The sequence below is a fragment of the Pseudomonas sp. 11/12A genome, from assembly GCF_000800055.1.
Classification (GTDB): Bacteria; Pseudomonadota; Gammaproteobacteria; order Pseudomonadales; family Pseudomonadaceae; genus Aquipseudomonas; species Aquipseudomonas mohnii.
The window spans coordinates 6277672-6508357 of sequence record NZ_JUGV01000001.1 but is presented as its reverse complement, the minus strand read 5'-3'; the positions used below and the strand labels follow the sequence as shown (position 1 = coordinate 6508357).

Sequence of the window (230686 nt, the reverse complement as noted above, 5' to 3'; positions counted from 1 at the left end):
AATCCTTGCCTTCATCAGCGAGCTGAAAACCCATACCGAGAGCCTGCGGGCGATCGTGCATAACGCCTCCGAATGGCTGGCCGAAACCCCGGGGACCGAAGCCGAAGCCTTCACCCGCATGTTCAGCGTGCACATGCTGGCGCCCTACCTGATCAATCTGCATTGCGCCGACTTGCTCCAACGCTCGAGCCCCGCCGACATCGTGCACATCAGCGATGACGTGACGCGCAAGGGCAGCAGCAGGCACATTGGCTACTGCGCCAGCAAAGCCGGGCTCGACAGCCTGACGCTGTCCTTCGCCGCGAAATACGCGCCAGGCATCAAGGTCAACGGGATCGCCCCGGCCCTGCTAATGTTCAACCCTGATGACGACGCGGCCTACCGCGCCAAGGCGTTGGCCAAATCCGCACTGGGCATCGAACCCGGCAGCGAAGTGATCTACCAGAGCCTGCGCTATTTGCTCGACAACCCTTATGTCACCGGCACGACCCTGACCGTCAACGGCGGAAGGCACATCAAATAAGTGTCCCGCGAGGATTTTCCATGACGTTATCCCTGCCTCAGAACGCTCTGTCTCAGAGCTACCGCGAGATCCTGATCGGTCTGGGTGAAGACCCCGACCGCGAAGGCCTGCTCGACACCCCGGTGCGCGCGGCCAAGGCCATGCGCTACCTCTGCCATGGTTACGACCAGAGTGTCGAAGAAATCGTCAACGGTGCGTTGTTCGCTTCCGACAACGATGAAATGGTCATCGTCGACAACATCGAGCTGTACTCGCTTTGCGAACATCACCTGCTGCCCTTCATTGGCAAGGCGCATGTGGCTTATATTCCCACGGGCAAGGTGCTGGGCCTGTCGAAGATCGCACGGTTGGTGGACATGTTCGCCCGACGCCTGCAGATCCAGGAAAACCTCACCCGGCAAATCGCCGACGCGGTGCAGCAAGTAACCGGCGCGGCCGGCGTCGCGGTGGTCATCGAAGCCCGGCACATGTGCATGATGATGCGCGGCGTCGAGAAACAGAATTCGACCATGAACACCTCGGTGATGCTCGGCGCCTTCCGCGAATCGAGCAACACCCGCCAGGAGTTCCTGCAATTGATTGGACGGAGCAAGTAGTAATGCCACAACTTCAACCAGGCATGGCACGCATCCGGGTCAAGGACCTGTGCCTGCGCACCTTCATCGGCATCAACGAGGATGAAATCCTCAACAAACAGGATGTGTTGATCAACCTGACCATCCTCTACGCGGCCCAGGAAGCAGTGCGCGACAATGACATCGATCACGCGCTGAACTACCGGACCATCACCAAGGCCATCATCGCCCACGTCGAAGGCAATCGCTTCGCCCTGCTTGAACGCCTGACCCAGGAGATTCTCGATCTGGTCATGGCCAACGAGTCGGTGCTGTATGCCGAGGTCGAAGTGGACAAGCCCCACGCCCTGCGATTCGCCGAGTCGGTGTCGATCACCCTGGCGGCGAGCCGGACTACTGCGTAGCAGCGGCTAGCTACAAGCTTCAAGCGGCAAGCTGTAAACTTCGCCGCATCGCAAATCCAACTTGCAGCTCGACGCTTGCCGCTTGCAGCTGTCTCAGAGAGACCCCATGAACGATCAACAACGCCTGGAACTCGAAGCCGCCGCCTTTCGCCGGCTGGTGGCCCACCTGGACAGCCGCAAGGATGTGCAGAACATCGACCTGATGAACCTCTCGGGTTTTTGCCGTAACTGCCTGTCCAAGTGGTACAAGGCGGCTGCCGACGAACGCCAGATCGAGGTGAGCCTCGACGAAGCCCGCGAAGTGGTTTACGGCATGCCGTACGCCGACTGGAAAGCCCAATTTCAGCAAGAAGCCAGCGCCGAACAACAAGCGGCGTTCGCCAAAGGAAAACCCAATGAGTGATTTGAACACCCTGCGCACCAGCCTCAAAAGCGGCGAACACGCCTTCGCCGATACCCTGGCCTTCATCGCCGCCAGTTACGACTACCAGCCACAGGCGTTCAACAACGGTGGCGTGGAAAACGCCGCCGGACAGAACGAAGGTTCGTGCAAGACGCTGGGCCTGGCACTGCTGGAAGGTTTGAGCGATGAAGAAGCCCTGCTGGCGTTCGGCGAACACTACCGTTCCGTGTTGGCCACACCTGAAGGCAGCGATCACGGCAATATCCGTGCGTTGATGGCCCATGGTCTGGCCGGGGTGAAGTTTGCTCAGCAGCCCCTGACCCGCCGCTGATTTAAATTGTAGGAGCAGCCGGTCGACGCTCGACTGCTCGCGATGGACGACAGGGCACCGCGGGGTGTCAGGTTGCCAGTGTTATCGTTGACCACCATCGCGAGCGGGCTCGCTCCTACAAGCCAGCGTTCACAGCGTGCAAAGCACATCCCGACTTTTCAGATTGACCCGGCCACTTTATTTCGTTTGCCCGCTAGTACTGCTCACGGCTTAGATAAAAGGAAGTCTTCCTTCTTCCGAGCCGGTCATCCATGAGCAGCGAAAGCATCAGTCAGTCGATCAACATCGTTCACCCTGTCACGCTCAGCCACGGTAAAAACGCCGAGGTCTGGGACACCGATGGCAAACGCTACATCGACTTCGTCGGCGGCATCGGCGTACTCAATCTCGGCCATTGCCATCCGCGCATCGTCGAAGCCATTCGCGAACAAGCCACCCGCCTGACCCACTACGCGTTCAACGCTGCGCAACATGAACCCTACATCGCCTTGATGGATGGTCTCAGCGCGTTTATCCCGGTGGACTACCCCGTCAGTGGAATGCTCACCAACAGCGGCGCCGAGGCGGCGGAAAACGCCCTGAAGATCGTGCGCGGCGCCACCGGCCGCAGCGCCGTGATCGCCTTCGATGGAGGCTTCCACGGTCGTACGCTGGCCACCCTCAACCTCAACGGCAAAGTCGCGCCGTACAAACAGAAAGTCGGTGTGTTGCCAGGGCCGGTGTACCACCTGCCCTTCCCGAGCAAGGACAACGGCGTCACCTGCGCCGAGGCCCTGAAGGCGATGGAGCGACTGTTCAGCGTCGAAATCGACGTCGAAGACGTGGCGTGCTTCATTGTCGAACCCGTGCAGGGCGAAGGCGGTTTTCTGGCGATGGACGTTGAGTTTGCCCAGGCATTGCGGCGTTTCTGCGACGAGAAAGGCATTGTGCTGATCGCCGATGAAATCCAGTCCGGTTTCGGCCGAACCGGCCAACGCTTTGCGTTCTCGCGACTGGGCATCGAACCCGATTTGATCCTGCTGGGCAAAAGCATCGCGGGTGGCGTGCCGCTGGGTGCGGTGGTCGGGCGTAAATCGCTGCTCGACAACTTGCCCAAGGGCGGGCTGGGTGGCACCTACTCCGGCAATCCCATCGCCTGTGCCGCCGCGCTGGCGACGCTGGATGAAATGACCGATGCCAACCTGAAAGCCTGGGGCTCGCAACAGGAAGAAGCGATCGTCAGCCGCTATGAAGCGTGGTGTGCGAGCAAGCTGTCGCCGTATCTGGGTCGACTGACTGGCGTCGGTGCCATGCGTGGCATCGAAATGATCAAACCTGATGGCACACCGGCAGCCGCACAACTGACGCAACTGCTGGCCCTGGCGCGGGACGCCGGGTTGCTGCTGATGCCCAGCGGCAAATCACGCCATATCATTCGGCTGCTGGCACCGTTGACCACCGAGGCCGCGGTGCTGAAGGAAGGGTTGGATATTCTCGAAGCGTGCCTGAAGAAACTGGTCTGAACACATTCCCCCCGTAGGAGCGAGCCTGCTCGCGATGGACGACAGGTCACCGCGAGGTGTCAGGTTGCCAGCGTCATCGTTGACCACCCTCGCGAGCGCGCTCGCTCCTACAGGAATGAGGTTTTTTCGACGCAATAAAAAAACCGGCCGAAGCCGGTTTTTTTCCGATCGCAGAATCAAGCGTTCTGCAGATTATCCAGGTAGCGCTCGGCATCGAGTGCCGCCATGCAACCGGCGCCGGCCGAGGTGATGGCCTGACGGTATACGTGGTCAGCCACGTCACCGGCCGCGAAGATACCTTCGATGTTGGTCGCCGTGGCATTGCCATCACGGCCGCCCTGCACAACCAGGTAGCCATCTTTCAACGTCAGCTGACCTTCGAACAGCGAAGTGTTCGGGGTGTGGCCGATGGCGATGAACACGCCGTCGACTTTCACTTCGTCAAAGCTGCCGTCGTTGTTCTTCAGACGCGCGCCAGTCACGCCCATGTTGTCGCCCAGGACTTCGTCCAGGGTAGCGTTCAGTTTCAGAATGATCTTGCCTTCGGCCACGCGGGCGTTGAGCTTGTCGATCAGGATTTTCTCGGCGCGGAAGGTTTCGCGACGGTGAATCAAGGTCACGGTGCTGGCGATGTTGGCCAGGTACAGCGCCTCTTCCACCGCCGTGTTACCGCCGCCCACCACAGCCACTGGCTTGTTGCGGTAGAAGAAGCCGTCGCAGGTCGCGCAGGCCGAAACGCCTTTGCCCATGAACGTTTCTTCCGACGGCAGGCCCAGGTAGCGCGCGCTCGCACCGGTGGCGATGATCAGCGCATCGCAGGTGTAGGTCGCGCTGTCGCCGGTCAGGGTGTAAGGCTTGGCAGCGAAGTCCACGGCATTGATGTGATCGAAAACGATCTCGGTTTCAAAGCGCTCGGCGTGCTCTTTCATACGTTCCATCAGCGCCGGGCCGGTCAGGCCGTGGACGTCGCCCGGCCAGTTGTCGACTTCGGTGGTGGTGGTCAGTTGACCGCCAGCCTGCATGCCGGTGATCAGCAGTGGCTTGAGGTTGGCACGGGCGGCATAGACCGCGGCACTGTAACCGGCAGGGCCGGAACCGAGAATAATCACTCGCGAATGACGGACTTCAGACATGACCTGCTCCTGTTGACCGGCCCGGAACACCTGGCGCGGATCGCCGGTTTGCCGGCGGGAATAAAAAAGGACCATTGAAAGCACTTGGGGAAGGCTTGAACTCGACAGTCCTGTAAAAAGAATGGGTGCAGCGTATCGAGGGGGCGAAGATTAAGGAAATACGGTTTAACAATCCAGCTCATAGGTGGTCTCTATCCCGGAAGCGTGATTATCAGGACGCCTTTGTTACAGTTAATGTCGATGCCGCTACCGCGCTTTCACCCGTCAGGCAAAGCCGGTAAGGTCGGCGCGTTTTCCCTCTGCTCGGAGCACGTTATGCCCGCCCCTGTTCTGTCCGGCCCGCAATACCTGCGCGAAGGCCTGAAACTGGTTCTCAGCCCCAGCCTGCGTCTTTTTGTATTGCTTCCACTTGTCATCAATCTGGTGCTGTTCGTCGGATTGATCTATCTGGCTGGTCACCAGTTCAGCCTATGGGTCGACACACTGATGCCTTCCCTGCCCGACTGGCTGAGCTTCCTCAGTTATGTCCTGTGGCCACTGTTCGTCGTGCTGGTGCTGTTGATGGTGTTCTTCACCTTCACCATGCTCGCCAACGTCATCGCCGCACCGTTCAATGGCTTCCTGGCGGAAAAAGTCGAAGTGGTGGTGCGCGGCACCGACGACTTCCCGACCTTCAGCTGGGGCGAGCTGATCGCCATGATCCCCCGCACCCTGGGCCGGGAAATGCGCAAGCTCGGTTACTTCCTGCCCCGGGCAATCGGCCTGTTCATTCTTTCGTTCATCCCGGTGGTGAACATCATCGCCGCGCCGTTGTGGCTGCTGTTCGGGGTCTGGATGATGGCGATCCAGTACATCGACTACCCGGCGGACAACCACAAGCTGGGCTGGAACGAGATGCTCGCCTGGCTGCGGCAGAAACGCTGGCAGAGCATGAGTTTCGGCGGCATTGTTTATCTGGCGCTGCTGATTCCGGTGGTCAACATCCTGATGATGCCGGCCGCGGTGGCCGGGGCTACCTTGTTCTGGGTGCGTGAGCGCGGTGCCGAGAACCTGGTGACCCAACGCTGATACGGTCACAAATCCATCACGCAAACGCCATAACGCCGACATGGCCTCAGCCGACACTGAGGTCATGACGACAGCTCTGCATATCACCCTGATCACCGAAACCTTCCCTCCCGAAATCAACGGCGTGGCCAATACCCTTGGTCGTTTGTGCGAGGGTTTGCGCGCGCGCGGGCATCAGGTGGAGTTGATTCGGCCGCGCCAAGGCTGCGATCAGCAACTGAGCAGCGACGATGAGTTAATGCTGTGCCGGGGCTGGCCGCTGCCGGGCTATCCCGGTTTGCAATGGGGTCAGTCGTCAATGCACAAGCTGTTGCGCCGCTGGAAGCGCCATCGCCCGGATGTGCTGTACATCGCCACCGAAGGCCCATTGGGGTTATCGGCACTGCGAGCGGCACGGCGCCTGGGGATATCGGTGGTCAGCGGCTTTCACACCAATTTCCAGCAGTACTCCCACCAATATGGGCTCGGCTTGTTGACGCGGCTGCTGACCCACTACCTGCGCTGGTTCCACAATCGTTCGACCATGACCCTGGTGCCCAGCGTCAGTCAGCGAATGGAGCTGGAACGGCGTCACTTCGAGCGCCTGGCGTTGCTTTCCCGAGGGGTCGACAGTCAATTGTTTCACCCCTCCAAACGCTTGAACGCCCTACGCGAGCAATGGGGATTGGCCGAAGAAGACATCGCGGTCATTCATGTCGGTCGCCTGGCCCAGGAAAAAAACCTGGGATTGCTCAAGCGCACCTTCCACACCCTCAAGGCCAGTTATCCACAGCGCACCCTGAAGCTGATCGTGGTCGGCGACGGTCCGCAGCGCCAGGAACTGCAAAACGAATTGCCCGAGGCGATTTTCTGCGGCACTCAGCGCGGTGAAGCCTTGGCCTGTCACTATGCGTCGGGGGATGTATTTCTGTTTCCGAGCCTGACCGAAACCTTTGGCAATGTAGTGCTTGAGGCGCTGGCCTCGGGGCTGGGGGTCGTGGCCTACGATCAGGCAGCGGCAGCCCAGCATATTCGCCATGGCTACAACGGCGTACTGGCGATGCCGGGGGATGAAGAAGCGTTCTGCGATGCGGCGGCGTGGCTACTGGAAGAGCGGGAAACCTTGCGCTGCGTTCGGCTCAATGCACGCCAGCATGCCAGTCGCCAGGGCTGGGCGTCGATTATCGAGCAGTTCGAGGGGCAGTTACGGGGGGCTTGCGTGGGGGAGCAGGTGGTGTCGAACGCGTCGATAGTCCCTTGAACACTTACTGACTTTGAGGCCCCCATCGCGGGCAAGCCCGCTCCCACAGGTTTTGTGTACAACGCAAGACACTGTGTAAGCGGGCTTGCCCGCGATGGGACCGGAACAGGCGCCTTTAACTCAACGTCATCAATGCTTCGCGACTGAAGGGCAGGATGTCCTGCTCACGACCTTCACGCACCTTCTGCGCCCAGTCCGGATCGACCAACAGCGCACGACCCACCGCGACCAGGTCGAACTCGTCGTTGTTCAAGCGCTCCAGCAGTTTTTCAAGACTGGCCGGTTGCGCGACCTTGTCGGTGTTGACCATGAACTGCAGGAACTCGCCATCCAGACCGACGCTACCGACGGTGATGGTGGGCTTGCCGGTGAGTTTGCGGGTCCAGCCCGCTAGGTTCAGTTCGGAGCCGTCGAACTCCGGCTCCCAGAAGCGGCGTGTCGAGCAGTGGAAAATATCCACGCCGGCGTCGGACAACGGCTGGAGAAATTCGCCCAGGGCTTGCGGGGTTTGTACCAGACGGGCGGTGTAATCCTGCTGCTTCCACTGCGAGAAACGGAAGATGATCGGGAAACCTTCGCCGACCGCCGCACGTACCGCCTGGATCAATTCGATGGCGAAGCGCGAACGGTTGGCCAGGCTGCCGCCGTATTCGTCGGTACGCTGGTTGCTGCCTTCCCAGAAGAACTGGTCAATGAGGTAGCCGTGGGCACCGTGGATCTCCACGCCGTCCATGCCGATGCTCTGGGCATCCCTGGCGGCCTGGGCGAACGCGGCGATCACGTCCTGAATATCTTGTTTAGTCATGCCGTGAACCACGACCTGACCGTCCTTCACTTTTTCCGACGGACCGTAACCCGGCACGCTGGCGTCCGGCTCGGTGCCGATGCGACGCACGCTGCCCACGTGCCACAGTTGCGGAACGATCTTGCCGCCTTCGGCGTGGACGGCGTCGACGACTTTCTTCCAGCCTGCCAGGGCGGCTTCGCCGTAGAAGTGCGGGACGTTCGGGTAGCCATTGGATGCCTTGTGACCGACGGTGGTGCCTTCAGTGATTATCAGGCCAACGCCAGCGGCAGCACGACGACGGTAGTACTCGATCACTTTGGAATTGGGTACACCGCCCGGGGAAAACGAGCGGGTCATCGGCGCCATGACGACGCGGGTCGGCAGTTCGAGGTTGCCAAGGTGGAACGGTTTGAACAGGGCTTGGACGGGCATGGGGACGCTCCACGAAGGATTACTTTATGACGGCGATAATATGGAGATCCGCAAGCGCTGGATAGCACTATTGATTTCGGTGATTAAGGAGAAAAAGGTTACGAATAACCCTGTAGGAGCGAGCTTGCTCCGGGCGGCGTTCCGACGATGGACCTGAGAACGCTGCGGGGGGTCAGGTTTCCCGCGTCATCGTTCACGACTATCGCGAGCAGGCTCGCTCCTACAGGTGGGGAGATCAGCTCAGGGCTTTTTCAATCGCCTGAATGACGCTCGGATCGTCCGGCGACGTACGTGGCGAGAACCGCGCCAGTACACGCCCGTCTTTGCCCAGGAGGAACTTTTCGAAGTTCCAGGTGATGTCACCCGGGAATTCCGCACCCTCGCCCGCCAACAGTTTGTACAGCTGATGACGTTCATGCCCGTTGACTTCCAGTTTGCTGGACAACGGAAAAGTCACGCCATAGTTGAGGCTGCAAAACTCCTGGATTTCTTGCTCGGTGCCTGGCTCCTGTCCGGCAAACTGGTTGCACGGCAAGCCCAACACGCTGAAGCCTTTGGCCTTGTATTGCTGGTAGAGATTCTCCAGCGCCGCGTACTGTGGGGTCAGGCCACATTTGGAAGCAACGTTGACCACCAGCACCACGTGCCCCTTGAACGGCGCCAAAGGTAGCGCCTGACCATCAAGGGCTGTCAATTTAAGGTCGTGAAAAGCACTCATGACGAACTCCAGATTCCCGTGTTCTTCTCGAAACAGCCACTTATCGGTGTCGCCTGGGACAGCCGCAGACTAAAAAGGCGCCCTCGGGGCGCCTCTCCAGTAATCGAAAGCTTAGCGCAGAAAATCAGTGGTGATGACCACCTTCGCCATGGACGTGGCCATGAGCGATTTCTTCCTGGCTGGCATCACGGATATTGATGATCTTGACCTGGAAATTCAGGCGCTGACCGGCCAACGGGTGGTTGCCGTCGACAGTCACGTCGTCGCCGTCCAGATCGCGGATGGTCACGATCTGCATCTGGCCGTCCGGAGCGGAAGCGTGGAACTGCATGCCCACTTCCAGCTCATCAACGCCTTCGAACATGCTGCGGCTCAGTGTGCTGACCAGTTCGGCAGCGTACTCGCCATAGGCATCTTCAGGTTCAACGGCTACGGTCAGCTCGTCGCCGACTGCTTTGCCTTCCAGTGCCTTTTCCAGGCCCGGAATGATGTTACCTGCGCCTTGCAGGTAGACCAGCGGCGCGCCGCCGGCTGAGCTGTCGATGACCTCACCAGCGTCGTTGGTCAGGGTATAGTCGATGGAGACAGCCTTATTGGCGGCAATCAGCATGGGGCGAGACCTTTTGCATAAGAATAATGAAAGACCCAGTTTAGCGAAGCAATCGTCCGAAAGCGAACACAACCCGGACAGACGGATTGCGACGATCACCGGCTTTCATCAAGACGAGGACGGACACTGGGTGGCCGAGCTTTCCTGCGGCCACACACAGCACCTGCGACACCAGCCGCCCTGGCAGTCCCGCGCCTGGGTCACGGACCCTGCACAGCGCCATGAAAAAATAGGCCAGCCCTTCGATTGCGGTTGGTGCGCACAAGGCTCGGTTAGCGATAACCTTGGCGACTGAATTTCGGTAGATCGTCAGATATAGATGATCACCACTGCCATGCACCTCCAGAGAATCCGCATGCAAACTTTTTTTATCGCACCCACCGATTTTGGTGTGGGTCTGACCTCCATCAGCCTCGGGCTGGTCCGTACACTTGAGCGTGCCGGCCTCAAGGTCGGCTTTTTCAAACCGATCGCTCAGCCGCACCCGGGTGACACCGGGCCTGAGCGCTCCACCGAACTGATCGCCCGCACCCACGGCCTGAAACCTCCACAGCCACTGGGCCTGGCCCATGTCGAGCGCATGCTCGGCGACGGTCAGCTGGACGAGCTGCTCGAAGAAATCATCACGCTTTATCAACAGGCGGCCATCGGCAAGGACGTGCTGATCGTCGAAGGCATGGTCCCGACCCGCAGCGCCAGCTATGCCGCACGGGTCAATCTGCACCTGGCCAAAAGCCTCGACGCCGAAGTGATCCTGGTGTCGGCGCCGGAAAACGAAGTGCTGACCGAACTGTCCGGTCGCGTCGAGTTGCAGGCGCAATTGTTTGGCGGCCCGAAAGACCCGAAAGTCCTCGGCGTGATCCTCAACAAGGTGAAGACCGACGAAAGCATGGAGGCCTTCGCCGCACGCCTTAAGGAGCATTCGCCGCTGTTGCGCAGTGGTGACTTCCGCCTGCTGGGCTGCATTCCGTTTCAGCCGGAACTCAACGCCCCGCGCACCCGCGACGTCGCCGACCTGATGGGCGCACAAGTGCTCAACGCCGGCGACTACGAAACCCGGCGCATGTCCAAAATCATCATCTGCGCGCGCACCATGCGTAACACCGTAGAGCTGCTCAAACCGGGCGTGCTGGTGGTGACCCCCGGCGACCGCGACGACATCATCCTCGCCGTGAGCCTCGCCGCCATGAATGGCGTACCGCTGGCCGGCCTGCTGCTGACCAGCGACACCCTGCCCGACCCGCGCATCATGGACCTCTGCCGTGGCGCCTTGCAGGCCGGTTTGCCGGTGTTGTCAGTGAGCACCGGCTCCTATGACACCGCCAACCAGTTGAACGGCCTGAACAAGGAAATTCCGATCGACGACCGCGAGCGCGCGGAAATCATCACCGATTTCGTCGCCAGCCACCTCGACGCCAACTGGCTGCACCAGCGTTGTGGCACGCCACGGGAAATGCGCCTGTCGCCGGCCGTATTCCGCTATCAACTGATTCAGCGTGCGCAGAACGCCAACAAGCGCATCGTCCTGCCCGAAGGCAGCGAGCCGTTGACCGTGCAGGCCGCAGCGATCTGTCAGGCCCGCGGCATTGCCCGTTGCGTGTTGCTGGCCAAACCGGCAGACGTTGAAGCCGTTGCACGCGCCCAAGGCATCGAGCTGCCACCGGGGCTGGAAATCCTCGACCCGGACCTGATTCGCGAGCGCTACGTCGAACCGATGGTTGCCCTGCGCAAAAGCAAAAGCCTCAACGCGCCCATGGCCGAGCAACAACTGGAAGACACCGTGGTGATCGGCACCATGATGCTGGCGCTGGATGAGGTCGACGGCCTCGTGTCGGGCGTTATCCACTCCACCGCCAACACCATTCGCCCGGCCCTGCAGCTGATTAAAACGGCGCCGGGCTGCACGTTGGTCTCGTCGGTGTTCTTCATGCTGTTTCCGGAAGAGGTGCTGGTCTATGGCGACTGCGTGATGAACCCGCACCCGAGCGCCAGCGAACTGGCCGAGATCGCCCTGCAAAGCGCCGATTCGGCGGCAGCGTTCGGCATCACGCCACGCGTGGCGATGATCAGTTACTCCAGCGGTGAATCGGCCAGCGGCGAAGAAGTCGAGAAGGTTCGCGAGGCTACGCTGCTTGCCCATGAGCAACAGAACTCGCTGTTGATCGACGGCCCGTTGCAATACGATGCCGCCGCCAACGAAACCGTGGCCCGGCAACTGGCACCGAACAGTCAGGTGGCCGGTCGCGCCACGGTGTTCGTGTTCCCCGACCTGAATACCGGCAACACCACTCACAAAGCCGTGCAGCGCAGCGCCGACTGCGTCAGCCTCGGCCCGATGCTGCAAGGCCTGCGCAAACCGGTGAATGACTTGCCGCGCGGTGCGCAAGTCGACGACATCGTCTACACCATCGCGTTGACCGCGATCCAGGCAGCCAACCGACCTATGGACGTTTAAATGCTGGTTTTTCTACCTGCCGCCGTGCTCGGTGTCATTGCTTCGTTGCTATTGGCACTCAATACAATCCTGCTGTGCTCATTCCTGTTCTGCGTGGCGCTGATCAAGGTACTGCCGTTCGCCTTCACCCAGCGCATCGCCGGATGGTTGATGAGCCATACCCACGAAGCGTGGATCAGTATCAATAAAGGCTGGATGAACCTGGTCCGTCGCACCCGTTGGCACATCAGCGGCCTGCAAGGCCTGGACTACCAGCATTCGTACCTGATCACCAGCAATCACCAGAGCTGGGTCGACATCCTGGTGCTGCAATACGTGCTCAACCGCCGCATCCAGCCACTGAAGTTCTTTCTCAAGCAAGAACTGATCTGGGTCCCGGTGATCGGCCTGGCGTGGTGGGCGCTGGGCTTCCCCTTCATGAAGCGCTACTCCAAGGCCTACCTGGAGAAGCATCCGGAAAAGAAAGGCAAAGACCTGGAAACCACCCGCAAGACCTGCGCAAAGTTCCGCAATAATCCGGTGGGGATTTTCAACTTCGTCGAAGGCACGCGCTTCACCGAAGGCAAGCATGCCCAGCAGCAGTCACCCTTTAAGTACCTGCTCAAACCCAAGGCCGGCGGCATTGCCTTTGTGCTGGATGCCATGGGCGAGCAGTTGGAGTCCATCGTCAACGTGACCATCCACTACCCCGCCGGGCGTCCCGGTTTTTGGGATTTGCTGTGCGGGAATATTGCAGATGTGGTGGTGCACTTTGAAGAGCTGAAAATTCCGCCCCAGTTCATCGGCAAGAACTACGACCAGGACGGCGAGTACCGCCTGCAGTTTCAGGGCTGGATCAATCAGCTGTGGCAGGACAAGGATGCGTTGCTGGGGCAGATGCATCGACAGTATCCCGCGAAGTAAAAAGGCGTCTGATCCGACCTCATCGCTGGCAAGCCAGCTCCCACAATGATTTTCAGTGGGTACAGGTGTTGTGTACGACCGAGAAACCTGTGGGAGCTGGCTTGCCAGCGAAGGCGATATTGAAAACACAAAAAAAACCGCCGATGATCACTCATCGGCGGTTTTTTTATTTGCAGCTAACGCTTAGATCGCGCCACGCTTGCGCAGCAGATCCAGCACTTGCTTGACGCTTTCTTCCAGCGACAACGATTGGGTGTCGATCACCAGATCGGCATCCAGCGGTACGTCGTACGGGAAGGACTCGCCCGGGATGTTATCGCCGGCCGCCGCGTACAGGCCTTGTGGATCGCGTTCGGCACAGACCGCTGGCGAAGCCTGGACGTAAACCGTCAGCAGACGCTCTTTGCCGATCAGTTCCTTGGCCTGTTCACGACCTTCGGAGCTCGGCGCAACGAAGGCCGCCAGGGTCAGCAAACCGGCTTCGTTGAACTGACGCGCCACGTGCGCGGCACGACGCCAGTTCTCGGTACGCCCGGCGCGATCCTGTGGCAGACCCTTGTTCAGGTCGTGACGCAGGTTCTGGCCATCGAGCACATACACCGCACGGCCCATGTCGAACAGCTTGCGCTCCACGGCATAAGCCAGGGTGCTCTTGCCTGCGCCCGACAAGCCGCTGAACAACACGGTGGCCGGTTGCTGGCCGAAGCGCTGGGCGCGTTCTTCGGTGGCGACGTGGGCCAGTTTGCCGTGGTGCGTGGCGCTGCCGTGTGCCAGAGGCTGGGCGACGATCATGCCGGCGCCCACGGTGCCGTTGGTCAGGCGGTCGATGATGATGAACGCGCCGGTGGTGCGGTTGCTTTCGTAACCGTCGAGGGCAATCGGCGCGTCAAGCGCGATCTTGACCTTACCGATTTCGTTCAGCTGCAATGCGCTGGCCGGGCCTTCTTCGAGGGTGTTCACGTCGACCTTGTTGACGATGCTGGCAATGGAGCCCGGCACGTAACTGGTGGCGCGCTTGATGTCGTATTTCTTGCCCGGCAGCATCGGCTCTTCAGCCATCCACACTAGCATTGCTTCGAAGCTGTCGGTGACGGGCGGCACGTTGTCGGCGTGGACCAACAGGTCGCCGCGGGAGATGTCGATTTCGTCTTCCATGGTCAGCGTCACCGCTTGACCGGGACCTGCATGCTCCAGCTCGCCTTCGAAGGTGACGATCGATTTCACGCGGCTGCTCTTGCCCGACGGCAGAACCACGACTTCGTCGCCTTTCTTGACGATGCCGCTGGCCAGGGTGCCGGCGAAACCACGGAAGTTCAGGTTCGGACGGTTGACGTACTGCACCGGGAAACGCAGGTCGGTGAAGTTGCGGTCGCCCGCCACTTCCACAGTCTCGAGAATTTCCATCAGCGACTGGCCGGTGTACCACGGCGAGCGCTCGGACTTGTTCACCACGTTGTCGCCCTTGAGGGCAGACATCGGCACGAAGTGCATGCTCGTCGGCTTCATCTTCAAGCCTTCGGCGAACTTCAGGTAGTCGGCCTTGATCGACTCGAACACGCCCTGATCGAAGTCCTTGAGGTCCATCTTGTTGATGGCGACGACGATGTGCTTGATGCCCAACAGCGAGGCAATGAAGCTGTGGCGACGGGTCTGGGTCTGCACGCCGTAACGGGCGTCGACCAGGATGATCGCCAGGTCACAGGTGGATGCACCGGTGGCCATGTTGCGGGTGTACTGCTCATGGCCAGGGGTGTCGGCAATGATGAACTTGCGCTTGGCGGTGGAGAAATAGCGGTACGCGACATCGATGGTGATGCCTTGTTCACGCTCGGCCTGCAGGCCGTCGACCAGTAACGCCAGGTCGATGTCTTCGCCGGTGGTGCCGACTTTTTTCGAGTCGCGGGTAATGGCTTCCAGGTGATCTTCGTAGATCATCTTGGAGTCGTGCAGCAGACGCCCGATCAGGGTGCTCTTGCCGTCGTCGACGTTACCGCAGGTCAGGAAGCGCAGCAGCTCTTTACGTTCGTGCTGGCCCAGGTAGGCGAGGATGTCCTCGCTGATCAAATCAGATTGATGCGACATGACAGCCCCTTAGAAATAACCTTGACGTTTCTTGTCTTCCATCGAGCCGGCGCCATCGTGGTCGATGACACGGCCCTGGCGCTCGGAAGTTCGCGTCAGGAGCATTTCCTGAATGATGTCCGTGAGGCTTTCGGCCTCGGACTCCACCGCGCCCGTCAACGGGTAGCAGCCAAGGGTACGGAAACGCACTTTCTTTTTGACGATGCGCGCTTTGTCTTCATCGCTCAGGTGTTCGAGGATGCGCTCGTCGTCGATCATGATCAGCGTGCCGTTCTTCTCGATGACTTCACGCTCGGCGGCGAAGTACAGCGGGACGATCGGGATGCCTTCAAGGTAGATGTACTGCCAGATGTCCAGTTCGGTCCAGTTCGACAACGGGAACACACGAATGGATTCGCCCTTGTTGACCTTGCCGTTGTAGACGTTCCAGAGCTCCGGGCGCTGGTTTTTCGGATCCCAGCGGTGCTTGCTGTCGCGGAACGAGTACACGCGCTCCTTGGCGCGGGATTTCTCTTCATCGCGACGGGCACCACCGAAAGCGGCGTCGAAACCATATTTGTCCAATGCCTGCTTCAGGCCTTCGGTCTTCATGATGTCGGTGTGCTTGGCACTGCCGTGGGTAAACGGGTTGATGCCTTGCGCCACGCCGTCCGGGTTCACATGGGTGATCAGGTCCAGGCCCAGCTCGGCGACCATCTTGTCGCGGAACTTGTACATCTCCTGGAATTTCCACCGGGTGTCGACATGCATCACCGGAAACGGCAGCTTGCCAGGGAAAAACGCCTTGCGTGCCAGGTGCAGCATCACGGCGGAGTCTTTACCGATGGAGTACAGCATCACCGGGTTATCGAACTCGGCGGCCACCTCGCGGATGATGTGGATGCTTTCCGCCTCCAGCTGTTTCAGATGCGTCAGTTTGTCGACCATGGCTACTCACGAAAGCTTTCTTATGAACGGCCAGCGGGCCGTGTTCGAGCGGGGAATCCTAGCACAGCGCCCACTTCTAATCAGGACGCCAACTAGAACGAAAGAGCATATGAATATGCCCCCTCGTTTGGGCAGAACGCACCGCCCCCCCCTGTAGGAGCGAGCCTGCTCGCGATGAACCCGAGAACGCCGCGGGGTGTCAGGCCCCCAGCGTTATCGTTGACGAACATCGCGAGCAGGCTCGCTCCTACAGGGATTGCGTTTTTTCAGATGGGGTTCGGGCAATCGATGAAGATGTGCTCCAGCGCAAATCTGCGCGCCAGATAGTCACCCAGTGCCTGAACGCCATAACGCTCGGTGGCGTGGTGGCCGGCGGCGATGAAGCTGATGTCGTTTTCCCGCGCGCTGTGGAACGTCTGTTCGGAGGCCTCGCCGCTCAGGTACAGATCGACACCCGCCAGAATGGCCTGATCGATGTAGCCCTGACCGCCCCCCGTGCACCAACCGACCCGACGAATCATCTCGCTGCCCTCGACCAGCAATGGCTCGCGGCCCATGACTTCCTGGACCCGGCGGGCAAAATCCCGAGGCATCATCGGCTCACTCAACGAACCGACCAGACCGACAATCTTCAGGTTGTCCGGATCCAGCGGGCCTTCGACAGTGATGTCGAGCTGCCGGGCCAACTGCACGTTGTTACCGACATCCGGGTGCAGATCCAGCGGCAGGTGATAGGACAGCAGGCTGATATCGTGCTTGAGCAATGTCTTCAGGCGACGCTGCTTCATGCCGGTGATGCACGGGTTTTCGCCCTTCCAGAAATAGCCATGGTGCACCAGCACCAGGTCGGCGTTGGCTTCCACGGCGGCATCGAGCAACGCCTGGCTGGCGGTGACACCACTGACAATGCGCATCACTTGCGGCCGGCCTTCGACCTGCAGGCCGTTGGGGCAGTAATCGGCAATTTTCGAACTGCTGAGGTAACGGTCGGCTTCTTCGACCAGGGTGCTCAAGGCGACGGCCATGAAAGACTCCTAAATATCCCGTTCAGAGGCACGCGCGGCCTCGTATAATGCGCGACATTATGGGCGGTCCGATACCGCCTGCAACCCTCTCAGGACGTGCTTAATGCTCAAGGCGCTGCGTTTTTCCGGCTGGCCGCTACTGGCCGGCGTGCTTATCGCTCTGTTGATAATCCAGCGTTACCCGCAGTGGGTCGGGCTGCCAAGCCTCGACGTCAATCTGCAGCAAGCCCCGCAGACCACCAGCATGCAGCAAGGTCCGGTGTCCTATGCTGACGCAGTGACCACGGCCGCGCCATCCGTGGTGAACCTGTACACCACCAAAGTCATCAACAAACCCAGCCACCCGTTGTTCGAAGATCCGCAGTTCCGCCGTTTCTTCGGCGACAACTCGCCCAAGCAGAAACGCATGGAGTCGAGCCTCGGTTCGGGCGTGATCATGAGCCCGGAAGGCTACATCCTGACCAACAACCACGTGACCAGCGGTGCCGACCAGATAGTGGTCGCGCTCAAGGACGGGCGCGAAACCCTGGCCCGGGTGATCGGCAGCGACCCGGAGACCGACCTCGCGGTGCTGAAGATCGATTTGAAGAACTTGCCGGCGATCACTGTCGGCCGTTCCGACAACATCCGTATTGGCGATGTGGCCCTGGCCATCGGCAACCCGTTTGGTGTCGGCCAGACCGTGACCATGGGCATCATCAGTGCGACCGGGCGTAACCAGTTGGGCCTGAACAACTACGAAGACTTCATCCAGACCGACGCCGCGATCAACCCTGGCAACTCCGGCGGAGCGCTGATCGACGCCAACGGCAACCTGACCGGCATCAACACAGCGATTTTTTCCAAGTCCGGTGGCTCCCAGGGCATCGGCTTCGCGATCCCGATCAAACTGGCAATGGAAGTGATGAAGTCGATCATCGAACACGGCCAGGTGATTCGCGGCTGGCTGGGTATTGAAGTGCAGCCATTGACCCAGGAGCTGGCGGAGTCCTTCGGTCTTTCTGGACGCCCGGGCATCGTCGTCGCCGGGATTTTCCGCGACGGCCCGGCGCAGAAGGCCGGCCTGCAATTGGGCGATGTGATCCTCAGCATCGACGGCGAACCGGCCGGTGATGGCCGTCGCTCGATGAATCAGGTCGCGCGGATCAAACCGACTGACAAGGTCACTGTTCAAGTGATGCGCAACGGCAAGGAGCTCAAGCTCACCGCGGAAATCGGCTTGCGTCCACCGCCGGCTCCGGTGAAGGAAAAAGAAGAAAACTAAACCTGGCCCGAGCATTTCTGGCCATTAGCAGACATTCTCATTAGACATGTTATATTGTTTCAATTATGGCAATTGGAACAACATAACATGTCGTCTCGAACAAAGGCCTCCGTGGCAAGTCTTGCCCTCGGGCTGCTGGGGAATCCGGTCTTAGCCGAAGAACCGCAAACCCTCGAACTGGACGCGATCAGCGTCACTTCAGATTACGAATCCGCCACCGGCCCGGTCGATGGCTACCGCGCCACCCGCTCTTCCAGCGCAACCAAAACCGACACCGCCATTCGCGACATCCCGCAATCGATCAGCGTGATTCCCGTCAGTGTGCTCAACGACTTGGGCAGCATCAGCGTCGAGCGTGCACTGGACTTCGCGGGCGGCGTGTCGAAACAGAACAACTTCGGTGGCCTGACGCTCTACGAATACAGCGTGCGCGGCTTCACCACCTCGGAATTCTACAAGGACGGATTCAGCGCCAACCGCGGCTACCCGAGCACGCCGGACGTGGCGAGTATCGAACGCATCGAAGTGCTCAAAGGCCCTGCTGCCAGTCTTTACGGTCGAGGCGATCCGGGCGGCACGGTGAATATCGTCACCAAAAAGCCCCGGCCCGAAGCCTTCGCCACCCTGCACACCAGCGCTGGCAGTTGGGATCGCTACCGCACCGCGCTGGACGTCAACACCCCATTGGATGAGGACGGCAACGTGTTGTCGCGGGTAAACCTGGCCATCGAGGACGGCCAGAGCTTTCGCGATCACGTTGACCGTGAGCGGGTGTTCGTCGCGCCGCCTTCAGTTGGCAACTCAATCCCGACACGACGCTGCTGGTGGAAAGCGAGTTCGTGCGCCACCGCTCCACGTTCGACCGCGGCATCGTCGCGCCGAACAACGTGTGGAGCGGCGTTTCTCGTTCGACCTTCCTCGGCGAACCCAACGATGGCGACATCGACAACCACAACAACCTGCTGCAAGCCACGCTCGAACATCACCTGAATGACGCCTGGAAACTGCGCCTGGCCAGTCACTACAAGCAAGGCAAACTCTGGGGCTTTGCCTCGGAAGCGCGCGCCTTAAATGCCGATGGCCACACCGTCAACCGTCGCTACCGCGAGCGTGACAACAATTGGCACGACAGCATTACCCAACTCGAACTGCGCGGATTATTCGACACCGGCCCGTGGCAGCACGAACTACTGATCGGCAGTGAATACGAGAACTACCGCAAGAACGAGCGCGTGACGACCATCGCCGGCAGCCCCTACGTCGTCGATATTGACCAACCGGTCTATGGCCAGCCGAAACCAGGCGGCGCACGTTCCGGCACTGACTTCTTCGAACACGTCGAAAGCCGAGCCCTGAACCTGCAGGATCAGATCCTCTTCACTGACACGTTGCGAGGCATGCTCGGTGCGCGTCTCGAACGGTTCGAACAAGGCATCGACGATCACACGCGCAACACCACCAACCGCCAGCAACACGACGCCCTTACGCAACGGGCCGGACTGCTGTATCAGCTGACACCCGAAATCGGCTTGTTCGCCAACGCCTCCACTTCGTTCAAACCGAACAATGGCCTGGACGCCGCAGGCAGATCCTTTGATCCGGAAGAAGGTGTTGGCTATGAAATCGGGATCAAGAGCGACCTGTTTGACGACCGTTTGAGCAGCACACTCGCCGCCTTCCATATCGAAAAGAAAAATGTCCTCGCCCTCGACCCGGGTACCGACACCAGCCGCGCCATGGGCAAGGCCCGCAGCCAGGGATTCGATCTGCAAGTCGCCGGGCAAGTCACCGATGCCGTACGGGTGATCGGCGCCTTCGCCTACATCGATGCTGAAGTCACCGAGGGCGACAAGGTCATTCCAACCGGGAGCCGCATTCTCGGCGTCGCCAAACACAGCGGCAGTCTGCTGGGGGTTTATGCGTTTCAGGACGGTCGCTTGCGCGGTTCAGATCTCGGTGCGGCCTTCACCTATGTCGGTGACCGCTCGGGCGAAGCCGGCAGCGACTTCCAATTGCCGGCTTATCACACGGTCGACCTGCTGGCCCATTACAAGGCCAGCGACAACGTCACTGTGGGCCTGAACCTCAACAACGTTTTCGACGAGAAATACTTCGAGCGTTCCTACAGCAACTACTGGGTCAACCCCGGCGAGCCGCGCAATTTCACCGTCAGCCTGACACTCACTCTATAAAAGGACGTCCCCATGCCCTCTCTCAAATCCCTGGCCCTGCTCGGTCTATTGTTCACTCATGAGGTTTCGGCCCATGGTCTCTGGACCGAACAACGTCGCGGTAACATCGAAGTGATTTACGGCCACGGCGCCGAGGACAATGCCTTCAAGGCGCAGAAAATCAGCGGCGCCTGGGCTTATGACATCAGCGGAAAAATGATCCCGGTGACCGTCCAGCGCCTGCCTGATCACGCGCGCCTGCAACCGCTGAAACCGCCCGCGGTGATCGCCGTGGCACTGGACAATGGCATGTGGTCGCAGACCACCGACAAGAAATGGGTCAACGAGGGGCGCAGCAAAGTACCGGGCGCGATCGAGTCGACACAGACATTCAAGTACAGCCTGGCGATTTATCAGCCAGCCGCCAGGTTGCCCAGGCTTGATCAACTGAAGTTGCTGATTCTGCCGGAGGTCGATCCGCTGACCGTGGGGCCGGGCAATTCGCTGCCGGTGCGTGTGCTACTGGATGGCAAACCGGCGGCCGGGGTGAAGTTGGTGGGTGACTACCGCAATGCGCCGAACACCTTGAGCACCGAAACCGACGCGGACGGCCGGGCGCGAGTGCTGGTGCGCAATGAAGGGCTGAATGTGATTTCGGCTCAGGTGGAAGTGCCGGTGAAGGACAGCGCTGACGTGAGCAGTCGTGGTTTTTTCAGTTCGCTGACATTCCTGGGCGAACCGCATCACGAGTAAGTCAAAACAACACTAAACACTGTGGGAGCGAGCTCGCTCCCACAGAGTCCGGGATGGTTTACAGATCGCCTAAACCGTCGATCAACGCCTGGTTCTGCTCAGGCGTACCGATGGAAATCCGCAGGAACTGCGCAATCCGCTCCTGCTTGAAGTGCCGGACGATCACGCCTTGCTCACGCAACTTCGCCGCCAGCCCCGCTGCATCGTGCTGCGGGTGACGGGCGAAAATGAAGTTCGCTGCCGACGGCAATACTTCGAAACCCTTCGCCTGCAGCTGTGCAATCAACTGCTCGCGACTCTCGATGACCAATCGGCAAGTCATGTCGAAGTACTCACGATCTTCAAACGCGGCCGCCGCACCGACATTCGCCATCCGATCCAGTGGATAGGAGTTGAAGCTGTTCTTGATTCGCTCCAGCGCCTCGATGAGGTCAGGATGCCCCACCGCCAAACCTACCCGCAGACCCGCCAGGGAACGGGACTTGGACAGCGTCTGAGTCACCAGCAGGTTCGGATAACGGTCCACCAGACTGATCGCGGTTTCTCCGCCGAAGTCGATGTAAGCCTCATCCACCACGACCACCGAATCCGGGCTGGCCTTGAGGATTTGCTCGATGGCGTCGAGGGCCAGCAGGCAACCGGTCGGCGCATTCGGGTTGGGGAAAATGATCCCGCCATTCGGCTTGGCGTAGTCCGCCGGGTCGATCCGGAAGTGCTCGTCCAGCGGCACCGCATCAAACCGGATGCCGTACAGACCGCAGTAGACCGGATAGAAGCTGTAGCTGATATCCGGAAACAGCAGCGGCTGATCGTGCTGCAACAGGCCGTGGAAAATGTGCGCCAGGACTTCATCGGACCCGTTGCCGAGGAACACCTGATTGCGCTGCACGCCGTAATACCCGGCGACCGCATTCTTGAGCAGATCGCTGTTCGGATCCGGGTACAACCGCAGGTTGTCGTTCAGCTCGGCCTGCATGGCGGCCAGTGCTTTGGGCGATGGGCCATACGGGTTTTCATTGGTGTTGAGCTTCACCAGTTTTGCCAGTTTCGGCTGCTCGCCCGGTACGTAAGGCACCAGATTCTTGACGAACGGGCTCCAGAATTTACTCATGCTCAGTTTCCCTTTTGTTCGTCAACGATACGGTATTCGGCACTGCGGGCGTGGGCGGTCAGCGACTCGCCACGGGCCAGCACGGAAGCGGTTTTGCCCAGCTCGGACGCCCCCTGCTCGGAGCAGAAGATGATCGACGAGCGCTTCTGGAAGTCGTAAACCCCCAGCGGCGAGGAGAACCGCGCGGTGCCGGAAGTCGGCAACACGTGGTTGGGGCCCGCGCAATAGTCGCCCAAGGCTTCGGAGGTGTGACGGCCCATGAAGATCGCACCGGCGTGGCGGATCTGCGGCAGCCAGGCTTGCGGATCGGCCACCGACAACTCCAGGTGCTCCGGCGCGATGCGGTTGGCCACTTCGATGGCCTGGGCCATATCGCGAACCTGGATCAGCGCACCACGACCATTGATCGAGGTTTCGATGATTTGCGCGCGCTCCATGGTCGGCATCAGCCTGGCGATGCTGGCGGCCACTTTGTCGAGGAAATCGGCGTCGGGGCTGACCAGGATCGCCTGGGCGTCTTCATCGTGTTCGGCCTGGGAGAACAGGTCCATGGCGATCCAGTCCGGATCGGTCTGACCGTCGCACACCACGAGGATCTCGGACGGGCCGGCGATCATGTCGATGCCGACCTGACCAAACACGTGGCGCTTGGCGGTGGCGACATAGATGTTGCCCGGCCCCACCACTTTGTCGACCTTCGGCACGCTTTCGGTACCGTAGGCCAGCGCGGCGACAGCTTGTGCACCGCCAATGGTGAACACGCGGTCGACGCCGGAGATGCAGGCAGCGGCCAGCACCAGCTCATTGATCTCGCCACGCGGAGTCGGCACCACCATGACCACTTCGGTCACACCGGCAACCTTGGCCGGAATGGCGTTCATCAATACTGACGACGGGTACGACGCCTTGCCGCCCGGCACATACAGGCCGGCGCGGTCCAGCGGCGTGACCTTCTGGCCCAGCACCGTGCCGTCGGCCTCGGTGTAAGTCCAGGAGTCCTGTTTCTGCTTTTCGTGGTAGCTGCGCACGCGGGCCGCAGCTTTTTCCAAGGCTTCGCGCTGCGCTACCGTGATGCGCGTGAGCGCCAGTTCCAGGCGTTCGCGCGGCAGGATCAGGTCGGCCATTGACGCGACATCGAGCCCGTCGAATTGACGGGTGAATTCCACCAGCGCGGCATCGCCACGCTCGCGCACGGCCTTGATGATGTCCAGCACCCGCTGATTGACCGAGTCGTCAGACACACTTTCCCAGCTCAGCAGATGATCCAGATGATGTGCGAAATCCGGGTCAGCAGCGTTGAGTCGGCGAATTGCAGTCGGTGCGGTCATAGCGAGAGCCTCATAGGATTGGCAAAAACTCAGGCGCCCTAACTTAGCAGTCGTTTCCGCTTGGGCACCTGAGAATTCTGGCTATGAGGCGGATAGACGGGCGCGACTCAAGGTCGCGCAGGTGAATCAGCCGCGGTGTCGAGACTCCACTGCCTTGCGCAGGGTGTCGATCAACGCCTGAATACGGGCGTGTTGCATTTTCATCGAAGCTTTGTTGACGATCAGCCGGGAGCTGATGGCAGCAATGAAGTCCTGTGGCTCCAGACCGTTGGCCCGCAGCGTGTTCCCCGTGTCGACCACGTCGATGATCTTGTCGGCCAGGCCGATCAGCGGCGCCAGTTCCATCGAACCGTAAAGCTTGATGATGTCGACCTGGCGGCCCTGTTCGGCGTAGTAACGCTTGGCAACGTTGACGAATTTAGTGGCGATACGCAGACGGCCCTTAGGCTCGACTGCGCCGACCTTGCCGGCCGTCATCAGTTTGCACTGGGCAATTTGCAGGTCCAGCGGCTCGTACAGGCCCTGGCCGCCGTATTCCATCAGCACGTCTTTACCGGCGACACCCAGGTCGGCGGCGCCATGCTCGACGTAGGTCGGCACATCGGTGGCACGCACGATCAGCAGGCGTACATCTTCCTGGGTCGTGGGGATGATCAGCTTGCGACTCTTGTCCGGATTCTCGGTCGGCACGATGCCTGCTTCAGCCAGAAGCGGCAAGGTGTCATCAAGGATGCGGCCCTTGGACAGTGCGATGGTCAACATGGGAAACGTCAGTCCTTATCAAGGTACTCATGCCCGGTCGCAAACGGCGCCGGGCACACGTCGAGCCGGAATCCGGCTCGACTTCAACAATTCAACGGGCATGTCCTTATGCCCATGCAGCAGGAACTAGCCCGGTACGCGGCGGATCTTGGCGCCGAGCATCTGCAGTTTCTCTTCGATGCACTCGTAACCACGGTCGATGTGGTAGATGCGATCGATCAGGGTATCGCCTTCGGCGATCAGCGCCGAAATGACCAGGCTGGCCGAAGCGCGCAGGTCGGTCGCCATGACTGGCGCGCCCTTGAGCTTTTCGGTGCCGGTTACGATGGCGGTGTTGCCTTCGACCTGGATCTTGGCGCCCATGCGGTGCAGTTCGTAAACGTGCATGAAGCGGTTTTCGAAGATCGTCTCGATCACGGCGCCCGTGCCTTCGGCAATGGCGTTGAGGGAAATGAACTGCGCTTGCATGTCAGTCGGGAACGCCGGATACGGTGCAGTGCGCACGTTGACGGCTTTCGGCCGCTTGCCGTGCATGTTCAGTTCGATCCAGTCTTCGCCGCAGGTGATTTCCGCGCCCGCTTCCCGGAGTTTTTCCAGAACGGCTTCGAGGATGGTCGGATCGGTGTCCTTGACCTTCACGCGACCGCCAGTCACCGCAGCGGCGACCAGATAGGTGCCGGTTTCGATACGGTCGGGCATCACTTTGTAAGTGGTGGTGTGCAGACGCTCGACGCCATCGATGGTGATAGTGTCGGTGCCAGCACCGGAAACCTTGGCACCCATGGCGTTCAGGAAGTTCGCCAGGTCGACGACCTCAGGCTCGCGTGCGGCGTTGGCCAGTACACTGCGGCCCTTGGCCAGAGCGGCGGCCATCATGATGTTCTCGGTACCGGTCACACTGACGGTGTCGAAGAAGAAGTGCGCGCCACGCAGGCCGCCTTCCGGCGCCTTGGCCTTGATGTAGCCGCCTTCGACGTCGATGACCGCGCCCATGGCTTCGAGGCCACGGATGTGCAGGTCAACCGGACGCGAACCGATGGCGCAACCGCCAGGCAGTGCGACTTCGGCTTCACCGAAACGGGCAACCATCGGGCCCAGTACCAGGATCGACGCACGCATGGTTTTCACCAGTTCGTACGGAGCGATCAGGGTCTTGATGGTGCGCGGGTCGATTTCGACGGACAGTTTCTCGTCGATGACAGGCTCGATGCCCATGCGACCGAACAGCTCGATCATGGTGGTGATGTCGTGCAGGTGCGGCAGGTTGGCCACAGTCACAGGGCCATCGCACAGCAGCGTCGCAGCCAGGATCGGCAGGGCAGAGTTCTTTGCCCCGGAGATGCGGATCTCGCCGTCAAGACGAGCTCCGCCAGTAATAATCAATTTATCCATAAGAATCTCGACGCCCTTGGGCTCAGGTGCGCTCGGCCCAGGCCGCGCTGCTGAAAAATTTCATAGTGACCGCGTGGATGCTGCCATCGGTGATCCACGGGTTCAAATGGGCATAGATCTGCTGCTGACGCTTGACCGGGCTCAATGCCGCCAGTTCATCGCTAATCACGTTCAGCTGGAAATTGCAGCCTTCGCCCTCAACTTCTACCTGAGTTCCTGGCAGCTTTCCTTCAAGGAAGCTCTTCACTTCGGTGGCCTGCATGCTCAACCTCAATCGGCGCCCTGTGCGCGCGGGTCGGACATCATACAAAAAAGCCCCGCGCCTGCGAACCCCGCGAAGCAGGACTCTGACGGGGGGCTACTTTATCGATGCGGGTTAGGGATGCGCCAACAGCTCGGTCAGCTCACTGACCTGAGCAATTTCGCGCATGTCTTCGGGCATCCCGCGGATGCTCAGCGCCTTGCCGGCCGCCTGGGCATCTCGCATGAAGCACAGCAGCAAGGACAGGCCGACACTGCTGGACTTCTCCACCGCCGAACAATCGATCACCAGGGCCGCAGCCTTGCTGGACTTGATCAGCGCCTGCCCCTGCTCGCGCAGGCCAGGGCCGGTCCGGTAATCCAGCACGCCACTGAGCAACAGTTCGCCGGTTTCGTTCATGCGAACGGCAGAATCACTCATTGGGCTGGCTTCTGGTCGGTTTTTTCGGTAGCGGCCTTGGCTTTGGCAACTTCCCCTGCCCAATTGTCGATGGTCGCCTGCAGGTTGTTGCCATTGCGCGACATTGCATCGGCGAACTGATCGCGGAACAGCTTGCCGATGTTGATGCCGTTGATGATGACGTTGCGCAGCTTCCACTCGCCATTGATCTTCTCGAGTGTGTACTGCACTGGATAGATCGCGCCATTGCTGCCCTTGACCGTCATGCCGACGCTGGTGCGGTCGCCCGACTCATCCTTGGCAGGGTCAACGACGATGCCCTGGTTGTTGTACTCAAGCAGCGCATTGCCATAGAACTGGAACAAACCTTTCTTGAAATTTTCTTCAAAGGTCTTCATTTGCTCAGGGGTGGCTTTACGCGAGTACTTGACCGTCATGATGCTCTTGGAAATACCCTCGGCATCCACCACGGGGCCGACGATGGTGTTCAGCGCCGCATAAAAGTCATTCGGGTCCTTCTTGTATTTCTCTTTGTTGGCCGCCAGGTCGGCGAGCAACCGATTGGTCGTGTCCTGTACCAGATCGTGCGCGGAAGGCGCCGCCACGGCGTTAGCTACCAACGGCAGGGCCGCGAGCAACACCAACAGGCCACGTCGCAAGATTGAGATCATTTAACAGCTCCTCATTTGGCGTCTTTGCTAACGGTATTGAGCAGGAATTTACCGATCAGGTCTTCCAGCACCAGCGACGACTGAGTGTCGTGGATGGTTCCGCCATCCTTGAGCAAGGCTTCTTCCCCACCCACGCTGATACCGATGTACTTCTCGCCCAACAGGCCAGCGGTCAGGATAGATGCAGTGGAGTCGGCGGGCAGGTTATCTACGCGTTTTTCCACCTGCATGGTCACCCGACCCGTGAAACTGTCGCGATCCAGATCGATTGCGGTGACCTTGCCGATGGTGACACCCGCCATGGTCACTTTGGCTCTGACCGTCAAACCGGCGATATTGTCAAAGTACGCATAAAGTTTATAGGTGTCGGTGCTCGGGCTCGGCGAGAGGCCACTGACCCGCAGCGCCAGCAGCAACAAAGCCAGGATGCCAGCCAGCAAGAAAAGGCCGACACCGATTTCCAGGGTGCGGTTTTGCATCAGAAATCTCCAAACATCAAAGCGGTCAGAATAAAGTCCAGGCCCAGCACTGCCAGGGAGGCATACACCACGGTCTTGGTAGTGGCACGACTGATCCCCTCGGAAGTGGGCTCGCAGTCATAGCCTTGGAATACGGCGATCCAGGTCACGACAAAGGCGAAGACGATGCTTTTGATGATGCCGTTGAGCACATCATCCGTGAACGTCACGCTGTTCTGCATGTTCGACCAGTAGGAACCTTCATAGACACCCAGCCAGTCGACCGCTACCCACGAACCGCCCCAGATGCCCACCACGCTGAAAATCATGGCCAGCACCGGCAGGGAAATGAAGCCGGCCCAGAGGCGCGGGGCAATAATGTACTTGAGCGGGTCGACCCCGATCATTTCCAGGCTGGACAGCTGTTCGGTGGACTTCATGTTGCCGATTTCCGCCGTCAGCGCCGAACCGGCACGCCCGGCAAACAGCAACGCAGTCACCACAGGCCCCAGTTCGCGCAGCAGCGTCAGCGCCACCATCTGCCCGACCGCCTGCTCCGAACCGTAGCTGGACAGAATGTTGAAACCTTGCAGCGCCAGTACCATGCCGATGAACACACCGGAGACCACGATGATCACCAGGGACATCACGCCCACCGAGTGCAACTGCTTGACCAGCAAGCCAAAACCGCCGCCAATACCGCCACGCCCAAGAAGCGCGTGAAACAGAAATATGGCCGAACGACCGAACACCGACAGCACATCGATGCCCGCCTGGCCGAACCGGCGCACTCGCTCTATAAGTGAAATCTTGCGCATCAACGCTTCCCCAGAAGATCTGCGCGGTAGTCCGTCGCTGGAAAGTGATAGGGGACCGGACCGTCCGGATCGCCTGTCATGAATTGACGGATACGCGGCTCGTCCGAGTTCATCAGCTCGTCAGGCGTGCCCTGCCCCAACACCTGCCCGTCGCCGACCACATAGATGTAGTCGGCGATGCTCGCGGTTTCGGCCAGGTCGTGGGAGACCACGATGCTGGTGATGCCCAATGCATCGTTGAGCAAGCGGATCAGGCGCACCAGTACGCCCATGGCGATAGGGTCCTGACCGACAAAGGGCTCGTCGTACATGAGAATTTGCGGATCGAGCGCAATCGCCCTCGCCAACGCGACGCGGCGCTTCATGCCGCCTGACAGCTCGTCGGGCATCAGGTCAAGGGCGCCGCGCAAACCCACGGCCTGCAATTTGAGCAGGACGATATCGCGGATCATTTCATCCGGCAGTTGGGTGTGAACACGCAGCGGAAAGGCGACGTTCTCGAACACATCGAGGTCGGTAAAGAGTGCGCCGCTCTGAAACAGCACGCCCATGTGCTTGCGGGCGTCGAACAGATCGCTGCGCGACAGTTTTGGCAGGTTCTGACCGTTGACCCAGACTTCGCCATTGGTAGGCCGCAATTGTGCGCCCATCAACCGCAACAGCGTGGTCTTGCCACACCCGGAAGGCCCCATGATGCCGGTGACCTTGCCGCGGGGAATACGGATATCGACGTTATTGAAAATGCTGCGCGCACCGCGCTTGAAGGTCAGTCCCTTCAGCTCGACCGCGTAGGCGTTATCGGCACTCATCTAAACTCCTTGCGATGCAGCCTCTCACTCGGACGCCTGGCTTCCTGACAAAAGCACATCCGCCGAGCGGGCCGAACTGGCGGCGAACTATATCACTGCAATGGCCACGCGCCCAAGGCCAATGCCGAGCCATATTCAGCAACAAGACAGGCAAAAACGCTCATTTAGAGGGATTGAGCAGCATGGAGAGACAATGCTCGACAAACTTGCGTGAGGGTTTCGATCATAACCGCTATAATCGCCGCCTTTTCATCAGGCTATACGATTCAGACATGAGCCAATCCAGCGACCTGATTCAATCAGCACAACGCACCATCCGCCTCGAGGTAGAAGCCGTACAAAGCTTGCTACCGCATATCGACGCAGATTTCGTACGCGCCTGCGAGATGATTCTGGCCAGCAAAGGCCGCGTAGTCGTGGTCGGCATGGGCAAATCGGGGCATATCGGCAACAAGATCGCCGCCACCCTGGCCAGCACCGGCACCACCGCATTTTTCGTGCATCCGGCCGAAGCCAGCCACGGCGACATGGGAATGATCACCCGCGACGACATCATCCTGGCGCTGTCGAACTCCGGCTCGACCAATGAAATCGTCACCCTGCTGCCACTGATCAAGCGTCTGGGCATCCAGCTGATCAGCATGACCGGCAACCCGAACTCACCGCTGGCCAAGGCCGCCGAGGTCAACCTGAACGTTCACGTCGAGCACGAAGCCTGCCCGCTGAACCTGGCCCCTACTTCCTCTACTACGGCGGCGCTGGTCATGGGCGACGCCCTGTCCGTCGCACTGCTGGAAGCGCGCGGCTTTACCGCCGAAGACTTTGCCTTTTCCCATCCCGGTGGAGCATTGGGCCGACGCCTGCTGCTGAAGGTGGAAAATGTCATGCACGCCGGGCAAGAGTTGCCACAGGTTCAGCGCGGCACCTTGCTCAAGGATGCGCTGATGGAAATGACTCGCAAGGGCCTTGGCATGACAGTCATCCTCGAGGCCGACGGCAAGCTGGCCGGGATCTTCACCGACGGCGACTTGCGCCGCACCCTGGACCGCAGCGTCGACATCCATAGCGCCACGATAGATCAGGTCATGACCGTGCACGGCAAGACCGCCCGCGCCGAGATGCTCGCCGCCGAGGCCCTGAAAATCATGGAAGATCATAAAATCAACGCATTGGTCGTGGTCGACAGCGAAGACCGCCCGGTCGGCGCCTTGAACATGCACGACTTGCTGCGTGCAGGAGTAATGTAATGAGCGCGGACCTGCTGCAACGCGGCCAACACATCAAACTGGCAGTATTCGATGTCGATGGCGTCCTGACCGACGGGCGCCTGTACTTTCTCGAAGACGGCAGCGAATTCAAGACCTTCAATACCCTCGACGGCCAGGGCATCAAGATGCTGATGGCGGCCGGCGTCCAGACCGCGATCATCAGCGGCCGCAAAACCCCGGTGGTTGAGCGACGGGCGAAAAACCTTGGCATCCCGCATCTGTACCAGGGGCGCGAAGACAAACTGGTGGTGCTCGACGAGCTTCTCGGCCAACTCAACCTAAGCTATGAGCAGGTCGCTTATCTAGGCGACGACCTGCCGGACCTGCCGGTCATTCGCCGCGTCGGCCTGGGCATGGCGGTGGCCAATGCCGCAAGTTTTGTGCGTGAACACGCTCACGGAGTAACCCAGGCCCGCGGTGGCGAGGGTGCCGCCCGCGAATTCTGCGAATTGATCCTGCGCGCCCAGGGCCGTCTCGATGCGGCCAACGCCGCGTACCTGTGAGCCAAACCATGCTGAACAAAAAAATTCGCAACATTCTGGTGTTCGGTTGCATTGCGGCGATTTTCGCCGCGGTCGGCTATTGGAACATCAGCCCGGAACGCTTCCTCGACAAACCGATCGCGCATGTCGACGAAAGCGAAATCGACTATTACGCTACCAACGCCCACAGCGTGCAGTTCCTGCCTGATGGCAGGCTTCAATACGAAATGACTTCCGACAAAGTCGAGCACCTCAAAGCAAGCGAAGTCACGCTGCTGACCAACCCTGACCTGAACATGTTCCGCGGCACCGAGTTCCCGTGGCACGTCCAGAGCGAAAAAGGTGAGGTCAACCCGGACGGCACGCAGGTTGAATTGATCGATTCGGTACGCATCACGCGCTTTGATGAAAAAAACCGCAGAACCCTGATCACCACCACCCGAATGACGGTGTTCCCGCAGCAGCAATATGCGCAGACCGAGCAACCCGTTAGAATCGACGGCGCTGGCGGCGTATCGACCGGTACCGGAATGAAAGCGTATTTGAAAGAAAGCAGGATACACCTGCTATCGAACGTAAGAGGACAGTATGAGGCTCGTTAAAACCCTCCCTATTTTGCTCAGTCTGGGCGCAGCACTGGGAAGCGTGAGCGCCTGGGCTCTGCCGAACGATCAAGAGCAGCCTATCCGCATTCAAGCCGACGACGCCCAACTGGACGACAAGAATGGCGTTGCCACCTACAAAGGTGACGTGATCATTACCCAGGGCTCGATGAAGGTCACCGGCAACACCGTGACCATCACCCGCACGCCGACCGGCGATATCGACGTAGTGACCTCTGTAGGCAACCTGGCCTACTTCGAACAACTGCAAACCCAGGGCGACACCAAGCCTGTCCAGGGCTGGGGAGTGACCATCCAGTACCACGCCGCGCAAAACCGCGTCGTACTGATCGATCGCGCCAAAGTCATCGACAAGGACAACAACACCACCCAGGGCGAAAAAATCGTCTACGACACCGTCAAGAAGCTTGCGAGCGCTGGCCGAGCGACAGGTAACAAGGTCACCGAAGCGCGTCCGCGCATCGACATGGTGATCCAGCCGAAGAAGAAAACCGACGAGCAAAAGGCCCAGTAATGGCAACTCTGAAAGCTCAGCATCTGGCCAAGAGCTACAAGAGCCGCCAGGTCGTCCGTGATGTCAGCCTGTCCATCGACAGCGGTCAGATCGTTGGCCTGCTAGGCCCTAACGGCGCCGGCAAGACCACCTGCTTCTACATGATCGTAGGCCTGGTACAGGCCGATCAGGGCCGCGTACTGATCGACGACCTGGACGTCAGCCACCAGCCAATGCACGGCCGTGCAAAGGCCGGTATCGGCTATCTGCCGCAAGAAGCGTCGATCTTCCGCAAACTCTCGGTCGCCGACAACATCATGGCGATCCTGGAGACCCGCAAGGAACTCGACAAGGCCGGTCGCCGCAAGGAGCTGGAAAGCCTGCTGCAGGAATTCCACATCAGCCACATCCGCGACAACCTCGGCATGAGCCTGTCCGGTGGCGAACGCCGCCGTGTGGAAATCGCCCGGGCATTGGCCACCAACCCGAAATTCATCCTCCTCGACGAGCCCTTCGCCGGCGTGGACCCGATTTCGGTGGGCGACATCAAACAGATCATCCATCACCTCAAGGCCAAGGGCATTGGCGTGCTGATCACCGACCACAACGTCCGTGACACCCTCGACATCTGTGAAACCGCCTACATCGTCAACGATGGCCAATTGATCGCCGAAGGCGACGCTGCAACCATCCTGGCCAACGATCTGGTCAAGGAAGTGTATTTGGGCCATGAGTTCCGCCTGTAAGCACCGAGGTGTCTGGCTAGTCGACCGAGCGCTTGTCTCGATAAAAAATCAACACTTTTTTATTGTTACAGCGCTCTAGGCAAACACTTCAGTTTCAGGCATATAATTTGCTTATGTTTGGCGCTCCGGCGCCCTGTAGTGGATGGCGCATGTGCGCCGGCGAATAAGGTGTTTAGCCCCTGCCATGAAACCATCGCTAGTCTTGAGAATGGGCCAGCAGCTGACGATGACACCGCAGCTGCAACAGGCCATCCGCCTGCTCCAATTGTCGACCCTGGACCTGCAACAGGAAATCCAGGAGGCCCTGGAGTCCAATCCGATGCTCGAACGCCAGGAAGAAGGCGACGACTTCGATAACAGCGACCCCTTGGCCGACAACGCCGAACAGAAACCCAACCCCGACATTCAGGAACCCTCCTACCAGGAAAGCGCACCGACGGTTGATAACCTCGAGGAAGGCGACTGGAACGAGCGTATCCCCAACGAACTGCCCGTCGATACCGCCTGGGAAGACGTTTACCAGACCAGCGCCAGCAGCCTGCCGAGCAACGATGACGACGAGTGGGATTTCACCACCCGCACATCGGCCGGTGAAAGCCTGCAAAGCCATTTGCTGTGGCAATTGAACCTGGCGCCCATGTCCGACACCGATCGCCTGATCGCCGTGACCCTGATCGATTGCATCAACAATCAGGGCTACCTGGACGAGACGCTCGAGGAGATACTCGAAGCCTTCGACCCGGAGCTGGACATCGAGCTGGACGAAATCGAAGCCGTCCTGCACCGCATCCAGCAATTCGAACCCGCCGGAATCGGCGCCCGCAACCTGGGCGAATGCCTGCTGCTGCAATTACGCCAGATGCCGGCCAAAACCCCTTGGCTCGCCGAAGCAAAGCGCCTGGTCACCGACTACATCGACTTGCTCGGCAGCCGCGATTACAGCCAGCTGATGCGCCGCATGAAGCTCAAGGAAGATGAGCTGCGCCAGGTGATCGAACTGGTTCAAAGCCTCAATCCGCGCCCGGGCTCGCAAATCGAATCCACTGAAGCCGAATACGTGGTTCCCGACGTGATCGTGCGCAAGGACAACGAACGCTGGCTGGTAGAACTCAACCAGGAATCGGTACCGCGTCTTCGGGTCAACGCCCAGTACGCCGGTTTCGTGCGTCGCGCCGACACCAGCGCCGACAACACGTTCATGCGCAATCAGTTGCAGGAAGCCCGCTGGTTCATCAAGAGCCTGCAAAGCCGCAATGAAACCCTGATGAAAGTTGCCACCCAGATCGTCGAGCATCAGCGCGGCTTCCTGGAGTACGGCGACGAAGCCATGAAACCATTGGTCCTGCATGACATCGCCGAGGCGGTTGGCATGCACGAGTCGACAATTTCACGGGTGACCACACAGAAGTTCATGCATACCCCTCGGGGCATATATGAACTGAAGTACTTTTTCTCCAGCCATGTCAGCACCTCCGAAGGCGGCGAATGCTCGTCCACGGCGATCCGCGCGATCATCAAAAAACTGGTTGCCGCGGAAAATCAGAAAAAGCCGTTGAGTGACAGCAAGATCGCTGGTTTACTGGAGGCACAAGGCATTCAGGTGGCTCGCCGCACCGTCGCCAAGTACCGCGAATCCCTGGGGATCGCGCCTTCGAGCGAACGCAAGCGGTTGATGTAGAGCCACGCCACAGCGTTCCAGTGGTAGATCATTTGATCTACCGCTTTATGCACTGGCAACGAAGGAGAAGCTGTATGCAAGTCAACATCAGTGGACACCAACTGGAAGTGACCGAACCTCTTCGCACCTACATCGGCGAAAAACTCCAACGGTTAGAGAGGCACTTCGACAAGATCACCAACGTACAGGTCACGATGACCGTCGAAAAGTTGAAGCAGAAAATCGAAGCCACGCTGCATATTCCCGGCAATGAAGTGGTCGCGAACGCGGAACATACCGATATGTACGCGGCGATCGACGCACTGACCGACAAGCTGGATAAACAACTCAAAAAGCATAAGGAAAAGACCCAGAGCCTCCTCCAGGGCGCTACCGGTCGTTAACACCCCCAACCCATGATCCGACTTGAAAGCATCCTGACCCCCGGCCGTTCCCTTGTGAACGTGCCGGGCGGCAGTAAAAAGAAAGCCCTCGAACAAATTGCCAACCTGATCGCCCGGGAAGTGCCGGATCTGGAGATGCAAGATGTCTTCGAGGCGTTGATTGCCCGTGAAAAACTCGGCTCGACGGGTTTTGGCAACGGCATCGCCATTCCCCACTGTCGCCTGAAGGGCTGCTCTTCACCCATCAGTGCCCTGATGCACCTCGATGCCCCCATAGATTTCGACGCCATCGACGGCGCACCGGTTGACCTGTTGTTCGTTCTACTGGTCCCGCAAGCCGCTACCGATGCGCACCTGGAACTTTTGCGCCAAATTGCCAGCATGCTCGACCGCAAGGAAGTGCGCGAAAAACTGCGCAGCGCCCCGAGCAATGAAGCCTTGTATCAGGTTGTCCTGGACGAGCAAAACGGTCAGTAACCATGCGCTTGATCATCGTCAGTGGCCGCTCCGGCTCAGGTAAAAGCACCGCCCTTGATGTACTCGAGGACAGTGGCTACTACTGCATCGACAACCTTCCCGCCGGGTTGCTGCCGGAACTCGCCGAACGCGCATTGATCCACACCGAACTGGCACAGCCGCTGGTGGCCGTGTCCATTGATGCACGCAACCTGCCCAGTCACTTGTCGCGATTCCCCGAATTGCTCGAAGAAGTCCGCAGCCGGCATATCCAGTGCGACGTTCTGTACCTGGATGCCGACGAAGAAACCTTGCTCAAGCGTTTTTCGGAAACCCGTCGTCGTCACCCGCTGAGCAGTGCCAATCGTTCGCTGGCTGAAGCGATCAACGATGAAACCAGCCTGCTCGGCCCCATAGCCGACCTTGCCGATCTCAAAGTCAACACCACCAACCTCAACCTGTACCAGCTACGGGATACGATCAAGCTGCGCCTGCTGAACCAGCCGGAACCCGGTACAGCGTTCCTGGTGGAGTCCTTTGGTTTCAAGCGTGGCATGCCCGTGGATGCCGACCTGGTATTCGACGTGCGCTGCCTGCCCAATCCCTACTGGAAACCCGAGCTTCGGGCGCAGTCCGGGCTTGATCAACCGGTTGCCGAGTACCTGGCAGCCCAGCCGGACGTGGAAGAGATGTTCCAGGACATCTCCACATATCTGCTCAAATGGCTGCCCCGCTTTGCCGCCAGCAACCGCGCCTATGTCACCATTGCCATTGGCTGCACGGGCGGACATCACCGTTCCGTCTACCTGACCGAACGCTTGGGCAAGACGCTGCAACAATCCCTGAAGAACGTCCAGGTTCGCCACCGCGACCTCAGCTAAAGGATTCACACCGCGATGCCTGCTCTGGAAATCGAAATCATCAACAAGCTGGGCCTGCACGCCCGTGCTTCTGCAAAATTCGTCGGAGTCGCCGGTGAATTCAAGGACTGCACGATCAGAGTCGGACGCACTCCAGAATCTACGGTCGACGGCAAAAGCATCATGGCAATGATGATGCTCGCGGCTGGCAAGGGCACCAAAATCTACATCAACACCGAAGGCGAAGACGCGCAAAAGGCGCTGGATGCGTTGAAAGACCTGATCAACCGCTATTTCGACGAAGGCGAGTAAACGCGTATCGAGGCCAAACCCGCTCGATAGCCCACAAAAAAAGGCGCCCCCCCCCCATCAGGTGGTGCGCCTTTTTTGTAACAGGGGAGTTTAGCTGCCTGCCACCGTCATCCGCTCGATCAGTACCGACCCCGTACGGATATTGCTGCGCAGTTCCAGGTCATTACCCACGGCAACGATCTGCTTGAACATGTCACGCATGTTACCGGCAATGGTCACTTCCTGGACCGCGAACTGGATTTCACCGTTCTCGACCCAGTAACCCGCCGCGCCGCGGGAGTAGTCGCCCGTGACCATGTTCAGGCCCTGCCCCATCAATTCGGTCACCAGCAGGCCACGCCCCATGCGACGCAGCAAGGCCGCCTGATCTTCATCACCATGGGTGACGAACAGGTTATGCACGCCTCCGGCATTCGCGGTGCTCGGCATGCCGAGCTTGCGACCGGAGTAAGTACCGAGGATGTAGGACACCAGCTCGCCCTTTTCAACGAACGGCTTCGCGTAAGTCGCCAGACCATCGCCATCGAAGGCCGCGCTGCCCAAGGCACGCATCAAGTGCGGACGCTCATCGATGGTCAGCCATTCAGGAAACAGCTTCTGACCCAGGGTGCCTTCAAGGAACGATGACTTGCGGTACAGGCTGCCGCCGGAAATCGCCGACAGGAAGCTGCCGAACAAACCACCGGCCAACTCGGCGGAAAACAGCACCGGCACTTCGCAGGTTGGCACCGGACGCGCGCCGAGACGGCTTGCCGCCCGTTGTGCGGCACGCTGGCCAATGCTCACCGGATCAGCCAGCAAATTGCCCTGGCGGTTCACGTCATACCAATAATCGCGCTGCATCTGACCATCGGCCTCGGCGATCATCACGCAGCTCAGGCTGTGCCGGGTCGACGCATAACCGCCGATAAAACCGTGGCTGTTGCCATAGACACGGCAGCCTTGATGGGTACTCAGCGTAGTGCCATCGGCATTCTTGATCCGGCTGTCGGCAGCAAATGCGGCCGCTTCACAGGTCAGCGCCTGCTCGATTGCCTGCTCCGGCGTAATATCCCATGGGTGGAACAGGTCGAAATCCTGAACGTCACGCGCCATCAGAGCAGCATCCGCCAGGCCCGACGCTTCGTCTTCCGAGGTGTGTTTGGCAATGGCCAAGGCGGCGGCTACGGTCTCACGAATCGCCTCTGGACCGCTGGCCGAGGTGCTGGCCGAACCCTTGCGCTGGCCAACGTACAAGGTGATACCGAATCCCTGATCACGATTGAATTCGACGGTTTCGACTTCGCGCTGGCGCACCGTGGTCGACAAGCCCTGCTCCAGGGACACCGCCACTTCACAGGCACTGGCCCCCTGGCGCCTGGCTTCAGCGATGATCTGCTCGACTTGTTCTTGCAGTGCCGGCAACGCTTGTGGGCCGACGCTTTCAACTGCACTCATGCTGTTCTCCACTCAAATTCTGCTTTCGGAATAGGTCATCGAGCGACCGGGCCGGACAAGCGGCCCCCGACTGGTTATCATGGCGGCGTTTCTTTGCGGACGGCCACCATGGTTGATTCTTACGACGACTCCCTCGATACGGGAGAAAAAAGCAAATCCCAGGTCAAACGCGAGCTGCATGCTCTGGTTGACCTTGGCGAACGCCTTACGACACTCAAGCCTGACTTGCTGGCAAAACTGCCCTTGACCGACGCTTTGCGCCGGGCCTTGGCCGATGCGCCCAAGCACACGGCGAACATCGCGCGTAAACGGCACCTCCAGTTCATCGGCAAACTGATGCGCGATCAGGACACTGACGCCATTCTGGTCTTGCTCGATCAACTCGATGCCTCCACTCGCCAATACAACGAACGCTTCCATAACCTGGAGCGCTGGCGTGATCGCCTGATCGCCGGCGACGATGCAGTCCTGGAAAAGTTCGTCATCGACTACCCGGAGGCTGATCGCCAGCAATTGCGCTCCCTGATCCGTCAGGCCCAGCACGAGCTGGCGACCAACAAGCCACCGGCATCGAGCCGTAAAATCTTCAAGTACATCCGTGAGCTGGACGAGACTCAACGCGGTCTGCGCTGAGACTCTGATCGGGTGAGTCGCCTGGCGGCTCACCCGCAGCTCCACGCCTTACGCGCCCGTGCCACCCACGGTGATCGCATCAATCTTCAGCGTTGGCTGGCCGACACCCACCGGCACCGACTGCCCATCCTTGCCACACGTCCCCACACCACTATCGAGCGACAGATCGTTGCCGACCATCGACACCTTGCTCATGGCTTCAGGCCCGTTGCCGATCAGGGTCGCGCCCTTGACCGGAGCGGTGATCTTGCCGTCTTCGATCAGATACGCCTCGCTGGTGGAGAACACGAACTTGCCGCTGGTGATATCCACCTGGCCGCCGCCGAGGTTGGCGCAATAGATACCGCGCTTCACCGAGGCGATGATTTCGGCCGGATCGCTTTCACCGGCGAGCATGTAGGTGTTGGTCATGCGCGGCATTGGCAGGTGCGCGTAGGATTCGCGACGGCCGTTACCCGTCCGGGCCACGCCCATCAGGCGCGCGTTGAGTTTGTCCTGCATGTAGCCTTTGAGTACGCCGTTTTCGATCAGCGTCGTGCACTCGGTCGGCGTACCTTCGTCGTCAACGCTCAAGGAGCCACGACGCCCCGCCAGGGTGCCGTCATCGACGATGGTGCAAAGCTTGGACGCAACCATCTCGCCCATGCGTCCGCTGTAGGCTGAACTGCCCTTACGGTTGAAATCGCCCTCCAGACCGTGGCCGACCGCTTCGTGCAGCAACACACCCGACCAACCGGAGCCAAGCACCACCGGCAACGTACCGGCCGGCGCCGGAATGGCCTCCAGGTTGACCAGCGCTTGTCTCAGCGCTTCGCGGGCATAGCCCATGGCGCGATCTTCGGCGAGAAAATAGCGGTAATCGGTGCGACCGCCACCGCCATGACCGCCGCGCTCACGACGGCCGTTCTGCTCGACGATCACGCTGACATTGAAACGCACCAGGGGTCGCACATCCGCCGCCAGCCCGCCGTCGGTGGAGGCCACCAGAATCCGTTCCCAGACACCCGCCATGCTGACGGTGACTTGCTGGATGCGCGGATCAAGCGCGCGAGTCGCGGCATCGATGCGTTTGAGCAGATCGACTTTCTCGGCACGGGTCAGCACTTCCAGAGGATTGTCTGCCCCATATAACTGCGCGACATCCTGAGTGGTGAACGCCTGCACGGTGCCGCTTTGCCCGGCCCGAGAGATCGAGCGGGCGGCACGGGCTGCCGCGCCCAGGGCTTCCAGAGTGATGGCGTTGCTGTAGGCAAAACCGGTTTTTTCACCCGATTGCGCCCGCACGCCCACGCCCTGGTCAAGGTTGAAGCTGCCTTCCTTGACGATGCCGTCTTCCAGCGCCCAGGACTCGGAGATCTGCCCCTGAAAATACAGGTCGGCGGCATCGATTCCCGGGCCAGCCAGATCGCCGAGCACACCCTGCAGGCTCTCGATCGTTACGCCGCCAGGCGCCAGGAGGTGATCACTGACTGAGGACAACAACTCGCTCATATGCTTTATGCCTTAAATTCGTCGTTCTGATGCAGGCCGCTGGGCGCCCTGCGAGAAAAAGCGCCGGTGACTGGACACCGGCATCCGCGCCCGGATGGACGCCTGTTCGCTGCTGTCTATCTCGGCCAGCAGCACGGCCTCGCCTTGGTCCTGTTGCGCCAGCACGCGCCCCCATGGGTCGATGATGGCGGCATGTCCCCAGGTTTCTCGCGGCCCCGGATGCGTCCCACCCTGGGCGGCCGCGAGCACATAACACTGGGTTTCAATGGCCCGCGCGCGAATCAACACGTCCCAATGCGCCGCACCGGTCACGGCAGTAAAGGCCGATGGCGCGGTAATCAGCTCCGCGCCGGCAGCACGCAATTCGCTGTACAGCTCCGGGAATCGCAGGTCATAACAGACCGTCAGGCCGACTCGCCCTACCGGTGTGTCCGCGACCACGACACCACTGCCATAAGCATAGTCATCGGATTCGCGATAACGACCGCGATTGTCTGCCACGTCCACGTCGAACAAATGCAGCTTGTCGTAACGCGCCACCGTCTCACCCCGGTCATCGACCAGCAACGAGCAGGCGTGCACCTTGGCTGCCGGCTGGTCCACCGGCGGCAGCGGCAAGGTGCCGGCCACAATCCATAACTTGAGGTCGCGAGCGGTCTGTTTCAACCAAGGCAGGATCGGACCTTCGCCCAGTGCCTCGGCGCGGCCAATGTCGGCAATGTCGCGCCGGCCCATGGCCGCGAAGTTTTCCGGCAGCACCGCAAGCGCCGCACCACCGGCTGCTGCCTGCTCGAGCAATTGACGGGCCTGGGCCAGGTTGGCCAGCACATCGCTCTGGCTGACCATTTGAATCACCGCTACAGACATGGCGCGCTCCTGAATGGATAGACGTCCATGCTACTCCATAGGCCTGGAGTGTGCGTTCTGAAAAAGAGCGTCAAAAAGGCTTGTCGTAGGTGATTTTCGGTTCTTTCCATGGCCCCTTGACGGTGTACTTCACACTGGCAAAACGGGCCACGCGGTCACCGATCAGCTTGTCGATCAGGAACAGAGCACCGCCGACGGCAGGCGCGCCCACGATCAGGGCGGCAATTGGCAGGTTGTTGGTCACCGGCAACGTCACCATCAGCTTGGCGTCGATCTGATCGCCCACCAGGTTCAGGGTGCCGTTGAGCTCAACATTACTCGACGGGCCGGTCATCTGGATGGGCTCACGGGTCACATAGACGCCATTGGTCGCCACCAGCAGCCCCTTGACCCGGTCATAGCTCAAACCTTTGCCGAACAGGTCGGAGAAGTCCAGGCGCAATCGCCGGCCGATGGAGTTGAAGTTGAGCAGGCCGAATACTCGCAACGCCTGGGCACCGCCTTCGACTTCCACAAACTGCCCCTCCCTCATTGAAGCGTCCAGGGTCCCGGAGAAACGCTTGCTGGCCAGCCAGGCCGGTGAACCGGGCCAGCGACCATCGACATCCATATGGAACTCCTGGCTGGTCACGCTCGGTGCGAAGCCCCATCCCTTGAGCACATCCGCCAGATTCTTGCCGCTGATCCGCCCCTTGTACCAACTTGTGCTGGAACCTGGCGCACCTTCCCAGCCACCGCTGCCTTGCAACAGGATGCCTTTGAGGCCCATATCCAGTGAGTTGAGGGCGATCCCCTTGGCCGTAGGACGAACCTTGAGCGACCACGCACCGACCAGATCATTGCCCTGGAAAAGCTGGTTGATCGTGATATCCAGCGCCGGGATTTTCGTCGGATCCACGGTGGCCAGCGGGTCCGGCGAGTTTTCGTCGGCAAGAACCTTCGGATCAGGCGCCGGCAATCGCACGTATTGCAGATTGATGACCATTGGCGAGGCTTTCGCATCGGGAATACTGGCGGCGCCCTTGACTTGCTGACTGTCGAGCTGCAAAGCCCAGGCGGCCGGTTTTCGCGTCAACTGCACCGATGCCTGATCCAGGGTTGTACCCAGTGCGCTGAGCTTGCCGACCTTGAAATCGGCACTGCTGAGCAACTGTTTTGCACTACCGCCCGGGTCTTGCCCGGCGTACTTGTTCACCAGGTCCTGCCAGGGGCCGACATCCAGCTGCGATAGCACGCCGCGCACCCGCAGGCCTTTGGCAGCGGGCAGCATGGCATTGCCATTACCCAGGAACAATTCACCGCGACCCTCGGCAAAATTTCCGGGAGGCGCGGCGAAGGTGAAGTTCGCCAATTCGCCGTAATTCACCCAATAGCGTCGTTCCGCTCCCTGCAACGTCATGCGGAACGTGGTATCACGCCCGGTTTCGGCGGGCATGCCGAAGGGTGCCGGCAAATCGATGGCGACACCTTTTAGATTGGAGTTGACCATCAACTGGCTATCACCGCCATTAAGGGTCAGTTGCAATTGATACGGGATCACGCCGCTCGCCGGCAGCGACTGGGTGACGCTGAGCCAGTTCGCGAGTTTCTTGACTTCGACCTGCCCCGAGGCCGTGACACGGGTATTGAGCTTGCCTTCACGACCATCGGCAAATATCTGTGCGCTTACCGGTTTGTCGAACGCTCGTGCCGTGATGTTCTGGCCGCTCAACCCTTTGCTGCTATCGAAACGAAAATCACCTTTGAGCTGAGTCAACTCAAGGGGGGGCTCGGGCAACTTCAGTCGAGCCTTTGCCGTTTTGAAGTCGACCACGATCTTCGGCTGCTCGCCTTTGACCAGCGGGATATCCAGCTTGAGCTTGCCTTGCAGGTCGCCCTCACCTTCCCAACCGGCGAAAGTTTCGGCAGTGCCGATCGGCGCTTCCTTGAGAATTTTCAGGCCGTCACCCAAGCCGCTGGCAAACCCACCGTCAAGCAACAGATGAGTGCTCTGTCCTTCCGGAACGTGAGGAATGCTGACGTAAATATCGCTGACCTGGGTGTCGAGCAACTGCCCCTTGCTAGCCAGAATCCGCACGCCGCTGTCCTCGACGAACACGTCCCCCGTGACCTTGCTGACATGCGGCCAGCCCGGTTGAAACGCCAACTCGGCATCGTGCACTTTGAAAAACAGGCTGATGCTGCGGGCGGCATCTTCGGCACCGTGGTTCAGCGAGCCCTGGTACTGGAAGAAACCTTGATCGACTGCACCCTTGAGAATCGCCGTACGCAGCCATTCGTCGAGTGCCGGGCTCAGGACCGCCGGCAAGTACTTGGCGGTATAGCGACCGTCCCCGTCCACCAGGCCGACCCGCAGGTCCATGTAGTCTTCCTGGTTGTGGTCGAAATGCAGTCGGATCAGGAAGTCACCGGCAATCTTGCCTTCCTCGCCCAATACCTTCAGGTACGGCGCGATCAGGGTGAAGCCTTCTTTATCGAGTTTCCAGGTCAACCGGGCATTGGCCTGGATGTATTGCCACGGTTTGGCGAAAATCGGGTCCAGGTGCAGCATGAAATCCTTGCTGTCCATGCGCAGCTCGCCGTGGCCAAGGTCTCCGCTGATACTGCCGCTGACATTCCGTGCCGCCGGAGCGCCGTGGTAGGCGTCGAAGCCTACCCGATCAAGATTGGCGGCAAAGCTGAACTTGCTGTCGTCGGTGGCATTGGGCCGCACGTCGATCAGAACGTTGCGCAGGCCGCCGATGACCTTGAGCCGCTCGACCGTCGTGGCAAAACCTTCAGGTAATGGCGCCAGGGCATTGAGCAACGGCGTGAGCGGAGTGAGCTCGAGGCGGTCGGCTTGCAGGTGCCAAGCCTCTTCTGCCTTATCGGTGGCCGCCAGCTGCTTGAGCTGCAAGCGTGATTCCCAGCGAGTCTCGCCGAGGTTCATGGCCAGAGAGTCCAGGGTGACTAACATGCCTTCGGTGCTGCGTTGAAAATAGCCGTTGAGCGCCAGATTATTGATCTGGACCGGCTTGCGCTCGGCATAGGCCCCTTTGATTTGAGGCGCGTTCAACCGGACGGCGGCACTTTGCAAGACGCCTTGGCCCCAGGTCGCCCACAGCTCGCCACCGCCTTTGATCTCCGAGAAATTCCATTGTTGGGAAAGACTTTCGGGCAGCCATTTAGACCAGTCGCTTTGCGGCAGACTCAAGTAGACGTCCGCTTCACCCTCCTTCCATTGGCTGGCCTGAATGCGAGTACGCAGGCTCATTGCCATCGGCTGACCATCGGGCAGGGTCAAGCGGACATCGAGCCGCTGGCGGTAAGCACCGGTTTTCAGATTCAAACCGACGTAAGTCAGGCTAAGGGGAGATTCCCCCCACGGCTGCAACGTGATCTGACTGTCGAGCACCGACAACTGCTGGACCATTTGCAGGCTATTGAGTAACTGCTCCGGGTCGAGGGGCTGATCGTTCCTGACCGGCAGACCTTCCAGCGCCCACTCACCGTCATTGCCTTGCTTGAGGCTGATCTTCAGGCCATTGAGTTCCAGGTGGGCAATACGTATTTCACGCGCCAGCAGACTGGCCCAGAGGTCCGGCACCGCCCGCACCTTTTCCAGGTGCAGGGCGTTGGCACCCTCGCCGACCGTCACATCGTGGGCCGAAAGAATAGGCGCGAAGCCGCTCCAATTGCCTTTCAGCTCGCCAATCTGCAGCGGCATGCCCAAAGCGTCGCGGCCCCGGGTCTCGACTTCGCCGCGATACTCCGCCACCAGTGGCGTCAGCTCACGGCCAAGGCTGACGTACAACGCCATCAGTACCAAAGCCAACGCGCACAGGCCCAGACCCCAGCGGGTCAGTGCGGCCAAAATGCGTGTCAGACGGTCCATGTCAGTTGGCTCCCATGGCAAATGTTTTGCAAAAAGCTGAGGCCAGCCGTTCAGGAAAAGTCAAAACGTAGCGATTCAGAGCAACACCACGTCGTATTGTTCCTGGGAATACATGGTTTCCACCTGGAAACGAATCGTGCGGCCGATAAACCCTTCAAGCTCGGCGACATTGCCCGATTCCTCATCGAGCAGACGATCGACAACTTTCTGGTTCGCCAATACACGATAGCCTTCCGCCTGATAGGCGCGAGCTTCCCGGAGGATTTCGCGGAAGATTTCGTAGCAGACGGTTTCCGGGGTCTTCAATTTGCCGCGGCCCTGGCAACTGCTGCACGGCTCGCACAGAACCTGCTCGAGGCTTTCGCGAGTGCGTTTACGGGTCATCTGCACCAGGCCCAACTCGGTGATACCGATGATGTTGGTCTTGGCGTGGTCGCGCTCCAATTGCTTCTCGAGCGTGCGCAGCACCTGACGCTGGTGTTCTTCATCTTCCATGTCGATGAAATCGATGATGATGATCCCGCCCAGGTTACGCAGGCGCAGCTGTCGAGCAATCGCAGTCGCGGCTTCCAGGTTGGTCTTGAAGATGGTTTCTTCCAGGTTGCGATGACCGACGAATGCCCCGGTGTTGACGTCGATGGTGCTCATGGCTTCCGCCGGGTCGACCACCAGATAACCGCCGGACTTCAGCGGGACTTTACGCTCCAGGGCTTTCTGGATTTCGTCTTCGACGCCGTACAGGTCGAAAATCGGCCGCTCGCCGGGGTAATGTTCCAGACGATCGGCGATCTCCGGCATCAGTTCGGCGACGAACTGCGTGGTTTTCTGGAAGGTTTCCCGGGAGTCGATGCGAATTTTTTCGATCTTCGGGCTCACCAGGTCGCGCAAGGTGCGCAGCGCCAAACCAAGGTCTTCGTAGATCACACTCGGTGCGCTGATGGTTTTGATCTGCGCATTGATCTGATCCCAGAGCCGGCGCAGGTAACGGATGTCCATGAGGATTTCATCGGCACCCGCGCCTTCCGCCGCGGTACGCAGGATAAAACCGCCGGCCTCCTTGATGCCTTCTTTGGCGACGCAATCGGAGACCACCTGCTTGAGACGCTCACGCTCGGCTTCATCTTCGATTTTCAGCGAAATGCCGACATGAGCCGTACGCGGCATGTAGACCAGATAACGCGAAGGGATCGACAGCTGGGTGGTCAATCGTGCGCCTTTGGAGCCGATCGGGTCCTTGGTGACTTGCACCACCAGGCTCTGGCCTTCATGAACCAGGGCACTGATGCTCTCGACCGCCGGGCCTTCGCGCAGGGAAATTTCCGAAGCATGAATGAACGCGGCGCGATCCAGACCGATATCGACGAAAGCGGCCTGCATGCCAGGCAACACCCGTACGACCTTGCCTTTATAGATGTTGCCAACGATGCCGCGCTTTTGCGTACGTTCGACATGGACCTCTTGCAGGACACCGTTTTCAACCACCGCCACGCGCGATTCCATCGGCGTGATGTTGATCAGGATCTCTTCACTCATGGCAGGGTCTCGTTCAGGCATGTTCACGGTAATGGCCACATCTGGTCAGTACAACGCTTAACGCGCATTATGGTTTTGCCAACAGGGTATGCCGAAATGGCCCAGCAGTTCTGCGGTTTCGCACAGCGGCAAGCCAACCACCGCCGAGTAACTTCCATTGAGCCCGGCGACAAACACCGCACCCAGTCCTTGTATTCCATAACCACCCGCCTTGTCCCCCGGCTCGCCGCTGGCCCAGTAGGCCGTTGCCTCATCGCTGCTTATCGGGCGAAAACGCACCACGCTACGCACCACCCGCGACTCACAACGCTCACCTTCGAGTACAGCGATCGCCGTCAGGACTTCATGCTCACACCCGGACAACATCTTCAGCATGGCGCAAGCGTCAGCTTCATCAACCGGCTTGCCGAGAATTTTCCCGTCGAGCACCACGGCGGTATCGGCTCCCAGCACGCAAAACGGAGCGCCGGACCCCACGACATCGCGCCCGGCCGCAGCCTTGCCGCGCGCCAGACGCTCGACATAGGCCGCCGGGGATTCCTGGGGCAATGGGGTTTCATCGATGTCCGCACTGATGGCGGAAAACGGAACGCCAATCTGCGTGAGCAGTTCACGCCGACGCGGCGAGCCAGAGGCGAGGTACAGCGGTTTCATCAAGACATCTCCCTTGTCATGGTGTGGGCAAATGCCTGACCGAATCAGTTGATTTTGTAACGTCGGCGCAATCCGCGCAAACCGAAGCTGATCCATGGCCAGAGCAAGGCACTGACCAGTGCCGGCAACACCAGCGCCAGCGTCGGCTGGCGATTGCCGGTCAGGGCGCTGAGCCACAACTGGACCAACTGCGCGAGGCCGAAGATCACCAGGATCACCAGGCTTTGTTGCCACATCGGGAACATCCGCAAGCGTTGTTGCAACGCCAGCACCAGGTAGGTGATCAACGTCAGGATCAAGGCATTTTGCCCCAGCAACGTGCCATACAGCACATCCTCGGTCAGGCCCAGGCACCACGCGGTGACCATCCCGACCTTCTGCGGCAGGGTCAATGCCCAGAACGCCAGCAACAAGGCCAGCCATAGAGGACGAAGGATTTCCATGAACTGCGGCAGCGGCGAAACGCTGAGCAGCATGCCAATGGCGAAGGTCAACCAGACGATCCAGCCGTTTCGGGAGGCTTTGACACCAGCCATTATTCTCGTCCCCCAGTGGTGGCCGGCGCGGAGACAGGCGGTTTGGCAGCAGGTTTGACTACGGCGGGTTGTGCCGCCGGCGGTTTGGCTGGCGTAGCTGTGGTCGTGGACGGCTTGGGATGTTTAACGCCTGGTTTGGCCGGGGTTGTGGCCGCCGGTACGGTAGCAGGCACTGCCGGGGCCACCGGGGCAGCCGGAGCCGGAGTCGGAACGATGGCCGGCTTGGGCACGGTCGCCGGAATGATCGGTCCGCCACCCTGCGCATCCAGTGATTCCTGCGCCTGGGCAGCGTCGTTGGCACGCTCTTCCGGAGTTCGGGTATCGCTGAACACCAGCAGCAGGTATCGGCTGCGGTTCAGCGCAGCCGTCGGCACGGCGCGAACAATGGCGAATGGCTGACCGGAGTCGTGAATCACTTCCTTGACCGTAGCCACCGGGTAACCCGCCGGGAAGCGTTGGCCAAGGCCGGAGCTGACCAGCAGATCACCTTCCTTGATGTCAGCGGTATCGGCCACATGACGCAGTTCCAGGCGCTCCGGATTGCCGGTGCCACTGGCGATCGCCCGCAGACCGTTGCGGTTTACCTGCACCGGAATGCTGTGGGTGGAATCGGTCAGCAACAGGACGCGAGAGGTGTACGGCATCAACTCGACCACCTGCCCCATCAAACCCCGGGCATCGAGCACCGGCTGACCGAGGACCACGCCGTCGCGCTCACCTTTGTTGATGATGATGCGATGGGTAAAGGGATTGGGGTCCATGCCGATCAGCTCGGCCACCTCGACCTTCTCGTTCACCAGCGCCGAAGAGTTAAGCAACTCGCGCAGCCGAACGTTCTGCTCGGTCAGGGCGGCAAGCTTTTGCATGCGCCCCTGCAACAACAGGTTCTCGGTCTTGAGCTTTTCATTTTCGGCGACGAGCTCGGTCCGGCTGCCGAACTGGCTGGCCACACCTTGCCATAGCCGCTGCGGCAGGTCGGTGATCCAGTAGGACTGCATCAGCACCAGCGACATTTGGCTACGCACTGGCTTGAGCAGTGTGAAGCGGGCATCGACCACCATCAGCGCGATCGAAAGCACGACCAGCACCAACACGCGCACGCCCAGTGAGGGACCTTTGGAGAAAAGCGGTTTAATAAGCCGCTCCTCCCAGGCAATTGTTCTCTTTACTCATACGGCATCAAACCGGCCTGGATGCAGACGACAGAAGATAAACGCGAACAGGCAGCACTGCAAAGTGCCGCCTGCGCGCTCAACAGCATAGAGGCAATCCGGCGACTTATTCGCTGGAGAGCAGGTCCATGGTGTGTTTATCCATCATTTCCAGGGCACGGCCACCGCCGCGAGCAACGCAGGTCAGCGGGTCTTCGGCGACGATCACCGGCAGACCGGTTTCCTGGGCCAGCAACTTGTCGAGGTCACGCAGCAAGGCGCCACCACCGGTCAGGACCAGGCCACGCTCGGCGATGTCGGAAGCCAGTTCCGGAGGCGATTGCTCCAGCGCGCTCTTCACGGCCTGAACGATGGTTGCCAGGGACTCTTGCAGAGCTTCCAGCACTTCGTTGGAGTTCAGGGTGAATGCACGCGGAACGCCTTCGGCCAGGTTACGGCCACGCACGTCGACTTCACGCACTTCGCCGCCCGGGTAGGCCGTACCGATTTCCTGCTTGATGCGCTCGGCCGTCGACTCGCCGATCAGGCTGCCGTAGTTGCGACGCACGTAAGTGATGATCGCTTCGTCGAAGCGGTCGCCGCCCACACGCACGGATTCTGCATACACCACACCGTTCAGGGAGATCAGGGCGATTTCAGTGGTGCCACCACCGATATCCACGACCATCGAACCGCGAGCTTCTTCAACCGGCAGGCCGGCACCGATCGCAGCGGCCATTGGCTCTTCGATCAGGAACACTTCACGGGCACCGGCACCGAGGGCCGATTCACGGATGGCACGACGCTCAACCTGGGTGGATTTGCAAGGAACGCAGATCAAAACACGAGGGCTGGGCTGCAGGAAGCTGTTTTCGTGAACCTTGTTGATGAAGTACTGCAGCATCTTTTCGCAGACGCTGAAGTCGGCGATCACGCCGTCTTTCATCGGACGAATGGCAGCAATGTTGCCCGGCGTACGGCCCAACATGCGCTTCGCTTCGGTGCCGACAGCAACGACACTTTTCTGGTTACCGTGTGTCCGAATAGCCACAACGGAGGGCTCATTCAGGACGATACCGCGCTCGCGCACGTAAATAAGGGTGTTGGCAGTGCCCAGGTCAATGGAAAGATCGCTGGAAAACATGCCACGCAGTTTCTTGAACATGGGAAAGGGACCCTAGGCAACGCGTGGGTAAAAAAGTGCGGCAAACTCTAACAACGACAGGGATTTTGGGCAAGGCGCCAATATGTTAAATTGGCCGCTTTTCTGTGCACCAAGCCCCACAATCGCGGCCTTATGACCGTAGAAGTGCGGTAGTGTTCCGACAATCTAACACACGGACGCCGTCCGTTCTGTTTTCCACTGGAGAATCCCAATGGCGCTTGAACGCTCCGACGTGGAAAAAATCGCTCATCTGGCCTGTCTGGGCCTCAATGAAGCCGATCTTCCACATATCACTTCAGCCCTCAACAGCATTCTCGGGCTGGTCGACGAAATGCAGGCGGTCAATACCGACGGTATCGAACCGCTCGCCCACCCACTGGAAGCCAGCCAGCGCCTGCGTGCAGACGTCGTGACCGAGACCAATCATCGCGAGGCTTACCAGTCCATCGCACCAGCGGTCGAAAACGGCCTGTACCTGGTTCCGAAAGTCATCGACTAAAGGGAAAGAGCCTGCAATGCATCAATTGACTCTGGCCGAGATCGCCCGCGGACTCGCCGATAAAAAGTTTTCCTCCGAAGAGCTGACCAAAGTCCTGCTGGCGCGTATCGCCCAGCTCGATCCACAGCTCAACAGTTTCATCAGCCTCACCGAGGACCTGGCGCTCACGCAGGCGAAAGCCGCTGACGCCCGCCGGGCCAACGGTGAGAGCGGCGCCCTGCTCGGCGCGCCGATCGCCCATAAAGACCTGTTCTGCACCCAGGGTATCCGCACCAGCTGCGGCTCGAAGATGCTCGACAACTTTAAAGCACCGTACGACGCCACCGTCGTCGCCAAGCTGGCCGCCGCCGGGGCCGTGACCCTGGGCAAGACCAACATGGACGAATTCGCCATGGGTTCGGCCAACGAATCGAGTTACTACGGCGCCGTGAAAAACCCGTGGAACCTGGAATACGTGCCTGGCGGTTCGTCCGGCGGTTCGGCCGCGGCCGTTGCCGCTCGTCTGTTGCCGGCAGCCACCGGCACCGACACGGGCGGGTCCATTCGTCAGCCCGCCGCATTGACCAACCTTACCGGTCTGAAACCGACGTACGGTCGCGTTTCGCGCTGGGGCATGATCGCCTACGCCTCGAGCCTCGATCAGGGTGGCCCGTTGGCGCGCACGGCCGAAGACTGCGCCATTTTGTTGCAGGGTATGGCCGGCTTCGATCCGAACGACTCCACCAGCATCGACGAGCCCGTGCCGGACTACAGCGCCAGCCTCAACGGCTCGCTGCAAGGCCTGCGCATTGGCGTGCCTAAAGAGTATTTCAGCGCCGGTCTCGACCCGCGCATCGCCGATCTGATTCACAACAGCGTCAAGGAGCTGGAAAAGCTCGGCGCCGTGATCAAGGAAATCAGCCTGCCGAACATGCAGCACGCGATCCCTGCGTACTACGTGATCGCCCCGGCGGAAGCCTCTTCCAACCTGTCGCGTTTCGACGGCGTGCGCTTCGGCTACCGCTGCGAAAACCCGGTCAACCTGATAGACCTGTACAAACGCTCCCGCGGCGAAGGCTTCGGTCCGGAAGTGCAGCGCCGGATCATGGTTGGCGCCTACGCACTGTCGGCCGGTTACTACGATGCCTACTACCTGAAGGCGCAGAAAATCCGTCGCTTGATCAAGAACGACTTCATGGCGGCCTTCAACGAGGTCGACATCATCCTCGGCCCAACCACGCCGAACCCGGCCTGGAAGCTCGGCGCCAAGAACAGCGACCCGGTCGCTGCGTACCTGGAAGACGTCTACACCATCACCGCCAACCTCGCTGGCCTGCCGGGCTTGTCCATGCCTGCCGGTTTTGTCGATGGCTTGCCGGTCGGCGTGCAACTGCTCGCTCCGTACTTCCAGGAAGGTCGCCTGTTGAACGTTGCCCACCAGTATCAGTTAAACACTGACTGGCACACCCGCACCCCGCAGGGGTTTTGAAACTGCTGCGCTCGGTAATGCTGCGTTGAAAACTGGCTCGTAATGCTCATTGACTAAAGTCAACTCCGCTTACTCGCCAGTTTTCGCCTTGCCTTACCTTCGCTCGCGACGTTTCAAAATCCCCAGCAAAGGCTTCTGAGGAGACACACATGCAATGGGAAGTCGTGATCGGGCTGGAGATTCATACCCAGCTCACCACCCGGTCGAAAATCTTTTCCGGTAGTTCCACCACATTCGGCTCCGAGCCGAACACCCAGGCCAGCCTGATCGACCTGGGCATGCCCGGCGTATTGCCGGTGCTGAACCAGGAAGCGGTGCGCATGGCGGTGATGTTCGGTCTGGCGATTGACGCCGAGATCGGCCAGCACAACGTGTTCGCCCGCAAGAACTACTTCTACCCGGACCTGCCCAAGGGCTACCAGATCAGCCAGATGGAATTGCCGATCGTCGGCAAGGGCCACCTGGACATCGCCCTGGAAGACGGCACGGTCAAACGTGTCGGCATCACCCGCGCGCACCTGGAAGAAGACGCCGGCAAGAGCCTGCACGAGGAGTTCAACGGTGCCACCGGCATCGACCTGAACCGTGCCGGCACTCCGTTGCTGGAGATCGTTTCCGAGCCGGACATGCGCAGCGCCAAGGAAGCCGTGGCCTACGTCAAGGCGATCCACGCACTGGTGCGTTACCTGGGCATCTGCGACGGCAACATGGCCGAAGGCTCGCTGCGTTGCGACTGCAACGTGTCGATCCGTCCGCAAGGCCAGGCCGAGTTCGGCACCCGCTGCGAGATCAAGAACGTCAACTCGTTCCGCTTCATCGAGAAGGCGATCAACAGCGAAATCCAGCGTCAGATCGAACTGATCGAAGACGGCGGCAAGGTGATCCAGCAAACCCGCCTGTACGATCCGAACAAGGACGAAACCCGTCCAATGCGCAGCAAAGAGGAAGCCAACGACTACCGTTACTTCCCCGATCCGGACCTGCTGCCCGTCGTGATTGAAAACGCGTTCCTCGATGACGTGCGCGCCACCCTGCCGGAATTGCCACCACAGAAACGCGAGCGCTTCCAGGAGCAGTTCGGTCTGTCGGTGTACGACGCCAACGTGCTGGCCACCAGCCGCGAGCAGGCGGACTACTTCGAGCAAGTCGCCAGCATCAGCGGCGACGCCAAACTGGCAGCGAACTGGGTGATGGTCGAGTTGGGCAGCCTGCTCAACAAACAAGGCCTGGACATCGAAGCGTCGCCGGTTTCCGCCGAGCAACTGGGCGGCATGCTGCTGCGGATCAAGGACAACACCATCTCGGGCAAAATCGCCAAGGTTGTGTTTGAAGCCATGGCCAACGGCGAAGGCAGCGCGGACGAGATCATCGACAAGCGCGGCCTGAAGCAAGTGACCGACACCGGCGCCATCTCGGCGGTGCTGGACGAAATGCTCGCGGCCAACGCCGAGCAAGTCGAGCAGTACCGTGCGGCAGACGAAGCCAAGCGCGGCAAGATGTTCGGCTTCTTCGTCGGCCAGGCCATGAAAGCCTCCAAAGGCAAGGCCAACCCGCAACAAGTGAACGAATTGCTGAAAAGCAAGCTCGAAGGCTGATAGAAATGGAGCCAGTTTTTAAACCTGGCTCAAAACCTTGTAGGAGCGAGCCTGCACGCGATGGAAAGTCAGTTGGCCCCGATGTGGCTGACCCTCCATCGCGAGCTGGCTCGCTCCTACAGTTTGTTTCGGGAAACCTTCGAATGAAACGTCTGCTCGGCGCCTGCGCCCTCCTTTCCCTCCTCGCCGGCTGCGCGAGTAACGATATCGTCGACCCACACGGCTACGACAAGACCGGCATGGCCTCGTACTACGGCGCCAAACACCAAGGTAAACGCACCGCCAGCGGCGAGCGTTTCGACCGGAATTCCCTGACCGCCGCCCATCGCCAGCTTCCCTTCGGCACGCGAGTGAAGGTCACCAACCTGAACAACGACAAATCCTGCGTGGTCCGCATCAACGATCGTGGGCCGCATACCCGTGGGCGCCTGATCGACCTGTCCCATGAGGCCGCCGAACGCCTGGGCATGCTCAAGAGCGGCACTGCGCGGGTTCGCGTGCAAGCCCTCGACGACTGACAAACGGAGCCCCGACCATCTTCGGACTAGCCGATTTACCCCTGATCAGCGTGATCGAATTGCTCAGCGGCCTGGTGCTGCTGATTGCCGGCGCCGAACTGATGGTACGTGCCGCCGTGCGCCTGGCCGCGCGCCTGCATGTGCGACCACTGATCATCGGCCTGACCATCGTCGCCCTCGGCAGCAGCGCACCGCAGATGGCCATCAGCCTGCAGGCCACACTGGCGCATAACGCCGACATTGCCGTCGGCAGCGTGATCGGCAGCAGCATTTTCAATATCCTCGTGACCCTCGGACTGTCGGCGCTGATCATCCCCCTGCGAGTTTCACGGCAACTGGTGCGCCTGGATATTCCGCTGATGATCGGCGCCAGCCTGCTGTTGTTCGTGCTGGCCTGGAATGAAGAGCTGACCCGTGCCGATGGCGTCATTCTCCTGACCGCACTGCTGCTGTACCTGGGCCTGTTGCTGCGTCAGTCGAAGCACTCGGCGCGTCCGCAGTCGACTCATGAGCACCCGGTGCAAGCGCCATGGTTAAAAAGTCTGATGATGATCATTGCCGGCCTGGCAATGCTGGTGTACGCCGGCCACTTATTGTTGGGCGCGGCGGTTGCGGTCGCCACTGATTTGGGACTGTCGGAACGGATCATCGGCCTGACCATCGTCGCCATCGGCACTTCCCTGCCGGAGCTCGCGACCTCGCTGATCGCCGCCTCCCGTGGCGAACGGGAGATCGCGGTGGGCAACGTCATTGGCAGCAACCTGTTCAACCTGTTGGGCGTTTTGGGCTTTACCGCACTGGTCGCGCCGACACCCCTATCGGTATCGCCCAATGCCCTGGATTTCGACCTGCCAGTGATGCTCGGCGTCGCCGCGCTGTGCCTGCCGGTGTTCTATTCCGGCTACCGGGTGACCCGCGCCGAGGGCTTGCTGTTTCTGGGTTTGTATCTGGCTTACGGCCTGCACGTGGTGTCGTTCACCACCGGCATGCCATTGGCGGGCAAGCTTGAACACCTGATGCTGTTTTTCGTCCTGCCGGCGCTGGTGGCGTTTTTGCTGTTCACGTCGCTGCGCGCCTGGCATCGCCAACACCACAAGAGAGAATTGCCATGACCGAGAACAAGAAGACCGGCGTTGAAGTACGCCGCCAAGTGATGGGCGACGCCTTCGTCGACCGCGCGCTGGGCAACGCCACCGAGTTCACCCAGCCGCTGCAGGATTTCGTCAACGAACACGCCTGGGGCAGCGTCTGGAGCCGCGAAGGCTTGCCGCTTAAAACCCGCAGCCTGATCACCCTCGCCGCCCTGACAGCGCTGAAGTGCCCGCAGGAATTGAAAGGTCACGTGCGCGGCGCGCTGAACAACGGCTGCACCGTGGAAGAAATTCGTGAAGCGCTGTTGCATTGCGCGGTGTATGCCGGCGTGCCGGCGGCGATCGACGCGTTTCGGGCGGCGCAGGAAGTGATTGATACCTACCAGAAGCCGGAGTGACATCGCGAGCAGGCTCGCTCCCACAGGGAATGCATTCCAAATGTGGGAGCGAGCCTGCTCGCGATGAGGCCCTAAAAAGCACCGACGCTTCAGCGACTAGATCCACCCGCCCCACTGCAACAAAAAGATCCCGACGTTGGTGGTGACCGCCGCCATCAACGTGGTAATGACGATGATCGCCGCCGCCAGTTCATGGTTGCCATTGGCTGCCCGGGCCATGACAAAACTGGCCGCCGCCGTCGGGCTGCCGAAGTACAGGAACAGAATCCCCAGCTCCGCGCCACGAAAGCCCCAGAGCCACGCGCCGAGCGTCGCCAGTATCGGCAGGCCGAGCATCTTCACCAGACTTGAACTCAGCGCCATCGGGCCGCTCTTGCGCATCGCCGCCAGCGACAACGTGCCGCCAATGCAGATCAATGCCAACGGCAGGGTGGTCTGCGCCAGGTACTGGCCGGAGGTTTCCAGCCATCCCGGCAAACCTATCTTGAAGTAGGCAAACGGTGCCGCCGCGATCACGCTGATGATCAGCGGATTGCTGAACACGCTTTTGCAAATGCTCCACGGATCGGACTTGATCACCGGGCTGTAAACCGCCAGCACGATGGTCGACAGCGTGTTGTAAAACAGGATCACCAGCGCCGCGAGAATCGCCCCCAGGGAAATCCCGTAATCGCCGTACATGCTCGCCGCCAGCGCCAGGCCGATGACCCCGTTGTTACCGCGAAATGCGCCTTGGGTGTAGATTCCTCGGTCTTCTCGCGGGCACTTGAAAATCGCCCAGCCCCAGGCGATGGCAAAGCACACCAGGGTGGCGAGGGAGAAATAAATCAGCAGCGCTGGCTGCAGCGCGGCGTGCAGGTCGGCGTGCAGGATGCCGAGAAACAGCAACGCCGGCATGGTGACGTTGAACACCAACGCCGACGCAGTATGGATGAAGTTATCGTTGATCCAATTGATGCGCTTGAGCAGCACCCCCAGAAACAGCATGGCGAACACCGGGGCGGTGATGTTCAGGGTTTCGAGGAAAATGGCCAGCATGCCGTGGATAACCTTGGGTGAGCGTCGTTAGGGGGCTAATGATAAGCCAGCAAGTCCCTCGCCGTCTGGTAGAACGCTATCGCTGGCAAGCCAGCTCCCACAGGTTCCTCGGTGTTCATACGTCTTATGCAACGCAGAAGATTCCTGTGGGAGCTGGCTTGCCAGCGATGCAGCCGACGCGGTCTTACGTGATTGGCGCCGGATTGAACAAGGTGATGTCGTTATGCAGCTTGTGCTTTTCGGCCCACGTCTGTTTCTTGCCGCTGGCCACGTCCAGGTAGTAGTGGAACAACTCCCAGCCGAGGTCCTCGATGGAGGCGCGTCCGGTGGCGATTCGCCCCGCGTCGATGTCGATCAGGTCTGGCCAGCGCTGTGCTAGCTCAGTGCGGGTCGATACCTTCACCACGGGCGCCATGGCCAAGCCATAAGGCGTGCCACGACCGGTGGTGAACACGTGCAGGTTCATCCCTGCCGCCAGTTGCAAGGTCCCGCAGACAAAGTCGCTGGCCGGCGTTGCGCAGAAGATCAGGCCTTTTTGCTTGAAGCGCTCGCCAGGGCCGAGCACGCCAGTGATAGCACTGCTGCCGGACTTGACGATCGACCCCAAGGATTTCTCGACGATGTTCGACAACCCGCCCTTCTTGTTGCCCGGCGTGGTGTTGGCGCTGCGATCCGCCTCCCCCTTGGCCAGGTAACGGTCATACCAGTCCATTTCCCGCACCAGCTCCTGAGCGACTTCCCTGGTTTGCGCGCGCGAAGTCAGCAGGTAGATCGCGTCGCGCACTTCGGTCACTTCGGAGAACATCACCGTCGCACCCGCACGCAAGAGCAAGTCCGAGGCGTAGCCCAGGGCCGGGTTGGCGGTGATCCCGGAGAACGCATCACTGCCACCGCATTGCATGCCCAGGATCAGCTCGGACGCCGGCACGGTTTCCCGACGGCGCTGATCGAGCTTCTTCAAACGGGTCTCGGCCAGCGCCATGATCTGCTCGATCATCTCGGTAAAACCGTGACTGGAGTCCTGCAGGCGATACAACCAGGGTTCGCTCAAATCCACCGAGCTGTCGTTCTCGTGCATCACTTGCCCGGCCTGCAATTTCTCGCAGCCCAGGCTGATCACCAAGGCCTCGCCTCCCAGGTTCGGGTTGCGCGCTAGATTGCGCACCGTGCGAATCGGGATGTAGGCATCGGTGGCGGTGATCGCCACGCCGCAGCCGTAACTGTGGGTCAGCGCCACCACGTCATCGACGTTCGGGTACTTGGGCAGCAACTCGTCCTTGATGCGCTTGACCGCATGGTCCAGCACGCCGGTAACGCACTGCACCGTGGTCGTGATGCCGAGAATGTTACGCGTGCCAACCGTGCCGTCGGCGTTGCGATAACCCTCGAAGGTATAGCCTTCCAGCGGGGCTTGCGCGGCCGGCACTTCGGTGGACAGCGGCAGGCTGTCCAGCGGTGGCGCGGTGGGCATGCGCAATTGGTCCTCCTTGACCCAACTGCCACGCGGGATCGGCTGCAAGGCGTAGCCAATGGTCTGGCCGTAACGGATCACCTGCCCTCCCTCGGGAATGTCTACCAGGGTGACCTTGTGGCTCTGTGGCACGAAATCCACGGTGACCAGGCCATCGGCAAACTCGGTGCCGGCCGGTACGCCCTGATCGTTGACCACGATCACCACATTGTCCCGCTCGTGCAGGCGGATGTAGCGCGGCGAATCGGAATGTTCAATCAACTGCATGACGCCGCTCCTCAGGAATGCGCTTGAGACAACTTGTTATTCATTTCAGGACCGCCCATCGGTGGTTCTTTGAGCACAACGCGTTTGATCGGACCGACGATGACCAGATAGCTGAACACCGCGACCAATGCGTTGCAACCGACAAACACCAGTGCCCACTTGAACGATCCGGTAGAGCTGATGATGTAACCGATCACGATCGGGGTGGTGATCGAGGCGAGGTTGCCAAACATGTTGAACAGGCCACCGCTCAAACCGGCGATCTGTTTCGGCGAAGTATCGGAGACCACCGCCCAGCCCAGCGCGCCCACGCCCTTGCCGAAGAACGCCAGCGCCATGAAGCCCACGACCATCCATTCGATATCGACGTAGTTACACGCCACGATGCTGCTGGAAACCAGCAGGCCGGCAATGATCGGCGCCTTGCGGGCGAACGTCAGGGAATGCCCCTTGCGCAGCAGGTAGTCGGAAATCACCCCGCCGAGCACCCCGCCAATGAAACCGCAGATCGCTGGCAACGAGGCAATGAAGCCGGCCTTGAGGATGGTCATGCCGCGCTCTTGCACCAGGTACACCGGGAACCAGGTCAGGAAGAAGTAAGTGATGCCGTTGATGCAGTATTGGCCGAGGTAAACGCCGAGCATCATGCGGTTGGTCAACAGCTGGCGAATGTAGTCCCACTTTGGCCCGTCGACCTTTTTGCCCTTGCCCTTGCCTTTGTCCTGGTCCATGTCGACCATGCCGCCGTTCTCGGCGATGTGCTTGAACTCGGCGTCATTGATCATCGGGTGCTGACGCGGGCTGTGGATAACTTTCAGCCAGATCAGAGAGAACACGATACCGATGCTGCCCATCACGACAAACACATGCTGCCAGCCAAAGGTGTAGACGATCCAGCCCATGAGCGGCGCGAACAGTACCGTGGCGAAGTATTGAGCGGAGTTGAAGATCGCCGATGCCGTGCCGCGTTCAGCGGTCGGAAACCAGGCCGCCACGATACGCGCGTTGCCGGGGAAGGACGGCGCTTCGGCCAGGCCCACCAGGAAGCGCAGCATGAACAGCGCGACAATCGCCGTGGACATGCCGAACTCACCGACATAACCCTGCAGGACGGTGAACAGCGACCAGGTGAAGATGCTCAAGGCATAGATTTTTTTCGAGCCGAAACGGTCCAGCAGCCAGCCCCCGGGAATTTGCCCGGCCACGTAGGCCCAACCGAATGCAGAGAAGATATAGCCAAGGGTGACCGCGTCGATGCCGAGGTCTTTTTGCAGGCTGGAGCCGGCAATGGCGATGGTAGCCCGGTCGGCGTAGTTGATCGTGGTCACCAGGAACAGCATGAGCAGGATCAAATAGCGGACGTGAGTCGGCTTGGTCGATTGCATGTAGATGTACTCCCACTGATTATTTTTATGCGCGGGTAAAACGGGTGCGCCCCCTGTAGGAGCGAGCCCTGCTCGCGATGGTGTTCAACGATGACGCGGGGCATCAGGTTGACCGTGGCGACTTCAAGACCATCGCGAGCAGGGCTCGCTCCTACAGGGGGTATTGCCTTACGAGCCGATGTAACTGGTCTTCACGACCGTGTAGAACTCTTGCGCATAGCGGCCTTGCTCGCGGGAGCCATAGGACGAACCTTTACGCCCGCCGAACGGAACGTGGTAATCCACGCCAGCGGTCGGCAGGTTGACCATCACCATCCCGGCCTGGGAGTGGCGCTTGAAGTGGTTGGCGTACTTCAACGATGTCGTGGCGATGCCCGCCGACAGACCGAACTCGGTGTCGTTGGCCATGGCCAATGCCGCTTCGTAATCCGCGACGCGAACCACGTTGGCCACCGGGCCGAAGATCTCTTCGCGGCTGATGCGCATCGCCGCTTCGCTGTCGGCAAACAGCGTCGGAGCGAGGTAGTAGCCCTCGGTGTCGCAGGTCACCAAGCCACCGCCGCTGACCAGACGCGCACCTTCGGACTGGCCGATGTCGATGTACTTCATGTCCTGTTCCAGTTGAGCCTGGGAAACCACCGGACCGATATCGGTGCCCGCTTTCAACGCGTGGCCGACCTTGATCGACTTCATGCGCTCGGCCATGGCTTCGACGAACTTGTCGTGGATGCCGGCGGTGACGATGAAGCGGCTCGACGCGGTGCAACGCTGGCCGGTGGAGTAGAACGCGCTCTGTACCGACAACTCGACCGCTTGCTTGAGGTCGGCGTCGTCAAGAATGATCTGCGGGTTCTTGCCGCCCATTTCCAGCTGGACCTTGGCCTGGCGCGACACGCAGCTGACGGCGATCTGACGACCGACACCCACGGAACCGGTGAAGCTGATGCCGTCGACTTTCGGGCTGTGGACCAGTGCATCACCCACCACGCGACCGCTGCCCATCACCAGGTTGAACACGCCAGCCGGGAAGCCCGCGCGGGAGATGATTTCCGCCAGGGCCCAGGCGCAACCTGGCACCAGGTCCGCAGGCTTGAGCACGACGCAGTTGCCGTAGGCCAGGGCCGGGGCGATTTTCCACGACGGGATGGCAATCGGGAAGTTCCACGGGGTAATCAGACCGACCACACCCAGTGCTTCGCGAGTGACTTCAACGTTGACGCCCGGGCGTACCGACGGCAGGTAGTCGCCGGACAGGCGCAGGCATTCACCGGCGAAGAACTTGAAAATGTTGCCGGCGCGGGTCACTTCGCCAATGGCTTCGGGCAGGGTCTTGCCCTCTTCCCGAGCCAGCAATGTGCCGAGCTCATCGCGACGGGCGAGAATTTCAGTGCCGACTTTATCCAGGGAATCGTGACGCGCCTGAATGCCGGATGTGGACCACGCCGGAAACGCGGCACGGGCGGCATCGATGGCGGCGTGGACTTGGGCCAGGTCAGCCTTGGCGTAGTCGCCGATGGCATCGCTGAGCTCGGACGGGTTGATGTTGGTCGCGTAATCGCTGGCCGCGACCCATTCGCCGTTGATGTAGTTGTCGAAACGCTTTGCATTTGTCACGGGACTGCCCTCGAAACAAAAAGATCTCACGCAAAAGGCCGCTGAATACCCAGCGGCCCCGTTAAACCGGATGTGTTACTGCGCGCCCTGCTTGTCGATCAGCGCGGCGAGCATTTCGTACTCTTCGCCCGTCAGATCGGTCAGCGGAGCACGCACAGGGCCCGCGTCGTAACCGGCAATTTTTGCCCCGGCCTTGACGATGCTCACGGCGTAACCGGCTTTGCGGTTACGGATGTCCAGGTATGGCAGGAAGAAGTCATCAATGATCTTGCCAACGGTGGCGTGATCGTCACGCGCGATCGCGTGGTAGAAGTCCATCGCGGTTTTCGGGATGAAGTTGAACACCGCCGAGGAGTAGACCGGCACGCCCAGTGCCTTGTAGGCAGCGGCGTAGACTTCGGCGGTCGGCAAGCCGCCCAGGTAGCTGAAACGGTCACCGAGGCGGCGGCGGATCGACACCATCAACTCGATATCACCCAGGCCGTCCTTGTAGCCGATCAGGTTCGGGCAGCGCTCTGCCAGACGCTCCAGCAGCGGCGCGTTCAGACGGCAAACATTACGGTTGTAGACCACGACACCGATGTTGACCGATTTGCACACGGCTTCAACGTGGGCGGCAACGCCGTCCTGGCTGGCTTCGGTCAAGTAATGCGGCAACAGCAACAGGCCCTTGGCGCCCAGACGCTCAGCTTCCTGCGCGTATTCGATGGCTTGACGGGTCGAACCGCCAACACCGGCCAGAATCGGCACGCTGGTGGCGCAAGTGTCGACCGCCGTCTTGATGATTTCCGAATATTCGCTGGCCGCCAGAGAGAAGAACTCACCGGTGCCGCCGGCGGCGAACAGAGCCGAGGCGCCGTATGGGGCCAGCCATTCGAGACGCTTGATGTAGCCAGCGCGGTGGAAATCGCCCTGGGCATTGAAATCGGTGACCGGGAAAGACAACAGGCCGGAAGAGAGGATGGACTTCAGTTCTTGTGGATTCATTATTCGAACACCCTGGGTAGCGACGTTTGTGTGTGAGAAAACCGTTCAGCCTTTGCTGAAGTTGTAGGTCATCGTACAACTTAAAATATAACCGTCAACTGCATTTCATCGCCGTGGGTGAAAATTGTTCGACAAGAGTCAGGCGAGATAGGGGGTTCAGCGGCTATTGGGGCAGGAAAAGCGGGGCAGACGCCGGCTCAATAGAGATACGTTGTCAGAAGATTGATGGACTGAGCAAACAAGCAGGGGGATGTGGGAAATGGCTGATAACAGGCTCGCTCCCACACAGGGATTTGGGTGCGCACAAATCGTGTTCACCGCAAGTCAAATGGGGGAGCGAGCCTGCTCGCGATAGCGGTAACTCAGACGATGAATGACACAGGGGTAGATTGCTTACCCCCGCTGCGCCTCTGCCTCTTCATGGGCATGACGCAACCGCTCGCGGCTGTTCGTCAGGTGCAAACGCATGGCCGCGCGGGCCGCATCGGAATCCTGGCGAGCAATCGCATCGTAGATTTCTTCGTGCTCGCGGCTCAGGCGATTCATGTAGTGCTGCTGGTCATCGTGGGCCAGCCGCGCGGAATTGAGGCGAGTGCGCGGAATGATGCTGGTGCCCAGGTGGGTCATGATGTCGGTGAAGTAGCGGTTGCCGGTCGACAGGGCGATTTGCAGGTGGAACTGGAAGTCCGAGGCCACGGCATCGCCGGCGTGGGAGACGCTTTCATTCAAGGCATCCAGTGCCGCGCGCATCAACGCCAACTGCTCAGGGGTTCGACGTTGCGCGGCCAGACCGGCGGACTCCACCTCCAGGCTGATGCGCAGCTCCAGGATGGCCAGCACATCACGCAAGGTCACCACTGTTGCCGGATCGATACGGAAACCGCTCGGGCTCGGGGTGTCGAGAACGAAGGTGCCGATACCGTGGCGGGTTTCCACCTGCCCCGCCGCCTGCAGACGGGAAATCGCCTCGCGCACCACCGTGCGGCTGACGCCATGGGCATCCATGATCGCCGACTCGGTGGGCAACTTGTCACCACGCTTGAGGTGGCCGTCGCGGATCTGCTCGGACAGCACCGTCACCAGTTCCTGCGCGAGGCTGCGGCGCTTGCGAGGGAGGCGTGGTGTGTCGTTCAGGTTTTCCATGGTGAACATCTGTCTCGAAAAATTCGGTTGAAACCGCATCATAGCTCAACACGGTTGTACGATCACCCATCACCCTGTGTAGGAGCGAACCTGCTCGCGATGGACTGGCGAGCGCCGCGTGTACTCAGGTGGCACGCGTTATCGTTAGCCACCCTCGCGAGCAGGCTCGCTCCTACAGGGAATGCGGTGTTCAGGCGGTCACGGCCTGGTCCACCAGGCGGCCATTCTCGATACGAATGTGCCGCGGATGGAAACGCTTGAGACTGCTGCGATGGCCGACGCTGATGATGCTCAGTCCCGGCAACTCATCGATCAGCGCCTGATACAGCGAAGCCTCATCCTCTTCATCCATCGCCGACGTCGCTTCGTCCATGTACAACCATTGCGGCGCATAAATCAGGGCACGGGCGAAGGCCAGGCGCTGCTGCTCACCTGGCGACAGCAGACGCTGCCAGTGATTGGCTTCATCGAGGCGCGCCACCAGATGCGGCAGTCGGCAGGTTTCCAGTACGTGCACGTAGCGCTCGTTCGGGTAGGTATCGCCGGCCTGTGGATAACTCAATGCCTCGCGCAACGTACCAATCGGCAGATAGGGTTTCTGCGGCAGGAACAGGTAGCGCGCCGCCGGCAGGCGGATACTGCCGTGGCCCGCCGGCCACAGATGCCCCATCGCCCGCAGCAAGGTCGACTTGCCGCTGCCGGAGCGACCGCTGAGCATCACGCGCTCGCCCTCCTCCACGGTCATCTCGGCATTGGTCAGCAGATGGCGACCGTCAGCCAGATCGAGGCCGAGGTTGTGCACCTGCAATGCATCCCCTTGATTCTGCACGTCGATGGCCGGGACACGCTCTTCGTTATCGACCATGGCCTGACGGAAGCTCAACAAACGATCACAGGTGGCGCGCCAGGAAGCGAGGTCCTGGTACGCACTGATAAACCAGCTGAAACTCTCCTGGACGTTGCCGAAAGCCGAGCTGATTTGCATCAGTTCACCGAGTTCGATCTTGCCGGAGAAGTAACGCGGCGCCGCGACCATGAACGGAAAAATGATCGCAATCTGGCTGTAACCGGACGTGAAGAACGTCAGACGCTTGGACACCTTCATGATGTCCCAGAAGTTATGCCAAACCATCCCGAAACGACTGCTCAGGCGGCGGTTTTCGTTGGGCTCGCCGTTGTACAACGCAATGCTTTCAGCATTTTCACGGACCCGGACCATGGAGAAACGCAGGTCGGCTTCGAAGCGTTGTTGTTGGTTGTTCAGGCCGATCAAACGACGACCGATCAAATGCGTCAGCCAACTGCCGACCGCGGCATACACCAGCACGCACCAGAACATGTAGCCGGGAATGGTGAAGCCGAGCACTTCAATACTGCCTGATACACCCCACAGGATGATCGAGAACGACACCAGGCTGACAATATTGCGAATCAGCCCAAGGCCCAGGCTCAGCGTGTTCAAGGTGAAGTTGTTGAGGTCTTCCGATATCCGCTGGTCCGGGTTATCGGTGTAACCGCCCTGCTCCAGCCGATAGTAATTTTTGTCGCTGAGCCAGCGGGCGAAATACTTTTCGGTGAGCCAGGCCCGCCACCGTATGGTCAGCATCTGGGTCAGGTAAAGGCGGTACACCGCACCGATAATCGCCACCGCGGCAATGGCGCAGAAATACAGGATCAACGTCCAGAACGACGCCTCATCCTTCTTCTGCAGGGCGTTGTAGAAGTCTTTGTACCAGGTGTTGAACCACACCGAGATCCCGACGCTGACCAACGAGAGGGCAATCACGGCGATCAGCAACGTCCAGGCCTTGCCCTTCTCTTCGCTACGCCAGTAAGGCGTGGTCATCGCCCACACTTTGCGAAAAAACTGCCCGCGCACCGCGTCGTTGACCGCAGAATATTCAGCGTTCTGATTCATGGAAAAGGCTCGATAAAGAAAAAAACACGCACGAACCGATCATAGATGATCGGTTCGGTTTGTCGCGAGGAGCTACCCGCATTCGTTCAGCACAGGTTCAGCGGCGAACGGGGCGCTTCTGCAGTTTGCGCTGCAGCGTGCGGCGATGCATGCCCAGGGCGCGGGCCGTGGCGGAGATGTTGCCTTCGTGCTCGGTCAAGACGCGCTGGATATGCTCCCACTGCAGACGGTCGACCGACATCGGGTTCTCCGGCACCAGGCTGTCGAGGTCGGCATGCTCGGAAAGCAGCGCGGCCAGAACGTCGTCGGCATCCGCCGGTTTGCACAGGTAGTTGCAGGCACCGCGCTTGATCGCCTCGACGGCGGTGGCAATGCTCGAGTAACCCGTGAGGATCACCACGCGCATTTCCGGGTCCATTTCCAGCAATTTGGGCAACAACACCAGACCCGAGTCGCCGTCCATTTTCAGGTCCAGGGCGGCGTAGTCCGGCAGATCGGCCTGGGCCATCGCCAGGCCTTCTTCGGCGGAACCGGCGGTACTGACGCGAAAACCACGGCGAGCCATCGCTCGAGCCATGACGCGGGTAAATGTTGCGTCGTCATCGACCAGCAGCAAATGCGGCAGTTCTTCGCCTTCGACTTGGATTTCGTCACTCATGTTGGTCTCCTCGGGCGACACGGGGCAGGCGCAGCTCGGTGAGCGTGCCGCCTTCCTCATGACTGTAGAGTTTCACTGAGCCGCCGGCGCGTGTCACGCTGGCCTTGCTCAAAAACAGGCCCAGGCCGAAACCTTTGCCCTTGGTGGTAAAAAATGGCTTGCCAATCTGCTCGGCGATGGCCAGCGGTACACCGGCTCCGTGGTCGCGAATGCTGATCGTCAGGTTATCCGCATCCCAGTCCAGCGTCACTTGCAGGCCCTCGGGACAGGCATCGGCGGCGTTGTTCAGCAAATTCAACAGGGCCTGGGTCAGGTCCGGCGGTGGAGCCATGCGCGGCACCTTGCCTTGACCCAGGCGCTGGAAGCGATAGCTGGCTTCCGGGCGCATCAGGTGCCAGCGGTTCAGTGCCTCATCAAGCCAGTCGGTGACGTCCTGCATCTCCACGGCCAGGCGGCGATTGGCTTCGGCGGCGCGCACCAGTTGTTGCAAGGTCTCTTTGCACAGCTTGACCTGATCCTGCAGCACGCTCAGGTCGTCCTGCAGCATCGGGTCGTGGTGATCCTGGCGCATTTCCTTGAGCAACACGCTCATGGTCGCCAGTGGCGTACCCAGTTCATGGGCGGCGCCGGCCGCCTGGGTGGCCACGGCCAGCAATTGCTGGTCGCGCAGTCCTTCTTCGCGGCGAATGGCGCGCAGTTCTTCCTGACGGCGCAACTCTTCGGCCATGCGCGCGGCGAAGAAGGTGATGACCGCCGCGGCGAGGGCAAAACTCAGCCACATCCCGTAAACCTGCAGGTTTTCCCGAGCGATCGGGAAGGTCTGTAACGGATAAAAGCGCGCCAGCAACAGGGTGTACATCGTCAATGCGATACCGGACAGAATCACCGAATAACGCCACGGCAATGTCACGGCCGCGATGGTCAGTGGCACCAGGTAATAAGACACGAACGGGTTGGTCGAGCCGCCCGAAAAGTACAGCAAGGCACTGTGGATAAACAGGTCGCAGGCCAGTTGCAAGGCGTATTCGAGTTCTGTCACCGGCCATGACGTACGCAGGCGAATCGCCGTGAACGCACACAACAGCATCGAGCAACCGAGGGTCGCCGCCAGCTGGAACCAGGGCAACGGCAGCAATTCAAACCAGTAGGCCAGGCCCACGGAGCCGGCCTGGGCGGCCAACACTAAAGTGCGGATGAACGTCAGCCGCCAGAGATTCTGGCGAGTTGCGGAGGTAATTTGAACGGGGGCGAGCATGAGCTCTCCTGATGAGCGCTCCAGGCGGATCGCCGGGAGTATAACCAAGCGCGGGGGCTGACAGGAAAAAGTGCGGCAAACGGCCACATGCAGGAGCGAGCCTGCTCGCGATGGTCGTCAACGGTGACGCTGGGAACCTGGCACCCCTCGGTGCTCTCAGGTTCATCGCGAGCAGGCTCGCTCCTACAGGGGGCATGTGTATCTGTATAGAAGTTGTAACTGTGCGAACCGGATCATAGAGGCTAGAGTCTGATGGTTTCACGCAGGCCCGGAACAGAGCCCTGCGCACCCTTCCAAGGAGCTTTCATGCACACATTCCGCCGCAGCGCCGCCCTCCTCGCCCTGAGCATTGGCGCGATCGCCAGCCTCCCGGCCCTGGCTGCCGACGAGCTTCATTACAACCAGATTTCACTGCGCGCCGAAGTCAGTCAGGAAGTGGCTCGCGACCTGATGATCGTGACCCTCTACACCGAAGAACAAAACAGTGACCCGGCCAAACTCGCCGCCGATGTCAGCACCACCATGAACAAGGCGCTGGCCCAGGCCAAACAGGTCAAGGACATCACGTTGCGCCAGGGCAGCCGCAACAGCTACCCGATCTATGACACCAAGGGTCAAAAAATCACTGGCTGGCGCGAACGCGCCGAGTTGCGCCTGGAAAGCCCGGACTTCGCCGCACTGTCGAAACTCACCGGCGAACTGCTCACCGACCTGAAGATGGGCGGCATGGACTTCGCCATTGCCACGCCAACCCGCAAGGCCAGCGAAGACGCCCTGCTCAAGGACGCCGTGACCGCGTTCAAGGCCCGCGCCCAACTGGCCACTGATGCACTGGGGGGCAAGGGTTACAAGATCGTCAACCTGAACCTCAACAGCAACGGCTATCCACAACCGTACATGCGCGCACCGATGATGATGAAAGCTGCCAGCATGGACGCCGCTCCGGTCACGCCGGAAGTGGAAGCGGGCACCAGCCAGGTCAGCATGACTGCCGACGGTTCGATTGAAGTGCTCATGCCTTGATTCAAAACCGGTAGGCAAAAAAGGCGATCATTCAAGTGATCGCCTTTTTTTTTGCAAACCGACGTCTATGCTGATTCTGGAAATAAACAGGAATACCCAGACAACTATCGCAGTTGCACTTCGTACATCTTGCTCATGAGCCTGGCAACAATAATGGCTCCCATTTACCCCAGCCCCCACTGAGGGACAGGGGTATAAATAGGTAACACCTCGCCCCACCCACGGGCGCCCCAAAGGCCTTGATGCACCAAAAAGGGGCGCCGCTAGCACGATAAAAACACCGCGCAAACGGTCAAATGCGTCAAATTTTATACATATGCGACATTAAGGTACGTTCGTGCCACTGTTTAAGGCTTGTAGTCACTCTGGATCTTGCATTGGGTATGGCCCCTGCATAAGTATCCGCAGGCACGACTCACGAGGTCGTCCTCAAAATCAAAAAATGACAACAAATCATGAGGCCACCATGCTTAAACACGCGGTCATTCCGTTTCTATTAGGTGCCGGCTTATTAGCGGCCGCGCCTTTCGCCCAAGCTGCGACTAACCTGGTGTTCTGCTCCGAAGGGAGCCCGGCCGGTTTCGATCCGGGTCAATACACCACCGGAACCGACTTCGACGCCTCAGCCGAGACCATGTTCAACCGTTTGACCCAGTTCGAGCGAGGCGGCACCGCCGTAGTTCCTGGGCTGGCGACCAAGTGGGACGTCTCCGATGACGGCCTGACCTACACCTTCCACTTGCGTGAAGGCGTCAAGTTCCACACCACCCCGTACTTCAAGCCCACTCGTGAGTTCAACGCCGACGACGTGCTGTTCACCTTTAATCGCATGATTAACAAGGATGACCCGTTCCGCAAAGCGTACCCGACCGAATTCCCGTACTTCACCGACATGGGGATGGACACCAACATCACCAAGATCGATAAAGTCGACGACCACACTGTCAAGTTCACCCTCAAAGACGTCGATGCCGCGTTCATCCAGAACATCGCCATGAGCTTCGCCGCCATCCTTTCCGCCGAGTACGCCAACAAGCTGCTAACCGAAGGCAAGCCGAGCGACATCAACCAGAAACCGATCGGCACCGGGCCGTTCGTGTTCAAGAGCTACCAGAAAGACTCGAATATCCGTTACACCGGCAACAAGCAGTACTGGGACCCGAGCCGGGTCAAGCTCGACAACCTGATCTTCGCCATCAACACCGATGCGTCGGTACGCGTGCAGAAACTCAAGGCCAATGAGTGCCAGATCACCCTGCACCCGCGCCCTGCCGATGTGACCGCACTGAAAAGCGACCCGAAGCTGCAGTTGATCGAGAAACCCGGCTTCAACCTCGGCTACATCGCCTACAACGTGCGCCACAAACCGTTCGACCAGCTTGAAGTGCGCCAGGCACTGGACATGGCGGTGAACAAGCAAGGCATTCTCAACGCCGTATACCAGGGCGCAGGACAACTGGCCGTCAACGCCATGCCGCCGACCCAATGGTCCTACGACGACACCATTAAGGACGCCGCCTACAACCCGGAAAAAGCCAAAGAATTGCTCAAGGCTGCCGGCGTGAAAGAAGGTACCGAGATCACCCTGTGGGCCATGCCGGTTCAGCGACCGTACAACCCCAACGCCAAGTTGATGGCCGAAATGCTCCAGGCTGACTGGGCGAAGATCGGTCTCAAGGTCAAGATCGTCAGCTACGAATGGGGCGAATACATCAAGCGCACCAAGAATGGCGAGCACGACATCAGCCTGATCGGCTGGACCGGTGATAACGGTGACCCGGACAACTGGCTCGGCACGCTCTACAGCTGCGATGCCATTGGTGGCAACAACTACTCCATGTGGTGCGATCCGGCTTACGACAAGCTGATCAAGCAGGCCAAGGTCGTGACCGACCATGACCAGCGCACCGAGCTTTACAAACAGGCGCAGCAGTTGCTCAAGCAGCAAGTGCCGATCACGCCAGTCGCCCACTCGACGGTCAACCAACCGTTGAGCGCCAAAATCGAAGGGTTCAAGGTGAGCCCGTTCGGTCGCAACGTCTTCTCGGGTGTCAGCATCGAAAAGTAAAACCGTGTAGCTACATCGCCGGGGGCGCCTTGCGCCCTCACGCAAGCGTGTTGCCGTAATTCGCCCATAAGGCATACAGCAAACGTTTGCGATGCGTGCATTGAGTTCCAAAGCAAATAGCCGGCTCATCAAAAAAGAACGGCATAAAAAAAGAAAGTAAGGAGCTTTACCCATGAAACTGAGCAGCACCGCGATACTGGCCTTGGCCATCAGCAGCGTTACCGCCACGGCGTACGCAGAACCCCAGAGCCAGGCCTACACCCCGGTTACTGTGAATGAGAAGAATGCTCAAAGCGACGCCACTGGTTTTCTCGAAGGCCAGTCGATTAGCGGCACTACCCGTAACTGGTACGCCAACGAGCAACTGCAACGCGGTGGCAAGTTCCAGTACAAGAAGGACGGCGTTTCGACCCCGACCGACCGCCGGATCAACTGGGTTCAGGGCACCATCGTCAAGTACAACTCGGGCTTCACCGAAGGCACTGTCGGTTTCAGCACTGAAGTGGCAGCCTACAACGCCATCGCACTGGATCGGGACCGCAAGGACCTGGCCTCCAATAACGGCGGCGCACCGGGCACACGCCCAGGCGCGGGCAACAACCGTACCCTGACCACCGAAGGCGGTGACGCTCAAGGCCAGTGGAGCAAATTGGGCCTGGCCAACGTCAAGGCCCGTGTCTCCAACACCACCCTGACCGCTGGCCGCATGAACTTCAGCAGCCCGATGGTCGACGTTATCGGCAACCGTGCGCTGCCTTCGAGTTTCGAAGGTGTGGCGATCCACAGTGAAGAGCTGAACAACCTGGCTTTCGACCTGGCCACGTTCGATCGCAACTCACCACGTACCGAAGAAAGCCAGCGTAAATTCCGTACCGAATACGCCAACGGCATCGTTGAAACCGACCACGTCTACACCGGCGGTCTCACCTACACCCCGTTTGCCAGCCTGACCACCAGCCTCTGGGCCACCCAGGCCGAAGACATCTGGAACCAATACTACTTCGGCGCCAGCCACGTGCTGGGCGATAGCCAGGTCCTGAGCCTGACCACCGGTTTGAACTACTACAAGACCAAGGACGAAGGTAAGGCGTTGATCGGCAAAATCGACAACGACACCTACTCCCTGTCGCTGGGCCTGGCTCACCAGGCTCATAGCCTCACCTTCTCGTACCAGGAAGTGAACGGTAACGAGTACTTCGACTACCTGCACGAAACCAACGGCATCTACCTGGCCAACTCCCTGCTGTCGGACTTCAACGGCCCGAACGAAAAATCGTTCCAGATTGCCTACGGTCTGAACATGGCCGAATACGGCGTGCCAGGCCTGAAGTTCAACATCTACCAGGCTCGCGGCTGGGGCATCGACGGCACTCACTACACCGGCAACGGTGGTGTAGCGGGCAAGGGTTACGACGGCATTCAGTCGATGGATGGCGAAACCCATTACGAATACGGCATCGGCGCTTCCTACGCCGTACAAAGCGGTCCGCTGAAGGCCACCACCGTTCGCGCGACCTACACCGCGCACCGTGCCAGCGAAAACCAGGCTGACGGCAGCATCAACGAGTTCCGTCTCGTGACCACGGTGCCGTTCAACATTCTGTAAACACGCCTGCCCGACGGCTGGCTCCTGAGAAGCCAGCCATCGGGTTTCCTGATCAACCGATTGCAGAGGGTTCTTGATGAAAATGCTTCCCCTACGTGCGGCCATCACCGCCGCGTTGCTGAGTGTCGCGGTTGGCGTGTCGGCCAAACCCCTGGTGGTCTGTACCGAAGCCAGCCCCGAAGGCTTCGACATGGTCCAGTACACAACTGCAGTCACCGCCGATGCAGTGGCCGAAACCATCTTCAACCGCCTGGCTGACTTCAAGCCCGGCACCACCGAAGTGATTCCGGCACTGGCGGAGTCCTGGGACATCAGCGAGGACGGCCTGAGCTACACGTTCCACCTGCGCAAGGGCGTCAAGTTTCACACCACCGAATACTTCAAACCGACCCGCGACATGAATGCCGACGACGTGGTCTGGAGCTTCCAGCGTCAACTGGACCCGAACCACCCATGGCACAAACTGTCGAGCGTGGGCTTCCCGTACTTTGAAAGCATGGGCTTCAAGGAACTGCTCAAAAGCGTCGAGAAAGTCGACGACAACACGGTCAAGTTCACCCTGACCCGCCGTGAAGCGCCGTTCCTGGCCGACATCGCCATGGCCTTCTCGTCAATCTACCCGGCCGAGTACGCCGACCAGTTGCTCAAGGCCAACAAGACCGCCGACCTGAACAACAAGCCGGTCGGCACCGGTCCGTTCGTCTTCCAGCGCTACAACAAGGACGCCCAGGTTCGCTTCAAGGCCAACCCTGACTACTTCCGTGGCAAGCCGCCGGCCGAGGCATTGATCCTGGCCATCGCCACCGACAACAACGTGCGCCTGCAGAAGCTCAAGGCCAACGAGTGTCAGGTCGCGCTGTATCCGAAGCCGGATGACATCCCGAGCATCAAGAAGGACCCGAACCTGAAGGTCGACGAACTGAACGCCATGACCGTTTCGTACGTCGCCATGAACACCACGCACAAATACATGAGTGAGGTGCGTGTGCGTAAAGCCATCGACATCGCCTTCGACAAGGAGGCCTATGTCAACGCCCTGTTTGGCAAAGGCAATGCGACAGCGGCGGTCAACCCGTACCCTGACACCCTGCTGGGTTACAACCACAGCCTGAAGAACCCGGCCCACGATCTGGACAAGGCCCGCGCCCTGCTCAAGGAAGCCGGCGTACCTGAAGGTACGACATTCACCCTGTTCACCCGCAACGGGGGCGGCCCGACCAACCCGAACCCGATGCTTGGCGCGCAAATGATGCAGGCTGACCTGGCAAAGGTCGGGATCAAGATCGACATCCGCGTGATGGAATGGGGCGAAATGCTCAAGCGCGCGAAAAACGGCGAGCACGATATGGTTTCCGCCGGATGGGCGGGCGATAACGGCGACCCGGATAACTTCCTGACACCTATGCTCAGCTGCGAAGCTGCAAAGAACGGCGAAAACTACGCCCGCTGGTGCAATGACAAATTCCAGGCACTGATAGACCAGGCCCGCGAAAAAACCGACCCCGCCGAGCGTGCCGCCTTGTACGAGCAGGCCCAGGTTATTTTTAATCAAGACCAGCCGTGGATCAGCATGGCGCACACTAGAATGTTTACAGCAATGCGCAACAACGTAGTGGGTTATCACATTAGCCCGCTCACCACGAATAACTTCGCCACCACCCAGGTGAAGTAGATAAGAAACTCCCGGCATTCCTGAACCCAGGCGTGCCGGGCACGCCTAACCGGCTGATGAGGTACACCACACGATGTTTAGTTTTATTGCCCGCCGACTGGGGTTATTGATCCCCACATTCTTCGGCATCACCTTGCTGACTTTCGCGTTGATTCGCATGATCCCTGGCGACCCTGTGGAAGTCATGATGGGCGAACGCAGAGTCGACCCGGAAATGCACGCTCAGGCAATGGAACGCCTAGGTCTGAACAAACCCCTGTATGCCCAGTACCTGGATTACATCGGCAAACTGGCCCACGGCGATCTCGGGGAGTCCCTGCGTACCCGTGAGAGCGTCTGGACCGAGTTCACCTCTCTCTTCCCCGCGACCCTGGAGCTGTCCATGGCCGCCCTGTTGTTCGCCGGCATCCTGGGCCTTCTGGCCGGGGTGATCGCGGCACTCAAGCGAGGGTCCCTGTTCGATCATGGGGTCATGGGTATCTCCCTCGCGGGATACTCGATGCCGATCTTCTGGTGGGGCCTGATCCTGATCATGTTCTTCTCGGTATCCCTGGGCTGGACCCCGGTTTCCGGGCGAATCGACCTGCTGTACGACATCGAGCCGCGCACCGGCTTCATGCTCATCGATACGTTGCTGGCCGATGACGTCAGTGCCTTCTTCGACGCCCTGCACCACCTGATCCTGCCGGCCATCGTGCTCGGCACAATCCCGCTGGCGGTGATCGCGCGGATGACCCGTTCGTCGATGCTCGAAGTGCTGCGTGAGGACTACATCCGCACCGCCCGTGCCAAAGGCCTGTCGCCGTCACGCGTGGTGTTCGTGCACGGTCTGCGTAACGCGCTGATTCCGGTGCTGACGGTGGTCGGCCTGCAAGTCGGCACCCTGTTGGCCGGTGCGGTCCTGACCGAAACCATCTTCTCCTGGCCGGGGATCGGTAAATGGCTGATCGAAGCCATTGGCGCCCGGGATTACCCGGTTGTGCAAAACGGCATCCTGTTAATCGCCTGCCTGGTGATTCTGGTCAACTTCGTAGTGGACATCCTCTACGGCTTTGCCAATCCACGCATCCGTCACCAGCGCTGAGGTCCATACCCATGAGCACTCCAACTTCCTCAGTAGCCGCCACCGCCTCCGCCGCGGATCAAAGCCTGCTGTACCCGTCGCCGTACAAAGAATTCTGGCAAGCGTTTTCCAAGAACAAAGGCGCCGTCGCCGGCCTGCTGTTCATGTTGCTGGTGATTTTCTGCGCCATCTTCGCCCCGTGGGTCGCGCCGCATAACCCGAGCGAGCAATACCGCGACTTCCTGCTGACCCCTCCGGCCTGGCTGGAAGGTGGACAGATGCAGTTCCTGCTCGGGACCGATGAGCTGGGTCGTGACTTGCTGTCGCGCCTGATCCAGGGTTCGCGCCTGTCCTTGCTGATCGGCTTGTCGTCGGTTGTCATGTCGCTGATCCCGGGAATCCTGCTGGGTCTGTTTGCCGGGTTCTTCCCGCGCGTGCTCGGCCCGACCATCATGCGTCTGATGGACATCATGCTGGCCCTGCCGTCCCTGCTGCTGGCCGTGGCGATCGTCGCCATCCTCGGCCCTGGCCTGATCAACACCGTGATCGCCATCGCCGTGGTGTCCCTGCCGTCCTACGTTCGTCTGACCCGTGCTGCGGTGATGGGCGAACTGAACCGCGACTACGTGACCGCCGCGCGCCTGGCCGGTGCCGGCCTGCCACGCCTGATGTTCGTGACCGTGCTGCCCAACTGCATGGCGCCACTGATCGTTCAGGCCACCCTGAGTTTCTCTTCGGCGATTCTCGATGCCGCCGCACTGGGCTTCCTCGGCCTTGGGGTACAACCGCCAACCCCTGAGTGGGGCACCATGCTGGCCTCGGCCCGCGACTACATCGAACGCGCCTGGTGGGTCGTCAGCCTGCCTGGCTTGACCATTTTGCTCAGCGTGCTGGCAATCAACTTGATGGGTGACGGCCTGCGCGATGCGCTGGACCCGAAACTCAAGAACGCCGCCTGAGGAGATTCCAATGTCACTGTTAGAAATCAAGAATCTCAACGTTCGCTTCGGCGACAAGAACGCCGTTCCCGTGGTCGATGGCCTCGACCTGAAAGTGGACAAGGGCGAAGTCCTGGCCATCGTTGGCGAATCAGGTTCCGGCAAGTCCGTGACCATGATGGCGCTGATGGGCCTGATCGAGCATCCGGGGATCGTCACCGCCGACGCCCTGAATTTCGATGGCAAGAACATGCTCAAGCTTAGCAACCGTCAGCGTCGGCAAATCGTCGGCAAAGACCTGGCCATGGTCTTCCAGGACCCGATGACCGCGCTGAACCCGAGCTATACCGTCGGCTTCCAGATCGAAGAAGTGTTGCGCCTGCACCTGAAAATGTCCGGCAAGGCCGCGCGCAAGCGTGCCATCGAACTGCTGGAAAAAGTTGAAATCCCGGGTGCCGCCAGCCGCATGGACGCCTACCCGCACCAACTGTCCGGCGGTATGAGCCAGCGGGTCGCCATCGCCATGGCCATTGCCGGCGAACCGAAACTGCTGATCGCCGACGAACCGACCACTGCATTGGACGTAACGATTCAGGCACAGATCATGGACCTGCTGCTGGCGTTGCAGAAAGAACAGAACATGGGCCTGGTACTGATCACCCACGACCTCGCGGTCGTGGCCGAAACCGCCCAGCGCGTGTGCGTGATGTACGCCGGTCAAGCGGTCGAAGTCGGCCAGGTGCCTCAGTTGTTCGACATCCCGGCGCACCCGTACAGCGAAGCGCTGCTCAAGGCGATTCCGGAACACAGCCTGGGGGCCTCGCGCCTGTCGACCCTGCCGGGCATCGTGCCCGGTCGTTACGACCGTCCGCAGGGCTGCCTGCTGTCGCCGCGCTGCCCGTATGTGCAGGACAACTGCCGTGCGCAGCGTCCGACCCTTGACCCGAAAAGCAACAGCCTCGCCCGCTGCTTCTACCCGCTGAACCAGGAGGTGGCGTAATGGCCGTCGTTCTTACCGCCCGCGACCTGACCCGTCACTACGAAGTGTCCCGTGGCCTGTTCAAGGGTCACGCCACCGTTCGCGCCCTCAACGGTGTGTCGTTCGAGCTGGAAGCCGGCAAGACCCTCGCCGTCGTAGGCGAATCCGGCTGCGGCAAATCCACCCTGGCCCGCGCCCTGACACTGATCGAAGAGCCGTCCTCGGGCTCCTTGAAAATCGCCGGCCAGGAAGTGGCCGGTGCCGACAAGGCCCAGCGCAAGCAACTGCGCAAAGACGTGCAGATGGTGTTCCAGAGCCCGTACGCGTCGTTGAACCCACGGCAGAAAATCGGTGATCAACTGGCCGAGCCGCTGCTGATCAACACCAACCTGTCGGCCACCGAACGTCGCGAGAAAGTTCAGGCGATGATGAAACAGGTGGGTTTGCGTCCCGAGCACTACCAGCGCTATCCGCACATGTTCTCCGGCGGTCAGCGCCAGCGGATCGCCCTCGCCCGCGCCATGATGCTGCAACCGAAAGTACTGGTGGCGGACGAACCGACCTCGGCGCTGGACGTGTCGATTCAGGCCCAGGTGCTGAACCTGTTCATGGACCTGCAGCAAGAGTTCAACACCGCCTACGTGTTCATCTCACACAACCTGGCGGTGGTGCGGCACGTCGCCGATCACGTGATGGTGATGTACCTCGGTCGTCCGGTGGAAATGGGCCCGAAAGAAGACATCTACACTCGTCCTCTGCACCCCTACACCCAGGCGCTGTTGTCGGCAACGCCGACCATTCACCCGGATCCGGACAAGCCGAAGATCAAGATCGTCGGCGAACTGCCCAACCCGCTGAACCCGCCGCCCGGCTGCGCGTTCCACAAGCGTTGCCCGTACGCCACCGACCGTTGCAAAACCGAAGAGCCGGCCCTGCGTCTGCTCGACAGCCGTCAGGTGGCTTGCCACTACGCCGAGCAATTCCTCGACGGCGCGGCGTAAAAAACTGTGGAAGCGAGCCTGCTGGCGATTGCGGTACACCAGTCAACAATTTCTGTTCACTGGCACCGCTATCGCCAGCAGGCTAGCTCCCACAGGGATTGTGTAGTTCCAGGTAGTCAAGCGTTAACCTGACCCCTGCTGCTTCGACTGCGCGTCAATCGAAGAAGCAGGGGTTTTCTTTTGTCTGGAACTTTACGACTGGCTATCGCCTTCCTCGTCGTCACTGGAATCCGGTTCGTCGGTGGTCGAGTCATCACCGTTATCCGCGCCGCCCTGGCCCTGATCACCCGGTTCGGATTCGGACTTGGCGAGCATCAATCCACTGTCTCCGCTCTGCCCGCTCATCGCCTGGGTAGCGTGGTTCTCACACTCGGCCCAGACCGCCGCACTGCCGAGGGACAGCATCACGAAAACCTTCAACAGCAATACAACGCGTAGCAACCTGTTCATAACCGATTCCATCCTTTCGCAGGTGAAACTCAAGTGCCTGGCTGGCGCTGAGTAAAATCTAGTTCCGATCAGCCGGGTTCTCCAGACAGGACGCTATCGACTCGACGGAAATGCCATGGGCGTGGAGATTGGTTTGCGATAAGGGTTATGCCGAAAAGATAACAAGCTTGCTCCCTATGGAAGTTAACGATGATGCGCGCCTCCTGAAAAAACGCGGTGCAGCCGACACCATCGCGAGCAGGCTCGCTCCTACAGGAAACTGTGACAGGCAACAAAAAACCCCGCAGCTTTCGCAACGGGGTTTTGGGTATTTCGGGATCAGCGCTTAGTGATGCTCGCGCGTCGCGCGGAATTTCACGTCCGGCCAGCGCTCTTCCATCAGTGCCAGGTTGACCCGTGTAGGCGCCAGGTAGGTCAGGTGACCGCCGCCGTCCAGCGCCAGGTTTTCCACCGCCTTGTTGGAGAATTCCTCGAGCTTCTTCTTGTCACTGCACTCGACCCAACGCGCCGAGTAGACGGTGATCGGCTCGTAGGAACACTCGACCTTGTATTCCTCCTTCAAGCGGCTGGCGACCACGTCGAACTGCAGCACACCGACGGCGCCGAGAATGATGTCGTTGCTGCGCTCCGGGAAAAACACCTGGGTCGCGCCTTCTTCGGCCAGTTGTTGCAGGCCCTGGCGCAGTTGCTTGGATTTCAGCGGGTCCTTGAGGCGTACGCGGCGGAACAGTTCCGGGGCGAAGTGCGGGATACCGGTGAAGCCCAGGGTTTCGCCTTCGCTGAAGGTGTCGCCGATCTGGATGGTGCCGTGGTTGTGCAGACCGATGATGTCGCCGGCAAACGCCTCTTCCAGTTGCTCACGCTCGGAAGAGAAAAAGGTCAGCGCGTCACCGATCCGCACGTCTTTGCCGGTACGCACGTGGCGCATCTTCATGCCTTTTTCGTACTTGCCGGAGCAGATACGCATGAAGGCGATGCGGTCACGGTGTTTCGGGTCCATGTTCGCCTGGATCTTGAAGATGAAGCCCGAGAACTTCTCTTCGATCGGTTCCACGGTGCGCTCGTTGGCCACACGTGCCAGCGGACGCGGCGCCCAGTCGACCACGGCGTCGAGTACATGGTCGACACCGAAGTTGCCCAGCGCCGTACCGAAGAACACCGGGGTCAGCTGACCGTCGAGGAATTCCTGCTGGTTGAACTCGTGGCAGGCGCCCTGCACCAGTTCCAGCTGCTCGATGAAGCGCTCGTACTCGTCACCCAGGTGGGCGCGGGCTTCGTCGGAATCGAGTTTCTCGATGATCTTGGTTTCGGTGCGCTCGTGGCCATGACCGGCGGTGTAAACGATGATGTAGTCATCGGCGAGGTGATACACGCCTTTGAAGTCGCGGTAGCAACCGATCGGCCAGGTGATAGGCGCAGCCTTGATCTTCAGGACCGCTTCGATTTCGTCGAGCAGTTCGATCGGGTCGCGGATGTCACGGTCGAGTTTGTTGATGAAACTGACGATCGGCGTGTCACGCAGACGGCAGACGTCCATCAGGGCGATGGTGCGTGGCTCTACACCCTTACCGCCGTCGAGAACCATCAACGCCGAGTCGACCGCCGTCAGGGTGCGGTAGGTATCTTCGGAGAAGTCTTCGTGGCCCGGGGTGTCGAGCAGGTTGATCATGTGCTCGCGATACGGGAACTGCATGACCGACGTGGTAATCGAGATACCCCGCTGCTTTTCCATTTCCATCCAGTCGGAGGTGGCATGGCGGTCGGATTTGCGAGATTTCACCGTGCCGGCTACCGCAATCGCCTTGCCCATCAGCAAGAGCTTCTCGGTGATGGTGGTTTTACCGGCATCGGGGTGGGAAATAATGGCGAAAGTGCGGCGTTTCGCGACTTCGGCGGCCTGTTTGGTCATGGGAAATCGCCTGGCAGGTGATTCAAAAAAGGGCGGCGAGTATAGCGCAAACCGTCCGCCACAGACCACCGCTCGGCCCGTCGGCCGCGTCGATCAACAGAACCCTTGCAGGACATGAAGGGTGGCTAAATGCTGCCAATTATGGAACCTTTTAAAAGGTGGAGGCGTCCACTCCCCTGTTACGGCTTTCGTCAGGGGCTGAAAAATCAGCAAGTTAGCCTGACGAGGCTGCGCTTATGGCTCGATAAGCTGTACGCGTCCCGCCTGTAGGAGCGAGCCTGCTCGCGATGGACGTCAACGATAACGCTCGGTACCTGAATGTACGCGTTGTCTGGACGTTTTTCGCGAGCAGGCTCGCTCCTACAGTGGAACGTGCTCGGCATGAGCTGCTTCTCGCGAACGTTGATTTCCCGGCAACCAGCAATGGCATGCCACACGGGACTGCGCTCGCCGACAAAGAAAAAAGGAGTCCGCCTGTGGCTATCCACTATGGCAAAGGGCTGACAGGAGGCGCGCTGGTAATCGCCCTCCTGGCCCTGCTGATCCACTGGATCGGCGTCAACACGATCGAACACTACCGCGACGATTTGTTGTTTTACCTGCAAGCTCATCTGATTCTCGTCCTCGCTTCCATGCTGGCCGCCCTCGTCGTGGGCATCCCCGCCGGCATCTTCCTCAGCCGCCCGACCATGGTCGGCCGCGCCGAACGCTTCATGCAGGTCTTCAACATCGGCAACACCGTGCCGCCTCTCGCCGTGCTGGCCATCGCCCTGGGCATCCTGGGGATTGGCAGCGGTCCCGCGATCTTCGCCCTGTTCCTCGCCTCGCTGTTGCCGATCGTGCGCAACACCTATGAAGGCCTGAAAAACGTCCAGGGTTCACTCAAGGAAGCCGCCGTCGGCATCGGCATGACCCCGCGCCAGGTGCTGTGGAAAGTCGAATTGCCCAATGCCGTGCCGATCATCATCGGTGGCGTGCGCGTGGCACTGGCCATCAATGTCGGGACGGCGCCGCTGGCGTTCCTGATCGGCGCCAACAGTCTCGGCAGCCTGATTTTCCCCGGCATCGCCTTGAACAATCAGCCGCAACTGCTGCTGGGCGCGGCCTGCACCGCCCTGCTGGCCCTGCTGCTCGACGGTCTGGTGACACTGGCCAGCCGAACCTGGCTCGAACGCGGCTTGCGCCCGTCTTAAGCCTCGGTAAAGGAACGCTCATGAAGACATCAAGCTTTTTATTAGGCTGCATCCTGCTATGCGCAGGATTTGCCCAAGCGGCGGACAAGCCGCTGATCCGCATCGGCGCCCGCGTGTTCACCGAACAGACCCTGCTGGCGGAAATCACCTCCCAATACCTGCGCACCAAGGGTTACGACGTGCAAGTCACTGGTGGCCTGGGCAGTAATCTGGCCCGCAGCGCCCACGAAAGCGGTCAACTGGACATGCTCTGGGAATACACCGGCGTGTCGCTGGTGGCCTACAACCATGTGACCGAAAAACTCGACAGCGAACAGTCCTACACCCGGGTAAAAGAACTCGACGGTAAAAAAGGCCTGGTCTGGCTAACCCCGTCCAGATTCAGCAACACCTACGCCCTCGCATTGCCGAAGAACGTCGCCGATGCGTATCCGCAGATCAACACCATTAGCGATCTCAACAGGGTGCTGCGGGACGAGGCCAAGACCAATCACCTGGTAGCGCTGGACACTGAATTCGCCAACCGCTCCGACGGCCTCGATGGCATGGTCAAGCTGTACGGCATGAACCTGACCCGTAAAAACATCCGCCAGATGGACGCGGGCCTGGTTTATACCGCGCTGCGCAACGGTCAGGTATTTGCCGGCCTGGTCTACACCACAGACGGTCGCTTGAACGCCTTCAAACTCAAGTTGCTCGAAGACGACAAGCACTACTTCCCCGACTACACCGCCGCCCCGGTGGTGCGTCAGGCGTACCTCGATGCGCACCCGCAACTCGCCGGACAACTCAAGCCACTGGCCGAACTGTTCGACGACGACACCATGCGCCAGCTCAACGCGCGGGTTGATGTCGATCACGAAAGCCCCTCCGCCGTGGCCGCCGATTTCCTGCGCCAGCATCCACTGAACTGAACGAGGAAAAGCCATGGAATTCTTGAACGCCTTTTCCCATCTCGATTGGCCGCTGGTGCTGCACCTGACCTGGCAGCACATCACCCTGGTTGGCATCGCGGTGACGCTGGCGATTGTCGTTGGCGTGCCCCTGGGCATTTTGATGACCCGCTTCCCGACCCTCGCCGGGCCTTTGCAAGCCAGCGCCACGGTGCTGCTGACCGTGCCGTCGATTGCCCTGTTCGGCCTGCTGCTGCCGTTCTACTCCAAATTCGGCCAGGGCCTGGGCCCGATGCCGGCGATCACCGCGGTGTTTCTCTACTCACTGCTGCCAATCATGCGTAACACCTACCTGGCCCTGTCCGGCGTCGAACCGGGCATTCGCGAAGCCGCGCGCGGTATCGGCATGACCTTCGGCCAGCGCCTGCGCATGGTCGAACTGCCCATCGCCGTGCCGGTGATCCTCGCCGGCGTGCGCACCGCCGTGGTCATGAACATCGGTGTCATGACCATCGCCGCCACCATCGGCGCCGGCGGCCTCGGCGTGCTCATCCTCGCTTCCATCAGCCGCAGTGACATGTCGATGCTGATCGTCGGCGCCTTACTGGTCAGCCTGCTGGCCATCTTCGCCGACCTGCTTCTGCAGTGGCTGCAACGTTCGCTGACTCCGAAAGGACTGCTCAAATGATCGAACTTCAAAACCTGACCAAGACTTTTCAAAGCAACGGCAAAACTATTTCGGCCGTGAACGACGTAAGCCTGACCGTCAATGAAGGCGAAATCTGCGTGTTCCTCGGGCCATCGGGTTGCGGCAAAAGCACCACGTTGAAAATGATCAACCGCCTGATCAAGCCGACCTCGGGCAAGATCCTGATCAATGGCGAAGACACGACGGCTCTCGACGAAGTGACCCTGCGCCGCAACATCGGTTATGTCATCCAGCAGATCGGTCTGTTCCCGAACATGACCATCGAGGAAAACATCACCGTGGTTCCGCGCCTGTTAGGTTGGGACAAACAGAAATGCCACGACCGCGCTCGAGAACTGATGAGCATGATCAAGCTTGAGCCCAAGCAGTATCTGCATCGATACCCTCGGGAATTGTCCGGTGGCCAGCAGCAACGCATCGGTGTGATTCGCGCCCTGGCGGCGGATGCTCCGTTGCTGCTGATGGACGAACCGTTCGGCGCGGTCGACCCGATCAACCGTGAAATGATCCAGAACGAGTTCTTCGAGATGCAGCGGGCGCTGAACAAGACGGTGATCATGGTCAGCCATGACATCGACGAAGCGATCAAGCTGGGCGACAAGATCGCGATCTTCCGTGCTGGCAAACTGTTGCAGATCGACCATCCGGACACCCTGCTCGCCCATCCGGTGGATGACTTTGTCAGCAACTTCGTCGGCCAGGACAGCACCCTCAAGCGCCTGTTGCTGGTGAAAGCTGAAGATGCGGCGGACAACGCGCCATCGGTCAGCCCGGACACCCCGGTGGCCGACGCGCTGGAATTGATGGACGAACATGACCGGCGTTACGTGGTCGTCACCGACGGCGAGAACAAGGCGTTGGGCTATGTACGTCGCCGCGATCTGCACCGCCAGACCGGCACCTGCGGGCAATACTTGCGCGAGTTCAATGCCACGGCCGCCTACGACGAGCATTTGCGCATCCTGTTGTCGCGCATGTACGAGTTCAACCGTTCGTGGCTGCCAGTGATGGATGCAGAGCGGGTGTTCCTGGGTGAGGTGACACAGGAGTCGATCGCGGCTTATCTGAGTTCCGGGCGTTCGCGCGGGATGAAGACCAATATCGTCTCGCCGGCTGAGGCAGTGGTTGCCTGATAATCGAGTAAAAAACACAAATCTCTGTGGGAGCTAGCCTGCTAGCGATTGGGGAATACCAGTCAACACTGTTTTGATGATGAAATTGTCATCGCCAGCAGGCTGGCTCCCACAGGTTCTGTGCGATTTTTGAGTGATTCACAGGCCGGAAAAAAATATCAACAGTAGAGCCTGCAAAAGCCATCCACAAACACACACTTAAATAATCAAATTCCCTCTCAGTCCAGATTCTCGCAGCCAACGTCGCCGAAGTTGACGACATTGCACTTTCTAGAGACTTGGCGCACAAAAGCGTCGAACGTGCAGGTATTTTTAACACTTCATAAATCATCCGGAACATCCGGCTGTCATCTGTGTCAGTTAAAAAGGACTGTGCCGTTGCCGTGCGACAGACGAGTGCAAAAACGCGACATTTTTTGTTGATCTCAAGCCCCTCACGCCCTAAAGTTCGCGCCGAACGTCCATGCTGGAAACGATCCATCCGGCTCAAGTACTGACGACGAGACAGCAAGGCCAAGGGAAGCAACGCTACCCATGGCCTTTTTGCTTTCGGCGACATGCCTTGGGAAGTAGGCGAACCAAAGTGGGGATACGGAGGACGTTCATTTGCACCCATTGATAATTTTAGTTTGCCAGTAGGAGTTCCCAGCATGTCGATCCAGGTCGAAGACTATTTCGCGCGCGAAACCTTTCAAAAAATGAAGGCGTTCGCCGACAAGCAAGAAACCCCGTTCGTGGTGATCGACACCGCAATGATCAGCCAGGCTTATGACGACCTGCGCGCCGGTTTCGAATTCGCCAAGGTCTACTACGCGGTCAAGGCCAACCCGGCCGTGGAAATCATCGACCTGCTCAAGGAAAAAGGCTCGAGCTTCGACATCGCCTCGATCTATGAGCTGGACAAAGTGCTGAGCCGTGGCGTCGGCGCCGACCAGATCAGCTACGGCAACACCATCAAGAAATCCAAGGACATCCGCTACTTCTATGAGAAGGGCGTGCGTCTTTACGCAACCGACTCCGAAGCCGACCTGCGCAACATCGCCAAGGCTGCGCCGGGATCGAAAGTCTATGTGCGCATCCTGACCGAAGGCTCGACCACCGCCGATTGGCCGTTGTCGCGTAAATTCGGCTGCCAGACCGACATGGCCATGGACCTGTTGATTCTCGCCCGCGACCTCGGTCTGGTGCCTTACGGCATCTCGTTCCACGTCGGCTCGCAACAGCGCGATATCAGCGTCTGGGACGCGGCAATCGCCAAGGTCAAAGTGATCTTCGAGCGCTTGAAGGAAGAAGACGGCATTGAACTGAAGCTGATCAATATGGGCGGTGGCTTCCCGGCCAACTACATCACCCGCACCAACAGCCTGGAAACCTACGCTGAAGAAATCATCCGCTTCCTCAAGGAAGACTTCGGTGACGACCTGCCGGAAATCATCCTGGAACCCGGCCGTTCGCTGATCGCCAACGCCGGCATCCTGGTCAGCGAAGTGGTACTGGTCGCCCGTAAATCCCGTACCGCTGTAGAGCGTTGGGTGTACACGGATGTGGGCAAGTTCTCTGGCCTGATCGAAACCATGGACGAAGCCATCAAGTTCCCGATCTGGACCGAGAAGAAAGGCGAGATGGAAGAAGTCGTCATCGCCGGCCCAACCTGCGACAGCGCCGACATCATGTACGAAAACTACAAGTACGGCCTGCCGCTGAACCTGGCCATCGGTGATCGCCTGTACTGGCTGTCGACCGGTGCCTACACCACCAGCTACAGCGCCGTTGAGTTCAATGGCTTCCCACCGCTGAAGTCGTATTACGTCTAAGTCTCGCGAGTCACACCAAAAAGGCCTGTGAATATTCACAGGCCTTTTTTATTTCTTCCAAAATAATACGCCTTCGCCTGTTCGTTTTATACGACACACACTGAAAACCTTATGCACTTAACTTTAATAACAATCAGCGCTACTTTTCGCCTGCAATAAAATCAATTTCACAATGCTAAAACATAAAAAAGGATTTTCATGTTAGCCACTCAAGAATTAAAGATAACTTCCGAAGACCTTAACAAACTTACCACTGAATTTATGGACGCGGTCTCCGGAACCCTCCCTGGCGTCGAGCGAGATCCAGGACTATTAGTCACGAACGAAGACGTACGGAGGATCAAACGCTACGTCAAGGGCGGGCTAGAACTCCCTATCGACGAAAAAGAAATCGAGCAGATTCACAAATTAGACCAGCTGAATATCAGCGGCCTCAAATCGGCTGACCTGCAACTTTTATTCATGAAAATGAAAGATCATGCTGGAACCTGGTCAGCACTTGAATCCAGCATGAAGGCCGTCGGTTCTGACCTTCACGTATTTTCCGATAACATTACATCTAACTGCACAGCCATTATTGAATACCTCAAGACGCTTCCAAGCTATGTGAGTGGCGTGGGCAAAATTGGCGGTCTGCCCCCGGAAGAAATCGACAAGCTTCCAGAGATCATATTAACCGGGGAAGAGAAGAAAAAAATCCCGACCTTACTTGAGTTGGTCGACGAACTTAAAATCGTCATCACCGCGCACAGCCAAAGCACAAAACTCACAAAAACAGCAATAACCGATTTCAAACACGGCATAACAAACATTATCAAACCGGAACTCGGTTTAAAAATTGCCCTTTGCAACAGTCAGAATTTTAGCGATGAGATAAAACAATACAACCAACGACTTGACGTCATTAACGCCAGGATCGATCAAAAAAACGCGGAAATCGCAGAATACAGTAGAAATAAATGGTGGGGTGTTATCGGCGGGGTCGTCGGTTTTATTATCACCTCGTCGATTTACGGCAGCAAAGCCCAGCAAGCACGAAATGAACTGGACCAGCTGACTGACGAACGGCGCGATATCGAAAAAAAACTTGCGACAACCAACACATTCCTTGCATCGCTGCTCGCATTTGAAACCAACCTCCAGGACCTGCAGGTCCGGGTGGAGGGCGCCTCGGGCAGCTCGTCGAATCTGGAAAGCCTCTGGGAACTTATCCAGGCCTATGTCGAGTCTTCCAGTAAAAGACTCGATGGTGTGACCAACGCCATGTACTTGGTGTCTTTCGTTTCGAGGTTGACCAGCATGACGGAGAATTGGAAAGCGATCAAGAAACAGGCAGGTGATTTATTGACCGCCTTTAACAATGCATCACATGAGTCCTGAGACCTGGAAAGCAAATAAAGCGCCTTTGCGATATTTATTAATCATCATGCATCCATCTTTTAGACATCGAGATCACCATGACCGTACACACCATCGACACCTCGTTTCAGTACCCTGCACCCGACATGAACAAGATTTACAAAAGCAGGGAGGAACTCAATTACAAGATCCGCACACTCGGCAACCTTTACTTACCCGTACTCGCCGAAGAGCTGAAAGGACTGGAAAAAGAAATAAACACTACTGACGCCCAGGCACTTAAAGCAATCACCCTGATACCTTCAGCATTGCAAACAAGTGAAATTCTACAGTACTACACCATCATCGAAAACCTTAAAAACGAGAACCCGACAAGCGAACAGAAAGAAGCCATTGACAGTTTTTATGGCGAAATAAAATCGCTGATCGGCAACTCCACCACCGAGACACTTAAGCTCTTCACAGAACTCAACAACAGCCTGACAAATCTGCAGGCCGTTACGCTCAGCGACAACCAATATCGAATCAATGAACTGGACACATCGATCCTCAAAATCTCCCCGCAACTTTCCGAAGAGGAAAGTGCCATCGAACGTCTGGTAACCGATGAAACGGCGCTGAACGAGGCCATCAAGATCATTGAAGCAACCGACACCTTCTCCTTGATAAAAGATGTTTTTCTCAGCCTCGAAAAACTGGCGGCTCTCAATTTGTCCGCACCTCAACTTGAACTGGTTAAAGCAGGTATTGGCGCGGCCGGAAAAATCCTGGATTTGGTCAGCAACGCCATCAAGTATGACAATCTGGTCACAGCCAGGCGCCAGACTCAAACAAAACTGGATAATCGTCGCCTCAATCTCGCCGGCATCAAGAAAGAGCTAAAAACACTGGAAGATCGAAAGTTTCAATTACTGGAACTGCAAGCGATCAAAAACCCAAGAGAGACTTATACGCATGAAATAAGCACGCTCACCGAATCCGTCGAAAAATTTCTGCAGATCAACAGCTACGAAGCTTCAGACGACTTGCACGCCGTTGTTAAACGTTTCATCGAGCAGACAAATGTGTTCGTGGCGCACCTGAACAGCCTTCGCAAGGAATGGCGCAGCTAAACCGGGATCCATCCGGTTGGCCTCAGCCGATCAGGACAATACGAGCGAAAAAGCAAACCGTGCTTTTTCGCTCCACCTGGATGGCACCTTCCTATTGAAGAGAACTCATCACTCCAGCCTCGGCTCTGAGCGCCTCGCCTTCCAGGTGAGCAGCGCGTTGTCGGTAGTCCTGCGCCAACGCCCGGAGTTGCGGATGAGGAGCCTGTAACAGCGTTCGGCTACTGACGCGCAGGAAGTTCAGATTGCCGGCCGCCAACGCCCGGTGCAGCCACAAGAATGCCTCCTCGACTCTCCCGTCGTCCGCCAGAACGGACGCATAACTGAATTGCCCCCGAAAATCCCCGCCTTCGGCAGAACGTCGATACCACTCAAATGCCGCAGCCGAGTCAGCCGGGCAGTGCTGGCCTTCCTCGAGGTAGCGCCCCAACAGGTTCATCGATTTGGCGTGCCCGAGTTCGGCGGCGCGCTGATACAGCTTCAGCGCCTGTGCTTGATCCTCGATGACCCCACGCCCGGTCGCCAGCAGATTGGCGTAGTTGTACATCGCCCAATCCAGCCCACCCTCGGCGGCCTGACGATAATGCCTGGCAGCGATTGCAGCATCGGCCGTGCAACCCCAGCCATGTTCATGGCATCGACCGAGCATATTGCGCGCCATCAGATGTCCGCCTTGGGCGGCGATCCCGAACCAGCGCACCGCCAGTGACTGATCCCGAGCGATGCCCCGCCCTTCCAGCAGAATCTGTCCCAGCAAGGCCTGTGCATCGAGAAGCCCTGCACGGGCGGCAAGCAGAATCGCCTGGGCGGCACGGGCCGGGCTTTCATCGAGCATGGCGTTGAGCGCATCAGTGTCGAGAATCTCTTCGCGGTGCGACCTGAAGTCCAGCACTTACACCTCGACCCAGCGGCGCAACAGGTTGTGATAGGTGCCAGTCAGGCGGATCAGCGAAGGGTGGTCGGGCAGGTCCTGGGTCAGTTGGCGAATCGCGCCATCCATTTCAAACAGCAACGCACGCTGGCTGTCTTCGCGCACCAGGCTTTGGGTCCAGAAAAAAGAAGCGTAGCGGGCTCCGCGAGTGACCGCATTGACCTTGTGCAGGCTGGTGCCGGGGTACAGCACCATGTCACCGGCCGGCAACTTCACGCGCTGGGTGCCGTAGGTGTCCTGGATTTCCAGTTCGCCGCCGTCGTAATCCGCAGGCTCGCTGAAAAACACTGTTGCCGACAGATCGGTTCGCACCCGCTCAATGCTGCCCTTGGGTTGACGTACGGCGTTGTCGATATGGAAATCGAAACTGCCACCGGCCGTGTAACAGTTCAGCAACGGAGGAAAGACTTTGTGCGGTAGCGCGGCAGACATGAACTGCGGATTTTTCCACAGTCGCTCCAGCATCGCCGCGCCGATCTCCTTGGCCAACGGATGGCCTTCCGGCAATTGCAGATTGTGCTTGGCCTTGGCTGACTGGTAACCGGCAGTGATTTTACCGTCCGCCCAATCGGCCTGCTCCAGAGCCTCGCGAATGCGCTGCACTTCTTCTTTTTCGAATAAGCCGGGGATGTGCAGCAACATGGGCAAGGCACCAGAAAGCAAAGGGGCGCCAATGGTATTGATTCTTATTGCCTGTGTAAAACCCGCCAGACGAATGAAACGGTAAAAACCGTAAGGGTAAATTGTAAAGAATGTAAATTCATCGCGAATAGTAATGTTTCGCAATTGATACGAATACGTATTTACCCTATATTCCGCCGCCTCAAATCCTTGGGGAGGGGAATAAAAATGTCACGCCAACAACCACAGCTACCTGTCAGTTCACCGCGTCTACTCGCCTCTGCGATTGGTATGGCGATCACCGCCGGCTCCGCGGGCCACATGGTATTCGCGGCTGAAAAGACCGACGAGAAAGCACCGAGCAACACCATCTCCCTCGGTGCAACCGCTATCACCGGCGAAGCGCAAGACCAGACCTCCTACAACGTCGAAAAAGCCTCCTCGCCCAAGTACACCGCGCCGCTGGTGGACACACCGCGCTCGATCACAGTGATCCCGCAGCAAGTGCTCAAGGACACCGGCGCCATGAACATGCAGGACGCGCTGCGTACCGTTCCCGGCATCACCTTCGGTGCCGGTGAAGGCGGCAACCCACAAGGCGACCGTCCGTTCATTCGTGGTTTCGATGCCCAGGGCGATACTTACCTGGACGGCGTGCGCGATACCGGTTCGCAGAGCCGGGAGATCTTCGCCGTTGAATCGATCGAAGTCAGCAAAGGACCGAACTCGGCCATTGGCGGCCGTGGCGCTGCCGGCGGCAGCATCAACCTGGTGAGCAAAAAAGCGCACCTGGGCGATTCGTTCGACGGTGGTTTTACCTGGGGTTCTGACCAGACCCAGCGTTACACCATGGACGGCAACTATCAGTTCTCCGACACCGCCGCTGGCCGTCTGAACCTGATGAGCCATGAAAGCAACGTCGCCGGCCGCGACAGCGTCGATTACGATCGCTGGGGCGTCGCTCCGTCGCTGGCCTTTGGCCTGGGCACCGATACCCGGGTCAATCTCGATTACTACCATCTGGAAAGTAACGACACGCCGGACTCGGGTATCCCCTACTCCATTCCGACTGCAGGCTCCGCTGCCCGCACCAAGTCCAACCCGGACAAACCAAACGACGGCGGCGACAGCAGCAATTTCTACGGCCTGGACAACCGCGATTTCCGCAAGGGCCGCACCGACACCGCGACCATCGCCATCGAGCACGACCTGAACGACGCGCTGACCGTCAAGAACACCCTGCGCCACGGCACCAGCATGCAGGACTACATCCTGACCCAGCCGGACGACAGCAAGGGCAACGTCAACAACGGCAGCGTCTGGCGTCGTGCCAACACCCGCGTGAGCAACACCGAAACGACCACGAACCAGACCGATCTGTTCGGCGATTTCCATATCGCCGGGTTCAAGAACAGTTTCGCCACCGGTATCGAGTTCACCCACGAGGAGAGCCAGAAATCCTCGTACAACGTCAACACCGATACCACCCCGGCAACAGCCGCCGCGACCACCAATTGCAGTCCTGCGTTGATTGGTCCTCGTAGCGGATACAACTGTACTTCGCTGGCAAACCCGATCCCGAGCGATCCGTGGAACGGTGCCATCTCACGTAACTACGCCGGCACCGACACCAAGGCCGACACCTATGCGTTGTACGCGTTCGATACGCTTGAGCTGTCCGAACAATGGCTGGTGAACATGGGCCTGCGTTACGACCATTTCGACACGAGCTACAAAACCTACACCAACGCCGGCACCACCACCTCCAAGGGCGACGACGTCAGTGAATTCGTGACCGGTCAATTCGGTGTGGTCTACAAACCGGCGGAGAACGGCAGCATCTATGCGTCGTACGCGACGTCCGCCACCCCACCGGGCACTACCCTCGGCGACGGTCAGGAAGGCAACCCGCTGGGCGGCACGCCTGATCGCAACGGCAACCTGCTGAGCAGCGACATGGAGCCGGAAACCACCAAGAACTACGAAATCGGCACCAAGTGGGATCTGATGAACGATCGTCTGTCGCTGACCGCCGATATCTTCCGCACCGAGAAGGAAAACGCCCGGGTACAGACCAACACCACGTCCTATGAAAACGTCGGCAAAACCCGCGTTCAAGGTGTTGAACTGTCGGCTACCGGTAAAATCACCGACAAATGGCAGGTCTTCGCCGGTTACGCCTACATGGACAGCGAACAGATCGATGGCGGTCCGCTGGGCAAGGCCAACGATGGCAACGAACTGCCTAACACGCCGAAAAACAGCGCCAGCCTCTGGACGACCTATCAGGTCACGCCGAAGCTGACCATCGGCGGCGGCGCGTTCTACGTCGATGACGTGTTCGGCAGCGTGGCCAACACCACCATGGTCGATTCCTACGTTCGTTACGATGCAATGGCCGCCTACAAGCTGACCAAAAACATCGACCTGCAACTGAACGTGCAGAACCTGACCGACGAAACCTACTACGACAAGGCCTTCTCGACTCACTTCGCCAACCAGGCGGCGGGCCGTACTGCCTTGCTGAGCACCAACTTCCACTTCTGATACGCGACCTCTGTAGGAGCGAGCCTGCTCGCGATGGACTGGAGAACAACGCGGGGTGTCAGGTTCTACGCGTTATCGTTGACGACCATCGCGAGCAGGCTCGCTCCTACAGGAGGGTGAAGGCCGAAACAGCGCCTGGCCCCGTTCATCCAGATGAACGGGGCTTTTGCGTGTAAAAAAGAATGCTTCTCGACAACCCACGGCATAATGCGCGCCGTGATGACTTTTGAACGAACAAGGCGAGCGACGTGTTGAAGAAAACCCTGTTCCAGTTGCACTGGTTTTTTGGCATCAGCGCCGGACTCGTCCTGGCCCTGATGGGCATCACCGGGGCGACGGTATCGTTTCAGGATGAAATCCTGTATGCGCTGAACCCATCGGTCTTGCAGGTCCACAAGCAGGTCGCCGGGGTGCTGCCGCCCGCCGAACTGGTGGAGAAGATCGAAACGGCCACGGGCAACAAAGTGGCGGGGCTCTCGGTCGACATCGACAGCGGCATTGCCGCGAAAGTGTTCTTCACACCGCCACCGGGCCAACGTCGCGGACCGATGCGTTACTTCGATCCTTACACCGCCGAGCTGCTGGGCGACGCCACTGGCCAGGACTTCTTCGGCCTGATGCTGCAATTGCACCGTTTCCTCGCCATGGGCGATACCGGTCGGCAAATCACCGGGGCCTGTACGTTGATCCTGGTGTTCTTCTGCCTCTCCGGCCTGTACTTGCGCTGGCCCCGCCAATGGAAAAGCTGGCGCGCCTGGCTGACCCTCGACTGGAAGAAAAAAGGTCGCAGCTTCAACTGGGACCTGCACTCGGTCGCCGGCACCTGGTGCCTGGTGTTTTACCTCCTGGCCGCCTTGACCGGGTTGTCCTGGTCCTACGAGTGGTACAACAAGGGCCTGACCCGTTTGCTCTCCGATTCGCCGCAGAACGAGCGCGTTCGCGGTGGTCGTGGCCCGGCGCCTGGCGGTCCGGCGCCGACGGCCGATTATTCGGCCATGTGGCTGAGTATCTATAGCGCTGCCGGTCCCAACCTGAGCTTCTATAACACGCGCATGCCGCCCGTCGCCGGGCAACCGGCGACCGTGTTCTACCTGCTGAAAAACTCACCCCATGACCGCGCGCTGAACCAGATCACCCTCGATCCGGTCACCGGCGAAATCAAACGGCACGAGCGCTACAGCGACAAGAGCCTCAAGGCGCAATTGCTGACCAGCCTCTATGCGCTGCACGTCGGTAGCTACTTCGGCATCGTCGGGCGGATCATCCTGACGATCGCCGCGCTGAGCATGCCGCTGTTTTTCGTCACGGGCTGGCTGTTGTACCTCGATCGTCGCCGCAAAAAACGCCAGATCAAAGACGCCCGTAAAGACCTCGCCCAACCCGGTGGCGATGCCCCGGCGTGGCTGATCAGTTTCGCCAGCCAGAGTGGCTTTGCCGAGCAACTGGCCTGGCAGACGGCCGGCCAATTACAAGCGGCCGGCCTGCCAGTGAAAGTGCTACCGCTGGCGACTGTCAGCGAGCAGGACCTGCGGAGTTCGAACAACGCGCTGTTCGTGGTCAGCACCTTCGGCGACGGCCAGGCACCGGACAGCGCCCGTGGTTTTGAACGCAAGGTGCTGGGGCGGGCGTCGAGCCTGGAGAGCTTGAACTACGCGGTGCTCGGTCTCGGCGACCGGCAGTATCAACACTTCTGCGGCTTTGCCCGGCGCTTGCACAGCTGGCTGGGCGAACACGGCGGCAAGACCCTGTTCCCCCCGGTGGAAGTCGACAGCGGCGACCCTTACGCCTTGCGTCACTGGCAGCAACAACTGGGGCTGCTGACCGGACAAGCACCGGTCGACACCTGGCAAGCTCCGAGCTATGACAACTGGCCGCTGGTTCGTCGCGAGTTGCTCAACCCGGACAGCAGCGGCTCGCCCGTGTACTTGCTGGGCCTCAAACCGCCCACCACCAGCAGTTGGCTGGCAGGCGATCTGGTGGAAGTGTTACCGCGCAATGGCTCCTGGGCGATCGAGCATTTCCTCGACGGCATGGGGATTGACGGTCGCGCCACGATTGAATTCGATGGCCGGTCGCAGCCTCTGGAGCAAGCCCTCGCCAGCCGCCAACTGCCGGCGAATCGGGCGCATCTGGTCGGTTTGCATGCCCAGGCGCTGGTGGATGCGCTGGTGCCTTTGGCCCTGCGCGAATACTCCATTGCCTCGATTGCCGCCGATGGCGTACTGGAGCTGATCGTTCGCCAGGAACTGCACCCCGATGGCAGCCTGGGCGTCGGCTCCGGCTGGCTGACCGAACACGCGCCGGTGGGCAGCACCATCCACCTGCGTGTGCGCCGCAACAGTGGTTTCCATCTGCCGTCAGACCCCGTGCCCATGATCCTGCTGGGCAACGGTACCGGGCTGGCCGGGCTGCGCAGCCTGCTCAAAGCGCGGATTGCCGACGGCCAACAACGTCACTGGCTGTTGTTCGGCGAGCGCAATCGGGAACACGACTATCTGTGTCGGGACGAGTTGGAAGAGTGGTTGATTTCGGGAGATCTGCAGCGCCTGGACCTGGCGTTCTCGCGGGATCAGGCGGAGAAAATCTACGTGCAGGATCGCCTGCGCGAATCAGCCGCGGAATTGAAGAAGTGGCTGGCTGAAGGTGCGGTGATTTACATCTGCGGCAGCTTGCAGGGCATGGCTTCGGGAGTCGATCAAGTGCTCAACGATGTACTCGGCGCTGCCGAAGTGGAACGCCTGATCGAACAGGGCCGCTACCGCCGCGACGTTTACTGACGCGGCACAACCCCCCTGAAGGAGCGAGCCTGCTCGCGATGAACTCAAAGACACCGCGGACTATCAGATTCCCCGCGTTATCGTTGACCACCATCGCGAGCAGGCTCGCTCCTACAGGGTGGGGATCAGGCGCTGACGGGCTCGATCGCCAACTCCGTCACCTCAGGCCGCTTGACCAGCGCATACACCACCGCCGTCAACAAACTCCCCGCCACGATCGCCAGCAAATACAGCAACGCATGGTTGATCGCGTTCGGGATGGCCAGCACGAACAATCCACCGTGGGGCGCCATCAGCTTGCAGCCGAAATACATCGACAACGCGCCGGTCAGCGCGCCACCGGCGATGCTCGCCGGAATCACCCGCAACGGGTCCTTGGCAGCGAACGGAATCGCCCCTTCGGAGATGAAGCACAATCCCAGCACCAGCGCCGCTTTACCCGCCTCGCGCTCGGTCTGGGCAAACTTGCGCCGGGCGATGAACGTGGCAATGCCGAGGCCAATCGGCGGCACCATGCCGGCCGCCATGGTCGCAGCCATCGGTGCATAACTCTGCGAGGCCAGCAGCCCGACCGAGAACGCATAGGCCGCCTTGTTGATCGGCCCGCCAAGATCGACGCACATCATTCCGCCCAGCAACACGCCCAGCAGGATCGCATTGGTGGTGCCCATGCTGTCGAGGAAATGCGTGAGCCCTTCGAGCATCCCGGCCACGGGTTTGCCGACCACGTAGATCATCACCAGGCCCGTGAACAGACTGGCCAGCAACGGGATGATCAGGATCGGCTTGAGCGCTTCAAGGCTTTGCGGCAAACGCGCATAACGATTGATCGCCTGGGCGGCGTAGCCGGCGAGGAAACCGGCAATGATCCCGCCGATAAAACCGGCACCGAGGGAGCTCGCCAGCAACCCGCCGATCATCCCCGGCGCCAGGCCCGGACGGTCGGCGATGGAGTAAGCGATGTAACCCGCCAGCAACGGCACCATCAGCTTGAACGCGGTCTCGCCGCCGATCTGCATCAAAGCCGCCGCCAAGGTGCCCGGTTCCTTGAACGCAGTGATGCCAAACACAAACGACAAGGCAATCATCAGGCCGCCCGCCACCACCATCGGCAACATGAACGACACGCCGGTCAGCAGGTGTTTGTAGATGCCGGTCTTCTCGGCCTTGACCGGGCCATTGGCGCCGCTGGCGGCGCTTTCCTGCGTGCCTTCGGCCAGCGCTTTGTTCAACGTGGCTTCGGCCTGCTTGAGGGCAATGCCGGTGCCGCAGCGATAAATTTTCTTGCCGGCGAAACGCTCGGTGGCGACTTCGATATCGCAAGCCAGCAGTACCACGTCGGCCTCGGCGATGGCTTGCGCACTCAGCGGATTGCGCGCCCCAACGGAGCCCTGGGTTTCCACTTGCAGGTCGTAACCCAGGCGCTTGGCCGCTTGCTGCAAGGCTTCGGCGGCCATGAAAGTGTGGGCGACGCCGGTCGGGCATGCCGTGATCGCGACCAGGCGCGGTGCGTTTTTGCTCACTGCAACCGGTGCGGCGACGGTTTCGGGTGCAACGTATACCCGAGCCTCTTCGGCGCCACGGCGCAACACCGCCTCGACGTCCTGCAGGGCTTGCGCCGGGGTGCTCTGGAACACCCGCTTGCCGACGAATCGCGACATGTCCACCGGGGCGCTGGTCACCAGCAGTACCCACTCGGCGGCCTCGATCGTCGCCGCCGACAATTGCCGTTCAGGATGCGCCGCGTCGTTCACTTCGACACTGGTGCTCCAGCCCTGACGCTGGGCCGCTGCATCCAGCAGACGAGCGCACAGCACACTGGTGACCATGCCGTTCGGGCAGGCAGTAACAATGGCTAATTTCATGACCAACCCTCTTATTGTTCTGTCAGGGGACGCACGCGCACACCCTGTTCGAGCTGCGCCAGTTGCGCCGCGTCGCTGATACCGAAACCGATCTGCGTGACGGCCATCGCGGCAATTGCCGTGGCGCGGCGCAAGGTCTGCTCAGGCAGGTCGGCGCTGACTAGGCCGTGGAGCATCCCCGCCAGCAACGAGTCGCCCGCGCCCACCGTACTGGCGACGCTGACTTTAGGTGGCGTGGCGTGCAGCGCCGAACCGACGCTGAACCAGTTCACGCCATCGGCTCCGTGGGAAATCACCACATGCTCGACACCCTGCGCGTGCAAACGATTCGCCGCTGCGGCCTGCGCGGTGACAGATACCACCTCGCAACCCAGCACTTCAGCCAGCTCTTCTGTGTTCGGCTTGATCAGCCATGGACCGGCCTTGAGCCCGGCCCGCAAGGCGTCGCCGCTGGTGTCGAGCGCGACCTTCAGACCGAGTTCTTTCAAGCGCAGGATCAACGCCTGCAACCATTGCGGACTCACGCCCTGAGGCAGGCTGCCGGCGACGACGACGGCATCATGCCCCGGAGCGATCCGGTCAAGACGATCAAGCAAGGCCTGCTGGGCCGTCGCGCTGACCTGCGGCCCCGGGCCATTGATGTCGGTGATGCGACCATCGCTTTCCGCCAGTTTGATATTGCTGCGGGTCTCCCCCGGCACGCGGATAAACCCATCGACAAAATTCCGTTTGGCGAACAGGGTTTCGAACGCTTGCAGGTTGTCTTCACCGAGAAATCCGCTGACCGTCAGTTGATGCCCGAGGTCCGCCAATACCTGCGCCACGTTCAACCCTTTGCCGGCGGCATGGGTGTGCATGACATCACTGCGATTGACCTGACCCGGCTCCAGGCGCGGCAACTGGACGGTGAGGTCCAGCGCCGGGTTGAGGGTCAAGGTTAAAATCCTGGCCATTACAGGGCCTCCACTAATGCGCGCACTTCGTTGGCGCTGCCCACGGCGAGCGCCGCTTGGGCAAGGGTTTGGGTCTGGCTCAGGCTGAGTTCACGGATTCGCGCCTTGACCTCGGGAATGCTGCGCCCCGACACGCTCAACTCGTCCACACCGAGCCCGACCAGCACCGGCACCGCCAGCGGGTCGGCCGCCAGTTCACCGCAGACACCGACCCACTTGCCATGGGCATGGGCGGCGCGCACGGTGATGTCGATCAGTTGCAATACCGCCGGATGCAGGCCATCGGCCTGGGCCGACAAGGTCGGATGACCACGGTCGATGGCCAGGGTGTATTGCGTCAGGTCGTTGGTGCCGACGCTGAAGAAGTCCACCTCTTTGGCCAACACCGGCGCCAGCAATGCCGCCGACGGCACTTCGATCATGATCCCCAGTTGCAGGTCCGCGACCGGGATTTCCAGACGCAGGCGTTCGGTCATGTCCCGGGCCTGGCGCCACTCATCGACGCTGCCGACCATCGGGAACATGATCCGCAGCGGACGGTTGTCAGCCGCGCGCAGCAAGGCGCGCAACTGCGTTTCCATGATGTGTGGCCGTTGCAAGGTCAGGCGAATGCCACGTACCCCAAGGAACGGATTTTCTTCCTTGGCGATCGGCCAATAGGGCAGCGGTTTGTCGCCGCCGACATCAAGGGTGCGCACCACCAGGGGGCGACCCATCAGGCCATCGAGGACACGCCGGTATTCGACCTCCTGGGTCGCCTCGTCCGGCGCTTGCGGGTGAGCCATGAAAATCAGTTCGGTGCGCAACAGGCCAATGCCTTCGGCCCCCTGCTCCACCGCACCGGTCACGCCAGCGCTTTCACCGATGTTGGCGAACACTTCGACCGCATGGCCGTCGCGGGTCAAGGCGGGTTGATGGCGCTGTTCAGCGGCCACCTTCAATCGTTGTTCACGGGTGTCGCGTTCGTCAGTGGCCCGTTGCAGCGTTGCGGCATCGGCATCCACGTGCAGGCGACCGCGTTGGCCATCGATCAGCAACGGCGTGCCCGGCGCCAGCAGCAACACGGCCGGACCGGCACCGACCAACGCCGGAATACCGAGCGCTCGGGCCACGATCGCACTGTGGGCAGTAGCGCCGCCGCGGGCGGTGAGGATGCCGGCCACGCGAGTCGGGTCCAGACGCGCAACGTCGGATGGACCGACTTCGTCCATCACCAGAATGTAGGGTTGCTCGGGTTCACTCGGGGTTTCGATCCCGCAGAGCGTCGCCAACACCCGACGACCGATATCGCGCAAATCGGCAGCGCGTTCGGCAAGCAAGGCGTCCTGCAGCGCTTCCTGTTGCCGGGCCGCCGCTTCGACCACCGACATCCAGGCCGCTTCGGCGCTTTCGCCCTGCTTGAGACGGGTGTCGACTTCATCGGTCAATTCCGGGTCGTCGAGCATTTCCTGGTGGGTGACGAAAATCTCGCGAATGGCCTTGGCCTTGCTGCGTTCGATCAAACCACCGATGTCGCGCCGCACATCCGCCAGCGCCTGCTTGAGCCGATCGCGTTCGATGGCGGCGGACTCACCGCGCAGCGGGTACTCGATGGCTTGCAACACTTGAATATGCGCCGGGCCGATGGCGATTCCCGGCGCGGCGGCGATGGCCTGAATCACGCTACCGGACGCCGGGGCGAGCAGTACCTGGGCCGCCTCGACAATTTCTTCACGCGGCTGGCTGACGGGCGGCAGCGGCTCGATTTCTTCACCGAGGCCTTCTTCGATGGCAGCCAACAACGCAGGCAGCGCATCGGCGGCGATGCTCGGCTCGGCGATGATTTCCAGCACCTGACCACGACGGGCGCCGAGGCTGAGCAGCTTGCTGAGGCTCTTGACCGACACCGCGCTGTCCTGACCATCGACGATGCGGATGCGAATTTCACCTTCAAAACTCTTTGCCAGTTGCGCGAGGATTTTCGCCGGCCGTGCATGCAAACCGTGGGCATTGGCCAGCGCGATCCGCGTACTCGGCCAGTCCGCCGGCAGTTCACCGCCGAGCACTTCAAGCACCGCGCGGCAGCTGGTGGCACGGCCCAATTCATGGCCGCGACCTTCAATCAATAACGCGCACAGTCGTTCCAGCAACGCTTGATGGGCCTCACCCAGGCTGGCCAGGCAGAACAACCCGTTCAGCGGCTGACCGAGGTAACGCAGCGGTTTGTCCGGGGTCACGAACGCCAGACCGGGGCGCTTGACTGTTTGCTCACTGTGCAGCCACCACAGGCCATCGCCCAGTGGCAGTGCTTCGACCTGTTGCAACACGGCGGAGAAACCGTTGCTGACGCAATCGGCCTGACGCAACAAACGCGCACCGCGCCAGACCAGCTCTTCAAAATCTTCGGCTGCCACACCCAGGCCGATCATTTGCGCATCCAGCGCCAATTCTTGCGGCGCACCTTGCAGCAGTTTCAGCAGGGCCTCGGCGGAACTGGCACGGCGCAGGGCCTGGCCCAGATCGGTCTCGCCGAGGGCGCGGGTCAGTAGTTGTAGCAGGCGCAGGTGTTCATCGGACTTGGCGGCGATGCCAATGGCCAGGTAGACGATCTGCCCGTCGCCCCAGTCAACGCCATCGGGAAACTGCATCAGGCGCACACCCGTGGTGAATACCTGATCGCGGGTTTCCGGGGTGCCGTGGGGGATGGCGATACCTTGACCGAGAAAGGTCGAGCCCTGGGCTTCACGCGCCTGCAGGCCAGCGAGGTAACCCTCGGCAACCAGACCATCGGTAACCAGATGCCGGGCCAGCAACTGCAGGGCTGCGGACTTATCCACAGCCGACTGGCCCATGGATATCTGCTCTATGGTGAGCTCGAGCATGCTTTCTCCTTTTGGCACCTGTTGGCACCAGGTATTGTTTTGATTGATTCAGCTTAGGCGCTTGTCCTGTGACAGTCTTCAGCGGTTTCGTGGCAGAACCGGCCTAAGGCGCCCATAACGTAGAAAATACGCTTGCTGAAACGTTTAATCTAGATTGATTGGCACGTTACTCGATAATGGCCCATCCTTGAAGTCCAACTTGTCGGCTGCGTGAAGGCGGGATCGCCTGCGTGAATCGGTTAGGATTGGCAAAATTGTCGAGGCAAGCTCGAAAAAACAAGGAAATCCCGGGTTGAAACTCAGTGATATCGCCCAGTTGGCCGGTGTGTCTGTTACCACCGCCAGCTACGTCATCAATGGCAAGGCCGAACAGCAACGCATCAGTAGCGCTACCGTCGAACGTGTACGCGCAGTCGTCGAGCAACATGGCTTCACCCCCAATCCCCAGGCCGCCGGGCTGCGCAGTCGGCACACCCGCACCCTGGGGTTCATTTTGCCGGATCTGGAAAACCCCAGTTACGCGCGAATCGCCAAACTGCTGGAACAAGGTGCACGCGCTCGCGGCTATCAGCTGCTGATCGCCAGTTCCGACGACGCACCGGACAGCGAGCGCCAATTGCTGAAGCTGTTCCGCGCCCGCCGCTGCGATGCCCTGATCGTTGCCAGTTGCCTGCCTCCGGGCGATGACAGCTATCGCCAGTTGCAAGCCAAGGGGATTCCTATCATCGCGATCGACCGTGTCATGGAGCCTGAACACTTCTGCTCGGTGATCAGCGACGACCGGGAAGCCAGCCTGCAACTGACTCGCAGCCTGCTGGACCCGTTGCCCAAGCAAATCGCCTTGATCGGTGCCCGCCCCGAACTGAGCATCAGCCAGGAACGTGCCGCCGGTTTCAAAGAGGCCTTGAAGGACTTCAACGGCGAGGTGCTGATCGAACAGGGCGAATCCTTCAGCCGCGAATGCGGCAAACAACTGATGGAAGAATTACTCCAGCGTGTAGGGCATTTACCCGAAGCACTGGTGACCACGTCCTATGTGCTGTTGCAGGGCGTGTTCGATGCCTTGCACGACTTCCCGCTGAAAAACCGCCCATTGCGCCTCGGCACTTTCGGCGACACTCAGTTGCTGGATTTCCTGCCTCTGCCGGTCAATGCCATGGCCCAGCAACATCAGCTGATTGCCGACAAGGCCCTCGCACTGGCCCTGGCGGCCATCGAGCAGTCCGATTACCAACCCGGCGTGCAGGCCATCCCGCGCACCTTCAAGCAGCGTATCCGCCAGGACTGAACCGTGGAGCTGATCGACAGCCACACCCATCTGGACTTTCCCGATTTCGACAAGGATCGTCAGGCGCTGCTGGTCGAAAGCCGAGCCCTCGGGGTACGACGGATGGTGGTGCTGGGGGTATATCAGGGCAATTGGCAGCGCGTCTGGGATCTGGTGCTAAGCGATCCCGACCTGCATGCCGCGTTCGGCCTGCATCCCGTTTATCTGGACGATCATCAGCCCGATGATTTACGCGAACTCGGTGAGTGGCTGACCCGTCTGGCCGGTCACCGACAGTTGTGCGCAGTGGGCGAGATTGGCCTGGATTACTTCATCGAAACCCTCGACCGCGAACGCCAGCAAGCGTTGTTCGATGCACAGCTGCAACTGGCCGCGGATTTCAATCTGCCGGCACTGATCCATGTGCGACGCAGTCATGCGGCGGTCATTGCCACGCTCAAGCGGTTTCGCCTGCCACGCGCGGGCATCATCCACGCCTTCGCCGGCAGCAAGGAAGAGGCGCGCGAATACATCAAGCTCGGTTACAAGCTCGGCCTGGGCGGCGCCGCGACCTGGCCCCAAGCGCTGCGCATGCACCGTGTCCTCGCCGAGCTGCCGCTGGAATCAGTGGTCCTGGAAACCGACTCACCGGACATGGCACCCGCCATGTACCCCGGTCAACGCAACAGCCCGGCGCACTTGCCCGCCATTTGCGCGGCACTGGCCAGCATCATGGCGATCAGCCCTGAGCGATTGGCGGCGGTCAGCACGGCCAATGCCTGTGAATTGTTCAACTGGTAGTCAGTCGGCGTGAGCCTTGGCGGCCTCAAGAATCAATGTCATGTGCTGACGCTGACGGGCAAAGCGCATGGCGATGAAGTAGACGAAAATCGCCAGCAGCGAGAAATTGAGCTGTTCCAGAACGCTGATCATGCCAAGCCACTCCAGCACCAGCGCCACCAGTAAAGCGGTGCAAATCATCACCAGCAGGCTCGCCTTCAACATGGCCAGGGAATCAAGCGACTTGAAGCGCTTGATTTGTTTCGGGTCGTTCAGTTGCAAGGCTTTTCGGCAATGTGTGCATCTGAACGCTTCGTTGATTGCAATGGCGTTGATCTGCCAGGACTCAAGCAGCGATGTGCGCTGGCAATGGGCGCAGCGTCCCTGGATTCCAAGGGTTGCAACAGGCATAGAAAGGCCTCCTCCGTGTGGGCACTGAAATGAATCTCCGTTCATTGAAGTTGAAATACAGGAACATGGAGAAAAACAGCAAGGTTCTTAGGAAATTTGAGAAAGGTATTACAAAATTTTCAGCCACACACAGAACCTTTGAAACGGAGCCTGTTCGCGAACGCGGGATGCCCGACGGCATCAACGTCGGCCATCACGCCATCATCGCAAGCAAGCGTTTATACAGCTGGCGGACTGCTGCTATCTAGACGCGGAATGCGCTAATCAGCTGTTTGAGTTCCACCACCTGAGCCGACAACACTCGACTGGCATCCTCGGTCTGGTGCGCACCTTCAGCAGTCCGTTCACCGGCACGATTGATTTCGACAATGTTCTGGTCGATATCGTGGGCAACCGCCGTTTGCTGTTCCACGGCTGCGGCGATCTGCTGGTTCTGGTCGACGATCATACCGACGGCACCGAGGATGTTTTCCAGCGCCTGCTGGACCTTTTCCGACTGCCCTACCGTGCCATTGGCCATCTCATGACTCACACCCATCGCCTTCACGGCAGCACCGACCCCACTGTGGAGCCTGGTGATCATCTGTTCGATTTCTTCGGTCGATTGCTGGGTTCGCTTGGCCAGTGTCCGGACCTCGTCCGCCACCACGGCGAATCCACGCCCCTGCTCGCCGGCCCGCGCCGCTTCGATGGCGGCATTGAGCGCCAACAGGTTGGTTTGTTCGGCGATGCTCTTGATCACCTCCAGCACGCGACTGATGGACTGGCTGTCACTGGCCAGTTGATTGATCACCAGCACCGACTGATCTATTTCGCTGGCCAGTGCCGCGATGCTGCCTTGCTGGGACTCGACCAGCCCACGCCCACTGATGGTTTCGTCGTTGACACTGTGGGCGCTGCTGACCGCCGCGGCGGCGCTGCGCGCGACCTCGAGGGCCGTGGCCGACATCTGGTTCATTGCCGTGGCCACTTGCTCGATCTGGCTCCGTTGCCCGGCCACGGCATGGTTGCTTTGCGCCGAGACGTTTTCTACTTGCCCGGCCTGGCGTTCCACCTCACTGACGGTTTGCCCCACGCGCTCAATCAGGTCATGGATTTTTTTCACGGTGCCGTTGAATACCTCGCCCAACTCGCCCAATTCATCGCGACTGTGGGCGCTGAACGTCACCGTCATGTCGCCGGCCGCGACTTTATCCATCACCCCGCCAAGGCGTTTGAGCGTGGTACGGGTCGAGGCGTAGAAGCCGCCGTAAAGGTAGAAGATCAGCACAAACACCACCGACAGCGCCACTGCCTGCAAGACCATGTGCGTGCGGTTCTGATCCAGGCGCTGCTGCAACTGCACGCCGAGAAATTTCAGCGTGGCTTCGTTGAGTTGATACGTCTGGTCCATCAGGCCAGTGACCTGATCGTAGAAACCCTGCCAGGGCGTATCCAGGGTGTCGGCCATTACCACTTGCTCTTCGAACAGTTCACTGGCCTTTTTCAACGTCGCCCTGCTGCCATCGGCCAGGGCTGCCAGGGTTTCCCGAGCCGCTCTACTGGAACCCAATGCGTCCTGCAATTTCAGCCCATACTCGCCTTGCAGCTTTTCGATCTGCGCCAACAGCTCATCGAAACGGGTACTCGACGCCGAATTGAGAAACCCCTGGCCCAGCGAGAAGGAGCCCATCGCCCGGCCTTCACCCAGAAGCTGAGTCACTGGCGGGGTGACATTGGTGATGAGTTCGCTCAGTTGGCGCATGTCGCTCTGGGAATCGCGGCTCAGTCCGGCCTGACTGGCGACGATCTGGCTGAAAATCTGCGCACTGCCGAGCAACTTGCCAATCATTCCGCTTTTGCTTTGCAGGGACGTTTCGCTGTGTTGCGCCTTGAAGGCGGCGATCATTTCATCGCGCTTGGTATCGAATACCGCGATTTGCTCGGGGTCCGTGCTCATCGCGGTCAGCCCCTGCAAACGGGTCAGAAGGCTTTGCTCCAGGGCGCTGATCTGCGACTCGACATTGCCCGCCTTGCCCGATTGGCCCAGGGTGACATTGATCTGCACCAGGTTGTTGAGGGTTTCCAGATCGCGCCGCAACGCCAGGCTGCTGCCCAGCAGATCGAGGCTTTGCAGTTCGGTACGGGTACCCTGGAACTCGCGATAGGAGTCACGCACCAGGTAGAAGTTGGTCACCAGCATCGGCACCAGGAACAGGACGCTGATCAGACTGAACTTCATGCCAAAGCTCAGACGGTTCATCAGTGCGACAGCGGGATAGAGCAAGCTCTTCACTGGAAGTCTCCCCATGATTTCTTATTTTTATTGGCAGGCGCAGACCGACAGCAGATAGCCACTACCCGGCGCTATTTCTGTATAGCGTAAATCGAAGAGAGGTTTTGTAACTTAAGGTTAACGGCAAAAGTTTGTCCGAGGTTCTGGCTGCGCCCGGACAATCTTTTGGCCGCTAATAAAGAAATCAGGCCAGAACGGTCCACAAGGCGAAACCGGCATACCAGAGCACTGCAGCCCTCAACAGCAGTTCCCAGATCCGGTCAAGATTATTGATGCCTTCAGGCCCGACCACCGGTGCCGGGATTTCACCCGCCACCAGCCCGGCCTTCTCGATCAATAGCGCGGCGCTGATGTTCCAGTTCAACAACTCGTGCAACATCACCCGGCCGACGGCGACAAAGTTGCCGACCAAGGCAAAACTTGCCGCCAGCAAGCGCACCGGCAGCCAATCGAAGGCATGACGCAGTTGCGCCGCGCGTTCGACCACGGCCGGGTTTTTCCCATGCTCCTCAACCAGCGCGAGCAATCGATAACTCAGAGCCGCGACCGGCCCCAACAGGAAGTACCAGAAAATCACCGCGAAAAAGCTCTGGTAGGCCTCCCACAGCAAATGTCCTTCAACCCGTTCCAGCAGTTGTTCGCCACTGTCGGCGCAGATATCCACATCGCGTTTGGCGACATGGGCCGCGGCTTGCAGGTCTTCCCGACGCCAGGCGTCGCGAAACGGCCCCAGACCAGCGAGCAGATCGCCACGACCCAGACTGTAAATCACCACCAGCAGGTGCACCGGTAACACCAGCAAACCGTAGGCCACCGGCTGCAGCACCATCAACAGCAACCCCAGCAACGCCACCGGCAAAAATACCGAAATGGCCAGGATCAGCCACGGCCGATTGACCAGACGCGCGTTGACCTCAATCCTGGCCAGCTCGCGCAACCAAAAACCGTCGCGTTGTACCCGGTGGCGCAGGGCCGAGAACTTCTCGATCCAGACCGCCAACAGCAGCACCAGAAAACTCATTGTTACTCCTCTTTTTCCATGGCGGCTTTTGCCAAGGCCGCACGATAGCGTGCCCAATCGAACGCCGGTCCCGGATCAGTCTTGCGTCCGGGCGCGATGTCACTGTGCCCGCAGATGCGCTGCGTGGTAATGGCCGTGAAGGCGCTTTGCAGTTGCAGGGTCAGGGCCGTCAACGCGTCATATTGGGCGTCGGTGAACGGCAGATCATCCGTGCCTTCGAGTTCAATTCCCACGGAAAAATCGTTACAGGTCTCCCGCCCCTCGAAACTCGAAACGCCGGCGTGCCAGGCGCGCTCAAGACAAGAGACAAACTGGGTGACAGTGCCGTCACGCTCGATCAGAAAATGCGCCGACACCCGCAGATCGGCAATCCCTTCAAAGTAGGGGTGCTCCGTGACATCCAGTCGGTTCTGGAAAAATTCCTGCACCTTTCCCGTGGCGAATTGCGCCGGCGGCAGGCTGATGTTGTGGATCACCAGCAGGGAAATTTCGCCCGTGGGGCGCGCATTGAAGTTGGGCGAGGGGCAAAGACGCACGTCCTGACACCAACCGCTTGCGGGGTCCAACTGCATACAGGCTCCTTCAACGACGACCGTGTGAGTGCCCAGTATGCCGCGATAGCCCGTCCGAACGCGATCACTTGCCGCGATTGAGACGCCGCAGGTGGCCGATGACCGACTCCAGCGCCCGATCAAACAACAAGGTGTCATCGAGGACCCGTGCCGCCCCCTGGCGAAATTCCCGCGCCAGGGACGAACGACTGCGCTCCAGCACCTTCATGCCGGTGCGGTTGACGAAGATGTATTGACCGGAGGCTTCAATGATCGCCGCCAGTTTGCAGCGCAGGGAGTTTTCCGGATCGGTCTGGAACTCGACCCAGCAGCCAGAATGCAGCTGATTGACGTGGCGCATTCCGGCATCGTCTGCCGGCAGCGGCAGCCCCTTATCCACAGGGCCTTCATCGGCGCTGGGCAATACGATTCTTTCCAGCACTTCGATCATGACCGCCGCGTCCGCGAGCGGGCGCTCGGGCCGCTCAAACAATTGCACATGCAGGCTTTCCAGCTCGCTGAAAAACTCACTGGTGACGAAAGGGTCGTACGCCGAACCACTCAAACCCTCGCGCAAGGATTTGAGCAAACCCGGCACCCGCGCCAACAGTCGTGTACCGGCGTCGGGCACTACATTCCCGTCTTTGTGCATCCAGCCTCCAGAAAATCCGAATCGTCAAAGTCATGGCGTCAAATACAAGGCGAATTATCTTGTAAAAGAGAGCGCTTGCGCCAGAGGACTCTTCGGCTTCTGCGTAAATAGCCCCCTCCCTTGCCTACAGGCAGGTCCTTGGGATTCGACCAAATGCAGGCGTCTGAGCATTGGCGATAGCTCGGATGCCTTGGGTTGCTTCGCACCATGGCCCTATAATCGGGCCACTTTGTTTGTGGAGTCCGTTATGCCGAATCTACGCCTCGCCGATTTGACCACCGAAATCGAAGCCAACGTGCGCCGTGCGCTGCTCGAAGACATTGGCAGCGGCGACATCACCGCACAGCTGATCCCGGCCGAACGCCTGGCCAAAGCCACCATCATCACCCGCGACGCCGCCGTCATCAGCGGTACCGCCTGGGTCGATACCGTGTTTCGGCAACTGGATCCACGAGTGGCGGTGCACTGGCAGGTCGCCGATGGCGAAAGGGTCAAACCCAACCAGGTGCTGTTCCACCTCGAAGGCCCCGCGCGCTCGTTGCTAACCGGTGAGCGCAGTGCCTTGAACTTCCTGCAACTGCTGTCCGGCGTGGCCACCCGCGCGCAATACCTGGCGGATTTCGTGGCCCAGACCCAGGTCAAGCTGCTCGACACTCGCAAAACCTTGCCAGGTCTGCGTCTGGCGCAAAAGTACGCCGTGACCTGTGGTGGTTGTCACAATCATCGCATCGGTTTGTATGACGCGTTCCTGATCAAGGAAAACCATATCGCCGCTTGCGGAGGCATTCCTGAGGCCATCGCCGCCGCGCACAAAATCGCACCGGGCAAACCGGTTGAGATCGAAGTGGAAAACCTGGATGAACTGAAAGAGGCCTTGGCGGCCGGTGCCGACATCATCATGCTCGATGAACTGAGCCTGGATGACATGCGCGAAGCCGTGCGCTTGAACGCTGGCAAGGCAAAACTGGAGGCCAGCGGCGGCATCAACGAAAGCACGTTGCTGCCTATCGCCGAAACCGGCGTGGATTACATTTCGATTGGTGCAATGACCAAGGATGTGAAGGCCGTCGATCTGTCGATGCGTCTGAGCCTCTGATCACTCGCAATGAAAAACTGCAGGAGCGAGCTTGCTCGCTCCTGCATGTGGTGGGCGCTTTTTCAGACCACCAGATTATTCATCTCGCAGTACTCATCCCACTCGACGCCCAACACTTCAGCCGCCTCCTTGTGCAGAACCAGGCGCGCGGCCTCGTACTCTTCGGGGCTTGATGTGTACTTGAGCGTCAGTTCCCACGGCTGCAGGCCCTGGGCTTCAGCCTCATCCTCGAAGGCCCACTGGATCTGGTCTTTCTGATCGTCGGCTGGCAAATCCTTGATCTCTTCGGCTAGCTGGGGCGAATCCAGCAAATATTTCTTGAGTGCCTCTTCGTGCCGGGCTTCCTGGCTCAATTCTTTAACGGTCATGGTGTTCTCGCTGATCTGGGGAATGGAAGATGGATCTGGATCATCAAGGATCTCTCTGACGCAAATAACCGTGTTCAACCTGGTTTGTCTGGCCTTCAGAACCATTCGGGATCATCTGAAAACTGCTGGGCTAAGCTCATGCAGGTTCCGAATATAGGATGTTTATCAGACGATTTACACGACTCTTTACATCAATCCACAAATAAACCGCACTCACCTTCTGTCGCGCCTGGAAACAGGCCGGCAGCGATTCCGGCCAAGACGCCAGCCGCAACGAAAGAGACGAACTCAACAGTACGATCGAGGATTGGAGCAGAAAGGCTAAACAACAGGGGGGGGGGGATGGTGCCCGAGACAGGAATCGAACCTGCGACCTTCGCGTTACGAGTGCGCTGCTCTACCGACTGAGCTACACGGGCGGTGCGCTAAACCTAGCATCGCGAAGGCATACCGGCAACTTTAGCCAGCGCCTCGATTGTCTACAGGCAAAAAAAGACCCCGTCGTTTTCACGGCGGGGTCTTTTTTAGAACGTTGAAGCGGTCAGGCGGGGGAGCGGATTAAACGCCCGAAGCCTTGGCTGCTGCTACGTCCTTGATGGACAGCTTGATGCGGCCGCGGTTGTCCACGTCCAGTACCAGTACTTCCACTTCCTGACCTTCCTTGAGGATGTCAGTCACTTTCTCTACACGAGCGTCGCTCAGCATGGAGATGTGAACCAGACCGTCCTTGCCAGGCAGGATGTTGACGAATGCGCCGAAGTCGACGATGCGCTCAACCTTACCGACGTAGATCTTGCCGATCTCGGCTTCCGCGGTGATACCCAGAACGCGCTGACGTGCCGCTTCAGCGGCGTCCTTGGTTTCGCCGAAGATCTTGATCGAACCGTCGTCTTCGATATCGATCGAAGCCTTGGTCTCTTCACAGATCGCACGAATGGTCGCGCCACCTTTACCGATGACATCACGGATTTTGTCGGTGTCGATCTTCATCGCGATCATGGTCGGTGCATTGGCCGACAGTTCGGTACGCGACTGGCCGATGATCTGGTTCATCTGACCGAGGATGTTCAGGCGCGCTTCCAGGGCTTGGCCCAGAGCGATTTCCATGATTTCTTCGGTGATGCCCTTGATCTTGATGTCCATCTGCAGCGCGGTCACGCCTTTGGCGGTACCGGCTACCTTGAAGTCCATGTCGCCCAGGTGGTCTTCGTCGCCCAGGATGTCGGTCAGGACGGCAAATTTCTCGCCTTCTTTAACCAGACCCATGGCGATACCGGCAACCGGCGCCTTCATTGGAACACCAGCGTCCATCAGAGCCAGGGAAGCACCGCAGACCGAAGCCATGGAGCTCGAACCGTTGGACTCGGTGATTTCCGACACAACGCGGATGGTGTACGGGAACACGTCGGCGGCAGGCAGCATGGCCTGAACCGAACGACGGGCCAGACGGCCGTGACCGATTTCGCGACGACCGGCACCACCCATGCGACCACACTCGCCCACCGAGAACGGAGGGAAGTTGTAGTGCAGCATGAACGGGTCTTTTTTCTCGCCTTCCAGGGTGTCCAGCAGTTGTGCATCACGGGCAGTACCCAGAGTTGCAACGACCAGAGCCTGGGTTTCGCCACGGGTGAACAGCGCCGAACCGTGGGTCTTCGGCAGAACGCCGACCTCGATGTTCAGCGGACGTACGGTGCGGGTGTCGCGGCCGTCGATACGTGGCTTGCCGTTTACGATGTTTTCGCGAACGGTGCGGTATTCGATTTCACCGAAAGCAGCTTTGACGTCAGCAGCGGAAGGCTGGCCTTCTTCGCCGGACAGCTTGGCAACGACCTGATCCTTCAGCTCGCCCAGGCGAGCATAACGGTCGGCTTTGACGGTGATGGTGTAAGCCTGGGAGATCGCTTCGCCGAACTCGGCGCGAATGGCACCCAGCAGCTCGGTGGCTTCGGCTTGCGGAGCCCAGGTCCAGGTTGGCTTGGCAGCTTCGGCGGCCAGCTCTTTGACGGCCTGGATAACGACCTGGAACTCGTCATGGGCGAACAGTACGGCGCCCAGCATCTGGTCTTCGGTCAGTTCTTTGGCTTCGGATTCAACCATCAGAACGGCTTCAGAAGTACCGGCAACGACCATGTCCAGGCTCGAAGCAGCCAGCTGCTCGTAAGTCGGGTTCAGCAGGTAACCGGTGCTTTCGTGGAACGCAACGCGGGCAGCGCCGATCGGACCATCGAACGGAATGCCGGAGATCGCCAGCGCAGCCGAGGTACCGATCATCGCAGCGATGTCCGGATCGGTCTTCTTGCTGGTGGAAACGACGGTGCAGACTACCTGCACTTCGTTCATGAAGCCTTCCGGGAACAGCGGACGGATCGGACGGTCGATCAGACGGGAAGTCAGGGTTTCTTTCTCGGAAGGACGGCCTTCGCGCTTGAAGAAACCACCAGGGATCTTACCGGCAGCGTAAGTTTTTTCCTGGTAGTGAACAGACAGAGGGAAGAAGCCCTTGCCTGGATCGGCTTGCTTGGCACCGACTACGGTCACCAATACGCTGACGTCGTCGTCAACGGTGACCAATACTGCGCCGGAGGCCTGACGGGCGATACGGCCAGTCTCGAGGGTAACGGTCGACTGACCGAACTGGAATTTTTTGATGACCGGGTTCACGGTGTCCTACCTTCTTTTGTGGCTCTTGGGGAAACTGGTTTCTTGCGAAATTCTTGGGCAACGTCGGGAGTCGGCCCGATCGGGATGTCCAGGGTGCAGCTACTCAGGCAAAGCAGATATCCAGATAAAACTTGAGGCTGGAAGCCTGCCATGTGCCAGCGGGAAACCCGCGGACACACGACAGACAACCAACCTCTAGCGCAATCGCTGAATTAGCGACGCAGACCCAGGCGACCGATCAGAGCGCTGTAACGGCTCACGTCTTTGCCTTTCAGGTAGTCCAGCAGCTTACGACGCTGGTTTACCATGCGGATCAGACCACGACGGGAGTGGTGATCTTTACCGTTGGCCTTGAAGTGACCTTGCAGTTTGTTGATGTTGGCGGTCAGCAGTGCAACTTGCACTTCTGGCGAACCAGTGTCACCAACAGCTTGCTGGTAGTCAGCTACGATTTGGGCTTTTTCTTGAACGTCGAGAGCCATGAGGCAATCCTTTTATCAGGAAACTGTTTCAGAAAAACAGTTTCAACAGGCCAGGGACAAATCCCTGTATCTAAAAATGAGTAGTGACCGTGCCTGTTGACAGCCACCCTCGTCCGGTCATTCTGACCGAATCAGTCGACGCGGCGCGATGCGCCCGTCTTCGCTCACTTCACCGATACCGATGAAGCGACCGTTGTGATCCTGTACCCGTACCATACCGAATTTCGGTGCATCCGGAGCGCGGACCGGCTGGCCGTTAAGCCAGTAGAACGAGCTGTGCTCCGAGAACTGCAAAAGCGGCCAATCCAGCAGACCGCTGTCCGATGGCATCAGGAAGCGGTCGACCGCTTCGTTGCCGCCTTCGGCATGTACCGCTTCCAACTCTTCCAGGGTGACCGTCTGGGCCAGCGTGAAAGGCCCGGCCTGGGTACGTCGCAGTTCTGCAACGTAAGCGCCACAACCGAGCTGCTCACCAATATCCTCCACCAGGGTGCGAATATAGGTGCCTTTGCTGCAATCCACTGCCAGCCGCGCAGTATCACCTTCGAAGGCCAGCAATTCCAAGCGCGTAATAGTAACAGAACGCGGTTCACGCTCCACTACTTCGCCTGCACGGGCCAGCTTGTACAGCGGCTGGCCATCACGCTTGAGCGCCGAGTACATCGGCGGTATCTGACTGATTTGCCCACGAAAATTCGGCAACACAGCTTCGATATCGGAGCGACCAACGGTCACAGGACGCTCCTGCAAAACTTCGCCCTCGGCATCCGCCGTGGTCGTGGTTTTGCCCAGTTGCGCCAGGGTTTCGTAACCCTTGTCGGAATCGAGCAGGTATTGCGAGAACTTGGTGGCCTCACCGAAGCACAACGGCAACACGCCGGTGGCCAGCGGATCGAGACTGCCGGTGTGTCCCGCCTTCTCGGCATTGAGCAACCAGCGGACCTTCTGCAAGGCCGCATTGGAGGTGAACCCCAGCGGCTTGTCCAGCAGGATGATACCGCTGACGTTACGACGGATACGTTTGACCTGAGCCACCGATTACTCCTTGGTGTCTTCGGCTTCTGCCGCAACCGGATGCTGATTGTCTTCAGCCACTGCGCGCTCGATCAAAGCCGACAGATGCGCACCACGCACAACGCTTTCGTCGTAATGGAAGTGCAACTGTGGAACGCTGCGCAGCTTCATCTCGCGAGCCAACTGCATGCGCAGGAAACCGGCGGCTGAGTTGAGCACCTTGATGCTCTGTGCGATGTCTTCAGCGCTGTCCTGACCCATCACGGTGATGAAAATCTTGGCGTGACCGACGTCACGGCTGACTTCCACTGCGGTAATGGTGACCAGGCCGACGCGCGGGTCTTTGACTTCACGACGGATCAGTTGTGCCAGCTCGCGCTGCATCTGATCGCCGATACGTTGGGTACGGCTATATTCTTTTGCCATGTCTTGTTACCTGTTACTGCCCCACGGCGAAACCCGTGAGGTCTGAAAGCGGCAAACGCCCGGCCTGACAGAAGCCAGACCGGGCGTTGCGTTTAGAGTCCGGGTGATGCGCCGTGCATTTGCATGCGGCTGCCCATCACGGCTCTTGAAGTGCGCGAGTTAGAGGCTGCGAGCAACCTGAACCTTCTCGAAGACTTCGATCTTGTCACCGACTTTGACGTCGTTGTAGCTCTTCACGCCGATACCGCATTCCATGCCGGCACGCACTTCGGAAGCGTCATCCTTGAAGCGGCGCAGGGATTCCAGCTCGCCTTCGAAGATAACGATGTCTTCGCGCAGTACACGGATTGGACGGTTACGGTGAACAGTACCCTCGATCACCATGCAACCGGCGATCGCGCCAAACTTCGGCGAACGGAACACGTCACGCACTTCGGCCACACCGAGGATGTTCTCGCGAACATCGCTGCCAAGCATACCGGTGAGGGCTTTCTTGACGTCTTCGATGATGTCGTAGATCACGTTGTAATAACGCATATCCAGACCTTCCTGCTCGACGATCTTGCGAGCGCCGGCATCGGCACGCACGTTGAAGCCGAACAGTACAGCATTGGAGGCCAGTGCCAGGTTGGCGTCGGACTCGGTGATACCACCGACACCGCCACCGACAACACGCACTTGCACTTCGTCGTTACCCAGGCCGTTCAAGGCACCGTTCAACGCTTCCAGCGAACCACGGACGTCGGATTTGAGGACGATGTTGAGCGTCTTCTTCTCTTCCTGACCCATGTTTTCGAAGATGTTTTCCAGCTTGCCTGCGTGAGCACGAGCCAGTTTGACTTCGCGGAACTTGCCTTGACGGAACAGAGCCACTTCACGGGCTTTCTTCTCGTCGGCAACCACGCTCATCTCGTCGCCAGCATCCGGGGTACCGTCCAGGCCGAGGATCTCGACAGGGATGGCTGGACCGGCTTCCTTGATGGCCTTGCCGTTCTCGTCGAGCATGGCGCGAACACGGCCGTAGTTGGAACCGACCAGCACCATGTCGCCTTGACGCAAGGTACCGTCCTGAACCAGAACGGTCGCCACCGGGCCACGGCCCTTGTCGAGACGCGATTCAACCACCACACCACGACCAGGAGCCGAAGGCGTAGCTGTCAATTCCAGAACTTCGGCTTGCAGCAGAACGGCTTCGAGCAATTCGTCGACACCGGTACCCATCTTCGCCGAGACCGGTACGAATGGCGTGTCACCGCCCCACTCTTCCGACGTCACGCCGTGTACCGACAATTCGCTACGGATGCGATCGAGATCAGCGCCCGGCTTGTCGATCTTGTTCACCGCCACGACCAGCGGAACGCCCGCGGCCTTGGCATGCTGAACAGCTTCGATGGTTTGCGGCATCACGCCGTCGTCCGCTGCAACGACCAGGATCACAATGTCGGTCGCCTTGGCACCGCGGGCACGCATCGCGGTAAACGCGGCGTGGCCCGGGGTATCGAGGAACGTCACCATGCCACGGTCGGTTTCAACGTGGTATGCACCGATGTGCTGGGTAATACCGCCGGCTTCGCCAGCTGCAACCTTGGCACGACGGATGTAGTCGAGCAGGGAAGTCTTACCATGGTCAACGTGGCCCATTACGGTCACGACTGGCGCACGGGCAACGGCCTCGCCTTCAAACTTCAGGGACTCGGCCAGGGAATCTTCCAGGGCGGTGTCGCTGACCAGGGTCACTTTGTGGCCCAGCTCCTCGGCAACCAGTTGAGCAGTTTCCTGATCGAGAACCTGGTTGATGGTCGCCGGAGTACCCAGCTTGAACATGAACTTGATGATTTCAGCAGCCTTGACCGACATCTGCTGGGCTAGATCGCCCACAGTAATGGTCTCGCCGATCTTCACTTCGCGCACGACAGGGCCGGTTGGGCTCTGGAAACCGTGGGCATTGCGCTTCTTCAGCTTGGCCTTGCCGCGACCACCACGACGGAAGCCATCGCTTTCTTCGTCGGTAGTACGAGGGGCAACGCGTGGAGCAGGCGCTTTTTCCTTGACCGACGCACGATGCGGAGCGTTTTTGCGCTCGCCATCGCCACTACCGCGACGATTGTTATCGTCGGCACGTGGTTTGTCCGGACGGCGCTGTTCGTCACGCTTGCGAGTGTCCGCCGCAGGCGCAGCTGGAGCAGCTGCCACGACCGGCGCGCTTTCGCGCACAGGTTCGGCCACTGCTGCATGCGCGGCTACAGGTTCGGCTGGAGCGGTCGGCGCAGCGGCTGGCTGGCGACGAGCTTCTTCTTCGGCGCGACGCTTGGCTTCTTCTTCAGCCTTCTGACGTGCAGCATTTTCTACTGCGCGACGCTCTTCCAGTTCACGCTTGCGCTCGGCTTCGATTTCTTCCGGGCTGCGCTGTACGAAGACTTTCTTCTTGCGTACTTCTACGCTGATGCTTTTGCTGCCAGCAACACGCAGGGTGCTGGTGGTTTTACGCTGCAGCGTAATCTTGCGTGGTTCTTCCACTTTCGCCTTGTGGCTGCTTTTCAAGTGAGTCAGCAACGATTGCTTCTCACTATCAGTCACACTTTCTTCGGCGGCGGTGTGCGGCAGACCTGCCTCACGCATCTGCTGCAACAGGCGCTCTACCGGTGTTTTGACCTCATCGGCCAGTTGTTTCACCGTGACTTGCGTCATGCACTTCTCTCCTCAGGCCGCGCCTAATTACTCGAACCAGTGGGCTCGGGCGGCCATGATCAACTTGCCGGCACGATCATCGTCAATGCCGTCGATGTCGAGCAGGTCGTCAATAGACTGCTCGGCCAGGTCTTCGCGGGTAATTACGCCGCGCACCGCCAGTTCCATCGCCAAATCCTTGTCCATACCCTCAAGCGAGAGCAGGTCTTCGGCCGGATGGGCGTCTGCCAGCTTTTCCTCAGTAGCGATGGCTTTGGTCAACAAACGATCCTTGGCACGAGCGCGAAGCTCGTTGACGATGTCTTCGTCAAAGCCGTCGATGTTGAGCATTTCTTCCAACGGTACGTAGGCAATCTCTTCCAGGCTGGTGAAGCCTTCATCGACCAGCACCTGGGCCAATTCTTCGTCGACTTCCAGCTCGTCGATGAAGTTGCGCAGGATGTCGCCGGTTTCTGCTTGCTGCTTAGCCTGGATGTCCGATTCGGTCATCACGTTCAGGGTCCAGCCAGTCAATTGGCTGGCCAGACGCACGTTCTGACCACCGCGACCGATGGCCTGAGCCAGATTGTCTGCGCCAACGGCGATGTCCATTGCATGGGCATCTTCGTCGACGATAATTGCCGCAACCTCGGCCGGTGACATGGCGTTGATCACGAACTGAGCCGGGTTGTCATCCCACAGAACGATATCAACACGCTCACCGCCCAACTCGCCCGACACCGCCTGGACGCGCGAGCCGCGCATACCAATGCAAGCGCCCTGCGGGTCGATGCGTTTGTCCTTCGAGCGGACGGCGATCTTGGCGCGCGAACCCGGGTCACGGGACGCCGCCATCACTTCGATCAAGCCTTCAGCGATTTCCGGCACTTCGATGCGGAACAACTCGATCAGCATTTCCGGCGCGGTACGCGACAGGATCAACTGCGGGCCGCGGTTCTCGGTGCGGATTTCCTTGAGCAGCGCACGCAGACGCACGCCAACACGGAAGGTTTCGCGAGAAATGATGTCTTCACGAGCCAGCAACGCTTCAGCGTTGTTACCCAGATCGACGATCACGTTGTCGCGGGTCACTTTCTTCACGGTACCGGAGATGATTTCACCCAAGCGCTCGCGGTAAGCGTCAACAACCTGGGCACGCTCGGCTTCGCGGACTTTCTGCACGATGACTTGCTTGGCAGTCTGTGCAGCGATACGGCCGAATTCGATCGACTCGATTTTTTCTTCGACGACGTCACCCACCTTGGCACCCGGATGCGTTTCAGCAACCTTGCTCGGCCAGGTTTCGATGGCCGGATCGTCCAGGTCTGCCTCTTCGACAACCGTCCAGCGACGGAAAGTCTCATAAGCACCGGTGTGGCGATTGATTTCCACACGCAGATCAACTTCGTCCTCGAAACGCTTTTTGGTAGCAGTGGCCAGAGCCAGCTCCAGCGCTTCAAAAATTACGTTTGCCGGTACGCCCTTTTCATTGGATACCGACTCAACAACCAGCAGTACTTCTTTGCTCATCGTACGCCTCGCCTTTCGCAAGCCATTGGATCCGCGGGATCCGCGTCTCAGTCAAAACTGGGAATAATGTTGGCCTTGTCGATCATATCGATCGGCAACAGGAACTCGTGGTCTTCTACCTGCACCACGACATCCTGCTCTTCTACACCGCGCAGAAGGCCCTGAAAGTTGCGTCGACCTTCAAAAGGCGAGCGCAGCTTGATCTTCACTTGTTCACCGGCAAATTTTGCAAACTGCTCAATAGTGAACAGAGGGCGTTCCATGCCAGGCGAGGAAACTTCAAGGGTGTACTCAACGGAAATCGGATCTTCAACATCCAGGACACCGCTGATCTGACGGCTGACGATGGCACAGTCGTCCACCAGCACACCGCCTTCTTTATCGATATAAACGCGCAACAGTGAGTGGCGACCCTGAGCCGAAAACTCAATACCCCAGCATTCATAGCCAAGGGCCACGACCACCGGGGCCAACAAGGCCTGCAACTGTTCTAGCTTGCTCGACACCTGAACCCCCTCGTGCATGTAAATGCATGCTATGCAAAATAAAAAAATGGGCGAAACGCCCATCCCTGAAACGCCGTCGAACAGCGGCGTTATAAAGTGTCCAGCTAACAAAAAGCCCCTTAAAAGGGGCTCCTTAAACTGGTTGCGGGGGCCGGATTTGAACCGACGACCTTCGGGTTATGAGCCCGACGAGCTACCAGACTGCTCCACCCCGCGACAAAGCTGGGGCGGAAGTATACGACCGATCCTTGACAGGGTCAATGTAACCTTCCACCTGCAAGAAAGCCCGCAATAGCGGGCTATCCTGACTAATTGGTACCGAGAAGGGGACTCGAACCCCTACACCCTATGGGCACAACCACCTCAAGGTTGCGTGTCTACCAATTCCACCACCTCGGCAATACTACGTTTGAAACCCTTCTTACTTCTGCTCTTGAGCTGGAGGCACGTCAGTCGCACTGTTGGCCGACTTTTGCTCTTGAAGCACCGGTACATCATCAGAAGCCGGTTGTTGCTTTGGAACTTCCAACACTGCCGGGTTTGGCAAACCTACTTGAGTCAGCTGGTGAGCTTTCTCTTTAGCAAAGTAACCTAACCCTAAGCTGGTTATGAAGAAACCTGCGGCAAGTATAGCAGTAAACTTACTAAGAAAGGTAGAGGAACCTTGGCTTCCGAACACAGTATTTGAAGCACCTGCTCCGAAAGACGCGCCAGCATCCGCACCTTTACCCTGCTGCAGCAATACCAGAGCAACTACGCCCAATGCACCCAGCAGATGAAAAACGACTACGACTGTTTCCAGCATTTTTTCAGTTTCCCGCGGCGCGACAAATCGCACCGAACTCATCTGCATTCAGGGAAGCTCCACCAATGAGCCCCCCATCGATATCCGGCATGCCGAACAGTTCGACCGCATTGGCCGCCTTCACGCTGCCGCCGTATAGAAGCCGCACACCTTGTGCGACTTCAGAATTCTCTACCGCCAACTGCGCACGGATGGCTGCATGCACATCCTGAGCTTGTTGCGGCGAAGCAGTCAGACCGGTACCAATGGCCCAGACCGGCTCGTAAGCGATGACTGCGCTTGAAAAAGCACCGACGCCCAACTCCTCAATGATACTGCCAAGCTGACGCGAGACAACCTCAAGAGTCTTCCCGGCTTCGCGCTGTTCAAGGGTTTCCCCTATACACAACACCGGGGTCAAGCCACACGCCTGTGCCGCCGCAAACTTGCGAATCAGCATTCCGTCCTGCTCGCCAAGTACCTGGCGGCGCTCGGAGTGCCCGACAAGCACCAGGGAACAACCTGCATCCACCAACTGACTCGGTGCAATCTCACCAGTCAACGCACCCTGCATTGATTCCACCGCAGAGTTCTGCGCGCCAATCGAAATCGGCTTTCCTTCCAAGCCATCAATCACTTGATTGATATGCAGAAAAGGCGGGAATACCGCAACATCAACACCGCTCGGCAAGGCCAGATCACGAAGGCCTTTGATCAGCTCAGCGACGCTGGCGCGGGTACCGTGCATCTTCCAGTTACCAGCTACCATAGGGCGACGCATGCTGTACCTCGTCGGTCAAAGTGGGCGCAGATGTTACCCAACACAATCATGGCTGGCAAGCCGAATTCAGGCAGAAACTTCAGTAACCAGTTTTGCCAGCTCTTCGGCGTAGCCGCGAACCTGAGTTTCGTCTTCGCCTTCGACCATGACGCGCACCAGTGGCTCTGTCCCGGACTTGCGCAGGAGCACGCGTCCACGACCCGCCATGGCCTTGGTCACTCGCTCACTGGCTTCCTTGACCGACGAATGCTCGAGAGGACTCGTTCCCCCCCCAAAACGCACATTGATCAATACCTGCGGGCACTTACGCAACGCCTGACGAGACTGAGCCAGACTTTCCGAGCGCGTCTTGAGCGCCATCAGAACCTGCAATGCAGCAACGATCGCATCACCCGTAGTGGTGTAATTGAAGCAAACGATATGCCCCGAGTTCTCGCCTCCTACCAGCCAGTTGCGCTCCAGCAGGTCAGCAATCACATAACGATCACCAACATTGGCACGAACAAAAGGAATCGCGAGGTCCGCCAGAGCCAGCTCCAGCCCCAGGTTACTCATCAGGGTACCGACCACACCGCCTTGCAGCTTGTCGCGCTCATGCAAATCGCGAGCAATGATGTACAGCAGCTCATCCCCATCGACGATGGTACCCGTGTGATCGACCATCAGAACACGGTCACCATCACCATCGAACGCGATCCCAAGATCAGCATGCTCGGCAAGAACGGCAGCCTGCAGTTGCCCCATATGGGTCGAACCACAATTGTCATTGATGTTTAAACCATTGGGCTGCGCGGAAAGAACAACGACATCGGCGCCCAGCTCACGGAACACGCTAGGCGCCACCTTGTAAGTCGCACCATGGGCACAGTCGATGACGATTTTCATCCCGGCGAAGCTGGTGCCAGTCGGCACGCTGCTCTTGCAGAACTCGATATAACGACCCGACGCATCGTTGATTCGCGTGACCTTGCCGATCTTGCTCGACTCAACCACGGTCATCGGCGTGTCCAGCAGCTCCTCGATCATCAGCTCGACTTCATCCGGCAGCTTGGTGCCCTTTCCGGAGAAGAACTTGATGCCGTTGTCATCGTGAGGATTATGCGAAGCACTGATCACAATCCCGGCCTCAGCATGAAAGGTGCGCGTCAGGTAAGCGATGGCTGGCGTTGGCATCGGCCCCAACAACATTACATCTGCGCCTGCCGAGGTGAGCCCGGCCTCGAGTGCCGACTCAAACATATAACCGGAAATGCGGGTGTCCTTGCCGACAAGCACCTTGCAGGCACCCATCTTGCGAAACGCCATGCCCGCGGCCCAGCCGAGTTTGAGCATGAAATCAGGAGTAATCGGGTATTCACCGACTCGACCACGAATGCCGTCAGTACCAAAGTATTTCCTAGTCATAAGCTCTCCATAACTCTTATTCGGCTGATTCCACTGCGGCGATCATCCTCACCACATCGATAGTTTCTGCTACATCATGGACGCGCAATATACGCGCGCCCTTATGCGAAGCCAGCGCCGCAAGGGCAAGACCGCCAAACAAGCGCTCACCCACGGGGCGATTCAATGCTTGCCCGATCATGCTCTTTCGCGAAACCCCGACCAACAGGGGTCGCCCCAAGGCATGCAAGGCTTCCATATGCTTGAACAAGCTAAGATTGTGTTGCAAGTTTTTTGCGAAGCCGAAGCCTGGATCGAGAATGATCCGATCGGCGCCAATCCCCGCAGCTGCGCACCGGGCCATGCGCTCAGCGAGAAACTCGCCCACTTCCTTCGTAACGTCCCGGTATTGCGGATTGTCCTGCATGTCGCCCGGCTCGCCGAGCATATGCATCAGACAGACTGGCAACCCGGTTGCCGCCGCCGCATCCAGCGCGCCTTCCCGACGCAGCGCCCGAACGTCATTGATCAACCCGGCCCCCAGTCGCGCGGTCTCGCGCATGACGGCTGGCGTGGAAGTATCCACTGAGATGATCACATCCAGCTCACGGCTGATCCGCTCGACGACCGGCGCAACACGCTCCAGCTCTTCCAACGGCGAAACCGCCCTGGCACCTGGTCGCGTGGACTCACCGCCCACATCGATCAGGGTCGCGCCAGCCGCCACCATGGCTTCAGCATGGCGCAAAGCCGCGTCGAGCTGGCTGTATTGACCACCGTCGGAGAAAGAATCGGGAGTGACATTGAGAATGCCCATGACATGAGTATGGGCCAAATCAAGAACCCGGTTGCCGCAAGGCAACCGGGTCGAGGACTGAACAGAAGTCATTTCAAACCTTAAACGTCAGCAGCCGGGCCGCCAATCGGTGTTTCCGGACGCTCATCCTGCACCACCGGAGGGGTTCCGGAAGTACCCGTGCCACCCGACCAATCGCGAGGTTCGCGAGGCGTACGACCCGCCATGATGTCATCGATCTGATCGGCATCGATCGTCTCATACTTCATCAGGGCATCAGCCATGGCATCGAGCTTGTCACGGTTGTCCGTAAGGATCTGCTTAGCCGTGCCGTAGCATTGATCAATAATGCTGCGCACTTCGGAGTCGATCAGCTTGGCTGTTTCGCCGGAGAAACTTGCACTCTGACCACCGCCGCCGCGACCAAGGAAAACTTCACCTTCTTCTTCGGCATACATCAATGGTCCGAGTTTCTCCGAAAGACCCCACTTGGTCACCATGTTCCGCGCAATCTGACTGGCACGCATGATGTCGTTGGAAGCACCGGTGGTGACACCATCGAAGCCCAGTGTCATTTCTTCAGCGATACGACCGCCGTACAGCGAACAGATCTGGCTGATCAGCGCTCGCTTGGACAGGCTGTAGCGATCTTCTTCCGGCAGGAACATGGTCACACCCAGCGCACGACCACGCGGGATGATCGATACCTTGTACACCGGATCATGCTCAGGCACGACGCGACCAACAATGGCGTGACCCGCCTCATGGTAAGCCGTGTTCTGCTTTTCTTTCTCGGACATGACCATGGATTTGCGCTCGGCACCCATCATGATCTTGTCTTTGGCCAGCTCGAATTCCTTCATCTCGACAATGCGCTTGCCGGCACGCGCGGCGAACAACGACGCCTCGTTGACCAGGTTGGCCAGGTCGGCACCGGAGAAACCAGGGGTACCACGAGCGATCACCGCCGGAGCGACGTCATCACCCATTGGCACTTTGCGCATGTGGACTTTGAGAATCTGTTCGCGACCACGGATATCCGGCAGACCGACCACGACCTGACGGTCGAAACGGCCCGGACGCAGCAGCGCAGGGTCCAGTACGTCTGGACGGTTGGTGGCCGCGATCACGATGATGCCGTCGTTCATTTCGAAGCCGTCCATCTCCACCAGTAACTGGTTGAGAGTCTGCTCGCGCTCGTCGTGACCGCCGCCCATGCCGGCACCACGGTGGCGACCGACGGCGTCGATTTCATCGATGAAGATAATGCATGGCGCGTGTTTCTTGGCCTGTTCGAACATATCGCGAACACGGCTGGCACCGACGCCGACGAACATTTCGACGAAGTCAGAACCGGAGATGGTGAAGAACGGCACCTTGGCTTCGCCAGCAATCGCCTTGGCCAGCAAGGTTTTACCGGTACCCGGAGGACCAACCATCAGCACGCCGCGTGGAATACGACCACCCAGACGCTGGAACTTGCCCGGATCACGCAGGAACTCGACCAGTTCGCCCACTTCTTCTTTGGCTTCGTCGCAACCGGCAACGTCAGCCAACGTGGTTTTCACCTGATCTTCGGAGAGCAGGCGCGCCTTGCTCTTGCCAAAGCTCATTGGCCCGCCCTTGCCACCTGCGCCGCCCTGCATCTGCCGCATGAAAAACATGAACACGGCAATGATCACCAGGATCGGGAAGCTGGCGACCAGAAGTTGAGTCCAGATGCTTTGCTGCTCAGGCTGCTTGCCTTCGACCACGACATGGTTATCCACCAGATCGCCGATCAAGCCATTATCCTGGATCGCCGGACGAATGGTCTTGAAGCTGTCGCCATCGTTGCGCTTGCCGGTGATCACGTAGCCATCAACCGCCACGCGCTCGACCTTGCCATCCTTGACCTGCTGGATGAAGTCGGAATAGTTGAGGGTCTGCGGCTCGTTAGGACTGGAGAAGTTGTTCATCACCGTCACCAGGACAGCCGCGATGATCAACCACAGGATCAGATTCTTTGCCATATCGTTCAATTAACTACCCTCTGAAGCAAGCGCCGCTGATGGCGCGCGCTTCGCATGATATTCACCGGCCTAACTTACTACATTACCTACAACTTGGCAGGCGCCGTCTGTAACCCTTTGTGAAACTCTTCCTACACAATATTCGCTATTTCTCACAGGGCGAAATACGAAATTCCTATTGCCCCGCAAAAAAACCTCGTTTTACTCACTCCGGCCGCGGTAGCCCCAAGCCAGCATGTATTGCTCGCGGGAACTGCCGCGGGAAGAGTCCGGCTTGATCATCTGGACCTTGTCGAATTTCTGACGAGCGTCCTTCACATAAGCATCAAACCCTTCACCCTGAAAAACCTTGATCACAAAATTACCACCCGGCTTGAGTATCCGAGCGGCCAGATCAAGAGCCAGCTCGCAAAGAAACATGGCTTTGGGCATATCTACGGCGGGCGTACCACTCATATTGGGGGCCATATCGGAAATCACAAGGTCCACCTGCGAATTACCCACGGCGTCCAGGATCTGAGCGAGCACTTCGTCCTGGGTGAAGTCACCCTGGATGAAAGTCACGTCCGGAATGCTGTCCATTTCGAGGATGTCCGAGGCGATCAGGCGCCCCTGACCACCGATCAGCCGGCTAGTGACCTGCGACCAGCCACCGGGCGCCGCCCCCAGGTCGACAACGGTCATACCCGGACGGATCAGCTTGTACTTCTCCTGGACCTCCAGAAGTTTGTAACTCGCACGCGAGCGGTAGCCATCCTTCTGCGCCTGCTTCACATAGGGGTCATTGACATGTCTTTTCAGCCAACCAAGGCTTGTCTTGGAACGCGCCATTGGGCACCTCGATGATAAGGGTCGTGATTAATTGGGCGGATCCACGAACCCTCGGGTAAAATGGCCGCCATTTTACAGAATCCAGACGAAAGGGTCAGATTATGCCGCTCACTCAAGAGCAGAAGAAACAGTACAAATCCATTGGCCACCATCTGAAACCAGTTTTGATTGTGGCTGACAACGGTTTGACTGAAGGTGTGTTAGCCGAACTTGAACGCGCTTTGGCGGATCACGAGCTGATCAAAATCAAGCTCAACATCCTCGATCGCGAATCGCGCCTGGCCTCCATTGCAGAACTGTGCAAGGTCGGCAAGGCGGACCTGGTTCAGGTCATCGGCAAGATGGCACTGATTTACCGCAAGAACTTCAGCGTCAACAAACAGCTGTCGAACGTCCATCGCTTCAAGTGATGGAAAGGGTCAAGGGTGTGCTTCGCGCACCCTGCCACTCCATCCAGGCACCGGCTGCATGACCAGCACCAGTCCGGAAAAGCCCAAAACAAGATAGCTGAACACCTGCCAACGCACCGCATCGGGCCACCCGACACGCACGGCGAAGTACATCGCGCAGGCACACAACCCCACCAGCAACAACTGGCCACGAATATCGCGCCATAGACTGGCAAGGCCCACGGCCTGAATCAGCACCAAAGCCTGTAAAACCAGACACACTGTGGCAAACCCCACCATCAGTGCATTCAGCATGCCTGCTATTTCGTCAATCAGCAGCGGTGCCAGGCCAATCAACCCCAGCACCGGCAGCAGGCCGATATGCAATAACCACAGGCCGCCAACCCATAACATCTGAGTCAGCTGCCAAAGCATCGCGCCCGCACGAAGCAGGCGCCTGCTTTTAGTTTCAGATGTGGCGAACTTCGACAATCTCGTACTCGATAACGCCGCTCGGCGTTTTAACCGCCACCACGTCACCCTCTTCCTTGGCAATCAAGGCGCGGGCAATAGGCGAACCAACGGAGATCTTGCCGAGTTTGATGTCTGCCTCGTCCTCACCAACGATCTGGTAGGTCACGCTTTCATCGGTCTCGACGTTAGCAATCTCCACAGTCGTGCCAAAAATCACCTTGCCGGTGTGAGCAATGGTCGTGACATCAATCACCACTGCGTTTTGCATGCGGCCTTCGATGTCACGGATCCTTGCCTCAACCATACCCTGCTGCTCGCGAGCAGCGTGGTATTCGGCGTTTTCCTTCAAGTCACCCAACTCACGGGCCGTACCGATATCCTGGCTGAGCTTCGGACGAACGACCTTGGTCAGGTGAGCATGTTCTTCTTCCAGGGCGCGAGCGCCCTGAACAGTCATTGGGTACTTCGTTATGCTCATGCCTTCAATCCTGCGTGTAGATCCTGCAAGCGACGTACGGTCTTCTCGGGACCGAACTTAAGCGCTTCGCAGATCGCTTCGCCAGCAGCAATGGTCGTGGTGCAGTAGATCTTGTGCTGCAGGGCGTTGCGACGAATGGAATAGGAGTCAGCGATCGATTGACGACCTTCGGTGGTGTTGATGATCAAGGTGACTTCGTCATTCTTGATCATGTCGACCACGTGCGGACGCCCCTCGGTCACCTTGTTCACGCGGCGCACTTTCAGGCCTGCGGCTTCGATCAGCTTGGCAGTACCGGCGGTAGCAACCACTTCGAAGCCCAAGTTGATCAGATCACGGGCCACGCCTGCAACCAGCGGCTTGTCGTCGTCACGCACACTGATAAACGCAGTACCGCCGGTCGGCAGCACTTCGCTTGCACCCATCTGGGCTTTGGCAAACGCTTCGCCGAAGGTGTCGCCCACGCCCATCACTTCACCGGTGGACTTCATCTCAGGGCCGAGAATCGGGTCAACGCCAGGGAATTTGGCGAATGGGAACACCGCCTCTTTCACGCTGTAGAAGTTAGGAATGATTTCCTTGGTGAAACCGATTTCCTTCAGGGTTTTACCGGCCATGACGCGAGCCGCGATCATTGCCAGGGAAACACCGATGCACTTGGATACGAAAGGAACGGTACGCGAAGCACGCGGGTTGACTTCAATCACGTAGATGTCGTCGCCCTGCAGCGCCAACTGTACGTTCATCAGGCCGACCACACCCAGCTCCAGGGCCATTTTCTTGACCTGTTCGCGCATCTCGTCCTGGATATGCGCAGGCAGCGAGTACGGTGGCAGCGAGCACGCGGAGTCACCGGAGTGAACACCAGCCTGCTCGATGTGCTGCATGATTGCGCCGATTACTACGTCTTTGCCGTCGCAGACCGCATCCACGTCCATTTCGATGGCGCAGTTGAGGAAGTGGTCCAGCAGCACCGGGCTGTCGTTGGACACTTGAACCGCTTCACGCAGGTAGCGCTTGAGTTCTTCTTCTTCGTAAACGATTTCCATCGCACGACCGCCCAGTACGTAGGACGGGCGCACCACCAGCGGGTAGCCGATCTTGGCAGCTGCACGGATCGCTTCGTCTTCGCTGCGCACGGTAGCGTTAGGCGGCTGACGCAGGTTCAGGCGCTGGACCATTTGCTGGAAGCGCTCACGGTCTTCGGCACGGTCGATGGCGTCAGGGCTGGTGCCGATGATCGGTACGCCAGCGGCTTCCAGGGCGCGCGCCAGTTTAAGCGGGGTCTGGCCGCCGTACTGGACGATCACGCCTTTCGGCTTCTCGACGCGGACGATTTCCAGCACGTCTTCCAGGGTTACCGGCTCGAAGTACAGGCGATCGGAAGTGTCGTAGTCGGTAGAAACGGTTTCCGGGTTGCAGTTGACCATGATGGTCTCGTACCCGTCATCGCGCAGAGCCAGCGCCGCGTGTACGCAGCAGTAGTCGAACTCGATGCCCTGGCCGATACGGTTCGGGCCACCACCCAGGATCATGATCTTGTCGCGACCCGATGGGGCGGCTTCGCACTCTTCTTCGTACGTCGAATACAGGTAAGCGGTATCGGTGGCGAACTCGGCGGCGCAGGTGTCGACGCGCTTGTAGACCGGGAAGATCTCCAGCTTGTGACGGTGAGCACGCAGGGCCTTCTCGGTCACACCCAGCAGCTTGGCCAGGCGCATGTCGGAAAAACCTTTGCGCTTGAGGCGGAACATCAGGTCGCGATCGATGCTGGTCAGACCCAGGGTCTTGACCTTCTCTTCGTCCTTGATCAGATCTTCCATCTGCACCAGGAACCATGGATCGATCATGGTCATGCCGAAGATATCTTCAACGCTCATGCCGGCGCGCATGGCGTCCGCCACGTACCAGATACGCTCGGCGCCCGGCACGGTCAGCTCGCGCTTGAGGACGCTCATGCTTTCCGGATTGCTCAGGTCAACCTTCTCGTCCAGACCGCAAACGCCGACTTCCAGGCCGCGCAGGGCTTTCTGCAGGGATTCCTGGAAGGTACGGCCGATGGCCATGACTTCACCGACCGACTTCATTTGCGTGGTCAGGCGGGCGTCTGCCTTGGAGAACTTCTCGAAGGCGAAACGTGGCAGCTTGGTCACGACGTAGTCGATGGACGGCTCGAAGGATGCTGGAGTTTTGCCGCCAGTGATGTCGTTCGACAGCTCATCCAGGGTGTAACCCACGGCCAGCTTGGCCGCGACCTTGGCGATCGGGAAACCGGTGGCTTTCGACGCCAGGGCCGAGGAACGGGATACGCGCGGGTTCATTTCGATGACGACCATGCGGCCAGTGTTCGGGCAGATGCCGAACTGGACGTTGGAACCGCCGGTTTCCACGCCGATCTCGCGCAGCACCGCCAGGGAGGCGTTACGCAGGATCTGGTATTCCTTGTCGGTCAGGGTCTGTGCAGGCGCCACGGTGATCGAGTCACCGGTGTGCACGCCCATCGGGTCGAAGTTTTCGATGGAGCAGACGATGATGCAGTTGTCCTTCTTATCGCGGACAACCTCCATTTCGTATTCTTTCCAGCCGATCAGGGATTCGTCGATCAGCAGCTCTTTGGTCGGCGACAGGTCCAGACCACGGGCGCAGATTTCTTCGAACTCTTCACGGTTGTAAGCGATACCGCCGCCGGTGCCGCCCATGGTGAAGGACGGACGGATGATGCACGGGAAGCCAAGCTTCTCGAGGACCGCATTGGCCTCTTCCATGCTGTGAGCGATACCGGAGCGCGGGCACGCCAGACCGATGGACTTCATCGCCTTGTCGAAACGCGAACGGTCTTCAGCCTTGTCGATGGTATCGGCGTTGGCACCGATCATCTCTACGCCGAACTTCTCCAGAACGCCTTCGCGCTCCAGGTCCAGGGCGCAGTTCAGGGCGGTCTGGCCACCCATGGTAGGCAGCAGCGCGTCCGGACGCTCTTTCTCGATGATCTTGGCAACGGTCTGCCACTTGATCGGTTCGATGTAGGTAGCGTCGGCCATGGCCGGGTCGGTCATGATGGTGGCCGGGTTGGAGTTCACCAGGATGACGCGGTAACCCTCTTCGCGCAGGGCCTTGCAGGCCTGGGCGCCGGAGTAGTCGAATTCGCAGGCCTGGCCGATCACGATCGGGCCAGCGCCGAGAATCAGGATGCTTTTAATGTCTGTACGTTTTGGCATGGGTTTGTCACTCAAATCCGCAGGTCAGTCGGCAAGCCGTCTTGTTCAATCTCTGAAGACTTGAGGGGGCCGCCGGTATCGGGACCACCCTCAAGCTTTGCAACATCAGGGCGAGCGATCAGCGTCGCTTGGCCATCTCGTTGATGAAGCGATCAAACAAAGGCGCTACGTCGTTCGGGCCAGGGCTCGCTTCAGGGTGACCCTGGAAGCTGAAGGCGCTCTTGTCGGTACGCTCGATCCCTTGCAGGGTGCCGTCGAACAGCGATTTGTGAGTCGCACGAACGTTGGCCGGCAGGGTGGCTTCGTCTACGGCAAAACCGTGGTTCTGGCTGGTGATCATTACCACGCCCGTGTCCAGATCCTGGACCGGGTGGTTGGCACCGTGGTGGCCATGACCCATTTTCAGGGTCTTGGCGCCAGAGGCCAGGGCCAGCAACTGGTGACCAAGGCAGATGCCGAATACCGGAATCTCGGTTTCCAGTACATCCTTGATCGCCTGGATCGCATAGTCGCAAGGCTCCGGATCGCCAGGGCCGTTGGACAGGAATACGCCGTCCGGCTTCAGAGCGAGCACGTCAGCCGCTGGCGTTTGGGCCGGCACCACGGTGACTCGGCAGCCGCGCTCGACCAACATGCGCAGGATGTTCAGCTTGACGCCGTAGTCGTAGGCGACCACGTGATACGGCAGCTCGGAGGCTTCGATGGTGGCATGGCTGTCGGTTTTCAGGTCCCAGACAGTCGAACGCCACTCGTAATGCTCTGTGGTGCTGACGACTTTCGCCAGGTCCATGCCTTTGAGGCCTGGGAAGCCCCGGGCGGCGGCGATGGCGGCCTCTTCGGAAATGTTGTCACCGGCCATGATGCAGCCGTTCTGTGCGCCTTTTTCACGCAGGATGCGAGTCAGGCGACGGGTGTCGATACCGGCGATTGCCACAACGTTGCTGGCTTTCAGGTAGTCGGACAGAGGCATGGTGCTACGCCAGTTGCTCGCAACCAGTGGCAGGTCACGGATGACCAGGCCAGCGGACCAAACGCGGTTGGACTCGGCGTCTTCCGGCGTGGTGCCGGTGTTGCCGATGTGCGGGTAAGTCAGGGTAACGATCTGTTGGGCGTAGGAAGGATCGGTAAGGATTTCCTGATAGCCGGTCATTGCGGTGTTGAACACCACCTCACCAACGGTTTGACCGTCGGCTCCAATGGCTTCGCCGCGAAAAATGCTGCCATCAGCAAGGGCGAGTATGGCTGGCTTAGTCAAGAAGACCTCCCGTAAATAAAGCCTGAAAGGGCGATCGCAGGTTGTAAAAAAGCGGAGTGACGTATGGACACGTCACCCCGCTTCTTCACTGAATTATTCTGCGCGCTTTTAGTGGACACACTAAAGCTGTAGCTTACAGAAAAAGGCATTTTTGGTCTACCGCCAATGAGCCCGAAAGGCCAGAGAATGCGACAGGACGTCGCTTGGCGGTGTAAAACCGGACTCAAGCACATGACTCAAGCCCAGTTCAAACAGCATTTTAACGCAGATCGAGCACGTCTTGCATGTCGTAAAGACCAGGCTCACGCCCCTCCAGCCACAATGCAGCACGTACCGCACCCTTGGCGAAGGTCATGCGACTGGAAGCCTTGTGAGTGATCTCCAGGCGCTCTCCTTCACAGGCAAACAGCACGGTATGATCACCCACCACATCACCACCACGAACAGTGGCAAAACCGATGGTCTCGCGCTCGCGCGCACCGGTGTGGCCCTCGCGACCATAGACGGCAACCTTCTGCAAGTCGCGATCAAGAGCACTGGCAATGACCTCACCCATGCGCAACGCCGTGCCTGAAGGCGCGTCGATTTTGTGCCGGTGGTGAGCCTCGATGATTTCGATATCCGCCTCATCGCCCAATACGCGAGCCGCCATATCAAGCAACTTCAGCGACAGGTTCACACCCACGCTGAAGTTCGCAGCGAACACGATCGGAATGTCTTTACCAGCCTCGGCCAGCAACTGCTTTTGCGCAGCGTCCAGCCCCGTCGTGCCGATCACCATGGCTTTACCCGCCTTGCGGCAGAACGCCAGGTTTTTCAGCATGACTTCCGGCAGAGTGAAGTCGATCAATACGTCGAACTCATCCGCGACCGCATCCAGGTTACCGGACAACGGCACGCCGATACGCCCCAGCGAAGCCAGCTCACCGGCATCCACGCCAATCAGCGTACTGCCGGGGCGAACGATAGCCGCCGTCAGACCAGTGAGCGGCGCGCGCTGCTGCACCGCCTCGACCAGAATCTTGCCCATGCGCCCGGCAGCGCCCATCACAGCTATACGTCGCATGACAACTCCTTACAGATCGCCGAAGAAGCGCTTCACGCCTTCGAACCAGCCAGTGGTTTTCGGCGAGTGACTGTTGTCATCCGCCAGCGAGCTACGGAACTCCTCGAGCAATTCACGCTGACGACGGCTCAGGTTAACCGGGGTCTCGACCGCCACGCGGCACATCAAGTCACCGGCACCGCCGCCACGTACAGGCGCAACACCCTTGCCACGAACACGGAATTGCTTGCCGGTCTGAGTCCCTTCAGGAATTTTCAGCTTGACCCGACCATCGAGGGTCGGAATCTCCAGCTCACCACCCAACGCTGCATCGACGAAGCTGATCGGTACTTCGCAGAACAGATGCTTGCCATCACGCTGGAAGATCGCGTGTTCGCGCACATTGATCACGACATACAGGTCGCCGGTCGGACCGCCCTGCGCGCCCGCCTCGCCTTCGCCCGACAGACGAATGCGATCACCGGTATCAACACCGGCAGGCACCTTCACCGACAGGGTCTTGTACTCTTCGACGCGACCTTCGCCGTGGCAGGAGTCACATGGATCTGAAATGATCTTGCCCTGGCCATGGCACCGCGGACAGGTCTGCTGCACCGAGAAGAAACCTTGCTGCATGCGCACCTGACCGATACCGCCACAGGTCGGGCAAGTCACCGGAGAGGAGCCTTTCTTGGCGCCCGAGCCATCGCACGGTTTGCAGTTGACCAATGTTGGCACGCGGATATTCACCGTCGTGCCGCGCACCGCCTCTTCCAGGTCCAGCTCCAGCGTGTACCGCAGGTCACTGCCGCGCTGAGCGCCGCCACGGGAACCACCGCGACCGCCACCGAAGAAGTCACTGAAGACATCACCAAAGATATCGGAGAAGTTCTGACCGCCAAAACCGGCACCACCGCCACCCATGCTCGGGTCAACACCCGCATGACCATACTGATCGTAGGCCGCACGCTTGCTGGAATCGGACAGCACTTCGTAGGCCTCGTTGGCCTCTTTGAATTTCTCTTCCGACGCTTTGTCATCGGGATTACGGTCCGGGTGGTGCTTCATCGCCAGGCGGCGGTAGGCCTTTTTCAGGTCTGCCTCGCTTGAGCCTCGTTCAACACCCAATACTTCGTAATAGTCACGCTTTGCCATAAGTCTTTTGCACTCTTGAGGACGTTCGACAAACCTCTCCTGAGCCTCGCCAAACTCGTTGAGCCCCAATACAGGCCCGGACCCAACTCACGTCAATTCAACGATCCTGGTCTTTGATTCGATGCGGTACTTGCGGCTCGGAAAGCAGGAGCATTCCCGGCCATACCATCAGCACTCGAACGTTGTCGCATGCTGTAAAAATTCGCTTGCTCCAGACACGCCAACGCGGGAGCAAGCTCCCGCGCGGCGACATCCTACCAGTCACCGCCCCAAGGCAGCCAACCGGCCGACCAACAACTTACTTGTGGTCTTTGACTTCTTCGAACTCAGCGTCGACGACGTCATCAGCCTTTTCAGCCGATTCAGCGTGCTGTGCAGCGCCTTCAGCGGGTTGAGCCTGATCGGCGTACATCTTCTGAGCCACTGGTGCGGAGACCTTGGACAGCTCTTCAACCTTGGCTTCGATCGCAGCCTTGTCGTCGCCCTTGACAGCGGCTTCCAAAGCAACAACAGCGGCCTCGATCGCAGCCTTCTCTTCAGCGCTCACCTTGTCGCCAGCATCGGCAACCATTTTGCGAGTCGAGTGAACCAGTGCATCACCCTGGTTACGGGCAGCGGCCAGCTCTTCGAACTTGCGATCTTCCTCGGCGTTGGCCTCGGCATCACGCACCATGCGTTCGATCTCTTCATCGGACAGACCGGAGTTGGCCTTGATCACGATCGACTGAGTCTTGCCGGTAGCCTTGTCTTTAGCGCCTACGTGCAGGATGCCGTTGGCGTCGATGTCGAAGGTCACTTCGATTTGTGGCACACCACGTGGTGCTGGCGGAATCTCGGCCAGGTCGAACTTGCCCAGGGACTTGTTCTGCGCCGCTTGCTTACGCTCACCTTGCAGCACGTGAATGGTCACGGCGCCCTGGTTGTCGTCGGCCGTCGAGAACACTTGCGATTTCTTGGTAGGAATCGTGGTGTTTTTCTCGATCAGCGCAGTCATCACGCCACCCATGGTTTCAATACCCAGGGTCAGCGGGCTAACGTCGAGCAGCAGGACGTCTTTCACGTCACCGGCCAGTACCGCGCCCTGGATAGCAGCACCCATGGCAACCGCTTCGTCCGGGTTAACATCTTTACGAGCTTCTTTACCGAAGAACTCGGTCACCAGCTTCTGCACCAGTGGCATACGGGTCTGACCGCCCACCAGGATCACGTCGTTGATTGCGCCAACGTCGATACCGGAGTCTTTCAGAGCGATGCGGCAAGGTTCGATGGTGCGTTGAACCAGGTCTTCAACCAGCGCTTCCAGCTTGGCGCGCGAGATTTTCACGTTCAAGTGCTTAGGACCGGTGGCGTCTGCAGTGATGTACGGCAGGTTCACGTCGGTCGACTGAGCGGAAGACAGCTCGATCTTGGCTTTTTCAGCCGCTTCTTTCAGGCGCTGCATCGCCAGCGGGTCACCCTTGAGGTTCATGCCGCTTTCTTTCTTGAATTCGTCGACGAGGTAGTCGATCAGACGGATGTCAAAGTCTTCACCACCCAGGAAAGTATCACCGTTGGTGGCCAACACTTCGAACTGGTGCTCGCCATCGACTTCAGCGATTTCGATTACGGAAACGTCGAAAGTACCGCCACCCAGGTCGTAAACGATCACGGTGTGGTCGCCCTTGGCCTTGTCCATGCCGTAAGCCAGCGCAGCTGCGGTTGGTTCGTTGATGATACGTTTTACGTCCAGACCAGCAATGCGGCCGGCGTCTTTGGTGGCTTGACGCTGGCTGTCGTTGAAGTAGGCCGGAACGGTGATCACCGCTTCAGTCACTGGCTCGCCGAGGTAGTCTTCGGCGGTTTTCTTCATCTTCTTCAGAATTTCAGCCGAGATTTGTGGCGGAGCCATCTTCTGGCCGTTCACCTCAACCCAAGCGTCGCCGTTATCAGCCTTGGCGATTTTGTAAGGGACCATCTTGATGTCTTTCTGTACGACTTCTTCGTCGAACTTGCGACCGATCAGACGCTTCACCGCGTACAGGGTGTTGTGCGGGTTGGTCACTGCCTGACGCTTGGCCGACTGGCCAACCAGAATCTCGCCATCGTTGGCGTAAGCGATGATCGACGGCGTGGTACGCGCGCCTTCGGCGTTTTCGATAACTTTGGCTACGCCGTTTTCAAGTACGGAGACGCAGGAGTTAGTAGTCCCCAGGTCGATACCGATGATTTTGCCCATGTTCACTCTCCCGAAACTTTGGATTTGGTTGCCGCAGCAGTGATGGATAACTGCGGTAGTAATTAAACGCTTGACTTCTAAATGGGGGCCTTACGGCTAATTTCAAGCCTGCTCGTCAATCGAAGGCGAAACAGGTGCCGGAGCCTTGCTGACCACGACCATCGCCGGGCGCAGCAGGCGTCCGTTGAGCTGATAGCCCTTCTGGAACACCTTGAGCACGCTGTTCGGCTCGAGGTCGGCGCTTTCCTGCATTGCCATTGCCTGATGAAGAACGGCATTGAACGGTTCGCCGTGCGGGTCGATCGCTTCCAGCTGATAACGCTTCAGGGTGTCCTGGAACATTTTCAGTGTGAGCTCGATGCCTTCGCGCATCGGACGGATGCTTTCATCATCCGGGCTGGACAACTCCAGGCCACGCTCCAGGCTGTCGATGATCGGCAGCAGATCGCCGGCGAATTTTTCCAGCGCGAATTTGTGAGCTTTTTCTACATCCTGCTCGGCGCGACGGCGGACGTTCTGCAGATCGGCGGCCACACGCAAAGCCTGATCCTGCGCACCTGCCAGCTGTTCTTCGAGCACTTTTACACGAGCTGCCAAATCATCACCCGAGGCTTGGGAGGCCTGATCGGCGTCCAGATTTTGCGTATCCACTGCCTGTTCGTCAGCCATAGAATTCTCCTTTCAATATCGTCCGTGAGCTCAACTCACGCTTCTGCCCAGCTATATGGGGCCGCAAAATCCAGCTTCAAGGGGTCTCCTTGCATTAACCCTACAAAAACACCTGCATTATCATTCCGGGGCGCACTAAGGATTTCGTCGGATTAAGCAAATCGAGCTAATGGGGGGCATTGTCAGCCCGAAACAAAACACTGTATAAATAACCAGACCTAACACCTGGGAGCGGCCTTTATGCTGGTGCACCTGTCAGTACATAACTACGCCATCGTTGAACATCTCGATCTCGAACTCGATCGCGGGATGAGCGTGATCACAGGGGAAACCGGCGCCGGCAAGTCGATCATGCTCGACGCACTGGGCCTGACCCTGGGCGATCGCGCCGACAGTGGCGTGGTCCGCCCCGGCGCCGACAAGGCCGATATCCTCGCCACCTTCGATCTGTATGACATTCCCGAAGCCCGCACCTGGCTCGCCGAGCGCGACCTGGAAAATGACGGCCCGTGCATCCTGCGCCGGGTAATCACCGCCGAAGGTCGTTCGCGCGGCTACATCAATGGCACACCATGCCCCCTGGGCGATCTCAAGGCTTTGGGTGAGCTGCTGATCGACATCCACAGCCAGCACGAACACCAATCCCTGCTCAAGACCGACACTCACCGCCGCCTGCTCGACGAATACGCCGGTGCAACGGACCTCGCCCGCCAGGTTCAACTGGCTGCCCAACGCTGGCGCCAGACCCGCCAGGAACTGGAGCGTCTCTCCAACTCAGGCGACGAGCAGCGAGCCCGCCATCAATTGCTCAGCTATCAACTCGAAGAGCTTGAAAACCTGGGCCTGGGCGACAATGAGCTGGAGCAGCTGGAACAGGAACACAAGAACCTGACTAACGCCGAAACCTTGCTGGGCATCTGCCGGCAAGTCGTCGAGCAATGCAGCGAGAGTGACTCGGGCAATGTCCTGAACGCGTTGACCGCGAGCCTCAACCGCTTGTCGAGCGTGAACAACTCGATCGGCGCCCTGGGCGAAGCCAGCAGCCTGCTGACCAGCGCGCAAATCCAGGTTGAAGAAGCCGTGGGCGAACTGAACCGCTTCCTCGACAATTTCGATGCCGACCCATCACGCCTTCAATATCTCGAGGAGCGGCTTGATTCGATCTATACCCTGGCGCGCAAACATCGCATCCAGCCGACCGAAGTCGCCGAGATGCAACAGAAGCTGCTGGATGAGATTGAAACCCTGAATGCCAACGACGAATCCATCGAGCGACTGAGCGATGAGTTGGCCGCCTATGCGCGTCACTACCAGGAAAGAGCCCGGGAGCTCAGCGAGCTGCGCCACCAGGCCTCGAGCAGCCTGGCCAGTGCCGTGGAGCAGGAAATTCAGCGACTGGGCATGCCCGGTGGACGCTTCACTATCGAGCTACGCCCTAACAGCAGTGATGAGCTTTTGCCCAACGGCCTGGAACAGGTAGAACTGCTGGTGAGCGCCAACCCCGGTCAGCCACTGAAAGCCTTGGCGAAGGTCGCTTCAGGCGGCGAGCTGTCGCGTATCAGCTTGGCCATTCAGGTGATCACCGCACAAACTTCCCGTGTACCGACCCTTGTATTCGACGAAGTGGACGTGGGCATCGGCGGCCCAACAGCCGAAATCGTCGGCCAGCTACTACGTCGCCTGGGGGAACGAGGGCAGGTTCTGACCGTTACTCACTTGCCACAAGTAGCCGCACAAGGTCATCAACATCTATTTGTGCACAAAGTGCGCGGCGACGACGCCACCCACACTGCCGTCTCCAGACTGAGCAAAAATGATCGTGTCGAAGAAGTCGCACGGATGCTGGGAGGCATCGACCTGACCAAGGAATCCCTGGCTCACGCCAGGAAAATGGTCGTCACCGCGAAGATTTAAGTTCGGCCGAAAGCACGAAGGCGACCCTGGGGTCGCCTTCGTTCGTTTCACGAATCTCAGATTCGCGCGACATGCTTACTTTTTCTTGCGCACATACAGCACAAGATTGTGATCAACCATTTCGAAACCATATTTCTCGACGATGGCTTTCTGCAGGCGCTCGATTTCTTCGTCGAAGAATTCGATCACTTCGCTGGTCTCGACGTTGACCATATGGTCGTGGTGCTTACCGTCGTCCAGTTCGAAGACCGCGTGGCCTCCGTCGAAGTTATGCCGCACCACAAGGCCAGCTGCCTCGAACTGAGTCAGTACACGGTAAACCGTGGCCAGACCGACGTCCTCGCCAGCCTCCATCAATGCCTTGTACACATCCTCGGCACTCATATGACGCTGCTCGGCGGAATCGAGCATTTGCAGAATTTTGACCCGTGGAAGGGTCACTTTGAGGCCGGCTTTGCGTAGTTCGCTATTTTCAACCATGGTCAGCTTTCTCGCGATGCTGCTTCGCAGCTTCTCTTAATGCGGGTATGATCGGCGTTTACGTTGTCCCAGCCAAGATAGTGGAAGTCGCCCACCGATGCAAAACACCAAGCTCTTGCTAACCAGTTTCACCTTTGTGGGACTGCTCGCACTCGCCGGTTGTTCATTCCCCGGGGTTTACAAAATCGACATCCAGCAGGGCAATGTCGTCACGCAGGACATGATAGACCAGTTGCGCCCGGGAATGACCCGTAAGCAAGTAAGGTTTATCATGGGCAACCCTCTGCTGACCGACACGTTCCATGCCGATCGCTGGGATTATCTGTACAGCCTGCAACCGGGTGGCGGTGAACGCCAACAAGAACGCATTAGCGTCATCTTCAACCCTAATGATCAGCTTGTCAGCCTCTCTGGTGATTTCATGCCAGGCGTGAGTCGCGACGAGGCAATTCTCGGCAAGGACAGCGCCACGACAGTGACCGCTCCAGCAGAGAACGCCGAGAAGCCAAAACCGGAAAAACCGGTCAAACCAGGCTCGCTGCTCGATCAGATCCAGAAAGACGTCGACGGTGTAGAAACCGTGCCAGTCCCGACGCCACAACCGCTGGACACCTCGCCACAATAATTTGCAACACAATAAAAAACCCGGCATGCCGGGTTTTTTATTGCCTGGTTTCATACGAGTTACTGATTCCGCGATCTGGCCTCGGCCGCCTTGGCCGCACGCAGCCGTCGAACCTCTTTCGGATCGGCGAGCAATGGCCGATAAATCTCGATGCGATCCCCTGACTGAACCGCACGAGTGTCGGGATTGGTGATCACCTTTCCAAAGATCCCCACCGGGCACTCGGCCAAGTCAAGGTCCGGAAATACCATTCCAATACCGGATGCCACCAGTGCCGCACGAACAGTCGTTCCTGCCGGCACCGCCACTGACAGAAGCACTTGACGATCAACCGCGGCATACGCCACTTCGACTTCTTTCAATGCCTCAACCATACATTTGCTTGGCCCGCTGACAGAATGCATCTACCAGTGTGTTGGCCGCCTGATTGAACAACGGCCCCAGGGTCGCGCGAACAATTGGCCCCGCATAGTCGAACGACAGATCCAGGCTGATCTTGCAGGCCTTCTCACCCAGCGGCTTGAACACCCACACACCATGCAACTGAGTGAACGGCCCCTCTTCAAGGTTCATTTCAATCGACTGACCGGGAACCAGGGTGTTACGCGTCACAAAATGCTGGCTCAGCCCCCCCTTGGCCACCCCAACACTCGCACGCATATGCTCGGTGGAGGCATCCAGCACTTCCGCTGTCGAGCACCACGGCAGGAATTCCGGATACCGTGCTACGTCGTTAACCAGGTCATACAGCGCTTGCGCCGGATAGGGCAGCAGGGCCGAACGTGAAATGTGTGTCGTCATGTCAGCGTTATTTCCACAGCTGTGCGGCAAACACTACGAGAATGCCGATGGGCGCCACATAGCGCATCAAGAACAAGGACAGGGCAAAAATCGCAGGGTTGCGGGTCGCCAATTCGTCGCGCACCGCCTCCCGCCCCATCACCCAGCCTGCGAACACCACGAAACACAAACCACCGAGTGGCAACATGATCCGCGAGGTGAAGAAATCGATCACGCCGAAGAAATCCAGACCGCCCGCGGCTCCCCACTGGTAGAGGTGGAAAAAACCGCCTTCGTTCACGAAAAACTTCGCTTGCTTCCAGATATTGAAAGAAAACACCGTGCCGAGACCGACAAACCAGCAACTGAACGCCAGCCAGAAAGTAACCCAGGCGCGGCTGACTTTTGTCCGCTCAACCAGGTAAGCCACCATCGGCTCGAGCAGCGAAATAGCCGAACTCCATGCCGCAATGGCTACCAGCACGAAGAACACGACGCCCATCAATTGGCCGAAGACTACGTTACCAAAGGCAAATGGCAAGCTGACAAACATCAGGCCAGGGCCTTCGCTCGGATTCAGGCCTGCGGCGAACACAATCGGAAAAAGCGCCATGCCGGCCACGAGAGAAACCAGGGTATCGAGCAGCGCCACGCCAACCACAGTGCGCGTAATCGACGAGTTCTTCGGCATATAGGCGCCGTAGATCATGATCGAGCCGACGCCCACGCTCAGGGAAAAGAACGCATGCCCCATGGCTGGCAACAAACCATCGAGGACTTTTTCCGGGTGGAAGTCGAACATGAAATGCACGCCCTCCATGAAATGCCCGGTGGTCATGCTGTACCCCAGCAGTACAAGGATCATGACGAACAGCAACGGCATCATGATCCGCAGACTGCGCTCAAGCCCCGCCACCACGCCTTTGGCGATCACCACGGCAGATAACAGCATGAAAATCGTGTGCCAAAGTGTCAGCCGCCATGGATCAGCGATCACATTGCCGAAGTAAGCGCCCACCTGATCCGGCGTCACACCCTGGAAGTCGCCACGCCCCATATCGATGATGTAATCCAGCGACCAACCACCAACGACGCTATAGAAGGACAGGATCAGCAAAGCCGTGATCATCCCGGCAAAGGCCCCCCAGGACCACTTGCCCGAATGCCCCGCTTCGCGCGCCAGCGCCTTCAGCGCGTTGGCCGGACTCTGCCGGGCACGCCGACCAATCAGGGTTTCAGCCAGCATGACTGGCACCCCGATCAACGCAATACAGGCCAGGAACATCAGCACGAAGGCGCCGCCGCCATAGACGCCAACCATGTACGGAAATTTCCAGATACTACCCAGGCCCACGGCCGAACCGGTCGCAGCGAGTATGAAGACCCAGCGGCTAGCCCAACTGCCGTGGACAGAAACCTTGTCTGTCGACATCGTTATTACGACCAAGCGTTCAAAAATGAGCGCGCATTGTCCGGGATTCAATCAACCTGCTCAAGCACGCAGCAACACCGTAGCCGACTCGCGTGCAACTCCCTATAATGCCGCCCCTATGGCTAAACAGAAGAAACACCCAACAGGGACCATCGCGCAAAATAAAAAGGCGCGACACGATTACTTCATCGAACATCGGTTCGAGGCTGGTCTGGTCCTGGCCGGCTGGGAAGTAAAAAGTCTGCGGGCGAGCAAGCTGCAACTGGTCGACAGTTACGTGCTGCTCAAGGATGGCGAAGCTTGGCTGCTCGGCAGTCACATTACGCCTCTGATGACCGCCAGCACCCACGTCATCGCTGACCCGACTCGCACCCGCAAGCTGCTGCTCAACCGGCGCGAGCTGGACAAGCTGTCCGCCGCCGTGCAGCAAAAGGGTTACGCCTGCGTGTGTCTGTCCTGGTACTGGAGCAAGCACATGGTCAAGTGCGAGATCGCTCTGGGCAAGGGCAAGAAGGAATACGACAAGCGTGATACCGAGCGCGAGCGCGATGCCGGCCGCGAGTTGCAGCGTGCGGTGCGCAACAAGGGCAAGGAAGAGTAATTTTCCAGCCTGGTCACTGCTTTTGTGGCGAGGGAGCTTGCTCCCTCGCCACATTGAATCTCATGACGACAGCTACATCCCCTTGCGCCGCTCCGCCCGAGCCATGCGCTGCACTTCCTGACGCACTTCCTCCAGCACTTCCTGCACATACAGGATGTGTCGGCTGGAAACTTCGCGTGCCTGTTCCGCACGACCTTCGACAATCGCCAGGTACAACTCGCGATGCTGTGTGATCAGCATGTCCCGGGTTTCGGTACGCTGCTTGTACATGCCGCCAATGTTGGTCACCACGTTGCGCTTGAGCAAATCAAACAACCCACGAATGGTGTGCAACAACACGGCGTTATGACTGGCCTCAGCGATCGCCAGGTGAAACTTCGCGTCCGCCGCGCCCTCTTCCGCCCGACTCACTTCATCGTGACGTGAATAGCAGTCCTGCAACTCGTTAAACGCCGCCGTCAGCCGCTCACGATCAACATCCGTAGCGCGTAACGCAGCGTAATAGGCACAGGACGCTTCAAGGGTATGGCGAAACTCCAATAGATCGCGCTGCGCTTCAGGATTGCTCTCCAGCAGGTGCAGCAATGGATCGCTGAAGGTTGTGCCCAGGGACTCCACGACGTAGTTACCGCCACCCTGACGACTGACCAACAACCCCTTGGCAGCCAGCTTTTGTATGGCCTCACGCAACGAAGGGCGAGACACACCGAACTGCTCGGCCAATACGCGCTCGGCCGGCAAGCGCTCGCCTGCCTTCAGCGTGCCCTCGAGAATCATGCCCTCAAGCCGCTCGACAATATCGTCAGACAAACGGCGCTGACGAATCTGATCAAACCCCATAACTCAATTTCTCCACGGTCCCGACGATTCGCCGGCGGCTCTATTCTGGCCTATCGGCGCAGCGCCGACACCTGCCAGACAGCCATTGCGTAAGCAGATCAGACGACCCGAACGCGCAGGCATTCGACAAGAATTTTAGAGCGGCAAATTGACACACCGCCTCCAAGGCTTTTACCCTAGCCAACAGCGATTGTAAATTGGTATTACCAATTAACCAAGAACGCTGATCAGTGCCTGACCAACAACAATTAGGGGCCACCCCATATGCAAACCTGGCAACAGCTCTACAGCCCGCTCGGCAGCCTCGGCTTGTCCGCCCTCGCGGCCGTTATCCCTATCGTATTTTTCTTCCTGGCCCTGGCCGTGTTCCGCCTCAAAGGGCACGTGGCCGGCAGCATCACCTTGGCCTTGTCGATTCTGGTGGCAATCTTTGCCTTCCAGATGCCGGTCGACATGGCATTCGCCGCCGCCGGATACGGCTTCGCCTACGGTCTGTGGCCAATTGCCTGGATCATCGTGGCCGCCGTGTTCCTCTACAAACTGACGGTCAAGAGCGGGCAGTTCGAAATCATTCGCAGCTCCGTGCTGTCGATTACCGACGACCAGCGCCTGCAAGTGCTGTTGATCGGCTTCTGCTTCGGCGCCTTCCTGGAAGGTGCAGCCGGTTTCGGCGCGCCGGTCGCGATTACCGCCGCGCTGCTGGTCGGGCTGGGCTTCAATCCACTGTACGCCGCAGGCCTGTGCCTGATCGCCAACACCGCCCCGGTGGCGTTTGGCGCCCTGGGCATTCCGATCATTGTTGCCGGGCAAGTGACCGGTATCGATGCGTTCAAGATCGGCGCCATGGCCGGTCGTCAACTGCCGCTGCTGTCGCTGTTCGTACCGTTCTGGCTGGTGTTCATGATGGACGGCCTGCGGGGTGTCCGTGAGACCTGGCCGGCAGCACTGGTGGCGGGCTTGAGCTTTGCCGTCACCCAGTTCTTCACCTCGAACTTCATTGGCCCGGAACTGCCGGACATCACCTCGGCCCTGGCCAGCCTGATTTCCCTGACGCTGTTCCTGAAGGTCTGGCAGCCGAAACGCGCCGCCGGCCAACACATCGCCGGCGCCGTCTCGGCGTCCGTGGTCACCGCCAGCGCCGGCGGCTTTGGCCAGAAGCGCACCACCGTCGCTTCGCCTTACAGCCTGGGTGAAATCTTCAAAGCCTGGTCGCCGTTCCTGATCCTGACCGTGCTGGTCACCATCTGGACCCTGAAACCGTTCAAGGCCATGTTCGCCGCCGGCGGCTCGATGTACAGCTGGGTGTTCAACTTCGCCATTCCGCACCTGGATCAGATGGTGATCAAGGTTGCACCGATCGTCGCAGCGCCGACGGCCATTCCGGCGGTGTTCAAGCTTGACCCGATTTCTGCGACCGGCACGGCGATTTTCTTCTCGGCGCTGATCTCGATGCTGATTCTGAAGATCAACATCAAAACTGGTCTGACCACTTTGAAAGAGACCTTCTACGAACTGCGCTGGCCGATCCTGTCCATCGGCATGGTGCTGGCGTTCGCCTTCGTCACCAACTACTCGGGCATGTCCTCGACCATGGCCCTGGTATTGGCAGCCACTGGCGCCGCGTTCCCGTTCTTCTCGCCATTCCTCGGCTGGCTCGGTGTGTTCCTGACCGGTTCCGACACTTCGTCCAACGCCCTGTTCAGCTCGTTGCAGGCGACCACCGCGCACCAGATCGGCGTTAACGACACCCTGTTGGTGGCGGCGAACACCAGCGGCGGCGTGACCGGCAAGATGATCTCGCCACAATCGATCGCCGTGGCCTGCGCCGCGACGGGCCTGGTGGGCAAAGAATCGGACCTGTTCCGCTTCACCCTCAAGCACAGCCTATTCTTTGCAACGATCGTCGGCCTGATCACGTTGGCCCAGGCCTACTGGTTCACTGGCATGCTGGTGCACTAAACGCCACAAGCGGCATGGAAAAAACCGACGCCGGACCACGATTCCGGCGTCAGCTATTCACCACCCGGTCTGTAAGGCTGCTGAAAGAATCACTCTCTATATTCAGCAGCCTCAGCGGACGGATAACCGGGATCACCCGGAGACACGCCTGATGAGCGAACTTTTTTACAACGCTGTGCCGAATGCGACCCGTGTCGCCCCGCCACTGCCCGAGCCTCGGCAATACCCCAGCGAAAAACCGCAAAGGGTCTACCTGTTCGGGACCTGCGTAGTGGATTTGTTCTACCCGGAAGCCGGAATGGACGCGATCCACTTGCTGGAGCGCGAAGGCATCCGTGTCGAGTACCCGCAAGGGCAAAGCTGCTGCGGCCAACCGGCCTACACCTCGGGTTACACCGAGCAGGCAAGGACCGTGGCGCGCTCGCAACTGGCGCTGTTCGCCGGGGATTATCCGGTGGTGGTACCGTCCGGTTCGTGCGCGGGCATGCTGCGTGAACACTATGCCGACTTGTTCAAGGACGAGCCGCAAACGTTGAAACAGGTTCAGGCACTGGCGGCCAGAACCTACGAACTCGCCGAATTCCTGTTGCATGTCTGCAAGGTGCGGCTCAAGGACAGCGGCGAGCCCGTGAAAGTGGCGTTGCATACCTCGTGTTCGGCACGCCGGGAAATGAACACCCACTTGCATGGCCGCGAGTTGCTGGCGCAACTGAGCAATGTGGAGCGAGTGGAGCACAGTCACGAAAGTGAATGCTGTGGCTTTGGTGGGACTTTCAGCGTCCGTATGCCGGACATTTCCGGCGCGATGGTGGCCGACAAGACCCGGTCATTGAAGGAGTCCGGCGCGCACAAGGTACTCAGTGCCGACTGCGGTTGCCTGATGAACATCAATGGCTCGCTGGAAAAACAGAAGGAAGCGCTGCGCGGCCAACATCTGGCCAGTTTCCTTTGGCAGCGTACCGGAGGTGCCCGATGAGCACTTCCACGATTATTCCTACGGTCGCCGTAGAAGAAGATTTCCGCACCCGCGCTCACGAGGCGTTGGGTGACACGCAATTGCGAAACAACTTTCGCAAGGCGATGGATTCACTGATGACAAAACGGGCAGCGGCGTTCAGCGATGCCCATGAAAGAGAACATTTGCGAGCGCTGGGCAATGCCGTCCGCGCCCGAGCATTATCCAAGTTGCCCGACCTGCTCGAGCAACTTGAACAGAACCTGACCCGCAACGGTGTGAAAGTGCACTGGGCGGAAACGGTGGACGAAGCCAATGGCATCGTCCTCTCGATCATCCGTGCTCACGAGGGGCGGCAAGTGATCAAGGGCAAATCGATGGTCAGCGAAGAAATGGAGATGAACCATTTCCTCGCTGACCAGGGCATTGAATGCCTTGAATCGGACATGGGCGAATACATCGTCCAGCTCGACAACGAGAAGCCTTCACACATCATTATGCCGGCGATCCACAAGAATGCCGGTCAGGTCGCGTCCTTGTTCCACGACAAACTTGGCGTGGAATACAACAAGGACGTTGACCAACTCATTCAGATCGGTCGCAGGGTCCTGCGGCAGAAATTCTTCGAAGCGGACATCGGCGTCTCCGGTGTCAACTTCGCCGTGGCCGAAACCGGCACCCTGCTGCTTGTGGAAAACGAAGGCAACGGCCGCATGACCACCACGGTGCCGCCGGTGCATATCGCCGTCACCGGCATCGAGAAAGTCGTAGAGAACTTGCGCGACGTGGTGCCACTGCTGTCACTGCTGACCCGCTCGGCCCTGGGCATTCCGATCACCACTTACGTCAACATGATCTCCGGCCCACGCAAGGCACATGAGCTCGACGGCCCGCAGGAAGTGCACCTGGTCTTGCTCGACAACGGTCGCAGCCAGGCCTTTGCCGACAGCGAATTGCGCCAGACCCTGAACTGTATTCGCTGCGGCGCCTGCATGAATCACTGCCCGGTCTACACCCGAATCGGCGGCCATGCCTACGGCGAGGTTTACCCTGGCCCTATCGGAAAAATCATCACCCCGCACATGGTCGGCCTGGCGAAAGTCCCGGACCACCCGAGCGCCTCGTCGCTGTGCGGCGCCTGTGGTGAAGTGTGCCCGGTAAAGATTCCGATCCCTTCATTGCTGCGTCGCCTGCGCGAAGAAAACGTCAAAGCCCCGGACAGCCCTCATCAAGTGATGCGCGGCCAGGGCAGCAAGTATTCGCGCAAAGAGCGATTCATCTGGAACGCCTGGGCGAAACTAAACAGTTCGCCGACGCTGTATCGCCTGTTCGGATTCTTCGCCACACGCCTGCGCGCCCTCACACCGAATAATGTTGGCCCGTGGACACAGAACCACAGCGCACCGAAACCCGCTGCCCGCTCATTGCATGACATGGCCCGCGAGCATCTGGCCAAACAGGGAGATCGTTGATGAGCGCCAAGCAAAATATTCTCGCCAAATTGCGTAAAAGCCTGACAGGCACCACGCCAGTACCTGACAACTTCGACGTCGATCTGGTGACGCAGCCCTACACCTACGCGCCGGAGCAACGCATCGCTCAATTACGCAAATTGATGGAAGCGGTGCACACGGAAATCCATCTGACCTCGGGTGAAGACTGGCCTGCGCTGCTCGCGCAATTGCTGCAAGAACGACAGTTACCGAGTCTGCTGATCGCACCGACGACGCCCCATGGTCAACGCATCACTCAACACTGGTCGAATAATCCGCACCTGCCGACACTCAAAGCCTACGACCGTCCCGTCGAGGAGTGGAAAGCCGAACTGTTCAACGACACCCCGGCCAGCCTGACCGCCACCCTCGGTGCAATCGCTGCCACAGGCAGCCTGATCCTCTGGCCGACGCGTGAAGAGCCACGATTGATGAGCCTCGCGCCACCGGTGCATTTCGCCCTGCTCAAGGCGAGCGAGATTCGCGACAACTTCTATCAGGTGCAGCAGGAGTTCGAATGGGCCGAAGGCATGCCGACCAATGCGTTATTGGTGTCCGGCCCGTCGAAGACTGCCGACATCGAACAGGTGCTGGCCTACGGCGCCCATGGTCCGAAAGACCTGGTGGTATTGATCCTGGAGGACCAATGAGTCTACCGGCCGCTTTTCTGCGTGATGCACAGCAACTGATTCCACAGGAACGACGCTTCGACGACCCGTTGTCGACGCTGGCCTTCGGCACCGACGCCAGTTTCTATCGACTGATTCCAAAACTGGTAATACGCGTCGAATCCGAAGAAGAAGTCGTCACGCTGCTGAAACTGGCCCAGCGTGACCGGGTGCCGGTGACGTTTCGCGCTGCCGGTACCAGTCTTTCTGGTCAGGCGATCAGCGATTCGGTGCTGATCGTGCTGGGCGATAACTGGAACGGTCGCGAGATCCGTGGCCAGGGCACACAAATCCGCCTGCAACCCGGCGTGATCGGCGCCCAAGCCAATGCCTGGCTGGCGCCGTTCGGGCGCAAGATCGGCCCGGATCCGGCCTCGATCAACGCCTGCAAAATCGGCGGCATCGTCGCTAACAACGCCAGCGGCATGTGCTGCGGCACGGCGCAAAACACCTATCACACGCTGGCCGGAATTCGGCTGGTGCTGGCCGATGGCAGTCGCGTCGATACCGAAGACGCCGCCAGCGTCGCGGCGTTTCGCCAGAGCCATGCGGCGCTGCTGGAGCGTCTGGCGACTTTGGGCCGCGAAACACGCGCAAACACCGAACTGGCTGCGAAGATTCGCCACAAATACCGCCTGAAAAATACCACCGGCCTGTCACTCAATGCCCTGGTGGATTTCGACGAGCCTGTGGATATCTTGAGCCACTTGCTGGTGGGCTCCGAAGGCACACTCGGTTTCATCAGCGCCGTGACTTACGACACGGTGATCGATCACCCGAACAAGGCCTCGGCGCTGATTGTGTTCCCGGATGTGGAAACCTGCTGCAACGCGGTCACCGTGCTGAAAAGCCAACCGGTGTCGGCGGTAGAGCTACTGGACCGCCGCAGTTTGCGCTCGGTACAGAACAAACCCGGCATGCCGGCTTTCGTACAACACTTGTCGAATAATGCCTGCGCCCTGCTGATCGAATCCCGCGCTGCGTCGTCCACGCTACTGCATGAACAACTGGCGCAGATCATGGCGTCGCTGGCATCGTTCCCGGTGGAAAAACAGGTCGATTTCACTGAGGACCCACTGGAAAACGCACGTCTCTGGGCGATCCGCAAAGACACCTTCCCCGCCGTCGGCGCGGTGCGCAAAACCGGTACCACGGTGATCATCGAGGATGTGACCTTCCCGGTGGAACAACTGGCCATTGGCGTGAACCGGCTGATCGAGTTGTTCGACAAACATCACTACGACGAAGCGATCCTGTTCGGACACGCACTGGAAGGCAATCTGCACTTCGTCTTCACCCAGGGCTTCAATAACCCGGAAGAGGTCGCACGTTATCAGGCGTTCATGGACGACGTCGCGCAGTTGGTCGCGGTGGAGTTCGGGGGATCGCTGAAGGCCGAACACGGTACCGGGCGCAACATGGCACCGTTCGTCGAACTGGAATGGGGCAGCGATGCCTATCAGTTGATGTGGCAACTCAAGCGCCTGCTCGATCCCAACGGCATTCTCAACCCGGACGTGGTGCTCAGCGAAGATCCGCAGATCCATCTCAAGCATCTCAAGCCCTTGCCGGCCGCCGACGAGATTGTGGACAAGTGCATTGAATGCGGCTTCTGCGAACCGGTGTGTCCGTCGAAAGGTCTGACCCTGAGCCCGCGCCAACGCATCGTGATCTGGCGTGACATCCAGGCGAAGAAGCGCACGGGTGTGGACACCACCGAACTCGAAGCGGCTTACGAATATCAAGGCATCGACACCTGCGCCGCCACAGGGCTTTGTGCACAGCGCTGCCCGGTAGGCATCAACACCGGCGAACTGGTGAAAAAGCTTCGCGGCCGGCAAGCCACGCATACGAAAGCCGCCAGTTGGCTGGAAGGAAATTTCGCTACGGCGCTGCAAGGTGCGCGCTTCACCCTGCACGTGGCCAATGGTGCACGGATGTTGCTCGGCGCACCGCGGCTGACCAGGCTGTCCGCTACGGTAACCCGGCTTTCCAAAGGGCAAATCCCGCAATGGACCAATGCCATGCCGCAGCCTGAACGGGCGATCCGCTTCAGCCCGACAGTGTCGGACGAGCGCCCGCGAGTGGTGTACCTGGCCGCATGTGTCTCACGGGCCATGGGGCCGGCGGCCGGCGACAAGGAACAAATGTCGCTCTACGACAAAACCCGCGGCCTGCTGGAAAAGGCCGGTTATCAGGTGGTGTTCCCGGACAATCTGGACAATCTCTGCTGCGGCCAGCCCTTCGCCTCCAAAGGCTATGCCGAACAAGCCGAACACAAACGCCAGGAACTGATCGGCGCGCTGCTGCACGCCAGTCGTGGCGGGCTCGATCCCATCTACTGCGACACCAGCCCCTGCACCTTGCGCCTGACCCAGGACCTGGGCGATGTGCGTCTGGACCTGTACGACCCGGTGCGCTTCATCCGTACGCATTTGATGGATCGACTGGACTTCACCCCGCAGGACACACCGATCGCGGTGCATGTCACCTGCAGCACCCAGCACCTCGGGGAAAGCCAGGCGCTGATCGACCTGGCGCGCAAATGCAGCAAAACCGTGATCATCCCCGAAGGCATTCATTGCTGCGGGTTTGCCGGCGACAAGGGGTTCACCACCCCCGAACTGAACGCGCATGCGCTGCGCACCCTGAAAGACGCCGTGCAGTATTGCAGCGAAGGGATTTCCACCAGTCGTACCTGCGAAATCGGCCTGAGCCAGCATGGCGGGATCGATTATCACGGCCTGGTTTATCTGGTGGACCGCGTGACGCAAGCGCGTCCGGCTTGAAGGTAATGGATTGAAAGGGGCCTCAGCCCCTTTTTCATGCAATTGCGATTTGCGACAGGGTTTGCGCAAACCGGCAAAAAAAAACCGAATTCCTCCTTGCAGCTATAGTCATTTAGCTAGGCCCTGTGAATGGGCTTATAACCACCTCGGCCAGCGGCCTCTTCTGCCGGCAGCACCGAGCCCTCATGCGCAAGGAGATCACCCATGAAGCACTCTGCAATTGCTGGATTGTTCATCACCGCTGCACTGTTGGCCTCGCCGGTATTCGCGGCGGATAAAGATCTTTGCGAAAACAATATCAAGCAGATTCAAGCGGCCTTGGATTCTGATCCCGCCATATCAGAAAACGCCGATGACAACATACAAGCAGGCCTGGACAAAGCAAAAGCAGCCCAGGCCAAAGGAGACGACAAGGGGTGCCTTGGAATCACCGGCGGTTTGCTGGAGAAAATTCAACTGCGAAACCCAACCAACAAGTAATACCGCTCGGCCAGGCCAACCTTCGGGTTGGCCTTCCGGGCTACATTGGCGTAGACTACGCAGGCTTGTTGCTCATTCAGATTCACGAGCAATGAGTTCGGGGCCGTTTAGGATTCGACGCCGGTCGCGAAACTTTAGGTGCATGCCGAGTTGGTAACAGAACTCGTAAATCCACTGTTGCAACTACTTATAGTTGCCAATGACGACCAATACGGTGCTGCTCTCGCTGCTTAATTGCAGCTGACATGCACTCCTGGTGCCTTCGGGTCCAGCAATCATCAGGGGATGTCTGTAAACCCGAAATGATTGTCATATAGAACAGAATCGCCGTGCAGTACGTTGTGGACGAAGCGGCTAAAACTTACACAACTCGCCCAAAGCACCCTGCCCGTCGGGTCGCTGAGGGTTAACTTAATAGACACGGCTACGCATGTAGTACCGACAGCGGAGTACTGGCGGACGGGGGTTCAAATCCCCCCGGCTCCACCAAACAAGCTAAACAAATCAGGCACTTAGCGATTATCGCAAGTGCCTTTTTTGTGCCTGATGGGGCCGTTTTGGCTCCGGAATGCCAGCTTAATGACAGCATTTGTAGTGGTTATGTAGTGCGCTACGCACCCCGCGCAGAGCCTCTCACTGCCTGCTTTGCCCTCATCACCAGGGTGATTTCATGAGCGATTTTGTTCTGCTCACTTCGCCGCTCATCACATTGACACCCAGCACTCCGGACGCGGCCTGCTTGGAATTTTTCCGAGAGACAAGATTTCATAGATGCAACAAAGGTTGCTTCTGTTAACTCAGGCTGGAGCAATGCGGTGGAGAAGGCCGCAGATCTTGGATACGCAGATCTGCGGCGACACCGTGAGCTTTCGATGGGCGAGCAGCTCGGAATTTCCGCGACGCATTGACGAAACTGATCGGAGCGAGGGTTTTATTAAGATGACGCTTACCGCTCATGATGACACCAGAACAACGCTTTATTGCTCAACTTTTGTACAAAATATCTTTTCTTGATCAAATTTCGTACAGCTATTTTGGTATTACGAGCAATCGTTCGTGCGTTATCCAACTGGTTCATACTAAAGCAGCTGGTCGAAAAACCGCCTGCGACACATTTTTAAAAGCGCCAGGTAGATTTTTTGAACTACCATCACTCGTCTGCAATCTTGATGATGTCTGCTCTCAAGTTTAGGGGGGATGTGACGATACAGGTGTGACGTGTCATGCAGTGATGGTTTTTTCCTATTGTTATGAAGCCATTTTGCCATGTATGATCCGCGAGCAACTGTACGCTATGTGTTTGATTGGGGTTAAAACACCTACGAGCCGTAGCTGGCAGAAATGTCAGCGAAATTCGCTGTCTAAAAAATAGCCAAATCCTGGATTGGAAATGGCGATCAGGCTGAAGGTCGATGGGCCTTTTATCCAGACGGAAGCCTGAGTTGGATTTTCGACTCATATTGGAGATGAAACTGTAATGGCTATCACTACTGCACAGATTCAACAGCTGTACGTTGCTTACCTCGGCCGTGCCGCTGACAAAGCTGGCCTGGACTACTGGTCCCAGCAACTGAACGCTGACAAGCCTGTTCTGACTCTGGAAAGCCTGCGCGCTAACTTCGTTAACGAGCAACCAGAGTACGTTAACGCTTACGCCGGTCTGTCCCGTTCCGACACCGTTGTTAAAATCTACAACAACCTGTTCGGTCGTGCTCCAGACGCTGCTGGCCTGGCTTACTGGACTACTGGTGGTGGCGCTACCGTCAACGCTGACCAACTGCTGACCGCTTTCGTTGCTGGTGCTGGCGCGACTGACGCTAAAATCATCGCCAACAAAGTACTGGTTGCCGAAGTTTACACCGCAGCTGCGGGCGCTAACTACGTAGCGGCTGATGCCAAGTCCATCATTTCTGGCGTTAACGACACTGCTGACAGCGTGAACGTTGCTGTAGGTCACCTGACCGATGGCACCCTGAGCGGTCTGGCTATTCCACAAAGCGTTGCAACTCTGAAACTGGATCTGGCTGCTGAAGCTGCCAAAATCGCTTTCGAAACCACCAAAGTTGCTGACGTACTGGCTCTGGAAAAGCAACTGGTTACTCTGTCGGCTGCAAATACGCACTTGGCTGACCAGACTCAAACTGCAGCTGACACCGCTGACTACTTGACCCTGACTGCTGAACTGGCTCTCGATCTGAATGCAGCTCGCGCTGATGTAACCCCGACTGGCCTGAATGGCAAGACCACTCTGCAGCTGACTGGCGATGCAACCGTTGCCGCTGCTGATCTGGTTGCTGCTCGTGCAGCCCTGGTCGCTAAGGACCCTGCTTCGATCGACAAGATCACTGCATACGAAAAAGCTGCTGTAGCTCTGGCTGCAACTTCGAAAGCTGATGCTCTTGATGCTGCTCAAGCAGTTGCTACCTTGGCTGCTTACGGCTCCAACGTTGCCAACGCTACTGTCTGGACCAAGGCTCTGGCTGATGCTGGTGTTAACACTGGTGTCGGTTTCGCTGATACTGCTGCTAAGCAGGCTCAGGCTATCTACGATTTCCTGGCTAACAAAGATACCTCGGCTACTAACGTTGCTAAAATCGCTACCGATTTCTCGGGCGTGAGCAACTTCACTGCCGTTGGTACTCTGGCTGCTAAAGACCAGGCTTTCAACAAAGCTACCGACGCGTTCGGCAAGGCTGACACTGCAGTTAAAACCACTGCTGAAGGCACTACTTGGGCAAACGACTACCAAGCTGACGCACTTGCCAAAGCTAAGGTAGACGCTTCCAAGTCTCTGGACGCTCTGGAAAGCTCGTACAAAGCCATTGCTGATGCTTACACCGCTGCTGGCGCCGCTAAAGATGCCGCAGACGCTAAAGTAGCTGCTGATAAATCGCTGGAAAAACTGGGCGATACCGGCACAGTGATCTCCGGTGACGGTAAAGGCATTGGCAACGTAGACAAAGCCGACGTGTTCTACTTCGCTTCTGGCAAAGTAACCTCTTCGGACGGCGCTGTAACTCTGGAAGCTGGTAAAGACACCATCTACCTGGGCGAAGGCTACACTCTGAACAAGACTGCTACCATCGACGCTACTGGCATCCACGGTGCCAACAACAGCGCGCTGGAAGTATTCTTCTTCAAAGACGCTGCATCGGGCAAAGTCAACGCAGTTATCGAAACTGCAGCTGAAGGCAACACCACTGTTGTCAACAACAGCTTCGCTGCATCGACTACTGACAAAGTATCGATCATCGAACTGGTTGGCGTTACCGACGTTTCGCAAGTTTCCTTCGCGAACGGCGTTATCAGCCACGTAGCTTAATTGCCTCGTGATTGATAGCTGTGATGGGCTTCGGCCCATCGCAAGCTGCTAATAAAAAACCCGCCCTTCAAAAGGCGGGTTTTTTTATTGCGCATATTAATAAAAGATGTATTAGTCATACATTTGGAAAAGTACGGACAAAAAAAACCCGCATCCTCCGTCGAGGTGCGGGTTTTTAATATATCGACATCGACTATTGGAGACAGTCGACACACACTCTACATCCGTTGATGCCAAATGGCAAGTGGACATCATCTCCAAAATGACAGCTACTGAATTTGAGTCGCAGCATGCTTTCGCAATGAATATTGTGTACATGGACGATCCACTGCGATGCCCAGCCAGCAGCGCCAGAGCCTCGCCTCCCGCCGCCGAAGATCACTAAGTTGCGCCTCCATATAAGTAATGCGGAGCGCGCACTCATTACATTACAATGATGGCGTTTTGCCTCTAAAGATAACTAAACCGTTCTGGAGATTTTGGCATGGCAGCCTCACCGTATTTCAATCAGATTCAACAACTCTATATCGCCTACTTCGGTCGCCCGGCAGACCCTGAGGGCCAATCCTACTGGGCGGCTGAAGCAGCCAATAGCAATGGCAATTTGAGTTCCGTCATCGCTAACTTCTCGATCTCGGCCGAATCGAACACGCTGCTCGGGAACCTGAGTACTACGCAGATAGTGACCGCCATCTACGCAAACATCTTTAATCGCGCACCGGAGGCCGAAGGCCTGGCATATTGGATTGGCCAGATCGAATCAGGCGCCATAAGCAGCGCGCAGGCGGCCTGGACAATCCTCCAGTCTGCCGGAACCGAAGATACCAAAGCAGTGCAAAACAAGTTGGCAGCGGCCAACGCCTTTACAAGCCAAGTCGATACCAACGCTGAAATCACGGGCTACGCCGGCGCTACAGCCCTGGCCCATGGTCGCGCCTTCCTCGCAGCCATCGACGGCACCACGGCATCGATGGACAATCTACAAGCGAACGCGGCCCATGCGGTGACTATTGCAACAGACCCCGCACCAGCACCAGCGCAGCCGGTACAACCTCCGATCTTCAGCGCTACCGAGCACGCAGGCGTGGTGTCCTTCAGTGGTTCGGCCACGGGCGATATCACCGTGACCTGGAGTGGCGCGGTAGGTAATTCAGAGGCAACCTTTGGCCGCGGCGGACACGATGCTCACCCGATTTCCTTTGGCAGCGGGGCCGCTAGCAGTGTGACTCTGGCAGCAACTGAAACCTTGGCTGGTTCGGCCAGCACGCTGGTGGGTTTGACGGTCAACGGCACGGGCACCGTGAACCTGGAGGATACGGCCGCTAACCTGAGCGGCCGTACTTTTGCCGCCACAAGCACGACGAACGACGTTCTGACCGCCACCGTCACCGGCCTCCCAGGAGCATCAACCGACCTGACTAAGCTGACCGGTTTTGAAACGATCCAACTGGAAAACAACTCACCGTTTTCCAACAGCTTCACTATTGCCGACGGTGCAGGCACCACCATCAATGCCACCGGCTCAACTGCCGTGACATTGGGTGCTGGCGGTCAGATTTTCAATGGCAGCGCATACAATGACATAGTGATGGGCGGCACCGGCAACGACACCATTTCTACTGGCCTGGGCTTCAACTTGCTGTTGGGTGGCGGCGGCAACGACACGTACAACATTGCTGCTACTTCGAGCAACTTGATCTCTGACTTGAACACAGGTGACAGTCTGGCAGTTGCGACCACTGGCGTCGTTACAGCCGCCGGCGTTTCTGCCTTCGTAGCCACTTCTGCAACAGTCAACGATGGCACGGTTCAGATCACTACCAACATAATAGATTCCGTGGTCGACCTGTCGCTGGCTGGGGGTTCCAATGGATTTACCGTAATCGGCGCTGCAGGTAACGATACAATTACAGGCTCCGCAAAGACTGACGTGCTCACAGGCGGTGCAGGTAACGATACCTTCGTCATGACAGGTGTTACGGCCGACACTAACGGTTCGGATACCATCACAGACTTTACAACGGGTTCCGATAAAATCGTGTTCAGCCTAGCGGCTGTGAATACGGCAACGACTGCTTCGCTGCTCGCGGGGGCCTTGACTGCAGGTAATTTTGTCAGTGGCCCAGGAGCCATTGCAGACACGGGGTCTAGCTACTTCGCCTATGACACCACAACCGGTACGTTGAGCTTTGATGCCGATGGTAACGGTGCCGGCGCGGCTGTAACGCTCGTTACGCTGACGGGCGCTCCGTCGATTGTCGCTTCTGATATCGTTCTCAGCGCATAAAGCCCTCAAGGTTTCATCGCTGTAGAGAACATCACAAACCCCATTGCCTGAAAGGGCTCTGGGGTTTCTTTTTTTCCAGACTACCGCGCTCCAAGCTCCAACCATCGATTGCCTCGAAGTCACCAACTGCGTTGCCCAGATTACCCGCTCGCCTTCTTCCGTCGGATCAAGCGCCACATACTCACATCAAACTACCGACACACATTCATCACGTACGCCTGCAATACCCTCAAAGCTGCTTGATCGGCAATGATCCCGGTCCTGATATCGAAAACAGTTCGTCCAGCAGCTGGATCGAGCTCGATGGCTCCGCCATTGCCCAGGCTGGAGGTGCTGGCGGTAACAGGCACGTTGCCGCTATTGGCACTACAACTTCCCGCGATGCGCAGCCGGCGAGCGCCATCGGCAATAGCGCGGCGCAGAGTTTCATTCTCAGCGAGGTCATGCGTTTTCTCCTTGGTGGCTTTGGCGTCGATATCGTCTCGGGTCTTTTCGGCGACTTGCTGCTTCTCCAGCGCCGTGCGTATCTGTTCAGCGGCCGCATTGCCGATGGCTGTCAGGTCGGCCTGGTGCGCGCCGGACTGCTCGGCCAACTGCTTGCCGTAGCGCCAGTCCTGCACCTTCCAGGTGGCGCCAGCCGTCAGCAGCAACAGCGCCAGTACGCCGGCCACCGCCCACTTCACTGCCGCGGGGGCTCATGCCAGCACCTTCAGCGCTTTGCCATAAAAGGCTTGGCGCTCGGCCGCACCATTCGGGACCCGCCCTTTTCTGCCGGTATTGATCACACTGCCAATGTTCTGGTTATCACCAGCATCGGCCAGGGTGTTCAGCCCATTGACTGCCCAGAACCATGCCGCAGAAATGCTGGCGTTCTTAGGCTGCTCCAACAGCTCAGGCTGGTTGATCAGGTCCAGGCCCAGGGCTTCGCCGCACGCCGCATAGTTCGCCCGTCCGGTGATCTGGATCAGGCCCCGCCCGCGATACTTGAAACCGTCGCCCGGGACGGAGTTGCCCAGATCCTTGCGGCCTTCGTACTTGGCCTGGGCCGGAGTCGGCCCCCAGATCTCCCGGACGTAAACCAGCTGGCCGGACTCATGGCCGATCTGGGCAATGAACGCGGCCACTCGTTTGGAACCGACAATCTGGAAACGGCCCATGGCGGTGTTGAGAACAGGAACAAAAACGCCGGCTTTGGCGCCGGCGTTCGGGAGGATCTGCAGCAGTTGCTGTGTGGTGATGGGCATACTTTTCTCCGGGCGAAAAAAAGCCCGCGTAGTGGCGGGCTTCTCTCATAATAATTTTCAAAGGCTATTTATAGAGCGCCCCATCCAGGCATGGACAATAGACCTGAGTACGCAGCGTACGAGGCGTACACAAATCCCGCGAGTAACAATCCAGAAAGTACGGCGACAAAAAATCGATGCATCCTCACTCCTTGAGTTTCGATAGCCTTCCTAGTGAAAGCATGGCGATATGATTTTACCCGGTTATCCCTTGAGCCTCGCCGTTTATCTGGACTAGGATCCGCGCCACGTTCTCCCGTATTAAAGGGTGCGGGAGAAAATAGAAGCCCCGGCGATTGCGAACCGCCGGGGTTTTGCTTTTCTATTCCCGCTGGTAGGATTTTGGCCACGTTCCCCTGCGGTAGAGCTGGGAAAAAGGAAGCCCTGGCGATCACGAATCGCCGGGGCTTCGTCTTTTCAATCCCCAGACGAAGAAAACCCCGAACGGGTCGGGGTCTTGGTGAAGTGCTTGGCGCCGCCTATTCGGACGCCGGCCCAGAACAGCCAGGCCCGCCATCGCGCCACGCCTTCCGCGCGCAATGCCCGGTACAGCACAGCGTCTGCTTCCTTGCGACTGACCTGGCCACCGAAGTACAGCCAGTCATGAATGGTCGCTGCGTAGTTGCCGTAACCGGCCACCAGGGCGAACAGCACGAAAAGGAAGACGTTGTGCAGCACCTGGATGCTTGCGAAGTCGGTGATGAAGCCGGCTGGCACAACGATCGTGCGTTGCTCCTCATCGGCCAGCACCAGGTCATCGAGTAGCTTGTAGGTGCGGCGGTCGGTCTGGTCGGTTTTCAGCGTGGTGACGAAGCGGCTCATGCGGGCAACTCCAGATCAGGCAACTCCAGTAGGAAGTCCTCAACAGTCGGCTGCGTTCGCTCTCTTGCTTTTACGGCGGCCAATTGTTCATAGGCATAAGCCCAGACCAAAGATCGCCAAGCGCGAAAGGCCTTGCCGTCATTTTGGAATTTGGGCACTGCTGGCTCTTCGGCGTAACTGATAGCTGTTGCAATGCTGTCGTAGCCGCGGGCAAAGGCGGTGCTGTTCAAGCGAGCCTGTACAGCCTGTTCGAACATCGCGACGACAGCCGTTTCGCTGGCCGGAACAACCACCCAGGCCTGAAGGACCCGCTCGCCTTCCAAGCGAAGCGCGCCGGGTTCCAGCGACTCGCCTGCTGCCAGTGCCGGCGCGGGATCTTGCTCGACCACCGCAAAGCCGTAGTCGATGACGTGCTCGGTCTTGATGTCTTCCGGCGGCGAGTAGTTCGGGAACCGCTTGCGGAAATCAGCTTCGGAGAGCTGAGCCAGGGTATCGAGGTTAGCTAACATAAACGCTACTCCGGAAGTTTGCCGATTTGTCGTTTTGCTCAAAGGTGACGAGCGCGTCATAGCCGTCGGTGCAGTAGCGCTTGCCGATGATGTCGGAAGTTGTAGGGGTAACGGGTAGATCTATCGGAAGTCGGGTGACTACCGAGACGACGCCAGCCTTGTACTGGTAGGTCACCGGTCCGTCGATAATCAGTATCCGATCCGCCAGGGGCACAAGTAGGCGACAGCCCGCAGCCGCTGTCAGCGTGATCCCCGGAACGACAGTAGCGCTCACCAGGTCATTGGTGGAAACGTACACCTGGCTGTCGCCAGACCCCTTGAGCGCCAATGTTGTTGTTCCAACTTTTGCGGCATCGAAGTAGGTGGTCGACGCCCAAGTAACGCCGCTATCTCTACTCACGTAAAACGCGTAGTTAAGCGAGCGCGTCATCAGCAGGACAGAGTCACTTAGAAAAATCGTGCGCGTGTGCCTTAACATCGGGCCGGTGTAGTCACCGCTCCCTGTACGCTTTGGTGTCCACGCTGCTCCTGCATTTGCTGAATATGCGAAGTTATCGTCTATCGCCCCTACACTACCGCCGGAAAGATAAAATCTGCCCGCACGAGCAGCTACATCGATGAGATTCCCTATGGCCGAAAGGGAAATATTATTCGAAGCCCAAGTCTGACCGCCGTCTGTGCTCTTTATGATCGCGTACACAGAGGGCGATAGGGTTACCTGCACTGCAACAGATATGACCCAGGTTCCCGAGTCATAAGCTACGCCAGAGATCCATTCATTTCTCGGCGTGGCGACGTAAGTAAACGTGCGCCCGTTGTCCGTACTCCGGAAGATGCGGCCACGGCGCCCGACAATATTGGACGTATCAATCCCAACCCAAGTACCTGCGCCATCAGTTGCGAACTTCGACAGTTCGTTGCTGGTACCGCGCGGGTCAAATACGATGCTATCGAGTATTTCAGAGGGTGTGCGGAATCGAGGGAAGGAACGGCTATCACCCGGCCAAAGAATGTATATCAGCCCCGCGGCGCCGACCGCGCCGGGCAAGCCATTCTGTGAACCTTGCAGGTTCACCCCGCCACAGCCGCCACCTCCTCCTCCGCCAGGCCACGATCCCGGCACAGCCAGAATCGTATATGGCCCGACGCGCATGAACGGATAGTCAACTTCCGCGTCAAGGAATGAGGTAGGGGAGCCGCCAACGCCACTATTGCCTCGAGTGGTCTGCAGCGCAGTGGCACCACTGCCCCCTCCTCCTGTGCCCGCGGCTCCAGCATCCACGCCGCCAGAGGCACCGGTGATAATCGAGCCAAAATTAGCCGCGCGCGCCGCGATGGAATACGGAATGGTGTCGCCCGGCGTGACTGGCACGTTGTTGATGTACCGACGCCGACCGCCAAGACCGCCCGCGCCACCGGCACTCCCTGTACTGGGTGAATGACTGCCCCCAAAGTCGCCGCTTGCGCCGCCCTCAATGATGAGGACGGAGATCGAGCTCACGCCATTTGGCACAACCCAATTGCCCGAGCCCGACAGCAGCGCTTGCCCGGCTTCCTTAATTTCCTCTGAGGAAAGGAGCATCTTCTTGATGGTCAATTGGAGGCTCCTTTGCGGCCGTATACCGTGCTGCCCTCGATCGTGAGGATGAATTCGATCCGCTTGCCGGCGTTTGGCGCAGAAGGCGCAACACCACCCGCTGCCAGCCACACAATGCCCGCGGGCCAGGTGAAGCCGTAAGCGGTGGCGCCTTGAGTGATGCGGACCAGTATCACCAAAGATTCCGCCGCCGACAGGGTCGGAATGTTCGTCAGGCTGATCGAAGCCGCCGCAGTGAGGGTCAGCGAGAAAACCGAGCTGAGAGACAGGTCCAGCGCTGTCGCGCCGGCAATCGACTGGACCTTGAGCGGCTCGATGTACAGCGCCTTGATGTGACTGGACCACCCTACGCCGAGTTCATTTAGCTGCACGGCCAGCGGCCGGCGCGCATTCCCGACGTAGGAAGGTAGGGCCAAGTCCGATCCGATAGCCCCAGCAATCGCCATAGCGCTGTTTGCGGCACTCGTTGCAATTGCCGCGTTAGAGGCTGCTGACGAGGCATAGCCCTCGGCCGCATTGACCTGGGTGGCGACCCAGCCAAAGGAGGCGTTGAGCTCAACCACCATGACCTCTTCAGCAGTCAGCCGAACCCCAGCCTTGGCGTCAAATAAGACCTCGGCATCGGTGGGCAGTGGTGCAGGTGGTAGAGGTGTAATTATTGGCGCTGTGACTGCCATTACATGAGGCTCCTAACTTTGAGTGTGTATTCACCACGGTTGTACGTCGGCAGCCCTATGTCGAAGTCTTCGAATATCCCGACGATGACCGTGTAATCCAGTTCACTTGCGCCGACATATAGAGCCGGCGCGTCGTCGAGCGCATCCAGTGACCGCTGAGCGCTTGAGATCTGATCGCCCTCAATGACAACTTGGAAATCTATCGACCTTCGCCTGCCGCGGCCGGTGATCGTCATGCTTCCGTCAAACTCTTCTCTGACAGTCGAGTATTTCTTGCGTCCGAGCGATGTTCCGTAGACGGCAGTTCCGATAGTTTTGGCCCAGCCAAGCACCATCATTCCTACCCGGGCGATGCCGCCCGGAGCGCTGACGATTACGCGGATATCGGCGTTATTGAATGGCGGTAGATCGAATTCGGCCAAGTTGTCCTTTGTGACGAACTGACCGAAGTAGTACTGATACCAACTACCCCCGGCCTTGCTCGACATTGAGAAAGTCTTGTCGTATACCGGGTCAGGCCCACCCGGCACGGTCATGATGATTCGCACCGACGAGGCATAAACCCCGACGAGACCGATCGCGTTGATTCGCTGACCTGGCCGAATGGTCAGATCAATGCTTTCAGGGTTCGAGGTGAAGGTGCCAATCTTCCAGGTGTTGCCGATGTTCTTGTTGAACATCCTGTACTTATTGACCCACCCAAGACTCACCCATGCCGCGGGGCTTACCGCGTCAGTGACAGGATGACGATTGGTATTAGCAACCACGGCTTCGTAGTTGAGTCGATCAATCGTCACCTTGTCCCCGATCTTGTAGGCAGTCGCTGGGTTGTAGGCTGGATAGTCCAGGTCCGGCAATGCATTGGTGATCATCTTGGCCGGAGTTATTTCTATCCCCGGCACCACTCTCATTTCACTCATGCTGTGGCCGCCTTGGTTTCAACTGGCCCGAGAATTTGCACCCCGGAATTAACGAGCGTTTCGATGCCATCTGCGACCGACTTCGTGAGTCGCGCCATGTATGTGGCGTTGCTTTCCATCTCTCGACGAAACTCACGAATCTCTGCCGCGGTTGCGCCGGAATCCCCGCCACCCCGCAGCATTGATGCCGTCTGGTTGGCATTGAAGATCCGGCTCGGACCGGTGACCTCCAGCTCCGGACCGTTCTCGCCCACCAGGCGCAAACCGCCGCCGAAGTCACCACCGCTGGCATAACCGGGCACCTTGATCGCTTGGCCTTTCTCCTTGGCCGCATTGGCGATGGCCTGGGCCAGTTGGTCATAGCTGATCGCGCCGTTCGCGAGCTGCCCCTGCCAGTACTCCTTGCCGGCAGCATCAGCATTGCGCCCGAGCAGCGACTGGTAGACCGAATCGATCAGCGTGCCGTTGTTGGTTGAGGTTCCATCGGAGGCTTTACCGGTGATGCCCGCCAACGCAGCCACGACCGCGAGGTTCATCGCATTGATAGCGTCCCTGACACCCATGACCGAGTTGTCGACGCCGTTAAGCGCATCCATTTGCGCCTGGGCGAACTCCAGCTGCTGGTCGTACTGCGCCATCTGCAGGTCGTAGCTGTCTTTGGCTTGCTTGATTTGATCCTCAAGCCCTTTCAGCGACTTCTCGGCAGTGGTGAGCTGCTTGCCATTTATGCCGTTCAGCTCGGCCACCACGTTGGCGGTGCGCCCCTGGTCCCGGGCAAAGTCTTCCATGGAGCCGTACAGATCAGTGTTGTTGCTGCTGACCGTATCCAGCGCATCGCTCAAACCGGTGAAGCCAGACAGCGACCCACCGGAACGAGCCGTGGCCAGCGCGCTTTGCAGCGTGGCTTGTGCCTGGGCTCGCAGCATCTTCACGGCGTCATCCGAATCGCCGCGCAGAGCTTTGAGTGCGGCACTCAAACCGTTGCCGACCGAAGTCAGTCCGCTGACGTTGTCCGTCGCAGTGCTGACCATGTCATTGAGCGAGGTGACGCGAGCGTTGTAAGCCTCGGTTGTCGCTTTCTGCTGGGCAGAGATGGCACGCTGCAAGGCGCTTTGAGCGCTACCCGCTACGCCGATCAGCTTTTCGGACATGGCCTGCACGGCGGCGGCGGCTGCGTCCGACCGCTGCTCGAGGATCGAATAAGCCTGAGCAGCATTACCGGACAGGCTGGTAAGCGTCACATACATCTGACGACCAGACTCCGTCGTCCTGTCCAGCGCTTCGACCATGTCCCTGTACGCATCGCGCGTTCCGGGAAGCGTCACACCCATCGCGGCAAACTGTTTGTTCACCGTCGACAATGTGTAGTCGGCCTTCTCCACATCCGTATAGAAGCCGTCGAAGAAGGTGCTCTCTCCGGCCTTCAGGGCTTCCAGTCCGCCCGCCATGGCAATCAATTGCTCAGCCATGAAGCCCGTACTGACCGATACGTCGTACAGTTTGAATCCAAGCATCTCAAACGAGTCGTTGACGCTGTACAGGTTGTTGACGAATGTCGTCAGTGCCTCGAAGTTGTAATTCTCCAGCCCGGAATTGGTCGCGGCGTTAATAGCCGAAACAGCGGAGTCACCCAGATTGGTGAACCAGCTATCCAGCTCCGTCTGGATAGCTTCTGGTGTCTTGCCCTGAGTGCTGATCCGGCTGGCAGCCACGTTCAGGCCGTCGAGTACCGCATCGCTCAGCTGCACGCCTAGCGCTGAGAACAACCCCATGGAATTGAGGATCTTCTCGTTGTACGCCGAGCCAAGCGCGCTTTCTGTCTCCGCATCCAGCGGGTTATACAGATAGCGAGTCTTGCTTGACCCCGACAGCCAGCCGCCTTTCTTTTTCTGTTTGGTGTACTGCTGCGCGTCGAACATGCCCCCGTCAACAGACAGTTCGATCCCGGTGTCCTTGGTCTGGTAGCCACTGCCAAACAGCTTGCTGCCTACCTTGCTCCACACCGCCTGGAACAGGGTCGAGCCGCTGAGGATGGCCGCCATCTTGCCGCCCACCACTTTGCCCAGAATGTTGTCGGTGACTTCGAAGTACTTCGCGCCCACGGTCTGCGGCAACATCGCCGCTTTGCCCAGGGCTGTGCTGCCAGCGCTGTCCCACATCTCGCCCGCATCAGGACGCACCCCGGCGCTGTACAGCTTGCCGGATTGATACATGCCCATGACGACGGCGAGCGGCCACATGGCGGCCGCGCTGGAGATGGCGGAAGAGATCGACGCGCCAATGCCCTGGGAAGCCGCTGCCGTCGTCGCACCGGCAACACCGATATTCGTGCCAACGGATGCGGCGCCTTCGGCAACTGCTGCAGAGAGCGTCGCCGCAGTGATACCTTCGGCGCCAACTGTCGCAGCTGCTGCTGCAGCTTGCGCGGCCGTTACGCCAGAGAGAGCGGCGGTCGTCGCTGCAGTCCCGGCAGCGGTCGCGCCGGTGATGGCGATGTTGCCGCCAACCAGGCTGGTGAAACCACTGCTCAAGGTGCTGGCAATATTGGAAAGCATGTTGCCGTAATAGCCGGCACCGCCCGAGATTGCTCCTCCAATACCGCCAGAGGCATAACCCGATGCAACGGACGAGCCGACACCGGTGATGGCGTTCCAAGCCGAATACAGATTTTTGCCAAGACTGGCCATACCACCAAAGCCGCCAGATCCACTGGAACCAGACGACCCACCCACACTGCCCAGCAACTTGCTCCACACCGACGACAATCCCTGCCCGTTGTCGGTACCCGTCAACCAGTTGCTGATCGAGGCCAGCAACGGCTTGGTGGTGAGCATGTGAGCGATCTCACCCAGTGTCTGCTTGAACCCCTTCTTCAGGTTATCCCACAGACTTTCTGCACCGCTGCCGATGTTGCCCCAGGCAGTGGCGAAGGCTTCGTCGATACGATCGATCGCGCCCTCGGTCATCTGCCCCCACAGGGTGGCCTTGCTGCGGTTGACTTCGTATTCGTTGCTGAGTTTGACCAGGGCATCTTGATAGAGCGCGGTTTTGCCAGGTGCCAACTCCATCGCAGCATAAATATCTTGCTGTGCCTGCTCATAATCCTTGAGCAGTTTGATCTCGGGGTTGAGACGATCAATGATGCCTTCAATCCGACCCGCGCTTTCCATGGCCTTGTTTGCATCAAGCTGGGCCTTTGTCGTTGCAAGGAGCTGTTTGTATTCCTCGCTATCGATGGCAATTTTCTTGCCCGATAATGCGACGGTCATCGCCTTCTCGACGTTGTACGCCTCGAGCGCATCCTTGCCCTGGAGCGTGGCCGTGGCCTGTTTTAGGATCTGATCGACCTCGACCTTCAGCTCAGCGACGTTCTTCATGACGTCCTCGCGGTCCTTCGCGTCGTGCAGAGCGTTGATGGCATCCTTGACCTGGTCATAGGACTTCGCGCCGGTCTTCAGTACCTCTTGCTCGATTTCTTGACGGATAGTCAGCTCTCGAACATTGATTGCGCCGGCCAGGTAGGCATCAGCGATGTCGTTCGAAGCCTTGGTCGAGATACCGGACTTGGCCAGCAGATCGGTAAGGGCTTTTTCCTGATTCTTCAGGGCTGTGGCGGCAGCGTTCGCCGCCTTGTCCACGCGCTTGTTCGCTTCGGTTGTTGCATCAAGCTGGGCGATGGCGGCTGTTGCGCGATCAAGTGGAGTGGCTTTTGGTGTGGCCGGAACGGCGGGTGCAGTGCCGCCATTGGTGAGAAGGCCGTAACCGGTCAGGTTCTGCTTTGGCGGTGTAACAAGGAGCATGTTCTGCCCCGTTACCACGCGCATCGTCTGATCGATGATGCGCTGCATGGCATTAACTTGGCGGGTAGCGCTCTCCTCTGACGCCTTCGCGGTCTCATCAAGGGCTGTTTTCTGAGCCGCTGCTGCTTGATTTGCCGCGTCCTCGGCGGTGTAAAGCGCCACCAGCTGCAATTTGAGGCTTGCTTGCTGGACCCTGTCACCTTCCTTGATCGCGTCCTGATACTTTTTCAGGGTGTCAGTTTGGTCAGCGATGAGTTTCGCTTGCGCAGTCTGGGCCGGTGTTGCACCCATTTTGGCGGCCGTATAGGCAGCCTCAGCAGCAGCATTCGCCCCGAGCAGGTCACGGGTTTTGGTCAACTGCTCGACGTATTTGTCCCATGCGGCCTTGCTTGCGTCAGTCTGGCCTGAATCTTTTTGAGCGACTTTCAGTTTTTCGGTGCTGGAAGTCACAGAGACAGTCGTGTCTCGAACCTGGCCGAGCAATTTCCCGTATTTGTCGGCTCTGAGTCCGTTTATCTCATACGCCGCTGCTGTTTGCTCGAGCATGGTGGTGTAAGCAGGCAGAATCGCTTTGTTCTCTTTTACCCATTCAGTGACGCTATTCAGAGATCTGGAGCCGGCGCGAACCTCCTCCATAAGCTTGTCGAACGCTTCCCCGCTTTCGATACCGGCCATGCCTAGCTGCTGGAAAGCCTGCTTGCCGCGCATCGAGTACTCGCTGAGCGCTGTACCGACCTCGTCCAGGGCATCCGCTTGCTTCTCACTCCAAGTCGATACCTGAAGGGTTCGCTGTGCCGCTCCGAGTTCTTTGAACTTGGCAATCGAATCATCAACCGTAAGATTTTGATCAATCAGCGCGGACGTGGCGGTTTTGGCGCTGCTACCGAAGTCGATGAAAGAAGCGGCAACAAGCCCGGTCATAGCGATAAGGCCGACAGGACCGCTCAAGAGCGCCAACAATCCGCCGCCGGATGCTGTGAGCACCGTTGTCGCCTTGGCAGTGGCTGATGCGGCGGCAGAAGCCCGATCCGATGCAGCCGAGGCTGCATTGGTTGTAAGCGTTGTTTCAGCAAGAGCGCCGCGCGCAGCCGTTTGCGAAGCTAGGGCTGCTGTGATTTCGGCAGATGTTGCAACCGTTGTCGCAGCAAGGGATGTTTCAGCGACCTGCAGCTGCTTGGTGATAGCAACTTCATCAAGACGTAGCGCAGCGATCCGCGCCACCGACATAGCTCTACCTTGATCCGTTATTTGAGCGCGTAACCTTTGCTCCTCGAGAACTCGCTCGGCGACCAGAGTGCTTTGAACGGCCTTGATATTCCCTATTTCAGATGTCTGGCGCAGGCGATCAGACGCAACCTTGGACTCTGCACTCGAAAGCTCGACTGCGGCGCGCTCAACCATTGCGGCAGCTTCAGCCTGTCGCGTCTGCGCAGTTGCCAGCGACTGCTGGGCCAATGCCGCTTCGGCGGTGACAGCCTCAAGGCTTGCTTTTGTGGTGAGCACAAGAGCGCCCGCCTGCTTGACCGAGGCGGCAGTGGACTGCGCGAACGAGGCAACCAGTTTCCCCGCGCCAAGCGTTAGTGCCGCGCCCCCCACATACGCAACGTTTTCGAGGGCATTGCCCACGTTTTTGATGGTTTCGGTGAAGCCTTCACCATCCGCCGTAACCGCATCCATCGCCCGGGAGGCAGATGTAAGCGCCGCCGAGATCCGGGAGCTCATGCCGCCAAGCTTATCGCCCTCCCCGATGAGCTTGGTGAACGATGATTGAACACGGGTCAGGCCGGTACCGATTGTTTCCTGCATCTTGCCGAACAGCGCATCTACCGCGCCCTGCTGCGCTTGCAACGCCTGCACGACCGATTCAGCTGTTAGCTTGCCTTCAGCGCCGAGAGCTCGAAGAGCGCCAACCGATACGCCCATACCCTTGGCGATGGCCTGGCTGAGCGCGGGAGCCTGCTCCATCACGGAGTTCAGCTCTTCGCCACGCAAGGTGCCAGAGGCAAACGCTTGACCAAGCTGCACCAGCGCCGCTTCAGAGGATGCAGCCGAAGCGCCGCTGATAACCATCGTCTTGCTGATGGTTTCGACGATACCCGCCACACCCTTCCCGCTCAGTTTTAGAGCATCTTGGTTTTGCGCGATGCGCTGGTAGAGCTCGGCTGTTGCGGTTAGGGGTTGGCCAGCTTTCTGCGCAATGCTAAAAACCGAATTTTGAGCGGCAGTGAACTCGGCACTGTTCGACGTCACCAGCTTCAACCGGTTAGCGATTTGCGTGTAGGCCTCTGCCTGGCTGACTAGCGCGCCTATCCCAGCACCGCCAATCCCCAGCGACAGGGCACCTTTCAGTACACCGGCCGCCCGCTGGGCGCTGAGGCCCACACGATCAAATGCGGAGTCCACCTGTGCCAACTGACGGTCAATACGCCCAGAAACCTGCGTGACGGACGAATCAGCCCGGGCCAGCTCTTGGCGCATCTGCGCCGTTGTAGCCTCAAGCCGGATCAACATTCCCTGGACTTCTTGACCTGCCATGAGCTTTTCTCCAGGCACAAAAAAGCCGCCTCATTGGGCGGCTCGTAGAAATTAGTACCCGCAAAGACGGGCTGTATATCGGGTCAGTGTTCCTTCCTCGACCTCATCTGGTCCTTGATGCGCTGCCGCTTCTCGTCCGGCGTTTCATTCGCCCGCGGACCTGATGGTTTATCCCCTTGGCCATAGGGATTGGTAGCGCGCAGGAATTCCACACGAGCCTCCCACGCCATGATGATCTGAGGAACAGGCGTCTCCCAGGCGTCTCTCGGGGACCAGTAGAGGCTGCCGGTAGCGATGCAGAACAGCTCATCCACATAGCTACCATTGCCCGGCCGATTTACTTTTTTGCTTTGCCTGCGCCAGCTTCAGCGGCCTTTTCGAGCTCTTCTTCCGTTTTGGCGGCCGGATTCAGCAGAGCCACGATGAAGGTGATCAGAGGCACGGTCACTTCGCCAACACCTTGATCGTAGATTTCCTCCTCGAGCGCCTCTACCTCTTTGGGCTTAAGGGTCAGGTTTGCGCCGGCAATGATCACCTTGGCGGCAGCGCTCAGGCTGAACTTTTGCAGTTCTGCCAAGGCAGGGCCGATACCACCGAAAAAGCGCTCGACACTGCGAACAGCTTTCAGGTTGAAGTTCAGGGTGTAGATCTCGCTGCCAACTTCAACATCGACGGTGCCGTGGTCAGTCTTGGACATGGTTCTGTATTCCTTGAGATAGAAGTATTGGAGCAGGCGCCGCGATGCACGACGCCTGTGAGGTGTGTGTCTTACGGGCCGGCCGGTGGGGCGTCTTCGTAGATTGCTGAGTTGATCGCCAGCGAGACAGAGGCCTTACGGATCGATTCAGCGGAACCGATCTGCTTACGGAAGCTCAGCACCTGGACCAGGTAGTAGTCCGAGGAGCCATCGCCGTAATCCATCTGGACGGCGTAGTTAGAGTCGCTACGCAGTGCCGCTTTCAATGCTGCCTGTCCCAGGTCCTTAGGGTCTTCACCCAAAGTGATGCTCTGGGATCCGGCATCGAAGGTGCCTTTAACTTTGCGTTTGCGGCGGTTGGCCAGTGCGGTGAAGTCGGCCGTGCTGGCCTCGTCGCCAAGCTCGCCAGCGTCTTCAACTTCGCCGACCTCGACGTAGGTGAGCGCCTTCAGTGCAGCGATGGCAGCGGTAATGCCAGCCGCATCCTCGCCATAACTGACGTTATGTGCCGGGCCGATCAGCAGCGTGACGCCGGCGGAAGTTTTAATAGTCATGATTGCCCTCCAGGGCGCGGGTGGTTTTCAAGCAATAAAAAACCCGCTCAATGGCGGGTGCTGGTGGAGCTCGGCGGAATCAGTGTTGAGTGATAACTCTTACGACGACGCTACCCATGAAGGTTTTGCCGTCTGGCTCGCGGTTTGTCTCAGTGCGAAGGACTCGGACTGAAATGGCGGTTCCGACGCTCAAGGGCAAGGGAACTTCGTCCAACGCCGCAGCAATCTCGGCATTGATGCGCTTCACTTCGGACTGACCTTTGTGATTGCTCCAAACGCCGATGTAGAACAGTCGGTTTTCGCGCTTTTTCCCGGAAATAGGCGTGGTATTGCTCGAAACCTCCGTGTCCATCACGACATATGGAAGCGGCGTCTTTTCAGGAACGTAATCGAATACCGGGCACGAAATAGCGCCTGGCACTGACAGCCTGTCGAACAGCGCTTTCTGCAGCGCTAAGCCTGGATCACTCATCTACCCTCCGCAGCTTTCTTCAGAGTGCTGGCAATCGCCTTGCTGATGATTAACTGGATTTCGTCGCGGTTCATATCGTAGGACGGACGTAACCAGGGATGCGCAGGACGAGCAGCAACCGTACCGTCGCCTCGGGTATAGGCTTTTGTGCCAAATTCCAAAAATCTTCCGTAGAAGAAATGCCGATTGTCCTTCTTACCGCGAATCCCGATCTGGGCATCTAGGCCGCTTTTCGAGACGAAGGACTCAAGCGCTTCCTCAATCTCGCCGGTATCGCGCGGAATGAGTTCCTGCTGGGTAGCCAACACCAGATTGGCAGCCTCTGCCATCGCTGGCCGTAGATCGCTTTCCATCTGGCTACCGATCCGACGCAGTAGTCCGCGCAGCTTGAAATTGCCTTGCACGCTGGAACGTCGCGCCATGATCAGGCCTCCTGGGCATCTACGAGAGAACACAGCAGCCGAAGCATCGAGTTCTCGTTGTCGGGCAGCGCAGCCTCGACCAGGTAGCGATCGGCCCCACGGACAATGCGCATGCCAACAACCAAATCAGCTGTAGGGCGAACTCGAATTTCGGCGGTGACCACACGGGTGATCTGTTGAGCAACGACAGCGGTACGCCCAGTGGGCATGGTGATTTCTGCCCAAACCTTCCGCAGCTCAGTCCATCCATCGGAGTAGCCGCCGTAGCCATCGGAAACGCTTTGTTGTGACTGCACTGAGCAGCGATGACGTAGTGGGCCGGCTCTCATCAAAAACGCTTCCTTGTCCAAAGCAGGGCATTTACCCCCATCGGGACTTGACTGGCGGCTGCGCCGATCACGACAGCCTCACGGTTGGCGTACCAGTGGCCGACCAGCAGCAACACCGCTTGCTCAACGTCAGGAGTGAACGCCATCTGTTCTGGACCTGTCGGCTCTGTCTCGACCAGCTCGCGATCGCAGTGCATGGCAACGTGAGCCTTGGCGGCTTCGAAATAACCGGTGATGACCGGGTCTTCCTCGTCACCATCTACACGTAGGTGGAGTTTCACGCGGGCCAGATCGATCATTTACTTTGCCTTCTTCTTGAGGGCCGAGGCTTCCTGCTCCTGCTCCTGCTCCTGCTCCTGCTCCTGCTCCTGCTCCTGCTCCTGCTCCTGCTCCTGCTCCTGCTCCTGCTCCTGCTCCAGGATTGGGCCGGCATCGACTTCTTCTGCCAACTCCAGACCAATCAACTGCTCAGCGACTTCATCGGCAACGTTGCGGACTTCGAACTGGTCAAAGTTTCCGGCGTGGTAGTGGGAAAACTGACGTAATGCGCGAATCTTCTTCATGCTGGAACCGGGGCAGTTACCTGCCCCGCACCTTTGGTTATGCCGCTGGAGTGAAAGTGCCTTTGATGATCGCGGTCGGACGGTAGTGAGTTACCGCCAGGCGTTCTTCGCAGAGGATGGTCAGCATGTTCTTCACGAAGTTGTCGCGGTCCTGGTTGCTGATTTCAATGGTCGCATCCATGCGATCCCAGACCTGCGAAGCCAGGTCAAAGCCGCCGACAGTGAAGGTGCCCTGAGCCTGAGCCTTGGTGGCAACAACCGGCAGACCCCACATTACCTTTGCGGCGAAAGCAGCAGGACCGCCGAAGATGTAGCGACCTTCTGCATCTTTCAGCAGTGCGATGGCATGCCAGTCGCGCGGGTTCAAGATCAGGCCGGACGCCTCGAACTCCGACTCGCTCGTTTGGAAGATGGCGTGGGCAATCTGATCCGCCCGGGTGTCGCCGGTGGCATTCAGCGCGACGTCATAGGCAGTGGCAACCTTGTTCAAGCCGATCAGGTTATCGCCGGTACCGTCACCGTTGAGCAGCTGGCCTTCTTCCACCAGATCCAGGCCAAACAGTAGGCGACCATTCACATAGGATTCCAGCATCGGCGCATCGTCCATGATTTGGCGCGAGGCCTGAATCCAGTGGGCGATAGTTTTTACGTTCGCGGTCTCCTTGGTGAAGGTCAGGCTCGACTCGGGCTTCAGATTGCCCTCGGCAACTGGCGCGGCGCTGTTGATGAACACGTTCTCGCGAACGTACTCGATGGCGTTCGAGGTGGTGCGGCCTTGGGCCAACAGATCACGGATGGTGAGGCGGCGCAGACCAGGCATCAGAATGCCCGGGTTTTGCTGCGGCTGGACCAGCGCTCCTGCCGAACCGGCACCGGCGCCCAGGGCCTTGCTGAAGCTTTTCACGTCAACCTTGCCGGAAGTGGAGCCGTTCCAGCCCTTCTTCAGGTCTTCGGCAGCACGCTCGGCGAACGACTTCTTGGTTTCCGGATTATCGAGATTGCCGGAGGCAAGCTTCGACTCCAGATCGAACAAGCGAGTGCCGGCAGTCTTCAGTTCGTCCTGGACAGTTTGCAGGTCGGTCTGCAGCTTCTTGCTAATCTCGCCGGTGCTGGTGATTTCTTTCTTCTGCGCATCGAACAGATCAGTCATGTTCTTTTGCGCGTCTTCGATTGCCTTTTGGATCTGGGCCAGTTCGGACATGGTTTATTTTCCTACAGATGGGAAGGACTTGATGCGATCCAGGATCGCGGTGATTTCGCCACCTTCGGAATCGCTCCGAACTGCGGACTTGATGCGGGCGATCAACGCCTGCGCCTCGGACTTGGATAGTCCGGCCGAATCCCTCAGCCAGTGTTCCGCGTCACGAATGGTTTCGATGGTCTCCATGCTCTTGAGCGAGGAGATTGCCGCCTCTTCATTGGCAGGCTCAGTGCAGATGCTGATTTCGCGCAGCCGCTGCATGGATTTGAAGGACATGCCGGTCGCAATTCGGTCGAAGTCGCCGGCGGCTGCCAGGAACCCGACAGAAAGTCCGTTGACCGTGCCGTGTTGCATGGCGGATTTGAGCGCTTCGGACTGAGGGTTGCCAGGCGTCAGCTCGCCTCGCGCCAGCAATCCCTTACTGTCTTCCTCAAGATGCAGCCACTTGCCGACGGGAATCTCGTTGCGCTGGTGATTGAAGAACATCGCCACCGCTCGCGTTTGACCAGTCAGGGCTTTGGCGAAGGCGCCCGGCAGGATGATGTCGCCATCAGCATCGACCTTATTGAAAACACTGGCATAACCCTCGAAGACGCCTTGGGCACCATTCCCAGCGAACTTGATTTCGGCCTGTTCGAAGGCAATGGTCTTTTGAATATTGGACATGCGATAGCTCCATAAAAACTAAACCCCGCTAGGGGCGGGGTTCGTTTTGCCAAGATGATCAAGGGGCACGTTTTGGGATTGCCGTGTAGCCACCTCACCACCCGGAAGCGGAGGTCGGTTGTTGACCCTTCGGCCTTCATTGATGGTGAGCAATCCGGTGTCGACCAGAGTCTTCATGTAGTTCGCCCTGGCTGTGGAGTCACCGCTCAATAGGCCGTCACGATTATGCTCGGCATGAATGCGCCCCACATCCGAAGGCTTGACGAGCCACCGCAGGATGCTGGTCTCCCATATTTCCAAGTATGGGTCCATGGTGTACTGCAAAAAGCCAAGGTTCTGTTGCTCAATGCCGGAGCCCCAACTGGTCGACTTTTCAACATCGCCCACCAGGTGCGGAGGCACGCCAAAGAAGCGAGCCAACTCGCTGACTTGGAACTTGCGGGCTGCCATGGTTTCGGCGTCCTGCGGCGTCACGCCGATGGCCTGGGTGGTGAATCCCGCTTCCAATATCCAGAGGCGCTTCTTCACCGGACCGCCCGATATCTCCTTGAAGTTGACGTCGAGTTGGTCGCGCTGCGCTTCGGTCAGTGTCTTATCGCCGGTCGAGAGGATCTGCGGGGACTTCGCGCCGTTCGCGTAGAAGTCTCGCTGCTGATCTTCCATGGCCACCGCGACACCAGCTGTTTTTGCCCCGAAGGCGATAGGCGATAGACCTACAAGCCCGTTAAATCCGAAACCCTTCAGGTGAAAAATGTCGCTCTGCTTGAACTCGGCATACTCAGTATCGCGGCGGTACCGATAGACAACCCGCTTATCCTCCATTCGGACATCCATGTTTACCGATAACAGAGGGATGAGGCTGATCACGTCGCCCGCCGAGTTGCGCTGAATCAGTGCATACGCGTTGCCGTAGAAGCAAAGCTGCATGGTCATGGCCACGCGGAAGTCAAACGCGGTCATGTACTGGTTAGGCATGTAGCGCAGGAGCCGCGCAAGCGGGTTGTCCAGGCCGACTTTGCTCCGGTCATCGCCCTTGGTCTCGAAAACGTCCAGCGGCATGCAAGCCGTCACACTTGAGATCAGGCGAACACAGGCAAATACCGTGGCGATCTGTAGCGAGCGCTCATCAGACACCACCGAGTCGCCCACCGCACCTGTCGCGGATACGGGCCCGGTCTGTGAGCCCTTTTCAGGCGTAACGAGGCGGCCTCCCGTAAAGAAGCTCGCCATGCGCGCCCAGAAGGGGCTGCGGGTGCGCAGATCGATGCTGTAGTCGGTATCGGCCATTAGAAACTCATTGGTCTGAATAGAAATGCATCAAGATCAGCCGCGGCTTCCTCCGCCTCGCCGCTACTTGCAGCTGATACGGCCATTGCCAGCGCCACCATGCCGTCAATGCGGCCGGTTGCCTTGGATTTTGTGAATTTGCGGCCGCCAGCCGGATCGGTAACCGTTACTGCGTTTGCAGAGCACATGGTCAACACCGGGTGCATGCCGTGACGAAGCTTCTTGCCCAATAGGCGAGACTCCAGCTCCCGCAGCGCGGGCGACATGCTTTGAAAACCCTGGCCAAACTCCTTGAACCGCTCCAGTTCCTCTTCCGAAAACCCTGCTCTGATCAGGCAGGGCTTCAAGAAACGCATGTTGTAACGGTCAAAGTTGATGAACTGGACATCGCACCGGTCGAACACGGTTCGAAGATGTTCAGCCACGAAGTCATACTCAATCGAACGGCCTGGGCAGGTTTCCAGGTATCCATCTCGCGCCCACTGATCGTAGGGCACCCGATCATTCCGGGATTTTTCTGCAAGCCCTTCTTCCGGCAGCCAGAAGGTCGACTCTACGTCGCCGTCCTCGCTCACCAGCTCCAGAGCGGTCAAATCGTTAACCGCTGATAGATCGAGGCCGCCATAAACGCGCCGGCCATCGATCGATGCTGGCCTGGCGCCGTTTTCGGCCCAGATCGTCCTGTTTACAAACGGGCTCCTGGCCTCGACGCGCTGATTCAGAATCAGATTTCGGTAGGCCGGTTCGCGACTGGGCAACCGCTTAGCATCGGATGCTTGGCGGAACACCTCAGTCTTGTTCATAAAGTCATCGAAATGCGGGTTTGCCGCCCGTATGGCCTCCTCGCTAAAAGGATCCATATCCATTGGTGCGGTGCAAATCTCGACCTTGTTACGCGGATCCGCGCCAGACAGCGCGTCATCGATCAGCAGGCTGAGTAAATCGGCGTCTGTCGGTGCCTGGGTGCTGATGATGATCGACAGCGGGTCTTCCTGGGCCGCACTGGCGGTTTCCAGCGCTTCATACAGCTGTGATCTGGGACCGATCACCTGGCCCAGTTCATCGTGAATCATCAGCGCCGGACTCAGACCGAACTTGGTGGCCGCATCAGCGCTAAGTGCCTTGTAAAGCGTGCCGAGCTCACCGCAGAGCAATTCCTTTGCTGTGTCCCGGATGTTCACGTAGGTCGAAAGGTCTTCGCTCATCCGAACGACCTTGGCGGCCAGTTCAAACAAGATCGCTGCCTGGTCGCGTGACTGGGCGGCGCTGTAAATCTGTGAGTTCGCACGGGCTTCAGGTCCACAGAGGTGCAATAGGACGATGAAAGCGCTCAACGCAGTTTTGGCGTTCTTGCGAGCCATGGACAAAATGAACGTGCGGGTCGGTGAATCGTAAATCCGCTTGATCCAATGCTGCTGCTTGGCGGTCAACTTGACCTTCTTACCGACCATCTTCCCTTCGGGAATACAGCAAAAACTCTCGATCCAGGCGATATTGCGCTCGCCTCTGGTCAGTCGTTTTCGCCCTGCCATGGTTTACGTCCTTTTGCCGAAGGTACTGCCTTGTCCGCTCGGACCAAGCTTTGCTGTGTGAGGCGCATTGATCTGAGCAGCGCATTCATAGTTCTGGTTTCGCGCTCGACCATACCGCTGAGTTTGTCGTAACGCTTAAGGCCATCGTCTTCCAGCAGCCAGGCCGGGTCGAAGGATTCCAGCTGTTGAGCCAGGATGTCGGACTGCACTTTGTGTCGGCAGTATTGGACGAGCAGAGCTGCGTTCTCAGGGCCAAACCAATCGGCAGGCCGGGCATTTACCACGGTGACCCATGTCGCCTTCTGAGCGGGCGTCAAACCCGCTGGCGGGGCCATCCTTGAATCGATGCCATCAGGCTTGGCCACGTACAACGAGGCGACTGATTTTTTGCCTCTTTCGGCCATCGCGATTTACCAAAAAACTACGGATTAATGAAAGGAAAGGGCGAGGGCCGATTTCCGGCAACACGTCGCCTGAAGTTTTCCCCTCCCCCTCCCCTTTGCGATCGATTCGCATCTATCTTCGCGCCAGAACGGTGCATTTTCATCATTCGAGAGGGTAACCATCAGGCCCGATCTGGATCTTCAAGCGGAACCCAAGGTCATCAGCTGTCTTGCGCTCATGGCAGCCTGGTGACTTTCCATCCCGGCTAACGCATAGGATCTGACAGTTGGCCTCGGTGTCTTCGCCATCCTTGAACAGCGGCACCTTATGGTCCAGTTCAAAGCCCGATGGGAACTCAGTGAGCCGTCGGCACATGGCGCAGCATGGGTCTTTAGTCCAGACGCTTAGGCGGCGCTTCTGTAGCGCCCTACCGGTGATCCGCTTGGTGGTGTCGTAGTGACGGGACTTGAACGTGAACGATCTGGTGTCGTTTCCCATGATGACTAGGCCTCAGCTGCGATCTTGATCATCGCCATGAGCGCACCGATCATTGCCTTGTCGGACTGCTTGGCAATCGCGATCACATCGGCCTCAGCCTTCATGACCTCGGCCTGATCTTCCGCCGGCATCTCGCTGACCATGCCCTTCATCTGGTAATACTCGGCCTTGTCATTGGGTCGGGTCATTGCGACCTCCTGTTGTGATGCCGGCCTTCTTAGCCAAGATCTGCGTGTACAGCCCACCAGCCACGTCAGCACCAATCACCGCGATGACGATGCCCAGACCAGCAGCCAGGTAGAGGTTGCTCCACAGGGCCAGCGCAAGCAGCAGCGTGGCCATGCCCAACAGGCCAGATGCCAGGAAGCGCAAGGCCACACGCTGCAGGATCTGCCGCAGACTCAGGTCGCTACCCGATGCCCTCAGCATCTCGCCGGAGAGCCCGGCCATGCTCAGCAGGACCAGCATCCAGAAGGGCACATCAGCAAGCGTCTGGTGTTCTGTGTTCATCAGTGGTCCTTGTCTGGGCGGCGCCCTTGTTCCCTGGCGGGACTGAGTAATAAGACCGGCGCCCAGTGCGCTGACATCCGCTCGAAGCAAGGAGGCAGGCACGGGAACCGGAAACGAAAAAGGCCCACCGATATGGCGAGCCTTTGAAATAGGTGTGAGGGTCTTTCCCCTCCTGTCCGTCAGCGCTACTCCAGGGTGATGGAGCAGGAGCACGCTGACTGCCGGTGTTTATCGCACCACCGCACTGACCGGCTTATCGGTGTCCAGACATCCCCGAGGGGCCACTCTGGCTATGGCCAACAATAAAAATATAACTCTAGACGCACCTTTTTGATTGACCAGCTATAACCCTAGAGTTATAATTATCCCATCAACTAAACAAGGAGATGGAGGTGCAAAGCAGGCAGTTGATAAAGGAGCTTGAAGCAGATGGATGGGTTCTAGATCGCGTCACCGGAAGCCACCATATGTTCAAACATCCCAACAAACCCCAAACAGTTCCAGTGCCACACCCGAAGAAGGACCTACCACTTGGAACGGTAAGGGCAATCAAGAAACTAGCCGGGTTGATGTAACCCGGCTTCACCCCTTGCACCTCCACAGGAGAAGAAAATGCAATATCCAATCTGTATCGAATGGGGCGACGACAAAACAGCTTTCGGGATTCAAATCCCTGACATCCCTGGCGCGATCACTGCGGGCGATACCTTCGAAGAGGCGTACACCGCAGCAGTGGAAATCGCGAATATCATGCTCGAGGAGATCGCAACAGCCGGAGGCGAAATCCCTCGGCCGACTTCATGGGCTGATCATGCGAAAAACCCAGACTTCAAAGACATGGGCTGGGGCATGCTGGAAATAGACATCACTCCATATCTCGGGAAAACCGAGAAAGTGAATGTGACGCTTCCAGGTTTTGTGATTCAGCGAATTGACCGATACGTGAGAGATCACAACATCAAGAGCCGGTCTACCTTTTTGGCTGATGCCGCCTTGGAGAAGCTTGGGCGGTAATTCGGCGGAAGGCGAAGGAGTCGAACTCTTGCCGGCTCAAGCAGCTCCGGGTTCAAACCGGATTGCCCACCACTGGGCGCCACCTTCCAGAAACGAAAAACCCCGCTCGATGGCGGGGCTTTGAGACGTTACTAATTACAAATCGTTGAGCTTGAAGACGTTGTCTTCTCCGCCTTGCTGCAGATCCTTATCGTAGTCGCTTTCTTCTTCTGGCTCTACGTAGTGGTAAGGATCGTCGTTATCTTGAGCTTCTAGCTCGTCCTCAAAGTCATCCATGAAACCATCGTTGCTATCGCCGCTCATAACCGCTCCAGTACTTGGGAATTGGTTGGGTTTTGCTGCAGCACAGACGAAAAACCCCAACACAACGGCTGGGGTTCTTCGCGTTTGGTCGTCATCCTGTAACGCACCAAACCGCAGGTTCGAAATCTACGCGGTCACTCGGCCACAGTCAAGCGGCCAGTTGATGTAAAAGACCACGCTCCTCTAACAGCGCCTCCACCGACAGATGCGCCGCACTCACCTGGTCGTCAAGCCAGCGCTTGGTGATTGACCTCCAGCGCCGCAGCGTCCTGTCGGGTGTCCCTTCCGCATCCCAGCTGTGAAGAACGTAGAACGATGCTGGCAACCCATTGCGCCGCTCCGGAACCATCCAAGCCATCACACACTTGGTTTTGAACAAGTGGTGGGCGGGACTTACCACCCGAGGCGTGAGGTACGCGGCGGCCTCCTTAACCTCGTTCCGGCTGATCGAGTACTTTCCAACCAGCGCCTGCCATTGAACCTCAGGCAATACCCGCTTGATGGTCGCCCGCGTCATCGAGTCTTGAGTCAACCGCTCCTCAGGCGACAGATCGTCGCTTATTGAATGGCCGGGCAACTCATCGTCGAAGCTCGCCTTGTAATGGCGTTGCCATGACGCTTTCTTGGTCCCGTCATGGATCTCGATCGACATGACCCGGCTGATGCAGTGTGCGGCATCACGATAAACACTCATCAAGCAGCCCTCCGAATTCGCCGTGGTGGTGGATTGTCGTCGAGACCCAGCAGGTTGCGCAGCAGCCGGTCAGCAGTCTTGCTCTTTGCGTTGCCCTCGGCCACCCAGCGCTTGCAGTAATCCCCGAACTCGATGTTCACCCGGGTAGCGTGCCAACTGGCGACCATGTCGAGCAGATAGGCCAAGGCCAGCGCGCCGCCGACTTTCTCCTGGGCCAGGCCCTCCCCGGCAATTTTCAGGAACTTGCGCTCATGATCCATCATGCTCTTGCGCGGCAATGCCGCTGTCACGTTACTCATAGGTCTTGCTCCCCTTAACTCGACCGGCGAAGGGGCGATTGGCTTCGACCTCCTCCTGCGTTGGCTCTCGGCCTGCAAAATTGACGAAGCGGGCGAATTGCCCTTGGCGCTGAACAAGGCATGAACCGGGTGGCGCCTGGCGACCTTTGTCCAGAATCAACTCGGTGACGCCCTGCTCACCCATCTCCGACTCGGGATCGTGGTGCACAAGAATCACGGCATCGGCGTCCTGCTCGATCTGCCCGGAGTCGCGCAGGTCGCTGGCTTGAGGCTTTTTGCCGGGCCTGCTCGCGGGGTTTCGGTTGAGCTGCGCCAACACCAGCACTGGCACGCCCAACTCTTTGCTCAGGTTCTTCATGCCGATCGATATCTTGGCTACAGCCTCGCCGCGGTTCATGGTCTTGCCGTCAGAACCCACCAACCCCAGGTAGTCGACCATCAAGATGTCGAGCCCACGCTCACGCTGAAGCTTGAGAGCCTCCGCGCGAATCCCTGCGATTGTCAGGCCCGGAGTATCATTCAGGTACAGCTCGGCACCTTGGATCTTGCTCGCGGCAACGCCGATCCGATCCCACTCCTCCCGCTCGAGGCACTTCACTTCCTCCATGCGCCGCAGATCGATCCCGCCCTGAGAAGCGATGGTGCGAACGGTCAGTTCCTCTTCTCCCATCTCCAGACTGATGATCAGGCCCACCCCGGCACCGCGGATAGCGATGTGATTGACGATCTGCAATCCGAGCATCGTCTTGCCGCTACCCGGGCGGCCGGCAATCACCACCATGGACTTGGGGCGCAGAAAACCAATCAACTTGTCCAGATCGACTAGGCCGGTGGAAAGCTTCGGCGGCGCCTTGTCGTTTAGCACGTCGTCCATGTTATCCAAGACCCTCGGCAGCACCTCGGCCATGCGTTTGTAGCCGGCCTTCCCTGCGCTCTGCAGATCGCGCAGGTCGGCCAGCGCCAGATGGCAGGCATCGAGGATGTCGTCCGCCGGCAAGTCATCGGTAGCGCCAGCCTCAACGATCCGGCCCAGATCCCGGAACTGACGGATCAGCGCCCATTGCTTGACCTGGCGAGAGTAGGCCTCCCAGTTAGCGGCTGATGGGACGTTACGGTGCAGGTTGATAGCGTACTCAAGCGTGGTTTGCCCGCTGGGCAGATAGCGCTGGATCGACCCAAGTGTCACGGCATCCACGGGCATGCTCCGCCCTAGGCAATCGTGGATCACATCGAACAGTGCTGCGTTATCCTGGTGCCAGAAGTCCGCCGAGTTCATCTGAGAAACGATATCCTCAACCATTCCAACGTCCTCCCTGAGCGATGCGATCATGATCGCGCCAAGGACGCCCTGCTCTGACTCGAGACGGTAGTACTTATCCTCTTGATTCATGCGCGCCTCCGCTCAGATGCCCAGGTGAAGCCCGCCAGCAGCGCCTTGTTCTCGCGCAGCCGATCCAATGCACGCTCGCCGATGTACTGGCCAAGCTCCTTGGCATCCATGTTGGAGACCACCACGGTTGGCTTGACCAATTGATATCGGCGATCCAGCACCTCATGCAGGACTGACAGCTCGTAGTGAGTGCCGGCCTGGGCGCCCACTTCATCGATCACCAGCAGATCGAAGTCAGCCAGTTCGGTGATCACGTCACCCTCGGTGTAACCGGCATTGCGATCCATCGACCGCTTGAATACCCGGATGATCTCGGCTGCCGAAGTGATGACCGCTACCGCCCCAAGCTTGCGAATGACCTGCTGAACAATGCTGCTGGCCAGGTGCGTTTTCCCGGTGCCGACGTTGCCGCACAGCAACAGGTTCCGGCCTTCGCGGTAGTGATCGTCGAAGTTGTCGGCGTAGCCCTTGCAGGTTGCCAACGCCTGGACCATGGCCGAGTTATCGGCGCGGTAGTTCGCGAACATGCTTCCGGCGAACCGAGGGGTGATTCCAGACCCGACCATCGCGCTGTTGGTACGTTCGGCGACGACGTGAGCCAAGGCTTGGGCATGAGCCTCGCTGCCAACCGGCGCAACCCTGAGGCCGTCCCATTGGCATTTCTTGCACGGCCGAATCAGTATCGAACCATCGAACTGCTCGACCTCGGACCGATCGACAGTGCCGTGCACTGGGCATTCGCTTGTAAAGGTGCGCAGCTCAGGCTGGCGACGGAAATTAGAACGCTGGGCCATTTTCGCCTCCTTGGTACATGTCAGGGGTGTGGTTGGGCAGGTTGGTATAGGCCGATTGCTTGCTGGTGGTGGCGGGTTTGAGCACGTCCGTCCATCGCTCGCCGTTTAGCCAAGTTGAGGCGTTCGGAATGTAGCGCCCGCCGTCCTTTGTCCAATCCTCGGAAACACAGTGACTGCCCAAGGCGGTGATCAAGGTCTGGTGAAGCTCCTCGTTCGGCTTCAGCTTCGCCCAGGCCTTGGTGGCGTCCTTGCGCCCTTTCTTCTTCGGGTACAGTTTCCAGAACTGTTCAAAGCCTTCCATTGGGTCGACCGAAATGCCCGAAGAAGTCTGTGTAGTAGTCTTTGTTGTAATCTCTGTATGAAGAACAGGGCATCCTGCCCCGCCCGATGAGGGCAAATTGCCCTCTTCTGATTGGTGCAAATTGCCCTCTTCGATCAGGGCAGCCGATTGGTAGTTGATTGCGTAGTGATTGGTGTGGTCGTGCTTGGCCTTCGCCAGCTTTTCAACTATCACCAAGCCCTGTTTCTGAAGAGAAGTTAGCGACCTTTTCACCGTGTCAGCCGACCAGAACGGGAACTGCTTCTGCCACTGCTCAACGGTGTTGTAGACCCAGCGACGCCCCTCATGATCAAGGCCAGACTCGGTTTCGTTGAGCCAGTACTTGAGCTGCTGCAGGACGATCGCTTCGTTCAAGCCGATCCGCTCCGCGAGACGCGGATTGATGACCAGAGGGCGAAAATTAAACAAAAGGCTCATACAGACGCCCCCTTCTGAGGCAGTGCGAAGGCTTCATGCTCAACACCGTCCATTTGTCCTTCCTCGTCCCGAAGTTGGCGCCGAACGATGTAGCCGGCGCTGATCAGTTCCTTGATCGTCGCGTAGACACTGTCACGACCTTCGGGGCGCTTGCTGCCGGACGAGAACTCAATAAGATCCGCGACTGTGCAGCTCCACCCAATCGGCTGAGAGAGGATGTAAGCCAGCAGGCCGATGGCTCGGAAACTCAAACCTGCCGCAAGGACAGAGTTGCCAAGCCCACAAGCTCTTTGCACTTGAGTGTTTCTGTGAATTGTCATATGTCCAGCTCCCGCGTCACACGGCGGATGAAGTCGTCATAGGCCTCAGACATGACGAAGCCCGCCTGTTCCAACATCTCGCGGTGAGCCTTGGCACCGCCGTACATCTTCCAGCGCTGCTGCTCCGGAAGATCGGCGAACGCGGCATAGCTCGGCCAAGGTCCGGCAATTACCGGCGCTGTACGGGCCTCCTGGGGGGGGGGCGTTAGGGTTGAGGATGGTCATTGCAGAGTCTCCGAGCCCGCGCCAGTAATCCTGGCCACGATCTGAGCCATATCGGTCAGCGTGCCACCAGAAAGGCGCAACACCAGTTGGCGAAGCGCGGTATCGACGTTGATGGCCTCGATAGCGGCGTTGGCAGTGATCTGGGCATTCGCTGCAGCCAAAGTGTCGTTGATCGCCTCCCTCACCCGCTCGCTGGAATTGAGAGCCATACAGGCCAAAGACAGATCGGTCTGCCCACTGAAGTGCGCGGGATGCAGCGTGGTTACTTGGGGCTCATCAATCGGAATGCGCATGTCAGGGATGTCCTCCCCCGCCTGCAAGCAGCGGCGGGCGACCTCCCAGTGCTCATCGGAGACTTTCTTGGCGTCGCCACCAGTCCTGCGCTTGAAAAGCACTGAAAGAGCCGCACGGGTCTCGATCAGAATTACGTGCGTTTTACCGCTCACCTCGATTTTCTCGCCTCGGGTGATGGTCTCAAGGGCATCTTGGACGCGCTCGAAACAAGTCAAAAGTAGAGATGGATCAGCGAAGCGCTCAAGGACTTCTTCGTCGAGAGCTCCCATCGGTTTCTTTGAGGGGAAATGCAGCAAATTTGTCATAGCGAACGCTCCATACGCTCGACGAGCATGCGCATCTTGCGCTTCAGCTTGGTCGTCAGATCGCGCTGAGTTTTCCACCGGGTGTAAGCCACATCAGTGAACGCGATTACCCCAGAGAACTCTTCGTCATAAGGATTAACGCGCTTGTTGGTATTGGAGAAGGGCCGGCCGTATGCGTCGAAGTACACGCGATACATGGTGTTCAGCTCGCGGCGTAGCGAGTTCCTTTTCGTCTCAGCCAACTGAAAATCAACCGCCGCCTCAGCGATCTGGCCCATGAGCTGTTCATTGGAAATCTTCATGCTTGCTCTCCATCGGCGCCAAAGAGGTCAGCCAGGTCAATTTGGTAAGCGTGCAGCCAGGCACCAGCAGGCCAGGCGACTACCCAGCCCCAGCGAGGGTCGTTGACTTTTGGGGGTTTGATATCGCGTGCGTTGCACCACTGCCCGAGTGGACGCCAGCCTTGCTTGCCGAACTTGCGCTTCACAGCGCTCTCGACGGCGGTGACGGTTGCCTGGGTGACGCCCATGCCAAGCTGCTCTTTGAGTTGGCGAGCCTCGCGGACGGCTGCGCTTGCCGTGGCCATTGCCGTAGCTTCCCGACGTGAACCGATCTCGGCTTTGGTTGCAACGGCATGGTCACGCTGCTCGATAGCCAACTGCTCTGCACGTTTCGAGGCCAGCAGGTGTTCCAGCGCGCCAATGTAGTCAGTGGGCAACGCTGGGGCGCTTTGGCTGCGCTGCTGGACCATCTCCCAAAACTCGCGCACCAGCTTCTTCTTGAATGCCCGGACGATGTCCGTGTTACGCATGAAGGTCAGAAGCAGCGTTGATTGGGGCTCGTTGAGAATTGCGACTTCCCGGGTTTGTTCACCCCCAGCAGTTGCAAAGGGTTGGATTTCAAATCCGACCCCTCCGAAATCCTCCAGGTCGGCTTGGTAGGCGCGAACCAATTTGATGACACTTGCGTGATCGTTGAGCGTGCCCTCGGCAATTGCCAGGGTCGTAGTGACGGCATCGCCGTCTTTGATGATGACGATGGTCATTGGGCGGTCTCCTGCTTTTCGATAGCGGCCATAAGAGCCGCGTCAGTTCGGGTCAGACAATGATTCGCGCAATCAACCAGGTGCTGCTCCGGGACTCGATCAAGACTCCCTCCAAGCTGAGTGGCTGCCGCATCGATCCAAGCCGACAATTCCCCAATGAAGCCGGCACGCTGGCCGCTTTTGGAGCTCTCCTCATCTTCCGTGGTCGGCTGCTTCCCATCGAGATCGACGAGCATCGAACCCAGCAGCGTTGCAGAGAGACGGCACGGATTGGCGCGTTCATCCCTTACATATTTCAAGTAAGCATGAGCAATCGACTTGCCCACCACGCAGCCGCCATGGAAGCCGCCAGTTAGTGGCACATCCCAAAATGAAAGTCGGGAGCTGTGATCCTTCCCTACAAAAGGAAGCCGCTCATATGCGAACTTTCCTTGCGGCTTGATGCGCAGGCCGATTTCCCTGCCCTTGGGAAGTGGGCGTTTGGATTTCGGGATGGAGGCCTTCATACCGGCACCTCCGAGTGTCGCGACACGTTTTCGGATTCGGCGTTTTGTGTCGCGACATTCAGTTGCTGGCCAATCTCCTCGCAGTGACAAGAGGCCGTGTTTGCAGCATCAGCAGCTAAGCTCCAACCGACATCGATCAAATTGCGGATGTGCTGGCTAGTCCCGCTCTGACTCTGTGTTGCATGGAGGAGAGCTTCCAGCTGATTGAGGGCCCGTTTCGCGATCTCGAGATTTTCAAGCGCATCGTGGGCGATTTGGCTAGTGGTGCGGATCGGAGTGGTCATTGGACGCCGCCTTCGCTATTGCCGAACTCGACACTGCGAGTTCCAGAGTCGACAAATGCTTTGGCCGAATCCACCAGGAATCGAACACCGTAGATTTCATTTCCATCCATGCCACCCTCGAGAAGGCGATCAAGGATGCTTGTTGCTGCGATTAGAAGATTGCTCGAGGAGCTGAGCGCTTCGCTTACAGGCATTCCCGGTCGAACCTCCAGCAAGCCAAGCGACTTGTCAGAACTGTCAAAGGTGTGAAATGAAGATCGGCTGGTGAGAAGGATCTCTTGCGCCTTTTCTGGGGTGGTGCTATTTTTTGGGTGCATTAGTGCAGTCCTTGTAAAAAGACAACGTGGTACGAAGACCCCTGCGAAGAGTCTGGTTAAGAAGCCCGCCTGCGAAGCGGGCTTTTTGTTGCCCGGAAGAAAGTCAGCCGGACAGCAAAAACAGGGATGGGTTGTGCAGGCTCATGCCGAATTCCTTTTTATCTAACGGGTAAGCCCGCACTTATTGGAAGGCCCTGAACGGGCCTGTCACTGATGGTTGCGTAATCGTGGATTTGAATTCCACCCAACTCGTGCGCGTTGCTTCGTCGATCGTTGGGCGCCCTGATTTGCTCGAGCCCGACCAAGGATCAGGCAAGAGCCGAATTCGCGTAAGTCCATAAAAGAGGCTGTTCATCTGTACAGGCCCCGCCTTAGCCAGCACTGGATGCGCATACAGAGCCATCCGGCCCAGGTGTACTGATAGGCGATTCAGTGGATGATTCACCTACCTTGTGGCGAGCTTCGACTTGAGCAATCAGGCTGCACAGCGAAGAAGCCTTAATTGCGCCGCGAGTGACAATTTCAGCCAGAAGTGCTTTTTCAGGGCTTACCTTTTGCGATCCTGCCAGCCAGTAAGAAACCGTGGCTTGAGACACGCCAAGGGCCAAGCCGGTCCTCGATTGGCTACCGAAGTATTTTATTAGTGTGGTGATGTTTTTAGCCACGAATCCGGCCTCTGATAAGTCTTTTTATAGACTGCACAGAAGCAAACTTATTTGCAACTGTATAAGCGTATTTATAGGATGGTTGGATGAACCTATCAGACCGAATCAAGCTAGCTCGCAAAAAAGCGCACCTCACCCAATCCGAATTGGCGGAGAAGGTCGGCATTGCGCAAACCGCCATCAGTCAGCTTGAATCTGGGAAAACTCTCCGATCTTCATATTTAATTCAGATAGCCCAGGAGTGCGGGGTCAACAGCTTGTGGCTGCAAACTGGCGATGGGGATATGCTCTCCTCAGAGGATCCACAGGCTCTCTGGGCAGCGACTATTGATGAGCTTGTTCATGGAGAGCATGAAGAAGATGCCCCGCTGAATAACGCCGTCCGGAAAAGGATTGAAGCTCTCCAAGCTGCCAGCAAATTCGCGCCCTCAAACTCGCTTCTTACGGCTGAAATTCCGTACCTGATTGAATTCGACGATCCTCTCGATACCAACAGGACCGTGGTCGAAATCAGCGCCACCGCCCAGCTTCATCTCAACGATGAGATTTTAGAAAAGCAGGGAGTGAAACCTGAGCACGTCGTTGCGGTAGCCATCTCGGGTAATTCGATGAGCCCGGTCCTGCACGACGGAAGCACGGTCGTTGCTCACACGCAAGAAACGCTAGTCGTCGACGGAAAGATGTACGTGCTCGATCATGGCGGGCAGATTAGAGTGAAGGCTCTCTATAGGCTGCCAGGCGGAGGAATTCGAGTGAGGAGCTACAACTTGTCAGAACACCCTGATGAGACCTACTCAGCCTCTGAAATCGCGGAAGCGCGCATCCGGATTATCGGCCGTGTTTTCTGGGGCGCTACATTTTTCTGATTCGTCGATAAGCAAGAAAACCCGCCATGAGCGGGTTTTTTTTCGTGCGAAATTTGGGGATCAGCGAAATATCAAAATACTTATTGACCGCCTTTTATCAATAGACTTATATTTCATCCATCGACGGAGCGGACGGAGTAGCAAACTTATGAAAGCGGCAATCAATTTTGGGAATTTTCAAGGCTATACCGGCGTTCTTGCTGAGCAGGAAATGCGTGCGGTGCTAGCGGTTTGCGCAGGCCTAACAGGAAAGCAAGCTGCTCGTGAGCTTGGGCGAGCGCCAGGTACCCTGAAAAAAACTCTTGAACGGGTTTTCTTCAAACTTGGCGTCTCCAGCCGCGCTGCGCTGATCGCCGAAGCGTTTCGCCGCGGCCTGATTACCTCTGTCTCGCGCTCAATGACAGCCAACCCTGGCCCTCAGCATGAGCATCAGCACGACCGCGAAAACCACGACGGCATCTTCATCGCCTAGCCTCGTGCGCAGCGGCGAGCTACTTCAGCGAGGTGGCTGTCCGGTGCGAAGGCATCATGTGGCATGGCAGGTTGTGGTCAGGCCGGGCGAGCCAGGGTAGGGCCGGGCGGGATGTGGCACGGCTGGGTTGGGCATGGCAAGGGCGGTAATCCGCACGGGGTCACCAGCGTATCTGGTGGCGACTTGAAAGCAACTTCCATGAGGCTGTTTTCAAGTTCAACACGCAAAGCACCGTGCATCGCAACGGGCGAACTCGCACACGCAGCGAAACTATGAGGCATCAAATGCAAACTCTTAAAGTTAAGATCATCGGGACCCGTCCGCTTTTAATTCACGCGGATGTATTCGCCGATCCGTTGAACAAGTTGACCAAGGCGCACAAGGTTCTGACTTCGAAACGGAAGAAGTCCGATGAAGATCACGAGCTTATTGCGCGCAGCGAATGGCGTGGCGGTCTTTACTTCGCTGAAGATATTGGTCCGTTTCTGCCTGGCATCAACATCGAGTCTTCGCTTGTCGCTGGCGGTAAACTATCGAAGATGGGCACTCAACTTAAGCGCTCCGTTGAGATCATGGATTCCCGTTGCCCTATCATTTACGAAGGGCCTCGCACAATTGAGGGGCTCTGGGATCAAGCATTCTACGATGCTCGCTCGGTCAAAGTTGGCACTGCTCGCATCACGCGATATCGCCCACTGTTCCGCGAATGGTCGACCATCTGCGAGATTGCCTTCGACCAGGAGTCAATCGACCGAGCCCAGGTCCTGAAATGCCTGGAAGACGCCGGCCAGTACTGCGGAGTCGGCGACTACCGCCCGAAATTCGGCCGTTTCACCGTGGAGGTGATGCCATGAGTATTGTTCCTCTCAACCCAAACTCATGGAGCCTTGAAAAAGCAATTGAACAGTTCCTCGATGACAAATTTGCCGATGGGCAGTTGATCAGCCACGACTGGCTTACCTGGGCGCTCAATTTACCGAAGCCGAAGACCGCTCAGGAAATGGTCAACTGTCAATTCGTCATTCTGGACCGCGTCGAACAATTCAAAGAAGCGCTTCTGACACAACATAAAATTTACATCGTCAGCGTTCGCGGCAAGGGTTATCGAATTGTTCCGCCATCAGATCAGGCGTTCATTGCAATCGATACCGCGATGCGTGGCGTTCGTCGGGAGTTTTCAAAATGCAAGGAAGTTATGAAGCATACGCGGATTGGCGAACTTGATTCGGATCAGGCAAAGCGACATCTGGATGCGCAAGTAAAAGTGTCTGCGCTTTCTGGAATGATTGGTAAGGGTAAGCGCGAAGTTTTCAAGCTGTTCAAATCATAACTACAAGCGACTCAATAAACTTCTTGAGATTGCCAAGTTACTCGGCGGGCTATCGACTTGCCCGGAGAAAGTTAAACATGAAAAGAAGCCTGATATTTACCCATGTACCTACGGTAATGCTGCTGATGATTGCCGCAGGACAGGCCGGGGCCGATCAGCAGCAGGTGTTGATCGATATTCAGCACGACAGCCGGCGCCAGGTGACTTGCTGGGTTACCCCGCAAGGTGGAATCAGCTGCCTGCCGGATAGCTCGCTCCTACAGGTGCCCGCCAGCACAAGCACCGATGAAAGCGCAGCAGCACGGGCGTCTCTGGCGAATTCCGGTGGTGAAACAGGGCGATTGCCCGCCACCCCGCTCCCACAGGAAGAGAGGTTCCAGCTATGACCATCCAAACAGCTGCGGGCACTCGCCTGCATCTTCAAAACGATCTCGGCAAGCTCGGCGAGCGCCTGATCCGCTTTGGCCAGGCTTTGCAGAACCCAGACACCACTGTCGGGCAACTGACCACCCTGGCCAGCTCATGCGGGATCAAGCTGAAGATGCGCGCCATTGCTGAGTCAAGCACCGAGGCGGAATAGCTCATGCGTGAGGACGGTATTGGGCGCAAATGGACAGAACAAGAGGTCGCCCTGTTGACCGAGTTCTACCCGCTTACCCCAATGGCTAAATTGGTATTGAAGGTGGGTAAGACTGCCGGCCAGATCAAGAACAAGGTCGCCAATCTCAAGCTGAGACGAGACCAGTCGTTCCTAGATGCAACCCGCTTTAAGCCGGGAAGCCTAGGCCCCGCAACCCACAACTGGATTGAGCCTGGTGAGCGGCGGGATACCGGTAAATACATCTCGCTGAAGCTGCCAAGTGGGGAGTGGGTGCTGGACCACAGATGGACCTGGGAACAAGCAAACGGCCCGATCCCTGACGACTGCGTGATTGTCGCCAGGGATGGAAATATCAAGAACACCGCCTTGGCCAACCTGCAACTGGTTTCCAAAGACGAGCATTGCAGGCGCAACCGGGTGCGCAAATATCCCGCTGAGTTGCAGGACGTAATCCTGGCCCAGCAAGACCTCAAAAGAGCCATACGAGAAAAATCATGAAGAACAAATTGAGTGACCTGCGTGACCACCTTTTCGCACAACTTGAAGCTGTGCGCGAAGCGCCTGAGGGCGAGCTGGAGAAAGAGGTGCGGCGAGCGCAGTCCGTTTCTGACATCAGTCGTGTGCTGATCGAGAGCGCGAAGGTCGAGATCGACTACTTCCGTCACATTGGCGGCGAGAACAGTGCCAGCAGCTTCATTGAATCGAAGCCGGCGCTCCCCCCAGCCAAAGGAGCTGCCCGTGGCTAAGACAATCATCAGGGTTCGCCAAGGCGCGATCGCCTACTACCTGAACGAGTCTTCCACCGGCGCCAAGAACAACGGCCGGCGCTTCATTCTGAGTCGTACCAGCGATCACGGAAAAACGAAGGACGGCTGGATCAAGGTCAACACCACTGAGCACCAGGCGCTGATCGATGCAGCGAGTGACGCGGATCAGTTCGCCGCCTGCAACAACCTGTACGCCAGCAAGAAGCCGCGGCTACACGTCGACCGTCGCAGCATTCGCGGACTGGCCGGCAAGTGGGAGGGCATAGCATTTCCGCTTCGCGTGACTCACGGCCGTGACGCGACACGAAATGCGAATAACGAAATCGTGTCGCGACACGCGGAGCGGTGAAGCGATGCGCTATGTGACCGTCAGGAAATTCGCCAGCGAGTCTGGCTACACAGAAGACGCGATCCGCTCAAAGATCCGTGACGGCATCTGGCGGCTCGGTGAGATATGGATCAAAGCGCCGGATGGCCGGACGCTTCTCGACATAGAAGGATATGAGTCATGGGTAGAGGCGGGAGGGGAGTTCGGGCGGTCTCCGATACGAGTATCGAAATCACGTTCATGTATCGGGGCGTCCGGTGCCGCGAGCGGATCACGCTCAAGCCCACCGCCACTAATCTGAAGAAAGCCGAGCAGCACAAGGCAGCGATCGAACATGCGATATCGATCGGAACCTTCGACTACTCGGTGACGTTTCCGGGATCTGCCCGGGCAGCGAAGTTCGCGCCTGAGGCATCCCGCGAAACGGTAAACGGTTTTCTGACCAGGTGGCTCGAGGCGAAACAGAAACACGTCGCGAGCAGCACATTTGATGGCTACCGAAAGCTGGTCACCCTGCGCCTGATTCCAGCCCTCGGCGACACGATGATGGTCGACTTGAAGCGGAAGGCTGTACGGGACTGGCTCGACACCTTGGAGGTCGGCAACAAGACGCTAAGCAATATCCAGAGCTGTCTCCGATCTGCGCTCAACGATGCGACTGAGGAAGAGTTGATCGAGTCGAACCCTCTCGCCGGGTGGACCTATTCCCGCAAGGAGGCGCCGCCAAAAGAAGACGACGTTGACCCCTTCAGCCCCGAAGAGCAGCAAGCGGTGTTGGGCGCCCTCTCCGGCCAGGCTCGCAACATGATGCAGTTCGCCCTCTGGACGGGCCTGCGCACCAGCGAACTAGTGGCGCTGGACTGGGGCGATATCGATTGGCTGCGGGAAGAAGTGATGGTCAGCCGTGCAATGACCCAGGCAGCCAAGGGAAAGGCGGAAACGACGAAAACTGCCGCTGGGCGCCGAAGCGTTAAGCTGCTCCGGCCCGCACTGGAGGCGTTGAAAGCGCAGAAGGCGCACACATTCCTGGCGGACGCCGAAGTGTTCCAGAACCCAAGAACGCTAGAGCGCTGGGCTGGCGACGGGCCGATTCGGAAAACGATGTGGGTGCCGGCAATGAAAAAAGCTGGTGTTCGGTATCGGCGCCCTTATCAGACGCGACACACCTACGCATCGATGATGCTGTCCGCCGGCGAGCACCCGATGTGGGTGGCCAAGCAGATGGGGCATACGGATTGGACGATGATTGCCCGAGTGTATGGGAGGTGGATGCCTTCGGCCGACGAAATTGCTGGGCAGAAAGCAACCGCACTTTTTGATGCTCGCTTAGAAGGTACGGGCAGTAAGTAGAAATTTCGAGAAAAAAAAACCGCTGAATGCGGTTTTTTTTTGAGCAGAATTAACCCGCTCGGGCAGCGGCTAATACTTCCAACTGACGTTCTGTCGATCGTTTCAGAACCGATTGGTAAACGCGCTGCTTCTGATCGGCAGGGGCGTTCCGAAAGAAATCAGAAAATGGAGTAGAACGTGTTGATTGCGCTTTTTTCATAGCAAAACCCCGGACTTGATGTGTTTCAACAGACCCTCACGATCGTATCCATCGTGCAGATGATCTTCGATTTTGGCAACGTCAACCTCATAGGACTTCGGTGACGCATCAGTGTTCTTAACCAGAAGATCGACACGAATATCTTTGCCAAATTTCTTTTTGAGAGAATTAACCACCTCTTTCGTGGTGAAGAACTGCTCAACAAAAATTTCTGGAGGAATGCGTCGACCTTCGATTTTTTCCCGGGCGGCTACGAAACGCCAGGCCAGCTCAGGTTTCTGGTAAACGAAAATCACGACGCAATCTCTGTGCCGCTTGATCGAGCGAGAGATATTCTTCTCTGCCCTAGCAAGGTTACAGAGGGTGCCATCCAAAATGAACGACTGACTCTGTTCTAATGCCATATCGTGAATCTTGTCAACCAGAATCGAAACCGGGTACTGAAACATCCAAGAATTGTTACCCGTGTACCCCTCAAATTCAGACCGGAAGTCGTCAGGGTCGATTCGCATAATCTTAGATTTTCCAGAGGCGTCAAGCTCAGCTATCAGCTCTATCGCAGCCTCTGTTTTCCCAGCTCCAGCGCATCCGGCCATAAACACCGAGACCGGCATCTTCTCAGGAATGTAAACGGCAGGATTTGTAAATTCTTTAGCTATGCGCTTCTTGTTCGCCTTGGCGTGAAGCGTTGCGGCCTCTATTAACAGCCCTTCAGTGTACAGCATATCCGTATGACACTCCGCATGAAGGCCGAGCATTCTATACGTATGCGGCTCGACTTTACAGGCCGTAGGTCGGATGAATAGACCTTCAGAAGGACGTAATGGGCGCGAAAGGATGGCGCGAGCAGCCCGTTCAACTAAATGCCAGCAAAATGACAGCCTGAGCGCTGAAAGCCACGTAAACTGGGGGTTAGACGCGGGTTCAAATCCCCCCGGCTCCACCAAATGATCAATCAAAGACGTCCACGGACGTCTTTTTTTGTGCCTGCGATCCAGTAAATACATGGCCTCCAGCGCTTTTGCGGTCTTCTGAGATTTTTTGAGTTCCAGCCATTCGGGTATTCCAAACGGTATTCCAGGCCATCCGGTGCTAATCTTTGGAATACCAAATCAGTGCCTGAGGAAAATCTCGTGCCTGCTCAAACCCTCCGGCTCTCCGATCGACAGCTCAAGGCAGTCAAACCCGCGTCCAAGGATTACGTCCTCACCGACGGTGACGGTTTGCAGCTCCGCGTACGTAGCAACGGCTCGTTGCTGTGGAATTTCAACTACCGCGAACCGGTGACCAAAAAGCGCATCAACATCGGCTTCGGGACCTACCCCGAACTGTCACTGGCGAACGCACGAAAGATGGCAGTCGAAGCACGCGAGCTGCTCGCCCAGGGCATCGATCCGAAGGTACAGCGCAATACGCTCATTGAGGCCAAGCGCGCAGAAACGGAACACACCTTCGAGAACGTGGCCTCCGCCTGGTTCGAGCTCAAGAAAGACTCAGTCACGCCGGCCTACGCCGAAGACATTTGGCGGTCGCTGACGCTGCATGTGTTCCCCGACTTGAAGACGACGCCACTCGCGAAAATCACCGCGCCGATGGTGATCGAATTGCTCCGTCCAATCGAAGCGAAAGGCAGCCTGGAGACAGTCAAGCGTCTTAGCCAGCGGCTAAACGAGATCATGACCTACGGCGTAAACTCCGGCCTGATCTTCGCCAACCCACTCAGCGGCATACGAGCGGTTTTCAAGAAGCCCAAGAAAGAAAACATGGCTGCGCTGCCGCCCGAAGAGCTCCCAGAGCTCATGCTGGAAATCGCGAACGCCAGCATCAAACGCACCACCCGCTGCCTGATCGAATGGCAGTTGCACACGATGACTCGCCCCGCCGAGGCGGCGACTACTCGCTGGACAGACATCGACTTTGAAAGGCGTGTCTGGACTATCCCACCGGAGCGGATGAAGAAGCGCCGCCCGCACAGCATCCCGTTGAGCGATCAAGCCATGGCATTGCTGGCAATACTGAAGTCCCATAGCGGTCATCGGGAGTACGTCTTCCCGGCAGACCGAAACCCACGTACTCATGCCAATAGCCAGACCGCGAACATGGCGTTGAAACGTATGGGCTTCCAGGATCGCTTGGTCAGCCACGGCATGCGCTCGATGGCCAGCACCATCTTGAATGAACATGGGTGGGACCCGGAGCTCATCGAAGTGGCGCTGGCGCACGTCGACAAGGATGAGGTGCGCAGCGCCTACAACCGGGCCGACTACATCGAGCGCCGGCGGCCGATGATGGCTTGGTGGAGCGAGTACATTCTAAAGGCGTCGACGGGCAATCTCTCGGCCAGCGCGATGAGTGTGGCCAGGGATCGGAACGTAGTACCGATCCGATAGGACGGCGACAACGGCGACAACGGCGACAGACCGTGTGGCGTCTACATCCTTGCCGTCTGAGCTCATGGCGACAGTCGCCAACTCGCCTCGCTCTTGGCCACTCCGGCTAAGCCCCTGAGCAATGGGAGGCTTCGCATCCCCTTGCTCAGGGGCTAACACTAGAAAAGCGACGAACGGCCACTTTGCTACTGGCTTCCACGGATTTCCAAGGCACGCCAGAGCATAAGTCTGGCGCATTTCCGTGTGCCCTCACCCAATTGACCCATATCCGCGAGACCGATAGAACGATGGTTCAAAGCGCTGCCTTCGGCAGCCCCCCAGATGACCAGAGCCTTCAAGGTCATGCCGCTAACACGGTGGCTCATCCCAAAGTGCGATTCGCGCCCGGAGGCTCGCACGGTCATTCGCCAGAGTGATGGACGCCCTCTAAACGATCCGCCTAGTGCGGCAGTCCGCTACCCCTCAAGCCCTGCAGCAACGAACCTGCTCGGCCAACGTTTTGCGCCAACCGTTCGCCCGTCTCTTTTCCAGAAAAGAGACGGGCGCTTCTGACACTGCTGCAGCCCTCATCGCACAAGGCCTTGCGGCAATCCTCCTCGTGACAATCGGCGTGACAAACGCCGCTGTCACCAGCAACAGCGCTGCAGATGATGGTGCCGCAGACCAAGGAATGGACTGCACCTGACTGACAGTCAGGCATGCCCCGGTCATCACATCGCTGCTTTTACCCGACTCAGGATCTCGCGGCACTGGTCTCGTCAGCCAGTGCAGCCTCCACCCGCCCACCGGTATCGGTGTTCAGGAGGCCAGATCATGAGATGCCCAAGCTCCCGGCCGTAAGGAGCCGTCAGTCCCGCGTTAGTGGACAAACCTCACAGGTCGCAGGGGCCTTAATCCCTGATAACACTCAACAACCGTGGCGGGATGAGTGAGGACGAAACCGATCATCTCAGGAGAATGGCGATGCAACTGTGCGAAGCGTTCGAACCACCACAACCCCTGCTGGATTGCCAGCAGACGCCACTGACCTACCCGGTCGAAGCACTCGGGGAACTGCTGGGCCCTGCGGTAGAACGACTGGCCGAGGTGATCGGCGTGCCCTGCGCTATGGCTGCACAATCGGTGCTGGCCAGCGCTGCTCTGGTGAGCCAGGGTCATGCCAACGTCCAACTCGACGGCCGAACTTATCCGCTGTCCCTTTACCTGCTGACGGTGGCGTCCTCGGGTGATCGCAAAAGCGCGGTGGATCATCTGGCACTGAAGACGGCGCGCGACTGGGAACGACAGCAGTGGACCCTGTATGCGGAAAAGCTCAAAGCTTATCGCGCCGCTACCAGCATCATGGCCAAACCCAAAACCTCAAAGAAACACGCGGAGGCGGAAGGTAGCGAACTCTCTGAGCCAGTCCCGCCGAGGCTGATTATTGCCGAACCCACCATTGAGGCCCTGATCAAAAGTCTGTGCCATGGCTTGCCCAGCATGGGCTTGTTCAATGATGAAGGTGGCCAATTCTTGGGCGGCAGCACCATGAGCAAAGAGAACTTGCTTAAGGCGATCACCACCTTGTCGACACTGTGGGATGGCAGCCCCATCGACCGGGCGCGCTCCATGGCCGGAGAAAGCCTGCGTGCCTATGATCGCCGCCTCAGCCTGCATTTGATGCTACAGCCTTACTTGGCCAACCGGCTACTCAAAGACCCGGTGATCAATGGCCAAGGTATCTTGGGCCGCTGCCTGATCAGTTGGCCCGAACGTCTGGTCGGCCGACGCTTGTACAAGGCAGTCGACCTAACGCGAGATACCAAGGTCCAGCGCTACCAAACGCGCATCACCGCCCTGCTGGATAAGCCATTGTCGCTGCACAAAGACGGTTCACTTAACCCCGCCAGGCTGGAACTGACGCCCAGCGCTCGCACTACCTGGATTGATATTCACGACACCATCGAATGCCAGTCTGGCGAGTTCGGTGAGCTGGCGGGCGTCCAATCCGTCGCAGGAAAAGCGGCGGCCAATGTGCTGCGCATCGCCGGTGTGCTCGCGGTTATTGAAGATGCGAATGTAGTGAGTGAGGCCCATATTCAACGCGCCTCAACACTGATGGATTACTACCTGGCGGAGATCCAACGCCTGACAGAACAAGAGCCAATCAACACCTTACGTGAGGAAGCGGATCGACTGCTGCGCTGGCTGACGCAAAAAGGCTGGACCCAATTCACCATCCGCGATCTCAATCGCAACGGCCCTCGCTTTGCCCGCAAGAGTAGCCATCACACCGCCACACTGCTCGTCGAGCTGATCACACATAACTGGCTGAACAGTCGCGATGCCAAAACTTTCGAGGTCCGCCATGTTTCGCCTCAATGACGCGGTGCGCAGTTACCAGGCGCAACATCAATCGCAACCAGAAACACGGCGTGTCGCCGCTTCTATCGCCACCTTGTCGCCACGCGCCAGGCCAGGAATGTCACGGGCTGTCGCCACTGTCGCCGCTGTCGCCACTCCACCTCTTGCCCCCTCCAACATCGCCCTGCTGATCGAGCAACTGCGTGAGGAAGGCGCACTGCTGGAACACCAGGAGAACGCCCTACTGATCCGCCCGACACACTGGCAGCAGGTGGACAGGCTCAGTCCTCACTGGAAAGCCCTGCTGCTCTTTCTGCAAACAAATGAAAACGGTGATGACGATGGCTCTGGTCGGTCGGCGTGATGGTCGCAACTTTGGCTATGGCCGCCAGCTGAGCTACGCCGGCCCACAAGCGCTAGAGGATCTGTTTGCCGGCGGCCACTTCGCCACGGTCAGAGCACATAGCGATCGCTGGCAAGCGTTCGTGCGTTGGTGTCGATCAGTGGACGGCCCCGGTTACAACGATGCACGTCAGATCGATCGACGGACGCTGCAAGACTACGCCGCGTATCTGCGCCAGCAGATCCAGCAAGGTGAACTCTGCATCGCTACCGCGCAGAACCGCCTAAGCAGCGTCAACCGCACCCTCGCTGCGCTGCGCGGTGATCAGGACGTGAGGATCGCCAGCCCGAGTCAGGCGTTGGGACAGCAGCGCTCGAACGTGCGCACCCGCGCGCCGGATGGCCAAGACCACCAACAAGTGCGGCGAGTACTCGAGGCACTTGGCGAACAGCAACACGAGCGCGTGGCCGCGATTGTTCTGTTGGCCCGAACAACCGGTATGCGCCTGCGCGAAGCGATCCTGGCTGACCTGCCACAACTGCAATGCGAAGCCGAACACTTTGGCCGTATCAACATCCAGGACGGCACCAAAGGTGGCCGCTCAGGGGCTTCAGCACCGCGATGGGTCGATGCTAATGAAAAGGTGAAGGTGGCGCTGCAGTTGGCCCGTCATGCGTCGCCGACCCGCAGCCGCAACTTGCTGGCCCGAGACGAAAGCTACTCCGTGTTCCTGCAACAGACCGTACTCCCCGCCCGCGAAACGCTGCATGAACACGGGCTGAAGGGTTTCCATGAACTGCGAGCGGCCTACGCCTGCGAACGTTACGAGCAGCTCACTGGCCACGCCGCACCGGTCAATGGTGGTCACTGCTATCGCATTGACCGCGACCTTGATCAGCAGGCGCGACAACAAATCAGCGTTGAACTCGGGCATAACCGGATCGATGTGATTTCGGCCTACATTGGAGGTCGAGCGTGACCAAGCCCTTCGATATGGCGCTGTTCCTGAGCGGCGTACTGACCGGTTCGAAGGTCACGCAGCGACGACACCTACGGCAAGCCCGAATCATGCAAGCGGCCATTCAACAACGATGGCAACGAGACAATCCCTGGACCTGGCAGCTCAAGCATGTGCGCTGGTTTCTCACTCAGCGCCTGAAAGATCACTCCGACGCCACCCGGTATTACTATCGGCTCACCGCTCTGTTGATCTGGAAACGAATAGGGAATGACCGAGAAATGCTGATCAGCCGCTCGAATCGTGGATAGGCACCCCTTCCAAGTTCACCTGCCCGACTTCATCTATCTCAGCGTGGATATCCTATTGTGGATAAACCTGCTCGAAAAACACCGGCGCAATGGCAAAAAAACAACCCGAATCGGCTAGTCGTGACAGGCAAAACCGGCCAGAAAAGCTCAATATCCTCACCATCCAGCCACTGCTCGGGTAGCATCAAGTTAACTTTGCTCTCTGAGCTCATTAAAAAATAATAAAATTACATTATCCATAAAGAGCCCCGCATTGAACACAGAGAAAGTCATGTACAATGCAATCCCGCCATAGGCAGTTTAGCGTTATGATCATCACCACTGACTACGAAAAATTATTTAAAAGCCTGCGTGATCATCTTATTTCACACTCACCACGCTTGACGAAGGACATAACGGAATGCATTAAAGTATTCTTCCGACATTATTTCAGCACCAACCACACAGTTTTATGTAGTCATGCAGAAGGCAGCGAGTATCTCACGGATATTTTAGTTACAAATTTTGACCCGAAAAAAATTGTTCAACCACGAACTCTATCCATGGCAAGTCCGGCTTTGAGCGTGCATTTGGCAGCAGAGTCTGAACTAGGCGGCGTCGGTGCATCATCAGCGTACGGAGTAATGAAAAATGTTGTTGAAGACTATATCAAGTTGCTGTTGGTTCGCTGTAGCTATAGGGTGATGATTTTCACGTCCTTACCATATGCTGACGAGATAGATCATGTGCAAAATCGGATTGAGACGTTAAGAAATCTTTACGCCAGCACTCCGAAGCTGGACTCCGGTATGCTATTAGTACACCTCACAGGAACTCAACCAAAGTCAAGTCAAGTTCAGGCGGTAATTACGGAAGATTCAGTACGTGGTTTCATAATTTCTGAGTGTGGCAACCTCACACAGGAAGTCGCAGTACAGGCTGTGTAAACAAAATCGCAAAAAAATGAACGTAACCGAGCCACGAACTATACCTACCTCAAGATAAGGCAACCTTTTACTGCGGCGTCTCAGGCGAGCAGTTCCACAGTAAACCGTTGACCCATGTTGGGATAGGTGGGGTTTATGGAGCACATACGAACAAACAAAAACTGGACACCACATGGAGCTCCCGCGTGGGGCTATCAGTTGTCAGAGACTTTTTAAGCATGGCGGTCAGCCCCGCATACTCGACCTCGGTGACGTGGTAGCAGTAATGCGAATACGCTCCTACTGGTAGTCCTGGTTGATCACCTGCTGGCCGGCGATGGCAGCCGTAAGTGCCGTACCCGCTGTTGCCCGTCGATCAGTACCTTTTTGCCCTCGGCCTGGGAACCATCCTTCAGCCTCCTCGTCGGGCTGCACCAGGCAATGATGTAATCCCACAACCCCCCTGATGCAGGCTGTCTATCAGGTCACGCACCTTAGTGGGTCCCCAGACGAAGGGGCGCTGAATTTCCGGAATGGCAATCTCGCCGTACTTGACCCAGCTCAACAGGGTTTCGATCAGGTGCTGGTTAACCGAGTACTTCTGCGCTGACGTGGACATTCCTTTGCATGCGTATAGACGAACCTAGTCAACCGAAGCAGGTAGCAGGCCTGCCAGGCCCGACTTGGTCAGATACGGCACTTTGCCAGATGGAACCAAATTGGCAGCTGCTTCCAAGTGCACATCCTGATCATCGAAGAAGATGTGCGGGTTGAAGGCTCGGAGAACTTTGGGTTTGCCAACGCCACCGAGGAAGAAGGCTTCGTCGACGTACACGCCCCAGGCGCGTAGGGTGTTAATTACGCGCATCTCCGACGGAGAGTTCCGTGCGGTAACGATGGCAATTCTAATTGGTGAATCTTTACCGCCGGTGGGCAGACGCTCCTGCAACTTGGCCAGTTTTATCAGTAGGCTCGCATAGGGTCCCTCTTCCATGGGCGTGTGTTGCAGCGCATCTTCCTGAGCCTGAAAGGCATCCAGACCCTGGGTTTTGTAGACCAGCTCGCTGGCGTCGGAGAACAGCACGGCGTCACCGTCAAAGGCGATGCGAACCTGGCCTTCAGGGATTTGTGGAGCGTTGGCTGGCGGCGCCTTGAGGATCGCCGCAGCACATTGCCTGGAGTCGATAACCTTTTGCGCATCCTCCACGTTGGTGGTCAGGAACAGATCTACATCGAAGGCATCCATGTAATCGGCCACCGACTCGCCGCCTGTAAACGCCGAGCGGGTGATCGCCAACTTGTCGCGGCGAATGGTCTTGAGCACGCGGATCCCGGTATCCGGACTGTTTCGCGACATTACCACCACTTCGACCAGCGGAGACTGGTCTTCACTTTTCATATGCCGGTTGAGCGCGAGCAGCGCCTTCACCAAGTGGTAACCGGTACCTGGTGCCAACGGCTCGTCCTCATGTTCCTGCATGTAGCGGCGATAGTTGTCAATCACGCTTTCCGGGTTAGCCTCCAGTGCTGCCTTGAACATCTGGTCGGACTCGCTCATGTCGAACAGCGCAGTGGCGGAGATGCCGACGACCAAGGTGTTACTTAAATCAAACGCCATTTAGCCAACCTCTATGCCTCTCCGAACCGCTCAGTGCTAGCGGAGTAGAAACCCTTTTTGGGTACGTCCCAAGAATCGATTAACATAACCACATAGGTTACAGAAAGCCCCCCGCGCTAAATATTTACTTACGTCATCCTCGGTCGGAGGCTGCTCCGCGAGCTTGGCTATTTCAACGTGGGCTATGGCTTGTGAGACACAACACCTTACCTGGTGATGCATTTCCTGCCCCAGCACAAGACCGCCAAGCCTCAGCGCCTCAAAACGTGATCTCATCAATAATTTTCAAGCACTCCCGTTTCTCAATGAAGCGAGAAGATAGTTCATTGACAACTGCCGTATCTATGCAAATCACGTCAGTGTCATGCTCTCGCTCACCATGAGGTTCGGGCTCAACAAAACCTCGATCAAAGCGCAGGCCAGCCTTTTGATTAAACAGGTAGCGCGCATGAAAATCTTGATCCAACTGATCGCCTGACACCCGGAAAACGGTGAATCTGACTCCTTGCTCAATCCATGCGTTAAGCAGCTCCTCATACTCCATCCTTACCACAGCCGAGCTACGGGAATCATTACCGTAATCTGAAAATATAATCACCTGACTCGGTATTGTTCCATTTACCTGGCAAATATGGAGCATAGAAACAAGAACTTTTGTACATTTTCGCCTAGACTGAAAATAGGGATCCACAAGCACGATTTGATCCGAGGCTGAAAGTACATACTTAGCCGCCTCTGCTAGCGCAATCGCATTACGCTTAACACGAACTTCCCGTCGATCATTAAAGAGGTTTTCGTGAGCATCATCAATGCTATGAAGCTTATCTAAAATAGGCTGATCTTTTACCAATACCGCAGATAGCTGATTTAAAACAGATTCAGCCCTGACACTTTCAAGCCAATTAGCCCCCTCGTAGGGCAGCCCCATCCGCACAAGACGATCTTCCCTGACTATTCGCAATTTCTCCTCAACTCGCGCCAACTCAACATCGCCGACCCCATTTGAGCGGCAAGCGTCCATTACCATCTTCATCCAGCTTTTCGGATAGCGCGCAATTAACAGCCCCTTGCTATAGCCGAACTTCTCCAAGGCATAGCGCAGGTCTTTCCAATTATTTATGGCTTCCGGCTCTATGGCGAATATGGCGTGCATCAGAACAGTTCCTCTCCACGTTCAGCGAAAAAGCCATTGGGCCAGCGCGTGGTGAATTCGCCAGAGCTATCAATCGTGATACACCTGGTTCTGACACCGGCTCCTCCTGGCTCCATATAGACGATTGAGACATCAGCTGGACAAACGGACTGCAGTCCCTCCGGCAGCTCACCCTCAGAGGTTTCACGGATTCGGCGTAAGATTCGGAGGATGAGGTGCTCGCTGTGGGTTTCAATCAGGAACGTGCTTTGCTTTTTGGACTGCGTCAGCAAATCGCCGATGCCGACCTGAATCCGCGGATGAACATGCAGCTCAGGCTGCTCGCAAGCAATGATGCCCTGCCTGGCTTGCACCGCTGCGACAACAAGCGGGAACAGTTGAGAAACCCCGACGCCCACTTCCGAAAAGGCCACCTCAATGTTGTTGAGGTCATCCCACAGCACCCACTTGCGGTGATGCTCCTTATCAACCCGTTGTCGAGTTTTGGCTTCAGAAGCCGTCATCTCTGACTCAAGGATTTTCTTCAGCACGCCAAGGTCAATTGGACGATCCTCTGGCAGCGGATTGCCATCCTCATCTGCCCCGCTAACGCTCAGACTGAGCTCTTCCCCAAAAGTATCAATGAATGCCTTCAGCTCACTAAGCGTATCGCCACCGCCGGAGTACACGATTTGGCTGACTGCAGCCTTCGAGCGCAGCGAATAGGCGAGATTTAATGTAGCCGAGGCATTCAACCAGTAGTTGATTTCAGCAATCTTGGCTGGGTTCAGACGGGCCGTTACATCCCAGGCGGCAGCACCGGAGTACCAGTCCTTCTGCTGCGGATAGGGATTGGGCTGATGCAGGGCGTCCGGGATAAGGCGCAATGGGCCAATGCACAGGCTATCTTTGAGCAATGCCAACAGGTTATCGAGGGGAGCGACAACCACATCCGACAGGATTTCATGCAGACGCGCCGTCAGGATAGGATCATCTGCATCAACCACTGTTTCAAGCCGCTTACCCCGCATAGGCAAAGCACCGGGGAGCCCCTCGAAGCCGATGACAGCGTGCAAGAATGAAATCTCTTCGTTTTGCCCTTGCTCCGCTCTAGCAACCAATTCGGGCATGCGATTGGCATTGAGTAGCTCATGCAGGCGGCTGATAAAGTCCCCGTCTGCGTAATCGTTCTGGTCAGCCTCGGTCAACAACGCAGGGTGCCGATAGTTGATCCAGGTAATAACCGGCTGCTTGAGGCCGGCATCGCTGGCAAGCTCAGCAATCAGGCTGTCATCCAGCCAAACCTTGTAGCAAGCCACATACGCCATATCCTTGGCTTTCGACCAGGCGATATGAAACTCCACAGCCAGGCGGTTGGCGTCAGCCGTGGGACTGTCGACAGGTAGGCCAAAATCGTCCCCTATCAGATCCACGATCTGGTTGTAGCTGGAACCGATGGAGCCGGACTTATCAAGGGTCAGCTTGATGACTATTCGCTTCCCGATGTCCCGCCCGTTGACCAGGCTCTTGAATCCACCAATGTGCTTTTCACCCAGCGCATCAATCCGCTGAGCGTTGCATTGCCCTTTTTCCAGTATCTGCTGGATATAGAACAGCGCCATCAACACCGAGCTTTTGCCCACACTGTTCGGCCCGAACAGCAGTGTGACTGGTGCCAGCGCGATGGATTGAGTGGCCTGAAAAGAGCGGAAGTTGGTGAGGGCGATTTCCGTAATACGCATAGCGTTTGTGCTCTTGTGTTATCTATAAAGCCGGCCCGTGACCGGCAAATAAGCGTGCGGCGCTGGCGCTCAAGAAGACGCTGACCGTAGACGCGCCGCAGGCAGGCCATCGAACTGGCAGGCAAGCTCGAACTGCTCGACATCTTCTGCCCGGCTGCAGTCGTTCATATCGCTCCTGTCGGCCTTGGCGCCCTCAGTTTCGAAGAAAATCGCCAGGGCTTCGAGGTTGGTCGATTTGCCATAGTCGTCGCGGTCGACGGTGCCGGTCATGGCTTCGTCGGTGGGTTGGCAGTGGTGACGCGGTAGCCGTAAAAATGGCCGCGCGTGACGGACTTGAGCCGCATGGTGATTTCCCTATCTACAGCTGGCCAGAAAACGCTTTATTGCTGAGAGAGTCAAAAACAGATCCTTCTTTAAACTCATCGGAAATTTTTACAACACTTGTTACTTTTGCCTTGATATTTTCGAAATCGAGCTGCAGCGCTTTAGGCGGAACAGGGATCTCTAGAAGCTCAATTTGCTGTTTAGTCAAAGCTTCTCTTGTAGCACCAGCTCCGGACATACGCAGTAACTTTTGCTTGAAGGGCGCAGAGATCAGAAGATGGAGTAAATAGTCTGTACCAATGTCATCGGCTGGACGAATGATACAAACGTGCTGATTTACACGAGCGGGCAAAATCACTTCAGGAACAACAGCACATCGACATACAGATGCTCCAGTAATATTTAGCAGGACATCTCCTTTCTGAACTTCAACATTTGATAGCTTTGCGGCTTGCTCATCATTAATGAAAGCCAAATCTTTCACTCGGAAAGCATCGTCATGGATATTCAAGCTACGAATGAGTGAAATCCCTTGATCAAAATAAGCTTCCGAACCACCTCTTGGGGTAGAACCGCTACCAATTTTCCCACTCACATCCTTAAGAAACTTTAGCGGCCAACCTTTCGAGTTAGTAACCGGATCCCCGAACATGTCCAGAAATACGGCGCGGAGAAAGTCGTCGGTGAGCTGGATGGCTTTCTGGCGCTTGCGGCAGATGGCGTCGGCCTTGTCGAGGATGGCTGCAATGCGCTTTTGTTCGGGTAGGGGTGGAAATGGGATTTCTATTTCTTTAAGCTCTCTTGCGCGCATATGGACCTGCGTGCTACCCACCTTTACTCTCTGAACTGCCGCCCTAAACTCAGGCCGGCGACTTGCATAACATAAATAATCTTTGTCAACGCACTCATCAAATAAAAAAGCGTGCATACCTTGAGCCAACATAAATTCGCCAGCAATATTGTTCCGACAGATAAGTCCGAGAGTAGACCCATCTGGATTCAGGTTTCTAAGCGTAGTGATTAGATACCTATTCGAAACATGAGCCGATTTTGACGCCACGAACTTTTCAAGACTAGTATAAACAAGTGTATTATCTAAAAGATCAACCGACTCACTAATCGCCTTCTTAGGCACAACAGCGACACCCGTATCTGTAAACTCATCCCTAGTCAGTGAGGCGCCACTCCGCTCTTCTATCACAAGGCTTCCAAGCTTAACCAATGGCCAACTCACAGCATCTCCTCCAATGCATCCAGATCCGCCATAATCTCCTCTTCCAACCCCTTGAGCCTTTTCAGGATCACCCTCGGGTCTTCGTATTGCTCCTGCCGATACACCACGTCCTTGTAGCGATTGATGGAGAGTTCGTACTTGTTGTCAGCGATATCTTCGGCCGAAACGACAAAGGCCTTTTTACTCTTGTCACCGAATACAGCGTTGATGGTGCTGGCGCTGATATTGCTCTCGACCATCTGCCGGTATTTTTGCCACTGGGCGATGGCATCGGGCAGGTCGCTGCTACCTTCGCCTTTCAGTTCTGTACGCTTGTCGTCCAGGGAGTAGCCGTCGGCCTGCAGATCATAGAACCATACACGTTCGGTGCTGCCGCCCTTGGTGAAAATCAGGATGGCAGTACTGACTCCGGCATAAGGTTTGAACACGCCACTGGGTAGGCTGACGATGCCTTCCAACTGATTGTTGTGAAGCAGTTCCTGACGCAATTGCTGGTGCGCCTTGCTGGCACCGAACACCACGCCGTCCGGAACGATCACCGCCGCACGGCCGCCTAGTTTGAGCGAGCGCAGGATATGGGCGACGAATAACAGCTCTGTCTTCTTTGTCTTCACCAACTCAGTGAGTCTGGGATTGGTATTGCTTTCATCCAGACTGCCTTTGAATGGCGGGTTTGCGAGGATCACATCGAAGAAATTTTCCTGTTGTTCAGGGTATTTTCCCAGAATGTCTTTGTTCAGGGTGTCCTGGTAGCGGATGTTCGCACCGTTCACCCCGTGCAGCATCATGTTCATGCTGGAAACTCGCAGCATGGTAGTGTCAAAATCGAAGCCCCAAAACATATGCTTGTTGATGTGTTCGCGGTACGGTTCAAGCAGGTCACCGCTGTAATGCGGATTGCCATCCTCGTCGGTGAAGATGCCCGCGTCGCTGGAATGCACCTGGTGGAGATACTCCATGGTGCGGGCGAGGAAGCCAGCGGTGCCACAAGACGGATCGCAGATCACGTCGGTCGGCTGCGGGGCGATCAGCTCGATCATGGTGTCGATGATATGCCGCGGCGTACGGAACTGGCCGTTAATGCCGGCGGTGGTCAGCTTGCTCAGCAGATATTCGTAGATATCGCCTTTTACGTCGCTCTCGGTCAGCGGCAGCGCATTGACCATCTCCACTGCAGATGCCAGCACCGACTCGTTCTTGATCTCAAGGTCGGCGTCCTGCATGTATTCGCCGATATGTCCTAGGCCCTCCAAGGCGCTGCCTTCCTTACCCAGGCCGTCCACCGCATCTGACTGCTTACCCAGCTTGGCGAAATACGGGTAGACGTTCTGCTTGATGTGGGTGTGCAACTCCTTGCCGCTCTTGTGGTAGAAATTCTTCCAGCGCAGCAGCTGGCCTTCCGGCGTATTGGGGAACAGGCGATCGAAAGACTTACCTGTACGATTGGCCTTGCGCTCGGCCACGTCTTCCTGCATGTCAAGCATGCGTGCGAACATCAGGTAGCTGATCTGCTCAATCACGGTCAGCGGGTTGGTGATACCGCCAGTCCAGAACTTTTCCCAGAGCTTGTCGATATCGTTGCGGATTTTTCCGGTAAGCATTTCAGATACTTCTCTTGATCAGAATTCGGGGGTTATTGCTGCGCGGCCACATCGCCAGCAAAAGGATCGTGTGCGCCAGCGGGCAAAGGCTCGTTTGACGCAGGAGCTTCCTCAATAGCTTCAACGATGAGCGACAGTCGATCACCTTCGAAGTCCATATGGGTGGGGTCAAGCTGCGGCAGTGTTTTGCTGACCTTGGCCGACAGCTTGTTGAAGCGTTCAACCTTGCCATAAAGGCCTTGCTTGCCAGCCAGGGCTTTAACGGTGTCATTGTAGTGGTTGCTGACAGTGTTTAGGGTACCGCCAAGTTTGCTGAGTCGCTCAGCGACAATGCAAACCTGGTTGTAGATCTCGCCGGCCTTCTCGCTGATTTCACGGGCTTCTGCGTTGCTTCGTTCGATCATCCACAGATTGGAGACGGTACGCAGAATGGGAATCAGCGTGGTGTGTGAAACCAGTACGATGCCCTTCTTGTAGCCGTACTCGAACAGATCCTTGTTGTGCTTCAGGGCCTCGATATAGGCTGGCTCGATGGGCATAAACATCAGCACGAAACCGGGGCTGCGCATACCGACCAGGTTGGTGTAATCCTTCGAGGCCAGATCATCAATGTGCCTGCGCACAGACTTCACGTGCTCGACCATCGCTAGCTGGTATTCTTCCGGCGTGCTGGCCGAGACCGCACGATCATAGGCGACCAGCGAAACCTTACTGTCAATGATGATGTGCTTGCCGTCCGGGATTTTGATCAAGTAGTCGGTCTGCTTGCTCTTACCCTCGGCATCCTTGAACGCACTCTGTACCTCATAGTGCGCCTCCTCAATCAGTCCGCTCATCTCCAGTGTGCGTCGCAGTTGTGCTTCACCCCAGGCGCCACGTTGCTGGGAGTCGCCTTTGAGCGCCGAAGTCAGGTTGTTGGCTTCCTTGCTCATCTGCAAACCAATATCCAGCACCTTCTTAATCTCTGCATTGAGGCTGGTGTTGCCTTGCAGAGACGCATCGTGAACATCATTGATGCGCTTTTGGAACCCTTCGATCTGATCGCGGAACGGCTTGAGCATGCCATCGATACTAGTCTGGCTCGTCTGGGTGAAGGTCTTGCCCTTCTCCTCGAAGATTTTATTGGCCAGGTTTTCAAACTCTTGGGTCAACGACTTGCGCGTATCGGCGAGCTGAAGCATCTGCTCCTGGAAGTGCTCTTCACGCTTCTGCAGTGTGGTCTTGAGCTCGGTATACTCGGAGGACAACGCACTAAGACGCTCCTGAAGCGCATTGTTAGCCTGCGCTCGCTCAGTCAATGCCAACTTTACTTCGCTTAACTGCTCACGCACATCACGCTCAGAGGTTTCCAAAGACTGGGCTCGCTTGCCCTCAATGGCAAGCTCATCCTTGAGGCGGTCTCGATCTGCGTGCAGCTGTTCATTGGTAGCCTGAGTCTGGCCTAAGCGATCACGTAGTTCAGCTACCAGCTCCTCTCGCTTTTGCAGGGATGTATTGAGCTCCGCATGTTGATTACTAAGCGGCTGATATCGCCCCAGCAGTTCGTTGTATTGCTGAACCTGATCGGCCAACTTCTGCCGGAGCTCGGCGAGCAGCTCACGCGCCTCCCGCTCGCCCGTTGCTGCCACCTTGGCGCTGGCATCCACGTTAGCCAACTCGGCCTTGAGAGCATCGCGCTCGCCATTTAGCGAGTGCATCGATGTTTGCGCAGCAGCTAGGCGGTCACGCAGATCGGTGACCTGCTCCAGTAGCGCCCGCCCTTCAGCTTGCGCAGTTTCCAGGCGCTTGGCGGTTTCATAATGCTGCCGACTCGCATCCTCCAGCTTCAACTGCAACGTAGCAGAGACGTCCTTGCTCTCCTGTTGCTCTGCGCGTAGTCGCTCCATGTTTTCGATGGTCGACTGCAAACGCGCGTGCAGTCCGCTTTCTGCAACTTGCAACTCATTGCTACTTGTCTGTGCTGATTTAAGCTGCTCCGCCAAAGAAGCCTGGTCAGCGATTGCTGATGTTTGGGCCTGAAGAGCCTGTTCAAGCTGGGCGGCCAATTGGCCCGCTTGCTTGCCCTGGCGCAACGCCGCAGCGAAGTAACCCAGCAGCGCCGAGCCTAGTGCGAGCACTGCGGTTATAACAATGAAATCCGTCGTCCATTGGCTGGCTTGCATAGTCACTCCTGAGGACCAGGCGGAGAAATTGTCTCGCGAAGAAATGGTTCAAGCACCGCAACCAATTGATCAACATCTGTCGGCTTGAACACACCGTCGATTCCGTCATGCCAAATGCGGTTGAACGGTGCGTCGTAGAGTGTTTCGATCACGATGCTGCCGTGTTGGGCGATGTAGTTCTTCAACAGGTTCATGAATCGCACCTGCTGAGCTGTAAGGGTTGGATGGGCGTGCAGGAAGCTCTTGAAGTGCTCTTCAATAGCCTGAGAATCCAGACCGATGATCTCACGCACAGTCACGTGCAGCTGTGCTGCAGTACGGCCATAGAACTCATTCAATAAATCCAGACTTACACCCGGATGACTGGTCAGAATGGTCGAGGTCAGGGTCTTCAGGTCCGCCTCGGCAATCGGCTCACCTTTATGAATTTTCTGCAAAATAGGGTTAGCTGCGAGCATGCCGTCAAGAATGCCCTTGAGTCGGCGACGATAAAGCATGGCCTCATTGGCACCAGTGATGTAAACCCGACGCTCTTCAGCCAGTACGTTGTCGTCCTTAGCCTTGGTAATCGCGGTTCCGTAGCTTGCAGAGCTTCCCGTCTGCCGATATTTCATAATGCCGCGCAGCTCCTTACGGGCGTGCTCGAGCTTGTCGATACTCGGCTGTTGCCAAAAATCAGCACTGCGCACCTCCGCGAGAGTCGCATCCTTCTGGCGCACGGCTTGGATGTTCACAGCCAGCTTATCCAGCTCAGCCAGCAGCACAATTTTTCCGTCCTCGAAGCAACTGGCCTGCTCCACCAGGCAACGCTGAATACCGGCAACAAGCTTGTCCAGCGCAGTGGCATGCTTGTCACTCAACACCCGAGCGGCCATCAGCGGCGCAATGGTGTCACTAAGCAGGTGCTGGGTCTTAGCGTCGAAACGCTTCAGAAGATCGGTCTGCTGCAATTGGTGAACGTTTCGCAACTCACGCCTTACCGCCACACTGGTCTCTGGCAAATCGTTGATATCCGCACGCAGCAACTCAATAGCGGTATCGAAAGCCGCAGCATGATTGAGCCTGAGCGCAACCTGGGCCAATTCAAGGCGAGCCTCGAAGGTGGTCTGCAGAAGGGACTTTCCGCCTGTATCTTCCGGCTCCTGGTACTCCTGCTCGAAGAAGTCGAAGTTTCCGTAGTGATCGAAGATCAGGAACTCTTCCTTGTCCTTGCCACGGCCGAACAGGTTGGGTCGCAGTCGTGTGCCTCGGCCAATCATCTGCCAAAATTTCACCCAAGACTTTACCGGCTTGGCAAAAACGAGATTGACCACTTCTGGCACGTCGATTCCTGTGTCCAGCATGTCTACCGAAATGGCAATTCGGAAGTCGTTGTCCGGTTTCTTGAATTCCTTGATCAGTGTGTCGACATGCGAAATGCCGTTGTGGATGACCTTGCAGACCTTAGTGCCATATTGCGGATAGAGATTACAGAAGAGCTTCTCCAGGTGCTCGGCGTGGTCCTGGCGCTGGGCGAAGACGATGGTCTTGCCGACCAGTGAGCCAGTTTCATCCTTGATGCCGTTGTTGATCAGGTTTTCCAGGATGATTCGATCTGTATCTTCACTGAAAATCTTGCGCCCAATATCCCTACCGGCAACGGTAGTGCGCTTGGCTTCCTCTTCGCCAAGATCTTCTTCTAGTTGGCGCTTCTGCTCTTCACTCAGATCCCTGTAATGGATGCCATCACGCAGAAAATCGGTGGTTAAATCCTTGACGCGAAACGGTACCAGATAAGGTGGATCGTTGTTGATGGCTGCGTCCAGCCCGAACTCGAAGGTGGGGTCGGTGGTTTCGCAGTCGAAGATGTCGAAGGTGTTACGGCTGATGAACTTCACCGGCGTAGCGGTGAGACCAACTTGGAGAGCATCAAAGTAGTCGAATAGATCGCGGTACTTGTTGTAAATACTGCGGTGACTCTCGTCGGCGATGATCAGGTCGAAAAAACCTACATCGAGCTGGGCAAAGCGATTCATCATCCCCGGGTAGGTAGCGATGTAGATGCGCGCGGTCTGATCCACTTTGTTGGTTTCGCCGATGACGCAGCGCGGCTCGCTGGGCAGATTTTGCTTGAAGGCATCGTCAGCCTGAACCCGCAGCTCCTTGCGGTCACAGAGAAACAGCACACGCTTAGCCCAGCTGGTGCGTAGCAGCAGTTCGGCCAGGGCAATGGCAACACGAGTCTTGCCTGTACCGGTGGCTTGAATGATCAAAGCCTTGCGACGTTGCTTCTGAAAATGCGCAGCAACGGTCTTGATTGCCTCAATCTGGTAGGGGCGATCGGCAATTTTCAAATCAGGGTTGTGCTGTTCAAGTTCGGCAATACGGTACTGGTGCTGGTAGGCCAAGTACTCGAGGCTGCTCTTGCTGTAGAGACCATACACCGGGCGATAGGTGTTGTACTGCTTGTCGTCCCAGACGAAAGTTTCGTAGCCGTTACTGTAGAAGATTACCGGGCGCTGCATTCCCATGTTCACGAATCCATCGGCATACATGCGTGCCTGCTCACGCCCTGCCTGCAGGCTGACGTTACCAGACCGCTTGGCTTCGATTACCGCCAACGGCTGACCGTCGTCCCCCCAAAGCACGTAATCGGCACGTCCCTTCCCGGAGGTATTACCTGGGAAGTCGACCTCCACTTCGCGGCCGACCTGTTCAGGGTTACCGATGTCCCAGCCAGCCTGAAGCAACATGGCGTCAATGAGCAAAGCCCGCGTCTTCGCCTCGTCCCATTGCAGGCTGTCGGCAACCTGCTGGCTCTGCTGCTGACGCACGTGCAGCTCGGCATCTGCTGGGCGCTCCAGCTTGTCGATGTTACGGGTCCGCTCTTGCTCTAGCTTGTCCATCACGCGCTGGAGCTCTTCCTGCTGCTGATTCAGCTCTTTTTGATAGGTGGCAACGGTCTTTTGCAACGTGGCCAAAGTCGCCGTCGGGTCCTGCACCTCAGCAAACTCAGGAATGTCTGCCTGAGCGGTGCCCTGATATTTCATGGCCATATACATGGCCAGTTGGTAAGCCGTCTTCAGGGCCTGTTGCGCATTACGCAGGTCGCCTTCGCCTCCATGCGCGGTGTCGTTCCCCTGAATACGCAGGAAATTGAGCTGGTAAACCAGCGGCTTGCTTACACAGTCGACAAAGACCGGATCCTTAACCAGCTCGTAAAAGGTGGCCTGCGGCACACGGGGCAGTGTTTCATGCTTATAGATAGCCTTGGTCATCTCTTCGGCAAAGCTACGAAGTCGCGTGAGCGCACTGCCCGGGTCGACGTGAAGTACGGCCTCCGCCAAGCCAGCGAGATTTGCCAGCAACTCGTTGCCAGGCCGGAGGAATTCGAAATTGACTGATTTCATATAAGCGATCTTATCCATGTCGGTCTTATAGCGAAGACCATGCCAATGTTTATTCGACGTCGTACTTTTCCATCCAATTACTGAGTGTCTGCTGGCTTTTCAAGCCCAGCAAACTGGCGGCTCGCGTCTTGTTACGGCCCGTCAGCGCCAGCGCCTTGCGCAGGTAGCCATTGGCAATCTCTGAAATTATCCCTTGCAAATCAATACCTTGAGAAACATCCCGGGAACAAATGTCCACATGATCCTGAGGGAACTGGAACAGCGCCTGGTCGATATCCGCCCCATCAATGACATCGCCCTGACTCCACAAGGCGGCACGAAGCAGCACAGATTGAAGCTCGCGAACGTTGCCACGCCAAGGGTGGCTCAAGATAAGTTTCTTTGCTTCAGCGGAAATTTTCTTACCTGCCATCGAGAAGTCTTGCTCGGCCAAGCTGGCAAGCAGCGTGTCGGCCAACAGGAACAGATCTCCTTCCCTCTCTCTCAGCGGCGGCAAGTGAATAACCCCAACGGCTATCCGGTAGAACAGATCCTCACGGAATCGCCCATGCGCCACTTCCTGCATGAGGTTTCGATGAGTCGCCGTGATCAATCGCACATCCACCTTCTGCTCCTGGCTTGCGCCAACCGGAACAAAGGTCCCGCTCTGCAGCACCCGTAACAGCCGAACTTGCACATCTGGTTTCAGCTCACCGAACTCGTCCAAGAACAATGTGCCACCGTGTGCCTGCTGGAACACGCCGTCTCGGCTCTCAACCGCGCCAGTGAACGCCCCTTTGCGATGACCAAACAAGGTAGCGTCGATGAGTTCCGGGACTATTGCTCCGCAGTTAACGGCGATGAAAGGGGCAGCGGAACGGGGGCCGGCATTGTGAATGGCTCTGGCAAACAACTCCTTACCCGTTCCGGTTTCACCGTAGATCAGGACTGGGACCTGCTTTTGCGCAAGCACATTCGCTTGCGCTTTGAGCATCGTCATTCGCGCACTTTGCGTGACAATGCTATCGAACGCCGCGTTGTCTGGGGCATCGTGGTCTGCCAGTCGCAGCAGCTTATTACTCGTCATGCCGCTGGCGGCAGGCAAGTACTCGGCCGCGATTTCAAACGGCACATCTACCTGCTGCACACCTTGCTCAAGCGAGGATTGGTAAAAGGTGGCGGGAAAGCTGGTTTTGCCCAGCAGTATCCACACTGCCTGCATGGCAGGTGTGCCTGGGCTGAGCAAAATTGACAGATCCATGCGAGCAGCAAACAAACGCTGCAAATGCTTGCTCGCGGACTGATAGATGTCTCCAAAATGAACTGGAGAGCTCAAAGTCTCGTGGTATGCCTGGACGGGAAGATCAACACGCTTGCGGAGCCACGCAAGATACGGCTCGACACGATCCGGTGGATACGAACAAAGCAGATCAACTCGATCAAACTTTTCTGCCGTTAACGTCGACATGATCGGTCCAATCTCGCCACCGCTTACTGCTTTCAGATCGTTGCCGCCCACCCAGCAAATCAAGGCACGCTGCTCACTCGACACTATCCCTGTTCCTCCGGCTAAATCTCGCGACAAATGCTAGCAGTTTGCCAGATCGCCTGACCGCTCGCATCCAGCCCAAACATGCGCCTGCATTGCCAACCTTTACTCCCTCGTCACCAACACCTCACCCCATTTTGCCAACCCCGCTAAAGGTTCCCGCTCCACCGCCGATAGCCGTTCAGCTAACGTATGCCTAAACGGAAAATCGAGCTCTACCCATCTGCCTCAACAGCATCGTAGACCTCCTCGAGCACCTACTTGGCACCAGCACTCGGACAGGGAGCAGTTCAATGAATCACCCCTACAGCCCTATCGTGCGCACCCCAAAAGCGCCGGTCGCCTATCTGGCTATTGATGTACATCTCATCCCGGAAAATCTCCACGCTAACCTCTTCCGCTGGATCAATACCTTCGCCGAGCAGTGGGCCCACGAGCACGCACAGCAACTGCCTGCCACGCTGTGGATGAAGGCGCCGTGGAACCAAAGCCCTGAAAGCGATTTCGAGTTCCACTTCGCTTGCAGCAGTAAGCTGCCCCCCAACTTCCTTAATGAATTGGCCGATCACCTGAGCCAATGGATCGATAAAGCCCTCCGTTTCTCCACGCGCGCGCTCGTCGACGCAAACGACGGGTGGGCCCCTCTGAGCCACTGGCAGGACGGCAGGGCTTGGGACTCAAACGATTTGAACAATTGGCAAGCCCGCGATCAAAGCCACGCTCGCCCTGATGTCCTCGTACCTTCCGCGGAAAGCTCTTATTTCGCCCAGGCAACCAAGTCCTATTCCGCCGAAGAGATCAACACCCGAGCTTTCAAAGCAGCATGTGAGTCTGGCGACAAGGAAGACCTGGACGAGTACTTGCTCGCGAATCGCCACATCCTGTCAGACCACTCCGCCTACGCCAAAGGCCATACCCCTTTACACCTTGCAGCCGCCGCTGGTGACCTGGACACCGTCGAGGCATTGCTCGGCTATGTATCGCCCGATGTGCTGAGCAAACGGCATCAGACGCCCCTCATCCATCTGGCCGATGTCCGCGGCAAACACTCCCATGCCGAGATCATTTCCCGACTGCGCTCCACCCTGCATATCAGGGATAGCGAAGGCCGATCCGCGCTGATGTACGCAGCGCGCGGCGCATTTGTGACTAGCAGGCGTGGCCATATCACGCTGGTGAAGGCGCTGGTCAATGCCGGGGCGGACGTTACCGAAACCGATCAAGATGGCCGCACTGCGCTGGGTTGGGCCAAAAAAGATCTGGCGCCAGCAAAGCCGCAAGCCAACGCAGAAGTTATCGAGTACCTGGAACGCCAGATGTACGAAGTGGAGCTGGTGCGGTTTTTCCGCGCCAATTACCAACACCATTTCGATACCAAGGGCGTCATGCATATCGTACCTCGCGACGGCGCGCTCAAACCTTCTGGTTGCCAAACTGCCCGCTCTTTCGCAAGCAGCGAACAATAAGCCAGCGTCCGACCCCTTACTGTCCCGGATACCCAGTCACGTGAGCCATACGTTCAAATTCCTGAGCCTCCCCCACCGTTCGGGTGAGGTCGCAAACGTCTTCATCCATGGCTACTCCGCCGGCCACGATATGGAAGACCGGTGCGCGCTGCGCAAACACATCCCATCAGCGTTACACAATTGCATCAATATCTTCGCATTCTGGCCTTCTGGCCACTGGAGCCAGTTCGATAGCATGTCCAGCAGCGGGGTATCGGCGATCGCCAGGGTCAGCGTCCTGGGGGGCGCGGCGGCTGCGGTGATCGATAGAGCCGTGCACTTCAATAGCAGCCGCAACCGCGCGACTGCCATGGGCAAGACACTGCTCTCGCAACTCGAAAGCTATCTTCTCGAGTTTCATCCTTATGTATCGAAGGTCAACCTGGTCGGGCACTCGCTCGGCGGGCGGGTGGTGGTCAGCGCGTTGCTCGACATGGTGGACAAGCCTGCCAATCATGACCTCGATATCGGCGACGTACTCTTGATGGGCGCCGCAACCGAACTGTCAGGCGATCAGGCTCGTGCAATCCGCAAACGCACCAACTGCAAATTGCTCAACGCTTACTCCGGCGATGATGATATTCTGCGATTGAATGTCGGCGAAAGCAGCGCTGGCCGCCGGCCTATCGCCAACTGCAAAAACGTGCGCATGGAGTCTTTCGGCCACACTGACTATTGGCCGCGACTTGAACAGGTATTGAGGCAATCAGGCTTCCATGGTTATCAAAGTGGCCTACCCGCTGGCCTACAACCGCAGCCCGTCATCAAGAACCCCGACCCCGTTGTAACCGACCACTTCCTCTACGACCTGCTCGAACTAACCAGCGATCGTATCCGCAGCCAAGTCGCCAAACTCTTGCGTAGCAGCAGCTGGACGACGTTGGAAACCGACAATCCACTCTATCTGCTAACCAAGGAATTCCAGCTTCTGGGCGGACACTGTCTGGTCAATTTGGCACGTGGGCGCGGCTTGAAGTACGTACAGGTACTCCTGATGCTGGCGGAGCACTACGACTTGGTGGACGAACTGCACGACTGCGCGCAGGTTATCGAAATGGAAGCCTTGCTGATCAGTAGTTTTTTCCGTTCTTCATTTGGTGAGGCGCATGCCCTCGCTAGCCGAAAGGACATTGCCAAGCAGATGTCTACCATGACAGATAAGAGCTACTTCGAACAAGTCGATAGCTTGGCTGCCAGCCTGACGATCACTTCCTACTTCTCGACTCCCGAAGCACCGGCCCCTGCATATCGGAGCAACGAATCGGCAGTAACTAGCGAAAGTAAAGGACTCGCGGTGGCCTCGACATCGGTGCTTCCGTCGCTAACGGGGTTGTTCGCCACGACGCGCATCAAGGCTGCGGTCACCAATCTGAAAAGTGCAGTAAAACCAGGCTATTCGGCGTTGATTCCAGCGGTCGCGGTTCTGTTCTATGCGCGCTTGAAACTGAACAACGAAGGGCTGCTCTAACACGCTGCGATGGCATGGCCAGCAAAGACGCTGGCCAGCACCTGTAGATCAAACCGATATGGAAGCTGGCTAAATAAACAGGTAAATCATCCGCACACATAGTCTCAAAAAACCCGTCAAAAAAGCCGCTTCCAGCTCATATTCCAACTCAAAACAGTGCGATTTATTGACAGTTTACGAAGAGCAATCAGAGTGCCATCATGCGCCCACTCTGACTCATACAGGATGTGTGAATGCCTATCCCTCCTTGCCCCATGACCTTCCACTGCGATCAATGCAACTGGAGCAGGACAGTGGCTCCGGTTAGTGACGCGTTGGGCCCAGGAGACTGGCATCACAGCTGCCCTAAATGTGGCAATCCCAACCTGCAAGTTTCTCGGGCCGGCGCCCTTGCCAGCCTGCTGGCAAAAGCCGCCCGACACCTAAACTTCCGCAAGCATTAAGCGCTAAGCGCTAGCCCTACTCTCCCGAACAAGCCCAGCACTTAAAGGATTATCACCATGCTCGAAAGCCAGAAAGCCTTCGCCACTTACTTGAAGAAAATGCAGGGGCTGCTCGAAGGCCAGACGTTCACCTTCGACCAGACCTTACTGCCTAAAGTGATGGAGACCGAGTTGGTGGTGCCGGTAATCGGCGCCTTCAGTGCGGGCAAGAGCTCGCTGCTGAATGCGCTGATGGGTAAAGAGGTACTGCCAGTTGGTATTGCGCCGGAAACCGAGCTGGCAACCGAGCTGCGCTACTCCAGCGAACCTTACTTGCTGGCCATCAAGCCCGACGGCGCGCAGGAACGACTGCCTGTCGAAGCACTGAGCTCGATCAACCGTCGCTCCAGCGAGTTCTCTCACTTGCGCCTTTACCTGGACAGCGACGCCTTGAAAGCCATAGCACCGCTGGTGCTGGTCGACATGCCCGGGTTCGGCTCTTCGCTGGAAAACCACAACAAGGCAATCGCGTACTACCTGCCACGGGGTGTGCACTTCGTCGTACTGACCAGCATCGAAGACGGCAATATCACCCAGTCCATGCTGCGCAAGCTCGACGAACTGAAAACCTACAACACCGAATTCACCTTCCTGCTGAGCAAGTGCAACCTGCGCGCTGCCGATCAGGTGGAGGAAGTCCAGGCATATGTCGATGATCAACTGGGGGTGTATTTCGGTGATCATCACCGTAGCCTCACCATCGGCAACCGCGGCGGCGAAACGCTGCAAAATGCACTGAGTGCCTTGCAGCCTGACGCTCTGTTTTCCCGTCTGTTCCTCGATATTCTAAAAGACCAGAACTTCGAGGTTCTGGCACAGATCAACCTGGCGCTCAGCCTGTTGAAGAAAGACAAGGCTGAAAGCGAGCAAGCAGCCCGTGCGCTGGAACAAGCCCTGCAAAAGCTGCTGGAGCAGCGCAAGGATGTGGAGTCGGATCTCAAGGATCGCTACTCCGGGAAGATGCTCGACCGCAGCCTGCGCAGCCTCGATAACGCCCTCAATAACGCCTTGGAAGAGCTCGTCACTCTGGGTTGCAGCAAGAACCCAGGTGCCTTGTCGAACGCCATCTCCGACATCATCCGTAGCACCCTGGCCAGCACGATCAAATCTGAAGTGCAGGATATTTCCAGCAACATGGTGGACCGCATTGCCAGCAACCTGAGCGCTACCAATGGTCAGATGGCCGTATTGGACATCAGTGGCAACTGGAGCGAAGAGCTGACCGGCAAGGTCAAGCTTTCACTAGAGCGCACCACCGAACTGCTAAGTGATTGGTCCACGCGCCTGAGCACCCGTGCCGAAAACGACAAAGCCGGAGGCGTCGCACTCTATCGCAGCCTTTCCACCGTGCTTGCCGTGACCACATCCGTGGTCAACCCATTGGTCGAACTGGCGATCATCTTCCTGCCGGAAATCCTCAGGATGCTCAACGGCGGTGGCAACGAGCGCGAGAAATTCCGCCAGAAGCTCACCGGTGAAGTGTTCCCGAACATCAAGGCGGAGCTGCGCGGGAAGATCCCGTCGATCATCGATGAGCAACTCAACGCCATGCTGAAGAAGATCGGCGACGGTTTCGAAGAGCAGATCACCAAACAGAAGCACGTCGTAGACACCATTGCTCAAGAAAACTTGCAGCGCGAAGCCGAGATCGGTCAGAAGACGGCCACCTTGGAAGACCTGGCCAGCGCCGTGAAAGCTGCTGCAAACGAACACCTGTACAAGTAAGACGGACGATCTCATGAACTACCAGAAACTCGTTGAGTTCAGCGAAAGCCTTCATGCGCTAGCAGGGAGCAATCAGGACCTGTTTGGGCGGGAAATCGAGCAGTTCAAACGCATGAACGCAATCGACGAACCGCAGCAGCTTGCCCAGACCTTCCAAACATTGCAGAACCAAAATCGGCTGATGAACATTGGTATCGTCGGCCGCGTGAAGGCAGGCAAATCGTCCCTGCTTAATGCATTGATCTTCGACGGTGAGCCGATTCTGCCAAAGGCAGCAACACCCATGACCGCGGCACTGACCACGATCACCTGGGGCGAAGTGTTCCGGGCCAATGTCGAGTTCTACAGTGAGGCTGACATAAGAGCAATCAAGCTCAAGTCCGAACAGTACGAGCAGCGGCTCGCGACGCGCAAGGTTGCATGCCTCGAAGAACTGGTGAAACGACGCAGCGCCCAAGCGTCGGGCACGCCTATCGATATGCAACAACTGACGCAGATGGCGGAGAAAAAGGCGCTAACTGAGTTGCAGCGAGAAGAAGGCTTGTTTGCAGCAAACGACCAGTTCAAGCGCATGACGGACTCCGGCATCGATTCCAAAACGCTGCAGTCGCATAGCGAAATCAGCGCCAGTAACCCAAAGGAGTTGGCGGAACGGTTGCACAATTACGTGGGTGCCAATGGCACTTACATGCCGTTCACCAAGACGGTGCACGTCTTCATGCCGCTGGAAGAGCTGCGCGATATCTGCATCATCGACACGCCCGGCATGAACGACCCGGTACAATCGCGCGAAGAGCGGACTGTCGAACTGCTGAAGACATGCGACGTCGTATTCATCGTCAGCCCAGCCGGCCAGTTTCTCAATGAGCAAGACTTGGAGGTGATGGGCCGCATTACCCAGAAGGAAGGCATTCAGAAGCTGGTGCTACTGGCCAGCCAGATTGATACACAGTTATATGGTAGTGAAAAGCGGGCTCGCCTGAGCGATGCCGTGGAAGCCATTCGCAGCCAGCTTTCGGCGCGGGCACAAAGTACTCTGTCGGACTTGAAGCAGAGCAGTCCCGAAGTGGGTTCAGTGTTCGACAAACTGATCAGTTCGGTGCACCTCAACCTCCTGCACAGTTCGGGCTTGTGCCACAGCCTCAATCGTCGCCTCGACGCACCAGATAGCTGGGACTCGAATGAGCAGGTGACGTGGGAAAACCTGACTATTGATTACCCAGACTACTTCTCCCGCGACAATCGGGAGCTAACCCTGAGCAGCCTGGAAAGCTTGGCCAACATCCATGCGGTCAAGGCTGTACTTGCGGAGGTCCGTGCAGAGAAAGCCAAGATCACCAGTGACATAATCAGCAACCGTCTGGCGAGCAAGCAGAAGACTCTGGAAGAACTCAAGAGATACATCATCAACCTTGCAAACAACCAAGTTTTGCAGATCAAAAGCGCTAACGTCGGCGAACTTAACGAGCAACTTGCATCATTGGAGTCAAAACGACTGGATCTCGCCTTGGAGCTGGATAGCAGTTTCAAATTCACAATGGACGACTATCGCCAGAACCTGCGTGAACGCATGCGTCAGAAGGCTTCCCAGCTGCTCCGCGAGACGAAGTCGACTATAGATGCTGCAGAAGGCTCCTTCACTGATACCTATACCGTCGATAATGACGGCGCCTTAGGCTGGCTGGCTCGAAAGCTGGGGGTTGGCGGTACAACAGAAAAAACCGTGGTCCGCGCAAAAATCATCAGCAGCCAGGTTGTATCCACGCTCAAAGACTATATGACCGATGTTCAGGACGAATTGAGTTCCACAGTGAAGCATTCCCATCGCGGCCTGAATGAAGATCTAGCCCGAGCCCTGACGCCGAAAATCCGTGAAGTGCTGGAGCACGATGCCAATCCACAAATGATCAAGCTCGCCATCCTGTCCATAATCCAAGCCATTCCGAAAGATGACTTCGACCTGGACATTCCCCTGCCTGACAACCTGAAAAGCAAAGGCACCCTCAAGGGCTACGAAGCTGAACAGTTTAAAGACGCCGCAGATGATTTTGTTGGCTCACTCGGCAGCAAGGTCAAAACAAAGATCAGCTCATTCCTCAAGCATGTAGAGCGTAATACGCCTGGCACCATCTCTGACTCTTTCGTTGATGAAGTGCAGCGCCGGATCAATGTCCTCAAAGCGCAGGTTGACAACGCAGCCCAGACGATCGATCGGCTTGAACGCATGGCACGCAAGGCTGAAGAGGTAACCCTGTGAGCAACCCGCCACGCATCAATGAACGGGCGCGGCCGGCCTTGGAGTCGCTCGCTCGATTCTGGCAATTCAAACGCAAAAAACTGGCATTGGAGCTCCAAGACCACCTTGAAGATGCCCAACGCCAGCTAGACACGTTGTTCGGCACCAATCAGGAGCTGTCCACGCTATCTGCAAGCCAGAGCGACAGCATTCACTCCCTGAACCTGCGCAATGACTCTCTCACTGAAGAACTACAGGTCGAGACAGGCAAGCTCGCCTCTACCACCAGGGCCCTCGAGCAGGAAACCGCCAAGCTACAGAAGGCAATGCTCGCGCTGGCGCAAGCCAAGGTCTACACCAAGGAGCTCGAAGAGCGTCAGGCACAAGCACTGGCGAGAATCGGTGGCCTTGAACAAGACCTGACAGAGCACAAACAACTGCTGGCCGACAAAGAGCAGCGCATCATCGACCTTGAGCAGGCGCTGGCCGATGTTCGCCAGCAGCTCGAAGAGCTCGAACGTCTCAAACAATCGTTGACCGTCCAATGCGCGGAACAGGCAGAACAGATCAGCGCTCTGCAGACACGCAAACAGGCACTCACTGATGCACTGCAGGCGAAGACGGCCGAGGCTGAAGATATGGCAAAGCGAGCAGCCCAGGCTCTCGCTGAGATTGCCAATCTTGAAAAGCGGCTGACAGAGATCAAGCAAGAATTGACTGCCAAAGAGGCAGACTTTGCGGACCTGGAGCGCACGATGGCCGAGGTCCAGAAGCAGCTCGAAGAAGTATATGACGCCAATCTGTCGCTGACTGAACAATGTGCCGGGCAGGCCTCACAAATCAGTGAGCTTACGGACCACAATGAGTCATTGTCGACCCAGTTGCATGCTGAACAGTCCAATGCTGCAGAGCTGGAGGAGCGTAAGACGCAGGCCCTTGCGCAGATCAGTGAACTTGAGACTTATCTGGAGGAGCACAAAGCCCAGCTGCTGGCCCAAGAGCAGAATGTCGATTTACTGGAGAGCCTCACCGAGCAACTGAAGGCTTCCCAACAGCACCTCGAAAACAACTACGCAGACATCAATCAGCAGCACCTGTCGCTAACTGAGAAGTTTTCCCTAGTGAGCAGGGTTCTGGCGCAGCAGCCTCCCGTCAATGAAGAGCTGGACAGATTCGCCAACTTGATCAACCACGACTACATGGAGTTCGCTGGCCGTGAATCGTCGCTGGCAGGCGAGGCCCAGGCCGTGCTCGACATGCAGGCGATTCTCGCCGAGCTGCGCTTGCTGAACAACTTCCCAAGCATTGCGGGCAAGACCATCCTGAGCATTGCTGGTGGCTTTAGTAGCGGCAAGTCTGCATTCGTCAACAGCTTCATCCGCGACTCGAGCGTGCGCCTGGCGACCGGCATCAACCCGGTGACCGTAGTGCCCAGCTATGTCGTGTGCTCTGAAGAAACCAGGATCAAAGGCTATTCGTACAACGGCGGAGCCATCGACCTGGAGCCCAGCCTGTATGCATCCATGTCCCACGAATACGTCAAAGCCTTCGGCTTCGATCTTCGCCGTATCTTGCCTTTCATCAGCGTCAAGGTGCCAATGGATCCAGAGCTGTTCGGCAACCTATGCATCATTGATACACCGGGCTACAACCCAGGTACATCGGGTGGTGCCTCAGCTGCTGACAGGAGCACCGCAGCCTCTCTCGTCAATCAGGCAACTGCGCTCGTGTGGGTCATCGGTCTTGACCCCGCCGGGACCATCGACCAGTCCGACATTGAGTTCATCGAGTCCACGCCATTCCGTGGAGACTCGTTGTACATCGTGCTGAACAAGGCTGATGTTAAGTCTGAGGATGACATTGATCAAATCATGGAACAGGTAGCCGACGACCTTGCCTTCGCGGACATCGAGTACGCGGGTATGTGTGCCTACTCATCCACTGCACGCAAGAGAACCTATCCATCCACAGGGCTGACGTTCGAACAGTTCCTGCGGTCTATCAACCGCAAGGTGGACGTAGTCGGGAAGATTTCCAATAAGCTCGATGCCGTTTTCGATGCCTACAAACGTGCGATCAAAGCTGACATTGCGCAATTGAAAGGTCGCAAGAACGAATTCAACGCTTTCAAACTAGACGCGCTGGAAATTGGCGGCACTGCCTTGCATGATCGTATCGAACGGGCCTTCCCGATATCAGAACAGATGTTTGACGCCTCGGAACTTGAGCAGTTAGTGGGTGATTGCGAAGACCTTCGTCGCAAACTCAAGCTGGCGGCTCAAAAGGCCTTGCGAGGCTCTGATCAAGCGCACAGCAAGGGCGCCGAAACTGAAGACTTTCTTCGGCTTCGGATACGCCGCTAGGTGAGGAAGGCACTGAGCGCACGGCGCCAGTGCCTTTTGATCAGAGGGTTTCATAGCCGTACCAAACCCCATCGAGAGCCGCCCGCAAGTTTCTTGGAGACTCGGAGCAGAATAGTCCAGTGTCAAGCCGCAATGGGTGAGTATGCCTGCCCCCCCTTACCCTTTGCCTGCTGACGCTGCATGGAATGCTGTTGACGCGTGTACCTGCTGAACGGCAAAGATATTCTTCATGTCTGAATGCTCCTGATTGATCGACTTGTCCGCCCATACCCTAAAACCGTTGCCGCGCCAGCAACTCCGCCTCCGCCCGCGCAAACCACCCCGCAGCAAGCATCTTCAACTCCTTGCTTCCACACTTGGGGCACTGATCCACCCATTTTCCCGGCGCCAACGCATCACTCTGCGGCGCCGCGGTCTTCGTCCTACCACAACCTTCACATTCAAAAGTAAAGGGCCTCGGTCTGATAGGCATTTTCAAGCGCCTTGATCCCTGCGCAATCTCACTGCCTTCAATGCGCTCAACTCGCGGGATAAGCCAGTTCGATCTGCTCATCGAACTCACCACCCACTCCGCAATAATCCCGCGGAACGCGCTCAATATCTTCGGCCACCTGCGCAATCACTTGCCGCAGTTGCAGGCGCTCAAGCCAGCGGTCAGGAATAACCGCAGCACCATACTGCGCCCCCAGCAAGTGCCCGACGACCAGCCCTGCACTGCTACTATTACCACTGTGATTCACCGCCGCAATCACTCCCTCTTCAAATGACCGCGCAGTCAACGCACACCACAGCCCAATCGCCAGCACCTGTTCAGCGCCCCAACCGCCGGCAAAATCGTCAATCCGTTGAGGACTGGGTGTGTATTCCTCGTAAAAGAAGAACATCACGCGCTCGATGAGGCTGCGCGTTTCTTCCATACCAGGCACATGCCCATACTTATCCAAACTCTGTGTCACGGCGTGTTCCAAGCTGCCTTGTCGATCGACGACACGCTGAAGAATGTCGGCGAACAGCCCGGCCGCCAGGTAACCTGTCGGGTGCCCGTGGGTCAGTCGCCCGGACTGCGACGCATAGTCAAATGCATTGGCAAAGAATGCACAGGATGCAACACGTACCAAAGCGCCACAGCCCTTGCTGTTGTTTTCGGCTACCGCACCCAACCGTCTACTGACCTTGAGTGCACTCAGGCAGGTTGTGTCGGGGGCACGACGCGGCCCGAGCTCCATTTGCCTGATCAGCCAGCCATCTGTGGCGACTTGTATCAGCGAGGGGTAATCCTGGGTCGTCAGCCAGCGCAGCAGCGCGTGGTGGATAATGCTAGGCACATGACATACCTGCCGTGAACTGCCCAGCACATAAGCCCGCAGCAAGCCTTCTGCGGTGAACAGCATCATCTGTGTAGCGTCACTTATCGCACCGGTGATGCCATAGGCCGGGGCAAAATCAATGATGCCCTGCGACCCGAACTTGATCTCAATCTTAGGCCACTCCAGAGCGTTCACGGGAGAGCCCAGCGCGTCTCCGGCGGCGCCCCCCAGCAGGCAGCCTCTGAACCGTTCGATTCTGTTCATATCTTCCCTTAACGGTCTTCTGCAGAAACCACGTTCTGCAAAATCACCAACTTGCGCTGCAACTGCGCAACATGCTCACGCTCTGCCCGCAACGCCGACCGCAGCTCGCGGTTCTCCATTTCCCAGATCTGCACCCAGCGCAAATCCCTCTGGCAGTGTTCGACGTTTTTCCCAAGCTCGCCGAGCTTCAACCCCTGCTGTATCAGCACCAGCAAGATGATCCCCATCACTACCAATGCACCCGTCGCAACCACTTCCGGCATAGTCATGCTCATATCCTTTGCTGCCTTCGAAGTATTCCAAAGACAAGCGGAAGATATGTAATGCAAAACTACACGTCTAGAATGTAGACTTATACAGGTAAAGTAATCGCGCACATGGAGAGGGTATGAAACGCAAGCAATCCATCGAGCAGGTACGCTGGGACCTGGCACTTCGCTATCGTTTGATTGAGACCGTTGCCTGGTGGGAAGGCCGGCTGACCACGGGCCACCTGATGCAGAGCTTTGGCATCAGCCGCCAGCAGGCGTCGAAGGACATCAATACCTACATCACTGAACATGCACCCAAAAACTTGACATATGACAAGCAACTCAAGGGGTATGTGCCAAGCAAGCAGTTCAAGCCGCTGTTCATCGACGACAGTGCCAGCGCCTACCTGCACCTGCTCTATCAGAACAATGAGCGGGCCCCGCACATCGACGGGCTGGCATTGGCCTATGCGCACACCAAGGTGCTAGAAGTGCCGGACCGACCGATTCGCCCGGAAGTGCTGCGCCCTTTGCTCAAGGCCTGTCGAGAAAGCCTGCGCTTGGAAACCGAGTACGTGTCGCTGAACACGCCGAACGTGGAAATTCGCCTGATCGCCCCCCATACGCTGGTCTACACCGGCATGCGCTGGCATGTGCGCGCCTACTGCGAAAAGAATGGCCAGTACCGCGACTTCGTCCTCAGCCGCCTGCGCGGGCAGCCGGACCTGCTCGACGAGTCGCCCAACACACGCGAGCTGGACGAGGAATGGAATGCCGAGGTGCCGGTCATCTTCGAGCCCGACGGGCGACTGAACGATGCGCAGAAGGCTATCATTGAAGCCGACTTCGGCATGCAGCACGGGCAACTGGTGGTGCCGAGCCGCAAGGCCTTGGTGAAATACGTGCTGCAGCGCTACCACATCGACCCGCGCAACCTGGCGACCAGCCCCGAGGCGCAGCAGATCGTGGTGAAAAACCTCAAGGAGCTGCGCCCCTGGCTGATGAACGACTGAGGCCGCCAGCTCGGTGCGCCGCGCCGGTGACGGGCCGAGGCCCACCATCGGAGCGGCAGCTCGCACAGGTCAGTCGTAGGCGATTTACGCTTCGGCCAGGTCGGTCGGCGTCAGCGGCCAGCGCTTCACCGCGAAACTGGCCAGCTCCTGGCTCCGCTCCACCAGGGCGTTCTTCGAGAACGCGGGACTGCAGTTGGCGCCACCGGCGGCCAATGCCTTGATCAAATTGAACTGCGAGTTCCTGTAGAGCTTGGGTTCGCTCATCTTCTTCTCCGCAGAACAGTTACTGCACGCACTGTTGATGCGTTTCTCCAGCGGCGCCAGGTTGCCGATCAGGTGGAGGTGCTCCAGGTACGACTCCGTACTGTGGAAGCCATACAGGCGCACGCCGAACGAAGTTTCTTGGGGCAGGATGTGTTCGATCGTCAGCCCCTCGGTATTGATAAGTACCAGGTCCCCGATGTCTAGATCAGACTGGTCCACCTCCCGCCTTGCCGCCCCCTCGGCCTCGAAAAGACTGCGCGGTAAACCCGGGTTCCTGAACATATCTTCGTTGGCCAGCTTGGCCTCGAAGCGCGCACTGGGCATGAAGTGCTGGCAAAAATTCACTAGGCGCTCGGCGATCTACAGCAGGCTCAACCGACCGAAGTCGCGCATCAGCGCGGCTATGTCCGCCTGTGGGTTGGTGCCCTGTAACTTGAATACGCGCAAGTCCGCCAGTTCGACCAGTTGCAGCAAGGTGTAATCCAGTTGCAGCGGGACGCGAACATCGAGCATTTGTTCATTGTGTAACCGCACCAGCAGCGGATAGAGGGTGGCGGCCAACCACCGCTCACCAGTTCCGACTGTAGTGATATGAACCTGATCGCGCTGACATTTACTCCACGCTACTCAACGGCAAAACGCCTTTGGTAATGGCGCTGCATTGCCGCCAGCATCGCCGCCTGATGTTCAGCCGCCCATGCATCTCCCCATTCGTCGTTCGAGTAGATCAAGTCCATTTTCAAAGAGTCTGGCCGCTTCTCAAGGGCTCGCTTGTTGAGGAATCGCTGGCGCTTTTCGTTGTATGGCAGATTGCTGTACTCGGAGTTGATGCTGCGCGAGACCAGCGCCAGATTGCCAAAGCGGTTCAGCCAGGCGTTGGTGACCTTATTGGTATCGGTCGCCTGTGGATTCTGCGGCGAAATATGCTCTACCGAGTTCTTGGCTGTGAAGCGAAAGTTGCCCCATGCATCATGATCACGATGCTGCTCATGCCAGAGCACGAAGTCCAGCTTGTAGAACCAGTAATGGGCAAAGTCCACGCCGTAATCGCAGGGCAGCACTGCTTCGAATTGAAGCGCGACAGCGGTACGCCACGGCTCATCCATGAATGCCCGCGTTCGCACTATCAAGGGATCGCCCGTCACCTCCCCGAGTAGCTGGTTATCCAAATGGCACAGGAAGTCGTAGTAGCGCTCAACCTCCCCCACGCCGCCACGTACCGTTTGCGCGTGCTTGTGGATGAAATAGAGGAAAGGTGTCAACCAATAATGGGTGGTGATCTCCTGGGAGTGGTAGAGCATGCTCTGCAGTAACGACATGCCTTGTTTCAGATCGTTGTCACGGCTGCGACTGATGTAACGTTTGTCATCATTGGCAGAGACCGAGGTGTGGCAAATTTGATGAACTTCGTCGTCGCCCTGGTCGACCCATTTGATGACGTATTCATCCCAAAGCACCCGCATACGCCAGAGCAAGTCAATGAACCCTTGCGCCCTTGCGGTACGCTGCGCTGGCTCCGCCGACAGCAGTAAGTGGGCCTCGAACAAGGTAAGTAGGTGCCGATCCAGCACGCGGGGCACATCCGGCTGCCCTTGCTCTTTCAACCAGATACGCAGCACATGCAGAAGGAACAGCGGGAAGCCAATAATACTACGCGCCCATGGCGCTTCGCCTTCATCCACCGCGATGGCCGCTGAACCATTGTCAAACCTGGCAACTGCGCCGTTGACGATGTTCTCCAAAGTCAGTCGTTCAGCGGATTCCGCTTGTGCAGCCTCGGCTCTTCGCGACAGCAGCCCGTGCACAGCTGCCGCGTGCAGCAACTGCCCCTTGCTATAGAGATCGCCCAGACGGTGAGCCTCCAGCTGGGTTTCCTGGCAAAGGTTACGTTCGACAAAACCACTCATGTCGGCACAGGCATTCCACAAAGCCGCGTAACGGGAACGGCTTTCTGCAGGGATGTCGCGCAATAGCCTGGCCTTGAGAATTTCGTGATGTTGGAGCTGGATGCCGCGGTTGTTGATGACTTCGAACAACTTGTTCAAGTCCATCCCCTCAGGCACCTGTGTGAGCACGAGCGAGACGTTGCGATAAACGAAGCCAGCCAGCGCCTTGAGATATTCATCATCCACAGGTCCGCCATCCGCACGCTTATAGGTCTGCTTGAAGGAAACCATCAATTGCTGAGCTTCTCTCATGCTTTGGGTATCGAGGATCTCAGGGCTCGCTCCCCCCTTGCCCGGCATCATGCTGGCAAGGAAGGCGTTCACTTGCTCGCGAATCGAGAAGTGCAAACGCGGAATCACACCGTCTTTCAGCACCACCCTGCTGAAATCGCCCATCACCTGGTTCCATATGGCGATCGTGCTGAGCATCCACAGCGTAGTAAAGCGCTGCTGCCCATCGATCAGGTCGAAGCGGCGCAAGCCCTTAAGGCGGTCTTGCTCAGAGGTTTTTTCGACCAGCAAGGCACCACCCAGAAAGAACTGCTCATCGCGCCGATCGAACGCGTTAGCCATATCGGTCAGCAACGTCTTTATCTGATCGTCACCCCAAACGTACAAGCGCTGATAGATGGGCACGTTGAAGCACCAGGCCGCGTCGTCTTGATTAGCCAGCTGTTCCAAGGTGAAGAGACGGGAATCAATACGCATGGCGATCTTCCTGGCAAGCCTTCAAGTACGTTTCGAGCCATTGCGATTTACCCGCAAGGGTCAAGCATTCGGAATCCAACTGCCCTTGATAGAACTCCAGGACTGCCCTCTTGTATCGTCCCTGCACACCCTGCCCTGTTGCTACCGTTTCGTTGGCATACGAAGACGCCACCGCTTGTTGTCGGTGCTGAAGAAAGTCCAGCACCTGCTTCGGGTGGTAACTCTGGGCAATCA

The 230686-nt window shown here is 58.2% G+C and carries 212 protein-coding genes, 3 tRNA genes, 1 other RNA gene and 3 pseudogenes (2 of these 219 running past the window's edge); 88 read left to right on the top strand and 131 right to left on the bottom strand.

From position 1 onward, the window contains the following. The 6 genes from folM to GQ39_RS29690 form a co-directional block, all read left to right on the top strand. Positions 1–523, top strand: partial view of a dihydromonapterin reductase gene (gene folM, locus GQ39_RS29715; protein WP_047537814.1) — the 3' portion only. It extends 188 nt beyond the left edge of the window; only the last 523 of its 711 coding nucleotides appear in the window; its start codon lies beyond the left edge, outside the window; it ends in the stop codon at positions 521–523. A 20-nt stretch (positions 524–543) separates the two neighbouring features. Beyond that, positions 544–1119, top strand: coding sequence for a GTP cyclohydrolase I FolE (gene folE / locus GQ39_RS29710; protein ID WP_047537811.1), 576 nt, complete (start codon positions 544–546; stop codon positions 1117–1119). 2 nt (positions 1120–1121) lie between these two features. Next, positions 1122–1502, top strand: coding sequence for a dihydroneopterin triphosphate 2'-epimerase (gene folX, locus GQ39_RS29705; RefSeq protein ID WP_047537809.1), 381 nt, complete (start codon positions 1122–1124; stop codon positions 1500–1502). A 106-nt stretch (positions 1503–1608) separates the two neighbouring features. Then, positions 1609–1905 (top strand): DUF1244 domain-containing protein, encoded by a 297-nt coding sequence (locus tag GQ39_RS29700; protein WP_047537806.1) that lies wholly within the window; start codon positions 1609–1611, stop codon positions 1903–1905. Then, entirely contained in the window at positions 1898–2236 is a 339-nt protein-coding gene (locus GQ39_RS29695) for a HopJ type III effector protein (RefSeq protein ID WP_047537803.1), read from the top strand. The genes GQ39_RS29700 and GQ39_RS29695 overlap by 8 nt, the downstream gene beginning before the upstream one ends. A 251-nt stretch (positions 2237–2487) precedes the next feature. Continuing rightward, the gene (locus tag GQ39_RS29690; protein ID WP_047537800.1) at positions 2488–3738 is read left to right on the top strand and encodes a 2-aminoadipate transaminase; all 1251 of its coding nucleotides are present in this window, start codon (positions 2488–2490) and stop codon (positions 3736–3738) included. A 176-nt stretch (positions 3739–3914) separates the two neighbouring features. Here the strand turns inward: GQ39_RS29690 and trxB are convergent, their stop codons facing one another. Beyond that, complete coding sequence (gene trxB / locus GQ39_RS29685) at positions 3915–4871, bottom strand: thioredoxin-disulfide reductase (RefSeq protein ID WP_047539318.1); 957 nt, start codon at positions 4869–4871, stop codon at positions 3915–3917. A 315-nt stretch (positions 4872–5186) separates the two neighbouring features. On the opposite strand from trxB, the gene cysZ reads away from it, so the two are divergent. Both cysZ and GQ39_RS29675 read left to right on the top strand, forming a co-directional pair. Next, on the top strand, positions 5187–5939 hold the full coding sequence (gene cysZ / locus GQ39_RS29680) for a sulfate transporter CysZ (RefSeq protein ID WP_047537797.1): 753 nt from the start codon (positions 5187–5189) through the stop codon (positions 5937–5939). A 40-nt stretch (positions 5940–5979) separates the two neighbouring features. Next, positions 5980–7179 carry a glycosyltransferase family 4 protein gene (locus GQ39_RS29675; RefSeq protein WP_047537794.1) on the top strand — a complete coding sequence of 400 codons (1200 nt, stop codon included), beginning with the start codon at positions 5980–5982 and terminating at the stop codon, positions 7177–7179. A 115-nt stretch (positions 7180–7294) separates the two neighbouring features. On the opposite strand, the gene GQ39_RS29670 is transcribed toward GQ39_RS29675, so the two are convergent. The 3 genes from GQ39_RS29670 to GQ39_RS29660 all read right to left on the bottom strand — a co-directional run bounded on the left by GQ39_RS29670 (position 7295) and on the right by GQ39_RS29660 (position 9726). After that, positions 7295–8398 (bottom strand): NADH:flavin oxidoreductase, encoded by a 1104-nt coding sequence (locus GQ39_RS29670; protein WP_047537791.1) that lies wholly within the window; start codon positions 8396–8398, stop codon positions 7295–7297. Positions 8399–8633: 235 nt separating this feature from the next. Beyond that, on the bottom strand, positions 8634–9116 hold the full coding sequence (locus GQ39_RS29665) for a glutathione peroxidase (protein ID WP_047537786.1): 483 nt from the start codon (positions 9114–9116) through the stop codon (positions 8634–8636). Positions 9117–9240: 124 nt separating this feature from the next. Next, entirely contained in the window at positions 9241–9726 is a 486-nt protein-coding gene (locus GQ39_RS29660) for an FKBP-type peptidyl-prolyl cis-trans isomerase (RefSeq protein ID WP_008054392.1), read from the bottom strand. On the opposite strand from GQ39_RS29660, the gene GQ39_RS32050 reads away from it, so the two are divergent. Genes GQ39_RS32050 through GQ39_RS29650 form a run of 3 tightly spaced genes read left to right on the top strand, consistent with a single transcriptional unit; the run spans position 9695 to position 13084 of the window. Continuing rightward, the gene (locus tag GQ39_RS32050; protein WP_081997997.1) at positions 9695–10021 is read left to right on the top strand and encodes a DUF3565 domain-containing protein; all 327 of its coding nucleotides are present in this window, start codon (positions 9695–9697) and stop codon (positions 10019–10021) included. The two genes, GQ39_RS29660 and GQ39_RS32050, sit on opposite strands and share 32 nt — an antisense overlap. 60 nt (positions 10022–10081) lie before the next feature. After that, entirely contained in the window at positions 10082–12181 is a 2100-nt protein-coding gene (gene pta, locus GQ39_RS29655; RefSeq protein ID WP_047537783.1) for a phosphate acetyltransferase, read from the top strand. After that, positions 12182–13084: an acyltransferase gene (locus tag GQ39_RS29650; RefSeq protein WP_047537780.1), complete on the top strand. Its 903-nt coding sequence runs from the start codon at positions 12182–12184 to the stop codon at positions 13082–13084. A gap of 183 nt (positions 13085–13267) precedes the next feature. Here the strand turns inward: GQ39_RS29650 and cysN are convergent, their stop codons facing one another. The 3 genes from cysN to GQ39_RS29635 all read right to left on the bottom strand — a co-directional run bounded on the left by cysN (position 13268) and on the right by GQ39_RS29635 (position 17118). Then, complete coding sequence (cysN, locus tag GQ39_RS29645; RefSeq protein WP_047537777.1) at positions 13268–15166, bottom strand: sulfate adenylyltransferase subunit CysN; 1899 nt, start codon at positions 15164–15166, stop codon at positions 13268–13270. 9 nt (positions 15167–15175) lie between these two features. Beyond that, positions 15176–16093, bottom strand: a complete 918-nt coding sequence (gene cysD / locus GQ39_RS29640; RefSeq protein ID WP_034147080.1) for a sulfate adenylyltransferase subunit CysD — start codon at positions 16091–16093, stop codon at positions 15176–15178. A 266-nt stretch (positions 16094–16359) separates the two neighbouring features. After that, entirely contained in the window at positions 16360–17118 is a 759-nt protein-coding gene (locus GQ39_RS29635; RefSeq protein ID WP_047537773.1) for a Nif3-like dinuclear metal center hexameric protein, read from the bottom strand. Between the two features lie 103 nt (positions 17119–17221). Between GQ39_RS29635 and algW the strand changes: the two genes are divergently transcribed. The 3 genes and pseudogenes from algW (at position 17222) to GQ39_RS29620 (ending at position 21306) form a co-directional block, all read left to right on the top strand. Next, positions 17222–18382, top strand: coding sequence for a Do family serine endopeptidase AlgW (gene algW, locus GQ39_RS29630; protein ID WP_047537765.1), 1161 nt, complete (start codon positions 17222–17224; stop codon positions 18380–18382). An 87-nt stretch (positions 18383–18469) separates the two neighbouring features. Continuing rightward, a pseudogene (locus GQ39_RS29625) lies at positions 18470–20574 on the top strand (TonB-dependent siderophore receptor). 12 nt (positions 20575–20586) lie between these two features. Then, positions 20587–21306 (top strand): DUF4198 domain-containing protein, encoded by a 720-nt coding sequence (locus GQ39_RS29620; protein ID WP_047537763.1) that lies wholly within the window; start codon positions 20587–20589, stop codon positions 21304–21306. Between the two features lie 58 nt (positions 21307–21364). On the opposite strand, the gene hisC is transcribed toward GQ39_RS29620, so the two are convergent. The 10 genes from hisC to GQ39_RS29570 all read right to left on the bottom strand — a co-directional run bounded on the left by hisC (position 21365) and on the right by GQ39_RS29570 (position 29316). Then, complete coding sequence (gene hisC / locus GQ39_RS29615) at positions 21365–22417, bottom strand: histidinol-phosphate transaminase (protein WP_047537760.1); 1053 nt, start codon at positions 22415–22417, stop codon at positions 21365–21367. 2 nt (positions 22418–22419) lie between these two features. Continuing rightward, positions 22420–23745 carry a histidinol dehydrogenase gene (gene hisD, locus GQ39_RS29610; RefSeq protein WP_047537758.1) on the bottom strand — a complete coding sequence of 442 codons (1326 nt, stop codon included), beginning with the start codon at positions 23743–23745 and terminating at the stop codon, positions 22420–22422. 126 nt (positions 23746–23871) lie between these two features. Next, complete coding sequence (hisG, locus tag GQ39_RS29605) at positions 23872–24507, bottom strand: ATP phosphoribosyltransferase (protein ID WP_008018703.1); 636 nt, start codon at positions 24505–24507, stop codon at positions 23872–23874. A gap of 126 nt (positions 24508–24633) precedes the next feature. Then, positions 24634–25899, bottom strand: a complete 1266-nt coding sequence (murA, locus tag GQ39_RS29600; RefSeq protein ID WP_047537753.1) for a UDP-N-acetylglucosamine 1-carboxyvinyltransferase — start codon at positions 25897–25899, stop codon at positions 24634–24636. Positions 25900–25921: 22 nt separating this feature from the next. Then, entirely contained in the window at positions 25922–26161 is a 240-nt protein-coding gene (locus tag GQ39_RS29595) for a BolA family protein (protein WP_047537750.1), read from the bottom strand. Positions 26162–26275: 114 nt separating this feature from the next. Beyond that, positions 26276–26581, bottom strand: coding sequence for an STAS domain-containing protein (locus tag GQ39_RS29590; RefSeq protein ID WP_047537747.1), 306 nt, complete (start codon positions 26579–26581; stop codon positions 26276–26278). Continuing rightward, entirely contained in the window at positions 26578–27231 is a 654-nt protein-coding gene (locus tag GQ39_RS29585) for an MlaC/ttg2D family ABC transporter substrate-binding protein (protein WP_047537745.1), read from the bottom strand. The genes GQ39_RS29590 and GQ39_RS29585 overlap by 4 nt, the downstream gene beginning before the upstream one ends. Positions 27232–27242: 11 nt before the next feature. Continuing rightward, on the bottom strand, positions 27243–27710 hold the full coding sequence (mlaD, locus tag GQ39_RS29580) for an outer membrane lipid asymmetry maintenance protein MlaD (RefSeq protein ID WP_047537743.1): 468 nt from the start codon (positions 27708–27710) through the stop codon (positions 27243–27245). Then, a complete protein-coding gene (mlaE, locus tag GQ39_RS29575) occupies positions 27710–28507 on the bottom strand; it encodes a lipid asymmetry maintenance ABC transporter permease subunit MlaE (RefSeq protein WP_047537739.1) in 798 nt (265 codons plus the stop codon). The genes mlaD and mlaE overlap by 1 nt, the downstream gene beginning before the upstream one ends. Continuing rightward, the gene (locus tag GQ39_RS29570; protein WP_047537737.1) at positions 28507–29316 is read right to left on the bottom strand and encodes an ATP-binding cassette domain-containing protein; all 810 of its coding nucleotides are present in this window, start codon (positions 29314–29316) and stop codon (positions 28507–28509) included. The genes mlaE and GQ39_RS29570 overlap by 1 nt, the downstream gene beginning before the upstream one ends. A 272-nt stretch (positions 29317–29588) precedes the next feature. Between GQ39_RS29570 and GQ39_RS29565 the strand changes: the two genes are divergently transcribed. The 10 genes from GQ39_RS29565 to GQ39_RS29520 all read left to right on the top strand — a co-directional run bounded on the left by GQ39_RS29565 (position 29589) and on the right by GQ39_RS29520 (position 36617). Next, a complete protein-coding gene (locus GQ39_RS29565; RefSeq protein ID WP_047537734.1) occupies positions 29589–30563 on the top strand; it encodes a KpsF/GutQ family sugar-phosphate isomerase in 975 nt (324 codons plus the stop codon). Then, positions 30563–31087: a KdsC family phosphatase gene (locus GQ39_RS29560; protein ID WP_047537730.1), complete on the top strand. Its 525-nt coding sequence runs from the start codon at positions 30563–30565 to the stop codon at positions 31085–31087. Before GQ39_RS29565 ends, GQ39_RS29560 begins: the two co-directional genes overlap by 1 nt. A gap of 8 nt (positions 31088–31095) precedes the next feature. Next, the gene (lptC, locus tag GQ39_RS29555; protein ID WP_047537727.1) at positions 31096–31668 is read left to right on the top strand and encodes an LPS export ABC transporter periplasmic protein LptC; all 573 of its coding nucleotides are present in this window, start codon (positions 31096–31098) and stop codon (positions 31666–31668) included. After that, complete coding sequence (gene lptA, locus GQ39_RS29550) at positions 31655–32203, top strand: lipopolysaccharide transport periplasmic protein LptA (RefSeq protein ID WP_047537724.1); 549 nt, start codon at positions 31655–31657, stop codon at positions 32201–32203. The genes lptC and lptA overlap by 14 nt, the downstream gene beginning before the upstream one ends. Further along, a complete protein-coding gene (lptB, locus tag GQ39_RS29545; RefSeq protein WP_047537722.1) occupies positions 32203–32928 on the top strand; it encodes an LPS export ABC transporter ATP-binding protein in 726 nt (241 codons plus the stop codon). The genes lptA and lptB overlap by 1 nt, the downstream gene beginning before the upstream one ends. Before the next feature lie 184 nt (positions 32929–33112). Further along, a complete protein-coding gene (locus GQ39_RS29540; RefSeq protein WP_047537719.1) occupies positions 33113–34606 on the top strand; it encodes an RNA polymerase factor sigma-54 in 1494 nt (497 codons plus the stop codon). Between the two features lie 74 nt (positions 34607–34680). Beyond that, entirely contained in the window at positions 34681–34989 is a 309-nt protein-coding gene (gene hpf / locus GQ39_RS29535) for a ribosome hibernation-promoting factor, HPF/YfiA family (protein WP_047537716.1), read from the top strand. 12 nt (positions 34990–35001) lie between these two features. Further along, positions 35002–35466: a PTS IIA-like nitrogen regulatory protein PtsN gene (gene ptsN / locus GQ39_RS29530; protein ID WP_047537713.1), complete on the top strand. Its 465-nt coding sequence runs from the start codon at positions 35002–35004 to the stop codon at positions 35464–35466. A gap of 2 nt (positions 35467–35468) precedes the next feature. Continuing rightward, positions 35469–36326 (top strand): RNase adapter RapZ, encoded by an 858-nt coding sequence (rapZ, locus tag GQ39_RS29525; RefSeq protein WP_047537710.1) that lies wholly within the window; start codon positions 35469–35471, stop codon positions 36324–36326. A gap of 15 nt (positions 36327–36341) precedes the next feature. Next, the gene (locus GQ39_RS29520; RefSeq protein WP_047537707.1) at positions 36342–36617 is read left to right on the top strand and encodes an HPr family phosphocarrier protein; all 276 of its coding nucleotides are present in this window, start codon (positions 36342–36344) and stop codon (positions 36615–36617) included. Between the two features lie 90 nt (positions 36618–36707). Here GQ39_RS29520 and pmbA read toward each other — a convergent pair whose 3' ends face one another. Then, positions 36708–38054, bottom strand: a complete 1347-nt coding sequence (pmbA, locus tag GQ39_RS29515) for a metalloprotease PmbA (RefSeq protein ID WP_047537704.1) — start codon at positions 38052–38054, stop codon at positions 36708–36710. A gap of 108 nt (positions 38055–38162) precedes the next feature. Here pmbA and yjgA point away from each other — a divergent pair, with 108 nt between their 5' ends. Beyond that, entirely contained in the window at positions 38163–38687 is a 525-nt protein-coding gene (yjgA, locus tag GQ39_RS29510; RefSeq protein ID WP_047537701.1) for a ribosome biogenesis factor YjgA, read from the top strand. Positions 38688–38735: 48 nt separating this feature from the next. On the opposite strand, the gene tldD is transcribed toward yjgA, so the two are convergent. From tldD to mreB, 8 genes are all read right to left on the bottom strand, one after another. Beyond that, positions 38736–40178 (bottom strand): metalloprotease TldD, encoded by a 1443-nt coding sequence (gene tldD / locus GQ39_RS29505; RefSeq protein WP_047537698.1) that lies wholly within the window; start codon positions 40176–40178, stop codon positions 38736–38738. 12 nt (positions 40179–40190) lie between these two features. After that, entirely contained in the window at positions 40191–41045 is an 855-nt protein-coding gene (locus tag GQ39_RS29500; protein ID WP_047537695.1) for a carbon-nitrogen hydrolase family protein, read from the bottom strand. A gap of 70 nt (positions 41046–41115) precedes the next feature. After that, positions 41116–44919: a YhdP family protein gene (locus tag GQ39_RS29495; RefSeq protein WP_047537692.1), complete on the bottom strand. Its 3804-nt coding sequence runs from the start codon at positions 44917–44919 to the stop codon at positions 41116–41118. Positions 44920–44994: 75 nt separating this feature from the next. Continuing rightward, the gene (gene rng / locus GQ39_RS29490; RefSeq protein WP_047537689.1) at positions 44995–46452 is read right to left on the bottom strand and encodes a ribonuclease G; all 1458 of its coding nucleotides are present in this window, start codon (positions 46450–46452) and stop codon (positions 44995–44997) included. 57 nt (positions 46453–46509) lie between these two features. After that, positions 46510–47106: a Maf family protein gene (locus GQ39_RS29485; RefSeq protein WP_047537686.1), complete on the bottom strand. Its 597-nt coding sequence runs from the start codon at positions 47104–47106 to the stop codon at positions 46510–46512. A gap of 44 nt (positions 47107–47150) precedes the next feature. Continuing rightward, positions 47151–47642 carry a rod shape-determining protein MreD gene (gene mreD, locus GQ39_RS29480; protein WP_047537684.1) on the bottom strand — a complete coding sequence of 164 codons (492 nt, stop codon included), beginning with the start codon at positions 47640–47642 and terminating at the stop codon, positions 47151–47153. Beyond that, positions 47642–48778 carry a rod shape-determining protein MreC gene (gene mreC / locus GQ39_RS29475; RefSeq protein WP_081997996.1) on the bottom strand — a complete coding sequence of 379 codons (1137 nt, stop codon included), beginning with the start codon at positions 48776–48778 and terminating at the stop codon, positions 47642–47644. The genes mreD and mreC overlap by 1 nt, the downstream gene beginning before the upstream one ends. A gap of 142 nt (positions 48779–48920) precedes the next feature. Next, positions 48921–49958, bottom strand: coding sequence for a rod shape-determining protein MreB (gene mreB, locus GQ39_RS29470; RefSeq protein WP_002555108.1), 1038 nt, complete (start codon positions 49956–49958; stop codon positions 48921–48923). A 211-nt stretch (positions 49959–50169) separates the two neighbouring features. Between mreB and gatC the strand changes: the two genes are divergently transcribed. The 6 genes and pseudogenes from gatC to GQ39_RS29440 all read left to right on the top strand — a co-directional run bounded on the left by gatC (position 50170) and on the right by GQ39_RS29440 (position 55527). Next, on the top strand, positions 50170–50457 hold the full coding sequence (gatC, locus tag GQ39_RS29465) for an Asp-tRNA(Asn)/Glu-tRNA(Gln) amidotransferase subunit GatC (RefSeq protein ID WP_047537661.1): 288 nt from the start codon (positions 50170–50172) through the stop codon (positions 50455–50457). A gap of 16 nt (positions 50458–50473) precedes the next feature. Beyond that, entirely contained in the window at positions 50474–51925 is a 1452-nt protein-coding gene (gatA, locus tag GQ39_RS29460) for an Asp-tRNA(Asn)/Glu-tRNA(Gln) amidotransferase subunit GatA (RefSeq protein ID WP_047537658.1), read from the top strand. 146 nt (positions 51926–52071) lie between these two features. Next, a pseudogene (gene gatB / locus GQ39_RS29455) lies at positions 52072–53520 on the top strand (Asp-tRNA(Asn)/Glu-tRNA(Gln) amidotransferase subunit GatB); the annotation flags it as partial. A 143-nt stretch (positions 53521–53663) separates the two neighbouring features. Then, positions 53664–54038: a septal ring lytic transglycosylase RlpA family protein gene (locus GQ39_RS29450; protein WP_047537653.1), complete on the top strand. Its 375-nt coding sequence runs from the start codon at positions 53664–53666 to the stop codon at positions 54036–54038. A 50-nt stretch (positions 54039–54088) separates the two neighbouring features. After that, entirely contained in the window at positions 54089–55150 is a 1062-nt protein-coding gene (locus GQ39_RS29445; protein ID WP_047537650.1) for a calcium/sodium antiporter, read from the top strand. Further along, a complete protein-coding gene (locus GQ39_RS29440; protein WP_047537646.1) occupies positions 55147–55527 on the top strand; it encodes a carboxymuconolactone decarboxylase family protein in 381 nt (126 codons plus the stop codon). The genes GQ39_RS29445 and GQ39_RS29440 overlap by 4 nt, the downstream gene beginning before the upstream one ends. A gap of 96 nt (positions 55528–55623) precedes the next feature. Here the strand turns inward: GQ39_RS29440 and GQ39_RS29435 are convergent, their stop codons facing one another. The 9 genes from GQ39_RS29435 to GQ39_RS29395 all read right to left on the bottom strand — a co-directional run bounded on the left by GQ39_RS29435 (position 55624) and on the right by GQ39_RS29395 (position 67263). Continuing rightward, positions 55624–56565 carry an AEC family transporter gene (locus GQ39_RS29435; protein ID WP_047537643.1) on the bottom strand — a complete coding sequence of 314 codons (942 nt, stop codon included), beginning with the start codon at positions 56563–56565 and terminating at the stop codon, positions 55624–55626. Between the two features lie 184 nt (positions 56566–56749). Next, positions 56750–58303 (bottom strand): galactarate dehydratase, encoded by a 1554-nt coding sequence (garD, locus tag GQ39_RS29430; RefSeq protein ID WP_047537641.1) that lies wholly within the window; start codon positions 58301–58303, stop codon positions 56750–56752. An 11-nt stretch (positions 58304–58314) separates the two neighbouring features. Beyond that, on the bottom strand, positions 58315–59688 hold the full coding sequence (locus tag GQ39_RS29425) for an MFS transporter (protein WP_047537638.1): 1374 nt from the start codon (positions 59686–59688) through the stop codon (positions 58315–58317). 168 nt (positions 59689–59856) lie between these two features. Continuing rightward, positions 59857–61302 (bottom strand): aldehyde dehydrogenase family protein, encoded by a 1446-nt coding sequence (locus tag GQ39_RS29420; RefSeq protein ID WP_047537635.1) that lies wholly within the window; start codon positions 61300–61302, stop codon positions 59857–59859. A gap of 75 nt (positions 61303–61377) precedes the next feature. Then, positions 61378–62289, bottom strand: coding sequence for a 5-dehydro-4-deoxyglucarate dehydratase (kdgD, locus tag GQ39_RS29415; protein ID WP_047537632.1), 912 nt, complete (start codon positions 62287–62289; stop codon positions 61378–61380). A 393-nt stretch (positions 62290–62682) separates the two neighbouring features. Further along, a complete protein-coding gene (locus GQ39_RS29410) occupies positions 62683–63432 on the bottom strand; it encodes a FadR/GntR family transcriptional regulator (RefSeq protein WP_177329342.1) in 750 nt (249 codons plus the stop codon). A gap of 190 nt (positions 63433–63622) precedes the next feature. After that, positions 63623–65350 carry an ABC transporter ATP-binding protein/permease gene (locus GQ39_RS29405; RefSeq protein ID WP_047537627.1) on the bottom strand — a complete coding sequence of 576 codons (1728 nt, stop codon included), beginning with the start codon at positions 65348–65350 and terminating at the stop codon, positions 63623–63625. 97 nt (positions 65351–65447) lie between these two features. Beyond that, complete coding sequence (locus GQ39_RS29400; protein WP_047537624.1) at positions 65448–66008, bottom strand: response regulator transcription factor; 561 nt, start codon at positions 66006–66008, stop codon at positions 65448–65450. Further along, entirely contained in the window at positions 66001–67263 is a 1263-nt protein-coding gene (locus tag GQ39_RS29395) for an ATP-binding protein (RefSeq protein WP_047537621.1), read from the bottom strand. Before GQ39_RS29395 ends, GQ39_RS29400 begins: the two co-directional genes overlap by 8 nt. 306 nt (positions 67264–67569) lie before the next feature. Here GQ39_RS29395 and GQ39_RS29390 point away from each other — a divergent pair, with 306 nt between their 5' ends. The 8 genes from GQ39_RS29390 (at position 67570) to GQ39_RS29355 (ending at position 77613) form a co-directional block, all read left to right on the top strand. After that, complete coding sequence (locus tag GQ39_RS29390; RefSeq protein ID WP_047537618.1) at positions 67570–68286, top strand: SIMPL domain-containing protein; 717 nt, start codon at positions 67570–67572, stop codon at positions 68284–68286. A gap of 466 nt (positions 68287–68752) precedes the next feature. Then, positions 68753–70354, top strand: coding sequence for an ABC transporter substrate-binding protein (locus GQ39_RS29385; protein ID WP_047537615.1), 1602 nt, complete (start codon positions 68753–68755; stop codon positions 70352–70354). Positions 70355–70526: 172 nt separating this feature from the next. After that, positions 70527–71960 (top strand): OprD family porin, encoded by a 1434-nt coding sequence (locus GQ39_RS29380; RefSeq protein ID WP_047537611.1) that lies wholly within the window; start codon positions 70527–70529, stop codon positions 71958–71960. A gap of 76 nt (positions 71961–72036) precedes the next feature. Further along, positions 72037–73632 (top strand): ABC transporter substrate-binding protein, encoded by a 1596-nt coding sequence (locus GQ39_RS29375; RefSeq protein ID WP_047537608.1) that lies wholly within the window; start codon positions 72037–72039, stop codon positions 73630–73632. A 73-nt stretch (positions 73633–73705) separates the two neighbouring features. Further along, the gene (locus GQ39_RS29370) at positions 73706–74716 is read left to right on the top strand and encodes an ABC transporter permease subunit (RefSeq protein WP_047537606.1); all 1011 of its coding nucleotides are present in this window, start codon (positions 73706–73708) and stop codon (positions 74714–74716) included. Between the two features lie 11 nt (positions 74717–74727). Next, entirely contained in the window at positions 74728–75654 is a 927-nt protein-coding gene (locus GQ39_RS29365; RefSeq protein ID WP_047537603.1) for an ABC transporter permease subunit, read from the top strand. A gap of 10 nt (positions 75655–75664) precedes the next feature. Continuing rightward, positions 75665–76633 (top strand): ABC transporter ATP-binding protein, encoded by a 969-nt coding sequence (locus tag GQ39_RS29360; RefSeq protein WP_047537600.1) that lies wholly within the window; start codon positions 75665–75667, stop codon positions 76631–76633. Beyond that, complete coding sequence (locus GQ39_RS29355) at positions 76633–77613, top strand: peptide ABC transporter ATP-binding protein (RefSeq protein ID WP_047537597.1); 981 nt, start codon at positions 76633–76635, stop codon at positions 77611–77613. The genes GQ39_RS29360 and GQ39_RS29355 overlap by 1 nt, the downstream gene beginning before the upstream one ends. Before the next feature lie 192 nt (positions 77614–77805). Here GQ39_RS29355 and GQ39_RS29350 read toward each other — a convergent pair whose 3' ends face one another. Then, positions 77806–78063: a hypothetical protein gene (locus GQ39_RS29350; RefSeq protein ID WP_047537594.1), complete on the bottom strand. Its 258-nt coding sequence runs from the start codon at positions 78061–78063 to the stop codon at positions 77806–77808. A gap of 325 nt (positions 78064–78388) precedes the next feature. Further along, positions 78389–79972: a peptide chain release factor 3 gene (locus GQ39_RS29345; protein WP_047537591.1), complete on the bottom strand. Its 1584-nt coding sequence runs from the start codon at positions 79970–79972 to the stop codon at positions 78389–78391. Between the two features lie 476 nt (positions 79973–80448). On the opposite strand from GQ39_RS29345, the gene GQ39_RS29340 reads away from it, so the two are divergent. The 4 genes from GQ39_RS29340 to GQ39_RS29325 are packed head-to-tail and all read left to right on the top strand — an operon-like array spanning position 80449 to position 83900. Next, on the top strand, positions 80449–81165 hold the full coding sequence (locus GQ39_RS29340) for an ABC transporter permease (RefSeq protein ID WP_047537588.1): 717 nt from the start codon (positions 80449–80451) through the stop codon (positions 81163–81165). Between the two features lie 20 nt (positions 81166–81185). Beyond that, on the top strand, positions 81186–82079 hold the full coding sequence (locus tag GQ39_RS29335; RefSeq protein WP_047537585.1) for a glycine betaine ABC transporter substrate-binding protein: 894 nt from the start codon (positions 81186–81188) through the stop codon (positions 82077–82079). Between the two features lie 13 nt (positions 82080–82092). Then, on the top strand, positions 82093–82746 hold the full coding sequence (locus GQ39_RS29330; RefSeq protein ID WP_047537582.1) for an ABC transporter permease: 654 nt from the start codon (positions 82093–82095) through the stop codon (positions 82744–82746). Next, positions 82743–83900 carry an osmoprotectant ABC transporter ATP-binding protein OsmV gene (locus tag GQ39_RS29325; RefSeq protein WP_047537579.1) on the top strand — a complete coding sequence of 386 codons (1158 nt, stop codon included), beginning with the start codon at positions 82743–82745 and terminating at the stop codon, positions 83898–83900. Before GQ39_RS29330 ends, GQ39_RS29325 begins: the two co-directional genes overlap by 4 nt. An 88-nt stretch (positions 83901–83988) precedes the next feature. Here the strand turns inward: GQ39_RS29325 and GQ39_RS32760 are convergent, their stop codons facing one another. After that, positions 83989–84552: a hypothetical protein gene (locus tag GQ39_RS32760; RefSeq protein WP_139213639.1), complete on the bottom strand. Its 564-nt coding sequence runs from the start codon at positions 84550–84552 to the stop codon at positions 83989–83991. Between GQ39_RS32760 and GQ39_RS29320 the strand changes: the two genes are divergently transcribed. From GQ39_RS29320 to GQ39_RS29310, 3 genes are all read left to right on the top strand, one after another. Beyond that, on the top strand, positions 84551–85714 hold the full coding sequence (locus GQ39_RS29320) for a type III PLP-dependent enzyme (RefSeq protein WP_047537576.1): 1164 nt from the start codon (positions 84551–84553) through the stop codon (positions 85712–85714). The two genes, GQ39_RS32760 and GQ39_RS29320, sit on opposite strands and share 2 nt — an antisense overlap. Before the next feature lie 198 nt (positions 85715–85912). Beyond that, positions 85913–87094 (top strand): alpha-xenorhabdolysin family binary toxin subunit A, encoded by a 1182-nt coding sequence (locus GQ39_RS29315; protein WP_047537573.1) that lies wholly within the window; start codon positions 85913–85915, stop codon positions 87092–87094. Between the two features lie 77 nt (positions 87095–87171). Continuing rightward, entirely contained in the window at positions 87172–88185 is a 1014-nt protein-coding gene (locus GQ39_RS29310) for an alpha-xenorhabdolysin family binary toxin subunit B (RefSeq protein ID WP_047537570.1), read from the top strand. A gap of 91 nt (positions 88186–88276) precedes the next feature. Here the strand turns inward: GQ39_RS29310 and GQ39_RS29305 are convergent, their stop codons facing one another. Together GQ39_RS29305 and GQ39_RS29300 are read right to left on the bottom strand one after the other, a co-directional pair. Further along, entirely contained in the window at positions 88277–89017 is a 741-nt protein-coding gene (locus tag GQ39_RS29305) for a tetratricopeptide repeat protein (RefSeq protein ID WP_442961756.1), read from the bottom strand. A 57-nt stretch (positions 89018–89074) separates the two neighbouring features. Then, entirely contained in the window at positions 89075–89755 is a 681-nt protein-coding gene (locus GQ39_RS29300) for a Fe2+-dependent dioxygenase (RefSeq protein ID WP_047537568.1), read from the bottom strand. Positions 89756–89962: 207 nt separating this feature from the next. Between GQ39_RS29300 and GQ39_RS29295 the strand changes: the two genes are divergently transcribed. Both GQ39_RS29295 and GQ39_RS29290 read left to right on the top strand, forming a co-directional pair. Continuing rightward, the gene (locus GQ39_RS29295; RefSeq protein ID WP_047537565.1) at positions 89963–92281 is read left to right on the top strand and encodes a TonB-dependent receptor; all 2319 of its coding nucleotides are present in this window, start codon (positions 89963–89965) and stop codon (positions 92279–92281) included. A gap of 248 nt (positions 92282–92529) precedes the next feature. Continuing rightward, the gene (locus tag GQ39_RS29290; RefSeq protein WP_047537562.1) at positions 92530–95058 is read left to right on the top strand and encodes a PepSY domain-containing protein; all 2529 of its coding nucleotides are present in this window, start codon (positions 92530–92532) and stop codon (positions 95056–95058) included. A gap of 125 nt (positions 95059–95183) precedes the next feature. Here the strand turns inward: GQ39_RS29290 and GQ39_RS29285 are convergent, their stop codons facing one another. The 3 genes from GQ39_RS29285 to ptsP are packed head-to-tail and all read right to left on the bottom strand — an operon-like array spanning position 95184 to position 100737. Then, the gene (locus GQ39_RS29285; protein ID WP_047537560.1) at positions 95184–96923 is read right to left on the bottom strand and encodes a PTS fructose-like transporter subunit IIB; all 1740 of its coding nucleotides are present in this window, start codon (positions 96921–96923) and stop codon (positions 95184–95186) included. Positions 96924–96934: 11 nt separating this feature from the next. Next, complete coding sequence (gene pfkB, locus GQ39_RS29280) at positions 96935–97876, bottom strand: 1-phosphofructokinase (protein WP_047537557.1); 942 nt, start codon at positions 97874–97876, stop codon at positions 96935–96937. Beyond that, positions 97876–100737, bottom strand: coding sequence for a phosphoenolpyruvate--protein phosphotransferase (gene ptsP, locus GQ39_RS29275; RefSeq protein ID WP_047537556.1), 2862 nt, complete (start codon positions 100735–100737; stop codon positions 97876–97878). Before ptsP ends, pfkB begins: the two co-directional genes overlap by 1 nt. Before the next feature lie 292 nt (positions 100738–101029). Here ptsP and cra point away from each other — a divergent pair, with 292 nt between their 5' ends. Then, complete coding sequence (gene cra / locus GQ39_RS29270) at positions 101030–102025, top strand: catabolite repressor/activator (RefSeq protein ID WP_047537553.1); 996 nt, start codon at positions 101030–101032, stop codon at positions 102023–102025. Between the two features lie 3 nt (positions 102026–102028). Next, on the top strand, positions 102029–102805 hold the full coding sequence (locus tag GQ39_RS29265) for a TatD family hydrolase (RefSeq protein WP_047537549.1): 777 nt from the start codon (positions 102029–102031) through the stop codon (positions 102803–102805). On the opposite strand, the gene GQ39_RS29260 is transcribed toward GQ39_RS29265, so the two are convergent. The 5 genes and pseudogenes from GQ39_RS29260 to GQ39_RS29235 form a co-directional block, all read right to left on the bottom strand. Next, complete coding sequence (locus tag GQ39_RS29260) at positions 102806–103195, bottom strand: hypothetical protein (protein ID WP_047537547.1); 390 nt, start codon at positions 103193–103195, stop codon at positions 102806–102808. Positions 103196–103439: 244 nt separating this feature from the next. Beyond that, positions 103440–105470, bottom strand: a complete 2031-nt coding sequence (locus GQ39_RS29250) for a methyl-accepting chemotaxis protein (RefSeq protein ID WP_047537541.1) — start codon at positions 105468–105470, stop codon at positions 103440–103442. Positions 105471–105654: 184 nt separating this feature from the next. After that, entirely contained in the window at positions 105655–106491 is an 837-nt protein-coding gene (gene ampE, locus GQ39_RS29245; protein WP_047537538.1) for a regulatory signaling modulator protein AmpE, read from the bottom strand. A 2-nt stretch (positions 106492–106493) separates the two neighbouring features. Then, positions 106494–107063 carry a 1,6-anhydro-N-acetylmuramyl-L-alanine amidase AmpD gene (gene ampD, locus GQ39_RS29240; protein ID WP_047537536.1) on the bottom strand — a complete coding sequence of 190 codons (570 nt, stop codon included), beginning with the start codon at positions 107061–107063 and terminating at the stop codon, positions 106494–106496. A 64-nt stretch (positions 107064–107127) separates the two neighbouring features. Beyond that, positions 107128–107670 (bottom strand): annotated as a pseudogene (locus GQ39_RS29235) (DUF1631 family protein); the annotation flags it as partial. Between the two features lie 271 nt (positions 107671–107941). Between GQ39_RS29235 and nadC the strand changes: the two are divergent. After that, entirely contained in the window at positions 107942–108790 is an 849-nt protein-coding gene (gene nadC, locus GQ39_RS29230) for a carboxylating nicotinate-nucleotide diphosphorylase (protein ID WP_047537530.1), read from the top strand. 62 nt (positions 108791–108852) lie between these two features. Here the strand turns inward: nadC and GQ39_RS29225 are convergent, their stop codons facing one another. The 17 genes from GQ39_RS29225 to rlmE all read right to left on the bottom strand — a co-directional run bounded on the left by GQ39_RS29225 (position 108853) and on the right by rlmE (position 125034). After that, a complete protein-coding gene (locus GQ39_RS29225) occupies positions 108853–109158 on the bottom strand; it encodes a DUF6388 family protein (protein WP_047539312.1) in 306 nt (101 codons plus the stop codon). Positions 109159–109501: 343 nt separating this feature from the next. Next, positions 109502–109577, bottom strand: a tRNA-Thr gene (locus GQ39_RS29220). 139 nt (positions 109578–109716) lie between these two features. Further along, entirely contained in the window at positions 109717–111822 is a 2106-nt protein-coding gene (gene pnp / locus GQ39_RS29215; RefSeq protein WP_047537528.1) for a polyribonucleotide nucleotidyltransferase, read from the bottom strand. 212 nt (positions 111823–112034) lie between these two features. Beyond that, positions 112035–112304 (bottom strand): 30S ribosomal protein S15, encoded by a 270-nt coding sequence (rpsO, locus tag GQ39_RS29210; protein ID WP_046820615.1) that lies wholly within the window; start codon positions 112302–112304, stop codon positions 112035–112037. A 117-nt stretch (positions 112305–112421) separates the two neighbouring features. After that, positions 112422–113339: a tRNA pseudouridine(55) synthase TruB gene (truB, locus tag GQ39_RS29205; RefSeq protein WP_047537524.1), complete on the bottom strand. Its 918-nt coding sequence runs from the start codon at positions 113337–113339 to the stop codon at positions 112422–112424. A 3-nt stretch (positions 113340–113342) separates the two neighbouring features. Continuing rightward, a complete protein-coding gene (rbfA, locus tag GQ39_RS29200; protein WP_034148332.1) occupies positions 113343–113744 on the bottom strand; it encodes a 30S ribosome-binding factor RbfA in 402 nt (133 codons plus the stop codon). Between the two features lie 159 nt (positions 113745–113903). Continuing rightward, positions 113904–116432, bottom strand: a complete 2529-nt coding sequence (infB, locus tag GQ39_RS29195) for a translation initiation factor IF-2 (protein ID WP_047537520.1) — start codon at positions 116430–116432, stop codon at positions 113904–113906. Positions 116433–116459: 27 nt separating this feature from the next. Continuing rightward, on the bottom strand, positions 116460–117941 hold the full coding sequence (gene nusA / locus GQ39_RS29190) for a transcription termination factor NusA (RefSeq protein WP_047537517.1): 1482 nt from the start codon (positions 117939–117941) through the stop codon (positions 116460–116462). 47 nt (positions 117942–117988) lie between these two features. Beyond that, on the bottom strand, positions 117989–118447 hold the full coding sequence (gene rimP / locus GQ39_RS29185; protein ID WP_047539309.1) for a ribosome maturation factor RimP: 459 nt from the start codon (positions 118445–118447) through the stop codon (positions 117989–117991). Between the two features lie 139 nt (positions 118448–118586). After that, positions 118587–118663 (bottom strand) — tRNA-Met (locus GQ39_RS29180). A 97-nt stretch (positions 118664–118760) separates the two neighbouring features. Further along, positions 118761–118846: transfer RNA gene (locus GQ39_RS29175), tRNA-Leu, on the bottom strand. A gap of 22 nt (positions 118847–118868) precedes the next feature. Beyond that, positions 118869–119252 carry a preprotein translocase subunit SecG gene (gene secG, locus GQ39_RS29170; RefSeq protein WP_047537514.1) on the bottom strand — a complete coding sequence of 128 codons (384 nt, stop codon included), beginning with the start codon at positions 119250–119252 and terminating at the stop codon, positions 118869–118871. 4 nt (positions 119253–119256) lie between these two features. Then, positions 119257–120012, bottom strand: a complete 756-nt coding sequence (tpiA, locus tag GQ39_RS29165) for a triose-phosphate isomerase (protein ID WP_047537511.1) — start codon at positions 120010–120012, stop codon at positions 119257–119259. Between the two features lie 66 nt (positions 120013–120078). Further along, positions 120079–121416 (bottom strand): phosphoglucosamine mutase, encoded by a 1338-nt coding sequence (gene glmM, locus GQ39_RS29160; RefSeq protein WP_047537508.1) that lies wholly within the window; start codon positions 121414–121416, stop codon positions 120079–120081. A gap of 16 nt (positions 121417–121432) precedes the next feature. Next, complete coding sequence (folP, locus tag GQ39_RS29155) at positions 121433–122284, bottom strand: dihydropteroate synthase (RefSeq protein WP_047537505.1); 852 nt, start codon at positions 122282–122284, stop codon at positions 121433–121435. Positions 122285–122292: 8 nt separating this feature from the next. After that, on the bottom strand, positions 122293–124203 hold the full coding sequence (gene ftsH, locus GQ39_RS29150) for an ATP-dependent zinc metalloprotease FtsH (protein WP_047537502.1): 1911 nt from the start codon (positions 124201–124203) through the stop codon (positions 122293–122295). Positions 124204–124404: 201 nt separating this feature from the next. Further along, positions 124405–125034: a 23S rRNA (uridine(2552)-2'-O)-methyltransferase RlmE gene (gene rlmE / locus GQ39_RS29145; RefSeq protein WP_047537498.1), complete on the bottom strand. Its 630-nt coding sequence runs from the start codon at positions 125032–125034 to the stop codon at positions 124405–124407. A gap of 101 nt (positions 125035–125135) precedes the next feature. Between rlmE and GQ39_RS29140 the strand changes: the two genes are divergently transcribed. Further along, positions 125136–125444 (top strand): YhbY family RNA-binding protein, encoded by a 309-nt coding sequence (locus GQ39_RS29140; RefSeq protein WP_007942889.1) that lies wholly within the window; start codon positions 125136–125138, stop codon positions 125442–125444. A gap of 9 nt (positions 125445–125453) precedes the next feature. Here the strand turns inward: GQ39_RS29140 and GQ39_RS29135 are convergent, their stop codons facing one another. From GQ39_RS29135 to grpE, 8 genes are all read right to left on the bottom strand, one after another. Next, on the bottom strand, positions 125454–125858 hold the full coding sequence (locus GQ39_RS29135; RefSeq protein WP_047537492.1) for a hypothetical protein: 405 nt from the start codon (positions 125856–125858) through the stop codon (positions 125454–125456). Between the two features lie 34 nt (positions 125859–125892). Then, a complete protein-coding gene (gene greA, locus GQ39_RS29130; protein WP_047539307.1) occupies positions 125893–126369 on the bottom strand; it encodes a transcription elongation factor GreA in 477 nt (158 codons plus the stop codon). A gap of 2 nt (positions 126370–126371) precedes the next feature. Next, a complete protein-coding gene (gene carB / locus GQ39_RS29125; protein ID WP_047537489.1) occupies positions 126372–129593 on the bottom strand; it encodes a carbamoyl-phosphate synthase large subunit in 3222 nt (1073 codons plus the stop codon). 118 nt (positions 129594–129711) lie between these two features. Then, complete coding sequence (gene carA, locus GQ39_RS29120) at positions 129712–130848, bottom strand: glutamine-hydrolyzing carbamoyl-phosphate synthase small subunit (RefSeq protein WP_047537486.1); 1137 nt, start codon at positions 130846–130848, stop codon at positions 129712–129714. Between the two features lie 259 nt (positions 130849–131107). Then, positions 131108–131914, bottom strand: coding sequence for a 4-hydroxy-tetrahydrodipicolinate reductase (gene dapB, locus GQ39_RS29115; protein WP_047537484.1), 807 nt, complete (start codon positions 131912–131914; stop codon positions 131108–131110). A 9-nt stretch (positions 131915–131923) separates the two neighbouring features. After that, complete coding sequence (dnaJ, locus tag GQ39_RS29110; RefSeq protein ID WP_047537481.1) at positions 131924–133048, bottom strand: molecular chaperone DnaJ; 1125 nt, start codon at positions 133046–133048, stop codon at positions 131924–131926. Positions 133049–133346: 298 nt separating this feature from the next. Further along, the gene (gene dnaK / locus GQ39_RS29105; RefSeq protein ID WP_047537478.1) at positions 133347–135263 is read right to left on the bottom strand and encodes a molecular chaperone DnaK; all 1917 of its coding nucleotides are present in this window, start codon (positions 135261–135263) and stop codon (positions 133347–133349) included. A gap of 102 nt (positions 135264–135365) precedes the next feature. Then, a complete protein-coding gene (gene grpE, locus GQ39_RS29100; protein WP_047537475.1) occupies positions 135366–135932 on the bottom strand; it encodes a nucleotide exchange factor GrpE in 567 nt (188 codons plus the stop codon). A gap of 240 nt (positions 135933–136172) precedes the next feature. Here grpE and recN point away from each other — a divergent pair, with 240 nt between their 5' ends. Beyond that, positions 136173–137846, top strand: a complete 1674-nt coding sequence (recN, locus tag GQ39_RS29095; protein ID WP_047537472.1) for a DNA repair protein RecN — start codon at positions 136173–136175, stop codon at positions 137844–137846. A 75-nt stretch (positions 137847–137921) separates the two neighbouring features. Here the strand turns inward: recN and fur are convergent, their stop codons facing one another. Then, the gene (gene fur / locus GQ39_RS29090; protein ID WP_026013299.1) at positions 137922–138326 is read right to left on the bottom strand and encodes a ferric iron uptake transcriptional regulator; all 405 of its coding nucleotides are present in this window, start codon (positions 138324–138326) and stop codon (positions 137922–137924) included. A 97-nt stretch (positions 138327–138423) separates the two neighbouring features. Between fur and GQ39_RS29085 the strand changes: the two genes are divergently transcribed. Then, positions 138424–138951, top strand: coding sequence for an outer membrane protein assembly factor BamE (locus tag GQ39_RS29085; RefSeq protein ID WP_047537469.1), 528 nt, complete (start codon positions 138424–138426; stop codon positions 138949–138951). Between the two features lie 59 nt (positions 138952–139010). Here the strand turns inward: GQ39_RS29085 and GQ39_RS29080 are convergent, their stop codons facing one another. From GQ39_RS29080 to GQ39_RS29070, 3 genes are read right to left on the bottom strand one after another with little or no spacing between them, the layout of a single operon-like run. Continuing rightward, complete coding sequence (locus GQ39_RS29080) at positions 139011–139325, bottom strand: RnfH family protein (RefSeq protein WP_047537466.1); 315 nt, start codon at positions 139323–139325, stop codon at positions 139011–139013. Then, the gene (locus tag GQ39_RS29075) at positions 139318–139752 is read right to left on the bottom strand and encodes a type II toxin-antitoxin system RatA family toxin (RefSeq protein ID WP_047537463.1); all 435 of its coding nucleotides are present in this window, start codon (positions 139750–139752) and stop codon (positions 139318–139320) included. Before GQ39_RS29075 ends, GQ39_RS29080 begins: the two co-directional genes overlap by 8 nt. Positions 139753–139759: 7 nt before the next feature. Next, positions 139760–141163, bottom strand: a complete 1404-nt coding sequence (locus GQ39_RS29070; protein WP_047537460.1) for a sodium-dependent transporter — start codon at positions 141161–141163, stop codon at positions 139760–139762. A gap of 118 nt (positions 141164–141281) precedes the next feature. On the opposite strand from GQ39_RS29070, the gene smpB reads away from it, so the two are divergent. Further along, on the top strand, positions 141282–141764 hold the full coding sequence (gene smpB, locus GQ39_RS29065) for an SsrA-binding protein SmpB (protein WP_047537457.1): 483 nt from the start codon (positions 141282–141284) through the stop codon (positions 141762–141764). 72 nt (positions 141765–141836) lie between these two features. On the opposite strand, the gene GQ39_RS29060 is transcribed toward smpB, so the two are convergent. Next, positions 141837–142604, bottom strand: a complete 768-nt coding sequence (locus tag GQ39_RS29060; protein WP_047537454.1) for an FCD domain-containing protein — start codon at positions 142602–142604, stop codon at positions 141837–141839. Between the two features lie 264 nt (positions 142605–142868). On the opposite strand from GQ39_RS29060, the gene GQ39_RS29055 reads away from it, so the two are divergent. The 9 genes from GQ39_RS29055 (at position 142869) to GQ39_RS29020 (ending at position 156557) form a co-directional block, all read left to right on the top strand. Continuing rightward, positions 142869–144563, top strand: a complete 1695-nt coding sequence (locus GQ39_RS29055) for a lactate permease LctP family transporter (RefSeq protein ID WP_047537451.1) — start codon at positions 142869–142871, stop codon at positions 144561–144563. Positions 144564–144714: 151 nt separating this feature from the next. Then, the gene (locus tag GQ39_RS29050; RefSeq protein ID WP_047537444.1) at positions 144715–145539 is read left to right on the top strand and encodes a (Fe-S)-binding protein; all 825 of its coding nucleotides are present in this window, start codon (positions 144715–144717) and stop codon (positions 145537–145539) included. Further along, the gene (locus tag GQ39_RS29045) at positions 145536–146990 is read left to right on the top strand and encodes a LutB/LldF family L-lactate oxidation iron-sulfur protein (protein ID WP_047537441.1); all 1455 of its coding nucleotides are present in this window, start codon (positions 145536–145538) and stop codon (positions 146988–146990) included. Before GQ39_RS29050 ends, GQ39_RS29045 begins: the two co-directional genes overlap by 4 nt. After that, the gene (locus tag GQ39_RS29040) at positions 146990–147661 is read left to right on the top strand and encodes a LutC/YkgG family protein (protein ID WP_047537438.1); all 672 of its coding nucleotides are present in this window, start codon (positions 146990–146992) and stop codon (positions 147659–147661) included. The genes GQ39_RS29045 and GQ39_RS29040 overlap by 1 nt, the downstream gene beginning before the upstream one ends. Next, positions 147658–150468, top strand: coding sequence for an FAD-binding and (Fe-S)-binding domain-containing protein (locus GQ39_RS29035; protein ID WP_047537435.1), 2811 nt, complete (start codon positions 147658–147660; stop codon positions 150466–150468). The genes GQ39_RS29040 and GQ39_RS29035 overlap by 4 nt, the downstream gene beginning before the upstream one ends. 204 nt (positions 150469–150672) lie before the next feature. Beyond that, the gene (locus GQ39_RS29030; RefSeq protein ID WP_047537432.1) at positions 150673–150948 is read left to right on the top strand and encodes a hypothetical protein; all 276 of its coding nucleotides are present in this window, start codon (positions 150673–150675) and stop codon (positions 150946–150948) included. A 99-nt stretch (positions 150949–151047) separates the two neighbouring features. Continuing rightward, positions 151048–151437: a transfer-messenger RNA gene (gene ssrA, locus GQ39_RS32040) on the top strand. A 988-nt stretch (positions 151438–152425) separates the two neighbouring features. Then, positions 152426–154270: a DUF4214 domain-containing protein gene (locus tag GQ39_RS31065; protein WP_052193690.1), complete on the top strand. Its 1845-nt coding sequence runs from the start codon at positions 152426–152428 to the stop codon at positions 154268–154270. A gap of 484 nt (positions 154271–154754) precedes the next feature. Next, a complete protein-coding gene (locus tag GQ39_RS29020) occupies positions 154755–156557 on the top strand; it encodes a beta strand repeat-containing protein (RefSeq protein ID WP_047537429.1) in 1803 nt (600 codons plus the stop codon). A gap of 191 nt (positions 156558–156748) precedes the next feature. On the opposite strand, the gene GQ39_RS32755 is transcribed toward GQ39_RS29020, so the two are convergent. The 23 genes from GQ39_RS32755 to GQ39_RS28895 all read right to left on the bottom strand — a co-directional run bounded on the left by GQ39_RS32755 (position 156749) and on the right by GQ39_RS28895 (position 177815). Then, a complete protein-coding gene (locus GQ39_RS32755; protein ID WP_161793947.1) occupies positions 156749–157228 on the bottom strand; it encodes a lysis system i-spanin subunit Rz in 480 nt (159 codons plus the stop codon). 24 nt (positions 157229–157252) lie between these two features. After that, complete coding sequence (locus GQ39_RS29005; protein ID WP_047537426.1) at positions 157253–157801, bottom strand: glycoside hydrolase family 19 protein; 549 nt, start codon at positions 157799–157801, stop codon at positions 157253–157255. A gap of 456 nt (positions 157802–158257) precedes the next feature. Beyond that, the gene (locus tag GQ39_RS29000) at positions 158258–158662 is read right to left on the bottom strand and encodes a DUF1353 domain-containing protein (RefSeq protein WP_052193687.1); all 405 of its coding nucleotides are present in this window, start codon (positions 158660–158662) and stop codon (positions 158258–158260) included. Continuing rightward, positions 158659–159171 (bottom strand): hypothetical protein, encoded by a 513-nt coding sequence (locus GQ39_RS31055; RefSeq protein ID WP_052193685.1) that lies wholly within the window; start codon positions 159169–159171, stop codon positions 158659–158661. Before GQ39_RS31055 ends, GQ39_RS29000 begins: the two co-directional genes overlap by 4 nt. After that, positions 159161–160768, bottom strand: a complete 1608-nt coding sequence (locus GQ39_RS28990; RefSeq protein ID WP_047537423.1) for a WD40/YVTN/BNR-like repeat-containing protein — start codon at positions 160766–160768, stop codon at positions 159161–159163. The genes GQ39_RS31055 and GQ39_RS28990 overlap by 11 nt, the downstream gene beginning before the upstream one ends. Continuing rightward, positions 160765–161445 carry a hypothetical protein gene (locus GQ39_RS28985; RefSeq protein WP_047537420.1) on the bottom strand — a complete coding sequence of 227 codons (681 nt, stop codon included), beginning with the start codon at positions 161443–161445 and terminating at the stop codon, positions 160765–160767. The genes GQ39_RS28990 and GQ39_RS28985 overlap by 4 nt, the downstream gene beginning before the upstream one ends. Then, positions 161445–162365 carry a hypothetical protein gene (locus tag GQ39_RS28980; protein WP_047537416.1) on the bottom strand — a complete coding sequence of 307 codons (921 nt, stop codon included), beginning with the start codon at positions 162363–162365 and terminating at the stop codon, positions 161445–161447. Before GQ39_RS28980 ends, GQ39_RS28985 begins: the two co-directional genes overlap by 1 nt. After that, positions 162362–168700: a tape measure protein gene (locus GQ39_RS31050; RefSeq protein ID WP_052193683.1), complete on the bottom strand. Its 6339-nt coding sequence runs from the start codon at positions 168698–168700 to the stop codon at positions 162362–162364. Before GQ39_RS31050 ends, GQ39_RS28980 begins: the two co-directional genes overlap by 4 nt. A 337-nt stretch (positions 168701–169037) precedes the next feature. Beyond that, a complete protein-coding gene (locus tag GQ39_RS28965) occupies positions 169038–169397 on the bottom strand; it encodes a hypothetical protein (RefSeq protein ID WP_052193680.1) in 360 nt (119 codons plus the stop codon). A gap of 71 nt (positions 169398–169468) precedes the next feature. After that, positions 169469–169951, bottom strand: a complete 483-nt coding sequence (locus GQ39_RS28960) for a phage tail tube protein (RefSeq protein ID WP_052193678.1) — start codon at positions 169949–169951, stop codon at positions 169469–169471. Between the two features lie 79 nt (positions 169952–170030). Then, positions 170031–170423: a DUF3168 domain-containing protein gene (locus GQ39_RS28955; protein ID WP_047537413.1), complete on the bottom strand. Its 393-nt coding sequence runs from the start codon at positions 170421–170423 to the stop codon at positions 170031–170033. Beyond that, a complete protein-coding gene (locus tag GQ39_RS28950) occupies positions 170420–170845 on the bottom strand; it encodes an HK97-gp10 family putative phage morphogenesis protein (RefSeq protein WP_047537410.1) in 426 nt (141 codons plus the stop codon). The genes GQ39_RS28955 and GQ39_RS28950 overlap by 4 nt, the downstream gene beginning before the upstream one ends. 2 nt (positions 170846–170847) lie before the next feature. Further along, complete coding sequence (locus tag GQ39_RS28945) at positions 170848–171195, bottom strand: phage head closure protein (RefSeq protein WP_236693128.1); 348 nt, start codon at positions 171193–171195, stop codon at positions 170848–170850. Next, positions 171174–171473 carry a head-tail connector protein gene (locus tag GQ39_RS28940; RefSeq protein ID WP_047537404.1) on the bottom strand — a complete coding sequence of 100 codons (300 nt, stop codon included), beginning with the start codon at positions 171471–171473 and terminating at the stop codon, positions 171174–171176. Before GQ39_RS28940 ends, GQ39_RS28945 begins: the two co-directional genes overlap by 22 nt. Then, positions 171474–171737 (bottom strand): hypothetical protein, encoded by a 264-nt coding sequence (locus GQ39_RS28935; protein WP_081997994.1) that lies wholly within the window; start codon positions 171735–171737, stop codon positions 171474–171476. A 37-nt stretch (positions 171738–171774) separates the two neighbouring features. Next, positions 171775–172938, bottom strand: a complete 1164-nt coding sequence (locus GQ39_RS28930; protein ID WP_047537401.1) for a phage major capsid protein — start codon at positions 172936–172938, stop codon at positions 171775–171777. 3 nt (positions 172939–172941) lie between these two features. Beyond that, entirely contained in the window at positions 172942–173604 is a 663-nt protein-coding gene (locus GQ39_RS28925; RefSeq protein WP_047537399.1) for an HK97 family phage prohead protease, read from the bottom strand. Positions 173605–173622: 18 nt separating this feature from the next. Then, on the bottom strand, positions 173623–174891 hold the full coding sequence (locus tag GQ39_RS28920) for a phage portal protein (RefSeq protein WP_047537396.1): 1269 nt from the start codon (positions 174889–174891) through the stop codon (positions 173623–173625). Next, positions 174891–176423, bottom strand: coding sequence for a terminase TerL endonuclease subunit (locus GQ39_RS28915; protein WP_047537393.1), 1533 nt, complete (start codon positions 176421–176423; stop codon positions 174891–174893). The genes GQ39_RS28920 and GQ39_RS28915 overlap by 1 nt, the downstream gene beginning before the upstream one ends. Continuing rightward, positions 176402–176827 carry a hypothetical protein gene (locus tag GQ39_RS28910; RefSeq protein WP_047537390.1) on the bottom strand — a complete coding sequence of 142 codons (426 nt, stop codon included), beginning with the start codon at positions 176825–176827 and terminating at the stop codon, positions 176402–176404. The genes GQ39_RS28915 and GQ39_RS28910 overlap by 22 nt, the downstream gene beginning before the upstream one ends. A gap of 142 nt (positions 176828–176969) precedes the next feature. Further along, positions 176970–177182 (bottom strand): HNH endonuclease, encoded by a 213-nt coding sequence (locus tag GQ39_RS33450; protein ID WP_236693162.1) that lies wholly within the window; start codon positions 177180–177182, stop codon positions 176970–176972. A gap of 128 nt (positions 177183–177310) precedes the next feature. After that, a complete protein-coding gene (locus tag GQ39_RS28900) occupies positions 177311–177493 on the bottom strand; it encodes a hypothetical protein (protein WP_047537387.1) in 183 nt (60 codons plus the stop codon). Further along, entirely contained in the window at positions 177477–177815 is a 339-nt protein-coding gene (locus GQ39_RS28895) for a phage holin family protein (RefSeq protein WP_047537384.1), read from the bottom strand. The genes GQ39_RS28900 and GQ39_RS28895 overlap by 17 nt, the downstream gene beginning before the upstream one ends. Positions 177816–178207: 392 nt before the next feature. On the opposite strand from GQ39_RS28895, the gene GQ39_RS28890 reads away from it, so the two are divergent. After that, positions 178208–178390, top strand: coding sequence for a type II toxin-antitoxin system HicA family toxin (locus GQ39_RS28890; protein ID WP_047539277.1), 183 nt, complete (start codon positions 178208–178210; stop codon positions 178388–178390). A 37-nt stretch (positions 178391–178427) separates the two neighbouring features. Then, the gene (locus GQ39_RS28885) at positions 178428–178829 is read left to right on the top strand and encodes a type II toxin-antitoxin system HicB family antitoxin (protein WP_047537380.1); all 402 of its coding nucleotides are present in this window, start codon (positions 178428–178430) and stop codon (positions 178827–178829) included. A 135-nt stretch (positions 178830–178964) separates the two neighbouring features. Here the strand turns inward: GQ39_RS28885 and GQ39_RS32905 are convergent, their stop codons facing one another. From GQ39_RS32905 to GQ39_RS33635, 14 genes are all read right to left on the bottom strand, one after another. Continuing rightward, positions 178965–179132 carry a hypothetical protein gene (locus GQ39_RS32905; RefSeq protein WP_161793946.1) on the bottom strand — a complete coding sequence of 56 codons (168 nt, stop codon included), beginning with the start codon at positions 179130–179132 and terminating at the stop codon, positions 178965–178967. A 148-nt stretch (positions 179133–179280) separates the two neighbouring features. Further along, positions 179281–179826: a hypothetical protein gene (locus tag GQ39_RS28880; protein WP_047537377.1), complete on the bottom strand. Its 546-nt coding sequence runs from the start codon at positions 179824–179826 to the stop codon at positions 179281–179283. Beyond that, positions 179826–180125, bottom strand: coding sequence for a hypothetical protein (locus GQ39_RS28875; protein WP_047537374.1), 300 nt, complete (start codon positions 180123–180125; stop codon positions 179826–179828). The genes GQ39_RS28880 and GQ39_RS28875 overlap by 1 nt, the downstream gene beginning before the upstream one ends. Further along, positions 180118–181515 carry a replicative DNA helicase gene (locus GQ39_RS28870; RefSeq protein ID WP_047537371.1) on the bottom strand — a complete coding sequence of 466 codons (1398 nt, stop codon included), beginning with the start codon at positions 181513–181515 and terminating at the stop codon, positions 180118–180120. Before GQ39_RS28870 ends, GQ39_RS28875 begins: the two co-directional genes overlap by 8 nt. Continuing rightward, positions 181512–182309 (bottom strand): ATP-binding protein, encoded by a 798-nt coding sequence (locus GQ39_RS28865; RefSeq protein ID WP_047537368.1) that lies wholly within the window; start codon positions 182307–182309, stop codon positions 181512–181514. The genes GQ39_RS28870 and GQ39_RS28865 overlap by 4 nt, the downstream gene beginning before the upstream one ends. Continuing rightward, the gene (locus GQ39_RS31045; RefSeq protein WP_052193675.1) at positions 182293–183066 is read right to left on the bottom strand and encodes a hypothetical protein; all 774 of its coding nucleotides are present in this window, start codon (positions 183064–183066) and stop codon (positions 182293–182295) included. The genes GQ39_RS28865 and GQ39_RS31045 overlap by 17 nt, the downstream gene beginning before the upstream one ends. After that, on the bottom strand, positions 183063–183386 hold the full coding sequence (locus GQ39_RS28850) for a hypothetical protein (RefSeq protein ID WP_047537365.1): 324 nt from the start codon (positions 183384–183386) through the stop codon (positions 183063–183065). The genes GQ39_RS31045 and GQ39_RS28850 overlap by 4 nt, the downstream gene beginning before the upstream one ends. A gap of 221 nt (positions 183387–183607) precedes the next feature. Then, positions 183608–184210 (bottom strand): hypothetical protein, encoded by a 603-nt coding sequence (locus GQ39_RS28840; RefSeq protein WP_047537362.1) that lies wholly within the window; start codon positions 184208–184210, stop codon positions 183608–183610. Further along, positions 184207–184512 carry a hypothetical protein gene (locus tag GQ39_RS28835; RefSeq protein WP_047537359.1) on the bottom strand — a complete coding sequence of 102 codons (306 nt, stop codon included), beginning with the start codon at positions 184510–184512 and terminating at the stop codon, positions 184207–184209. The genes GQ39_RS28840 and GQ39_RS28835 overlap by 4 nt, the downstream gene beginning before the upstream one ends. After that, positions 184509–185255, bottom strand: a complete 747-nt coding sequence (locus GQ39_RS31040) for a Rha family transcriptional regulator (protein WP_052193674.1) — start codon at positions 185253–185255, stop codon at positions 184509–184511. Before GQ39_RS31040 ends, GQ39_RS28835 begins: the two co-directional genes overlap by 4 nt. After that, complete coding sequence (locus GQ39_RS28820; protein ID WP_177329341.1) at positions 185252–185761, bottom strand: hypothetical protein; 510 nt, start codon at positions 185759–185761, stop codon at positions 185252–185254. The genes GQ39_RS31040 and GQ39_RS28820 overlap by 4 nt, the downstream gene beginning before the upstream one ends. After that, on the bottom strand, positions 185758–186045 hold the full coding sequence (locus tag GQ39_RS28815) for a hypothetical protein (RefSeq protein ID WP_047537356.1): 288 nt from the start codon (positions 186043–186045) through the stop codon (positions 185758–185760). Before GQ39_RS28815 ends, GQ39_RS28820 begins: the two co-directional genes overlap by 4 nt. Next, a complete protein-coding gene (locus tag GQ39_RS28810) occupies positions 186042–186362 on the bottom strand; it encodes a DUF3077 domain-containing protein (protein WP_047537353.1) in 321 nt (106 codons plus the stop codon). The genes GQ39_RS28815 and GQ39_RS28810 overlap by 4 nt, the downstream gene beginning before the upstream one ends. Positions 186363–186733: 371 nt before the next feature. Further along, a complete protein-coding gene (locus GQ39_RS33635) occupies positions 186734–187027 on the bottom strand; it encodes a transcriptional regulator (RefSeq protein ID WP_081997993.1) in 294 nt (97 codons plus the stop codon). 86 nt (positions 187028–187113) lie between these two features. Here GQ39_RS33635 and GQ39_RS28805 point away from each other — a divergent pair, with 86 nt between their 5' ends. From GQ39_RS28805 to GQ39_RS28760, 10 genes are all read left to right on the top strand, one after another. Beyond that, positions 187114–187893, top strand: coding sequence for an XRE family transcriptional regulator (locus GQ39_RS28805; RefSeq protein ID WP_047537350.1), 780 nt, complete (start codon positions 187114–187116; stop codon positions 187891–187893). Between the two features lie 148 nt (positions 187894–188041). Further along, positions 188042–188365, top strand: a complete 324-nt coding sequence (locus tag GQ39_RS28800; protein WP_047537347.1) for a response regulator transcription factor — start codon at positions 188042–188044, stop codon at positions 188363–188365. A gap of 284 nt (positions 188366–188649) precedes the next feature. After that, a complete protein-coding gene (locus GQ39_RS28795; protein WP_047537343.1) occupies positions 188650–189219 on the top strand; it encodes a hypothetical protein in 570 nt (189 codons plus the stop codon). Then, positions 189216–189695, top strand: coding sequence for a hypothetical protein (locus GQ39_RS28790; RefSeq protein WP_047537340.1), 480 nt, complete (start codon positions 189216–189218; stop codon positions 189693–189695). The genes GQ39_RS28795 and GQ39_RS28790 overlap by 4 nt, the downstream gene beginning before the upstream one ends. 77 nt (positions 189696–189772) lie before the next feature. Beyond that, positions 189773–190081, top strand: coding sequence for a hypothetical protein (locus GQ39_RS28785; RefSeq protein WP_047537336.1), 309 nt, complete (start codon positions 189773–189775; stop codon positions 190079–190081). Further along, positions 190078–190275: a hypothetical protein gene (locus GQ39_RS28780; protein ID WP_047537333.1), complete on the top strand. Its 198-nt coding sequence runs from the start codon at positions 190078–190080 to the stop codon at positions 190273–190275. The genes GQ39_RS28785 and GQ39_RS28780 overlap by 4 nt, the downstream gene beginning before the upstream one ends. A 3-nt stretch (positions 190276–190278) precedes the next feature. Next, positions 190279–190794, top strand: coding sequence for an HNH endonuclease signature motif containing protein (locus GQ39_RS31035; protein ID WP_052193672.1), 516 nt, complete (start codon positions 190279–190281; stop codon positions 190792–190794). After that, on the top strand, positions 190791–191042 hold the full coding sequence (locus tag GQ39_RS28770) for a hypothetical protein (protein WP_047537330.1): 252 nt from the start codon (positions 190791–190793) through the stop codon (positions 191040–191042). Before GQ39_RS31035 ends, GQ39_RS28770 begins: the two co-directional genes overlap by 4 nt. Further along, positions 191035–191412, top strand: coding sequence for a hypothetical protein (locus GQ39_RS28765; protein ID WP_052193670.1), 378 nt, complete (start codon positions 191035–191037; stop codon positions 191410–191412). Before GQ39_RS28770 ends, GQ39_RS28765 begins: the two co-directional genes overlap by 8 nt. A 159-nt stretch (positions 191413–191571) precedes the next feature. Beyond that, on the top strand, positions 191572–192741 hold the full coding sequence (locus GQ39_RS28760) for an Arm DNA-binding domain-containing protein (protein ID WP_047537326.1): 1170 nt from the start codon (positions 191572–191574) through the stop codon (positions 192739–192741). Between the two features lie 195 nt (positions 192742–192936). Here the strand turns inward: GQ39_RS28760 and GQ39_RS28755 are convergent, their stop codons facing one another. Continuing rightward, positions 192937–193947: a zeta toxin family protein gene (locus GQ39_RS28755; protein ID WP_330218074.1), complete on the bottom strand. Its 1011-nt coding sequence runs from the start codon at positions 193945–193947 to the stop codon at positions 192937–192939. Between the two features lie 126 nt (positions 193948–194073). Here GQ39_RS28755 and GQ39_RS28750 point away from each other — a divergent pair, with 126 nt between their 5' ends. The 6 genes from GQ39_RS28750 (at position 194074) to GQ39_RS32745 (ending at position 200211) form a co-directional block, all read left to right on the top strand. Next, positions 194074–195330 (top strand): integrase domain-containing protein, encoded by a 1257-nt coding sequence (locus tag GQ39_RS28750; RefSeq protein ID WP_047537321.1) that lies wholly within the window; start codon positions 194074–194076, stop codon positions 195328–195330. Between the two features lie 963 nt (positions 195331–196293). After that, on the top strand, positions 196294–197694 hold the full coding sequence (locus GQ39_RS28745) for a YfjI family protein (protein ID WP_047537318.1): 1401 nt from the start codon (positions 196294–196296) through the stop codon (positions 197692–197694). Next, positions 197678–198037, top strand: coding sequence for a hypothetical protein (locus GQ39_RS28740; RefSeq protein WP_047537315.1), 360 nt, complete (start codon positions 197678–197680; stop codon positions 198035–198037). Before GQ39_RS28745 ends, GQ39_RS28740 begins: the two co-directional genes overlap by 17 nt. Continuing rightward, positions 198015–198995, top strand: a complete 981-nt coding sequence (locus GQ39_RS28735; RefSeq protein WP_047539257.1) for an integrase domain-containing protein — start codon at positions 198015–198017, stop codon at positions 198993–198995. Before GQ39_RS28740 ends, GQ39_RS28735 begins: the two co-directional genes overlap by 23 nt. After that, positions 198992–199285, top strand: coding sequence for a hypothetical protein (locus tag GQ39_RS28730; protein ID WP_047537312.1), 294 nt, complete (start codon positions 198992–198994; stop codon positions 199283–199285). Before GQ39_RS28735 ends, GQ39_RS28730 begins: the two co-directional genes overlap by 4 nt. Before the next feature lie 308 nt (positions 199286–199593). Continuing rightward, complete coding sequence (locus tag GQ39_RS32745; RefSeq protein WP_152614028.1) at positions 199594–200211, top strand: hypothetical protein; 618 nt, start codon at positions 199594–199596, stop codon at positions 200209–200211. A 622-nt stretch (positions 200212–200833) separates the two neighbouring features. Here the strand turns inward: GQ39_RS32745 and GQ39_RS28725 are convergent. The 9 genes from GQ39_RS28725 to GQ39_RS28685 all read right to left on the bottom strand — a co-directional run bounded on the left by GQ39_RS28725 (position 200834) and on the right by GQ39_RS28685 (position 214923). Next, the gene (locus GQ39_RS28725; RefSeq protein WP_047537309.1) at positions 200834–201808 is read right to left on the bottom strand and encodes a 5'-nucleotidase; all 975 of its coding nucleotides are present in this window, start codon (positions 201806–201808) and stop codon (positions 200834–200836) included. Positions 201809–202067: 259 nt separating this feature from the next. Beyond that, positions 202068–202961 carry a hypothetical protein gene (locus GQ39_RS28720; protein WP_047537306.1) on the bottom strand — a complete coding sequence of 298 codons (894 nt, stop codon included), beginning with the start codon at positions 202959–202961 and terminating at the stop codon, positions 202068–202070. After that, positions 202961–204682 (bottom strand): AAA family ATPase, encoded by a 1722-nt coding sequence (locus tag GQ39_RS28715; RefSeq protein WP_052193667.1) that lies wholly within the window; start codon positions 204680–204682, stop codon positions 202961–202963. The genes GQ39_RS28720 and GQ39_RS28715 overlap by 1 nt, the downstream gene beginning before the upstream one ends. A gap of 69 nt (positions 204683–204751) precedes the next feature. Next, the gene (locus tag GQ39_RS28710; RefSeq protein ID WP_047537303.1) at positions 204752–204952 is read right to left on the bottom strand and encodes a hypothetical protein; all 201 of its coding nucleotides are present in this window, start codon (positions 204950–204952) and stop codon (positions 204752–204754) included. Positions 204953–205040: 88 nt separating this feature from the next. Further along, a complete protein-coding gene (locus tag GQ39_RS31030) occupies positions 205041–206240 on the bottom strand; it encodes a restriction endonuclease subunit S (protein ID WP_052193665.1) in 1200 nt (399 codons plus the stop codon). Continuing rightward, entirely contained in the window at positions 206237–207841 is a 1605-nt protein-coding gene (locus GQ39_RS28700; protein WP_047537300.1) for a type I restriction-modification system subunit M, read from the bottom strand. The genes GQ39_RS31030 and GQ39_RS28700 overlap by 4 nt, the downstream gene beginning before the upstream one ends. A gap of 32 nt (positions 207842–207873) precedes the next feature. Next, positions 207874–210003: a DNA recombination protein RmuC gene (gene rmuC, locus GQ39_RS28695; protein WP_236693126.1), complete on the bottom strand. Its 2130-nt coding sequence runs from the start codon at positions 210001–210003 to the stop codon at positions 207874–207876. A 2-nt stretch (positions 210004–210005) separates the two neighbouring features. Continuing rightward, positions 210006–213392, bottom strand: coding sequence for a type I restriction endonuclease subunit R (locus GQ39_RS28690; protein ID WP_047537297.1), 3387 nt, complete (start codon positions 213390–213392; stop codon positions 210006–210008). A 49-nt stretch (positions 213393–213441) separates the two neighbouring features. After that, complete coding sequence (locus tag GQ39_RS28685; protein WP_047537293.1) at positions 213442–214923, bottom strand: sigma-54 interaction domain-containing protein; 1482 nt, start codon at positions 214921–214923, stop codon at positions 213442–213444. 290 nt (positions 214924–215213) lie between these two features. Between GQ39_RS28685 and GQ39_RS28680 the strand changes: the two genes are divergently transcribed. The 5 genes from GQ39_RS28680 (at position 215214) to GQ39_RS28660 (ending at position 224699) form a co-directional block, all read left to right on the top strand. Then, positions 215214–216386, top strand: a complete 1173-nt coding sequence (locus GQ39_RS28680) for an ankyrin repeat domain-containing protein (protein WP_047537290.1) — start codon at positions 215214–215216, stop codon at positions 216384–216386. Positions 216387–216426: 40 nt separating this feature from the next. Continuing rightward, positions 216427–217893: a DUF726 domain-containing protein gene (locus tag GQ39_RS28675; RefSeq protein ID WP_047537285.1), complete on the top strand. Its 1467-nt coding sequence runs from the start codon at positions 216427–216429 to the stop codon at positions 217891–217893. A 500-nt stretch (positions 217894–218393) separates the two neighbouring features. After that, positions 218394–220100, top strand: a complete 1707-nt coding sequence (locus GQ39_RS28670; RefSeq protein WP_047537282.1) for a dynamin family protein — start codon at positions 218394–218396, stop codon at positions 220098–220100. A gap of 13 nt (positions 220101–220113) precedes the next feature. Next, a complete protein-coding gene (locus GQ39_RS28665) occupies positions 220114–222357 on the top strand; it encodes a dynamin family protein (RefSeq protein ID WP_047537279.1) in 2244 nt (747 codons plus the stop codon). Further along, entirely contained in the window at positions 222354–224699 is a 2346-nt protein-coding gene (locus GQ39_RS28660) for a dynamin family protein (RefSeq protein WP_047537277.1), read from the top strand. The genes GQ39_RS28665 and GQ39_RS28660 overlap by 4 nt, the downstream gene beginning before the upstream one ends. Positions 224700–225217: 518 nt before the next feature. On the opposite strand, the gene GQ39_RS28650 is transcribed toward GQ39_RS28660, so the two are convergent. After that, positions 225218–226270 carry an ADP-ribosylglycohydrolase family protein gene (locus GQ39_RS28650; protein ID WP_047537271.1) on the bottom strand — a complete coding sequence of 351 codons (1053 nt, stop codon included), beginning with the start codon at positions 226268–226270 and terminating at the stop codon, positions 225218–225220. Between the two features lie 8 nt (positions 226271–226278). Continuing rightward, a complete protein-coding gene (locus tag GQ39_RS28645; protein ID WP_047537268.1) occupies positions 226279–226539 on the bottom strand; it encodes a hypothetical protein in 261 nt (86 codons plus the stop codon). A 119-nt stretch (positions 226540–226658) separates the two neighbouring features. Here GQ39_RS28645 and GQ39_RS28640 point away from each other — a divergent pair, with 119 nt between their 5' ends. Then, a complete protein-coding gene (locus GQ39_RS28640) occupies positions 226659–227534 on the top strand; it encodes a WYL domain-containing protein (RefSeq protein ID WP_047537265.1) in 876 nt (291 codons plus the stop codon). An 84-nt stretch (positions 227535–227618) separates the two neighbouring features. Here the strand turns inward: GQ39_RS28640 and GQ39_RS28635 are convergent, their stop codons facing one another. The 4 genes from GQ39_RS28635 to GQ39_RS28625 form a co-directional block, all read right to left on the bottom strand. After that, complete coding sequence (locus tag GQ39_RS28635; RefSeq protein WP_152614027.1) at positions 227619–228143, bottom strand: HNH endonuclease family protein; 525 nt, start codon at positions 228141–228143, stop codon at positions 227619–227621. A gap of 15 nt (positions 228144–228158) precedes the next feature. Then, positions 228159–228359 carry a hypothetical protein gene (locus tag GQ39_RS31025; RefSeq protein ID WP_052193658.1) on the bottom strand — a complete coding sequence of 67 codons (201 nt, stop codon included), beginning with the start codon at positions 228357–228359 and terminating at the stop codon, positions 228159–228161. A 62-nt stretch (positions 228360–228421) separates the two neighbouring features. Continuing rightward, positions 228422–230452: a DUF262 domain-containing protein gene (locus tag GQ39_RS28630; RefSeq protein WP_047537262.1), complete on the bottom strand. Its 2031-nt coding sequence runs from the start codon at positions 230450–230452 to the stop codon at positions 228422–228424. After that, a protein-coding gene (locus GQ39_RS28625; RefSeq protein ID WP_052193656.1) for a DUF262 domain-containing protein crosses the window boundary here: on the bottom strand, positions 230442–230686 show its end. Its footprint extends 1276 nt past the window's final position; the window shows 245 of its 1521 coding nt (coding positions 1277–1521); its start codon lies beyond the right edge, outside the window; its stop codon occupies positions 230442–230444. Before GQ39_RS28625 ends, GQ39_RS28630 begins: the two co-directional genes overlap by 11 nt.

Bases quoted from the DNA above. Each gene is read 5' to 3' on its own strand.
- folE (WP_047537811.1), top strand. From the start codon at position 544: ATGACGTTATCCCTGCCTCAGAACGCTCTGTCTCAGAGCTACCGCGAG.
- folX (WP_047537809.1), top strand. From the start codon at position 1,122: ATGCCACAACTTCAACCAGGCATGGCACGCATCCGGGTCAAGGACCTG.
- GQ39_RS29700 (WP_047537806.1), top strand. From the start codon at position 1,609: ATGAACGATCAACAACGCCTGGAACTCGAAGCCGCCGCCTTTCGCCGG.
- GQ39_RS29695 (WP_047537803.1), top strand. From the start codon at position 1,898: ATGAGTGATTTGAACACCCTGCGCACCAGCCTCAAAAGCGGCGAACAC.
- GQ39_RS29690 (WP_047537800.1), top strand. From the start codon at position 2,488: ATGAGCAGCGAAAGCATCAGTCAGTCGATCAACATCGTTCACCCTGTC.
- trxB (WP_047539318.1), bottom strand. From the start codon at position 4,871: ATGTCTGAAGTCCGTCATTCGCGAGTGATTATTCTCGGTTCCGGCCCT.
- cysZ (WP_047537797.1), top strand. From the start codon at position 5,187: ATGCCCGCCCCTGTTCTGTCCGGCCCGCAATACCTGCGCGAAGGCCTG.
- GQ39_RS29675 (WP_047537794.1), top strand. From the start codon at position 5,980: ATGGCCTCAGCCGACACTGAGGTCATGACGACAGCTCTGCATATCACC.
- GQ39_RS29670 (WP_047537791.1), bottom strand. From the start codon at position 8,398: ATGCCCGTCCAAGCCCTGTTCAAACCGTTCCACCTTGGCAACCTCGAA.
- GQ39_RS29665 (WP_047537786.1), bottom strand. From the start codon at position 9,116: ATGAGTGCTTTTCACGACCTTAAATTGACAGCCCTTGATGGTCAGGCG.
- GQ39_RS32050 (WP_081997997.1), top strand. From the start codon at position 9,695: ATGGAGACAGCCTTATTGGCGGCAATCAGCATGGGGCGAGACCTTTTG.
- GQ39_RS29660 (WP_008054392.1), bottom strand. From the start codon at position 9,726: ATGCTGATTGCCGCCAATAAGGCTGTCTCCATCGACTATACCCTGACC.
- pta (WP_047537783.1), top strand. From the start codon at position 10,082: ATGCAAACTTTTTTTATCGCACCCACCGATTTTGGTGTGGGTCTGACC.
- GQ39_RS29650 (WP_047537780.1), top strand. From the start codon at position 12,182: ATGCTGGTTTTTCTACCTGCCGCCGTGCTCGGTGTCATTGCTTCGTTG.
- cysN (WP_047537777.1), bottom strand. From the start codon at position 15,166: ATGTCGCATCAATCTGATTTGATCAGCGAGGACATCCTCGCCTACCTG.
- cysD (WP_034147080.1), bottom strand. From the start codon at position 16,093: ATGGTCGACAAACTGACGCATCTGAAACAGCTGGAGGCGGAAAGCATC.
- GQ39_RS29635 (WP_047537773.1), bottom strand. From the start codon at position 17,118: ATGGCCGTCGCCTTGAGCACCCTGGTCGAAGAAGCCGACCGTTACCTC.
- algW (WP_047537765.1), top strand. From the start codon at position 17,222: ATGCTCAAGGCGCTGCGTTTTTCCGGCTGGCCGCTACTGGCCGGCGTG.
- GQ39_RS29620 (WP_047537763.1), top strand. From the start codon at position 20,587: ATGCCCTCTCTCAAATCCCTGGCCCTGCTCGGTCTATTGTTCACTCAT.
- hisC (WP_047537760.1), bottom strand. From the start codon at position 22,417: ATGAGTAAATTCTGGAGCCCGTTCGTCAAGAATCTGGTGCCTTACGTA.
- hisD (WP_047537758.1), bottom strand. From the start codon at position 23,745: ATGACCGCACCGACTGCAATTCGCCGACTCAACGCTGCTGACCCGGAT.
- hisG (WP_008018703.1), bottom strand. From the start codon at position 24,507: ATGTTGACCATCGCACTGTCCAAGGGCCGCATCCTTGATGACACCTTG.
- murA (WP_047537753.1), bottom strand. From the start codon at position 25,899: ATGGATAAATTGATTATTACTGGCGGAGCTCGTCTTGACGGCGAGATC.
- GQ39_RS29595 (WP_047537750.1), bottom strand. From the start codon at position 26,161: ATGCAGGCCACCGAAGTGAAGAGCTTCCTTGAAGGAAAGCTGCCAGGA.
- GQ39_RS29590 (WP_047537747.1), bottom strand. From the start codon at position 26,581: ATGAGTGATTCTGCCGTTCGCATGAACGAAACCGGCGAACTGTTGCTC.
- GQ39_RS29585 (WP_047537745.1), bottom strand. From the start codon at position 27,231: ATGATCTCAATCTTGCGACGTGGCCTGTTGGTGTTGCTCGCGGCCCTG.
- mlaD (WP_047537743.1), bottom strand. From the start codon at position 27,710: ATGCAAAACCGCACCCTGGAAATCGGTGTCGGCCTTTTCTTGCTGGCT.
- mlaE (WP_047537739.1), bottom strand. From the start codon at position 28,507: ATGCGCAAGATTTCACTTATAGAGCGAGTGCGCCGGTTCGGCCAGGCG.
- GQ39_RS29570 (WP_047537737.1), bottom strand. From the start codon at position 29,316: ATGAGTGCCGATAACGCCTACGCGGTCGAGCTGAAGGGACTGACCTTC.
- GQ39_RS29565 (WP_047537734.1), top strand. From the start codon at position 29,589: ATGAGCCAATCCAGCGACCTGATTCAATCAGCACAACGCACCATCCGC.
- GQ39_RS29560 (WP_047537730.1), top strand. From the start codon at position 30,563: ATGAGCGCGGACCTGCTGCAACGCGGCCAACACATCAAACTGGCAGTA.
- lptC (WP_047537727.1), top strand. From the start codon at position 31,096: ATGCTGAACAAAAAAATTCGCAACATTCTGGTGTTCGGTTGCATTGCG.
- lptA (WP_047537724.1), top strand. From the start codon at position 31,655: ATGAGGCTCGTTAAAACCCTCCCTATTTTGCTCAGTCTGGGCGCAGCA.
- lptB (WP_047537722.1), top strand. From the start codon at position 32,203: ATGGCAACTCTGAAAGCTCAGCATCTGGCCAAGAGCTACAAGAGCCGC.
- GQ39_RS29540 (WP_047537719.1), top strand. From the start codon at position 33,113: ATGAAACCATCGCTAGTCTTGAGAATGGGCCAGCAGCTGACGATGACA.
- hpf (WP_047537716.1), top strand. From the start codon at position 34,681: ATGCAAGTCAACATCAGTGGACACCAACTGGAAGTGACCGAACCTCTT.
- ptsN (WP_047537713.1), top strand. From the start codon at position 35,002: ATGATCCGACTTGAAAGCATCCTGACCCCCGGCCGTTCCCTTGTGAAC.
- rapZ (WP_047537710.1), top strand. From the start codon at position 35,469: ATGCGCTTGATCATCGTCAGTGGCCGCTCCGGCTCAGGTAAAAGCACC.
- GQ39_RS29520 (WP_047537707.1), top strand. From the start codon at position 36,342: ATGCCTGCTCTGGAAATCGAAATCATCAACAAGCTGGGCCTGCACGCC.
- pmbA (WP_047537704.1), bottom strand. From the start codon at position 38,054: ATGAGTGCAGTTGAAAGCGTCGGCCCACAAGCGTTGCCGGCACTGCAA.
- yjgA (WP_047537701.1), top strand. From the start codon at position 38,163: ATGGTTGATTCTTACGACGACTCCCTCGATACGGGAGAAAAAAGCAAA.
- tldD (WP_047537698.1), bottom strand. From the start codon at position 40,178: ATGAGCGAGTTGTTGTCCTCAGTCAGTGATCACCTCCTGGCGCCTGGC.
- GQ39_RS29500 (WP_047537695.1), bottom strand. From the start codon at position 41,045: ATGTCTGTAGCGGTGATTCAAATGGTCAGCCAGAGCGATGTGCTGGCC.
- GQ39_RS29495 (WP_047537692.1), bottom strand. From the start codon at position 44,919: ATGGACCGTCTGACACGCATTTTGGCCGCACTGACCCGCTGGGGTCTG.
- rng (WP_047537689.1), bottom strand. From the start codon at position 46,452: ATGAGTGAAGAGATCCTGATCAACATCACGCCGATGGAATCGCGCGTG.
- GQ39_RS29485 (WP_047537686.1), bottom strand. From the start codon at position 47,106: ATGAAACCGCTGTACCTCGCCTCTGGCTCGCCGCGTCGGCGTGAACTG.
- mreD (WP_047537684.1), bottom strand. From the start codon at position 47,642: ATGGCTGGTGTCAAAGCCTCCCGAAACGGCTGGATCGTCTGGTTGACC.
- mreB (WP_002555108.1), bottom strand. From the start codon at position 49,958: ATGTTCAAGAAACTGCGTGGCATGTTTTCCAGCGATCTTTCCATTGAC.
- gatC (WP_047537661.1), top strand. From the start codon at position 50,170: ATGGCGCTTGAACGCTCCGACGTGGAAAAAATCGCTCATCTGGCCTGT.
- gatA (WP_047537658.1), top strand. From the start codon at position 50,474: ATGCATCAATTGACTCTGGCCGAGATCGCCCGCGGACTCGCCGATAAA.
- GQ39_RS29450 (WP_047537653.1), top strand. From the start codon at position 53,664: ATGAAACGTCTGCTCGGCGCCTGCGCCCTCCTTTCCCTCCTCGCCGGC.
- GQ39_RS29440 (WP_047537646.1), top strand. From the start codon at position 55,147: ATGACCGAGAACAAGAAGACCGGCGTTGAAGTACGCCGCCAAGTGATG.
- GQ39_RS29435 (WP_047537643.1), bottom strand. From the start codon at position 56,565: ATGCTGGCCATTTTCCTCGAAACCCTGAACATCACCGCCCCGGTGTTC.
- garD (WP_047537641.1), bottom strand. From the start codon at position 58,303: ATGCAGTTGATTGAACATTCCGATTCGCCGCGCTACATCCGCCTGCAC.
- GQ39_RS29425 (WP_047537638.1), bottom strand. From the start codon at position 59,688: ATGCAATCGACCAAGCCGACTCACGTCCGCTATTTGATCCTGCTCATG.
- kdgD (WP_047537632.1), bottom strand. From the start codon at position 62,289: ATGAATCCACAAGAACTGAAGTCCATCCTCTCTTCCGGCCTGTTGTCT.
- GQ39_RS29410 (WP_177329342.1), bottom strand. From the start codon at position 63,432: ATGGAAAACCTGAACGACACACCACGCCTCCCTCGCAAGCGCCGCAGC.
- GQ39_RS29405 (WP_047537627.1), bottom strand. From the start codon at position 65,350: ATGAATCAGAACGCTGAATATTCTGCGGTCAACGACGCGGTGCGCGGG.
- GQ39_RS29400 (WP_047537624.1), bottom strand. From the start codon at position 66,008: ATGAGTGACGAAATCCAAGTCGAAGGCGAAGAACTGCCGCATTTGCTG.
- GQ39_RS29395 (WP_047537621.1), bottom strand. From the start codon at position 67,263: ATGCTCGCCCCCGTTCAAATTACCTCCGCAACTCGCCAGAATCTCTGG.
- GQ39_RS29390 (WP_047537618.1), top strand. From the start codon at position 67,570: ATGCACACATTCCGCCGCAGCGCCGCCCTCCTCGCCCTGAGCATTGGC.
- GQ39_RS29385 (WP_047537615.1), top strand. From the start codon at position 68,753: ATGCTTAAACACGCGGTCATTCCGTTTCTATTAGGTGCCGGCTTATTA.
- GQ39_RS29380 (WP_047537611.1), top strand. From the start codon at position 70,527: ATGAAACTGAGCAGCACCGCGATACTGGCCTTGGCCATCAGCAGCGTT.
- GQ39_RS29375 (WP_047537608.1), top strand. From the start codon at position 72,037: ATGAAAATGCTTCCCCTACGTGCGGCCATCACCGCCGCGTTGCTGAGT.
- GQ39_RS29370 (WP_047537606.1), top strand. From the start codon at position 73,706: ATGTTTAGTTTTATTGCCCGCCGACTGGGGTTATTGATCCCCACATTC.
- GQ39_RS29365 (WP_047537603.1), top strand. From the start codon at position 74,728: ATGAGCACTCCAACTTCCTCAGTAGCCGCCACCGCCTCCGCCGCGGAT.
- GQ39_RS29360 (WP_047537600.1), top strand. From the start codon at position 75,665: ATGTCACTGTTAGAAATCAAGAATCTCAACGTTCGCTTCGGCGACAAG.
- GQ39_RS29355 (WP_047537597.1), top strand. From the start codon at position 76,633: ATGGCCGTCGTTCTTACCGCCCGCGACCTGACCCGTCACTACGAAGTG.
- GQ39_RS29350 (WP_047537594.1), bottom strand. From the start codon at position 78,063: ATGAACAGGTTGCTACGCGTTGTATTGCTGTTGAAGGTTTTCGTGATG.
- GQ39_RS29345 (WP_047537591.1), bottom strand. From the start codon at position 79,972: ATGACCAAACAGGCCGCCGAAGTCGCGAAACGCCGCACTTTCGCCATT.
- GQ39_RS29335 (WP_047537585.1), top strand. From the start codon at position 81,186: ATGAAGACATCAAGCTTTTTATTAGGCTGCATCCTGCTATGCGCAGGA.
- GQ39_RS29330 (WP_047537582.1), top strand. From the start codon at position 82,093: ATGGAATTCTTGAACGCCTTTTCCCATCTCGATTGGCCGCTGGTGCTG.
- GQ39_RS29325 (WP_047537579.1), top strand. From the start codon at position 82,743: ATGATCGAACTTCAAAACCTGACCAAGACTTTTCAAAGCAACGGCAAA.
- GQ39_RS29320 (WP_047537576.1), top strand. From the start codon at position 84,551: ATGTCGATCCAGGTCGAAGACTATTTCGCGCGCGAAACCTTTCAAAAA.
- GQ39_RS32760 (WP_139213639.1), bottom strand. From the start codon at position 84,552: ATGCTGGGAACTCCTACTGGCAAACTAAAATTATCAATGGGTGCAAAT.
- GQ39_RS29315 (WP_047537573.1), top strand. From the start codon at position 85,913: ATGTTAGCCACTCAAGAATTAAAGATAACTTCCGAAGACCTTAACAAA.
- GQ39_RS29310 (WP_047537570.1), top strand. From the start codon at position 87,172: ATGACCGTACACACCATCGACACCTCGTTTCAGTACCCTGCACCCGAC.
- GQ39_RS29305 (WP_442961756.1), bottom strand. From the start codon at position 89,017: ATGCTCGATGAAAGCCCGGCCCGTGCCGCCCAGGCGATTCTGCTTGCC.
- GQ39_RS29300 (WP_047537568.1), bottom strand. From the start codon at position 89,755: ATGTTGCTGCACATCCCCGGCTTATTCGAAAAAGAAGAAGTGCAGCGC.
- GQ39_RS29295 (WP_047537565.1), top strand. From the start codon at position 89,963: ATGTCACGCCAACAACCACAGCTACCTGTCAGTTCACCGCGTCTACTC.
- GQ39_RS29285 (WP_047537560.1), bottom strand. From the start codon at position 96,923: ATGAAATTAGCCATTGTTACTGCCTGCCCGAACGGCATGGTCACCAGT.
- pfkB (WP_047537557.1), bottom strand. From the start codon at position 97,876: ATGGCCAGGATTTTAACCTTGACCCTCAACCCGGCGCTGGACCTCACC.
- ptsP (WP_047537556.1), bottom strand. From the start codon at position 100,737: ATGCTCGAGCTCACCATAGAGCAGATATCCATGGGCCAGTCGGCTGTG.
- GQ39_RS29260 (WP_047537547.1), bottom strand. From the start codon at position 103,195: ATGCCTGTTGCAACCCTTGGAATCCAGGGACGCTGCGCCCATTGCCAG.
- ampE (WP_047537538.1), bottom strand. From the start codon at position 106,491: ATGAGTTTTCTGGTGCTGCTGTTGGCGGTCTGGATCGAGAAGTTCTCG.
- ampD (WP_047537536.1), bottom strand. From the start codon at position 107,063: ATGCAGTTGGACCCCGCAAGCGGTTGGTGTCAGGACGTGCGTCTTTGC.
- nadC (WP_047537530.1), top strand. From the start codon at position 107,942: ATGCCGAATCTACGCCTCGCCGATTTGACCACCGAAATCGAAGCCAAC.
- GQ39_RS29225 (WP_047539312.1), bottom strand. From the start codon at position 109,158: ATGACCGTTAAAGAATTGAGCCAGGAAGCCCGGCACGAAGAGGCACTC.
- rpsO (WP_046820615.1), bottom strand. From the start codon at position 112,304: ATGGCTCTCGACGTTCAAGAAAAAGCCCAAATCGTAGCTGACTACCAG.
- rbfA (WP_034148332.1), bottom strand. From the start codon at position 113,744: ATGGCAAAAGAATATAGCCGTACCCAACGTATCGGCGATCAGATGCAG.
- infB (WP_047537520.1), bottom strand. From the start codon at position 116,432: ATGACGCAAGTCACGGTGAAACAACTGGCCGATGAGGTCAAAACACCG.
- nusA (WP_047537517.1), bottom strand. From the start codon at position 117,941: ATGAGCAAAGAAGTACTGCTGGTTGTTGAGTCGGTATCCAATGAAAAG.
- secG (WP_047537514.1), bottom strand. From the start codon at position 119,252: ATGCTGGAAACAGTCGTAGTCGTTTTTCATCTGCTGGGTGCATTGGGC.
- tpiA (WP_047537511.1), bottom strand. From the start codon at position 120,012: ATGCGTCGCCCTATGGTAGCTGGTAACTGGAAGATGCACGGTACCCGC.
- glmM (WP_047537508.1), bottom strand. From the start codon at position 121,416: ATGACTAGGAAATACTTTGGTACTGACGGCATTCGTGGTCGAGTCGGT.
- folP (WP_047537505.1), bottom strand. From the start codon at position 122,284: ATGACTTCTGTTCAGTCCTCGACCCGGTTGCCTTGCGGCAACCGGGTT.
- ftsH (WP_047537502.1), bottom strand. From the start codon at position 124,203: ATGGCAAAGAATCTGATCCTGTGGTTGATCATCGCGGCTGTCCTGGTG.
- rlmE (WP_047537498.1), bottom strand. From the start codon at position 125,034: ATGGCGCGTTCCAAGACAAGCCTTGGTTGGCTGAAAAGACATGTCAAT.
- GQ39_RS29140 (WP_007942889.1), top strand. From the start codon at position 125,136: ATGCCGCTCACTCAAGAGCAGAAGAAACAGTACAAATCCATTGGCCAC.
- GQ39_RS29135 (WP_047537492.1), bottom strand. From the start codon at position 125,858: ATGCTTTGGCAGCTGACTCAGATGTTATGGGTTGGCGGCCTGTGGTTA.
- carB (WP_047537489.1), bottom strand. From the start codon at position 129,593: ATGCCAAAACGTACAGACATTAAAAGCATCCTGATTCTCGGCGCTGGC.
- dapB (WP_047537484.1), bottom strand. From the start codon at position 131,914: ATGCGACGTATAGCTGTGATGGGCGCTGCCGGGCGCATGGGCAAGATT.
- dnaJ (WP_047537481.1), bottom strand. From the start codon at position 133,048: ATGGCAAAGCGTGACTATTACGAAGTATTGGGTGTTGAACGAGGCTCA.
- dnaK (WP_047537478.1), bottom strand. From the start codon at position 135,263: ATGGGCAAAATCATCGGTATCGACCTGGGGACTACTAACTCCTGCGTC.
- grpE (WP_047537475.1), bottom strand. From the start codon at position 135,932: ATGGCTGACGAACAGGCAGTGGATACGCAAAATCTGGACGCCGATCAG.
- recN (WP_047537472.1), top strand. From the start codon at position 136,173: ATGCTGGTGCACCTGTCAGTACATAACTACGCCATCGTTGAACATCTC.
- fur (WP_026013299.1), bottom strand. From the start codon at position 138,326: ATGGTTGAAAATAGCGAACTACGCAAAGCCGGCCTCAAAGTGACCCTT.
- GQ39_RS29085 (WP_047537469.1), top strand. From the start codon at position 138,424: ATGCAAAACACCAAGCTCTTGCTAACCAGTTTCACCTTTGTGGGACTG.
- GQ39_RS29080 (WP_047537466.1), bottom strand. From the start codon at position 139,325: ATGGTTGAGGCATTGAAAGAAGTCGAAGTGGCGTATGCCGCGGTTGAT.
- GQ39_RS29075 (WP_047537463.1), bottom strand. From the start codon at position 139,752: ATGACGACACACATTTCACGTTCGGCCCTGCTGCCCTATCCGGCGCAA.
- GQ39_RS29070 (WP_047537460.1), bottom strand. From the start codon at position 141,163: ATGTCGACAGACAAGGTTTCTGTCCACGGCAGTTGGGCTAGCCGCTGG.
- smpB (WP_047537457.1), top strand. From the start codon at position 141,282: ATGGCTAAACAGAAGAAACACCCAACAGGGACCATCGCGCAAAATAAA.
- GQ39_RS29060 (WP_047537454.1), bottom strand. From the start codon at position 142,604: ATGGGGTTTGATCAGATTCGTCAGCGCCGTTTGTCTGACGATATTGTC.
- GQ39_RS29055 (WP_047537451.1), top strand. From the start codon at position 142,869: ATGCAAACCTGGCAACAGCTCTACAGCCCGCTCGGCAGCCTCGGCTTG.
- GQ39_RS29050 (WP_047537444.1), top strand. From the start codon at position 144,715: ATGAGCGAACTTTTTTACAACGCTGTGCCGAATGCGACCCGTGTCGCC.
- GQ39_RS29045 (WP_047537441.1), top strand. From the start codon at position 145,536: ATGAGCACTTCCACGATTATTCCTACGGTCGCCGTAGAAGAAGATTTC.
- GQ39_RS29040 (WP_047537438.1), top strand. From the start codon at position 146,990: ATGAGCGCCAAGCAAAATATTCTCGCCAAATTGCGTAAAAGCCTGACA.
- GQ39_RS29035 (WP_047537435.1), top strand. From the start codon at position 147,658: ATGAGTCTACCGGCCGCTTTTCTGCGTGATGCACAGCAACTGATTCCA.
- GQ39_RS29030 (WP_047537432.1), top strand. From the start codon at position 150,673: ATGAAGCACTCTGCAATTGCTGGATTGTTCATCACCGCTGCACTGTTG.
- GQ39_RS31065 (WP_052193690.1), top strand. From the start codon at position 152,426: ATGGCTATCACTACTGCACAGATTCAACAGCTGTACGTTGCTTACCTC.
- GQ39_RS29020 (WP_047537429.1), top strand. From the start codon at position 154,755: ATGGCAGCCTCACCGTATTTCAATCAGATTCAACAACTCTATATCGCC.
- GQ39_RS29005 (WP_047537426.1), bottom strand. From the start codon at position 157,801: ATGCCCATCACCACACAGCAACTGCTGCAGATCCTCCCGAACGCCGGC.
- GQ39_RS29000 (WP_052193687.1), bottom strand. From the start codon at position 158,662: ATGAGCCGCTTCGTCACCACGCTGAAAACCGACCAGACCGACCGCCGC.
- GQ39_RS31055 (WP_052193685.1), bottom strand. From the start codon at position 159,171: ATGTTAGCTAACCTCGATACCCTGGCTCAGCTCTCCGAAGCTGATTTC.
- GQ39_RS28985 (WP_047537420.1), bottom strand. From the start codon at position 161,445: ATGGCAGTCACAGCGCCAATAATTACACCTCTACCACCTGCACCACTG.
- GQ39_RS28980 (WP_047537416.1), bottom strand. From the start codon at position 162,365: ATGAGTGAAATGAGAGTGGTGCCGGGGATAGAAATAACTCCGGCCAAG.
- GQ39_RS31050 (WP_052193683.1), bottom strand. From the start codon at position 168,700: ATGGCAGGTCAAGAAGTCCAGGGAATGTTGATCCGGCTTGAGGCTACA.
- GQ39_RS28965 (WP_052193680.1), bottom strand. From the start codon at position 169,397: ATGTCCAAGACTGACCACGGCACCGTCGATGTTGAAGTTGGCAGCGAG.
- GQ39_RS28960 (WP_052193678.1), bottom strand. From the start codon at position 169,951: ATGACTATTAAAACTTCCGCCGGCGTCACGCTGCTGATCGGCCCGGCA.
- GQ39_RS28955 (WP_047537413.1), bottom strand. From the start codon at position 170,423: ATGAGTGATCCAGGCTTAGCGCTGCAGAAAGCGCTGTTCGACAGGCTG.
- GQ39_RS28950 (WP_047537410.1), bottom strand. From the start codon at position 170,845: ATGGCGCGACGTTCCAGCGTGCAAGGCAATTTCAAGCTGCGCGGACTA.
- GQ39_RS28940 (WP_047537404.1), bottom strand. From the start codon at position 171,473: ATGATCGATCTGGCCCGCGTGAAACTCCACCTACGTGTAGATGGTGAC.
- GQ39_RS28935 (WP_081997994.1), bottom strand. From the start codon at position 171,737: ATGAAGAAGATTCGCGCATTACGTCAGTTTTCCCACTACCACGCCGGA.
- GQ39_RS28930 (WP_047537401.1), bottom strand. From the start codon at position 172,938: ATGTCCGAACTGGCCCAGATCCAAAAGGCAATCGAAGACGCGCAAAAG.
- GQ39_RS28925 (WP_047537399.1), bottom strand. From the start codon at position 173,604: ATGTCCAATATTCAAAAGACCATTGCCTTCGAACAGGCCGAAATCAAG.
- GQ39_RS28920 (WP_047537396.1), bottom strand. From the start codon at position 174,891: ATGGCCGATACCGACTACAGCATCGATCTGCGCACCCGCAGCCCCTTC.
- GQ39_RS28915 (WP_047537393.1), bottom strand. From the start codon at position 176,423: ATGGCAGGGCGAAAACGACTGACCAGAGGCGAGCGCAATATCGCCTGG.
- GQ39_RS28910 (WP_047537390.1), bottom strand. From the start codon at position 176,827: ATGGCCGAAAGAGGCAAAAAATCAGTCGCCTCGTTGTACGTGGCCAAG.
- GQ39_RS33450 (WP_236693162.1), bottom strand. From the start codon at position 177,182: ATGTGCCGACGGCTCACTGAGTTCCCATCGGGCTTTGAACTGGACCAT.
- GQ39_RS28900 (WP_047537387.1), bottom strand. From the start codon at position 177,493: ATGACCCGACCCAATGACAAGGCCGAGTATTACCAGATGAAGGGCATG.
- GQ39_RS28895 (WP_047537384.1), bottom strand. From the start codon at position 177,815: ATGAACACAGAACACCAGACGCTTGCTGATGTGCCCTTCTGGATGCTG.
- GQ39_RS28885 (WP_047537380.1), top strand. From the start codon at position 178,428: ATGCAATATCCAATCTGTATCGAATGGGGCGACGACAAAACAGCTTTC.
- GQ39_RS32905 (WP_161793946.1), bottom strand. From the start codon at position 179,132: ATGAGCGGCGATAGCAACGATGGTTTCATGGATGACTTTGAGGACGAG.
- GQ39_RS28880 (WP_047537377.1), bottom strand. From the start codon at position 179,826: ATGAGTGTTTATCGTGATGCCGCACACTGCATCAGCCGGGTCATGTCG.
- GQ39_RS28875 (WP_047537374.1), bottom strand. From the start codon at position 180,125: ATGAGTAACGTGACAGCGGCATTGCCGCGCAAGAGCATGATGGATCAT.
- GQ39_RS28870 (WP_047537371.1), bottom strand. From the start codon at position 181,515: ATGAATCAAGAGGATAAGTACTACCGTCTCGAGTCAGAGCAGGGCGTC.
- GQ39_RS28865 (WP_047537368.1), bottom strand. From the start codon at position 182,309: ATGGCCCAGCGTTCTAATTTCCGTCGCCAGCCTGAGCTGCGCACCTTT.
- GQ39_RS31045 (WP_052193675.1), bottom strand. From the start codon at position 183,066: ATGAGCCTTTTGTTTAATTTTCGCCCTCTGGTCATCAATCCGCGTCTC.
- GQ39_RS28850 (WP_047537365.1), bottom strand. From the start codon at position 183,386: ATGACAATTCACAGAAACACTCAAGTGCAAAGAGCTTGTGGGCTTGGC.
- GQ39_RS28840 (WP_047537362.1), bottom strand. From the start codon at position 184,210: ATGACAAATTTGCTGCATTTCCCCTCAAAGAAACCGATGGGAGCTCTC.
- GQ39_RS28835 (WP_047537359.1), bottom strand. From the start codon at position 184,512: ATGAAGATTTCCAATGAACAGCTCATGGGCCAGATCGCTGAGGCGGCG.
- GQ39_RS31040 (WP_052193674.1), bottom strand. From the start codon at position 185,255: ATGACCATCGTCATCATCAAAGACGGCGATGCCGTCACTACGACCCTG.
- GQ39_RS28820 (WP_177329341.1), bottom strand. From the start codon at position 185,761: ATGAAGGCCTCCATCCCGAAATCCAAACGCCCACTTCCCAAGGGCAGG.
- GQ39_RS28815 (WP_047537356.1), bottom strand. From the start codon at position 186,045: ATGACCACTCCGATCCGCACCACTAGCCAAATCGCCCACGATGCGCTT.
- GQ39_RS28810 (WP_047537353.1), bottom strand. From the start codon at position 186,362: ATGCACCCAAAAAATAGCACCACCCCAGAAAAGGCGCAAGAGATCCTT.
- GQ39_RS28805 (WP_047537350.1), top strand. From the start codon at position 187,114: ATGAACCTATCAGACCGAATCAAGCTAGCTCGCAAAAAAGCGCACCTC.
- GQ39_RS28800 (WP_047537347.1), top strand. From the start codon at position 188,042: ATGAAAGCGGCAATCAATTTTGGGAATTTTCAAGGCTATACCGGCGTT.
- GQ39_RS28795 (WP_047537343.1), top strand. From the start codon at position 188,650: ATGCAAACTCTTAAAGTTAAGATCATCGGGACCCGTCCGCTTTTAATT.
- GQ39_RS28790 (WP_047537340.1), top strand. From the start codon at position 189,216: ATGAGTATTGTTCCTCTCAACCCAAACTCATGGAGCCTTGAAAAAGCA.
- GQ39_RS28785 (WP_047537336.1), top strand. From the start codon at position 189,773: ATGAAAAGAAGCCTGATATTTACCCATGTACCTACGGTAATGCTGCTG.
- GQ39_RS28780 (WP_047537333.1), top strand. From the start codon at position 190,078: ATGACCATCCAAACAGCTGCGGGCACTCGCCTGCATCTTCAAAACGAT.
- GQ39_RS31035 (WP_052193672.1), top strand. From the start codon at position 190,279: ATGCGTGAGGACGGTATTGGGCGCAAATGGACAGAACAAGAGGTCGCC.
- GQ39_RS28770 (WP_047537330.1), top strand. From the start codon at position 190,791: ATGAAGAACAAATTGAGTGACCTGCGTGACCACCTTTTCGCACAACTT.
- GQ39_RS28760 (WP_047537326.1), top strand. From the start codon at position 191,572: ATGGGTAGAGGCGGGAGGGGAGTTCGGGCGGTCTCCGATACGAGTATC.
- GQ39_RS28755 (WP_330218074.1), bottom strand. From the start codon at position 193,947: ATGTATTTACTGGATCGCAGGCACAAAAAAAGACGTCCGTGGACGTCT.
- GQ39_RS28745 (WP_047537318.1), top strand. From the start codon at position 196,294: ATGCAACTGTGCGAAGCGTTCGAACCACCACAACCCCTGCTGGATTGC.
- GQ39_RS28740 (WP_047537315.1), top strand. From the start codon at position 197,678: ATGTTTCGCCTCAATGACGCGGTGCGCAGTTACCAGGCGCAACATCAA.
- GQ39_RS28735 (WP_047539257.1), top strand. From the start codon at position 198,015: ATGGCTCTGGTCGGTCGGCGTGATGGTCGCAACTTTGGCTATGGCCGC.
- GQ39_RS32745 (WP_152614028.1), top strand. From the start codon at position 199,594: ATGATCATCACCACTGACTACGAAAAATTATTTAAAAGCCTGCGTGAT.
- GQ39_RS28725 (WP_047537309.1), bottom strand. From the start codon at position 201,808: ATGGCGTTTGATTTAAGTAACACCTTGGTCGTCGGCATCTCCGCCACT.
- GQ39_RS28720 (WP_047537306.1), bottom strand. From the start codon at position 202,961: ATGCACGCCATATTCGCCATAGAGCCGGAAGCCATAAATAATTGGAAA.
- GQ39_RS28715 (WP_052193667.1), bottom strand. From the start codon at position 204,682: ATGCGTATTACGGAAATCGCCCTCACCAACTTCCGCTCTTTTCAGGCC.
- GQ39_RS28710 (WP_047537303.1), bottom strand. From the start codon at position 204,952: ATGACCGGCACCGTCGACCGCGACGACTATGGCAAATCGACCAACCTC.
- GQ39_RS28700 (WP_047537300.1), bottom strand. From the start codon at position 207,841: ATGCTTACCGGAAAAATCCGCAACGATATCGACAAGCTCTGGGAAAAG.
- rmuC (WP_236693126.1), bottom strand. From the start codon at position 210,003: ATGCAAGCCAGCCAATGGACGACGGATTTCATTGTTATAACCGCAGTG.
- GQ39_RS28690 (WP_047537297.1), bottom strand. From the start codon at position 213,392: ATGAAATCAGTCAATTTCGAATTCCTCCGGCCTGGCAACGAGTTGCTG.
- GQ39_RS28680 (WP_047537290.1), top strand. From the start codon at position 215,214: ATGAATCACCCCTACAGCCCTATCGTGCGCACCCCAAAAGCGCCGGTC.
- GQ39_RS28670 (WP_047537282.1), top strand. From the start codon at position 218,394: ATGCTCGAAAGCCAGAAAGCCTTCGCCACTTACTTGAAGAAAATGCAG.
- GQ39_RS28665 (WP_047537279.1), top strand. From the start codon at position 220,114: ATGAACTACCAGAAACTCGTTGAGTTCAGCGAAAGCCTTCATGCGCTA.
- GQ39_RS28650 (WP_047537271.1), bottom strand. From the start codon at position 226,270: ATGAACAGAATCGAACGGTTCAGAGGCTGCCTGCTGGGGGGCGCCGCC.
- GQ39_RS28645 (WP_047537268.1), bottom strand. From the start codon at position 226,539: ATGACTATGCCGGAAGTGGTTGCGACGGGTGCATTGGTAGTGATGGGG.
- GQ39_RS28640 (WP_047537265.1), top strand. From the start codon at position 226,659: ATGAAACGCAAGCAATCCATCGAGCAGGTACGCTGGGACCTGGCACTT.
- GQ39_RS28630 (WP_047537262.1), bottom strand. From the start codon at position 230,452: ATGCGTATTGATTCCCGTCTCTTCACCTTGGAACAGCTGGCTAATCAA.